The 230,686-nt window shown below is 74.3% G+C and carries 85 protein-coding genes and 2 pseudogenes (1 of these 87 cut by a window edge); 25 read left to right on the forward strand and 62 right to left on the reverse strand.

Features of this window, described 5'->3' with window-relative positions; all coding sequences use genetic code 11:
* Nucleotides 1-95: 95 nt before the first annotated feature.
* Complete coding sequence (locus EIY87_RS19845; protein ID WP_125310339.1) at nt 96-1,397, reverse strand: MFS transporter; 1,302 nt, start codon at nt 1,395-1,397, stop codon at nt 96-98.
* 64 nt (nt 1,398-1,461) lie between these two features.
* Here EIY87_RS19845 and EIY87_RS19850 point away from each other — a divergent pair, with 64 nt between their 5' ends.
* Complete coding sequence (locus EIY87_RS19850; RefSeq protein WP_125310872.1) at nt 1,462-2,208, forward strand: ArsR/SmtB family transcription factor; 747 nt, start codon at nt 1,462-1,464, stop codon at nt 2,206-2,208.
* A gap of 214 nt (nt 2,209-2,422) precedes the next feature.
* Here the strand turns inward: EIY87_RS19850 and EIY87_RS19855 are convergent, their stop codons facing one another.
* The 11 genes from EIY87_RS19855 to EIY87_RS19905 form a co-directional block, all read right to left on the reverse strand.
* Nucleotides 2,423-2,962, reverse strand: coding sequence for a hypothetical protein (locus EIY87_RS19855; RefSeq protein ID WP_125310341.1), 540 nt, complete (start codon nt 2,960-2,962; stop codon nt 2,423-2,425).
* A 122-nt stretch (nt 2,963-3,084) separates the two neighbouring features.
* A complete protein-coding gene (wag31, locus tag EIY87_RS19860) occupies nt 3,085-3,930 on the reverse strand; it encodes a DivIVA-like cell division protein Wag31 (RefSeq protein WP_125310343.1) in 846 nt (281 codons plus the stop codon).
* 52 nt (nt 3,931-3,982) lie between these two features.
* Nucleotides 3,983-4,258, reverse strand: a complete 276-nt coding sequence (locus tag EIY87_RS19865; RefSeq protein WP_013224824.1) for a YggT family protein — start codon at nt 4,256-4,258, stop codon at nt 3,983-3,985.
* A gap of 116 nt (nt 4,259-4,374) precedes the next feature.
* The gene (locus EIY87_RS19870; RefSeq protein WP_125310345.1) at nt 4,375-4,974 is read right to left on the reverse strand and encodes a cell division protein SepF; all 600 of its coding nucleotides are present in this window, start codon (nt 4,972-4,974) and stop codon (nt 4,375-4,377) included.
* A gap of 97 nt (nt 4,975-5,071) precedes the next feature.
* On the reverse strand, nt 5,072-5,782 hold the full coding sequence (locus EIY87_RS19875) for a YggS family pyridoxal phosphate-dependent enzyme (RefSeq protein WP_125310347.1): 711 nt from the start codon (nt 5,780-5,782) through the stop codon (nt 5,072-5,074).
* On the reverse strand, nt 5,779-6,483 hold the full coding sequence (gene pgeF, locus EIY87_RS19880) for a peptidoglycan editing factor PgeF (protein ID WP_125310349.1): 705 nt from the start codon (nt 6,481-6,483) through the stop codon (nt 5,779-5,781). Before pgeF ends, EIY87_RS19875 begins: the two co-directional genes overlap by 4 nt.
* A gap of 81 nt (nt 6,484-6,564) precedes the next feature.
* The gene (gene ftsZ, locus EIY87_RS19885; RefSeq protein ID WP_125310351.1) at nt 6,565-7,875 is read right to left on the reverse strand and encodes a cell division protein FtsZ; all 1,311 of its coding nucleotides are present in this window, start codon (nt 7,873-7,875) and stop codon (nt 6,565-6,567) included.
* 243 nt (nt 7,876-8,118) lie between these two features.
* Nucleotides 8,119-8,889: an anti-sigma factor gene (locus EIY87_RS19890; protein ID WP_225439947.1), complete on the reverse strand. Its 771-nt coding sequence runs from the start codon at nt 8,887-8,889 to the stop codon at nt 8,119-8,121.
* Nucleotides 8,886-9,491 (reverse strand): ECF RNA polymerase sigma factor SigK, encoded by a 606-nt coding sequence (gene sigK / locus EIY87_RS19895; RefSeq protein ID WP_125310353.1) that lies wholly within the window; start codon nt 9,489-9,491, stop codon nt 8,886-8,888. Before sigK ends, EIY87_RS19890 begins: the two co-directional genes overlap by 4 nt.
* Nucleotides 9,484-10,218: a DUF1365 domain-containing protein gene (locus EIY87_RS19900; RefSeq protein ID WP_125310876.1), complete on the reverse strand. Its 735-nt coding sequence runs from the start codon at nt 10,216-10,218 to the stop codon at nt 9,484-9,486. Before EIY87_RS19900 ends, sigK begins: the two co-directional genes overlap by 8 nt.
* Nucleotides 10,212-11,480: an NAD(P)/FAD-dependent oxidoreductase gene (locus EIY87_RS19905; protein WP_125310355.1), complete on the reverse strand. Its 1,269-nt coding sequence runs from the start codon at nt 11,478-11,480 to the stop codon at nt 10,212-10,214. Before EIY87_RS19905 ends, EIY87_RS19900 begins: the two co-directional genes overlap by 7 nt.
* A gap of 82 nt (nt 11,481-11,562) precedes the next feature.
* On the opposite strand from EIY87_RS19905, the gene EIY87_RS19910 reads away from it, so the two are divergent.
* Entirely contained in the window at nt 11,563-12,834 is a 1,272-nt protein-coding gene (locus EIY87_RS19910; RefSeq protein WP_125310357.1) for an SAM-dependent methyltransferase, read from the forward strand.
* On the forward strand, nt 12,834-13,595 hold the full coding sequence (locus tag EIY87_RS19915; RefSeq protein WP_125310359.1) for a DUF1295 domain-containing protein: 762 nt from the start codon (nt 12,834-12,836) through the stop codon (nt 13,593-13,595). The genes EIY87_RS19910 and EIY87_RS19915 overlap by 1 nt, the downstream gene beginning before the upstream one ends.
* Here the strand turns inward: EIY87_RS19915 and EIY87_RS19920 are convergent.
* Complete coding sequence (locus EIY87_RS19920) at nt 13,582-14,088, reverse strand: DinB family protein (protein ID WP_125310361.1); 507 nt, start codon at nt 14,086-14,088, stop codon at nt 13,582-13,584. The two genes, EIY87_RS19915 and EIY87_RS19920, sit on opposite strands and share 14 nt — an antisense overlap.
* 77 nt (nt 14,089-14,165) lie before the next feature.
* Between EIY87_RS19920 and EIY87_RS19925 the strand changes: the two genes are divergently transcribed.
* Both EIY87_RS19925 and EIY87_RS19930 read left to right on the forward strand, forming a co-directional pair.
* Nucleotides 14,166-14,624 (forward strand): MarR family winged helix-turn-helix transcriptional regulator, encoded by a 459-nt coding sequence (locus EIY87_RS19925; RefSeq protein ID WP_125310363.1) that lies wholly within the window; start codon nt 14,166-14,168, stop codon nt 14,622-14,624.
* The gene (locus tag EIY87_RS19930) at nt 14,611-15,045 is read left to right on the forward strand and encodes an OsmC family peroxiredoxin (RefSeq protein ID WP_125310365.1); all 435 of its coding nucleotides are present in this window, start codon (nt 14,611-14,613) and stop codon (nt 15,043-15,045) included. Before EIY87_RS19925 ends, EIY87_RS19930 begins: the two co-directional genes overlap by 14 nt.
* 95 nt (nt 15,046-15,140) lie before the next feature.
* On the opposite strand, the gene EIY87_RS19935 is transcribed toward EIY87_RS19930, so the two are convergent.
* The gene (locus tag EIY87_RS19935) at nt 15,141-15,680 is read right to left on the reverse strand and encodes a CGNR zinc finger domain-containing protein (RefSeq protein WP_125310367.1); all 540 of its coding nucleotides are present in this window, start codon (nt 15,678-15,680) and stop codon (nt 15,141-15,143) included.
* 73 nt (nt 15,681-15,753) lie between these two features.
* Here EIY87_RS19935 and EIY87_RS19940 point away from each other — a divergent pair, with 73 nt between their 5' ends.
* Nucleotides 15,754-16,923 carry an MFS transporter gene (locus EIY87_RS19940; RefSeq protein WP_125310368.1) on the forward strand — a complete coding sequence of 390 codons (1,170 nt, stop codon included), beginning with the start codon at nt 15,754-15,756 and terminating at the stop codon, nt 16,921-16,923.
* Nucleotides 16,924-16,982: 59 nt separating this feature from the next.
* Here the strand turns inward: EIY87_RS19940 and EIY87_RS19945 are convergent, their stop codons facing one another.
* From EIY87_RS19945 to EIY87_RS19960, 4 genes are all read right to left on the reverse strand, one after another.
* On the reverse strand, nt 16,983-17,822 hold the full coding sequence (locus EIY87_RS19945; protein ID WP_125310369.1) for a hypothetical protein: 840 nt from the start codon (nt 17,820-17,822) through the stop codon (nt 16,983-16,985).
* A gap of 13 nt (nt 17,823-17,835) precedes the next feature.
* Nucleotides 17,836-18,495: a hypothetical protein gene (locus EIY87_RS19950; RefSeq protein ID WP_125310370.1), complete on the reverse strand. Its 660-nt coding sequence runs from the start codon at nt 18,493-18,495 to the stop codon at nt 17,836-17,838.
* Between the two features lie 425 nt (nt 18,496-18,920).
* Nucleotides 18,921-19,751, reverse strand: coding sequence for an NAD(P)H-binding protein (locus EIY87_RS19955; protein WP_125310375.1), 831 nt, complete (start codon nt 19,749-19,751; stop codon nt 18,921-18,923).
* 52 nt (nt 19,752-19,803) lie between these two features.
* Nucleotides 19,804-20,448 carry an FG-GAP repeat domain-containing protein gene (locus EIY87_RS19960; protein WP_125310377.1) on the reverse strand — a complete coding sequence of 215 codons (645 nt, stop codon included), beginning with the start codon at nt 20,446-20,448 and terminating at the stop codon, nt 19,804-19,806.
* Between the two features lie 189 nt (nt 20,449-20,637).
* On the opposite strand from EIY87_RS19960, the gene EIY87_RS19965 reads away from it, so the two are divergent.
* Nucleotides 20,638-21,780, forward strand: coding sequence for an alpha/beta hydrolase (locus EIY87_RS19965; protein ID WP_125310379.1), 1,143 nt, complete (start codon nt 20,638-20,640; stop codon nt 21,778-21,780).
* On the opposite strand, the gene EIY87_RS19970 is transcribed toward EIY87_RS19965, so the two are convergent.
* Nucleotides 21,752-22,207, reverse strand: a complete 456-nt coding sequence (locus EIY87_RS19970) for a MarR family winged helix-turn-helix transcriptional regulator (protein WP_125310381.1) — start codon at nt 22,205-22,207, stop codon at nt 21,752-21,754. The genes EIY87_RS19965 and EIY87_RS19970 overlap by 29 nt on opposite strands.
* 159 nt (nt 22,208-22,366) lie before the next feature.
* Between EIY87_RS19970 and EIY87_RS19975 the strand changes: the two genes are divergently transcribed.
* A complete protein-coding gene (locus EIY87_RS19975; protein ID WP_125310383.1) occupies nt 22,367-22,999 on the forward strand; it encodes a lytic polysaccharide monooxygenase auxiliary activity family 9 protein in 633 nt (210 codons plus the stop codon).
* Here EIY87_RS19975 and EIY87_RS19980 read toward each other — a convergent pair.
* Nucleotides 22,996-24,462, reverse strand: coding sequence for an FAD-dependent oxidoreductase (locus tag EIY87_RS19980; protein WP_125310385.1), 1,467 nt, complete (start codon nt 24,460-24,462; stop codon nt 22,996-22,998). The genes EIY87_RS19975 and EIY87_RS19980 overlap by 4 nt on opposite strands.
* Before the next feature lie 86 nt (nt 24,463-24,548).
* On the opposite strand from EIY87_RS19980, the gene EIY87_RS19985 reads away from it, so the two are divergent.
* On the forward strand, nt 24,549-25,151 hold the full coding sequence (locus EIY87_RS19985) for a TetR/AcrR family transcriptional regulator (RefSeq protein WP_125310387.1): 603 nt from the start codon (nt 24,549-24,551) through the stop codon (nt 25,149-25,151).
* Between the two features lie 309 nt (nt 25,152-25,460).
* Here the strand turns inward: EIY87_RS19985 and EIY87_RS19990 are convergent, their stop codons facing one another.
* Nucleotides 25,461-28,499, reverse strand: coding sequence for a P-loop NTPase fold protein (locus tag EIY87_RS19990; protein ID WP_125310389.1), 3,039 nt, complete (start codon nt 28,497-28,499; stop codon nt 25,461-25,463).
* 16 nt (nt 28,500-28,515) lie between these two features.
* Nucleotides 28,516-28,896, reverse strand: coding sequence for a winged helix-turn-helix transcriptional regulator (locus tag EIY87_RS19995; protein WP_125310391.1), 381 nt, complete (start codon nt 28,894-28,896; stop codon nt 28,516-28,518).
* Between the two features lie 100 nt (nt 28,897-28,996).
* Here EIY87_RS19995 and EIY87_RS20000 point away from each other — a divergent pair, with 100 nt between their 5' ends.
* Nucleotides 28,997-29,809, forward strand: a complete 813-nt coding sequence (locus EIY87_RS20000) for an alpha/beta fold hydrolase (RefSeq protein ID WP_125310393.1) — start codon at nt 28,997-28,999, stop codon at nt 29,807-29,809.
* A gap of 84 nt (nt 29,810-29,893) precedes the next feature.
* On the opposite strand, the gene EIY87_RS20005 is transcribed toward EIY87_RS20000, so the two are convergent.
* The 5 genes from EIY87_RS20005 to EIY87_RS20025 form a co-directional block, all read right to left on the reverse strand.
* Nucleotides 29,894-30,811 (reverse strand): ABC transporter substrate-binding protein, encoded by a 918-nt coding sequence (locus EIY87_RS20005; protein WP_191984192.1) that lies wholly within the window; start codon nt 30,809-30,811, stop codon nt 29,894-29,896.
* 75 nt (nt 30,812-30,886) lie between these two features.
* Nucleotides 30,887-32,170 (reverse strand): NtaA/DmoA family FMN-dependent monooxygenase, encoded by a 1,284-nt coding sequence (locus tag EIY87_RS20010; protein WP_125310395.1) that lies wholly within the window; start codon nt 32,168-32,170, stop codon nt 30,887-30,889.
* Nucleotides 32,167-33,303 (reverse strand): LLM class flavin-dependent oxidoreductase, encoded by a 1,137-nt coding sequence (locus tag EIY87_RS20015; protein WP_125310397.1) that lies wholly within the window; start codon nt 33,301-33,303, stop codon nt 32,167-32,169. Before EIY87_RS20015 ends, EIY87_RS20010 begins: the two co-directional genes overlap by 4 nt.
* Before the next feature lie 85 nt (nt 33,304-33,388).
* Nucleotides 33,389-33,931 carry a TetR/AcrR family transcriptional regulator gene (locus EIY87_RS20020; protein WP_125310399.1) on the reverse strand — a complete coding sequence of 181 codons (543 nt, stop codon included), beginning with the start codon at nt 33,929-33,931 and terminating at the stop codon, nt 33,389-33,391.
* Nucleotides 33,928-34,665 carry an alpha/beta fold hydrolase gene (locus tag EIY87_RS20025; protein ID WP_125310401.1) on the reverse strand — a complete coding sequence of 246 codons (738 nt, stop codon included), beginning with the start codon at nt 34,663-34,665 and terminating at the stop codon, nt 33,928-33,930. The genes EIY87_RS20020 and EIY87_RS20025 overlap by 4 nt, the downstream gene beginning before the upstream one ends.
* A 71-nt stretch (nt 34,666-34,736) precedes the next feature.
* On the opposite strand from EIY87_RS20025, the gene EIY87_RS20030 reads away from it, so the two are divergent.
* Entirely contained in the window at nt 34,737-35,453 is a 717-nt protein-coding gene (locus tag EIY87_RS20030) for a MerR family transcriptional regulator (protein WP_225439948.1), read from the forward strand.
* A 75-nt stretch (nt 35,454-35,528) separates the two neighbouring features.
* On the opposite strand, the gene eno is transcribed toward EIY87_RS20030, so the two are convergent.
* Both eno and EIY87_RS47650 read right to left on the reverse strand, forming a co-directional pair.
* On the reverse strand, nt 35,529-36,812 hold the full coding sequence (gene eno, locus EIY87_RS20035; protein ID WP_125310403.1) for a phosphopyruvate hydratase: 1,284 nt from the start codon (nt 36,810-36,812) through the stop codon (nt 35,529-35,531).
* Between the two features lie 183 nt (nt 36,813-36,995).
* Entirely contained in the window at nt 36,996-37,436 is a 441-nt protein-coding gene (locus EIY87_RS47650; protein WP_158641314.1) for a PTS sugar transporter subunit IIA, read from the reverse strand.
* A 300-nt stretch (nt 37,437-37,736) separates the two neighbouring features.
* Between EIY87_RS47650 and EIY87_RS20045 the strand changes: the two genes are divergently transcribed.
* The 3 genes from EIY87_RS20045 (at nt 37,737) to EIY87_RS20055 (ending at nt 46,858) form a co-directional block, all read left to right on the forward strand.
* Entirely contained in the window at nt 37,737-40,550 is a 2,814-nt protein-coding gene (locus EIY87_RS20045; protein WP_125310405.1) for an ATP-binding protein, read from the forward strand.
* A 159-nt stretch (nt 40,551-40,709) separates the two neighbouring features.
* Nucleotides 40,710-43,790, forward strand: a complete 3,081-nt coding sequence (locus tag EIY87_RS20050; RefSeq protein ID WP_125310407.1) for a LuxR family transcriptional regulator — start codon at nt 40,710-40,712, stop codon at nt 43,788-43,790.
* 5 nt (nt 43,791-43,795) lie between these two features.
* Nucleotides 43,796-46,858: a helix-turn-helix transcriptional regulator gene (locus EIY87_RS20055; protein ID WP_158641315.1), complete on the forward strand. Its 3,063-nt coding sequence runs from the start codon at nt 43,796-43,798 to the stop codon at nt 46,856-46,858.
* Between the two features lie 3 nt (nt 46,859-46,861).
* On the opposite strand, the gene EIY87_RS20060 is transcribed toward EIY87_RS20055, so the two are convergent.
* From EIY87_RS20060 to EIY87_RS20070, 3 genes and pseudogenes are all read right to left on the reverse strand, one after another.
* The gene (locus tag EIY87_RS20060) at nt 46,862-47,065 is read right to left on the reverse strand and encodes a hypothetical protein (protein WP_125310413.1); all 204 of its coding nucleotides are present in this window, start codon (nt 47,063-47,065) and stop codon (nt 46,862-46,864) included.
* Nucleotides 47,062-49,047, reverse strand: a complete 1,986-nt coding sequence (locus EIY87_RS20065) for a carbamoyltransferase family protein (protein WP_125310415.1) — start codon at nt 49,045-49,047, stop codon at nt 47,062-47,064. Before EIY87_RS20065 ends, EIY87_RS20060 begins: the two co-directional genes overlap by 4 nt.
* 357 nt (nt 49,048-49,404) lie before the next feature.
* Nucleotides 49,405-76,278 (reverse strand): annotated as a pseudogene (locus tag EIY87_RS20070) (SDR family NAD(P)-dependent oxidoreductase); the annotation flags it as partial.
* A gap of 393 nt (nt 76,279-76,671) precedes the next feature.
* Between EIY87_RS20070 and EIY87_RS20075 the strand changes: the two are divergent.
* Nucleotides 76,672-77,439 (forward strand): DUF2306 domain-containing protein, encoded by a 768-nt coding sequence (locus EIY87_RS20075; RefSeq protein ID WP_158641316.1) that lies wholly within the window; start codon nt 76,672-76,674, stop codon nt 77,437-77,439.
* Nucleotides 77,440-77,659: 220 nt separating this feature from the next.
* Here the strand turns inward: EIY87_RS20075 and EIY87_RS20080 are convergent.
* The 4 genes and pseudogenes from EIY87_RS20080 to EIY87_RS20140 form a co-directional block, all read right to left on the reverse strand.
* A pseudogene (locus tag EIY87_RS20080) lies at nt 77,660-83,776 on the reverse strand (SDR family NAD(P)-dependent oxidoreductase); the annotation flags it as partial.
* Nucleotides 83,777-83,785: 9 nt separating this feature from the next.
* On the reverse strand, nt 83,786-103,249 hold the full coding sequence (locus EIY87_RS20085; RefSeq protein ID WP_404800070.1) for a type I polyketide synthase: 19,464 nt from the start codon (nt 103,247-103,249) through the stop codon (nt 83,786-83,788).
* A 247-nt stretch (nt 103,250-103,496) separates the two neighbouring features.
* Nucleotides 103,497-123,452 carry a type I polyketide synthase gene (locus EIY87_RS48375; RefSeq protein WP_449657950.1) on the reverse strand — a complete coding sequence of 6,652 codons (19,956 nt, stop codon included), beginning with the start codon at nt 123,450-123,452 and terminating at the stop codon, nt 103,497-103,499.
* Nucleotides 123,449-131,761 (reverse strand): type I polyketide synthase, encoded by an 8,313-nt coding sequence (locus EIY87_RS20140; RefSeq protein WP_125310425.1) that lies wholly within the window; start codon nt 131,759-131,761, stop codon nt 123,449-123,451. Before EIY87_RS20140 ends, EIY87_RS48375 begins: the two co-directional genes overlap by 4 nt.
* A 433-nt stretch (nt 131,762-132,194) precedes the next feature.
* On the opposite strand from EIY87_RS20140, the gene EIY87_RS20145 reads away from it, so the two are divergent.
* From EIY87_RS20145 to EIY87_RS20155, 3 genes are read left to right on the forward strand one after another with little or no spacing between them, the layout of a single operon-like run.
* The gene (locus tag EIY87_RS20145; protein WP_125310428.1) at nt 132,195-133,592 is read left to right on the forward strand and encodes a glycosyltransferase; all 1,398 of its coding nucleotides are present in this window, start codon (nt 132,195-132,197) and stop codon (nt 133,590-133,592) included.
* A complete protein-coding gene (locus EIY87_RS20150; RefSeq protein WP_125310430.1) occupies nt 133,589-134,560 on the forward strand; it encodes an ATP-binding cassette domain-containing protein in 972 nt (323 codons plus the stop codon). The genes EIY87_RS20145 and EIY87_RS20150 overlap by 4 nt, the downstream gene beginning before the upstream one ends.
* Nucleotides 134,550-135,317, forward strand: coding sequence for an ABC transporter permease (locus EIY87_RS20155; protein ID WP_125310432.1), 768 nt, complete (start codon nt 134,550-134,552; stop codon nt 135,315-135,317). Before EIY87_RS20150 ends, EIY87_RS20155 begins: the two co-directional genes overlap by 11 nt.
* A 130-nt stretch (nt 135,318-135,447) precedes the next feature.
* Here EIY87_RS20155 and EIY87_RS49125 read toward each other — a convergent pair whose 3' ends face one another.
* The 4 genes from EIY87_RS49125 to EIY87_RS20185 all read right to left on the reverse strand — a co-directional run bounded on the left by EIY87_RS49125 (nt 135,448) and on the right by EIY87_RS20185 (nt 198,178).
* On the reverse strand, nt 135,448-144,885 hold the full coding sequence (locus EIY87_RS49125) for a type I polyketide synthase (protein ID WP_125310435.1): 9,438 nt from the start codon (nt 144,883-144,885) through the stop codon (nt 135,448-135,450).
* Between the two features lie 7 nt (nt 144,886-144,892).
* Nucleotides 144,893-170,056, reverse strand: coding sequence for a type I polyketide synthase (locus EIY87_RS48400; protein ID WP_225439950.1), 25,164 nt, complete (start codon nt 170,054-170,056; stop codon nt 144,893-144,895).
* A 27-nt stretch (nt 170,057-170,083) separates the two neighbouring features.
* The gene (locus EIY87_RS20180; protein WP_125310437.1) at nt 170,084-197,014 is read right to left on the reverse strand and encodes a type I polyketide synthase; all 26,931 of its coding nucleotides are present in this window, start codon (nt 197,012-197,014) and stop codon (nt 170,084-170,086) included.
* A 132-nt stretch (nt 197,015-197,146) separates the two neighbouring features.
* Nucleotides 197,147-198,178 carry a GDP-mannose 4,6-dehydratase gene (locus tag EIY87_RS20185; RefSeq protein ID WP_125310439.1) on the reverse strand — a complete coding sequence of 344 codons (1,032 nt, stop codon included), beginning with the start codon at nt 198,176-198,178 and terminating at the stop codon, nt 197,147-197,149.
* 195 nt (nt 198,179-198,373) lie between these two features.
* Here EIY87_RS20185 and EIY87_RS20190 point away from each other — a divergent pair, with 195 nt between their 5' ends.
* On the forward strand, nt 198,374-199,429 hold the full coding sequence (locus EIY87_RS20190; protein ID WP_125310441.1) for a DegT/DnrJ/EryC1/StrS family aminotransferase: 1,056 nt from the start codon (nt 198,374-198,376) through the stop codon (nt 199,427-199,429).
* A gap of 258 nt (nt 199,430-199,687) precedes the next feature.
* Here EIY87_RS20190 and EIY87_RS20195 read toward each other — a convergent pair whose 3' ends face one another.
* The 11 genes from EIY87_RS20195 to EIY87_RS20245 form a co-directional block, all read right to left on the reverse strand.
* Complete coding sequence (locus tag EIY87_RS20195; RefSeq protein WP_191984193.1) at nt 199,688-199,972, reverse strand: HPr family phosphocarrier protein; 285 nt, start codon at nt 199,970-199,972, stop codon at nt 199,688-199,690.
* Nucleotides 199,973-200,152: 180 nt separating this feature from the next.
* On the reverse strand, nt 200,153-201,820 hold the full coding sequence (gene ptsP, locus EIY87_RS20200) for a phosphoenolpyruvate--protein phosphotransferase (RefSeq protein ID WP_125310446.1): 1,668 nt from the start codon (nt 201,818-201,820) through the stop codon (nt 200,153-200,155).
* 34 nt (nt 201,821-201,854) lie between these two features.
* On the reverse strand, nt 201,855-202,910 hold the full coding sequence (locus EIY87_RS20205; protein ID WP_125310448.1) for a zinc-dependent dehydrogenase: 1,056 nt from the start codon (nt 202,908-202,910) through the stop codon (nt 201,855-201,857).
* Nucleotides 202,907-203,362: a PTS sugar transporter subunit IIA gene (locus EIY87_RS20210; RefSeq protein ID WP_125310451.1), complete on the reverse strand. Its 456-nt coding sequence runs from the start codon at nt 203,360-203,362 to the stop codon at nt 202,907-202,909. Before EIY87_RS20210 ends, EIY87_RS20205 begins: the two co-directional genes overlap by 4 nt.
* Nucleotides 203,352-203,660, reverse strand: a complete 309-nt coding sequence (locus tag EIY87_RS20215; RefSeq protein ID WP_125310453.1) for a PTS lactose transporter subunit IIB — start codon at nt 203,658-203,660, stop codon at nt 203,352-203,354. Before EIY87_RS20215 ends, EIY87_RS20210 begins: the two co-directional genes overlap by 11 nt.
* Nucleotides 203,661-203,694: 34 nt before the next feature.
* Nucleotides 203,695-204,807, reverse strand: a complete 1,113-nt coding sequence (mtlA, locus tag EIY87_RS20220; protein ID WP_125310455.1) for a PTS mannitol transporter subunit IICB — start codon at nt 204,805-204,807, stop codon at nt 203,695-203,697.
* A gap of 79 nt (nt 204,808-204,886) precedes the next feature.
* The gene (gene pfkB, locus EIY87_RS20225; protein ID WP_125310458.1) at nt 204,887-205,822 is read right to left on the reverse strand and encodes a 1-phosphofructokinase; all 936 of its coding nucleotides are present in this window, start codon (nt 205,820-205,822) and stop codon (nt 204,887-204,889) included.
* Nucleotides 205,823-206,094: 272 nt separating this feature from the next.
* Complete coding sequence (locus EIY87_RS20230) at nt 206,095-206,364, reverse strand: hypothetical protein (RefSeq protein WP_125310892.1); 270 nt, start codon at nt 206,362-206,364, stop codon at nt 206,095-206,097.
* Between the two features lie 16 nt (nt 206,365-206,380).
* On the reverse strand, nt 206,381-207,073 hold the full coding sequence (locus EIY87_RS20235) for a helix-turn-helix transcriptional regulator (protein WP_225439951.1): 693 nt from the start codon (nt 207,071-207,073) through the stop codon (nt 206,381-206,383).
* A gap of 371 nt (nt 207,074-207,444) precedes the next feature.
* Nucleotides 207,445-210,255 (reverse strand): AAA family ATPase, encoded by a 2,811-nt coding sequence (locus EIY87_RS20240; protein WP_125310460.1) that lies wholly within the window; start codon nt 210,253-210,255, stop codon nt 207,445-207,447.
* A 6-nt stretch (nt 210,256-210,261) separates the two neighbouring features.
* Nucleotides 210,262-213,129, reverse strand: a complete 2,868-nt coding sequence (locus EIY87_RS20245; RefSeq protein ID WP_158641317.1) for an AAA family ATPase — start codon at nt 213,127-213,129, stop codon at nt 210,262-210,264.
* 460 nt (nt 213,130-213,589) lie between these two features.
* On the opposite strand from EIY87_RS20245, the gene EIY87_RS20250 reads away from it, so the two are divergent.
* Nucleotides 213,590-214,510: a DUF742 domain-containing protein gene (locus tag EIY87_RS20250; RefSeq protein WP_125310465.1), complete on the forward strand. Its 921-nt coding sequence runs from the start codon at nt 213,590-213,592 to the stop codon at nt 214,508-214,510.
* Nucleotides 214,511-214,550: 40 nt separating this feature from the next.
* The gene (locus tag EIY87_RS20255) at nt 214,551-215,216 is read left to right on the forward strand and encodes an O-methyltransferase (protein WP_125310467.1); all 666 of its coding nucleotides are present in this window, start codon (nt 214,551-214,553) and stop codon (nt 215,214-215,216) included.
* A 208-nt stretch (nt 215,217-215,424) separates the two neighbouring features.
* Here the strand turns inward: EIY87_RS20255 and EIY87_RS20260 are convergent, their stop codons facing one another.
* The 7 genes from EIY87_RS20260 to EIY87_RS20290 all read right to left on the reverse strand — a co-directional run bounded on the left by EIY87_RS20260 (nt 215,425) and on the right by EIY87_RS20290 (nt 222,467).
* On the reverse strand, nt 215,425-216,495 hold the full coding sequence (locus tag EIY87_RS20260; RefSeq protein WP_125310896.1) for an HAD-IIIC family phosphatase: 1,071 nt from the start codon (nt 216,493-216,495) through the stop codon (nt 215,425-215,427).
* A 26-nt stretch (nt 216,496-216,521) separates the two neighbouring features.
* Nucleotides 216,522-217,643, reverse strand: a complete 1,122-nt coding sequence (locus tag EIY87_RS20265) for an acyl-CoA dehydrogenase family protein (RefSeq protein ID WP_125310469.1) — start codon at nt 217,641-217,643, stop codon at nt 216,522-216,524.
* A complete protein-coding gene (locus tag EIY87_RS20270; protein WP_125310472.1) occupies nt 217,636-217,911 on the reverse strand; it encodes an acyl carrier protein in 276 nt (91 codons plus the stop codon). The genes EIY87_RS20265 and EIY87_RS20270 overlap by 8 nt, the downstream gene beginning before the upstream one ends.
* A complete protein-coding gene (locus tag EIY87_RS20275; RefSeq protein WP_125310474.1) occupies nt 217,912-218,769 on the reverse strand; it encodes a 3-hydroxyacyl-CoA dehydrogenase family protein in 858 nt (285 codons plus the stop codon).
* Nucleotides 218,770-218,858: 89 nt separating this feature from the next.
* Nucleotides 218,859-219,137, reverse strand: coding sequence for a hypothetical protein (locus EIY87_RS20280; protein ID WP_125310476.1), 279 nt, complete (start codon nt 219,135-219,137; stop codon nt 218,859-218,861).
* A gap of 32 nt (nt 219,138-219,169) precedes the next feature.
* Nucleotides 219,170-222,190 carry a helix-turn-helix transcriptional regulator gene (locus tag EIY87_RS20285; protein WP_125310478.1) on the reverse strand — a complete coding sequence of 1,007 codons (3,021 nt, stop codon included), beginning with the start codon at nt 222,188-222,190 and terminating at the stop codon, nt 219,170-219,172.
* 13 nt (nt 222,191-222,203) lie between these two features.
* Entirely contained in the window at nt 222,204-222,467 is a 264-nt protein-coding gene (locus tag EIY87_RS20290; RefSeq protein ID WP_125310481.1) for a hypothetical protein, read from the reverse strand.
* A gap of 203 nt (nt 222,468-222,670) precedes the next feature.
* Here EIY87_RS20290 and EIY87_RS20295 point away from each other — a divergent pair, with 203 nt between their 5' ends.
* Nucleotides 222,671-223,468, forward strand: coding sequence for a thioesterase II family protein (locus EIY87_RS20295; RefSeq protein ID WP_125310484.1), 798 nt, complete (start codon nt 222,671-222,673; stop codon nt 223,466-223,468).
* 44 nt (nt 223,469-223,512) lie between these two features.
* Nucleotides 223,513-224,274 carry a DeoR/GlpR family DNA-binding transcription regulator gene (locus tag EIY87_RS20300; RefSeq protein WP_086865209.1) on the forward strand — a complete coding sequence of 254 codons (762 nt, stop codon included), beginning with the start codon at nt 223,513-223,515 and terminating at the stop codon, nt 224,272-224,274.
* 1 nt (nt 224,275) lies between these two features.
* Here EIY87_RS20300 and EIY87_RS20305 read toward each other — a convergent pair whose 3' ends face one another.
* Nucleotides 224,276-225,436, reverse strand: coding sequence for a cytochrome P450 (locus tag EIY87_RS20305; RefSeq protein WP_125310486.1), 1,161 nt, complete (start codon nt 225,434-225,436; stop codon nt 224,276-224,278).
* A 264-nt stretch (nt 225,437-225,700) separates the two neighbouring features.
* On the opposite strand from EIY87_RS20305, the gene EIY87_RS20310 reads away from it, so the two are divergent.
* Complete coding sequence (locus EIY87_RS20310; protein WP_225439952.1) at nt 225,701-226,108, forward strand: hypothetical protein; 408 nt, start codon at nt 225,701-225,703, stop codon at nt 226,106-226,108.
* Between the two features lie 51 nt (nt 226,109-226,159).
* On the opposite strand, the gene EIY87_RS20315 is transcribed toward EIY87_RS20310, so the two are convergent.
* Both EIY87_RS20315 and EIY87_RS20320 read right to left on the reverse strand, forming a co-directional pair.
* Nucleotides 226,160-228,034, reverse strand: a complete 1,875-nt coding sequence (locus EIY87_RS20315) for a Calx-beta domain-containing protein (RefSeq protein WP_191984194.1) — start codon at nt 228,032-228,034, stop codon at nt 226,160-226,162.
* A 271-nt stretch (nt 228,035-228,305) separates the two neighbouring features.
* Nucleotides 228,306-229,520 carry an MFS transporter gene (locus EIY87_RS20320; protein WP_125310489.1) on the reverse strand — a complete coding sequence of 405 codons (1,215 nt, stop codon included), beginning with the start codon at nt 229,518-229,520 and terminating at the stop codon, nt 228,306-228,308.
* Nucleotides 229,521-229,579: 59 nt separating this feature from the next.
* Between EIY87_RS20320 and EIY87_RS20325 the strand changes: the two genes are divergently transcribed.
* Nucleotides 229,580-230,671: an ROK family transcriptional regulator gene (locus EIY87_RS20325; RefSeq protein WP_125310491.1), complete on the forward strand. Its 1,092-nt coding sequence runs from the start codon at nt 229,580-229,582 to the stop codon at nt 230,669-230,671.
* Here EIY87_RS20325 and EIY87_RS20330 read toward each other — a convergent pair.
* On the reverse strand, nt 230,664-230,686 hold the 3' end of the coding sequence (locus EIY87_RS20330; protein ID WP_125310493.1) for a family 16 glycoside hydrolase. Its footprint extends 2,962 nt past the window's final position; only the last 23 of its 2,985 coding nucleotides appear in the window; its start codon lies off the right edge, out of view — the gene reads right to left on this strand; its stop codon occupies nt 230,664-230,666. The genes EIY87_RS20325 and EIY87_RS20330 overlap by 8 nt on opposite strands.

Consider the following 230,686-nt stretch of genomic DNA (forward strand, 5'->3'; position numbering starts at 1 on the left):
CGTTCCTGACTCTCGACAAGCCAGAAACTAAGCCGGACAACGGCGTGCGCCCCCACGCCACGCTCAACCACCCACACATCGGTACAAAGAGCCCCTTAACGGCATGGGGTCCGGACCCGCGCGAGCGTGACGCCGATCGCCGTCAGCCAGAGTGCGGCCGCGATCGCGGCCGCCGCGTGCAGTCCCGGGACGAAGCCCGGGCCCGGCGCGCCCGCCACCGCGCCGAGGACCGCCACCCCGAGCGCACCGCCCGCCTGCCGGGCGGTGTTGTTGACCCCGCTGGCCACGCCCGCCCGCTCGGACGGCAGGCCGGAGACCGCGGCCGTCACCACCGCCGTCGTCAGCAGGCCCATGCCCACGCCGAGCCCCAGCAGCGTCGGCAGGAGGGCCGCGTAGCCGCTGTTTTCCTTCAGCAGCACCAGGTTCAGCATCCCGAGCACACCCAGCGCGAGCCCGGCGACCATGAGCGGCCGCGGGCCGAACCGGCCGGTCAGCCGGCCCGCGACCGGGGCCAGCACCGACAGCGGGCCGAACAGCGGCAGGACTTCGAGCCCGGCCGCCAGCGGGGACGCGTGCCGCACGCCCTGCAGGTACAGCGTCAGCAGCAGGATCGCGCCGATCCCGGCGAAGTTCATCGCCGCCGAAACGAAGTTGGCGCTCAGCGTCCGCCCGACGACGTCCAGGGGCAGCATCGGGTCCGGTGCCCGGCGTTCCACGGCCACGAACACGGCCAGCGCGACGACCGCCACCCCCGCGGCCACGACGCTCCCGCCGATGACCGCGTACACCCCGGCGCCGAGGGCGGGCGCGGCGGTGACGACCCCGGCGACGTCGACCCGCCGTCCGGGCGCGCGCGTGCCGCGGGGGACGAGCCGCCAGGTCGCGAAGGCCGCCGCCAGCACGAGGGGGACGTTGAGCCAGAACACCGGGCGCCAGCCCGCCGCCGTCACGACCGCGCCGCCCAGCACCGGGCCCGCCGCCAGCGCGAGCGCGGACACCCCGGCCCAGACACCGAGGGCACGGGCCCGCTCGGCGCGTCCCGGGTAGGCGTTCGTGATCACGGCGAGCGTGCCGGGCAGCAGCAACGCCGCGCCCAGGCCCTGCCCGGCGCGGGCGGCGACGAGGACCGGCGCGGTGGCCGCGAGCCCGCACGCGGCCGAGGCCGCGCCGAAGAGCCCGAAGCCGGTGAGGACGACGCGGCGGTGGCCGAAGACGTCGCCGAGGGCACCGCCGGTGAGCAGGAACGCGGCCAGGACGACGGTGTAGCCGTCGACCACCCACTGCTGCGCCGCGAGATCCGCGTGCAGGTCCGTGCCCAGCGTGGGCAGGGCGACGTTGACGACCGTGACGTCCAGCTGCACCAGGAACATCCCGGCGCACATGGTGAACAGCAGCATGCCCCCAGTGCACCGCGCGGACGCTTCCGTCGCGGTGGAACTGTCCCGGGGGCATCCTGGAGGTGTGGAAGGGGACGCCGACATCGCCCGCACCGCCGCGTTGTTCGCGGACCCGGCGCGGGTCCGGGTGCTGCTCGCCCTCGGCGACGGCCGGGCGCTGGCGGCGTCCGTGCTGGCCGCCGAGGCCCGGCTGTCCGCGCAGGGCGTCAGCGCGCACCTGGCGAAGCTGCGGGCAGCGGGCCTGGTCGTCGCGGAGAAGTCGGGGCGGCACCGGTTCTACCGGCTGGCCGGGCCGGATCCCGCCGAGCTGCTGGAGACGCTCGCGCGGTTCTCGCCGTCCCAGCCGGTGACGTCGTTGCGCGAAGGCACGCGCGCGGAGGCGCTGCGCACGGCCCGCACGTGCTACGACCACCTGGCCGGCCGCCTCGGGGTCGCGGTCACGGCCGCGCTGCTGGCGCGGGGCGCGCTGGCCGGCGCCCCGGACACGCGACGCCGGGCGGGCGACCGGATTTCGGCCCCGCTGCGCGAGCACCCGTACACGCTGGGCCCGGCCGCGGAGCCGGTGTTCGACGCGCTGGGCGTCGACCTGACGGCGGCGTCGTCCGGACGGCGGCCGTTGCTGAAGTTCTGCCTGGACTGGAGCGAGCAACGCCACCACCTGGCGGGGGCGTTGGGTGCTGCGGTGGCGACGCGGTTCCGGGACGCGGGCTGGGTCCGGCGGCGCGCGGACGCCCACCGCGCGCTGCGGCTCACGCCGGCGGGGGCGCGGGCGTTGGAGACGCACTTGGGGTTGGCGGGCCTGGCGGCCTGAGCGGTGGCCGCGCTACGACGCCGAGGGGTGGGCACAACCGACGCTGCCGATCGCTGGGCGGTGCGGCGAGCAAGCCCGCAGCGGGCGCGGCCGATTCCGCGCGGTGCGGCCGAACAAGCTCGCGGCGAGCGTAGGCCGACCGCAGCCGAGCGGCTGCCCGCGGCGGCCGAGCGAGGGAGCGGCCGCTGTCGGGCCGCGGCCTCTCCAAAGGGCGTCAGCGGTGCGCGGCCACCAAGGTCGCGTCCGGGGTGCAGCGGGCGCAGGGGGTGAAGCCGAGCTGGCGGGCCTCGCCGATGCCGATCGGGATGAGTTCGCGGGCGCCCAGCCACGGGCAGGCCCTCAGGTGGTAGCGCGGGTGCTCGTCCACGACCACGACCTCGTCGTCGAGGTCCGCCAAGACGGCGATGTCGTCAGCCGGGGTTTCTTCCTCGCCGGGCTCGGCCGGCTCTTCCGCGACCGGCTCCGGCGTGTCGGCCGGGTCGCCCAGCTCACCGGCCTTCGGGATGAGCGTGGTCTGCTCCGCTTCCTCGGTCTCCGGAGCAGGCTCCGCCTCCGGAGCCGGCTCGGCCTCGGGAGCGGCCGCTGGAGCCGCCGAGGTGCGGCGACGGCGGCGCAGCCAGTCGGCCACCAGGAGCAGGCCCGCCAGTACCGACAGGCCGATGGAAACCCACGCCCACAACGACGATGCGGTGATCAGCGCGGTGACGAGCAACCCCAGAGCCGCCAGTACCAGGACCAGCACTATGTAAAGCACGCTGCATTACAACACGAACCGGGCAAGATCGGACCGCGACCCACCCACGTGCCGTACCGGATCGACTCCGAACCGTGGCCTGCCCCGCCGGCTCACACCGGCGGGGCGGGCACGGACGAAACTCAGCCGGCTTCGGCGCGTGGGCCGAAGGAGTAGCCCTGGCCACCGCTGGAGGAGCCGGACGACTGGCTCGAGCCGGACGAGGCCGACGCGGGCGCGGCGGAACCGCGGTCGTCGAGCTCGCGCAGCTGGGACTCGAGGAACCCGCGCAGCCTCGTGCGGTACTCCCGCTCGATCGTGCGCAGCTCTTCGATCTTCTTGCCCAGCCCGCTCTTCTCGGAGTTGAGGCTGTTCATCGTCTCGGTGTACTTGCGCTGCGACTCGCGCTCGAGCGTCGTCGCCTTGTCGCGCGCCTGGCGCTCCAGGGTCTCCGCCCGGGTCCGCGCGTCGTTCAGCATCGTGTCGACGCGGGTGCGGGCCTCGTTGACCATCGAGTCGGACTTCGCCCGTGCGTCCGAGAGCAGCTGCTCGGACTTGGTGCGGGCCTCGGCCAGCATCCCGTCGGACTCGGTCTTCGCCTCGGCGGTCAGCCGGTCGGCCATTTCCTGGGCCAGGCCCAGGACCTTGGCGGCCTGCACGTTCGGCTCCGTGCTGTCGCCGACCATCGAGTGCGCCTGGGTCTGCTCCATGGCGGACTGCGGCGGCGGCACCGGGGCGAGCCGCCGCGAGGGCTCTTCACGCATCGGGGGCGCCGACTTGGCGCTGTCGAGCTCGCTCCGAGCCGACTCGAGCTCGGCGTCGAGCTGCTCCATCTGCTGGCGCAGCTCGTTGTTGTCCTCGATCAAGCGGGCCAGCTCGGTCTCCACCAGGTCGAGGAACGCGTCCACCTCGTCCTCGTTGTAGCCCCTCTTGCCGATGGGCGGCTTGCTGAACGCAACGTTATGCACGTCAGCGGGGGTCAACGACATCAGATCACCTCACGCACTCCATGGCCTGCAGGGTCCACCCAAGTCTCCCCGATCAACTTGGAGTCGCCAGTTGCATCGCGAAGAACACAACCAACAGCAGCACCATAATCGACAAGTCCAGTCCGACGCCGCCGATCCGGACCATCGGAATGATCCTCCTGAACAACCGGACCGGCGGGTCCGTCACTGTGTAGATGGTCTCGAGCGTCACCGCAACCCCACCGGCGGGATGCCACTCACGCGCGAACGTCCGGACGAGTTCGACCACGATCCGCGCCGTCAGCAGCAGCCAGAAGGCGAACAGCACGTACCAGACGACCAGCCACACAGCTTCCACGTACCTACTCTAACCAGGCGTCCGGGCATAAGACGCAGTCAAGGGGGGTCGACGCCGCATCGAGTCGACAAAATCACGTCTGCTTGCGCTCAGCGGTCCACGCGACTTCAGCCCCGCAAAAACAATCCCCCTTCGGCGATCCGCCGACGGTCTTCGGCGGTCACGTCCACATCGGGCGGTGAGAGAAGGAACACCTTGTTGGTGACCTTGTCCATCGACCCGCGCAGCGCGAACGCCAGCCCGGCGGCGAAGTCCACGAGCCGCTTGGCGTCCGCGTTCTCCATCTCGGTGAGGTTCATGATCACCGGGATGCCCTCGCGGTAGTGCTCCCCGATCGCCCGCGCCTCCGCGTAGCTGGTCGGGTGCAGCGTGGTGATCCGGCTCAACGGGTCACGCACCGGCTGCCGCACGACCGGCTCCGTGACCGGCCGCAGCCGCGCCACGGGTTCCGGCTGCCGGTCCATCGCGAGCGCGCCGTGGACGGCCGGCTCCGCGGTGGCCACGGAGCGTGACCGACTGCGGCTGACGGGCTCGTCGTACGTGTCGTCGACGTCGCGGTACCGTGAACGCGACGACCGCGGAGCAGGCTCCTCGTAGGAGTCGTACTCGTCGTCGTAACCGCGCCGGTAGTCGTCCTCGACGTCGTAACCGTCGTCGTCAGCGGGCACCATCCCGAAGTAGGCCTTCAGCTTCTGCAGCGCGCTCATGCCTCTCCCTAGCCCTAGCCGCTCCCGCACCAACGATTCTCCACGCCGTCAGTGCCCCGCGCGGACGACCACTAAACGTGACGGCCGTGCGGGCTCCCTACGGCGAGGCTAAACCGCGTCCACCGAGCAACGCGGTTCCGACACGCACACAGGTGGAGCCGTGCGTGATCGCCTGCTCGAGATCATGGCTCATCCCAGCGGACACGGTTGCGGCATTCGGGTGATCTTTGCGGAGCGCCTCCCCCGCGCGAGCGAGGCGTTCGAAGGCGGCGGCCGGGTCGGCGCCGAGCGGGGCGACGGCCATCAGCCCGCGAAGCCGCAGCTCATCCATGTGGGTGACATGCTCGGCGAGCGCGCCCAGCTCGCCGAGGGGGCAGCCGCCGCGCGACGGGTCGTCGTCGAGGCTCGCCTGGATCAGCACGTCGAGGGGTTCGTCACGTATCTGGGCGTCGCGAACCGCACGCACCGCCTTCGCCAGCGCGTCGGCGAGCCGGGCCGAGTCGAGGGACTGCACCTCGTCGGCCCAGCCGGCCACGGAGCGTGCCTTGTTCCGCTGGAGCCTGCCGACCATGTGCCAGCGCAGCCCGGGGACTTCGGCGGCCTTCGGGCCCGCCTCCTGGTCGCGGTTCTCGCCGACGTCGGTGACGCCGAGCTCGGCGAGCAGGGCGACGTCGGACGCGGGGAAGGTCTTCGTGATGGCGATCAGCTTGACGTCGTCGCGGGCGCGCCCGGCGGCGCGGCACGCGGCGGCGATCCGGTCCTCGACCTCGGCCAGGTTCGCGGCCAGCTCGGCCTTGCGGTCGGTCATGCCTCGACCCAGGTGATGCCCGCGATCCGCCCGGTCGTGCCGTCGCGGCGGTAGCTGAACAGCGTCTTGTCCTCGTTCGTGCAGCGCGGGTCGACGCCGATCTTGCCGACGCCGAGGTCGGCGAGCTGGCGCCAGAGGCCGGCGCGCAGGTCGAGGCCGGGCGTGCCCTTGCGGGTCTTGCACGCGCTGCCGGGGACGTGCTTCTCGACGTCGGCGGCCATTTCGGCGGGGACCTCGTAGCAGTCGCCGCAGATCGCGGGGCCGAGCAGAGCTTCGATCCGGTGCGGCTCGGCGCCCGCCTCCCGCATCGCGGCCAGCGCGGCCGGGACGACGCCGACGCGCGTGCCGACGCGGCCCGCGTGCACCGCGGAGACCACCCCGGCCTCGGCGTCGGCCAGCAGGATCGGCACGCAGTCGGCGACCAGCACCACGAGCGCGACCCCCGGGGTCGCGGTCACCAGCGCGTCGGTCGCCTCGGCGGCCCGGGTCTCGGAACCGTCCACGATGGTCGCGGTGCGGCCGTGGACCTGCTCCATCCAGGCCAGCTTGTCCTCGGCCAGGCCCAGCTCGGCCGCCAGGCGCTTGCGGTTGGCGTAGACGTTGCCCTCGTCGTCGCCGACGTGGTCCCCCAGGTTGAAGGTGTCGTACGGCGGCCGCGACGCGCCGCCCGCCCTGGTGGTCACCACTCGCCGAACCCGCATGCCTTCATCCTCCCAAACGCCGTGAAGGCCTCCTTACCGGCTCTTAAGGCCGGTAAGGAGGCCTTCACGGACCACCTGTGTCTAGCGGCGCATGAACGGCGGGACGTCGACCTCGTCGTCCGACGGGTCGTCGTGCACCGGCATCGCGCGCCCAGGCAGGCTGCCCTGGGCCGGGTTGGAGCCGATCGGCGAGTAGCCGCGCGAGCCGCCGCCGGGCTGCGGGAGACCGCCGCCGGACGGCTGTCCGCCGGTCGCCGGCGGCATCGGCGAGTGCGTGCGCGGCGGCGCGACCGGGTAGCCGGAGCCGCCCGTGGAGGGCACCGGCGTGGCGCCCGACGGCGGGGTCGGCGGGTTCGAGACCTGGCCGGCCGAAGCCGACGCGGTCGTCGACGCCGGGCGCGAGCCGGAGCCGAAGGTCGACGGGTCGAGCTTCTTGTGGGTCGGCGCGCCGGCGTCGAACCCGGCCGCGATCACCGTGACGCGGACCTCGTCGCCGAGGGAGTCGTCGATGATCGTGCCGAAGATGATGTTGGCGTCCGGGTGCGCGGACTCCTGCACCAGCGACGCGGCCTCGTTGATCTCGAACAGGCCCAGGTCGGAGCCGCCGGCGATGGACAGCAGCGCGCCGTGGGCGCCGTCCATCGACGCCTCCAGCAGCGGCGAGTTGATCGCCTTCTCCGCCGCCTGGATCGCCCGGCCCTCTCCTCTGGCCGACCCGATGCCCATCAGCGCGGACCCGGCGCCGGACATGACGCTCTTGACGTCGGCGAAGTCGAGGTTGATCAGGCCCGGGGTGGTGATCAGGTCGGTGATGCCCTGGACACCGGACAGCAGCACCTCGTCCGCGGAGCGGAACGCGTCCATCAGCGAGACGCCGATGTCGCCGAGCTGCAGCAGCCGGTCGTTCGGGATCACGATCAGCGTGTCGCACTCGTTGCGCAGCGCCTGGATGCCGTCCTCGGCCTGCTTGCCGCGGCGCTTGCCCTCGAAGGTGAACGGGCGGGTCACGACGCCGATGGTCAGCGCGCCCAGCTTGCGGGCGATCTGCGCCACGACCGGGGCGCCGCCGGTGCCGGTGCCACCGCCCTCGCCCGCGGTCACGAACACCATGTCGGCGCCCTTGATGACCTCTTCGATCTCTTCGCGGTGGTCTTCGGCGGCCTTCTGGCCGACCTCGGGGGCGGCGCCCGCGCCGAGGCCCCGGGTGAGTTCGCGGCCGATGTCCAGCTTGACGTCGGCGTCGGACATGAGCAGTGCCTGTGCGTCGGTGTTCACCGCGATGAACTCGACACCCTTGAGGCCGACCTCGATCATGCGGTTCACGGCGTTCACGCCGCCACCGCCGATGCCGACCACCTTGATCACCGCAAGGTAGTTGTGCGGGGGCGTCATCGAAGTCCGCCTTCCTGATCGTTGTGCCCGTACAGCCCGCCGGCGGGTGATCGACTCTCAACCTCAACCGCAGATCGAGAGTTATGTCAACTGCCGACGTTAGGCAGGACGGTAGGCACCAGGCAGGCTCTAATCCAGTAGGCACGCCGTGTGTCGCAAAGGTGTTTTGCCACAACACGTTCGAGCGCGCAAGAGCGAGGAGCCGCGAGCACCGCCGGCGTCCGGTCTGCTATGGCGCCCGGCTCAAGCCGGTACGGGCATGCTCATGAGCACCTCGGTGGGCGTCCCGCTGGGCGATCCCCCGGCCTGCTCGAGGCTCACCGCCAGGTGGTCGGCGCTCCCGACGCCGTCCGCGACGACCAGTCCCCCGTCGGCCGGCGGCGCGAGCACCCCGGCCGAGCGCGGCGCGTCCGTCCCGGTGATCAGCCAGGCCTCGTAGACCTTCCCGCCGGGTTGGGCCGGCAGCCCGGCGTCCATCACCATCACGCGGTTCAGCGTCTTGGACAGCACGACCGTCACGCCGCCGCCGGCGGGCGCCTGGCCGTGCGCGGTCTTCGCGTCCGGCGCGGCGAGCAGCGCCGCCACCGGGGCGTAGCGCTCCTTCGCCTGGTCGAGCTGCGTCTGCGCGGTCCGCAGCTCCTGCTGCTGGGTCAGCGCGATCCCGCCGAACACCCCACCCGCGGCGAGCCCGACGACGGCGGCCGCGGCCGCCACGACGACCGCCCAGCGCGGGGCCCGCGCCGAACGGCGGGACCGCTCGGGCGAGCCGGGCCGGGTCCGCGGCGGCAGCTGGCGGGTGGCGTGCATGGCCGCCAGGACGCGGTCCTTGAACTCCGGCGGCGGCTCCTCGGCCATCGCCGCGCCGAGCCGGGCCGCGGTCGCGCGCAGCTCGGCGACCTCCTGCGCGCACGACTCGCACTGCTCGAGGTGGCGGGCGAACTCCGCGCGCTCGACGTCGTTGACCGCGTCGAGGGCGAAGGCGCCGGCCAGGGTGTGCATTTCGGGCGTGCTCAAGCGGTCACCCCCAGGCAGTCCCGCAGGCGGATCAGCCCGTCCCGCAGCCGCGTCTTGATGGTTCCCTGCGGCGTCGACAGCACTTCGGCCACCTCGCGATACGTATAGCCCTGGTAGTAGGCGAGCAGCACGGACTCGCGCTGCAGGTCGGTCAGGAAGGACAGGCACCGGCGCACCTGCGAGCGTTCGAGCCGCGCGGTGACGGACTCGGCGACCTCGTCGAACGGACGGCCGCGGGCGGCTTCGAAGGTCGCCTTCTGCTCGCGCTCGGTGCTGGCGCGCGCCGAGCGGACGCGGTCGACCGCGCGGCGGTGCGCCAGCGTCATCGCCCAGTTCAGCGCGGACCCCTTGGCCGGCGCGTACCGCGTCGCGGTGCGCCACAGCTCGACGAGGACCTCCTGGGCGACCTCTTCGGACTGGGCCGCGTCGCGCACGATCCGCCGGACGAGCCCGAAGATCGGCCCGGCGAGCTGGTCGTAGAGCAGCTCGAAGGCGCGTTCGTCGCCTTTCGCGACGCGCACCATCAGCTCTTCCGCCGTCGGACCGGCCGGCGCGGCTTCGGGCACGGGCGCCAGGGAACGCTGGCGGGCCTGCTCATCCATGGAGCTGTCCTCCGGCGGTCTGCGGGGTGCGCGGCACGACCGCGGCCTTGCGCAGCCACAACGCGATGCCGTGGCGGCGGATCAGCGCGGACACCCGCTGCGGGAGCAGCGGCCGGGCCAGCACGAGCCGGGCCAGCCACCGCGGGTTCACCGGGCGGCGAACTCCCCGCAGCGTAGCGACCAACGGGGTCGAGGTCCCGCGGCGCAACGCGACGGTGAGGTCGAGCAGCGCTTCCGGGCGCGGCAGGCGCATCCGGTACTCGCCGTCCATCTCCTGGAACGGCGAGACGTAGAACTCCTTGGCCGCGCGGGCGAGCCCGGCTTCGTCGGGGCGCAGCAGGTAGGCGTGGCGGCCGCCGTAGGTGTTGTGCACTTCCGCGACGACGCACTCGAGGCGGCCTTCGGGGTCGTGGCACCAGTAGACGCTGATCGGGTTGAACACGTACCCGAGCACGCGCGCGGCGGCGAGCATCACGACCTTCCCGCCGCGCAGGTCGACGCCGCGTTCGGCGAGCCAGGCGTCCAGCTTCTCCCGGATCCCGCGCGGGTCGGCCGCGGTGAAGTGGTCCCGGTGGTCGAAGCGGGCGAACGGCCGCAGCCACCACGGCAGCCGCGGCGGCGCGTCGAGGTCCACCAGCCACAGGTACACGCGGTGCGCGAAGGCGTGCGGCGGGTCGATCCGCCGCACGTGCGCGACCGTGGCGTCGTAGAGCGCGTTCGTCACCAGGCCACTCCGAGGCTTTCGGCGGCGCGGGCACCCGAGGAGCAGCCGTCCTCGTGGAAGCCCCAGCCGTGGTAGGCGCCGGCGTAGGCGAACACGCCGTCGTTGAGCTCGGGCAGCCGGCGTTGCGCCGCAACGGATTCCGGCGTGTAGACCGGGTGCTCGTACCGCATCCGCGCGACCAGGTGGTCCTTCTCGGGGCCGTCGCCCGGGTTCAGCGTGACGACGTAGCCGGTCGGCTCGTCGAGGCGCATCAGGCGGTTCATGTCGTAGCTGACCTGGACGGCGCCGGTCGGCGCGCCGCAGACGGGCGCGCGGTAGTTCCACCCGGCCCGCGCGTCGGCCAGCGTGGGCAGCACGCTCGTGTCGGTGTGCAGCCAGGCTTCGTTGGCGGAGTAGCGGAACGCGCCGAGCACCTCGCGCTCGGCGGCGGTCGGGGTGGCCAGCAGGGCCAGCGCCTGGTCGGCGTGCGTGGCGACGACGACCTTGCCGACCCGGTGCGGCGTGTCGGCGTCGTCGCGGATCTCGACGCCGTTCGCGGTCCGCAGCACCGAGCGGACCGGCGTGGACAGGTGGACCGCGGTGAGCTGCTTGGCGGCGCGCTCGACGTACTCGCGGGAGCCGCCGACGACGGTCCGCCAGGACGGCGAGTTCTTGACGCTGAGCATGCCGTGGTTGCGGAGGAACTCGAACAGGTACCGCGCGGGGTAGCGGAGGGTGTCGCTGCGGTCGGCCGACCAGACCGTGGACACCAGCGGCAGCATGAAGTGGTCGACGAAGTAGCGCGTGTAGCCGCCGATGGCGAGGAACGCGCCGAGGGTGACGTCGCCCGCGTCCTCGGCCGTCAGCAGCCGCTTCGCGTGCCGGTGGAACCGCTTCACCTCGGTGAGCATCCGCAGGTAGCGGGGCCGGGTGAGGTTGCCGCGCTGGGCGAACAGCCCGGCCAGCCCCTTCGCGCCGGCGTACTGGAGACCGCAGCCGTCGCAGCGGATGCTCATCGACATCTCGGTGTCGCGCGTGCGCACGCCGAGCTCCGCGAACAGCTTGAGCAGCGTCGGGTAGGTGCGCTCGTTGTGGACGATGAACCCCGAGTCCACGCCGATGGTGCCGCCGTGGGCGCTGGGCACGTCGTGGGTGTGCGCGTGCCCGCCGAGCCGGTCGTCGGACTCGAAGAGCAGGACCTCGTGCTTGCGTTGCAGCAGGTATGCCGCCGTCAGCCCGGCCACCCCGCTGCCGATGACGGCGATGCGTTCTCCCGTGATCTCCACACCGGTACTTCGCCGCCGCGCCGGGACCGGATTGGCCGGGGGCCGGACCAATCCACCGCGCGGGGCGGAGCGAATCCCCGACATGCCGAACAGCACCGCGCACCGCCTCGCCTCGTTCGCCGGGAAGCTCCTCGGGGGGCACCTCCCGGTCGGCCTCCGGACCTGGGACGGGACCCGGGCGGGTCCCGTGGACGCGCCCACGGTGGTCCTGCGCAACCGCCGCGCCCTGCGCCGCCTGCTCTACGCGCCCGGCGAGCTGGGGCTCGCCCGCGCCTACGTGACCGGTGACCTCGACGTCGAAGGAGATCTGGCGGACGGCTTCCGCCGGATCTGGGCCCTCACCCGCGCCGGGGAGCTGAACCGGGTGAAGCTCGGGCCGCGCGACTGGGCCGAAGCGATCCGGCTCGCGGCCTCGCTGGGCGTCGTCGGGCCGCCGCCGAAGCCGCCCGCCGAGGAAGCCCGCCTGACCGGCAAGCTGCACAGCCTGCTGCGAGACAGGTCCGCCATCGCGCACCACTACGACCTGAGCAACGCCTTCTACCAGCTGCTCCTGGACGAGTCGATGGCGTACTCGAGCGCGTACTTCACCTCCGGCGAGCCGGGCTACGGCCTCGAGCAGGCGCAGCACGACAAGCTGGAAATGATCTGCCGCAAGCTGGGGCTGCGGCCCGGCATGAGGCTGCTCGACGTCGGCTGCGGCTGGGGCTCGCTGCTGGTCCACGCGGCCAAGCACCACGGCGTGCACGCCGTCGGCATCACGCTCTCGGCCGAGCAGCTGCAGCACGTCCGCGCCCGGCTCGCCCAGCACGACCTCGAAGACCGCGTCGAGGTGCGCCGGCAGGACTACCGCGAGCTGCCGGACGCGCCGTTCGACGCGGTGGCGTCGATCGAGATGGGCGAGCACGTCGGCGAGGTCAACTACCCGGCGTACGCGGCGACGCTGCACCGCATGGTGAAGCCCGGCGGCCGGGTGCTGCTCCAGCAGATGTCGCGCGGGAACGTCGCCCCCGGCGGCGGCGCGTTCATCGAGCGGTACATCGCCCCGGACATGACCATGCGCCCGGTCGGGCGGACGGTCGAGCACCTGGAGACCGCCGGCCTCGAGGTCCGGGACGTGCACGCGATGCGCGAGCACTACGTCTGGACGGTGCGCGCCTGGGCCGACACCCTGGAGAAGAACTGGACCGACGTCGTCGCGCTGATCGGCGAGACCGGCGCGCGGGTCTGGCGGCTGTACCTGGTGGGCGGGGCACTGGCGTTCGAGGAGAACCGGATGGGCGTGGACCAGATCCTTGCGGTGCGACCCGACGAGCACGGCCGGTCCGGGATGCCCGCGACGCGGGAGTGGCTCTGATGCCGCAGCTGCTCGTCACGGCCGCCGTCACGCTCGTGGCGGTGGTGCTGACCTTCGGGATCGCGCGGGCGCGCAAGCGCTACGACACGATCGACACGTTCTGGGGGCTCGGGTTCGCGATCGTCGCGGTCGCCGCGTTCCCCTTCGGCGACGGGCCGCTGCACCTGCGGCTCGTGGTGGTGCTCCTGACGGTGGTCTGGGGTGTGCGGTTGTCGGTGCACCTGCACCTGCGCAACCACAAGCTGCCCGAGGACCCGCGGTACGCGCGGATGGGCCACGGGCCGCTCAAGATGTTCGTGCGCGTCTACCTCTTCCAGGCCGTGGTCCTCTACTTCGTCTCCCTTCCGGTGCAGTTCGCGGTGGACGGCACCGGGATCAGCGTGCTGGGCTGGCTGGGCATCGTCGTGTGGGCGGTCGGCTTCGGGTTCGAGACGGTCGGCGACGACCAGCTGCGCCGCTTCAAGGCCGACCCGGCCAACCGCGGCCGCGTGCTGGACACCGGCCTGTGGCGCTACACGCGGCACCCGAACTACTTCGGCGACGCGTGCGTGTGGTGGGGCCTCTACCTGCTGGCCTGCTCCACGTGGCCGGGCGCGCTGACGATCCTCTCCCCCGTGGCGATGACGTTCACGCTCGCCCGCGGCACGGGCAAACCCATGCTGGAGAAGGGGATGGCGAAGACGCGCCCGGCGTACGCGCACTACGTCGAGCGCACCAGCGGCTTCTTCCCGTTGCCGCCGAAGAAGGTCACTCGCCGGTGAGGCCGTCGGTCAGCTCGCGCAGGACGTCGAGGTGGCCGACGTGCCGGGCGGTCTCCTCGATCATGTGCGTGAGCACCCAGCGGACGTTGAAGGTCTCGTGCTTGTGCGTCACCTCGTCGTCGAAGCTGTGTTTCGCGATGATCTCCCGGCTACGGGCGCACTGCGTTTCGTAGTCGGCGAGCAGCGTTTCGACAGTGGTCCCGGGCGGGACCCGGAACTCGGCGTCCGGGTCCAGCTCGAGCCGCTCCGCCCAGGTGTCCTCCTCGCCGTCGACGACGACGGCGAACCAGAACCACTCGTTCAGGGTCAGGTGGGCGATCAGCCCGGCGACGGTGGTCAGCTCGCTCGGCAGGTGCGCCCGGCGGGCCTGGTCTTCGGTGAGCCCGCCGGACTTCCACGCGACGGTGGCGCGGTGGTAGTCGAGCAGGCCGGTCAGGATCTCGCGCTCGCCGCCGGTGAGCGGGACTTCCGGGCGCCGCGGTCGTTCGGTCATGATCGGCACTCTGCCAGAGGGGTCCGACAGTTCCGAATACCTTGCGCACGATGTAATCGTGGGCTAGGTTTGTGGACGTGCCGGACGAGTTCCTCTTGGATGAGCAAGCCTGCTTCGCGCTCTACGCGGCGTCGCGCGCGGTGACGGACACCTACCGTCCCCTGCTGGGCGAGCTGGGTCTCACGTACCCGCAGTACCTCGTGCTGCTGGTGCTGTGGGAGTCCGACGCCCGGCCGGTCAAGGAGATCGGCGAGGCGCTGCACCTGGACTACGGCACGCTTTCCCCGCTGCTCAAACGACTCGAGGCCAACGGGCTCGTCACCCGGGCACGCCTGCCCGAAGACGAACGCACCGTGGTGGTCAGCCTGACCGAGGAAGGCCGTTCGACGCGCACGCGCGCCGCGGGCGTCCCCTCGGCGATCGGCTGCGCGCTGGGCCTCGACGACAGCGAGCGGCGGCAGCTCATCGACACCCTGAGGCGGCTGACGGCGTCGGCCGCCGCCTACTCACTTGGAGGCCCTGATGCCCAGCCGTGACGCGACCACCCACTGGGTCGGCGGACTGCAGAACGGGAAGGGCGAGGTCACCCTGGACTCGTCCAACGCCGGCACGTTCTCCGTGTCCTTCCCGACCCGAGCGGGCAACCCGGACGGCCAGACGAGCCCCGAGGAGCTCATCGCGGCCGCCCACTCGTCGTGCCTGGCGATGAACCTGTCCGGCGTGCTCGAGGCCCAGAAGATCACCGCGGACTCGATCGACGTGAGCGCGGAGGTGACGCTCGGCCCGGCGGCAGGCGGCGGCTTCGAGATCAGCGGCATCGCGATCACGCTGCGCGCGTCCATCGAGGGCGTCACGGCGGAGCAGTTCGCCGAGTACGCCGAGACGGCGGAGAAGACGTGCCCGGTGTCGAAGGCACTGGCGGGCACGACGATCACGCTGGACGCGGCGCTCAACTGACCCCGGCCCGAGCGCCCCAAGGCGGCCTTGGTTGCGTCTGACGCACCGAAGGCCGCCTTGGGTGCGTCAGACGCACCGAAGGCCACATTGGGGCGCTAGCCCTGCGCCGTCGCTTTGGCTCGATAAGTCGACTTCTTCGCCTGGTTGCCGCAGATCTCCATCGAGCACCACCGGCGCGTGCCCGGCCTCGACGTGTCCAGGAACAGCGCGCCGCACGCCGGCCCCGCGCAGCGCCGGACCCGCGCGAACTCGCGGGACGTCGCCAGCTCAAGCGCGTCGCGGGTCAGCAGCGCCAGCATCGCGGCCGCGGGATCCTCGGCCTGCCAGCGCAGTTCTCCCGACGGCGTCAGCGAAGGCGCCGGTACCGGCAGCGCCGCGAACCGGTTCAACCGCTGCCGCGACGAAGGGCGCAGCGAGCCGGTGAGCAGTTCGTGGATCGCTTCGCGCGCCGCTCGCGCGTCGGCCACCCCGGCCGGGCGGACCGGCGCGGAAAACGGGCCCAGCTGGTCGATCCACGCGCCCCACGCCGCCGCGTCCGGGAGTTCCTCCGTCTCCGTGGGCGTGCCGCGGTAGCGCAGTGTGCGGACGAAGTCGAGGCACGGCCTGCCCGCACCCGAGCGGAAGCGTTCCGTCATGCGGCTCACAGTACGTCGGAACCGGTTTGACTGGTACCGTCGGGAACCGATCAAACCGGTTCCTGGGAGCGCGATGACCGACACGAAGCAGCACGCACCACCCGGCTGGCTCGTCCTGCTGCTGGCCGTCTCCTGTGGACTGACGGTCGCCAACCTCTACTACGCCCAGCCGCTGCTCGCGGAGCTGCGCGGGACGTTCGGGGTGGGCGAAGCCGCCGCCGGCGGGGTCGTCACCGCCACCCAGATCGGGTACGCCGCCGGGATGCTGCTGCTCGTCCCGCTCGGGGACCGGCTCGAGAACCGCGGGCTCGTCGCGACTCTGCTCGCGGTCGCTTCCGCGGGTTTGGTCGTCACCGGCGTCGCGCCCGGGTTCGCCGTGCTGCTGATCGCTTCGCTGCTCGTCGGGGCGACGTCGGTCGTCGTGCAGATCCTCATCCCGTTCGCCGCCGACCTCTCCCCCGACGACATCCGCGGCCGGATCGTCGGGCGGGTCGTGAGCGGGCTGCTGTTCGGCATCCTGCTCTCCCGCGTGGTCGCGAGCCTGCTGGCCGAGGTGACGAGCTGGCGCGTCGTGTTCCTCATCTCGGCGGCGGCGATGGCCGCGCTCGCCGCCGTGCTGCGGTTCGCCCTGCCGCGGCGGGCGCCCAAGACCGACGTCCGCTACGGGCAGCTGATCCGCTCGACGCTGGCCATGTGGCGCAAGCACCCGGCGCTGCGCCACCGCGCGCTGTACCAGTCGGCGATGTTCGGCGCCTTCAGCGCGTTCTGGACCACCATCGCCTTCGTGCTCACCGCTCCGCCGTTCAACTACAGCCAGCTGGGCGTCGGCCTGTTCGCGCTGGCCGGTGCCGCGGGCGCCGCGGTGGCACCGCTGGCCGGGCGGTGGTCGGACCACGGCCACGGCCGGCGGCTCACCGCGGGCGCCTTCGTGCTCTGCGCGGCGGCGTTCGCGCTCGCCGGCTTCGGCGCGCACAGCGTCGTCCTGCTGGCGATCGCCGCGATCGCCGTCGACATGGCGGTCCAGACGACGCTGGTGACCGGCCAGCACGTGATCTACCAGCTCGACCCGGCCGCCCGCGCCCGCGTCAACAGCGTGTACCTGGGCACGTTCTTCGTCGGCGGCGCGATCGGCTCCCAGGCGGGCTCGATCGCGTTCCACCTCGGCGGCTGGCCGGCCGTGGTCGTGTTCGCCGGCGCGCTGCCGCTGCTCGGCCTGGCCGGGATGACCCGCACGCGCGTCTAGCGCGGTGACCACGAAGGTTCACCGGGTCGGGATCCTGTGGTCGGGCCGGCGCGTGCCGGTCAGTCGGCGATCGGCAGGTTCTCGATGTACTTCTTCGCCGCCTCCTCCGTCTTGGCTTCGACCGTCGCCTTGACCTTCGCGTAGTGGCTCATGTCGAGGGTCTGGTCGGACGTCGCGTAGAACACCGACGTCTGGCTGGACTTCAGGGTGGCGAACAGGATGTTCACGGTCTCGGACTCGGCGGAGATCGCGAAGAACACCGGCTTGAACGTCGGCCAGGCGTGACTGTCCTCGCCGACGACGCCGAGGTCGAAGTTGACCTCCTTGTCCGCCGCCTTGTCCTTGCCGAGCAGGCGGATCTGCTCGTTCGACGAGTAGCCCGTCTTCAGCACCGTCAGCGCCGTCTCCAGCAGCTCCAGCTGCGGGCCGACCAGCAGGCCCGTCAGCAGCTCGATGAGCACCCGGCTGATCTCGAGGCTGGAGCTGGACGACGAGTACTGCCGCCACTTGCTGTAGTTCTGCACCCAGCCGCAGTAGCCGAGGATCTCCATGTACTTCTGGTAGTACTTGTCGGTTTCGCGGTTGACGTCGAACTGGGTGCGGGCGCCCATCTGCGCCAGCAGCTTCGTGCGCATGACAGCCGTGTAGTTGGCGTCACCCATCGCGTCGGGTGCCACGATCGTGTCCTGGGCGGCCGAGTTGCCGTTCGCCGGGGTCACCTTCGAGGTGCCGAAGGTGTCGCCGGTCGGCAGGTACAGGCCACCCCGGCCGGGCTGGTGTTCGACGTCGAAGTCGGCGAGCGGCAGGTTTTCCAGGTAGTCCACCGCGCGGTCGCGCTGCCCGGGGAGGGACGCGACGGCGTCGTCCGAGAGCGTGAAGGGGGCTTCCTTGGTGATCATCGGTTTCCTCGTTTCACTTGATCGGTGTGCGGTAGAGGTATTTCTCGACCCGGTCGCCGAGTGCTTTCGCGATCCGCTGCTGGATCGCGTCGTATCCGGCCTTCGTGGTATCGATCGTGTATTTCGACAGCCGCAGGAATGCGTCGTCCACTTCGGCCCATGGGCACGGCGCCAGCGGGTTGTCGACGCTCAGGTCGGATTTGAAGCGGTAGGCGACGGCACCCAGCACGACGGACAGCGCACCCGGCCGCGGCGTCACGTCCGCCACCGCGCACAGCACGGCGACGTCCGCGCTCGCCACGGCCCCGAACCGCAGCGCGCCGCGCAGCGGGTAGTGCTCCGAGCGCACGGCGACCAGCGCCCGCTCGGTGTCCGCGGTGCCGTCCGGCAGGATCACGGCCAGGTCGAACGGGCTGCCCGACCGGGTCACGCGCTTCCAGGAGCCCGCGTCGACGACCCACTCCGCACCGGTCTGGATCGTGTCGTCGAACGTCCTGAACCACTCATCGCTCTGCAGGCCGATGTTGTACTTCGCACCGGCGGCCAGCACGGCCAGCAGCAGCACGTTGTCGATCTGGCCGCGGTTTTCCGCCGGCACGGCGACGGTGTGCCGGACCGCCGCCACGGACGACACCACGGTCAGCGTTTCGCCATCGATTCCGGTGTTCGTCACGATTCACCAGCTCCTGACAATGGTCTTCGAACGTGACTGCCGGTGCGCACCAAGCGAACCGATGGTACCGAGGAAGCCACCCCGGATCGGGGCGATGACCTGAAGGTGTGGGAACGCGTGGAAACGGCGAAAAAACCCGCAGGGGTGAACCCGGGGAAACATTCAGGAAATCCCGGCGAAAATGCCGGAACGCGCGGGCCCGCCGCATCGGGCGAACGCACTACGCCGGGACGGTGAACGGCCTCGCCCTTCATGATCACGCACGGGAAGCCCCGCGGCGATCCGGGAACCGTTCGGCGGCGCCGCCCGCCCCGTCGGAGGGCGGCGCCTCGCCGGCGCACGGGGCGTCCGCGGCCTCGAACAATTGCCTCGACAGCCGGGCGCGCGCTTCACCTTCCGAGTGAATCGAACGGCCGCACGCGGGTCTAAGCGAAGACGTCCCGCCGCGCCGCAGCCCATTCCGCGTACGTCGTCCCCGGACGGCCGAGCAGCTCTTCGACGACACCGGTCGGTACCTGCGGGTGCCGCAGGGTCTCTTCGAAGCCGTCCAGCAGCCAGTCGACGGCCGTTTCCGGGACGCCGTAGCCGATCCACTGCGCACGCTGCTCCTCGCGGGTCAGCTCGCGGAAGCGGATTTCCCTGCCCAGCACCGAACCCAGCGTCGCGACCTGCTCACGCAGGCTGATCGCCTCCGGTCCACTGAGGACGTGCGTGGCGCCGACGTGCCCGTCCTCGACGCACACCCGGGCCGCCACCGCCGCGATGTCCCCGAGGTCGATCGGCGTCTGCGTGGCGTCGCCGTAGGCCATCCTGACCTCGCCGGCGCGGACCATGTCCGCCCAGTCGAGCGTGTTGTTCATGAACACCCCCGGCCGCAGGAAGGTCCAGGCGAACCCGGCCTCCCGCACGGCCGCCTCGACGGCGCCGTACTCGTTGCCGCTGGAGCCCTCGTGGCCGTCCCCGACACTGCTGCCCGACAGCGCGACCACCCGCTCGACCCCGGCGGCGGCCGCGAGTTCGCAGAACCGCCGCACGGTCCGCGCCATCGGCGCCAGGTAGACCGCCGAAACCCCCTTGAGCGCCACCGGCAGCGTGGCCGGCTTCGCCAGCGAGCCGACCACCACCTCGGCGTCCGGTGGCAGCTTCGCGCGTCCGGGGTCGACGGTCAGCGCGCGCACCGGCACGCCCGCGGCCAGCAGTTCGTCGACCACCAGGCGCCCCACGCTGCCGGTCGCGCCCGTCACCAAGATCGTCATCGCAATCCCCTTCTCGTATGCCGTACGACATCGTACGGTATACGAGAAGGGGTCAGGCGCAGCCGGCGGCGTCCACCGCGAGCAGCGGGTCGTTGACCGGTCGCGCGGTGATCGGCGTCGACTCCTGGACGCTCAGCGCGCCGTCGCGCAGGGTGTACGCCGTGCGCGTGCCCGAGTAGGTGAACTGGCCGGTCGGCCGGCTGACGTCGTCGTTCTCGCTGGCCACGACGGCGAACGCGCGGCCGCGCTCGAAGGGGTTGCACGTGTAGCCGAGGTGGGCCGCGACGCCGCCGCCTTCGGCGAACGAGAACGGCTGGTCGTCCGGACCCACGACGGGGCTGAGGGTGCGGCCGTCGAAGTGCAGCGCGGAGAAGAACGTCGTGTTGGCGCCGACCGACCGGGTCACGATCAGCTCGGCGCGGCCGTCGCCGTTGAGGTCGGCCACCCGCAGGGCCTCGAGGCCGAACTGGCTGTCCAGCGGGAGGCGGATCGAGGTGGAGGTGCCGTCCACGGTGGCCGAGATCAGCTGGTCGTCCCCCGTCTGCCGCACGGTCACGGTCTCGAGCTCGCCGTCGCCGTTCAGGTCGGCGGCCGTGGTGACCGGGGGCGCGGCCAGCGCCGGCGCGGCGGCGGCGAGGCCCAGCGCGGCGGTGACGCCGGCGACGGTCGCGGTGCGGACGATTCCGGTGCGGTTCATGAGATCTCCCTCCACCTTCCGGTGATCTTTTCACCGGAAGTGCTCTCGTGAAGAAAGACGCTCACGCTGCCGCGGGGTGCGCCCGGGGTGTGATGTGCCACACAAACGCAACCGGGCCACGGCGGAATGCCGGCGGCCCGAATTTAGTCATATTTCTTGACTATCAAGAACCTTGACCGGGAGCCGAAGATGTCCGTCATCGAAATGACCACCTTCACCGTGAAGCCCGAGAACACTCAGGCGATGCTGGCCGCGCGGCCGGGCATGGTGGCGGCGTTCCGGGCCGACCGGCGCGGGTTCCGGTCCGCGCGCCTGGTCCGCGTCGGCGAGAACACCTGGCTGGACTTCGTCGAGTGGACCGACGACGCCGCGTGGGACGAGTCGAAGGCCAAGGGCGCGAACCTGCCCGCCATCGCCGCCTTCTTCGGCACCATCGACGGGCTCGTCGGCGCCGAGCGCGGCGTGCGCTACGACGACCCCGGGGACGCTCGCGTGCGGACCGTCGCCTACGGGCCCGAGCCGTCGCAGGTGGGTGAGCTGTACCTGCCCGAAGGCGACGGCCCGTTCCCCGTCGTGGCCCTGTTCCACGGCGGCTACTGGACGGCGCTCTGGGACCGCCGCCAGCTCACCGGTGTCGCCGACGACCTGGTCGCGCGCGGGTACGCGGTGTGGAACGCCGAGTACCGGCGGATCGGCGAGCCCGGCGGCGGCTGGCCCGGGACGTTCCTCGACGTCGCCGCCGCGGTCGACGCCCTGGACGGCATGGACCCCGCCCTCGACACGAGCCGCGTCGTGCTGCTCGGCCACTCGGCGGGCGGGCACCTCGCCGCGTGGGCGGCCCACCGCCAGGCGCTCCCGCCGGCGGCGCCGGGCGCCGGGCCGAAGGTGGTTCCGGTCGGCGTGGTGACCCTGGCCGGCGCGCTCGACCTGGAGACCGCCGCCGCGACCAAGGTCGGCGCCGTCCTCGCCGACCCGGCGGCCGAGCCGCCGGCGGATGCGCCCGAGCCGGCCCGGCCGGAGCTGTGGCCCGCCATCGCCGAGACCGTCGGCGACGGCGTCGTCCCGCTGCTCATCGGCGGGCCCGAACACCTCGGCTGGGCGTCGCCGCTCGAACTGCCCGACGCGGGCGTCCCGGTCCTGGCGGTGCACGGCACCGCGGACGAGGTGGTTCCGGCAGGGTGGAGCCGCCGCTACGCGGAGCAGAGCGGGGAACGTCGCTACGTCGAGGTCGACGGCGGAACCCACTTCGACGTCGTGCGGCCCGAGCACCCGGCCTGGCCGGCCGTCGCCGAGTGGATCGGCGTCAGGACCGGCCGCGCTGGTGCTCGGTGATGTCGATCAGCACCCGCTTGAACTCCCGGTAGCCGCGCGGCCCGACGCGTTCCTCGTGCCGCCGCTGGATGGCGGCCATGATCGCGTCGGCCGCGCGCATCTGGGCGAGCCCGCGCCCGGTGGGGCAGATCAGCTTCGCGCGCCGGTCACGCGGGTCGGGCCGCCGCTCCACGTACCCGAGGGCTTCCAGCTCGTCGACGAGCGTCCCGATGATCTGCTTGTGCTGCCCGGACGAGCGCGACAGCTCGGTCGCCCGGACGCCGCCTTCGTCGAGGTACGCGAGCACGGCGCCGTGGCGGGGCTTCAGGTCGTCGAAGCCCTCGGCGGCGAGCGTGGCGAAGAGCTCCCGCTGGACGGCGAACAGCAACCGGCCGGACAGGACACCCAGATCGGGGTCCGTCGCGTTCCGCTCCGCCCGGGTCACCACGTCCCCACCTTAACGACCCGGCTCACGTGCGGAACAGTCCAACCACCCGGCGTTCCTGTTGGTTGAACTTTGCCCGATTCGCCGCTAAGCTCCGTTCCGCACTGGGAGCGCTCCCACATGGATCAGCACCACCTCATCGCCGAGAATGGAGGCCCATCCATGCGCAAGTGCAACATCCTCGCGCTGATCATCGCCACGCTGACCGGACTGCTCATCTGGGTACCGGCGGCGTCGGCGCACGGCACCATCGTCAGCCCCGCCACCCGCGCCTACCAGTGCTGGACGGACTGGGGCAGCCAGCACACGAACCCGGCCATGCAGCAGCAGGACCCCATGTGCTGGCAGGCTTTCCAGGCCAACGCCGACACCATGTGGAACTGGATGAGCGCGCTGCGGGACGGGCTCGGCGGCAACTTCCAGGGTTCGACGCCCGACGGCCAGCTCTGCAGCAACGCCCTGTCCCGCAACAACGCCCTCAACACCCCGGGCGCGTGGAAGACCACCAGCCTCGGCAGCAGCTTCTCGATGCACCTGTACGACCAGGCCAGCCACGGCGCCGACTACTTCCGGGTCTACATCAGCAAGAACGGGTTCGACCCCACCACCCAGCGCCTCGGCTGGGGCAACCTCGACTTCATCACCCAGACCGGGAAGTACGCCCCCGCCAAGGACATCACGTTCAACGTCCAGACGTCCGGCGCCTACCGCGGACGCCACGTGGTCTTCACGATCTGGCAGGCCTCGCACCTGGACCAGACCTACATGTGGTGCAGTGACGTGAACTTCGGCTAGCGGGGCGCGGCGAGGTAGGCCGAGACCGCCTCGCCGTCCCCCGCGTCGGAGATCAGGCCGAGGTGGCCGTCGGGCCGGATCAGCACGAGCGTGCGCCCGGTCGCGCCGTAGGCCTCGGCGAGGCGACCGGCGGTGTCGGCGATTTCGCCGGCACCGGCCGGCCGGTCCACCACGCGGAAGATCCGCGGGCCGGGCGGCAGGGTCGCGTTCCCGAAGTCCAGCACCGTGAAGCGGCCGCCGCGGGTCAGGTCGAACAGCCGGCACGCACCGTCCACTGTCGACAGCCCGGTCGCGTCCGGGGCCCGGTCGCCGGCCCGGAGCGCGGCCGCCTCGTCGCGGTCGTCGCGCGCCAGGACCGAGCCGCGGTAGTTCACGGCGAGCTGCGTCGTCCGGGCGTCCCGGCGGATCGGGATGCTCTTCTCGTCGACCGCCTGCTTGAGGCGCGCGTCGGAAAGCGCGAGCACGTCCGCGGCGACCGGCCGCCGTTCGGCCTCGTAGCTGTCGAGCAGCACCGGCGAGGCACCCATTGCGAGCTTCCAGCCGAGGTTGTGGGCGTCCTGGATACCGGTGTTCATCCCCTGCCCGCCGGCGGGCGAATGGATGTGCGCGGCGTCGCCGGCGAGGAACACGCGCCCTTCGCGGTAGCGGGCGGCGAGCCGGACGTTGGCGCGCCACAGCGAAACCCACTCCGGCTCGCCGAGCCGGACGTCGGTGCGGCCACTGCGGCGTTCGAGGACCGCCTGCAGGTTCGCCAGGCCGAGCCCGGGATCCTGGCCCGGCGTGACGGAGGCCTGGTACTGGAACAGGTCCGTCGACGGCAGCGGGCAGAGGGTGACGAGCCCTTCCGCGTGCCGCCACATGTGCCAGGCCTCGCGATCGAGCCCGTCGACGCGGACGTCGGCGACGATCATCCGCACCTCGTCGCGGGTTTCGCCCTCGAACGGGATCCCGGCCCGCTTGCGGACGACGCTGTGGCCGCCGTCGCACCCCACCAGCCACCGCGCGGTGACCGTCTCGGTTTCGCCGTCCTTGACGAGCACCGCCGACACGCCGTCGCCGGACTGCTCGAAGCCGTCGAGCGCGGTCCCGAACTCGACGGTGCCGCCGAGTTCCGCCAGGCGCAGCCGCAGCGCTTCTTCGACGCGCCATTCGGGCGTGATCAGGCCGGCCGGGTAAGGGATGCCGGGGCGCTCCCCCGGGTCCGGCTCGTTCGACGTCACGCGGCCGTCGGGGCCGGTCGACCGGATCGGCATCCCCAGTCGGCCGTGGGCGAGCACGCGGTCGACGACGCCGAGGTCGTCGAACACCTCCAGCGTGCGCGGCTGGACCCCCTTGCCGCGCGAGCCCGGCCGCGGGACGGGGGCGGCCTCGACCAGGCGGAACGGGACGCCGCCGCGCGCGAGTTCGCAGGCCAGCGTGAGGCCGGTCGGCCCGGCACCGGCGATCAGGACTTCGGGTGACATCGTTCCCCCCGCACGTAAGAAAGTCTTTCCTTTCTTGTCAGGCTAGCCCGGGTTGTCAAGAAAGGAAAGACTTTCTATCGTGGGGTGTGCCCACCGAACCCGTCCGCCGTCGCCGGCACGGCAAGCAGCTCGAAGCCGAACTGCTCGCCGCGGGCTGGGACGAGCTGGTGGAGACCGGCTACGCCCGCCTGACGATGGAGTCGATCGCCGTCCGCGCGCACACCAGCGAGGCCGTGCTCTACCGCCGCTGGGCCCACAAGGACGAGGTCGTCCTGGCCGCGATCGAGCACTACGGCGCCACCCACCCGGTCGCGGCCCCCGACACCGGCACCCTGCGCGGCGACCTGATCGCCGGGCTGACGGCGCTGGGCGAAACCCGCGCCACGTTCTTCGCCATCGCCGCGGCCACCGCGTTCTCGGGACTGCTGGCCAGCACCGGCCTGACCCCCGCGCAGGTCCGGACCAAGATGATGGGCGAGGCGGCCAACCCGCGCGAACGACCCCTCTACCGGCGCGCCCACGACCGTGGCGAGATCGACCTCGAGCGCCTGCCCACCGCCCTGCTCGAAATGCCGTTCGACCTGGTGCGCCACGACCTGCTCATGGAGCTGAAGGCACCGTCGCCCACCCGCATCCGGGCGATCGTCGACGAGCTGTTCCTGCCGCTGCTCGACCGGGCTGGAGAGTGAACCCGAACCGCGCGATCACCGGACCCCAGCGCCGGTAGGTGGCGAGGTCGTCGAGCATGCCCGGCCAGGTGGGGCGGGTGAACCCGGGCCGCGCGATCACCGGACCCAACACCAGTAAGTGGCTAGGTCGTCGAGCGCGCCCGACCAGCTGTGGCGGGTGAACCCCGGCCGCGCGATCACCGGACCCAACACCAGTAAGTGGCTGGGTCGTCGAGCGCACCCGGCCAGCTGTGGCGGATGAACCCGCCAGCGCGATCACCAGGCCCCAGCGCCGGCAAGCAGCGAGCCGCCGAACACCCCCGACCACGACTAGAGAGTGAACCCGAAGCGCGCGATCACCGGACCCCAGCGCCGGTAGGTGGCGAGGTCGTCGAGCGTGCCCGGCCGGTGGCTCGCCTCGAGGCCGCGGTGCAGGCGCGCCCACTCCGCGAGGTCGTGCTCGGGGAGGGCGGGGACCAGTTCGCCGGGCTCGGCGTCCTTCGTCCCCGGCGCCAGCCGCGCGACGAAGCCCACCCAGCTGTCCCCGTCCGCGTCCTGGAGGGCGAGGAGCAGCGGGTTCGCCAGCGTCGGGTGGCCGGCGACCGCCGCGAGCAGGGTCAGCACCGCCTGGAACCCGCCCGGCCGCCCGTCGCCGCCGAGGAAGCGCGACCGCGACCCGACGTGCTGGGTCGCCCGGATCAGGCGGTAGGTGTTCATCAGCCGCTTCGCCGCGCGCGGGCTGGTGACCAGCGCGCCCAGCTGCTGGGCGAACTCCACCTCGGGCCCGGTGAGCCCGATCCGCTCCCCCGGGTCGGCGGCGGCCGCGGACCCGGGCTCGACGTCCAGCTTGGCCCGGGCCGGCGTGCGCTCCTCGCCGGCGGTCACGACCGGCAGGCCGGCGTCGATCGTGTCCGCCGGGTCCGCGCGCACCGGCGGCACCGGGAGGTCCGCGACGCTCCCGATCAGCCGGGCGTAGGAGTCCGGGTCCATTTCCGGCAGGGTGAAGGGGATCTGGAAGATCTTCTCGAGGTATTCGACCGGCATGCCGCGCAGGTAGGCGTCGGTGCGCGGGTCGCCGCCGACGGCGAGGTCGCGGTACTGGTGCCACAGGCTGCTGCTCAGCCAGCGCGGGTCCACGCCGACGACGACCACGAACAGCTCCAGCGCGAGCAGCAGGTGCACGGCTTCCAGCACTTCGAGGACCTTCGCCGGCGGGCACCGGTCGAGGTCGTCGATGTAGAGCACGACCCGCGAGACGGGTTTGACGCCGGCTTCGCGGCTCCGGCGGTGGTTGCGCAGGAGGGCGTCGAGGAACCGGAAGTCGCGGTGCAGCGTGCCGACCACGCCCTGGTGCTTCTGGTACCCCGAGGCGCGGTCGTTGAGGAACTCGTACAGCTTCCGCCCGACGCTGAGCGCCTCGGCGGCGGCCCGTGCGGTCGCGATCTTCTCGTCGAGCGCGGTGATCGCCTGCGTGGTCTCGGCGATCGCGCGCTCGGCGTCGGCGAGTTCGAGGTCGAGGACGCGCTCCTCACGGCTTCGCTTGCTCCGCAGGGTTTCGCGCGCCTCGGTGGTGATCCGGATCGCGTCCTGGACGTGCCCGAGCGCGGTGTTGACCCGCTTCGCGGCCGGCCGGACCAGCTGGGTGACCCCGACGATCGAGGCGGTGGTGGCGCCCAGGGAGTAGAGCCACTCCACTCCCCCGCGCCCCGCGAGGGCGATGGTGAGCACGGCCAGCACGGCGAACGCGGCGGCGAGCGTCGCGACCACGGACTTGGGGCCGATGCCCCGCCAGAGGGCGGGCAGGTAGCCGGCCGTGGTGCGGAGGTCCTTGCCGAGCCCGGTGAGCTCGTCGATCGCCGGTTCGAAGCCCAGCTCCTTCGAGACGTCCTTCAGCTTGGCCTGCACTTCGGGGTTTTGGGCGAGTTCTTTGGCGACGTCGGTGAGCCGGACCTTCTCGATCTCCGCCTTGCGCTTCTCCGCGGCCTGGGTCCGCCGCCGCTTGAGCTGCTTGCGCTCGTCTTCCAGCTGCGCGCACTCGGCGTCCAATGTGGACTTCGCGTCGCGGTAGGTCTCCAGTTCGGACAGCAGCGCCTCACGCCGGGCGCGGTGCGCGTCGCCGTGGCTGCGGTGCCAGTTCTCCCGGAGCTCGGGGTCGACGGGTTCGGGGTCGGCCAGGCGCTCGAAGATCTCGATCGCGAGACTCGCCCAGAGGCTGGTGTCCGCGTAGTGCCAGGCGTTGAAGCGGATCTGGGTGATGGTGAACTCGCCGTCGCCGGGAACGCGAGCGGCTATCCGTTCCCGCATCTTCTCCATGAAGAAGCTCTTGCCGGTACCCCACTTGCCGAAGAGCCCGATGGAGAGGGGCGGGGTGACGGCGGGGTCGGTGATGACTTCGCAGACGGCGTTGACGTCCCCCTGGACGTCCAGCTGGTCGGCGCCGCCGGTGCCGTCGTTGCGGTAGCCGTGGGCGAAGCGGACGCCGTTCAGGACGGGCCAGAGGCGCGAACCGGGCGGGGCGACGGCCTCGTCGATCTCGGTGAGCAGCGCGCTCCACGCGCCTTCGCTCTTGAGCGATTCCAGCAGGTTGGGGGCGTCGAGCCCCAGCCCGAGCAGGAACAACCGCCCGTCGAGCACCTCGTGGCGGGTCTTCGCGACGACGTCGGCGTCGAACCAGCGCGCGACTGCCTCGTACCACTCGTCCCAGTCGCGCTGCCGTCGCGGGCTCCGGGTGACGACCGACCCCAGCCGGCCGGCGGCGTACTCCGGGTGCCGTCGCGCGATCGCCCGGACGATTTCCAGCGTGGTCAGCCCGGTCGGGGGCAGGCTGTCGGCCACCGCCTGCATGCTGCGCGACAACGGCACCAGTCCATGGGTGGCCGTCCCGGTGAGCCGCGCGAGGTTGGCCAGTGCCACGTCAATGTCGGCGCCCATCTGCCGCAGCCGCTGGGGCAGCTCGCCGCCCCGCTGGTTCCGCGCCGAGCGCAGGATCGCGATCGCGATGTCGGCGAGGTCGACGACCCGGCCGCGAGGCAGCACCCGCAGGTGGGCGTCAAGGGCACTGGCGAACTCGAGGGCCATCGGCCCGTCACCGGCGGACGAGCCGAGCGTGAGCTTGTCGAGCGAGAGGATCGACCCGAGCCGGTCGGGTTCCACGCCGCTGTCCAGCAGCGCGCGCCTGATGCCCTCGTCCAGGAGCATGAGCGCCACGAGCGCGGTGGACCTGGTGATCCCGGCCATGTCGCCGGCCCCCGACAGCTGGCGGTACCGCTGCGCGGCCGAGACCGTCGCGGCGAACTCGGGGATCCGCGGGCCCGGCCTGCGGCCCGACGCCTCGATGAGCTGCACGACGGTCGGCGGAGTGTCGGTCACCCTCGATGAGTCGCCCTCAGCGGGGCGATCGTTTCAGGGCCCGGTCGATCGCCGGCATGTTCTCCTCCGCCCACGTCCGCAAGGCGGCGAGCGGCACCTCCAGAGACAGGCCCAGCTCGGTCAGGCGGTAGTGCACCTTCGGCGGGACCGTCGGCTCCACCCGGCGGGCGACGAGCCCGTCTCCGGTCAGGCTCTGCAGGGTCGCCGACAGCATCTTCTGCGAGACGCCCGGCATGCGGCGTTGCAGCTCCGCGAACCGCACTTCGGCCGGGGCGGCTTCGGCCAGGACCTTGACCGCCATGGACGTCCACTTGGTGCCGATGCGGTCGAGGAGCTTGCGGGTCGGGCAGGCGGGGTCGAAGAGGTCGCCGCGCGTGCCTTTCGGTGAGGGGGTCACCTGGAGCTCACCACCTGTCGGGGAAGTGCCGTCTTGGCCCGGCCGGGCCGGTTACTTACGCTCAGCCGGTAACTGATGGTAACCCCTTGGCGGAGGTCACGTGCGCGAGCGGCGAATCAAGGCGAACGGCATCGAGGTGAACGTGGCCGTCACCGGGGAGGGGCCGGCTTTCCTGCTCCTGCACGGCTTCCCGCACACCTGGCGGCTGTGGACGGAGGTCGTCCCGCACCTCGCCCGGCACCACCGCGTGATCGCGCCGGACCTGCGCGGCCTCGGCGCGACCACCGGTGCGGGTGGCTACGACGCGGGAACCCTCGCCGACGACGCCGAGGCGCTCCTCGACGCGCTGGGCGAACCCGAGGCGACGGTCGCGGGCATCGACGCGGGCACGCCACCCGCGTTCCTGCTGGCGATGCGGCGCTCGGAGCGGGTGCGACGGCTCGTGCTGATGGAGTCGCTGCTCGGCCGGCTGCCCGGCGCCGAGGACTTCCTCGCGGGCGGGCCGCCGTGGTGGTTCGGGTTCCACGCCGTGCCCGGGCTCGGCGAGACGGTGCTCGCCGGGCACGAGGCCGAGTACGTCGACTGGTTCCTCGACGCGGGCACGCTGGGGCGCGGAGTGCCGCCGGCGATCCGGGACCAGTTCGCGGCCGCGTACACCGGGCGCTCGGCGTTGCGGAGTGCCTTCGGCCATTACCGGGCGATGCCGGAAAGCGCGCGGCAGATCGCCGACGCCGTCGCAGGCGGACGGCTCACCGTGCCCACGACGGCGATCGGCGCGCACCCCGTGGGGGACGCCCTCGCCCGGCAGCTGCGGCCGGTGGCCGACGACCTCACGGAGCACGTGGTCGAGGACTGCGGGCACATCATTCCGCTGGACCGGCCCGACGCTCTGGTGCCGTTGCTGCTCGGGTGACGAGCGGCGGCGGGCCGGTCCGCAGGTCCAGGTGGCGAGGGTCGAACGAGCTGCGCCCGGCCCGCCGGCCGAGCCGCCGCAGTGTCAGCCCAAGCCCTGCTGGCCCAGCCAGTCCTTCGCCACGTCCGCTGCCTTCTCGCCCTCCGAATCCACTCGCTTGTTCAGCTCTCGCATCCCCTCCGTCGTCAGCTTGGCGCTCACCGCGTTGACCACCGCCGCGAAATCGGCGCCGCGTTCGTCCAGGACCTTCTTGTTCACCGCCGGGACCACGTTCTCCGTGGGCACGATGTTCAGGTCGTCCTTCAGCGCCACGTACTTCGGGTCGCCGGCCAGCGGGCTCACCGAGTCGACCGGGATCACCGTGACCGCGCCGGAATCGAGCTGCTGCGCGCGCGGGCCCAGCTCCTGCACCGTCTGGAACGTCACGTTCGTCAGCTTGTAGACGTCCGTGAAGCCCTTGAAGCACGTCGTGCGCTTCTCGCACTCCGGGCCGCCCGCCAGGACGACCTTGTCGAGCTTCTTCAGGTCGCCGATGGTCGCGATGCCCTTCGACTGCGCCAGGTCCGCCTTCACGATGTAGGTGTTCTTGTCTTCGGCCGCGGCGTAGTCCAGCAGCGAGACGCCGCTGGGTTCGAGCAGCTTCGCCAGCTGCTCGTGTTCGCCCTTCGCGTCCTTCACCGGCTCCTTGCCGAAGCCGGCCGCGATCGCCGAGCCCTGGTACTCCGGGATGAACTGCAGCTCGCCCGACTTCAGCGACGGGTAGATCAGCTCCCGCGAGCCCAGGTTCAGCTTCTTCGCCACCGGGTAGCCCTTGGCTTCCAGCGCGCCGGCGTAGATCTCGGCCAGGATCTGGCTGTCGGTGAAGTTGAAGGACGCGACGACGATCGGCGCCCCGCCCTTGCCCGCCGCGGCGGGCTTGTCGTCCCCGCCGCCGCACGCTGTCAGGCCCAGAGCGGCCACCGCCAGCAGCGCGGCCACTCGGATGTTCCGGGTCCAGCCCACGTCCCACTCTCCTTCGTCAAGATCGGACGGTCAGGACACTAGCCAGCACCACCGACAGAAACCACATGCTGGGATTCACCCGGCGAGGTGCGCACGCAGCGTCGAGCCCTCGTATTCCGTGCGATACCGGCCCTTGCGCTGCAGGATCGGCACGACGTGGTCGACGAACGCGGTCAGCTCGTACGGCAGCGTCGATCCCATGATGGTGAACCCGTCGACGGCGCCGGCGTCCTGCCAGGTGAGCACGTGGTCGGCGAGCTGCTCGGGCGTGCCGACGAAGTGGACCTGCCCCGCTCCCCCGGTGATCCGCGCCGCGATCTCGCGCAGCGGGGCCTCGGGCCGCTCCCGCGCCGCCGCCGCGAGCTGCTGCAGCCGGGACGACCCGCCGCCGTCGCGCAGCCCGGCGGGCAGCGGGGCGTCCGGGTCGAAGGCATCCGGGTCGAGGCCCGCGGTGTACAACGCGTTCTGCCAGCGGAACTCCGGGCTGGCCAGCTCTTCGAGCCGTTCCGCGCGCGCCTTCGCCTCGGCCTCGGTGCCGCCCAGCGTCACCATCAGCGCGGGCAGGACCTTCACCGCCGACGGGTCCCGGCCCGCCGCGACGACCTGCGCGTCCAGCTCGGCGCGGAACTTCACCGCCGCTTCGAGCGACGGCGGGCCGGAGAACACCAGCTCCGCGTACCGGGCGGCGAGCCCGATCCCGGCGGCCGACTGTCCCGCTTGGACGAGCACCGGCCGTCCCTGCGGCGACCGCGGGAACGGCAGGACGCCCTCGACGTCGTAGAACCGGCCGTGGAAGCGCGGCGCGCGCAGCTTGGCGCGGTCGGCCCAGACGCCCTTCTCGCGGTCGCCGACGATCGCGTCCTCGGCCCAGCTGTCCCACGCCCGCGTGACGACGTCGACGAACTCGTGCGCGCGCTCGTACCGGTCGGCGTGGTCGGGGTGGGCCTTTTCGCCGAAGTTGGCCGCGGCCAGCGGGGTGATGGTGGTGACGATGTTCCAGCCCGCGCGCCCGCCGCTGAGGTGGTCCAGCGTGGCGAACCGGCGGGCCAGCTCCCACGGCTTGCTGTAGGTCGTGGACCCGGTGCCGATCAGGCCGATCTTCCCGGTGACCGCGGCCAGCGCGGACAGCACGGCGATCGGGTCGAACTGCGTCTGCGGCAGGTGCGTCACCCGGTATTCGGCGATGGCGATGTTGTCGGCCAGGAAGATCGAGTCCATCAGGCCGCGCTCGGCGGTCCGCGCGATGTCCGCGTAGTACGGCAGCCCGAGCACCCCGCGGACGTCGTCGCCGACCACCCGCCACGCGGACTCGTGGTAGCCGTTCGGCCAGATGAAGGCGTTGAAGTGCAACGAACTCACAGCGCGGCTCCTTCGATCGTGCTCGCCGCGTCGGCGGCGGTGCGCCCGTGGACGGCCGGGCGGCCGCCGTACGGGTCCTGCCCGGTCCACAATGCCGTCGGCGCGGCCGCGCGCACCACCGGCACGACCTCGGCGGCGAACCGTTCGAGCATGGCGAGCTGCTGCTCGTGCGGGATCATCGTGGGCAGGCTGAAGGACTGCAGGTCGTGCCCGTAGGCCTCGTGCCACCACAGGATCTTCTCGGCGACCTGCGCCGGGCTGCCGACCAGGACCGGCCCGCGCGCGATCGCGTCGTCGATGGTCGGGAACTCCATCGCGTTGCCCGGCGTGTGGTTCCCCGGCTGGTTGAAGTACTCGACGATCCGCTCGTAGGTCGGGCCGAACGCCTCCCGCGCCTCCTGCGTGGTGTCGGCCAGGTACAGGAATCCGGCGCCCGCCCCGACGAAGGCGAAGCGCGGGTCGTGGCCGTGTCCGGCGTAGTGCTTGCGGTAGTGCTCGATCAGCACGGTGTAGTTGTCGCGCGGCTGGATCGCGTTCGCGGAGAACAGCGGGTCGCCCCACCGCGCCGCCAGCTCGGCCGACGTCACCGTGGTCGCCGAACCGTGCCAGACGCGGGGCGCGCCGGCGAACGGGCGCGGCAGGCTGGTGACCTCGCGCAGCGGACCGCGGAACCGCCCCTCCCAGGTGACGTCCTCCTCGCGCCAGAGCCGCCGCAGCAGCGCGTACTTCTCCGCCAGCGCGTCCCACTGGTCGCCGTTCCCGATGCCGAACATCGGCAGCTGGCGCAGCTCGTTGCCCTTGCCGATGACCAGTTCCAGCCGGCCGCGGGACAGCTGGTCGACGGTGGCGTAGTCCTCCGCGACGCGCAGCGGGTCGTGGATCGACAGCACCGAAACGCCGGTCTGGATGCGGACGCGGCTCGTCGTCGCGGCGATCGCGCCCAGCAGCACGGTCACGCCGCTGCTCAGGAAGTGGCCGGCGTGGCGTTCGCCGAGCGCGACGGCGTCGAACCCGAACTCCTCGGCGTAGCGCGCCGAAGTGAGCGCCTGCGCGAAACGCTCGTCGGTGCGGATCCGGCGGCCGGTCACCGGGTTCGTCAGGTGGGGCAGGATGTCCAGGACCTGGAATCTCATCGCGGTTCCTCGCTCGCGCCGGGGGTACGCGATCATCGTGCGGAAACCGGCTGTCCGGGCGGCGGCCGTCCCACCCCTCGGACGCTCAGGTGCGGCGGAGCCCGTTGACGAGGACCCGCACGAGCCGGCGCGGGTCGTAGGCGGTGCCCGCGCCGGCGCACAGGCTGCCGACGCCGCGCATCAGCTCGTACGGGTCCTGGCCGGGCTCGATCTCGCCGGCCGCCGCGGCCGCGTCCAGCAGCCGCGTGCACACCGGGCCGAGGCGCTCCAGGAAGTAGGCGTGCAGCGGGTCGTAGCACGGTTCGTCGGACTGCAGCACCGACGCGAGGCCCTGCTTGGTGATGACGAAGTCGACGAACCGGTCGATCCACGCGGCGAGCGCGCGGTGCGGACCCGGTTCGCTCGCCAGCAGCGCCGGGCCGGCTTCGGCCAGCGACTCGACCTGCAGCCGGTACACCGCGAGGATCAGGTCGGCGCGGGTCGGGTAGTGGCGGTAGATGGTCGCCGTGCCCACGCCGGCCCGGGCGGCGATCTCCCGGATCGGCGCTTCGACGCCAGCGGTCACGAACACCGCAGCCGCGGCCTCCAGGACGTTCTCGGCGTTGCGCCGCGCGTCGGCACGCTTCACCCCCGCAGGCTACCGGCCCCGACCCGGTCGCCGACGTCCAGCAGCAGCCCGGCGAGCTCGGCGGGCGCGGTGATCATGCAGTCGTGCCCGGTGGCCAGCTCGCGCACGTCCGCCGGTTCGCCGTTCGGCTGCACCGCGGGCACCGGGCGGCGGTCGAACCCTTCGGGCTTCACCGTGCAGTGGATGTGCGTGCGCGGGATGGCGTCGAGCGCCGGGTTGTCCATCGCCACCGGCTCTTCCAGGCACCGCAGCGACTGGTCGCCCAGCATGGTCCGCACCCAGGCGACGTCGCCGGGATCGGTCACCCCGAAGAGGCCGAAGGGCGCGGGGAGCTCGGGCAGCGGCGGCACGCGCCAGCCGTCGCCCAGCATGGCCCGCGTGGCCGGCATGACGTCGAGCGCGTTCTCGCCGTCGGTGGGCACCATCGCGTCGAGGTAGACCAGCCGTGCGATGCGCTCGGGCACCTGGTTGGCGACGGCGGAGATCACCAGGCCCGCGTAGCTGTGCCCGACCAGGACGACGTCGCGCAGGTCTTCCTCGACCAGCAGCCGCACGACGTCGGCGGTGTGCGTGCCGAGCCCGACGTCGGGCCCGAGCAGGTGCGCGGTCTCGCCGTAGCCGGTCAGCGTCGGGGTGAAGACCCGGCGGCCGCTCGCCGCGAGGTGGGGTACGACCCGCGCCCAGGCCTGCCCGGTGTGCCAAGCGCCGTGGACCAGCACGTACGTCGTCGTCATGAACGGTCACCCTTCAAGTGGGACAGTGTCCCGGTTACTATATGGGACAGTGTTCCACTTAGGAAGTCTGGGTGTCCCACCAGACTTCGCGCCCGCCGCTGGGCCGGGGCGGCCCGCGGGCGGTTCACTGGGACTCCCCGCGGGTGCGGGCGGAGAAGGGGGAACCGGGCGCGATGCGGATGGCCGAGCTCAGCGCGGAAACGGGTGTTCCGGTCGCGACGGTGAAGTACTACCTGCGCGAGGGACTGCTGCCCGCCGGCCGCCGGGTCGGGCCCAACCAGGCGCAGTACACCCCCGAGCACGTCAAGCGGCTGCGGCTCGTCTGCGCGCTGCGCGAGATCGGCGGGCTGTCGCTGGCCGAGGTGGCCGACGTGCTCGGGGTGCTCGACGCCGGCCGTGCGGCCCGGGTCGTGCTCGGCGTCGCGCAGGACGGCCGGGTCACCGTCCGGCCGGTTTCCGCGGCGGCGCGGGCGTGGGCGCTCGGGCGCGTCGGCGAGCTGTTCGGCGCGCCGGCCGACGACACCGATCCCGCCGTGGCGAACCTGGTCACCGTGCTGGCCGTCTGCCACGGGCTCGGGCACGACGCCGTCTCCGGCAAGCTCGCCGAGTACGCCGCCCTCGCGCGTGAGGTCGCCGCCGTCGACGCGGCCTTGATCGACGACGTCGGGCCGTCCCGGCGCCCGGCCGAAACCGCGCTGATCACGACTCTGCTCGGCGAGCGGCTCTTCGCGGGGTTGCGGCACTTCGCGCTCGTGGACGCGCTGGGGGCGGCGCCGGCCGAGGCCTGACGCGCGCATGTCATGAAAGGGTCGTTCATGTCGTCTGGCGAGGTGAACGACCCTTTCATGACATCTCCGGCTCGCTCAGCGCGACCGGTTCAGCGGCGCCCGGCCCGCGTACTCGGCCGCCGTGCCCAGGTCCTCCTCGATCCGCAGCAGCTGGTTGTACTTCGCCGTGCGGTCGGCCCGCGACAGCGACCCCGTCTTGATCTGACCGCAGTCCACCGCGACCGACAGGTCGGCGATCGTCGTGTCCTCGGTCTCCCCCGACCGGTGAGACAGCACAACGCCGTACCCGGCGCGCGAAGCGACCTCGACCGCGTCGAGCGTCTCGGTCAGCGTGCCGATCTGGTTGACCTTGATGAGGATCGCGTTGGCGACGTCCTGCTCGATGCCCTCGGTCAGCAGCCCCACGTTCGTGCAGAAGACGTCGTCGCCGACGAGCTGGATCTCCTCCCCCAGCGCCCGCGTCACCAGCTGCCAGCCGTCCTTGTCGTCCTCCGCCATGGCGTCCTCGATGGACGCGATCGGGTACCGGGCGACCAGGTCGCGCAGGTAGCCGGCGTGCTCGGACGCCGAGCGCTTCACCCCTTCGCCGCGGTAGTGGTAGATCCCGTCCTCGTAGAACTCCGACGCGGCCAGGTCCAGCATCAGCGCCACGTCGTCGCCGGGCACGTACCCGGCGCGCTCGATCGCCCGCACCACGAAGTCCAGCGCCTGCTCGGCCGTGTCGAGCTGCGGCGCGAAGCCGCCCTCGTCCCCGACGTTCGTGTTGTGCCCCGCGTCGCGCAGGATCCCGCGCAGCGTGTGGAAGACCTCGGCGCCGATCCGGACCGCATCGGCGAAGCTCGACGCGCCGACCGGCGCGATCATGAACTCCTGGAAGTCGATCCCGTTGTCGGCGTGCACCCCGCCGTTGACGATGTTCATCATCGGCGTCGGCAGCCGGTACGTGCCTTCCCCGCCGAGGTGGCGGTACAGCGGCAGCACGTGCGCCTGCGCGGCCGCCTTCGCCGCCGCCAGCGAAACCCCGAGGATCGCGTTCGCGCCCAGGCGCGCCTTGTTCGGCGTGCCGTCCAGCTCGCACAGCACCCGGTCGACCTCGACCTGCGACCGCGAATCGAGGCCGACGACCGCGGCGGCGATTTCGCCGTTGACCGCGGCGACGGCCTTCCGGACCCCCTTGCCCAGGAACCGGCCCGGATCACCGTCCCGCAGCTCGACGGCCTCGCGCGTGCCCGTCGACGCACCCGACGGCACCGCCGCGCGCCCGAACGACCCGTCGGCCAGCTCGACGTCGACCTCGACCGTCGGGTTGCCGCGGCTGTCCAGGATCTCCCGGCCGGTGACTTGGACGATGGCAGTCATGGTTCTCCTCAGCGGCACGACGGCGTCGCACCTCGGGGTCAGGGGAAGGTCCGGCGGGACGAACACGGCACGGGCGGGACGACGTCGTCACCTGCCACCGGCCGGACCGGTACCACCGTTCTACCGGGCCGCCACTGGGGAAAACCCCAGCATCGCGCCGCCCATCGCTGCCCCCGACGTAGTTCACGCGTCCTGGAGGATCCGGGTGATCTCCCCCGGATCCTCCGACGCGCGCAGGACGTCCAAGTGCGCCGGGTGGACGAGCAGCGCGGTGATCCGGCAGAGGATTTCGACGTGCGCGGCGGCCGACGCGGCGATCGAGATGCACAGCGAGACTTTTTCACCGTCCCACGGCACGGGATCGGTGAACCGGGTGACGACCAGGCCCGGGTTGACCAGAAGGTAGTCGTGGATGCGCAATCCGTGCGGAACGGCGATTCCGTACCCGAGATAAGTCGACGCACGGCGTTCCCGCGCGTGCAGCGAGTCACGGTATCCGGCGTGGACGGACCCGGCGCTTTCGAAGGCGTTTCCGATGTGCGCCAAGGCTTCCCACCGAGTGGTCGCCGCGACACCGAGTTCGACCGCGTGCACGCGCAGGGGTAGCACTTTTTCGTTCGTCACTGAGGGGTTCTTTCCTGGGGATGGGGGAAAAGACGGCCGGGTCACGTCGTCGTGCGCGCTCACCGTACGGCACGGCGGCGCGATCCGGCGAAAACCCGGTCGCGCGTCACACCATTCGCAAAATTGCGCGAAAACGCTTCGAATATCGGCGCGCTCGCCGTTGTCAAGTATTTCCGGACAAGTCTGGGGAAATCCGGGTCCGCGCCCCGGCCGGGGCCGGTGCCGCGCGCGCCCGGCCGATGGGCCAGGCTGGGAACCCGCCGGCACGGGCTCCGGCGATCGCGCGCGGACGGGAGAGCTGTGGCTGTTCGGAGTGGGGTGCGGGCATCGGCCCGGCCCGAGCTGGCGGGCCGGGACTGGGAACTGCGGGTGCTCACCGACCGGGCGCGGGCCGCCGCGCTCGGCGAGGGGCAGGCCGTGCTGCTGCGCGGGCCCGCCGGGATCGGGAAGACCGGGCTGCTCGCCGCCGCGCTCGACGGGCTGGACGGCACCGTGCTCACCGTGACCTGCGCCGACACCGGCGCCGGGGCCTACGAAGCGGTCCGGGCGCTGTTCGGTCCACTGTGGCCGCGCGGCGACGCCGGCGAGGCCGGCCAGCTCGCCGGCAGCGCCCGGCTCGCCCTGCCCGCGCTCGCCCCCGGCCGCGGCGACGGCACCGCCGACACCTACTCGGTGATGCACGGCCTCTACTGGCTGGTCGCCGGCCTGGCCGCCCGCGGCCCGGTCGTGCTCGCCGTCGACGACGCCCAGTGGTGCGACGAAACCTCCCTGCGGTGGCTGGGCTTCCTGCTGCGCCGGGCCGAGGACCTGCCGGTGCTGGTGCTGCTGACCCAGCGCACCGGGTCCGACGGGCCGGGCCCGGCGGTGCTCGCCGAACTCGGCACCGCGGCGAACTGCCTCGCGGTCGACCTCGCGCCGCTGACCGCCGACGCGGTCGCCGACGTGCTGGCCGCCGGGTTCGGCACGGCCCCGGACCCCGAGTTCGCCCGCCACGCGGCCGAGATCACCGGCGGCAACCCGTTCCTGCTCGACCGCGTGGTCGGCGCGTTGCGCGGCCGCGTGCCGCCGGACGCCGGGCACGTCGGCGAACTCGACGAGCTCGGCCGGGAAGCCGTGGTGCGCCCGCTGCTGGACCGGCTGTCCCCGGACGCGCTGGCCGTCGCGCGCGCGATCGCCGTGCTGGGCGGGGAAGAGCTGGAGACGATCGCCGCGCTCGCCGGCACCCGGCCCGGGCCGGCGCGGCACGCCGTGCAGGCGTTGCGCGACGGCGAGCTGCTCGAACCGGACCGGCTGGACTACGCCCACGACCTGATCCGCGCCGCCGCGCTGAACACCGCGGAGCCGGCCGAGCTGGCCCGCCTGCGCGAACGCGCGGCCACGCTGCTCAACGACAGCGGCCGCTCCAGCGAGGAGGTCGCCGTCCACCTGCTGGTGCTCGACGGGCCGCCGCAGCCGTGGATGGTCACCGTCCTGCGGGAAGCGGCCGCGGCGGCCGAAAGCCGGGGCGCTCCCACGGCGGCGGCGCGGTACCTGACGCAGGTGCTGCGGGCCCACGCGGACGACGTCGCGGTGCTCGTGCACCTGTCCCGGGTGCTCGGGCAGACCGACCCGGCGGCGTCGCTGCGGCACCTCGAGCACGCGCTCGGGCTGGTGGCCGACCCGCGGCGGCGGGTGCCGATCGTCATGCAGTACGTCATGGTGTCGCTGGGCGCGCAGAATTCGCGGCGGTCCTACGCGCTGGCGACGGAGGTGGCCGACGCGCTCGAAGCGGTGATCGGTCCCGCCCCCTCCCCCGCCGACCGGGCGCTGCGCATGGTCGGCCAGTCGGCGCTGCTGCTGTCCGGATTGGACGAAAAGGCGACCGTTTCCCGGGTCGGCGCACGGTTGCGCGACGTCGTCCCGCCGCCGGGCGACACCGCCGAGGAACGCGAGCTGCTCGGCATGCTCTCGTCGCTGGGAACGTTGCAGGGGCGGCCCGCCGGCGAGGTCGTCGCCCAGGCCGCCCAGGTGCTGCGCATCGGCGACGTCGCCCCGGGCGGCTGGGCCGTGCTCGGCGCCGTGCTCACGCTCTACCTCGCCGACCGGCCCGAGCCCGCGCTGGCGGCGCTCGGCGGCGTGCTCGACCACGCGCAGCGCCGCGGCCAGGGCTGGACCTACGTCCTCGGCGCGACCACGCGCGCGCTCGTCCACCAGTTCTGCGGCAACCTCACCGACGCGCTGGCGGACGCGCAGTACGCGTTCGACGTCATCACGCAGGAACGCTGGGCACCCGGCACCGCGATGCCGCAGACCGTGCTGGCCTCGCTGCTCGTGCGCCAGGGCGACCCGGCCGGGGCGGAAGCGGCGCTGGCCGCGATCGTGCGGCCGCGGCTCGAGCACTTCACCCTCGAGTACCACTGGTACCTGATCGCGAAGGCCCGCGCCCGGGCCGCGTCCGGCGACGTCGAAGGCGCGCTCGCCGTACTGCGGACCTGCGGGGAAAGCCTGGCGGGCAACGGGATCGGCAACCCGGTGCTGGCGCCGTGGTGGTACGAATCGGCCGAGCTGCTGGGCGGGCTCGGCCGCCGGGCCGAGGGCGAGGCCGTGCTCGACGACGTCGAACCGGCGGTCCGCCGCTGGGGCACCAACCGGGCACTGGGCATGCTCCAGACGTCGCGCGGGGTGCTGGCCGACGGGGACGCGGCGATCGAGCGGCTGCGCGAGGCGGCCGAGCTGCTCGCGGATTCGCCCGCGAAGGTGGAGCAGGCGAAGGCCGAGTACCTGCTCGGCAGGCGGCTGCTGGCCCGCGGGGACGCCGAAGGCGCGCGGGAACGGCTGCGCCGGTCGATCGACCTTTCCGTGCTCAGCCGGGACAAGCAGCAGCTCGGGCTGTCGCTGCCGGCGCTGGCCGAAGCGGGCGGCCGGATGCGCCACGGCACGGATTCGCCGTCGGACGCCCTGAGCGGCAGCGAGCGGCGGGTGGCCGAGCGGGCCGCGGAGGGCGCGACCAACCGGGAGATCGCCGAGTCGTTGTTCATCACGCAGCGCACGGTCGAGGTGCACCTGACGAGCGTCTACCGGAAGCTCGGCATCGGCGGCCGCGCCGAACTGGCGGCCGCGTTGCGCGACCACTGAGTCACGATCGGTCGCGAATTGCCCGCCCGTCCCCGGGAATCCTGGCCGCGCGGGCAGAGCTCCGCCCGCGGGCGCCCGCCCCGGTGTCACCCCCGCTGAGGCGGCTTAGGCTGCCCTCGGTCCGGGTCGACGCCGACCCGGCCGGAGGAGGTCGTCCCCGTGCGCCAATCGCGTCTCGTCGGCCGGGAACGCGCGATCAGCGTGCTCGACGACCTGCTCGCGGGCCTGTCACGGGGCGAGGGGGCGACGGCCTGCATCTCGGGGGCCGCCGGTGCCGGGCGAACGGCGTTGCTTTCGCGGGTGGGCGGCGTCGTGGCTTCTTGTGTGCCGGACGGGGTTCCGTTCGGGGCGGTGACGCAGCTGGCGGCGGCTTTGCTGTCTCCGGCCGCTTTCGGTGACCTGGTGAGCGCGTGCCTCGACGATCGGGAGGGCGCGGCGGGGCGGCTGTGCGACGCGTTCACCGGCCTGGCAGTGAATCGGCCGGTGGTGCTGGCCGTGGATGACCTGCAGTGGGCGGACGAGTGGTCGGTGCGGTGGTTCGCGGAGATGGCCGGGCGGACTGGTGAGGTGCCGGTGCTGCTGGTGGCTACGGCGTACGAGCCGGTGGGGTGGGGGCAGCGGATTCCGGTGGCCCCGTTGACGCCGGCGGAGACCGCGGTGCTGGTGCGGCAGGTGCTGGGTGAGTTGCCGGTGGAGGTCGAGGCGGCGGTGCTCGACGTCGTCCGCGGGCGGCCGGCGGTGCTGCACGAGCTGGCCGAGCGGTGGGTGGATACTTCGGGCGAGCGGTGGAGCCCGGGACGGGCGGCGGCTTCGGCTGAGCAGTACCCGGCCGCCGACGGCTGGGTGACGGCCTCGGCCGAGCAGTACCCCGCCGCCAATGGCTGGGCGGCACCCCCTGGCGAGCAGTGGACTCCGGCGCGGGCGACAGCTGCCGGGCGGGCGGTGACCTCGGCCGAGCAGCACCCCGCCGCCACTGGCTGGGCGGCACCCCCTGGCGAGCAGTGGACTCCGGCGCGGGTGACAGCTGCCGGGCGGGCGGTGACGTCGGCGCGCGCGGCCCGGATCCGCCGGGGGCTGCCGCCGGATGCGCTGAGGCTCTTGCGGGCGACGGCGGTCTCGGAGCGGCTGGACGTCGTCGCCGCGGCCGAGCTGGCCGGGCTGGAGGCGGCGGAGGTGCCCGGGGCGCTCAGTGCGCTGGAGGCGAGCGGCCTGGTCGCGGACGGGCGCCCGGCGGAGCCGCACCTCGCCGCGGACGTGCTGGCGGAGCTGGCCGAACCGGAGCGGGACGAGCTGTACCGCCGGGGCGCGGAACTGGCGCACCGGACGGGGGCGGGTGCGCTCGTCGCGGCGGAACTGCTGCGTGCGGCGCCGCCGGTCGGCGAGCCGTGGGCGCGGGCGGTGCTCACCGAAGCGGCCGAACAGTGGTCCGCCCAGGGCAACCCGCTGGCGGCGGCCGAGTCCCTGCGGCGCGCGCTGGCCGAGCCCGCCTCCCCCGCCGAACGCGCGACACTGCTCGTCCGGCTGGCTTCGGCGGTGGTCCGCCGCGATCCCGACCACGCGGACCGCAGGCTGGTGCAGGTCCTGGCCGAACCGGCGCTGGCCACCCTCCCCACCGCCACGACGGCGGCGGACCTCCTCCTCGCGCGCGGCGACGCCGAGACGGTGCACCGCCTGGTCGCGGAACCGGGCCGGGCGTCCACTGTGGACCCTGCCCTCGTGGCGCTGGCCCGGCTCGCCAGGGAGGAAGGCGCGGCCGATCCGGAAATGCCGGTGCCGCCGCTGCCCGGCACGGACACGATCGGCGTGGACCCGGCCCGCCCGGCCGCCGCCGACCCGGCCGCGGTCGACCCGGCCACGGCCCGTCCAGCCGCAGCCCCGGTCGGAGCCGCAGCCGCTGTGTTAGCCGGAGTCGATGCCGCAGCCCGAGCCAGTGCCGGTCCCGGTGCCGCAGCCGCAGCCGCAGCCGCTCGCGGTGCCGGTGCCGGTGCCGGTGCCGGTGCCGGTGCCCAAGTCGAAGCCGCCACCCGAGCCCCGGTCGGAGCCGCAGCCGGTGCTGCAGCCCGAGCCGGAACCCCAGCCAGTGCCGCGGCCGCATCCGGAGCCAGTGCCGGCGCTGGTGCAGCAGCCGGAGCCTCGGTCGGTCCCGGTGCCGCAGTCAGCACCGACACGCGCAACGAGCGGCACACCCCGCCCAAGCCCCTCCCCGCCTTCCCCGGCACCACCACCCCAGACCCCGCCGACGCCGGGGTCGCCGCCTTCCGGCTCGCCGTGCGCGGGGAACACCGCGCCGCCGTGCTCGATCTCGCCTCGCGTGCACTCGTCGTGCGGGAAGAAGCTCCGCTCATGCCGCGGATCGCCGCCTGCCGGGCGTTGGTCTGTGCCGGTGTCCTGGGTGATGCCGTCGACGCGCTCACCGTCGTCGTCGCGGCCGCGCGGCGCCGGGATGCCCGCGCCGCCGCTGCTCAGGCTCTCGTGCACCGGGCCGCCGTCGCGCTGCGGGACGACCGTCCCGAGGAGGCGCTGCGGGATCTCGCCGCCGCCGATCGGGAGTTGCCCGTGCGGTGCTGGCATCCGCTCGCCCTGCCGTTGCGGGTCGCCGTCGAGATCACCGCGCGGCTGCGGGTCGGGCGGATCGAACACGCGCGGCACCTCGGGGCCGAGCCGCTGCCCCGCCCAAGCGGGTACGGGGCGGCCGTCGCGTTCCTCCGGCACGCCGAGGCGGAACTCGCGCTGGCCGAAGACGACCCGGCCAGCGCCCTCGAGTCGGCTCTCGAATGCGGACGCGTCCTGCGCGCACGCGGGTGGGTCAACCCGATGGTCGCCACCTGGCGGACGACGGCGAGCCTCGCGCTGCGCCGTCTCGGGGAGCACGGCGCCGCGGCCGCCCTCGCCGCCGAGGAGCTGGCCCTCGCCGAACACTGGGGGACGGCCGCCGCGCTCGAACCGTTGCGCGAGCGGGCCGCCGCCGGGCCGCGGCGTACCGTGCCCGCGCCGCGGCGGCCCGCCGATCCGCTGCCCGCGGCGCGGTTCCCGGTGACCCGTCCCGACGCGCTCTCCCCCGCCGAACGCGACGTCGCCGAACTCGCCGCCCGCGGGCTCGCCAACCGCGAGATCGCCCGGGAGCTGTCGATCGCGCTGCGGACCGTCGAGCTGCGGCTGACCAAGGTGTACCGCAAGCTCGGGCTCAACGGCCGCGCGGCGCTCGCCGACCACTGGCCCACCCGGACGCCAAGGAGCTGACGCGGGTGCTGTTCGAACGCGAGGCACAGGAAGCCGCCCTGGCCGGCGCGCTGCGGCAGGACGGCGGCGTCGTCGCGGTGCGCGGCGAAACCGGGACCGGCCGCACGGCGCTGCTGCGGCTCCTCGGCCACCTCGCCACCGGCCGCGGCGCGCGGGTGCTGCGGGCGGGCGGGGCGCCGGCCGAGCGGGACTTCCCCTTCGGCGTCGTGCGGCAGCTCGTCCTGCCCCTGCACGGCGAAGCCGCGCTGCCGCCGCTCGCTGCGAAGCTGCTCCAGTCGGCGGCCGGGCCCGGTTGCGACGACGCCGTGACGCTCCACGGCCTGCACGTCCTGCTGGTCTCACTCGCCGCCCGCAAGCCGGTCGTGGTGCTGGTCGACGACGTGCGCTGGGCCGACGAACCTTCCTTGCGCGCCTTGGCTTTCCTCGCCGGACGGCTGCGCGGGACCCGGGTGCTGCTCGGCGTCGTGCTGCCGGACGCCCCGCGGGCGCCGGCGCTGCAGGAGCTCGCGCGGGCCGCCGGCGTCCGCGCGCGGCCGCTGTCGGCCGACGGCACGCGCCGGGTGGCCGCGGCGCGGATCGGCGCCGGGCTCGAGCCCGCGTTCGCGACGGCCTGCCACGAACTCACCGGCGGGCGGCCGAAGGAGCTCGACGAGCTGCTGTCCCGCGCCTTCGCCCAGCGCCTGACCGGCCGCGCCGCGGACTGCGTGCCGCTGCGCGACCTCGGTGCCGCGCTCCGCCGGGAACGGCTGCGGCTGCTGGTCCGGCGCGAGCCGGAGGTCGAAGCGCTGGCGCGGGCGGTCGTGACGCTCGGCCGGCACGCGGAACCCGAGCTGGTCACGCGCCTGGCCGGGCTGGACGCGGCGGCGTGCGCCGAAGCCCGCGCGCTGCTCGGGGACGCGTGGCTGAGCACGGCCGTCGACGGGCGCCTGGTTCCCGAGCCCGCGCTGGTGCGGGTGGTCGAGGAGACGCGGAGCGCGGCGAGCACCGCGGAAGCGCACCGGGCCGCGGCGGCTTTGCTGACGGCGCAAGGGTTTCCGCCCGAGCACGTCGCCGCGCAGCTGCTCAGCGTCGACACCCTCCGCGGCGACGAGGACATCGCGACCCTGCGGACGGCGGCCGTCGCGGCCCAGCGCCGCGGCGCCCCGGACCTGGCCGCGCGGTACCTGCGCCGAGCCCTGCTGGACGTCCCACCGGGCGACCCCGGCCGCGCCCGGCTGCTGACCGAGCTGGCCGCCGCCGAACCCGACCCGCGCGCGGCGGTGCGGTACCTGGTGCAGGCCGCGCCGCTGCTGCCGCCGGGGCGCGAGCGGGCGGAGGCGGTGGCCCGGATCCCGCTCACCGCCGCGGCGCGCGGGCCGCTGGTGACGGAGCTGGTCCGCGCGGTCACCGACCCGGGCAAGCCGGAAGCCGCCGAACGCGGACCGTTGGCAACGCACCACGCCCGCGCGGTCACCGACCCGGGCGAGCCGGAAGCCGCCGCACGCGAACCGTTGGCGACCGGGCTGGCCCCCACGGTCACCGAGCGACACAATCGCGAAACCGCCGCCACACCCGGACCACTCGCCACCGACCTAGCCCACACAGACCCGCGCAAGCCCAAAGCGACCACCGCGATCCTGCCCACACGCGGACCATCGGCGACCGACCCGGCCCCCACGGTCACCGAGCCACACGACCGCGAAACCGCCGCCACACCCGGACCACTCGCCACCGAGCTGGCCCGCACCGACCCGGACGAGCCCGAACCAGCCGCGTGCGGGACGCTGGTAACCGAGCAAACCCACCCCACCCCGAACGACCCCGACCTCGCGCCGCGCCTCGAAGCCCGAGACTGGTTCACCGCCCTGGAAGACCCGGGACGCCCGGCCGCCGCCGCGGAGCGCCTGCGCCGGCTTCCCGACCGCCCAACCAACCCCGGAGACCGCGAACTACGCGCCGTCCTGCTCCTGACCGCCACCCTCGGCGGCCGCATCACCGCCGACGAAGCCGCCCGCCACGCCAGCCTGCTCCTGGACCACGAACCCGCGAGCACCGTCCGGGCCGGCACCGCCCTGCGCATCGTCCCCCTCGTGCTGATCGCCGCCGGCCGCCCGGACTCCGTGACGTCCTGGCTGGCCTCCGCAGGCGGGCCAAGGGCCTCGACCGCGACACGCGTCCTCGTCGACGTCCACCAAGCCCTCGCGCTGCTCGCCCGCGGCCGGTTCGCCGAAGCCGGGGAGCCCGCTCAACGAGCCTTCCGCGCGGCCGACCCCGGAAGCTACGACGTTCTGGCCCTCCCGGCCACCACCCTCGCCCTGGTCGCCGACTCCGCGCGCAGCCGTGAGCTGGCCCGCCAAGTGCTCGACGGCCTGCCCGACGCCGACGACCTCGCGGTGTTCGCGGTCCGGCGGGGGCTGCAGGGGATGCTGGCCGCCCGGGAGAACCCGGACGCGGCGCTCGCTCAGTTCCTCGATCGCGGCCGGCTGCTCGACCGGGCGGGGTGGCGCAATCCGGCGATCTACGCGTGGCGGGGGTCGGCCGCGCTGCTCGCCCGGCGGCTCGGGCGGATCGAGCAGGCGCGGCAGCTCGCCGAGGAGCACCACCGCCACTCCGTCGCGTGGGGCGCGCCCGCGCTCGTCGGGCGGTCGCTGCGGGTGCTCGCCGCGCTGGGCGGGCGGCGGCAGGCGGTCGAGCTGCTGCGGGAGGCCGTCGAGCTGCTCGATGGCGCGCCGGACGAGCTGGAAGCGGCCAAGGCCTGCGCCGACCTCGGGACGTGCCTGCGCGAGACGGAGCCGGAGGCGTCACGACGGTGGCTGGCCCGGGCGCGGGAGCTGGCCGAAAGCTGCGGCGCGGGCCGGCTGGAAGCGCGTGAAGACGGCACCCACGCGGAACTTCCCCGGCCCGCGGCGGAGCTGACCGCCGGCGAGGCGACCGTCGGGCGCCTGGCGGCCGGCGGGCGGACCAACACCGAGATCGCCGTCGAGCTGAGCATCAGCCGCCGGGCCGTCGAGAAGCACCTGACGAGCCTGTACCGCAAGCTGAAGATCGACGGTCGCGCCCAGCTGGCCTCGGTGCTGGACCGCCGCTGAAGCTCACGTCCGGTCGTGGTCCGCCACCAGCGCGAACCGGACCGCGGCCACCGCCGCGCGGGTCGCCGAAAGGGCCTCCCGCAACGCCTTCTCCGACGACGCCCGCGTGCCACCCGCGTCGAGGACGAGGCCGCCGAGCAGCTCGGTCGCCTCCCGGCACTGGTGGTAGGCCTCGGCGACCGCGTCGGCGGTCACGGTCGCGGTCATGCCGGGGCGACCGTGAAGAACCGCAGGTTCCACAGCTCCTGCAGCTCGGCGGCGACCTCCGCGGGCAGCTCCGGCGCCAGGTCGCCGATCCGGGTGTGGCCGTCGAGCCGGGTCAGCAGCTCGTACGTCGAGGCGAGCACCGTCAGCTCCGGGCCGCCCGGGTAGTCGAGGTACACCTGGTGCGCGGGCTCGCCCTCGGCGCGGGTCGTCGTGCGCAGCCGGGTCACCGGGCGGAACGCGAAGACCAGCTCGGCGAGCGCCGCGGCCCGGTCGAGGCCGGGGCGGACGACGAAGTCGCCGACCACCAGGTAGTCCAGGTCGGTGGTGAGGAACGTGGTCACCGCGTCGGCGACGGTCTGCACGATCGGCTCGGCGTTGTTGTTGAACGACGTGTTGAGCACCACCGGCGTCCCGGTCACGCGCCCGAACTCTTCGATGAGGGCGTGGAAGCGCGGGTTCGCGTCGGCCTCGACGACCTGGACGCGCGCGGTGCCGTCGACGTGGGTGACCGCGCCGAGCTCTTCGCGGCGGTCGGGCCGCACGTGCAGCGCGAAGGACATGAAGTCGAAGTTGCCGCGCGTCTCGGGGATCTCGAAGTAGTCGGCGGCGGCCTCGGCGGTCACCGACGGCGCGAACGGCCGGTAGCTCTCGCGCTTCTTGACGATCGCGTTGATCCGGGTCTGGTTCTCCTTCGGCCGCGGGTCGGCGAGGATGCTGCGGTGGCCGAGCGAGCGCGGCCCGAACTCCGACGCGCCCTGCACCCAGCCGAGCACCGCGCCCTCGGCGAGGCGGCCCGCCGACCACGTCGTGACGTCGTCGTGCGCCTCGAACTCGACCAGGCCCGACCACGCCTTGAGCGCGGTCTCGATCTCCGCGGTCGTCCCGATGTCCGGGCCGAGGTCCGCGCGCCGCAACCGGATCGGCGCGGGCAGTGCGCCGGTGAGCTGCTCGTGCGCGGCCAGCGCCGCGCCCTCCCCCGCGCCCGCGTCGTGCGACGCCGGGTGGACGAAGACCTCGTCGAACAGGCCGCTGCGCAGCAGTTTCCCGTTGAAGCTGCAGTTGTGCGCGACGCCGCCGCCGAACGCCAGCTTGCGCAGCCCGGTTTCCTGCGCCCAGTGTTCCAGGACGTGGGTGAGGATCTTCTCGAGCGCCTCCTGCAGCGCGGCGGCGAAGTCCTTGTGGTCCTGGGTGAACTCCTCGCCCTTGCGCCGCAGCGCCAGCCGCGGGTCGGCGTAGAAGTCCTGCATGTAGTGGTAGCCCGCGGGCCGGAAGTTGAAGTAGAACTGGCCTTCCGGGAGCAGGCCGTAGAGGCTTTCCAGCTGCGGGCGCAGCACCGCCGGGTCGCCGTAGGGGGCCAGGCCCATCACCTTGTACTCGTCGCCGACGCCGTACCCGAGCCGCCAGGTGCCGAGGCTGTAGAGCAGGCCGAGGCTGAACATCGCGGGCACCTGGGCGAGAACTTCGAGTTTGCCGCCGACGGCTTTGTAGACGCTGGTGGACTCCCAGTCGCCGCGGCCGTCGGCGACCAGCACGAGCGCGTCGTCGAAGCCCGAGCGGGTGTAGCTCGAGAGGGCGTGGCTGTAGTGGTGGTTGAAGAACAGCAGTTTCTCGTCGGGCAGCTGCCAGCCGAGGTCTTCCGCGAAGCGTTCCTTGATCAGTTCCCGGGAATAGCGTGCCGGGACGCGCGGATTGCGCATGTAGAGCTCGTTGAGGGTGCTGTCGGCGAAGTCCTCGGTGACGTAGAAGGCGACCGCGTCGATCTCCTCGGGTCGCACGTCCGCCTTCGCCAGGCACGCCCGCACCGCCCTGGCCGGGAACTTCGTGGTCTGCTTGATCCGGTTGAGCCGCTCCTCCTCGACCGCGGCGATCAGCTCGCCGTCGCGGAGCAGGCTCGCCGACGAGTCGTGGAACGAATACTCCTCGACGCGGGCGATCTCTTCACCCTCGGCCGAGAAGTTGCCGTTTATTCCCAGAATCAGCATCTCGGTTCGCCAATCTTTTTCCTACGGACTGGGATGATGGGCGAAGCGTAAGCAGCGCGGACTGGGGTTTTCCCGCGAGAATCCATGATCGGCTTGCGCTCACTCGCCGGCTCCCAGCTTCTCGTCCAGCAGCGCGAACATCTCGTCGTCACTGGCGTCGTCGAAGTCGAACCCGGCGTCGACGTCGTCGCGGGCGCTCCACGCCCCGCGCACCTGCTCGAGGCGCGCGGTGATCTCGTCGCGGGCGCCGGGGTCGATCGCGGTGTCCCGCAACGCCTTTTCCAGCCGGGCCAGGTCGGCCAGGATCGCCTGTTCCGGCTTCTCGTCCGGGGCGAGCAGCTCCGCCAGGTGCGTGGCGAGGTCGCGCGGGGTCGGCTGGTCGAACGCCAGTGTCGCCGGCAGCGCCAGGCCCGTCACCGCGGTCAGGCGGCGGCGCAGCTCGACCGCGGTCAGCGAGTCGAAGCCCAGTTCCGTGAACGCCTGGTCCGGCCCGACGCTGTCCTGGTCGCCGTGTTCGAGGACCACCGCGACGGCGTCGGCGACCACGTCCAGCAGCAGCTCGACCCGCTCCGCCGCGCCGAGCCCGGCCAGCCGGGGCGCGAGATCCGGCACGGCCGCCGCGGCGGGACGCGCCGCGGCCCGCCGGGGCGGGACGAGCGCGCGCAGCACCGGCGGCACGTCGTCGAGGGCGCGCAGGTCGAGGTGCACCGGCACCACGAGCGGGTCCGTGCCCGCGCGGACGGCGTCGAACGCGGCCAGGCCGTCGCCGGCGGCGAGGAGCCCGACGCCCGCGCGGGCCAGCCGCCGGACCTCCGCTTCGGGCAGGTTCGCCGTCATGCCGGTTTCGGCCGTCCACGGCCCCCACGCGAGCGACACCGCGGGCAGGCCGCGGCGCTGCCGGTGGACGGCGAGCGCGTCGAGGACCGCGTTCGCGGCCGCGTAGTTCGCCTGCCCGGCCCCGCCGAACGTGCCCGCCAGCGAGGAGAACAGCACGAACCCGGCGAGGTCGCGCCCGGCCGTCAGCTCGTGCAGGTGCCGGGCGCCGTCGGCCTTGGGCCGCAGCACGGTGTCGAACCGCTCCGGCGACAGCGCGCCGACGACGCCGTCGTCGAGGACGCCGGCCGCGTGCACGACGGCTGTGAGGTCGAGGCCGTCGAGCAGGGCCGCGACCGCCGCGCAGTCCCCGACGTCGCAAGCCCGCACGTCGGCTTCGGCGCCGAGGGCCGCCAGCTCGTCGAGGAGGCCGGGTTCGGGGCGGCCCGACCGGCTGACCAGGACCAGGTGCCGGTGCCCGTCCGCGGCGAGGTGGCGGGCGACCAGCGCGCCGAGGCCGCTCGTGCCGCCGGTGACGAGCACCGCGCGGTCGCGGTCCCACTCGGTGCCCGGCTCCCCCGGCGTGGCCCGGCCGACGCGCGCGGCCGACACGACTCCGTCCACGATGGACAGCTCCGGTTCGCCGTTGCCGAGAACATCCTGTGTCAAAAGGGATCCGTCGGAGTCGACGAGCACGAACCGGCCCGGATTCTCCTGCTGCGCGGAGCGCACCAGACCCCAGACGGCGGCCGCGGCGAAGTCCTCGCCGTCGAGCGCGCCGGTGGTCCGGACGACCAGCTTCGCGCCGCCGAACCGGGAGTCGGCCAGCCAAGTCTGCACGAGTGCCAGCACCTCGGCCGTGACGGCGCGGATGTCCCCGCCCGGCGGGACGGCCACCTCGGCGAACTCGGGGACCACCGCCAATTCGTCCAGCGCGTACCCGGAAACCGTGACGACGTCGGCGGGTGCGGCCGCGACCGGTGTCCAATTGAGCCGGTAGAGGTGGGCGGCCCGCGGCTGCCCGGGTTCGCGGACGGTGAGGCCCTCGACCGACGCCACCGGTGCGCCGGACGCGTCGGCGATGGCCAGGCTGATCGTGTCCGGGCCCGCCGGGGCGAGCCGGACGCGCAGGTCGGTCGCGCCGGGCCGGTGCACCGACACCCCGCGCCAGGTGAACGGCAGCGCGGGCGGGCCGTCGGGGTCGGCCACGAGCTGGGCGTGCAGGACGGCGTCGAGCAGTGCCGGGTGCAGACCGAAGCCCTCGGCCTCGTCGAGGCGAACCTCGGCGAACAGCTCGTCGCCGCGCCGCCACAGCGCCTTCAGGCCTTGGAACGCCGGGCCGTAGGTGAACCCTCGCTCGGCCAGGGCTTCGTAGGCACCATCCACAGTGAACTCAACGGCGTCCGCGGGCGGCCATTCCCCGATCTCGTTGTCCGGCAACGAGTCCGGGGTGAGGACGCCGGTCGCGTGGCGGGTCCACTCACCGTCGTCGCCGCAGGAGTGGATTTCGACCGGGCGGTGGCCGTTCGCGTCGGGGGTGGCGACCGAAACCTGGACAGTGACCCCGCCGGTGAGAACCAGCGGCGAGAGGAGCGTCAAGTCGCCGACGCGCGGGCAGCCCGCTTCGGCTCCGGCGTGGCGGGCCAGTTCGAGGAACGCCGTGCCGGGCACGAGATTCGCGCCGAAGACGGTGTGGTCGGCCAGCCACGGCTGGGTGGACGCCGACAGGCGGCCGGTGCTGACGAGCGAGCCCGTCCCCGCCACTTCGACGGCCGCGCCGAGCACCGGGTGCCCGCCTCCCGGGCGGGCCGGTGGCCAGAAGCGCCGGTGTTCGAACGGGTACGCGGGCAGGTCGGCCCGCGGTCCTGTGGTCGCCCAGTCGACGTCGAGCCCGGAGACGTGCAGCCGGGCCAGCGCGGTGAGCAGCGTCCGCTCCTCGCCGCGGTCGCGGCGGGCGACCGGCACGACGACCGCATCGGGCACGTCGACCAGGCCGGACAGCACCGCGTCCGGGCCGACCTCGACGAACCGGGCCGCCCCGGCCAGCCGGTCCAGGGCATCGGCGAACCGGACGGTGTCGCGCACGTGCCGCACCCAGTACCCGGGATCGGTGACGTCGCCCGAGGCGATCAGCGGGATCTTCGGCTCGGCGAACGTCAGACCGGCCACGGCCTCGCCGAACTCCGCCAGCATCGGGTCCATCAGCAGCGAGTGGAACGCGTGCGAGACGCGCAGCCGCCGCTGCTTGCCGAACTTGCCCGCGACCGCGGTGACGGCGTCCTCCAGACCGGACAGCACCACCGACGTGGGCCCGTTGACGGCCGCGAGGTCGACGCCCTCACCCAGCAGCGGGCGAATGTCCGCTTCGGACGCCTGGACGGCGATCATCGCACCGCCTTCGGGCAACGCGCCCATCAGCCGGGCCCGGGCCGAGACGAGCGCGCAGGCGGCGTCGAGGCTCAGCACCCCGGCGATGTGCGCGGCCGCGATCTCCCCCACCGAGTGCCCGGCGACGAAGTCCGGGCGCACGCCCCGCGATGCGAGCAGCCGCGCGGCGGCGACCTCGAACGCGAACAGCGCCGGCTGGGTGTATTCGGTGCGGTGCACGCGCTCGTCGTCCACAGCGGACCGGACGGCCGGGTCGAGCCGGTCGAGGACCTCCTCGAAGGCGCTGGCGAACACGGGGAAGCGCGCGGCCAGTTCGCGGCCCATGCCCGGCCGCTGCGCACCTTGCCCGGAGAACAGGAAAGCGGTCGGCCCGGTCGTGGCCACGCCTTCGACGACGTCCGGAGCCGGTTCACCGGCGACGAAGGCGGCCAAGGCTTCGGCAGGCCGCTCGGACACGACGACCGCGCGGTGCGCGAACCGCGAACGCAGAGTCAGCGCCCGGCTGACGTCGCCCGCCGGGACATCCTCCACAGTGGACGCCAACCGGGCCGCGTGGGTCCGCAGCGCCGCGGCCGAGCGCGCCGACAGCGGCCAGATCACCGGCCCGGCAAGAGGTTCAGCCGAAGCAGCCACCTCGGGTGCCTGCTCGATGATCACGTGCGCGTTGGTGCCGCTGATGCCGAACGACGAGATCCCGGCCCGCCGCGGCCGGTCCGACGTCGGCCAGGCGCGGCTTTCGGTGACGACCTCGACCGCGCCCGCCGCCCAGTCCACATGGGACGACGGCGTTCCGGCGTGCAGGCTTGCCGGGACGACGCCGTGCCGCATCGCCTGGATCATCTTGATGATGCCCGCGACGCCCGCCGCGGCCTGGGTGTGGCCGATGTTGGACTTCACGGACCCGAGCAGGAGCGGCGTCGAGCGGTCCTGGCCGTAGGTGGCCAGCAGGGCCTGGGCCTCGATCGGGTCGCCCAGCGCGGTCCCGGTTCCGTGCGCCTCGACGACGTCGACGTCTGATGTGGACAGTCCGGCGCCGGCGAGCGCGGCGCGGATGACCCGCTGCTGCGACGGGCCGTTCGGCGCGGTCAGCCCGTTGGAGGCGCCGTCCTGGTTGACCGCGGAACCCCGGACCACGGCGAGGATCCGGTGCCCGTTGCGGAGCGCGTCCGACCGGCGTTCCAGCACCAGCAGGCCGACGCCTTCGGCCCAGCCGGTGCCGTCGGCGTCGTCGGAGAACGCCTTGCAGCGCCCGTCCGGGGACAGCCCGCGCTGGCGGGCGAATTCGACGAACGTGGCCGGGGTCGCCATCACCGTGACCCCGCCGGCCAGCGCCAGGGTGCATTCCCCCGCGCGCAGGGCTTGCGCCGCCCAGTGCAGCGCCACCAGCGACGACGAACACGCCGTGTCCACGGTGACCGCCGGGCCTTCCAAGCCGAGGGTGTAGGCGACGCGGCCGGACGCGACGCTCGGCGCGCTGCCGTTGCCCTGCTGGCCTTCGTAGTCACTGCCGGCGAGCAGGCCGCCGTAGTCGCTGTACATCACGCCGGCGAACACGCCGGTCGCGGAGCCGCGCAGCGTCGCCGGGTCGATGCCCGCGTGTTCCAGTGCCTCCCACGACGTCTCGAGCAGCAGCCGCTGCTGGGCGTCGGTGGCGACCGCCTCGCGCGGGCTCATGCCGAAGAACGCGGCGTCGAAGTCCGCGGCGCCGGCGAGGAACCCGCCCGCCCGCGCGTAGGTCGTGCCCGGGTGGTCGGGGTCCGGGTCGTAGAGCGCGGACAGGTCCCAGCCGCGGTCGGCGGGGAACGGGCCGACGGCGTCGCGCCCGGCGGCGACCAGGTCCCAGAACTCGTCGGGCGACGCGGCGCCGCCCGGGTAGCGGCAGCCCATGCCGACCACGACGATCGGGTCGTCGTCGCGGGCGCGAGCCGGGCGGGCCGCGGCGGTGGCCGCCTCGGCGCCGGTCAGCTCGGCCAGCAGGAACGCGGTGAGGGCGGCGCTGTTCGGGTGGTCGAACACCAGCGTCGTGGGCAGCCGCAGGCCGGTCGCGGTGGCGAGCCGGTTGCGCAGCTCGACGCCGGTGAGCGAGTCGAAGCCCAGCGCGGAGAACGCGCGGGAGGGCTCGACGGCCGCGCGGTCGGCATGCCCGAGCACCGCCGCGACCTGGGCGGTGACCAGGTCGGCGACGACGTCGTGGCGTTCGGCTTCCGGCAGTCCGGCCAGGCGCTCGGCGAGCCCGCCGACGGCGCGGCGCGCGGTCGTCCGGACCAGGCCGCGCAGCGGGGGCGCGACCTCGCCGGACGCGGTCGCGGCCAGCCGGACCGGCACCAGCGCCGGTGTCCCGGCACCGACCGCCGCGTCGAACAGGGCGAGGCCGTCTTCCGGGGTCAGCGCGGTGATCCCGGCCCGGGCCATCCGCGCGACCTCGGCACCGCCGAGCTGCGCGGTCATGCCGCCGGCCCCGGTCCACGGGCCCCAGGCGAGCGACACCGCGGGCAGCCCGCGGGCGGCGCGGTGCTCGGCGAGGGCGTCGAGGTAGGCGTTGGCGGCGGCGTAGTTGGCCTGCCCGGCACCGCCGATGGTCCCCGCGACCGAGGAGAACAGCACGAACCCGTCGAGGTCCGCGGTCAGCTCGTGCAGCAGCCACGCGGCTTCGGCCTTGGGACGCCACACACGGTCGAACTGCTCGGTGGTCAGCGTTTCGACCGTGCCGTCGTCGAGGACGCCGGCCGCGTGCACGACGGCGGTCAGCCGGTGGCCGTCGAGAACGGCGGCGAGCGCGGCACGATCGGTGACGTCGCAGGCGGCGACGGTCACCTCGGCCCCGGCGTCGGTCAGGTCGGTGACGTCGGCTTCACCGCTGCGGCTGAGCAGCAGCAGGCGGCGCATGCCGTGCGCGGTGACCAGGTGCGTAGCCAGCAGTCGGCCGAGGCCGCCGGTCCCGCCGGTGATCAGGACGGTCCCCTCGGGGTCCCAGCCCAGCGGCGCCGGTTCGGCCGACGCCTTCGCGAGCCGCGGGACCTCGACGACGCCGTCGCGCACGCGCGCCTGCGGCTCCCCCGCGGCCAGTGCGACGTCGGCCGGGTCGGCGCTGTCGACGAGCGCGAACCGGCCCGGGTGCTCGGACTGCGCCGCGCGGACCAGGCCCCACACGGCGGCAGCTTCGAGGTCGGTGCCGTCGGTGGCGCCGGTGGTGCGGAAGACGAGTTCGGCGTCCCGGGGTTCGGCCAGCCAGTCGCGGACCAGCTCCAGGGCCCGAGCGGGACCGTCGGCTTCGACGACGACCTGCTCGCGTGGCTCCTGGCGGGCCGGGGTGGCCGGGAGCCAGCCGAGCCGGAACAAGGCGTCCTGGGTGCGGGCGGCGGGCCGGAAGGTCACCGCGTCGACGTCGGCGACCGGAGTACCATCGGCGTCCACAAAGGACAGGGAGACCGCGTTGTCCCCGGCCGGGGTGATGCGGACGCGCAGGAGTGTCGCAGCCTTGGCGTACAAGCGGATCCCGCGCCAGCTGAACGGGACGTGCGGCCGGTCGTGCCCGGCGGTCAGGGCGACCGCGTGCAGGGCGGCGTCGAGCAACGCCGGGTGCAGGCCGAACGCCGTGGCCGGTTCGTCGCCGAGGCTCAGCTCGGCGAAGACGTCGTCGCCGTGGCGCCAGGCGCGCCGCAGGCACTGGAACGCGGGGCCGTAGCCGAGGCCCAGCGCGGCCAGGCGGTCGTAGGCGTCGCCGACGGCCAGGGGTTCGGCGTCGTCCGGGAGGGTCGCGTCCCGCGGTGCGGCGCCGGGGTCCGGTTCGAGGACGCCGGTCGCGTGCCGGGTCCAGGCGCCGTCGCTGCCCTCGGCGCGGGAGTACACGCCGAAGTCGCGCAGCCCGTCGTCATCCCCCTCGGCCACGCGGACCTGCAGGTGCACGGCGGCGTCGGCGGGGATCACGAGCGGCTCGAGGACGGCCAGCTCGCGCACGGCGCCCAGTGCCAGCGCCAGCTCGGTGAAGGCCGCGCCGGGCAGGACGGTCGAGCCCAGCACGGTGTGGTCGGCCAGCCACGGCTGTGCCGCCAAGGAAATCCGGCCGGTGAGCAGGCGGCCGGTGCCGTCGGCGAGGTCGACCACGCCGCCGAGCAGGGGGTGCCCGGCCGCGCCGAGCCCGAGGCCCGCGGGGTCGCCGGCGGCGCGGCGGGGCGCGGGCCAGAACCGTTCGTGCTGGAAGGCGTAGCCCGGCAGCGGGACCGCGCGGCCGTCGGCGAGGCCGGGCCACTCGACCGGCAGGCCGGAAGCGAAGAGGCGGGCGAGCGCGGTGCGGAAGGTGCGGGGTTCGTCGCGGTCGCGGCGCAGCAGCGGCACGACCACGGCGTCGTCGCTCGCGGCGAGCCCGGCGAGGACCGCGTCCGGGCCGACTTCGACGAACTTGTCGACGTGCCACGCCCGCAGCGCGCGCAGGGCGTCGGCGAAGCGGACCGTGTCGCGGACCTGCCGCACCCAGTACGCCGGGTCGGTGACGCTTCCGTTCGCCACCACCGGAATCACGGGCTCGTGGTAGGTCACCCCGGCCGCGACCTCGCCGAACGCGGCGAGCATCGGGTCCATCGCGGACGAATGGAAGGCGTGCGAGACCGAGAGCCGTTTGGCGTCACCGAAGTGCGCCGCGACCGCCGTGACGGCGTCCTCGGGGCCGGAGATGACGACCGACCGCGGGCCGTTGACGGCGGCGAGGTCGACGCCGTCGGTCAGCAGGGGCCGGACTTCGGCTTCGGTGGCCCGCACGGCGATCATCGCCCCGCCGCGCGGCAGCGCCTGCATGAGCCGGCCGCGGGCGGTGACCAGCCGGGCCGCGTCGGCCAGGGAGAACACCCCGGCGACGTGCGCGGCCGCGAGTTCGCCGATCGAATGCCCGGCGACGTAGTCCGGGCGGACGCCGCGCGCGGCCACCGTGTGGAACAGCGCGACTTCGACGGCGAACAGCGCGGCCTGGGCGTACTCGGTCCGGTCCAGCGCGGCGGCGTCGCCGCCCCACATGACGCCGCGGACCGCCGGGTCGAGTTCGGCGAGCACGGTGTCGAGCGCGGCCGCGAAGTCCGGGTCGGCGGCCAGCTCGCGGCCCATACCGAGACGTTGGGAACCCTGGCCGGAGAACAGGAACGCGGTCCGGCCCGGCGCGGGCGTGCCGGTGACGACGCCGGGATGCTCGCTGCCCCCGGCGAACGCAGTCAGTGCGTCGTGGCCGAAGACTACGGCTCGCTCGTCGAAGCGGGCACGGCCGTGGGTCAGCGTCCACGCGACGTCGCGCGGATCGTGCTGTCCGATGTGGATGCTGAGGCGCTTTGCCTGCTCGCGCAGGGCTTCCGGGCTCTTGGCGCTGAGCAGCCACGGCACCTCGGGCGCCGCGCGCCGCGCGGGCGCCGGGCGTGGGGTGGGCTGTTCCAGAATGACGTGGGCGTTCGTGCCGCTGATGCCGAAGGACGACACGCCGGCCCGGCGGGGACGGTCCGCGGCGGGCCACGGCGTTTCGGCGGTGGCCAGCTCGACCGCGCCCGCGGTCCAGTCCACGTGCCCGGACGGTTCGGTGACGTGCAGGGTTCGCGGCACGACGCCGTGGCGCATCGCCTGGACGACCTTGATGATCCCGGCAACCCCGGACGCGGCTTGCGTATGACCGATATTGGACTTCACCGAGCCGAGCAGGAGCGGCGTCGAGCGGTCCTGCCCGTAGGTCGCGAGGAGGGCCTGCGCTTCGATCGGGTCGCCCAGGGTGGTGCCGGTGCCGTGCGCTTCCACGACGTCGACGTCCGAAGTGGACAGACCGGCGCCGGCGAGCGCGGCGCGGATGACGCGCTGCTGCGAGGGGCCGTTGGGGGCGGTGAGCCCGTTGGACGCGCCGTCCTGGTTGACCGCGGATCCCCGGACCACGGCGAGGATCTCGTGGCCGTGGCGTTCGGCGTCGGACAGCCGTTCCAGCACGAGCATGCCGACGCCCTCGGACCAGCCGACGCCGTTCGCGCTCGCGGAGAACGGCTTGCAGCGGCCGTCGGGGGCGAGCCCGCGCTGGCGGGAGAACTCGACGAAGGCGGCCGGGGTCGACATGACCGTGACGCCGCCGGCGAGCGCGAGGTCGCAGTCGCCGGACCGCAGGGCCTGCGCGGCCCAGTGCAACGCCACCAGCGACGACGAACACGCCGTGTCCACGGTGACGGCGGGACCTTCCAGCCCGAGGGTGTAGGCGACCCGGCCGGACGCGACGCTGCCCGCGCTGCCGCTGGTCTTGTACCCCTCGGCGTCTTCGCCACCGTCGAGCAGGCGGCTGTAGTCGCCGTACATCACGCCGGCGAACACCCCGGTGGCGCTGCCGCGCAGCGACGACGGGTCGACGCCCGCGCTTTCCACCGCGGCCCACGAAGTTTCGAGCAGCAAGCGCTGCTGGACGTCGGTCGCGACGGCCTCGCGCGGGCTCATCCCGAAGAACCCGGCGTCGAACTCGGCGGCGTCGTGCAGGAACCCGCCGTGGCGCGTGTAGGACGTGCCGGGATGGGCCGGGTCCGGGTCGTAGAGCGCGGCGAGGTCCCAGCCGCGGTTCGCCGGGAAGCCGGAGATGGCGTCGCCGCCGGTTTCGACCAGCCGCCAGAGGTCCTCGGGCGAGGCGACCCCGCCCGGGTAGCGGCAGGCCATGCCGACGATGACGATCGGGTCGCCGTCGACGGCCTTCGCGACGGGGGCGGTCTCGGCCGGTGCGTCGCCGGCGAGGTGGTCGGCCAGCGCGCCGACGGTCGGGTAGTCGAAGACGAGCGTCGCGGGCAGCCGCAGCCCGGTGGCGGCGGTGAGCCGGTTGCGCAGTTCGACGGCGGTGAGCGAGTCGAAGCCGAGTTCGGCGAACGACTTGGCGGCGGTGATCCGCTCGGTGCCGCGGTGGCCGAGGACGTGCGCGACCTCGTTCGCGACGACGACCCCGGCTTCGGCGCGGTCGCGCGGCCGCCGTTCCCGGGTGGCCGCTGCCCGGCGCGCCGGGGCCCGGACCAAGCCGCGCAGCGGGTACGGGAGGTCGTCGCGGCGGCGCAGGACCGCCTTGTCGAGCCGAACGGGCAGCACCACGGGCGTGCCGGCGGCGAGGGCGGCGTCGAAGAGCGCGGTGCCCTGCTCGACGGTGAGCGGCGGGTAACCGGCGCGGGCGAGCCGGTCGAGGCCGGTGTCGCCGAGGTCGGCGGTCATGCCGGACGTCGGGACCCACGGACCCCACGCGAGGCTGACAGTGCGCGGGCGGTGGCGGGCGAGCGCGTCGAGGAACGCGTTGGCGGCGGCGTAGTTGCCCTGGCCGGGGAGTCCGAGGGTGCCGGAGACGGACGAGAAGAGGACGAGGGTGGTATCGGCCGCGACGAGTTCGCTCAGGTGCCAGGCGGCGTCGGCCTTGGGCCGCTGCACGGCCGCGAGACGCTCCGGCGTGAGGTCGGCGAGAAGAGCGTCGTCGAGCACCCCGGCGGCGTGGACGACGACGTCGATCCGACGGCCCCGGAGCAGTTCCTCAAGCGCTCCCCGATCGCCGACATCGCAGGCCACGACCGTGACGTCAGCGCCCGCCTCAGTGAGTTCGCCGACCAGTTCGGCCGCACCAGGGCTGTCGGCCCCGCGACGGCTGACGAGCACCAGGCGCCGGGCCCCCTTCGCGACCAGATGCCGGGCGATGACCGCACCAAGCCCCCCGGTCCCCCCAGTGACCAGCACACTCCCGTCCGGCCCCCAGCCCGCACTTTCACGTGAAAGTGCGGGGCCCAGGTCGGCACTTTCACGTGAAAGTGCCGCTTTGCCGCGCAAAGCGTAGCTTTCACGTGAAAGCGGCGCTCGGGTGAGGCGGGCGGCGAGGAGGGTGTGGTCGCGGAGGGCGAGCTGGGGTTCGTCGCTGGCGAGGGCGGCGAGGAGGAGGTCGGGGGATGCGGGCTCGGCGAGGTCGACCAGGCCGAAGCGGCCCGGGTGCTCCGACTGCGCCGCCCGGATCAGGCCCCACACCGCGGCGGCCGGGAGGTCCGTGCCGTCGGTCGCGCCGCGGGTCAGGAAAACCAGCTTGCCCGTTTCGGACTCCGCGACCCAGCGTTGGGCCAGCTCCAGCGCCCGGCTGGTCAGGGCGTGCGCCGACGCCGGGACGTCCGCGCCGCCGGTCAGGCACGTCGCCACCAGCGGCGCTCCGGTGAGGTCGTCGGTGGTGGGCAGCGTGACGCCGAACGGGTTTTCGCCCCACAGGACCGCGGTGGACGCGGCGGGTGCGGGCACCGGGGTCCAGTCCAGGGTGAACAAGGCGTCGGCGCGTGGGGTGACCGGGCGGTGTTCGCGCAGGTCGAGGGCGTCGATGGTGGCCACCGGGGTGCCGTCCGGGGCGGTCAGGGACAGGGCATCGCCGCGGACGTGGACCCGCAGGGCCACCGCGCCCGACGCGTGCAGGGAGACCCCGCGCCACGAGAACGGGAGCACCCGCGACGGCGTGCCCGGGCGCAGCGTCAGTGCGTGCAAGGCCGCGTCGAGCAGGGCGGGGTGCAGGCCGAACTCCGCCGCCTCCGCGTGGTGCCCGGTGTCGAGCGCGACCTCGGCGAACACCTCGTCGCCCCGGCGCCACGCCGCACGCAGGCCGCGGAACCGGGGGCCGTACTCGAAGCCGTCCGCAGCGAAGTCCGCGTAGAAGTCGTCCAGCGCGACGGGTTGGGCGTCGGCGGGCGGCCAAGCGTCGGAAACGGCTGCGGGAGCAGGCAAAGCCGCGCTCAGCGTGCCGGTGGCGTGTTCGGTCCACGCGTCCTCTTCGGACTGTCGTGAGTGGATCGCGACGGCCCGGGTGCCGTGCTCCCCCGCCTCCCCGACGCGCACCTGCACCCGCGCGGGCACCACCAGCGGGACGGCCATGGTCAGCTCGTCGAGCCGCGGGCAGCCGCACTCGTCGCCGGCGCGGATGGCCAGCTCGGCCAGCGCCGTACCCGGCAGGGGGGTCGCGCCCGCCACGACGTGCTCGGCCAGCCACGGCTGCGCGGCCACCGACAGGCTGCCGGTCAGCACCAGCTCGTCCGACCCGGCCAGCGCGACGACGTCGTCGAGCAGCGGGTGCGTCATCGTGCCCGCGGCGCGGACGGGCCGGGCCGCGGGCCAGAACCGTTCGCGCTGGAAGGGGTACGTCGGCAGGTCCACCGCCCGGCCGCCGGTCGGCCAGCCGACGTCGACACCGGCCACGAAGAGCCGGGCCGCGGCCTCGACGAACGCGGCTTCTTCACCGCGGTCGCGGCGCAGCAGCGGTACCGCGAGCCCGTCCGGGACCAGCGCGGACAGCACGCCGTCCGGACCGGCCTCGACGAACCGGGTCACCCCGGACGCGGTCAGCGCCGTGACGGCGTCGGCGAACCGGACCGCCTCCCGCGCGTGTCGCACCCAGTAGTCCACTGTGGTCGGCACCAAACCCGATTCCACAGTGGACACGAACGGAATGCGCGGCGCCGAGAAGGTGATTCCGCTCAGGACTTCGGCGAACTCCGCGAGCATCGGTTCCATCAACGGCGAATGGAACGCGTGCGACACCGCCAGCCGCCGCGACTTCTCGAACCGCGACGCGACCGCGTCGACCGCCTCCGCCGTGCCGGACAGGACGATCGACCGCGGCCCGTTGACGGCGGCGAGCGCGACGTCCGGGCCGAGCAGCGGGCGGACGTCGTCCTCGCTCGCCACCACCGCGACCATCGCGCCGCCGCCCGGGAGCGCCTGCATCAGCGCGCCGCGGGCGGCGACCAGGCGGCACGCGTCGGCCAGGGAGAACACCCCCGCGACGTGCGCGGCCGCGATCTCGCCGATCGAATGCCCGGCGACGGCGTCGGGCGTGACACCCCACGATTCTGCCAGCCGCAGCAACGCGACCTGCAACGCGAACAACCCCGGCTGCGCGAACTCGGTGCGGTCCAAGCGGGCTTGGTCGTCTCCCCGCACGACCGCCGCGACCTCAGGCCCGAACTCCGCGAGAACGGCGTCGTAGGCCTCGGCGAACACCGGGAACCGCTCCGCCAGCTCCCGGCCCATACCGGTGCGCTGGCCGCCCTGACCGCTGAAGAGGAACGCGGTCTTCCCGGGAACCGCGGCACCGGTGATGGCGGCCGGGTGGTCGAGCGTCAGTGCGTCCCGCGTGGACGCCGGGTCGGTGGCGAGCACGACGGCCCGGTGCGCGAACCGCGACCGGCCGGCCAGGGTGTGCCCGACGTCGAGGGGTTCGTCGGCGAACGCCGTCAAGGCCGCGGCTTGGGCCCGCAACGCGGCCTCGGACTTGGCCGACAGCGGCCATGGGACGACCGCGGGGGTGGGTGCCGAAGGAGTGTCCGAAGTGGCCGGTGGCTGTTCGAGGACGACGTGGGCATTGGTGCCGCTGATCCCGAACGACGAGACCGCCGCCCGGCGCGGCCGCCCGCGCTCGGGCCACTCGGCCGTTTCGCCGAGCAGCACGACTCCGCCGTCTTCCCAGTCGACGCGCGACGACGGCGTGTCCGCGTGCAGGGTCCGCGGCAGCACGCCGTGCCGCATCGCGAGGACCATCTTGATCACGCTCGCGACACCGGCGGCGGCTTGCGTGTGCCCGATGTTGGACTTCACCGAGCCCAGTAGCAGCCGGGTTTCCCGGTCCTGCCCGTAGGTCGCGATGAGCGCCTGCGCCTCGATCGGGTCGCCCAGCGGCGTGCCGGTGCCGTGCCCGTCGACCGCGTCGACGTCCGAAGTGGACAGACCGGCGTCGGCCAGCGCGGCACGGATGACGCGTTGCTGCGAAGGGCCGTTCGGCGCGGTGAGGCCGTTGGACGCGCCGTCCTGGTTGAGCGCGGATCCCTTGACCACGGCCAGGATCCGGTGCCCGTTCCGCTCAGCGTCGGAAAGCCGTTCCAGCAGCAGCATTCCCGCGCCTTCGGCCCAGCCGGTGCCGTCCGCGCCGTCACCGAAGGAGCGGCAGCGGCCGTCCGCGGACAGGCCGCGCTGGCGGGAGAACTCGATGAACGTCGACGGCGTCGCCATCACCGTGACACCCCCGGCGAGCGCGAGGTCGCACTCCCCCGACCGCAGCGCCTGCGTCGCGAGGTGCAGGGACACGAGCGACGACGAGCACGCCGTGTCCACGGTGACCGCCGGGCCTTCCAGACCGAGCACATAGGACACCCGGCCGGACGCGACACTGCCCGCGCTGCCGCTGGTCAGGTAGCCCTCGGCGTCCTCGCTGCCGCTGAGCAGGCTGCTGTAGTCGTGGTACATCACCCCGGCGAACACGCCGGTCGCGGTGCCGCGCAGGCGCACCGGGTCGATGCCCGCGCGCTCGACGGCCTCCCACGACGTTTCGAGCAGCAGCCGCTGCTGGGCGTCGGTGGCGAGGGCTTCCCGCGGGCTCATGCCGAAGAACTCGGCGTCGAACTCGGCCGCGTCGTGCAGGAACCCGCCGTGCCGGGTGTAGGACGTGCCGGGGTGCGCGGGGTCCGGGTCGTAGAGCGCGTCGAGGTCCCAGCCGCGGTCGGCGGGGAACTCCGAAACGGCGTCCCGCCCGTCGAGGACGAGGTCCCAGAGCTGCTCCGGCGTGCGGACCCCGCCCGGGTAGCGGCAGGCCATGCCCACGATGACGACCGGGTCGCCGGTGACCGCGCGGCGCGTCCCGGCGACCGGCGCGTCGGCGTCGAAGAGTTCGGCCAGCAGGTACGCGGCGAGCGCGGTGACGGTCGGGTGGTCGAACACCAGCGTGCTGGGCAGGCGCAGGCCGGTGGCGGCGGCGAGGCGGTTGCGCAGGTCGACGCCGCTGAGCGAGTCGAAGCCGAGGTCGGAGAAGGCGCGCGCGGGGTCGATGGCGGCCGCGTCGGCGTGCCCGAGGGCGAGCGCGACGTGCGTGGCGACCAGCCCGGCGAGGGCCTCCGCCCGTTCGGCCGCCGGGAGCGGCGCGAGGGTGCGGGTCAGGTCGACGGCCTGCGCGGACCCCGCGGCGGCGCGGCGGCGGCCGGGCCGGACCAGGCCGCGCAGGACGTGCGGGATCTCCGGCTGCCGCCGGACGGCCGCGAGGTCGAGCGGCAGCGGGAGGAGCGCGGGCTCGCCGGCGCCGCGGGCGGCGTCGAACAGGGCGAGCCCGGCTTCCACGCTTACTGACGGCATCCCCGCCTCGGCGAGCCGCCGCAAGTCCACTTCGGACAACGTCGACGTCATGCCGCTGCCGGACTCCCACGGTCCCCAGCCGAGGGACACCGTGTGCGAGCGGCGGCGGGCGAGCGCGTCGAGGAAAGCGTTTGCGGCGGCGTAGTTCGCCTGCCCGGCGCCGCCGAACGTACCGACGACCGAGGAGAAGAAGATCAGCTCGGTGCCGGGCGCGGTAAGTTCACTGAGGTACCAGGCACTGTCGGCTTTGGCGCGCAGGACGTTCTCGAAGCGTTCGGGGGTGAGCGCGGCGAGGGTGCCGTCGTCGAGGACCCCGGCGGCGTGGACGACGGTGCTGATTTCGCGGTCGTGGAGCAGTTCTTCGAGGGCGCCCCGGTCGCCGACGTCGCAGGCGGCCACCTCGACGCGGGCGCCGAGGTCGGCAAGCAGCGCGGGATCCGCGGTGCCGGAGCGGCTGACGAGCAGCAGGTCACGGTGGCCCTGGCCCGCGAGGTGGCGGGCGACGGCACTGCCGAGGCCGCCGGTGCCGCCGGTGATGAGAACGGTGCCGTCGCGCTCGGCGGGTTCGGCGGGCGGCGCGGTGACGCGGGCGAGGCGGGCGGCGAAGAGGCGGCCGCCCTCGATCTTGAGGACGGGTTCGTCCGCGGCGACGGCCGGGTCGAGGGAACCGTCGGTCTCGACGAGCACGAAACGGCCCGGGTGCTCCGCTTGGGCGGCGCGAACAAGCCCTCCAGCGGCGGCCGCGACCGGGTCCGCCGCGGGGATGACGACGACGAGAGTGCGGTCGTGGGTGAGCGCCTCCTGGAGTTCGGTCAGGACGTGGGCGGTGACCTCGCGCAGGGACCGCGGGACGTCGGTCAGGTCCCCGGCGACGGTGAGGACGTCGGTTTGGACGGCCTCGGGTGAGACGGGGGTCCAGTCGAGGCGCAGGAGCGGTTGCGGGGCCTTGGCCGCGCCCGGACGGCGGAGGACGAGCCGCTCGACGGAGACGACGGGGGTGCCGGCCGGATCGGTGGCGGTCACCTGCACGCCGCCGTCGGCCGGGGTGAGCCGGACGCGCAGGGCGGCGGCGCCGGTGGCGTGCAGGGCGATGCCGTGCCAGGAGAACGGGACGCTGCCGGCGAGGCCGGGGTCGAGGAGGGCGACGAGCCGCAGCGTCGCGTCGAAGAGGGCGGGGTGGAGGCCGTACGCCCCGGCGTCGGGACGCTGCGGTTCGGCCAGTGAGACTTCGGCGAAGACTTCGTGGTCCCGGCGCCAGGCGGCGGAGGGACCGGGGAACGCGGGGCCGTAGCCGAGCCCGTCGGCGGCGAGGCGGTCGGTCAGGCCGGTGAGGTCGAGGGGTTCGGCACCGGCGGGCGGCCAGGTGTCCGGGAACTCCTCGGGCACGGCGGTTTCCAGGGCCAGGCGGCCGGTCGCGTGCCGCACCCACGGCTCGTCCGTCCCGTCCGGACGCGAGGACACGGTGAACTCCCGCATGCCGTCGGCCGCGGGACCCAGCCGGACCTGGAGGGTGCGGTCCGCCGTCAAGTCCACCGGGAACTCGATGGTCAGCTCGTCGACGCCGAGGTCCCCGCCCGCCGCGAGGGCCAGCTCCGCGAACGCCGTGCCGGGCAGGACGGGCGTGCCGTGGACGGCGTGGTCCGCCAGCCACGGCTGGGTCGCCGTCGTGAGGACGCTCGTCCGGACCACGCCGCCGTCGGTGAGGTCCACGGCCGGGCCCAGCAGCGGGTGCCCCGGGGCCGACGGCCAGAAACGCCGGTGCTGGAACGGGTACGTCGGCAGGTCGGTCACCCGCGCGCCGGTGCCGGCGAACCACGCGGGCCAGTCCACAGTGGACCCTGCGACGTGCAGGCGGCCCAGCGCCTCGAGGACGGCGACCGGCTCCGGGCGGTCGCGGCGCAGCACGGCCGTGACCACCGCGGCCGGGTCGTCGACCAGGCCGGCCAGCACCGCGTCCGGGCCGATCTCGGCGAACGTCGTCACGCCAGCGTCGCGCAACGAGCCGAGCGCGTCGGCGAACCGGACCGTCGCGCGCACGTGCCCGACCCAGTACTCCGGGGACGTCACGTCGCCGGCCGCGACCACCGGGATCTCCGGCGGGGCGAACGACAGTTCCGCCACGACCTCGCGGAACTCGGCCAGCATCGGGTCCATCAGGTGGGAGTGGAACGCGTGCGACACACTGAGCCGCTTGGACTTCCCGAAGCGGGAAGCCACTGCGAGGACCGCGTCCTCGACGCCGGACACCACCACCGACCGCGGTCCGTTCACCGCGGCGAGATCGGCGCCGTCGATCAGCGCGGCGCGAACGTCCACTTCGGATGCTTCGATCGCCACCATCGCCCCGCCGCGCGGCAGGGCCTGCATCAGCCGGCCGCGCGCGGCGACCAAGGTGCTCGCGTCGGGCAGCGACAGCACCCCGGCCACGTGCGCGGCCGCGATCTCCCCCACCGAGTGCCCGGCGACGAAGTCCGGGCGGACACCCCACGACGCCAGCAGCCGGGCCAGCGCCACTTCGATCGCGAACAACGCCGGTTGCGCGATCCCGGTTTCGGCCAGCGCTTCGGCGTCGGCACCCCACACCACGGAGCGCACCGCGGGGTCGAACGCCGAGAGGACCTCGTCGAACGCGTCCGCGAACACCGGGTACGCCGCGGCCAGCTCCCGGCCCATCCCGATCCGCTGGGCGCCCTGCCCGGTGAACAGGAAGGCCAGCGGTCCCGGCGACGCGACACCGCGGGCGACCTCGCGGACCCCGTCGGTCCCGGCCAGCAGGACGGCGCGGTGCGCGAACCGCGCCCGTGCGGTCGCCAAAGTGAACCCGGCGTCGAGCGGCGCGGGGGAAACGGCGGTGACGCGGTCGATCTGGTCGGTCAAGGCGGCTTCGGAACGCGCCGAAAGCACCCACGGCACCAGCGGGCGCTCGGCAGCGGGCGCCGGTTCGGCGACCAGCGTCGGCTCGGCGGCGGGCACCAGCGGGCGCTCGGCGGCGCGCGCCGGTTCGGCGACCGGCGCCTCGATGACGACATGGGCGTTGGTGCCGCTGATCCCGAACGACGACACCCCGGCCCGCCGCGGCCGGTCGAGCACCGGCCACTCCCGGGCCTCGGCGACCAGCTCGACCGACCCCGACTCCCAGTCCACATGCGACGACGGCTTCCCCGCCCACAGCGACTTCGGCACCACGCCGTGCCGCATGGCGAGGATCATCTTGATGATCCCGGCCACCCCGGCGGCGGCCTGAGTGTGGCCGATGTTCGACTTCACCGACCCCAGCAGCAGGGGCGTCGAACGGTCCTGACCGTAGGTGGCCAGCAGTGCCTGCGCCTCGATCGGGTCGCCCAGCGTGGTGCCGGTACCGTGCGCTTCGACGACGTCGACGTCCGAAGTGGACAGTCCGGACTCGGCCAGCGCGGCGAGGATCACGCGCTGCTGCGACGGGCCGTTCGGGGCGGTGAGGCCGTTCGACGCCCCGTCCTGGTTGACCGCGGAACCCTTGACGACGGCCAGGATCCGGTGCCCGTTGCGGACGGCGTCGGACTGCCGTTCCAGCACGAGCAGGCCGACGCCCTCGGACCACCCGGTGCCGTCGGCGTCGTCCGAAAAGGACTTGCAGCGGCCGTCACCCGCGAGACCGCCTTGGCGTGCGAAGTCGAGGAACGTCGCCGGGGTCGACATCACCGTGACGCCACCGGCCAGTGCCAGCGAACACTCCCCCGACCGCAGCGCCTGCGCCGCCCAGTGCAACGCCACCAGCGACGACGAACACGCCGTGTCCACCGTGACCGCCGGGCCTTCCAGGCCGAGCGCGTAGGCGACCCGGCCGGAGGCGATGCTGCCCGCGGTGCCGTTGACGTCGAAGCCGCGCGCCTCGGGATCCTGCGCGATCGCCGCGTAGTCGTGGTACATCACCCCGGCGAAGACGCCGGTGTCGGAGCCCTTCAGCGACGTCGGGTCGATGCCCGCCCGCTCGAACGCCTCCCACGAGACTTCCAGGAGCAGCCGCTGCTGCGGGTCGGCGCTGAGCGCGTCGCGCGGGGAGATGCCGAAGAAGTCGGCGTCGAACCCGGTCGCCTCGTGCAGGAAGCCGCCCGCGAAGTCCGCGCCGGGGACGTGCCAGCCGCGGTCGGCGGGGAACGGCGTGATGCCTTCACGGCCTTCGGTGAGCAGCTCCCAGAAGTTCTCCGGCGACGCCACGCCGCCCGGGTACCGGCAGGCCATCCCGACCACGACGATCGGGTCGTCGTCGCGCACCGCCGTGACGCGGGACGGACGCAGCGACCGGCCGTCCTCGAGGAACGCGGTGACGGCGTCCGGGGTCGGGTGGTCGAACACCAGCGTCGCGGGCAGCCGGCGCCCGGTCGCTTCCGCGAGCCGGTTGCGCAGCTCCACCGACGTCAGCGAGTCCAGGCCCAGCTCGCGGAACGTCAGCGACGAGTCGACCGACGCCGCGGACGCGTGACCCAGGACGTTCGCCACCGTCGCCACGACCAGCGCGCCGAAGTCGGTCGCCGCCGCGGCCGCGCGGCGCGGGCGCGGCGGGGCCAGGCGGTGGAACACCGGCGGGACGACGTCCAGCGCGCGCAGGGCGGTGCGGTCGACGTGCGCGGCGACGACCGCGGGCTCGCTCCCGGCGAGGGCCGCGTCGAACCAGGCCAGGCCCTCCTCGACGGTGTGCGTCGGCAGCCCGGCGCGCGCCATCCGCCGCAGCGCGGCTTCCGACAGCGTGCCGGTCATGCCGCTTTCCCGTGCCCACGGGCCCCACGCGATCGCGCGGGCGGGCAGCCCGGCGGCGGCGCGCGTGCGCACGAGGTCGTCGAGGGCCGCGTTGGCAGCGGTGTAGGCGCCCTGTCCGCCGTTGCCGAGCACGCCGAACACCGACGTGAACACGACGAACGCGGACAGCTCGGGCGCGAGTTCGTGCAGGTGCCACGCCGCGTCGACCTTCGGGGCGAGGACGCGGGCGAGCCGGGCGGGGGTCAGCGCGTCGAGTACGCCGTCGTCGAGGACCCCGGCGGCGTGCACCACGCCGGTGACGTCGTGCGCGGCGAGCAGGGCGGCGACGGCGTCGCGATCGGAGACGTCGCAGGCGACCAGTGCCACCGACGCGCCGAGACCGGTCAGCTCTTCGGCCAGTTCAGGAGCGCCGGGCGCGTCGGCACCCCGGCGGCCGGCGAGGACCAGCCGCGTGACGCCGTGGGTCGTCACCAGGTGCCGGGCGAGGTGGCCGCCGAGGCCGCCCGTGCCGCCGGTGATCAGAACGGCGCCGTCACCCCAGTCGACCGGGCCCGGCTCGGCGGCGGCCACCGGCGCCAGGCGCGGGACCTCGACGCGGCCGTCGCGGACGCGGACCTCGGTCTCCTCGGACGCCGGGAGCGCGGCCAGCTCCGCCGCCGAGGGCACGCCGGAGAGCAGGAAGAACCGGCCCGGGCGTTCGGCCTGCGCCGAGCGGACGAGCCCTTCGGCGGCCGCTGCGGCCGGACCGCCGCGGGTGACGAACACCAGCTTCTTGCCGTCCTCGAGGTGCCCGCGCAGGTGGCTCAGCACGGTCGACGTCGCCAGGCGGACGCCGTCCGGGACGGGCAGGCCGACCGGGTCCGGGACCGGGATCAGCAGCACGTCGGCCGACGACGGGACCGCGTGGCGCCCGGCCAGCAGCGCGCCGAAGCCGTCCTCGTCCGTGCCGACGACGGTCCAGGTCAGCTCGGCCGGGCCGCCGAGGTCCTTGGGCGTCCATTCGACGTGCAGCAACGGCGGTGCCGCCGGGGCCGCGTCGGCCGGGGGCCGCAGCACGAGCGAGCCGACGGTGGCGACCGGCGCGCCTTCGGGGTCGGTCACCGCCAGGGTCACGGTGTCCGGGCCGAGCCGGCGGAGCCGCAGCCGCAGGGTGGACGCGCCGGCCGCGTGCAGGCCGACGTCGGAGAAGACGAACGGCAGCCGGGCGCGCGGGCGCGGGTCGAGCCCGAGGAACGGCACCAGGTGCAGGGCGGCGTCGAACAGCGCCGGGTGCAGCAGGTAGCCCGCCGGATCGCCGGCTTCCTGGGGCAGCACGAGATCCGCGCACAGGTCGTCGCCCTCGTGCCAGGCCGCGCGGACCCCGCGGAACGCCGGCCCGTAGGCCAGCCCGGCCGCGGCCAGGGTCGGGTACAGCTCGTCGACGTCGATCGCCTCGCCGCGTTCGGTGGCCGGGAGCACCGGGGCCGCGACGGCCGGGACCAGGCGGCCGGTCGCGTGCTCCGTCCACGTGCCGTCGGCCGCGCGCGAGTGCACGGTGACCGGGCGGCCGCCGTCGTCGGCACCGACGCGGACCTGGACGGTCACGCCGTCACCCGGCAGCGGCAGCGGCGCGGTGAGGGTCAGCTCGGCGAGCGCGCCGCAGCCGAATTCGGCACCGGCGCGCAGCGCGAGTTCGACGAACCCGGTGCCGGGGAACAGGATCCGGCCTTCGACGACGTGGTCGGCCGGCCACGGCAGCGCGTCCGGCGAGACGTGCCCGGTGAGCACGACGCCGTCCTCGCCGGGCAGCTCGACGGCCGCGCCGAGCAGGGGGTGGTCCGCGCGGTCGACCGGGCGGGCCGGGGGCCGGGCGGTGACCCAGAAGCGTTCGTGCTGGAAGGGGTAGGTGGGCAGGGCGACGCGGCGGGCGCCGGTGCCCGCGTAGAACGCCCTCCAGTCGAGTTCGGCGCCGAGGACGTGCAGGCGGCCGAGCGCGGTCGCGAACGCCGTCTCTTCCGGCCGGTCCGAACGCAGCAGCGGGACCGGGGACGCGTCCGGCAGCGTGCGCGCGACCAGCCCGGACAGCGTGCTGTCCGGTCCTATTTCGACAAAAGTGCTGATGTCGTTTTCCCGCAACGACTCCAGCGCGTCGGCGAAGCGCACGGTCGCGATCACCTGCGCGACCCAGTAGCCGGGATCGGTCAGCTCGCCGGGCTCGGCCGGACGGCCGGTGACCGTCGAGACGACCGGCAGCGCCGGCTCGTGGAACGTCAGTTCTTCGGCCACGCGGCGGAAGTCGTCGAGCATCGGCGCCATCAACGGCGAGTGGAACGCGTGCGACACCGAGAGCCGCCGCGCCTCCTCGAAGGACGCCGCCAGCCGCAGCAGCGCGTCCTCCTCGCCGGACACGACCAGCGATTCGGGGGCGTTGACGGCGGCGATCGCGACGCCGTCGGTGAGCAGCGGCCGGACCTCGGCTTCGGTGGCCTGCAAAGCGATCATCGCGCCGCCCTCGGGCAGCGCCTCCATCAGGCGGCCGCGGGCGACGACGAGCGCGCACGCGTCCGGCAGGTCGAGCACGCCGGCGACGTGCGCCGCGGCCAGCTCGCCGATCGAATGCCCGGCGACCCGGTCCGCGCGCACGCCGAGCGACTCGGCGAGCCGGAACAACGCGACTTCGAGGGCGAACAACGCGGGCTGGGCGACGCCGGTGCGGTCGAGCACGGCCGGGTCTCCGGTGGCGATCGCCTCGGCCACCTCGGCCGGGAAGTGCCTGCAGACCTCGGCGTACGCGGCCGCGAAGGCCGGGAACCGGGCGGCCAGCTCGCGGCCCATGCCGGTACGCTGCGTGCCCTGCCCGGCGAAGACCGCTGCGACGGCGGGCGCCACCGCGGGCGCTATGCCGCTCGCGATCTCGGCCCCGCCCAGCAGGACGGCCCGGCGGTCGAACGAAGACCGGGTGGTGAGCAGGGAATGCCCGACGTCGACCGGGTCGGCGTCGATCTCGCGGAGGTTCTCGACGGCCGCCCGCAACGCCGGTTCGGATCGTGCGGAGACGACCCACGGGACGGCGGTGGCGACGACTTCGCGTGCGGGCTCGGCGACGGTTTCCGCGGGCGCCTGCTCCAGGATCAGGTGGGCGTTGGTGCCGCTGATGCCGAACGACGACACGGCCGCGCGGCGCGGCCGTCCGGCGTCCGGCCACTCGCGAGCCGCGGTGACGAGGTCGATCGCGCCCGCGCTCCAGTCCACATGGGACGATGGCGTGTCGGCGTGCAGTGTCCGCGGGACGACACCGTGGCGCATCGCCGCGATCATCTTGATGACGCCCGCGATCCCGGCCGCGGCCTGCGTGTGCCCGATGTTCGACTTGATCGACCCGAGCAGCAGCGGCGTTTCGCGGTCCTGGCCGTAGACGGCGAGCGCGGCGCGCGCTTCGATCGGGTCGCCGAGCCGGGTGCCGGTGCCGTGCGCTTCGAGGACGTCGACGTCGGCGGGCGCGAGCCCGGCGTCGCCGAGCGCCTCGCGGATCACGCGCTGCTGCGCCGGTCCGCTCGGCGCGGTGAGGCCGTTGGACGCGCCGTCGGAGTTGACCGCGGAGCCGCGCACGACCGCGAGGACGTCGTGGCCGAGTTCGCGGGCGCGCGAAAGCCGTTCGACGACGACCATGCCGACGCCCTCGGCCCAGCCGGTGCCGTCCGCACTGTCGCCGAACGCCTTGCAGCGCCCGTCTTCCGACAGCCCGCCCTGCTTGGCGAACTCGACGAAGATGCCGGGCTCGGCCATGACGGTGACCCCGCCGGCGATGGCCAGCGACGTCTCCCCCGAGCGCACCGACCGGACGGCCAGGTGCAGCGCGACCAGCGACGACGAGCACGCCGTGTCCACGGTGACCGCCGGGCCGCCGGTGCCGAGGACGTAGGCGACGCGGCCGGAGACCAGGCTCGGCGAGGTTCCCGTGAGGACGTACCCCTCGGCGTCGCCGCTGCCTTCGGCGAGCCGCGGGCCGTAGTCCTGTGCGGTGGCGCCGACGAACACGCCGGTCCGGGTGCCGCGCAGCGACGAGGGCGCGATGCCGGCGCGTTCCAGGGTTTCCCAGACGACTTCGAGCACCAGGCGCTGCTGCGGTTCCATCGCCTGGGCTTCCCGCGGCGAGATGCCGAACAGGCCGGCGTCGAACCCGGCGACGTCGGCGAGGAACCCGCCCGGCCGCCCGGTGCCGAGCACCGACGCGGGCCAGCCGCGGTCGGCGGGCATCGCGGTGATCGCGTCCACTTCGGACTCGACCAGCCGCCAGAGTTCTTCGGGGGAACCGGCTCCGCCCGGGTAGCGGCAGCCGAGGCCGACGATGACGACCGGATCCGCGTCGCCGGCCGAACCGGTTTCGGGTGCGGTCGCGGGCGCCGTGCCGGCGAGGTGCTCGGCCAGCGCGCGGGCGGTGGGGTGGTCGAACAGCGCGGTCGTGGCCAGCGTGCGGCCGGTCGCGGCACCGAGGCGGACGGCGAGGTCGACGTTCATCGCCGAGTCGAAGCCCAGCTCGCGGAACGACGTGCCGGGGTCGACGGCACCGCCGAGGACCGCGGCGGCCTCGGCGGTCACGAGCTTCAGCAGGTCGCGATCGACCGGCGCCGCCGCGGGGTGCGGTGCCGGGGCGTCGAACCAGTGGCGTTCGCGGTCGAAGGCGTAGGTCGGCAGGTCGACCGTGCGGCCGCCGCCGGTGAGCTGCGTCCAGTCGACGTCGACGCCGTGGACGTGCAGCTCGGCCAGCGCCGCGAGGGCACCGAAGTCCTCCGTGCGGCGGGAGCGCGACGACCGCACGGTCACCACGTCGTCCAGGCAAGCGCGGACCAGCGAAGTGAGGGTGCCGTCCGGGCCCAGCTCGAGGAACGCCGTGATTCCCTGGCGGGACAACGCGGTGACGGCGTCGGCGAAGCGGACGGTGTCGCGGGCCTGGCGGACCCAGTACTCGGGATCGCACAGCTGGGCCTGGCGGATGACGCGGCCGGTCACCGTCGAGACGATCGGCCGGCGCGGCGGGCGCAGGTCGAGCTGTTCGACGACCCGGCGGTACTCGGCCAGCATCGGGTCCATCAGCGGCGAGTGGAACGCGTGCGAGACGGCCAGGCGGGTGACCTTGCGGCCGCCGGCCTCGAACCGCGCGGCCAGCGCCAGCACCGGCGCCTCCGGACCGGCGAGCACGACGTGGGCGGGCCCGTTGACCGCGGCGAGCACGACGTCGTCGCCCAGCAGGGGCTCGACCTCCGCGGCGGCGGCGCGCACGGAGACCATCGCGCCGCCCGGCGGCAGCGAGCCCATCAGCCGGCCGCGGGCGGTGACCAGCACGCAGGCGTCGTCGAGCGACAGCACACCCGCGACGTGGGCGGCGGCGATCTCCCCGACCGAGTGCCCGGCGACGTGGTCCGGCTCGACGCCCCACGAGGCGAACAGCCGGTACAGCGCCACTTCGTAGGCGAACAGCGCGGGCTGGGTGTGCCCGGTTTCGGCGAGCACGGCGGCGTCGGCCGAACCCGGCTCGGCGAACAGGACGTCCCGCAGCGGGCGTTCGGTGTCGCAGCGCGCGCAGATCTCGTCGAGGGCCTCGGCGAACACCGGGAACCGCTCGTACAGCTCGCGGCCCATGCCGGGCCGCTGGGCACCCTGGCCGGGGAAGAGGATCGCGAGGCGGTGCTCGCCCGCCGTCCCGGTGACGACGTCGGCCGACGGTTCGCCGGCCGCGAGCGCGGGCAGCGCGGCGGGGTCGAGCACGACGGCCCGGTGCGGGAACGTGCTGCGGGTGGTGGCCAGGGAATGCGCGACGTCGAGCGGCTCGGCGTCTCGTCCGGCCAGGGCGGCGGCTTGGCCGTGCAGGCCGCCCGGGGTGCGGGCCGACAGCACCCAAGGGGCTTCTTTGCGCACGCGTGGGGGCGGCTCCGGGGCCGGGGGCGCGGCGGAGAGGACGAGGTGGCAGTTGGTGCCGCCCATGCCGAACGAGGAGACGCCGGCGTAGGCGTTTTCCGGCCAGGGCACGGATTCCCGTGCGACGCGCAGGCGCCAGTCGTCGAACCGGATGGCCGGGTTCGGGTGTTCGTGGTTGCGGCTGGGCGGGACTTCGCCGTGGGACAACGAAAGCGCGACCTTCAACAGGCCCGCGATGCCGGCGGCGCCTTCGAGGTGACCGATGTTCGTCTTGACCGAGCCGACCCACAGCGGGTCCTCTCCGCGTCCGGGCGCGAAGACGGCGCCGAGCGCGGCGGCTTCAAGGGGGTCGCCGACGCGGGTGCCGGTGCCGTGCAGCTCGACGTACCGGACGGCGTCGGCTGGGACGTCCGCGCGCTTGAGCGCGGCCCGGATGACGGCTTCCTGGGCTTCGGCGCTGGGTGTGGTGAGGGTTTCGCTGAAGCCGTCGTTGTTGACGGCGCCGCCTTCGATGACGCAGTGGACGCGATCGCCGTCCCGCAGCGCGGCGGCGAGCGGCTTGAGGACGACGAAGCCACCGCCCTCGCCGCGGACGTAACCGTTGGCGCGGGCGTCGAAGGTGTAGCAGCGGCCGTCCGGCGAGAGCCCGCCGAACCGGTCGGCGGCGATCGTGCTCTCGGGGGCCAGGTTCAGTTGCACGCCCCCGGCCAACGCCAGCTCGGCTTCGCCGCTGCGCAGGGCTTCGCAGGCGAGGTGCACGGCGACCAGCGACGACGACTGCCCGGTGTCGACCGACAGGCTGGGCCCGCGCAGGCCGAAGGCGTAGGAGATCCGGTTGGCGACGACGGCGCGGCTCTGCCCGGTGAGGGTGTGGTGCCCGATCGCCTTCGGGCCGCCTTGCTTGAGCAGGGTGGCGTAGTCGTCCGCGCTCGCGCCGACGAAGACGCCGGTCGAGGAGCCTTCGAGGTGCTTGGGGACGATCCGCGCGTCTTCGAGGGCTTCCCAGCCGAGTTCGAGGGCGAGGCGCTGCTGCGGATCCATCGTGGCGGCTTCGCGGGCCGGGATGCCGAAGAACGCGGCGTCGAAGGTGTCCACTTCGGACAGGAAGCCGCCGCGGCGGGTGCCGGGCGGGACCGAATCGCGGCGGTCCGGCGGGACGTCGGTCGTGCCGTCGGCACCGCCGCGCAGCAGGCTCCAGAAGGCACCGGGCGCGGGCGCCGAGGGCAGGCGGCAGGCCAGCCCCACGATCGCGACGGCACCTTCGCGGGCAACGTGCTCGGCTCGATCCACCGCGGCGCTCCCAGTGATCCGGTTCGGGCGGACGCCGGAGCCACCGCCGGGGTTCAGGTCGAAGGCGACTATGCCCGGGGCGGGCCCGGTTTTTCCCCAGAGATCGGCCCGGGTGCCGCGGTCTTGAATGAGTCGTTCAGGACGCCGCGGCGGGACGGCAGCCTGGTGAGGCCGAGCGACGAGAGCCCTGCCGGGCGGCGGCCGGTGTGGCCTCGCGACGTCGGCGGTCGGGCGTGCCGGGACGTCATGAACGAGTCGTTCATGTCGTCTGGCGAGGTGAACGACCCTTTCATGACATCGCGGACCGCCCCGACTCACCCGCGAAGTCTGCGGTTTTCCGTGGTTTCCCGGCGGCATGCTCGTCGCGCCGGATGTCCCGAAGGAAGGCAGGCCATGGCAAGCATCGGACGGGCGTTGAGACGCCCCTGGATCATCCCCTTCTACTTCCTGGTGTTCGGGTTCCTCGCGTTCCGGCTGCCGAACTACCTCGGCTTCGACCCGGGCAAGTCGACCGCGGCCACCCGCCTCGACCTGCCGTTCTACTACCCGCTGCTGGTGGCGCACATCCTCTTCGGCTCGGTGGCGTTCGTGACGGCGTCGATCCAGGTCTGGCCGTGGCTGCGCAACCGCAGCCCGAAGCTGCACCGCATCTCGGGCCGCGTCTACGTCCTAGGCGGCGCGCTGCCGGCCGGCCTCGCGATCCTCACGATCACGCCGTTCCTCACCCACGGCCCGGGCCAGAAGGCGGGCAACGCGCTGCTGGGCCTGCTCTGGCTGGGCACGACGATCGTCGGCTTCCGCCGGGCGCGGCAGGGGCGGATCGTCGAGCACCGCGAGTGGATGCTGCGCAGCTTCGCGCTGTGCTTCTCGATCCTGGCGTCCCGGTTCTGGCTGGGCCCGGCGATCCTGTGGCTGGAGCCCGAGGTCTTCACGATGGGCGTCGACGGCCCGCCGGCGGTGCAGGACCAGGTGTCGACGCTGACGTCGTGGGTGCCGTGGGTGGTCAACCTGCTGATCGCGGAGTGGTTCAACCACCGGGCGCGCTACAAGGCCTTGGGCCGCCAGGCGGCCAAGCGCGCGGCGAAGGCCGTCGCGCCCGCACTGGCGCCGGAGACGAAGACCCCGGTCCTGGAGCGGCCCACCCCCGACCCCGTCCCCTAGTCTCGCGGCTGCCTTCCCGCGGCGGAAGAACCCCGGCACGACCCCAGGTGCCGGGGTTCTTCCGTGCGGTCAGTCCAGCGGGACCAAGTCCGCACCCACCCGCGCAGAACACTGCCCGTCGGCGTCGATTGCCGTAGATGGCGCTCCTGCCAGTCGCCGAATCGCGTACCTCGAACTCGAGCCCGAGCCGACGGCCCGGCCCGACGAGCACCCCCGGACGCTAGCCGGCCGGGGACAGCCAGGCCTGTACCGCCGCGACCGCGTCCGCGATGTGCTCCTCGACGATCGTGAAGTGGTTGCCCGGCACGTCGATCACCGTGTCCGCGTGCGCCCACGCCGAGCGCCAGTCCACCGACTCCTGCGCCGCGACGATCGGCTCCGACGCCCGGACCAGCAGCGTCGGGCACGGCAGCGGGCCCAGCTCCCAGCCTTCCATCAGGTCGAAGCACCAGGCCATCGCCGACAGCCCCGCGCTCGTCACCTCGGTGTACTGCTGGTTGCGCTTGTACAGCCCCTGCATCAGGCCGCCACCCGCGCTCGCGACGAACTCGCTGTCCACCGCGTACGGATCCAGCAGCGCGACGCCGGCCGGGGGTGTGCCGCGGCGGCAGAGCTCCGTCGCGATCGCGTGGACCAGCAGGCCGCCGGTGGACACGCCGAGCACGATCGCCGGTTCGCCGCCCGTGTACGCCGAGATCGCGTCGGCTTCGGCCGAGACCAGCGCCTGGCGGTCGGCGGGGAGGGCTTCGCCGTCGGTGAAGCCCGGGATCGGGACCGCCGAGACGTCGTGGCGGCCGCGGCAGGACGCTGCGAACAGCGAGTACTGCTGCACCCCCGCCATCGCCACCAGGGCCGGGACGCAGATCAGGTGCGGGCCGGGTGCCGCGTCCGGGGACCGGCGCGCGAGCCGCAGCGGGCGGATCGGGCGGGTCAGCTCCCCGGACGTGCGGAACTTCGGGCGCAACGTCGCCGCCGCGCGCAGGAACGCGATCGCGTCCGCCTGCTGCCCGGCCTTGAGCGCCTCGGTGAACAGGCCCGCGATCGTCTCCGGGGCCTGCACCGACACCGTCGTGGCAACCTCGTCGGACGTCGGTCCGGCCGCCAGCTCGGCAGCCAGGTGGGCGGCCAGCTCCTCCGGTGTCGGGTGGTCGAACACCACGCCGACCTGCAGGATCAGGCCGGTCGCGGTCTGCAGGCGGTTGCGCAGGTCCATCGCGGTCAGCGAGTCGAAGCCCAGCTCCGGGAAGCTGCCGTCGACCGGGACCGCGGCGGCGCCCGGGTGCCCGAGCACGGCGGCGGCCAGGCCGCGGACCAGCTCCAGCACCGCGGCCGGCCGGTCGTCGGCGGGCAGCTGCGCGTACGTCCGGGCGAACGAGCCCGCGTCCTGTTCGGCCGTGGCCGCCGAGCGGCGGGACGGCGGCGGGAGCAGTGCGTGCATCATCCGCGGGACCTCGCCGGCCGCGCGCATCGCGGCCAGGTCGAGCCGGATCGCGGCGAGCACCGGCTCCGGGCGCGCGAGGGCGGCGTCGAACAGGGCCACGCCCTGCTCGGGCGACAGCGCCAGCGCTCCCCCGCGTTCCTGACGGCGGCGGCTCGTCTCGTCGAGCCGGGCCGCCATCACGCTGCGGTCCCCGGCCCAGGTACCCCACGCGATCGACGTCCCCGGCAGGCCGAGGGCACGCCGATGACGGGCGAGGGCGTCGAGGAAAGCGTTTGCGGCGGCGTAGTTGGCCTGCCCCGCGGTGCCCGCCAGCCCGGCGAACGACGAGAACAGCACGAACGCCGTCAGCTCGCGGTCGCGGGTCAGTTCGTGGAGGTGCCAGGCCGCGTCGAGCTTCGGTGCGAACACCGTGTCGAGCTTCTTCGGCGTCAGCGACGCCAGGACGCCGTCCTCCAACGCACCCGCGGTGTGGACGACCGCCCGGACCGACGGCTCCGCCTCGAGCAGCCGCGCAAGAGCGTCCCGATCGGACACGTCGCAGGCCCGGATGTCCACATCGGCGTCCAGTTCGGCGGCGAACTCCGCCGCGCCCGGCGCGTCCGGCCCGCTGCGGCTGACCAGCAGCAGTTCGCGGACGCCGTGCTCGGCGACCAGGTGCCGGGCGACCGAACGGGCCAGTGCGCCGGTGCCCCCGGTAATCAGCACCTTGCCCGTCCAGTCCACAGTGGACTCGGAGCCGCGCGCGCGGGTCAGGCGGCCGACGTGCGGGACGCCGTCGCGCAGCACCACCTGCGGCTCGCCCGAAGCGAGCAGGCCGGGCAGCAGCGGCAGCAGGTCGCGAATGGACTGGTCGCCCTCGCGTTCGAGGTCGGCCAGCACGATCCGGCCCGGGTTCTCCGTCTGCGCCGAGCGCAGCAGGCCCCACGCGGTCGCGCCGGCCAGTGCGTCTTCGGTCGCGCCGCGGGTGACGAACACCAGCCGCGTGGTGCGCAGCCGGTCCTCCTCAAGGAACGCCTGTACCTCGCCGAGCACCCACTTCGCCAGGTCGCGGGCGGCGTCGCGGTCGTTCTCGGGACGCACCGGCACCAGCGGCATCAGGATCACCTGGGGCGCGGGCAGGCCGTCGTCGAGGGCGCTGGTCAGCGCGCCGATGCCGAGGAACGTCTCGACCGCGCGGCCGAGGGTGTAGACCGCGCCGGTCAGGCCGAACTCGTCGGCGCCGGCGACGACCCACGTGCCGTCGGCGAGCCGGCCGGGTTCCGGGGCCGGCACCGGCTGCCACTCCCAGCGGAAGAGGCTGTCGCCGTACATCGGGGCGGTCTCGATGGCGCCGGCCGCGCGCAGCAGCAGCGAGCCGACCGAGACGATCGGCGTGCCGGTGTGGTCGGCCAGGTCGACGCGGACGCTGTCGGTGCCGGCCGGGCTGATCCGCACCCGCGCCTTCGACGCGCCGACCGCGTACAGCTCGACATCGGTCCACGAGAACGGCAGCCGGCTGCGGCCCTCCCCGGTGAACGACGCCGCGTGCAGCGCCGCGTCGAGCAGCGCGGGGTGCAGGGCGCACGCGGCCGCCTCGGCGCGGTTGGCTTCCGGCAGCGCGACCTCGGCGTAGACGTCTTCCCCGTGGCGCCACGCCTTTTCGAGACCGCGGAAGAGCGAGCCGTACCCGAAACCGTTCTCGGCGGCCGTTTCGTAGAACCCGGTCAGGTCGATCGGCTCGGCGCCGGACGGCGGCCACTCGGCGGGAAACTCCCCCGCTTCCGGCACGTCGCGGGCCTGCAGCACGCCGGTGGCATGGCACGTCCACGGCTCATCGCCGGTGTCGGGTCGCGCGTAGACGGACAGCGTGCGCCGCCCGGCCGGGGTCAGCGGGCCAAGCACCACCTGCGTGCGCACGGCCTGTCCGGGCGGGACGACCAGCGGCACGGCCAGGGTCAGCTCGTCGACGACCGGGCAGCCCGCCTCGTCGCCGGCGCGGATGGCCAGCTCCAGGAACGCGGTGCCGGGCAACAGGACGGCGCCGCCGAAGGTGTGTTCGGCGAGCCACGGGTGCGTCGGCACCGACAGCCGCGAGGTGAACAGGAAGCCTTCGGTGTCGGGCAACGCCGTCACGGCGCCGAGCAGCGGGTGGTCGGCGGAAGCGAGGCCGAGCGCGGCGATGTCGCCGGTCGCCTGCAGCGTGCCGCGCGGCCAGAAGTCCGTGCGCTGGAAGGGATACGTCGGCAGCGCGACGCGTTCACCTTCGGGGACCTGCCAGTCGACGTCGGCGCCGCGCGCGAACGCGGCGCCGAGCGCGGCCAGGAACCGGTCCGGGCCGCCGTGGCCGAGCAGCAGGGTCGCCGACGCCGTCGCGCCCGTGCCCGACTGCTCCAGCAGCGCCTGCAACCCGAGGCTGAGCACCGGCTGCGGGCTGATCTCGACGAAGTGACGGGCGCCGCGCTCGAGCGCGGCGAGGACGCCCGCGTCGAACCGCACGGTGCGTTCCAGGTTGCGGTACCAGTATTCACCGTCCATTTCGGACCCGTCGAGCCATCGCCGGTCGGCGGTCGAGAAGAACGGGATCGCGGACTCGCCGGGGTGCAGTTCGCCCAGGACTTCCCGGAGTTCGTCGTGCAGTACGCGCACCTGCGGGCTGTGCGCGGCGAAATCGACGCCCTCGACGCGCCAGCGCATCAGCCCGGCCGCCGAGAGGCGCTTTTCCAGCGTGGTCAACGCTTCCGGCTCGCCGGCGACGGTGACCGTGCGCGGTCCGTTGACCGCGGCGATCGACAACGTGCCTTCGAAGTCGCCGAGCAGTTCGCCGACTTCGGCTTCGGACGCCATCACCGACAGCAGGCCGCCGTGGCCGGCCAGCCGGTCGCCGATCAGGCGGCTGCGCAGGGTCACGATCCGCGCGGCTTCGGGCAGCGAAAGGACTCCGGCGAAGCACGCGGCGGCGATCTCGCCCTGCGAGTGCCCGAGCACCGCGGCGGGCTGCACGCCGTACGACCGCCAGAGGTGCGCGAGCGAAACCATCACCGAGAAGAGCACCGGCTGCACGACGTCGACCCGGTCCACCGAAGGTGCGCCGTCGGCGCCGGTCAGGACGTCCAGCAGCGACCAGTCGACGTACGGCCGCAAGGCTTCGGCGCACTCTTCGATGCGGGCGCGGAAGACCGGCTGGGTGTCCAGCAGCGCCATCGCCATCTCGGGCCACTGCGAACCCTGGCCGGGGAACACGAACACCGGACCGGGCGCGGCGGCCACCGTGCCGGTGGCGACGGTCGGCGCCGGGACGCCGGCCGCGAGCGCGGACAGGCCTTCGCGGAAGGTGGCGTGATCGGTGCCGGCCACGACGGCGCGGTGGTCGAAGCGGCTGCGGGCCAGCAGCGTGCGGGCGATCCCGGAGAGCGGCTGGGCGGGGTGCTCGTCGAGGTGGGCCAGCAGCCGGGAGGCCTGCGCGGCCAGCGCTTCCGGCGACTTCGCCGACAGCACCCACGGGATCGCGGCCGGTTCCGCGGCGGCCGCGGGCGGCTCGGCGGGCGGCGCCTGTTCGAGGACGACGTGCGCGTTGGTCCCGCTGACACCGAAGGACGACACGGCGGCCCGGCGCGGCGCCCCGGTGCGCGGCCACGGCCGGGGTTCGGTGAGCAGCTCGACGTCGCCGGCGGTCCAGTCGATCTTCGTGGACGGCTGCTCGGCGTGCAGGGTGCGCGGCAGGACGCCGTTGCGCATGGCGAGGATCATCTTCAGCACCCCGCCGACGCCGGCCGCCGCTTGGGTGTGCCCGATGTTCGACTTCAGCGAACCGAGCCACAGCGGCCGGCCTTCGGGCCGGTCCTGGCCGTACACCGAGATCAGCGCCTGCGCTTCGATCGGGTCGCCGAGCGACGTGCCGGTGCCGTGCGCCTCGACGACGTCCACATCGGACGGCGAGAGCTTCGCGTCGGCCAGCGCGGCGCGGATCACGCGTTGCTGCGACGGGCCGTTCGGCGCGGTGAGGCCGTTGGACGCGCCGTCGGAGTTGACCGCGGACCCGCGCAGCACGGCCAGGACCTCGTGGCCGTTGCGCCGCGCGTCGGACAGCTTTTCCAGCGCCAGCATGCCGACGCCTTCGGACCAGCCGGTGCCGTCGGCGCCCTCGGCGAACGCGCGGGAGCGGCCGGTCGGCGAGAGCGCGCCTTGGCGGCTGTACTCGATGAACACCATCGGCGTCGCCATGATCGCGACGCCACCGGCGAGCGCCAGCGAACATTCGCCGCGGCGCAGGGCTTGCGCGGCGAGGTGCAGTGTCACGAGCGAGGACGAACAGGCCGTGTCGACGCTGACCGTCGGGCCTTCGAAACCGAAGGTGTAGGAAATGCGTCCCGACGCGACACTGCCCGCGCTGCCGTTGCTCTGGTAGCCCTCCAGGTCTTCGGTGACGCCCTGCAGCGCTATCGCGTAGTCGTTGTACATCACGCCGACGAACACGCCGGTGTCGCTGCCGCGCAGGGAAAGCGGGTCGATGCCCGCGCTTTCGCAGGCCTCCCAGGCGGTTTCGAGCAGCAGCCGCTGCTGCGGGTCGGTGGCCAGCGCCTCGCGCGGGCTCATCCCGAAGAACGCCGCGTCGAACCCGCCCGCGCCGTGCAGGAAGCCGCCCTCGGCGGTCGCCGACGTGCCGGGCCCGCCGACGTCGCCGAGCAGGTCGGCCAGCGGCCAGCCGCGGTCGTCCGGGAAGCCGGAGATCGCGTCGGTGCCGTCGTCGACCAGCCGCCACAGCGCTTCGGGGGTGTCGACGTCGCCGGGGTAGCGGCAGCTCATGCCGACCACGGCGATCGGCTCGTCACCCGCGGACTCCGCGGCGACCAGGCGCTCGCGGGTCCGCTGCAGGTCGGCGGTCACCCGGCGGAGGTAGTCGAGCAGCTCGGCTTCGGTCGCCACGGGTCACTTCACCCCCAAGTCGTTGTCGATGAACGCGAGGAGCTCGTCGGCGCCCAGCGCGCCGGCGGACGGCGTTTCGGCCGCCTCGCCGGGTCCGGTCCACTTGACGAGCAGGGCTTGCAGCCGCACGGTGATGGCCGTGCGGGCGTCGTCGTCGGAGGCCACCGCCGAGAGCAGGCTTTCCAGTTTCTCGATCTCGGCCAGCGCCGGGCGGGCGGCGGCGCCGTCGCCGAGCGCGGTGGCGACGAGGAACTCGGCGACCCGGGTGATCGTCGGGTGGTCGAAGACCAGCGTCGCGGGGAGCCGCAGGCCGGTGCGGGCTTCCAGCCGGTTGCGCAGTTCGACTGACGTGAGCGAGTCGAAGCCGAGGTCGGTGAAGCTGACGTCGGGCCCGACCGTCCCGTCGTGGCCGAGGACGGCCTCGACCTGCTTGCCGACCAGGCCGATCGCGACCGGCAGCCGTTCTTCGGCCGGCAGCGGCGCCAGCCGGGCGGCCAGGTCGCCGCCGGGTTCGACGGCGGCGGTGCGCCGCGCGGTGGTGGTGACCAGGCCGCGCAGAGCCGGCAGGAGCGGGTCCTGGCCGCGCAGCACGGCGAGGTCGAGCCGCAGGGCCGCGACCGCGGGCAGGCCGGTGCCCAAGGCGGTGTCGAACAGCGCGACGCCGTCCTCCGTGGACAGCGGGGGCAGGCCGGTGCGGTGCATCCGCGCGAGTTCGGCTTCGGTGAGCGTGCCTGCCATGCCGGTGTTCCACGCGCCCCAGGCGATCGAGACGGCGGCCTTGCCTTCGGCGGTCCGCTGGTGGGCGAGCGCGTCGAGGAAGGCGTTGGCGGCGGCGTAGTTCGCCTGGCCGGCGGCGCCGAGGGTGCCCGCGATCGAGGAGAAGAAGACCAGCGGGGTCTCGGGTGCGGTGAGTTCGTGCAGGTGCCACGCGGCGTCCACCTTCGGCGCGAACACGGTGTCGAGGCGGTCCGGGGTCAGTGCCCCGAGAACGCCGTCGTCGAGGACGCCCGCCGCGTGCACGACGGCCGTCGGCTCGGCCTCTTCCAGGACCTTCGCGAGCGCGTCCCGATCACTGACGTCGCAGGCCACGACCCGGGCTTCCGCCCCGAGTCCCGCCAGCTCGGCGACGAGGTCGGCGACACCCGGCGCGGCTTCCCCGCGTCGGCCGAGCAGCACCAGGTGCCGGACACCGCGTCCGGCGAGGTGCCGCGCGAACGTCGCCCCCAGCCCCCCAGTCCCGCCGGTGATGAGCACGGACTCCCCCAAGCCCGCACTTTCACGTGAAAGTGCGGGGGTCAGGCGGGCGGCGTGGAGGCGGCCGGCGCGCAGGGCGACCTGGGGTTCGGCGGCTGAGATGGCGCCCGCGACGGCGGTCTCCGGGATCTCGTCGACGTCCGAGTCGACGAGGACGATCCGGCCCGGGTGCTCCAGCTGGGCCGCGCGGAGCAGGCCCCAGACGGCGGCGTGGGCGAGGTCGACGTGCTCGGTGGGTTCGACGGCGACGCCGTGGCGGGTGACGACCACGAGGGTCGGCTCGTCGGCGCGGGCGCGCTGGACGTCCGCGAGCACCCGGGCCGTGACCGCGCGGACGGAGTCGGGCACCGGACCGGCCGGGGAAGGCACGCGGAGCAGCGTGACCGGGGGCAGCTCGGACGGGACCGGCGCTTCGGGCAGGGCGGGCCAGGTGAGCTGGTAGGCGGTCGGTGCCGGGGACGCCGGGGTGGGGACGGCTCGCAGGGACAGGGAGCGGACGGCGACCACCGGGGTGCCGTCCGGCGTGGTCGCGGTGACTTGGAGCCCGCCGTCGACCGGGGCGAGCCGGACCCGCAGCGACGTCGCCCCGGACGCCAGGAACGCCGCGCCCGACCAGCTGAAGGGCAGCCCGCCGCCGATCTCCAGCAGGGACGCTGCGTGCAGCGCGGAGTCCAGCAGCGCGGGGTGCACGACGAACCGCGCGGCGGCGTCGTGGTCGTCCTCGGCCAGCGAGACTTCGGCGTAGACGTCGTCGCCGTGCCGCCACGCCCGGGTCAGGCCCTGGAAAATCGGGCCGTACCCGAGGCCGCGGTCGGCCATCGTGTCGTAGAAGCCGTCCAGGGCAACGGCTTCCGCGCCCGCCGGTGGCCACTCCGGCCACGAGACGGCCGGTTCGTCCACAGGGGACACGAGCGTGCCGCTCGCGTGGCGGGTCCAGGCCGCGCCCGGCTCGCCCTCGTCGCGGGAGTAGACGCGCAGGGTGCGGACGCCGTCCTCCTCACCGCTGACGGCGACCTGGACGACGACCCGGCCGCCGTCCGGGACGACCAGCGGGGCTTCCAGCGTCAGTTCGCCGACGCGCGGGCACCCGGCCTGGTCGCCGGCGCGCACGGCCAGCTCCAGCAGCGCCGTTCCCGGGACCACGACGGCCCCGCCGACGGTGTGCCCGGCCAGCCACGGCTGGGCGGCGAGCGACAGCCGGCCGGTGAACAGCAGGCCGCCGGAGTCCGGCAGCTCGACCGCGGCACCGACCAGCGGGTGCCCGGCGGCCCAGAGCCCGGCCGCCGAGACGTCACCGGCCTGGGACAGCCCGCCGCCCGGCCAGATCCACTGGTGCTGGAAGGCGTAGGTGGGCAGCGGCACGGCCCGCGCGTCCGGCCCGAACACCGCGCGCCAGTCGAGGGCGACGCCGGACACGTGCAGCCGGCCGAGGGCCTCCACGACGGCATCGGCCTCGGACCGGTCGCGGCGCAGGAACGGGACCGCGAGGTGACCGGCGCCGAGGGATTCGGCGGCCATCGCGGACACCGTCGCGTCCGGGCCCAGCTCGGCGAACGCGGTGACGCCCAGCTCGGTCAGCCGCCGCACGGCGGGGCCGAACAGCACCGGTCGCCAGACCTGCTCGACCCAGTGGTCGGCCGACGCCAGCACCGACGCGGTGACGAGATCGCCGGTGACGGTCGAGACGATCGGCAGCGCGGGCTCCGAAAAGGTGATCCCGGCGACGACCTTGCGGAAGTCGTCGAGCATCGGCGTCATCAGCGGCGAGTGGAACGCGTGGCTGACGCGCAGCCGCCGCGTCTTGCGGCCGTCGGCGGCGAAGTGCGCGGCGATCTCCTCGACGCGGTGGGCGGCACCGGAGACGACGACCGACGCCGGCCCGTTGACCGCGGCCAGCGCGACCTCGTCCTCGCGGCCGGTCAGCAGCGGCCGGACCTCGGCTTCGGTGGCCTGCACGGCGATCATCGCGCCGCCGGACGGCAGCTGCTGCATGAGCCGGCCGCGCGCGGCGACCAGCGTGCAGGCGTCGTCGAGGCCGAACACCCCGGCAACGTGCGCGGCCGCGATCTCGCCGATCGAATGCCCGGCCAGGTACTCCGGCGTGATCCCCAACGAGCGGACCAGGTGGTACAGCGCGACTTCGAAGGCGAACAGCGCGGGCTGCGCGTACTGCGTCTCGTCGAGCGCGTCCGCGTCGTCGGCGAAGAGCAGCTCGCGCAGCGGGCGGTCCAGCTCCCGGTCGAGCCGCGCGAGCACGGTGTCGAGCGCTTCGGCGAACACCGGGAAGCGTTCGTACAGGTCACGGCCCATGCCGGCGCGCTGGCTGCCCTGCCCGGCGAAGAGGAACGCGGGCACCTGCTCCCCCGCCGTCCCGGTGACCAGCCCGGCGACACTTCCGCCACGGGCCAGTACCTCCAGGCGGGTCTCGAGGTCGGTCCGGGTTTCGCCGGTGACGACCGCCCGCTCGGCGAACGACGTCCGGGTGGTGGCCAGCGCGAACCCGATGTCGGCCGGGTTCGCGTCGCGGTGCCCGGCGAGGTGCGCGAGCAGCCGGGAAGCCTGCTCCCGCACGGCTTCCGGGGTGCGCCCGGACAGCGGCCAGGCCAGTACCGGCGGCGCCGGCTCGGCGCGCGGCGGGACCGGCGCGGACGGCGGAGCTTCGAGCACGGTGTGGGCGTTGGTGCCGCTGATGCCGAACGACGACACGGCGGCGCGGCGCGGGCGGCCGTGGTCGGGCCAGGCACGCGGCTCGGTGAGCAGCTCGATCGCGCCGCCCGACCAGTCGACGTGCGTCGACGGCTCGGTGACGTGCAGGGTGCGCGGCAGCGAGCCGGCCCGCATGGCCTGGACCACCTTGATGATCCCGGCGACGCCGGAGGCGGCCTGGGTGTGGCCGAGGTTCGACTTGACCGACCCGAGCAGCAGCGGCGTTTCCCGGTCGTGGCCGTAGGTGGCCAGCAGCGCCTGGGCTTCGATCGGGTCGCCGAGAGTGGTTCCGGTGCCGTGCGCCTCCACGACGTCGATGTCCGAAGTGGACAGACCGGAGGCGGCGAGGGCCTGGCGGATCACGCGTTGCTGGGCCGGGCCGTTCGGGGCGGTGAGGCCGTTGGACGCGCCGTCGGAGTTGACCGCGCTGCCGCGGACCACGGCGAGGATCTCGTGGCCGTTGCGCTTCGCGTCCGACATCCGTTCCAGCACGAGGATCCCGGCGCCTTCGGACCAGCCGACGCCGTCGGCGGTGTCCGAAAAGGACTTGCAACGGCCGTCGGCGGACAGGCCGCGCTGGCGGCTGAAGCCGATGAACGTGCTCGGCGTGGACATCACCGTGACGCCGCCGGCGAGGGCGAGAGAGCACTCCCCGTTCTGCAGGGCGCGGGCCGCGAGGTGCAGGGCGACCAGCGACGACGAACACGCCGTGTCGACCGTGAGCGTCGGGCCTTCCAGCCCGAACGCGTAGGCGACGCGGCCGGAGGCGACGCTGGGCGCGCTGCCGTTGCCCTGGTAGCCCTCGGTATCCGGGCTGCCCTGCAGCAGCAGGCCGTAATCGGAGTACATCACGCCGACGAACACGCCGGTCCGGGAGCCGCGCAGCGAGCGCGGGTCGACGCCGGTCCGCTCGACGGCCTCCCAGGAGACCTCCAGCAGCAGCCGCTGCTGGGCGTCGGTCGCGAGGGCTTCGCGGGGGCTCATCCCGAAGAACGCCGGGTCGAATTCGCCCGCCTCGTGCAGGAAGCCGCCGCGGCGGGTGTAAGACGTGCCGGGGTGGTCGGGGTCCGGGTGGTAGAGGCCGTCGACGTCCCAGCCGCGGTTGGCCGGGAAGTCGGTGACGGCGTCGACGCCCTGGTCCACGAGGGTCCAGAGGTCTTCGGGCGAGCCGACGCCGCCCGGGTAGCGGCAGCCCATGCCGACGATGACGACCGGGTCGCCGTCCACCGCGGCCGCCGTGGCGACCGGCTCGGGGACGTCGACCTCGCCGAGCAGGAACGCGGCCAGCTCGGCCGGGGTCGGGTAGTCGAAGGTGAGCGTGGCGGGCAGCCGCAACCCCGTGGCCGCGTCGAGGCGGTTGCGCAGTTCGACGGCGGTGAGCGAGTCGAAGCCCAGCTCGCGGAACGGCCGGTCGGCGGCGACTCCCGCGGTCCCGGTGTGCCCGAGCACCGCCGCGACCTGCGCGCGGACCAGGTCGAGCACGGCACGCGAACGCTCCGGGCCGCTGAGGCCGAGGAGGGGGCCGTCGAGCCGCGGGAGGTTGGCCGCGGCTTGCCGGGCGGGGGTGCGGACCAGGCCGCGCAGCAGGTGCGTGACCTCGGGCAACGCGCCGAGCGCGGCGAAGTCGAGCCGGACCGGCAGGACGGTGTCGAGCCCGCTGGCGCAGGCGGCGTCGAACAGCGCGAGGGCGTGGTCCGGTTCGAGCGCGGGCATGCCGGTGGCGGCCATCCGGCGCAGGTCGGCGTCGGTGAGGGTGGCGGTCATGCCGCCCGCGCGCGACCACGCGCCCCAGCCGAGCGAAAGCGCGTGCTGCCCCCGGGCCCGGCGGCGCCGGACGAGCGCGTCGAGGGCCGCGTTGGCCGCGGTGTAGTTCGCCTGCCCGGCCGCGCCGAACGTGCCCGCGACCGAGGAGTAGACGACGAACGCGGTCAGGTCGAGGTGGCGGGTCAGCTCGTCGAGGTGCCAGGCGGCGTCGAACTTGGGCGCCAGCACGGTGTCGAGCCGCTCGGGGGTGAGCGAGCCGAGGGTGCCGTCGTCGAGGACGCCGGCGGTGTGCACGACGGCGGACAGCTCGACGCCGTCCAGGACACGGGCCAGTTCGGCGCGGTCGGCGACGTCCGCCGCGCGGACGTCGACCTCGGCGCCCGCCGCGGTCAGCTCGGCGACCAGCTCGGCCGCGCCGGGCGCGCCGGGTCCGCGGCGGCTGACCAGCAGCAGCCGCCGGGCGCCGTGGGCGGTCACCAGGTGGCGGGCCAGCGTGGCGCCGAGCCCGCCGGTGCCGCCGGTGACGAGCACGGTGCCTTCGTCCCACTTCGGCGGGACGACGTCGTCGGCGTGGGGGACGCGGGCGAGCCGGGCGGCGCTGATCTCGCCGTCCCGCACGATGGTCTGCGGTTCGCCGGACGCCACCACGGCGGGCAGCGCGGCGAGGGACTCCGGCGCGTCGTCCACATCGGACAGGAAGAACCGGCCCGGGTGTTCTCGTTGCGCCGAACGGACGAGTCCCCAGACGGCCGCGGCGGCAGGATCGTCCATTCCGGACGTGACGAACACCAGCTTGGAGTCCTCCGAGGACTGCAGCACCGCCAGCGCGTCGGCAGTCGCGGCACGCACCCCCTCGGGTCCGGCGGCCGCGACGTGGTGGACGGCGAACTCGGCTTCCTCGGCCGGGCGCGGGACCGGGACCCAGTCGAGGCGGTAGAGCGAGTCGACGGGCCGGGTCCGGGCCGGGGCCGCGGGGCGCAGCACGAGCGAGCCGACCGAGGCGACCGGATCACCGGCCGCGTCGCGCAGTTCGATGGCGACGGAGTCCTCGCCGAGGCGGGTCAGCTTGGCCCGCACGACCGCCGCGCCTCCCGCGTGGAGCGTGACGTCGCTCCAGGCGAACGGGAGACGGCCACCGGCCACATCGGTCAACCCGGCGTGCTCGGCGGCGTGTAAGACGGCGTCCAGCAGGGCCGGGTGCAGCCCGAAGGCGGCCGCGTCCCGCTCGGCTTCCTCGGGCAGCACGACGTCGGCGTACACCGCCTCGGGGGTGCGCCAGACGGCCTTGAGCCCGCGGAACAGCGGCCCGTAGGCGAACCCTCCGGAGGCGAGGCGCTCGTAGAAGCCTTCCAGCGCAACGGCTTCGGCTTCCGGCGGCGGCCAGGCGGACGAGTCGTCCGGGGTGGCCGCGCCGGTGCCGAGGCGGCCGCTCGCGTGCCGCGTCCACGGCTGCTCGCCGCCACCCGCCGGGCTGGAGTACACGGCCAGGGCCCGCTCGCCGGCGGCACCGGCCGGGCCGACGACGACCTGGAGCCGCACCGCGCCGTCGGACGGCAGGACCAGCGGGACTTCGAGGGTCAGCTCGTCGACGCGGGCGCAGCCCGCCCGGTCGGCGGCGCGGATCGCGAGGTCGAGGTAGGCGGTGCCGGGCAGCAGGGCCGCGCCGAGCACGAAGTGGCCGGCCAGCCACGGCTGCGTGCGCAGCGACAGCTGGGCGGTGAACAGGAACCCGCCGGAGTCCGGCAGCTCGACGCCGGCGCCGAGCAAGGGGTGCCGGGCCGCGTCGAGCCCGGCGGCACCGAGGTCGCCGGGCACCGCGCCGGACGTGCGCGGCCAGTGGCGTTCGCGCTGGAACGGGTAGGTCGGCAGGTCCGGGCCGGGACCACCGGCCGGGCCGAAGAACGCGGGCCAGCCGACCCGCACGCCGGCGACGTGCAGGCGGCCGAGCGCCGTCACGAACGCGGTCTCCTCGGGCTGGTCGCGGCGCAGCAGCGGGACGCAGGCGACGCCGGAGCCGAGGACCTCGCTCGCGGCGGCGGACAGCGACCCGTCCGGGCCCAGCTCGACGACGGCGGCCGCGTCCTGTTCGCCGAGCACGCGGACGGCGTCGGCGAAGCGGACAGGCTCGCGGACGTGCGCGAGCCAGTACTCCGGCGTGCGCGGGTCGGCGAGTGCACCGGTCACCGTGGACACGATCGGCAGCCGCGGCTCGCCGAACTCCAGGCCCGCCAGCACTTCGGCGAAATCGTCGAGCATCGGGTCCATCAGCGGCGAGTGGAACGCGTGGCTGACCGCGAGGCGCCGGACGTGGTGCCCGGCGTCCTCGAGCGCGTCCGTGGTCCGCGTGACGGCGGCTTCGGTCCCGGCGACCACGACCGCGCGCGGCCCGTTGACCGCGGCGATCGTCACGCCCTCGGCCAGGAACTCGCGGACTTCGGCTTCGGGCGCGCGAACCGCGGCCATCGCACCCCCGGCCGGGAGCGCGGCCATCAGGCGGCCGCGGGCGGCGACGAGCGTGCACGCGTCCTTCAGGGACAGTACCCCGGCGACGTGAGCGGCGGCGATCTCGCCGACGGAGTGCCCGGCGAGCCAGGACGGCTTGACGCCCAACGATTCCAGCAGCTGGTACTGCGCGACGCCGAGGGCGAAGATCGCCGGTTGCGTCCAGTCGGTGCGGTCGAGCAGCGTGCCGTCCTCGGCGAAGACGACGTCCCGCAGCGGCAGGTCCAGCTGGGCGCAGACGGCGTCGAAGGCTTCGGCGAACACCGGGAACCGCTGGTACAGCTCGGATCCCATGCCCGGCCGTTGCGCGCCTTGCCCGGCGAAGACGAACGCGGCCTTGGCGCGGGCCCGCGCGGGGGTCGCGACCGGCGTCTCGGCGAGCGCGGCCAGCTGGTCGAGAGGATCGCCGACGAGGGCCGCGCGGTACGGGAACGCGGTGCGGGTGGTGGCGAGCGCGCGGGCGATCCCGGCCGGGGCGCGGTCGGCCAGGAGCGCGTGCAGCCGGGCGGCCTGCGCGGACAACGCCTGGGGCGTGCGCGCGGACAGCAGCAGCGGCGCGACCGGCGGCTCATCGACGACCGCGGGTTCGAAAACCGGGGCCTGTTCGAGGATCGCGTGCGCGTTGGTGCCGCTCAGCCCGAACGACGAGACGCCCGCACGACGCGGCCGGCCGGACTCGGGCCAGGCGCGGTGCTCGGTGAGCACGCGCACCGCGCCCGCGGTCCAGTCGACGCGGGTCGACGGCTCGTCGACGTGCAGCGTCTTCGGCAGCTCGCCGTGCCGCAGCGCGAGGACCATCTTGATGATCCCGGCGACCCCGGCCGCCGCCTGGGTGTGGCCGAGGTTGGACTTGACGGCGCCGAGCCACAGCGGTTCTTCGCGGTCACGGCCGTAGGTGGCCAGCAGGGCCTGCGCTTCGATCGGGTCGCCGAGCACGGTGCCGGTGCCGTGCGCTTCCACCGCGTCCACGTCCGATGTGGACAGTCCGGCGTCGGCGAGTGCCTGGCGGATCACGCGTTGCTGGGCGGGCCCGTTGGGGGCGGTGAGGCCGTTGGACGCGCCGTCGGAGTTGACGGCGGTGCCCCGGACCACCGCGAGCACCGGGTGGCCCTGTTCCCGCGCGGCCGAAAGCCGTTCCACGACGAGGATCCCGGCGCCTTCGGACCAGCCCGTGCCGTCGGCGGCCTCGGCGAACGGCTTGCAGCGGCCGTCCGCGGCGAGGCCGCCCTGCCGGGCGAACTCGGCGAAGGAATTGGGCGTGGCCATGATCGTGACGCCGCCGGCGAGCGCGGTCGTGCACTCCCCGCGGCGCAGGGCCTGCGCCGCCCAGTGCAGCGCGACCATGGACGACGAGCACGCGGTGTCGACGGTGACCGACGGGCCTTCCAGCCCGAGCGTGTAGGACAGCCGTCCGGAAAGGACACTGGCGGTGGTGCCGGTGGCCAGGTGGCCTTGGACGTCCTCACCCGAGGTGGCCAGCAAGGTGCCGTAGTCCTGGCCGTTGGTGCCGACGAACACGCCGGTGTCGCCACCGTGCAGTGTCGCCGGGTCGATCCCGGCGCGTTCGAGGGCCTCCCAGGACACTTCCAGCAGCAGCCGCTGCTGCGGGTCCATCGCCAATGCCTCGCGCGGCGAGATGCCGAAGAAGTCGGCGTCGAAGTCGGTGACGCCGTCGAGGAAACCGCCGGTCAGCGCGTACTCGTAGCCGGAGGCGAGGGTGGCGAGGTCCCAGCCGCGGTCCTCGGGGAAGCCGGTGATGCCGTCCTCGCCGCCGGCAAGGAGGCGCCAGAAGTCGTCGGGGCCCCGGACGCCGCCGGGGAACCGGCAGCCGATGCCGACGATGACGATCGGGTCGTCGTCGGCCGCCGCACGCATCGGCGCGGCCGCTTCGACGAGCGTCCCGGCGAGTTCGCCGAGCAGGTGGCGGGTGAGGATCTCCGGGGTCGGGTGGTCGAACACCAGCGACGGCGGCAGGTCCAGCCCGGTCGCCAGCGCGACGACGTTGCGCAGCTCGACGGCGGTGAGCGAGTCGAAGCCGAGGTCGCGGAAGGCGCGGTCGGGCGCCACTCCCCCGGTGCCGCTGTGGCCGAGGACCAGCGCGACCTGCTCCAGCAGCAGCCCGAGCAGGAAGTCGAACCGGTCGTCCTCGGGGACGGCGGCGAGCCGGGCGCGCAGCTCTTCGTCCCCGCGCGGGGCCTCGACGCGTGCGGCGGCCGGGATGCCGCCGAGCAGCGGGCCGGGGCGCAGCACCTGCGCGTAGCGGGTCCAGTCGATGTCGGCGACGACGACGGTGGTGTCCGCCAGCACCCGGTCCAGGGCGGCGGCCGCGCGTTCCGGGGCGAGCGGGGTGAGACCACCGCGGCGGGCCCGGTCGGCGACGGCGGGGTCGGCGGCGAGCATGCCGCCGCCGGCCCACGGGCCCCAGGCGATGGCCGTCGCGGGGAGGCCGAGGCCGCGGCGGTGCTCGGCGAGGGCGTCGAGGGTGGCGTTGGCCGCCGCGTACGCCGCCTGGCCGGCCGAGCCGAAGGTGCCCGCGACGGACGAGAACAGCACGAAACTGCGCAGGTCGGCGGTCAGTTCGTGCAGGTTCCACGCGGCCTCCGCCTTGGCGCGGTACCCGGCTGCGAAGCGGTCCGGGGTGAGCGTGTCGAGGACGCCGTCGTCGAGGACACCGGCGGTGTGCACGACGTCGGTCAGGTCCGGGATCCCGGCCAGGACAGCGGCGAGGGCGTCCCGGTCGGCGGCGTCGCAGGCGGTGATGGTGACGTCGGAGCCGAGCTCGGTGAGTTCGCGGCGGAGTTCGTCCGCGCCCGGGGCGCCGGGGCCGCGGCGGCTCAGCAGGACCAGGGTGCGACCGGCCTTGGCGAGGCGGCGCGCGACTTCGGCACCGAGCGCGCCGGTACCACCCGTAATGAGCGTGGTTCCGTCACCGCGCTCGGGGGCGCGGCCGGGTGCCGGGGGCGCGGCGACGACCCGGCGGCCGAACAGCCCGGCCGCGCGGATCGCCAGCTGGTCCTCACCGCCGGCGCCGGTCAGGGCGGCGGCCAGGCGGCGCGGGACCTCGGCGTCCAGCTCCGCGGGCAGGTCGACGAGACCGCCCCAGCGCTGCGGGAGTTCGAGCGCGGCGGCACGGCCGAGGCCCCAGACGGCGGCCTGCGCGGGCCGGGCCACCGGGTCACCCGGCGACACCGCGACGGCCTCGCGGGTCACCGACCACAGTGGCGTGTTCCCTAGCGCCCGCAGCAGCGTGGCCGTGGCGGTGAGCCCGGCCGGGACACCCGGGAAGCCGGTTTCGTCCAGTGCCAGCAGGGACAGCACGTGGTCGAACTCGCGCTCGCGCAGGCGGTCGCCGATGGTGTCGTCGAAGACCACGGGCTCGCCGTCGAAGTACCCGGCGACGGTGGTGACCCACGGGTCGGCGGCCAGCGCGGCCGGGACGACCACGAGCCACGAGCCGGTGCCGGGACGGGCCGCGCTGACCGGGACCCACGTCGCTTTGTAGCGCCATCTGTCCACAACGGACTCTTCGTGACGCGAACGACGGTAGGAGGACAACGCGGGCAGCAGCGCGCCCACCGAAGCGTCGTCGACGTCGAGGCGGGCGGCCAGTCCCACGGCGTCACCCCGGTCGACGGCGGCCCAGAACTCGGCGTCGGCCGTCCCGCCGGTGGGTGCGGCGGCCGAGGGCCAGAACCACTCGTGCTGGAACGCGTACGTGGGCAACGGAACCCGGCGGGCGCCGGTCCCGGCGAAGAAGGCGGACCAGTCGATCCGGACGCCGGAGACGTGCAGCTGCCCGACGGCGCCGACCAGGGTCTCGACGTCGTCGCGGCCGCGGCGGGCCACCGGGATACCGCCGGTCAGGGTGGACAAGACCGCGTCCGGGCCGATTTCGACGACCAGCCCGGCTTCCCGCAGCTGCTCGGCGGTGGCGGCGAACCGGACCGGTTCCCGGACGTGCGCGACCCAGCGTTCCGGGTCGGTGACGTCGCCCTCGGCGAGCATCGGCACGGCGGGCGCGTCGAAGGTCAGGTCCGCGACGGCCTCGCGGAAGGCGGGCAGCATCGGGTCCATCAGCGGCGAGTGGAACGCGTGCGACACGGTGAGCCGCTTGGTGTCCGCGAAGTTCTCCGCCGCGGCGAGCACGGCGGCTTCGACCCCGGACAGCACGACCGAATCCGGGCCGTTGACCGCCGCGAGCGCGACCTCGTCGCTCAGGTACGGCGTGACTTCTTCCTCGGTGGCGCGGACGGCGACCATCACACCGCCCGGCTCGAGGTCCTGCATCAGGGACGCGCGGGCGGTGACCAGCGCGCAGGCGTCCGCCAGCGACAGCACGCCGGCCACGTGCGCGGCGGCGATCTCGCCGACGGAGTGGCCGCCGACGAAGTCCGGCCGGATCCCCCACGAGCCCAGCAACCGGACGAGTGCGACCTCGACCGCGAACAGCGCGGGCTGCGCGAACCCCGTCCGCGCCAGCGCCTCGGCGTCCTCGCCCCAGAGGACGTCGCGCACCCGCGGGTCCAGCCGGTCGAGCACGGCGTCGAGCGCGGCGGCGTAAGCCGGGAAGGCGTCGTAGAGGCCGCGGGTCATGCCGGGCCGCTGGGCACCCTGGCCGGTGAAGACGAACGCGACCTTCGGGGCGCCCTTCGCCTCACCGGTGGTGACCAGTGGCGACGGGCGGCCCTCGGCGAGCGCGGCGAGCCCCTCGGCGGTGAAGGCGACGGCGCGGTGGTCGAACGCCGAGCGCGTCGTGGCCAGGGAGTACCCGAGGTCGACCGGGTCCGCGGTGATGTCCCGGAGCCGGGCCGCCTGCGCACGCAGGGCTTCCGGCGTCCGTCCACTGAGGACCAGCGGAACGCATGGCAGCTCACGCTCGGCTTCGTCGCGGGCGGGGATGACGACGGGCGGTTCTTCGATGATGGCGTGGGCGTTGGTGCCGCTGATGCCGAACGACGAGACCCCGGCCCGGCGCGGGCGGCCGGCTTCGGCAGGCCACGGCCGCGCGTCGGTGAGCAGCTCGACGTTCCCGGCGGCCCACTCGACGTGCGTCGACGGTTCGGTGACGTGCAGCGTGCGCGGCAGGGTGCCGTGGCGCATCGCCTGCACGACCTTGATGATCCCGGCGACACCCGCGGCGGCCTGGGCGTGCCCGATGTTGGACTTGATCGAGCCGAGCAGCAACGGGTTTTCCCGGTCCTGGCCGTAGGTGGCGAGCAGGGCCTGCGCCTCGATCGGGTCGCCCAGCGTGGTGCCGGTGCCGTGCGCTTCGACGACGTCGACGTCCTTCGTGGACAGTCCGGACGCGGCGAGTGCCTGGCGGATCACGCGTTGCTGCGACGGGCCGTTCGGCGCGGTCAGGCCGTTGGACGCGCCGTCGGAGTTGACCGCGCTGCCGCGGACGACCGCGAGGATCTCGTGGCCGTTGCGGCGCGCGTCCGACATCCTTTCCAGCACCAGGATCCCGGCGCCCTCGGACCAGCCGACGCCGTCGGCGCTGTCCGAAAAGGACTTGCAGCGGCCGTCGGCGGCGATGCCGCGCTGGCGGCTGGAGGCGACGAACGAGCCGGGGGTCGACATGACCGTGACCCCGCCGGCCAGCGCGAGGGAGCACTCGCCTTGCCGGAGTGCTTGCGCGGCCCAGTGCAGCGCGACCAGCGACGACGAGCACGCGGTGTCGACCGTGACGGTCGGCCCTTCGAGGCCCATCGTGTACGCGATCCGGCCGGACGCGACGCTGGGCGCGCTGCCGTTGCCCTGGTAGGCCTCGGCTTCCGGGCTGCCCTGCAGCAGCATCCCGTAGTCCGAGTACATCACGCCGACGAACACGCCGGTCCGGGAACCGCGCAGCGACACCGGGTCGACGCCCGCGCGTTCCACGGCTTCCCACGACACTTCGAGCAGCAGCCGTTGCTGCGAGTCGGTGGCAAGCGCTTCCCGCGGGCTCATCCCGAAGAACGCCGGGTCGAACTCCCCCGCCTCGTGCAGGAACCCGCCGTGGCGCGTGTAGGACGTGCCGGGGTGGTCGGGGTCCGGGTGGTAGAGACCCTCGACGTCCCAGCCGCGGTTGACCGGGAAGCCGGACACCGCGTCGACGCCGTCTTCGACCAGCCGCCACAGGTCTTCGGGCGAGCCGACGCCGCCCGGGTAGCGGCAGCCCATGCCGACGATGACGATCGGGTCGTCGGTCACCGGCCGCACAGACACCGACGTGTCTTCGGTGACCGTCCCGGACAGCTCCCGGTCCAGGTACGCGGAAAGCGCTTCCGGTGTCGGGTAGTCGAAGACGAGGGTGGCGGGCAGGCGCAGGCCGGTCGCCGCGTCGAGGCGGTTGCGCAGCTCGACGGCGGTCAGCGAGTCGAACCCGAGGTCCTTGAATGCGCTCCGGCCGTCGACGGTGTCGGTCGCCGCGTAGCCGAGCACGAGCCCGGCCTCGGTGCGCACCAGGTCTTCCAGCGCCCGGGCGCGGTCGGCTTCGGGGAGCCCGCCGAGCCGGTCGGCCAGCGCGGACGCGGGGCGGCTCGCGCCCGGTGCGGCACCGCCGGGCACGAGCCCGCGCAGCAACGCCGGGACACCCGGGCGGCCGCGCAGGGCGCCGACGTCCACGCGCATCGGCAGGACCGCCGGTTCGGCCTCGCCCAGTGCCGCGTCGAACAGCGCCAGTCCCTCGGCCGGGTCGAGCGGGGGCAGGCCCGCCGCGGCGAGACGGCGGTGGTCCGCGTCGGACAGCCGGGCCGCCATGCCGGCGTCCCCGGCCCAGGCGCCCCAGGCCAGCGACTGCGCGGGCAGTCCTTCGGCGCGACGCCGTTGCGCGAGGGCGTCGAGGTAGGCGTTGGCGGCCGCGTAGGTGGCCTGCCCCGGGCTGCCGAGCACGCCGGCGGCCGAGGAGAACAGGACGAAGGCGCCGAGGTCGCCGGTCAGCTCGTGCAGGTTCCAGGCCGCGTCGGCCTTCGCGCGGAGAACCGTCGCGATGCGTTCGGGGGTAAGGGTTTCGACGACGCCGTCATCCAGGACCCCGGCCGCGTGCACGACCGCGCCGACCGGGTGCTCGGCCAGCAGCGCGGCGAGGGCGTCGCGGTCGGCGGCGTCGCAGGCGGCGATGGTGACGTCGGCGCCGAGCGCGGTCAGCTCTTCGCGGAGTTCGGGCGCGCCCGGGGTGTCGGGGCCGCGGCGGCCGACGAGCAGCAGGCTGCGGACGCCGTGAGTGGTGACCAGGTGCTTCGCGACCAGGCCGCCGAGCCCGCCGGTGCCGCCGGTGACCAGGACGGTGGCGCCGTCCGGGAAGTGCGCGGCCGGGCCGTCGCCGACCGGGAGGCGCGCCAGCCGCGGCAGGACGATCCCGCCGTCGCGCAGGGCGGCCTGGGCTTCGCCGGAGTCGAGGACGCGCTGCAACGGCGCGGTGAGGTGCTCGGGTTCGTCGACGTCGACGAGGACGAACCGGTCGGGGTGCTCGGCCTGTGCCGAGCGGACCAGGCCCCAGACCGCCGCGGCGGCCGGGTCGACGAGGTCGCCCGCGGCGGCCGGGACGGCGTGCGAGGTGACGAAGACCAGGCGCGACCGGGCGAAGTCCGGCTCGGCGATCCAGGTCCGCAGCAGTTCGAGGGCCCACGAGGTGGCCGCGTGCGCGGCTGCCGCGTCGCCGTCGCCGGAGGGCACCGGGGCGAGGACGACGGACGGGACCCCGCCGATCCGGACGGTCGCGAGGTCGGGGAAGACGGCCGGGGTGGCGAACCCCAGCCCGGTGCCGAGGACGACCCAGTCGGCGTCGTCGGCGGGCTGGGTGACGGCGACCGCGGGCGCGGGTGTCCACACCGGACGGAAGAGGGCTTCGTGCCGGGTCGCGCGCAGTTCCCCGGCGGCGACCGGGCGGAACGCCAGCGCGTCGGCGGCCAGCACGGGCGTGCCCGCGGGATCGGTGACGGCGAGCGCGACGGCGTTCTCCCCGACCGGGGTGAGCCGGGCGCGCAGGGTGGTGGCGTGGGCGGGCTGCACGCCGACGCCGGTCCACGAGAACGGCAGGCCCTCGCGGCCTTCGAGGTGCGCGGAGGCGTGCAGGACGGCGTCCAGCAGCGCCGGGTGCAGGCCGAACGACGCGGCTTCGGTCTCGTGTTCCGGCGGGAGCGCGACTTCGGCCAGTACCTCGTCGCCGAGCCGCCAGGCCGCGCGCAGGCCCTGGAACGCCGGGCCGTAGCCGAGGCCCTGCTCGGCCAGGTCCGCGTAGAAGCCGGTCAGGTCCAGGGGTTCGGCGCCGGCGGGCGGCCACTCCCCCGGCAGGACCGCGGCGGGCGCGCCGCCGACCCCGAGCCGGCCGGAAGCGTGCCGCACCCAGGTTTCCTCCTGCTGGGAGTAGACGCTGACCGAGCGGCTGCCGTCCTCGGCGGCGGGACCGGCGACGACCTGCACGCGCACGCCCCCGGACGCGGGCAGCACGAGCGGCGCCGCGAAGGTCAGCTCTTCGACGCGGGCGCAGCCGACCTGCGCGCCGGCCCGGCCCGCCAGTTCGAGGAACGCCGTGCCGGGCAGGAGTTTCGTCCCGAGGATCTCGTGCTGGCCGAGCCACGCCTGCCGCCGCACGGACAGCTCGCCGGCGAACAGGAAGCCGCCGGACTCGGGCAGCTCGACGGCCGCGCCGAGCAGCGGGTGCCCGGCCGGGTCGAGCCCGGCCTGGCCGAGGTCGCCGCCGGTGCCGCCTTCGAGCCAGTAGGTGCGACGCTGGAAGGCGTAGGTGGGCAGGTCGACGACGCGGGCGCCGGTGCCGTCGTGCCACGCCGTCCAGTCGAAGGCGCCGCCGCGGACGTGCCAGCGGGCGAGCGCCGAAAGCAGCGTCGTGGTTTCGTCGCGGCCGCGGCGGGCGGTGGGGATGCAGTCGGTGTCCGGGCCGGTCAGCTCGGCGGTCATCGCCGAGAGCGTCGCGTCCGGGCCGACTTCGAGGAACGTGGTGACGCCGCGGCCGGTCAGGTCGGCCACGGTGTCGGCGTAGCGGACGGTGTCGCGCACATGTCGCACCCAGTAGTCCACAGTGGACACATCGCCGTTCGCGATCATCGGGAGCGACGGCTCGGCGAAGGTCAGGGTTTCCAGCACCGCGCGGAAGTCGTCGAGCATCGGGTCCATCAGCGGCGAGTGGAACGCGTGGCTCACCGCGAGCCGCTTGGTCTTCCCGAAGCGCGCGGCGAGGGCGAGGACCGCGTCCTCGGCGCCGGACACGACCACCGCGTCCGGACCGTTGACGGCCGCGATCGAGACGTCTTCGGGGAGCAACGGGAGGACGTCGGCTTCGGCGGCCTGGATCGCGACCATGGCGCCACCGGCGGGCAGCGCCCGCATCAGGCGGCCGCGGGCTTCGACGAGCTTGACCGCGTCGGGCAGGGACAGCACCCCGGCGACGTGGGCGGCGGCGATCTCGCCGACCGAATGCCCGGCGACGAAGTCCGGGCGCACGCCCAGGGATTCGAGCAGGCGGAAGAGCGCGACCTCGAAGGCGAACAGCGCGGGCTGCGCCACCCCGGTGTCGTCCACACCGGACTCTTCGGGCAGGTCGAGGAGTGCGAGGATCTCCGCGCGGGCCTGGGTGAACACCGGGAAGTCCAGCGTGTCGCCCATGCCGGCGCGCTGGGAACCCTGGCCGGTGAACAGGAACGCCGACGAGCCGGGGTGCCCGGCCGAGCCGGTGTGCACGCCGGGGGCGGCGGCCGACGTGGCGAGCGCGTGCAGCCCGGTGAGCAGCTCGTCGCGGCCCGCGCCGGTGACCACGGCGCGGTGCGGGAAGGCGACGCGCGTGGCCGCGAGGGAGTGCGCGACGTCGAGCGGGGTGTGCTCCGGGCGGGCGTCGAGGTGGGCCAGCAGGCGGGCGGCCTGCTCGCGCAGCGCGTCCGGGGTGCGACCGGACACCGGCCACAGGTACCCGGCCGGTTCCCGGCGTTCGACGGCTTCGACCGGTTCGGGCACCGGCTGCTCGAGGATCAGGTGCGCGTTGGTCCCGCTGATGCCGAACGACGAAACGGCCGCGCGGCGCGGTTTCCCGGTGTCCGGCCACGGCCGCGGCTCGGTCAGCAGCGAGACCCGCCCGGCGGTCCAGTCCACATGGGACGTCGGCGCGTCGACGTGCAGGGTCCGCGGCAGGACGCCGTGGCGCATGGCCTGGATGGTCTTGATGACGCCGCCGACACCGGCCGCGGACTGCGTGTGCCCGACGTTCGACTTGAACGACCCGAGCCACAGCGGCTCGCCCGCCCGCTCGCGGCCGTAGGTGGCCAGCAGCGCCTGCGCCTCGATGGGGTCGCCCAGCACGGTGCCGGTGCCGTGGGCCTCGACGGCGTCGATGTCGTCGGTGGTCAGCCCGGCGTTTTCCAGCGCCTGGCGGATCACGCGCTGCTGGGAGGGGCCGTTGGGGGCGGTGAGGCCGTTGGAGGCGCCGTCGGAGTTGACCGCGGAGCCGCGGATGACGGCGAGCACCTCGTGGCCGTTGCGGCGGGCGTCGGACAGCCGTTCCAGCAGCAGGAGCCCGGCGCCTTCGGAGAACCCGGCGCCGTCGGCGGCCTCGGCGAAGGACTTGCAGCGGCCGTCGGAGGCGAGGCCGCCCTGGCGGTCGAACTCGCCGTAGAGGCCCGGGGTGGCCATCACCGCGACGCCGCCGGCGAGGGCGAAGGAGCACTCCCGGGCCCGCAGCGCGCGGGCGGCCCAGTGCAGCGCGACCAGCGACGACGAGCACGCCGTGTCGACGGTGACGGCGGGGCCTTCGAGGCCGTAGAAGTAGGCGATGCGGCCGGAGATGACCGAGGATTCGGTGCCGGTGACGAGGTAGCCCTCGACGCCGTCGGGCAGCGCGGCGAGCCCGCGGCCGTACCCCATGGACCCGGCGCCGACGAAGACGCCGCCGGTGCCGCCCTCGACCTCGCGCGGGTCGATGCCGGCGCGTTCGAAGGCTTCCCAGGCCAGCTCGAGGACGATCCGCTGCTGCGGGTCCATGGCCAGCGCCTCGCGCGGCGAGATGCCGAAGAAGGCGGGGTCGAAGTCCCCGGCGCGGTGCAGGAACCCGCCCTGGTGGGGCGAATCCGGCCAGCCGCGGCCCTCGGGGAACCCGGTGACGGCGTCGACGCCGTCGTCGACGAGCCGCCACAGGTCCTCGGGCGACTGCACGCCACCCGGGTACCGGCAGCTCATGGCGACCACGGCGACCGGTTCGGCCGCCGCGGCGAGCAGCGTGGTGTTCTGCCGCCGCAGCTGCTTGTTCTCCTGCACGGCGACGCGCAGTGCTTCGACGACTCGATCCGACCCGGCCGGCATAGACATCTCCAGGGTGAGCGTGTTCTTACCCGGGTGACGCCACCGCGACGGCGTTCGGCGCCGAGCGACGTCCACTTGCCGGGGAGTCAACCGCACCCCCAGCAGGGAAACCCCCAGACTTGCCCCTCGGCCTGCGGCCCGCACCGGCGCACGCCGAAAGCGGCACTTTCGTGGGGAAAGTGCCGCCTCCGCGAGCCCGGGGTCAGGCTTCGTCGCCGCCCAGGACGAAGCGGACCAGGTCGTCCGCGTCCATGTCGCCGACGTCGCCGTCCTCCGCCGGCTGCGCGGTCTCCTCCGCCGCCTCCGAGAGCAGCTCCACCAGGCCCAGGGACCGCAGCTGGTCGAACGACGCCGACGCCAGGAACTTCCGGACCCTCGCCTCCTCCGCCGACGCCGGGACGGCGCCCTCGTCGCCCTCGTCGCCGAACAGCTCGCGGTGCAGGTGCGCCGCCACCGCCTGGGAGGTCGGGTGGTCGAACACCAGCGTCGACGGCAGCCGCAGGCCCGTGCGCTCGCCCAGGACGTTGCGGACCTCCACCGCGGCCAGGGAATCCACGCCCATCTCGCGGAACGCCTGGGACGGCTCGATGTCGCCCGGTTCGCCGTAGCCGAGCAGCTCCGCCGCCACCGTGCGGACCAGGTGGAGCAGCGCGTCCCGCCGTTCCGCCGGGCCGAGGCCGGCCAGTTCCTCGTGCAGCGTCGCCTCGGCCACCACCGCGTCGCGTTCGGAGCCCGCCGCCGCAAGGGCCTGACGGACCTCCGGCAGTTCGCTGAGCAGCGGGCTTTCGCGGGGCAGCGTGAACGTCTGCGCGAAGCGGTTCCAGTCGAAGTCCGCCGCCAGCACCGAACCGCGGACGCTCAGGGCCCGCCCGAACGCCACCATCGCCTCTTCCGGGACCAGCGGCACCAGGCCGTGGCGCTGCATGTGCTCCAGCATGTCGCCCTGCAGCGCCATGCCGGCCTCGCCCCACACGCCCCAGCCGATCGACACGCCGGCCAGTCCACGGCGTTCGCGGTCCTCGGCCAGCGCGTTCAAGTACGCGTTCGCCGCGGCGTACGCGCTGAGCTTGCCGCTGCCGAGCATGCCCGACACCGACGAGTACAGCACGAAGAAGTCCAGCTCCCGGTCGCCGACCAGCTCGTCGAGGTGCCTTGCACCCTCCACTTTGGACTTCAGGACGCCTTCGACCTCCTCCAGGGTCAGCGCGACGACGTCGGCGCCGTCCTGGGCGACGCCCGCGGCGTGGACGACGCCGCGCAGCGGGTCGGACTCGGGGATGGCCGCCAGCACCGCGGCCACCTGGTCGCGGTCCGAGACGTCGCACGCCACGACCGACACCGAGGCGCCGCGGCCGGTCAGCTCCTCGACCAGCTCGGTCGCGCCCGGTGCGGCGGGGCCGCGGCGGCTGGTCAGCACCAGCCGCCGGACGCCGGCGTCGGCCAGCCAGCGGGCCGTCTCGACGCCGAGCGCGCCCGTGCCGCCGGTGATGAGCACCGTGCCCGGCCCGGCCAGCGCCGGGGTGACCGACGGGGTCTCCGCCGCTGTCGTGCGCCGCAGGCGGCGGCCCAGCAGGCGGCCGTCGCGCAGGGCGATCTGGTCTTCGCCGCCGAGCCCGGCCAGCACGTGCGGCAGGTGCCGCAGGTCGGCTTCGCCGGGTTCGGCGGGCAGCTCCACCAGGCCGCCCCAGGCCGCCGCGCGTTCCAGCGCGACGGTGCGGCCGAAGCCCCAGACCGCCGCCTGGCCGACGGTGTCCGCGGCCGCGTGCTTGCCTTCGACCGGCAGCGCTTCGCGGGTGAGGCACCACAGCTTGGCTTCGACCCCGGCCCGGGCCAGTGCCTGGACCAGCACCGCGGTGAGCACGACACCCGGCGGCGCGGTCGGCGCCGCGTCGATCGGGCGCGTGCTCAGCGCGAGCAGCGAGACGACGGCGTCGAACGGCCCCGGCAACTCCCCGAGCCGGGCGGCGAGGGCGGCCGGGTCGGGGTCGGTCACCGTGACGACGGTGACGTCGCCGGGCAGCGCGCCCAGCACCCGGGCGCCCCAGTCGCCGCCGTCCTCGGGGACGACGGCCAGCCAGCGGCCCGGCCCGGCGGCACCCGCCGGGGGCTTCAGCGGCGTCCAGTCGATGCGGTACCACCAGCGGTCGACGGCGGCTTCGGTGCGCAGCTTCTCCCGCCACGACGTCAGCGCGGGCAGCACGGCGTCCAGCGCGGCCCGGTCGACGTCCAGCGCCGAGGCCAGCACGTCGCCGTCGGTCGCCGCGACCAGGCCCCACAGCCGCGCGTCGGCGGCGCTTTCGCCGCCCTCAGGGACCGCCTGTGGCGCCGGCTCGGGCCAGTAGGTCTTGCGCTGGAAGGCATACGTCGGCAGCGGCACCCGCGCGGTGACGCCCGCGCGTTCGTAGAAGGCGTTCCAGTCGATCGTGACGCCTTGGGCGTGTGCGCCGGCAACCGCGGTGACCACCCGGCGCCAGTCGCCTTCGCCGGTGTGCAGCGTTTCCTGGAACACCAGCGGTTCGCCGGTGCGGTCCATGGTCTGTTCGAGGGCCAGCTTCAGCACCGGGTTCGGGCTGGGCTCGACGAACGCGCTCGCGCCGCCGGCCACCATCGCGTCGGCCGCTTCCCCGAACAGCACGGTCTGGCGCAGGTTCCGGTACCAGTACCGGGCGTCCAGCTCCGCGGTGTCCAGCAGCCCGCCGGTCACCGACGAGTAGAACGGGACGCCGGAACTGCGCGGGGCCACCGGCTCGAGCAGCTCCAGCAGGTCGTCTTCCAGCAGCTCGACCTGCGGCGAATGCGCGGCGAAGTTGACCCCGGCCAGGCGCCAGCGCATCATGCCGGCGGCCGAGAGCCGCTTCTCCAGCTTCGCCATCGCGGCCTCGTCGGCGGAGACGGTGACCAGCTTGGGCCCGTTCACCGCGGCGATCGAGACGTCGTCGCCCACGAGCGCGCGGACGTCGTCGACCGGGGCCACCACCGAGAGCATCACGCCGGTGCGGGCCAGCTTCTGCCGGATCAGGCGGCTGCGCAGGGCGACCACCCTGGCACCGTCCTGAAGGGACAGTCCACCCGCGACACACGCGGCGGCGATCTCCCCTTGCGAGTGCCCGGCGACGGCGGCGGGTTCGACGCCGAACTCGCGCCACAGCGCGGCGAGCGACACCATCACCGCCCACAGCGCGGGCTGGACGATGTCGACCTCCTCGAGCGCCTCGGCGTCGTCGAGGACGTCGAACAGCGACCACTCGACGAACTCGCTCAGCGCGGCGGCGCACTCGGCCATCGTCGCGGCGAACACCGGCGACGCGGCCAGGAGGTCGCGCGCCATGCCGGCCCACTGCGAACCCTGCCCGGGGAAGACGAACGCGGGGGTGCGGGTGCCGGACGCGCGTCCGGTCACGACGTCCGGGGCCGCTTCGCCCGCCGCCACCGCGGTCAGCGCGGCGACGAGCCCGGCCCGGTCCTCGCCGACGACGACGGCCCGGTGCCCGAACGATGTCCGGCCCGCCAGCGCGCGGCCGACGGCGCAGATGTCCTGGTCGGTGAGGTGCGTCAGGAGCCGTTCGGCCTGGCCGCGCAGGGCACCGGCGGTCCGCCCGGACAGCACCCACGGCACGATCGACGGCGGCTCCGCCGGTTCCGGCGCGGGCACCGGCGCCGGGCCGGCTTCGAGCACGGCGTGCGCGTTGGTGCCGCTGATGCCGAACGACGACACCGCGGCGCGGCGCACCCGCCCGGTCTCCGGCCACGGCCGGGCCGCCGACAGCACCTCGACGCCGCTGCCGTCCCAGTCCACGTGGGACGACCGGGTTTCGGTGTGCAGCGAGCGCGGCAGGACGCCGTGGCGCATCGCGAGGACCATCTTGATGATCCCGGCAACACCCGCGGCGGCCTGGGCGTGCCCGATGTTGGACTTGACCGAGCCGATCGGCAGCGGGGTTTCGCGGTCGCGGCCGTAGGTGGCGATGAGCGCCTGCGCCTCGATCGGGTCGCCGAGCGCGGTACCGGTGCCGTGCGCCTCGACCGCGTCGACGTCCTTCGTGGACAGTCCGGACGCGGCGAGTGCCTGGCGGATCACGCGTTGCTGCGACGGGCCGTTCGGCGCGGTCAGGCCGTTCGACGCGCCGTCGGAGTTGACCGCACTGCCGCGGACGACCGCGAGGATCTCGTGGCCGTTGCGGATCGCGTCGGACTGCCGTTCCAGCACCAGCATGCCGACGCCCTCGGCGAAGCCCAGCCCGTCGGCGTCGTCGGAGAACGCCTTGCAGCGCCCGTCCGCGGCGAGCCCGCGCTGGCGGCTGAAGCCGACGAAGGTGCCCGGCGTGGCCATCACCGTCGCGCCACCGGCCAGCGCCAGTTCGCATTCCCCGCCGCGCAGGGCCTGCGCGGCCAGGTGCAGGGTGACCAGCGACGACGAGCACGCCGTGTCGACGGTCAGCGTCGGCCCTTCGAAGCCGAACGTGTAGGCGACGCGGCCCGAAGCGACGCTCGGGGAGCTGCCGTTGCTCTCGTAGCCGTCGGTGTCGGCGAGGTGGTTGAGCGTCAGGCCGTAGTCGTTGTACATGACGCCGACGAATACGCCGGTGCGGCTGCCGCGCAGGCTCACCGGGTCGATGCCGGCGCGTTCGACGGCCTCCCAGCCGGTCTCCAGCAGCAGGCGCTGCTGGGCGTCGGTGGCGAGGGCTTCGCGGGGGTTCATGCCGAAGAACTCGGGGTCGAAGTCGCCCGCGTCGTGCAGGAAGCCGCCTTCGCGGGTGTACGTCGTGCCCGGGTGGTCGGGGTCCGGGTGGTAGAGCGCGGCGACGTCCCAGCCGCGGTTGGCCGGGAACGCCGTGATGGCGTCGCGTTCGTCGGTGAGCAGCCGCCAGAGGTCCTCGGGCGACTCGACGCCGCCGGGGAAGCGGCAGCTCATGCCGACGATGACGATCGGGTCGCCGGCCACGGCGGCCGGGGCGGGCGTGTCGTCGGCGACGGCCCCGGAGCCGAGCAGCGCCTCCAGCAGGTGCTCGCCCAGCGCGGCGACGGTCGGGTAGTCGAACACGGCGGTGGCGCCGAGCCGGACACCGGTCGCGCCGTCGAGCCGGTTGCGCAGCTCGAGGGCAGTCAGGGAATCGAAGCCGAGCTGCTGGAACGTCTGGCCGGCGTCGATCGCACCGCCGTCGGCGTGCCCGAGCACCTGCGCGACCTGGGTGACCACCAGCTCGCGGACTGCGCGGGTGCGCCCGGCGGAGTCGAGCGCGCCGAGCCGCTGGACCAGCCCGACGGCCGCTTCGGCGCCCGCCGCGGACCGCTTGAGCGGGACGCGGATGAGGCCGCGCAGCACCGGCGGGACGTCGCCCAGCGCGCGCAGCACCGGCAGGTCGAGCCGCACCGGGGCGACGTCGGGGACGCCGGTGGCGAGCGCGGCGTCGAACAGGCTCGTGCCCAGCTCGGCGGGGATGGCCGGGGTGCCCGCGCGGGCCATCCGGGCGAGGTCGGCGTCGGACAGGTCGCTGGTCATGCCGCTGCCGGCCGCCCACGGGCCCCAGCCGAGGGAGGTCGCGGGCAGGCCCGTTTCGTGGCGGTGCCGGGCGAGGGCGTCGAGGAAGGCGTTGGCGGCGGCGTAGTTGGACTGGCCCGCGGTGCCGACGGTGCCGGCGACCGAGGAGAACACGACGAACGAGCGCAGGTCGCGGGTCAGTTCGTGCAGGTTCCAGGCGCCGGCGACCTTGGGTCGCAGGACGCGCTCGAAGCTCTCCGCGGTCTGCGAGCCGAGCACGCCGTCGTCGAGGACGCCGGCGCTGTGCACGACGGCGGTGAGCGGGTGCTCGAGGCCGTCGATCAGCGTGCGCAGCGCGTCCCGATCGGCGACGTCGCAGGCGGCAGTGGTGACTTCGGTGCCGTGCGCGGCGAGTTCGGCGACGAGGGTGGCGACTTCGGCGGGGTCTCCCCCGCTGCGGCTGACGAGCAGCAGCCGCCGCATCCCGTGCTCGGCGGCGAGGTGGCGGGCGAAGACCGCGCCGAGACCGCCGGTGCCCCCGGTGATGAGGACGGTGCCGTCGGGGTCGCCGAATGCGCGCACCTCGGGCTGCGCCGCGACGCGGGCGAGCCGTCCGCCGTGCACGAGCCCGTTCTTGACGGCGACCTGCGGTTCGTCCGCGGCGAGGGCGGCTGCCAGGTGCTCGCCGGTGTCGTCGAGGTCGACGAGCATGAGGCGGCCGGGGTGTTCGGCCTGGGCGGAGCGGACCAGGCCCCACACGGCGGCGGCGACGGGGTTGCCTTCGGTGGCGTCGCGGGTGACGACGGCGAGGCGGGTTTCGCGCAGGCGGTCGTCGGTGAGCCAGCGCTGGAGGAGGCCGAGGAGGCGGGTGGTGACGTCGAGGGCGGCGGCCGCGGGGTCGTCGGTCGGCGGGTCGAGGAGCGGGAGGACGACGAGGTTCGGCGCGGCGGTGGCGGCGGCTTCGAGGTCGGCGAAGGATTCCGCGTCCGGAAGCACATCAGCCGACCCGAGAACGCCGAAATCGGTGAGTTCCTTCGGCTCGACGGCCAGCGGCGTCCACGTGAGCCGGTACAGGTTCTCCTGGCTCACCTGCCGGACCTCCGTCGGCCGCCGCAGGCGCAGGGTGGCCACCTCGGCCACCAGCTCCCCCGCGGTGTCGGTGATCGCGAGCGAAACGCCCGGCCCGGCGCGCGTGATCCGCACCCGGACCGACGAAGCACCGGTGGCGTGCAGCTGCACCCCCTCCCACGCGAACGGCAGCCCGGCCTCGCCGCCGAGCAGGCCGATCGCGTGCAGGCACGCGTCGAACAGCGCCGGGTGCAGGCCGAACGCGCCCGCCTCCCCCGCGTCGTCGGCGGGCAGCGCCACCTCGGCGAACACCTCGTCGCCGGACTGCCACGCCGCGCGCAGGCCGCGGAAGGTGCCGTCGTAGGACAGTCCTCCTTCGGTCAGGCGCGCGTAGTGGTCGGAAAGGTCGACGGGTGCAGCGGTGGGCGGCCACGGGAAAGGTGCCGCCGGTGCCCGGCGCGGGCCGAGCACGCCGGTCGCGTGCTGGATCCACGTCAGGTCGTCGCCGTCCTCCGGTCGCGAGTGGACGGTCAGCGTCCGGCGCCCGTCCTCGCGCGGTGCGGACACGCGCAGCTGCAGCTGGACCCCGCCCCGCTCGGGCAGCACCAGCGGCGCCTCCAGCGTGAGGTCGTCCAGGCACGGCGTCCCGGCTTCGTCGCCCGCCCGCAACGCCAGCTCCGCGAACACCGTGCCGGGCAGCACGACCGCGCCGCCGACGACGTGGCCGCGCAGCCACGGGTGCCCGGACACCGACAACCGGCTGGTCAGCAGCACCTCACCCGACCCGGCCGGGCGCACCACGGCCCCGACCATCGGGTGGCCGCCGACACCGAGCCCGGCCGCGGTGGCGTCACCGCGCGGGGTCGCGCCGCCGCGCGGCCAGAACCGCTCGCGCTGGAACGCGTACGTCGGCAGGTCCACGCGCCGGCCACCCGGGAGCACCGCGGGCCAGTCGACCCGGGCGCCGGTCACGTGCAGCCCGGCGAGCCCGGCCAAGGCCGCTCGCGGCTCGGGGGTTTCCTTGCGCAGCACCGGAACCGTGATCGCGTCGGCCAGCGTGCCTGCCGTCATGGCGGAGAGGACACCGTCCGGGCCGAACTCGGCGAACACGCGCACACCGTGCTCGTGCAGCGCCGTGACGCCGTCGGCGAAGCGGACCGTCCGGCGCACGTTGGCCACCCAGTGCTCCGCGGTGAAGTCCGTGACGAGTGCACCGGTGACCGTCGAAACCACCGGGATCCGCGGCGGCGCATACGTCAGTTCCTCGGCCACCGCGCGGAATTCGTCGAGCATCGGGTCCATCAGCGGCGAGTGGAACGCGTGCGACACCGTGAGCCGTTTGGCCTTCTCGAACCGCCCGGCCACCGCGAGCACGGCCTCTTCCGCACCGGCGAGCACGACGGCGTCCGGGCCGTTGACCGCCGCGATCGCGACGTCGTCGCCGAGCAGCGGCTCGACCTCCGCGGCGGTGGCGCGCACGGACACCATCGCGCCGCCGGACGGCAGCGCGCCCATCAGCTCGGCGCGCGCCCGCACCAGCGTGCACGCGTCGGCCAGGGTCAGCACGCCCGCGACGTGCGCGGCCGCGATCTCGCCGACCGAGTGCCCGAGCACGTAGTCGGGCCGCACGCCCCACGACTCGAAGAGCCGGTACAGCGCGACTTCGAGCGCGAACAGCGCGGGTTGCGCCGCGGCCGTGTCCGCGAGCCGCCGCGCGTCCTCACCCCAGACGATCCCGGCCCACTCGCCGGGCAGCTGCTCGGCGATCGCGTCCCAGGCCTGCGCGAACACGGGGTAGCGCGCGTAGAGCCGCCGTCCCATGCCCAGCCGCTGGGCACCCTGCCCGGCGAACAACGCGGCGAGCTTCGCCGACTCGACGACCCGTCCGGTGATCACGGCGGGGTGCGGCTCGCCGGACGCCAGCGCGTCCAGGGCCGCGGCCAGTTCGGCGCGGTGCTCCGACAGCACCACCGCGCGGTGGTCGAACGCGGCCCGGCCGGTGGCCAGGGTGTACCCGGCGTCGACGCGGTTGACGTCGAGACCGGCCAGCCGCGCGGCCTGCTCCCGCAGCGCGCGTCCGGTCGTCGCCGACACCGGCCACGGCACGACCCCGGCGTCCGGCGGCGCTTCCGCGAGCACCGGTTCCGGGGCCTGCTCGATGATCGTGTGCGCGTTGGTGCCGCTGATGCCGAACGACGACACCGCCGCCCGCCGCACCCGGCCGGTCTCCGGCCACGGCCGGTTTTCGGTGACGACCTCGACGTCCCCGGCCGTCCAGTCCACGTGCGACGACACTTCCCCGGCGTGCAGCGACGGCGGGACGACCCCGTGCCGCAGCGCGGCGACGACCTTGATCACGCCCGCGACCCCGGCCGCGGCCTGGGTGTGGCCGATGTTCGACTTCACCGAGCCGAGCAGCAGCGGCGTTTCGCGATCCTGGCCGTAGGTCGCGAGCAGCGCCTGGGCCTCGATGGGGTCACCCAGGGTCGTACCGGTGCCGTGCCCTTCGACGACGTCGACGTCCGAAGTGGACAGACCGGCGACCGACAAGGCCTGCCGGATCACCCGTTGCTGCGACGGGCCGTTCGGGGCGGTCAAGCCGTTGGACGCGCCGTCGGAGTTGACTGCGCTGCCGCGGACCACCGCCAGGATCGGGTGGCCGTTGCGGCGGGCGTCGGAAACCCGTTCCAGCAAGAGCATTCCGGCGCCTTCGGACCAGCCGACGCCGTCGGCGGTGTCCGAAAAGGACTTGCAGCGGCCGTCCGGGGAAAGCCCGCGCTGGCGCGAGAACCCGACGAACGTGCCCGGCGTCGACATCACCGTGACACCACCGGCCAGCGCCAGCGAGCATTCGCCCGAGCGCAGTGCCTGCGCGGCCCAGTGCAGTGCCACCAGCGACGACGAACACGCCGTGTCGACCGTGACCGCCGGGCCCTCCAGCCCGAGCACGTAGGCGACGCGCCCGGACGCGACACTGCCCGCGCTGCCGTTGCCCTGGTAGGCCTCCAGGTCCGCGCCCGCGACCAGGCTGTTGTAGTCGTTGTACATCACGCCGGCGAACACGCCGGTGCGGCTACCTCGCAGGGTGCGCGGGTCGATGCCGGCCCGCTCGAACGCCTCCCACGACACTTCCAGCAGCAGCCGTTGCTGGGTGTCGGTGGCGACGGCTTCGCGCGGGCTCATCCCGAAGAACGCGGCGTCGAACTCGGCCGCGTCGTGCAGGAACCCGCCGTGCCGCGTGTAGGACGTGCCGGGGTGGTCCGGGTCGGGGTCGTAGAGGGCGTCGACGTCCCAGCCGCGGTCGGCGGGGAACTCGGTGATCGCGTCGGTGCCGCCGGTGACCAGGTCCCAGAGCTGCTCGGGGGTGGTGACGCCACCCGGGTAGCGGCAGCTCATCGCGACGATCGCGATCGGCTCGTCGGCCACCGCGGCGGTCACCGGGGTGACGTCGGCGCGGTCGCCGTCGGCTTCGCCCAGCTGCTCGGCGAGGTGGCGGGCCAGCGCCGTGACGGTCGGGTAGTCGAACACCGTCGTGGCCGGCAGCGCGACCCCGGACGCGGCGGTCAGCTTGTTGCGCAGGTCGACCGCGGTGAGCGAGTCGAACCCCTGCTCCTGGAACGTCTTCGCGGCCGGCACGGCCGTGGCGTCGGCGTGCCCGAGCACGAGCGCGACCTGCTCGCGCACCAGCGTCAGCAGGGCGTCGGCGCGCTCCTCCGGCGTCAGCCCGGCCAGGCGGCGGGCCAGCGCGGCCGAGCCGCGGCCGGCCTGCTTGCGGCCGGTGACGCGGACGAGGCCGCGCAGCAGCGGCGGGAGCTCCGGCTGCGTCCGCAGCACCGGGAGGTCGAGGCGGACCGGCAGCAGCACCGCGCGGTCCGTGGTGAGCGCCCGGTCGAACAGGCGGATGCTCTGCTCCGGCTGCAGCACGGGCATGCCGAGCCGGGCCATCCGCTCGAAGTCGGCGTCGCTGAGCGTCCGCGTCATCCCGGTCGCCGCGGCCCACGGGCCCCAGCCGAGCGACTGCGCGGGGAGGCCGTCGGCGGCGCGGTGCAGGGCGAGCGCGTCGAGGAAGGCGTTGGCGGCCGCGTAGTTCGCCTGCCCGGCGCCGCCGAAGGTGCCGGCGACCGAGGAGAACGAGACGAACGCGGCGAGCGGGAGGTCGCGGGTCAGCTCGTGCAGGTTCCAGGCCGCGTCGACCTTGGGCCGCAGCACGGCCGCGAGCCGTTCGGGCGTGAGCGAGCCGAGGACGCCGTCGTCGAGGACACCGGCGGTCTGCACGACGGCGGTCAGCGGGTGCTCGGCCGGAACGTCGTCGAGCAGGGCCCGCAGCGCGTCGCGGTCGGCGATGTCGCAGGCCCGGACGTCGACGTGGGCGCCGGCGGCGGTGAGGTCGGCGGCCAGCTCGGCGGCGCCCTCGGCGGCCGGCCCCCGGCGGCTCACCAGCAGCAGTCGCCGGACACCGCGCTCGGTGACCAGATGCCGGGCCAGCAACCCCCCAAGCCCCCCGGTCCCGCCGGTGATCAACACGGTCCCGTCCGGCTCCCAGCCCGCACTTTCACGTGAAAGTGCGGCCCCCTGGTGCGCACTTTCACGTGAAAGTGCGGGGTCGGGGCGGGCGAGGCGGGCGGCGCGGGGTTCGCCGTTGACGAGCGTGAGCTGCGGTTCTCCGGTGGTGAGGGAGGTCGGCAGGGCGGCCAGGGACGCGTCGGTGCCGTCGAGGTCGATCAGCGCGACGCGGCCCGGGTGCTCGACCTGCGCGGTGCGGACCAGGCCCCAGACGGCGGCCGCGGGCAGGTCGGACCCGGTCGTCGCGCCCCGGGTGACGAGCACGAGCCGCGCGGGCCGTTCCTCGGCCAGCCAGTCCTGCAGGATGCCCAGCACGTGCGTGGTCAGCTCGTGCGTCTCCTGGACGACGCCGGCGGCCTCGTCGGCGGCGATCGGCCACAGGACGACGCCGTCTTCGGCCACCAAGGGGCCGGAAAGCGTTGGGGCATCGGGGAAGACGGCCGCCACGCCGAGCGGGTCGACCCCGGCGACCGAGACCGCGCCGGTTTCCGGCGCGCCGACCGCGATCGGGGTCCAGTCGAGCTGGAACAGCGAGTCGCGGTCGGCGGCCGGGGCCGCGGACTGGGGCCGCAGCACCAGCGAACGCACGGTCGCGACCGGTTCGCCGTCGAGGCCGGTCAGGTGCAGGGACACCGCGTCGTCGCCGGCGGGCGAGACGCGCAGCAGCACCGCGGTCGCGCCCGAGGCGTGCACGGTGACGCCCGCCCACGAGAACGGCAGGGCCCCCGGCCGGACGGTGGTGCCGAACGACGTGGCGTGCAGGCACGCGTCGAGCAGCGCCGGGTGCAGCCCGAACGCCTCGGCCGGCTCGTCTTCGGGCAGCTCGACCTCGGCGTAGACGTCCTCGCCGTGACGCCAGGCGGCGGTCAGGCCGCGGAAGGCCGGGCCGTACTCGAAGCCCTGGTCGGCGAGCCGGTCGTAGAGGCCGTCGAGGTCGATCTCGGTCGCGTCCGCCGGCCGCGCGACCGGCTCGGCGGGGTCGCCGGTGGTGCGCAGCGTGCCGCCCGCGTGGCGGATCCACAGCTCGTCGGGGGCGTCTTCGCGGCGGGAGTAGATCGAGACCGGCCGCTCGCCGTCCTCGCCCGGGGCGCCGACGGCGACCTGGACGTGCGTGCCGGCCACCTCGGCCAGGACCAGCGGTGCTTCGAGGGTCAGCTCGCCGACGACCGGGCAGCCCGCCTGCTCACCGGCCGCGGCGGCCAGTTCCAGCAGCGCGGTGCCGGGCAGCAGCAGCGAACCGGCGATCCGGTGCCCGGACAGCCACGGGTGCGAGGCGAGGGAAAGCCTTGCGGTGTAGAGGAATCCGCCGGATTCGGGCAGCTCGATGCCGCCGCCGAGCATCGGGTGGGCGACGGCGTCGAGGCCGGTCCCGCCGGTCAGCAGCGCCACCCGCGGCCAGAACCGTTCGTGCTGGAACGGGTACGTCGGCAGCTCGACCCGGCGGCCACCGTCCAGGTAGGACGCCCACTCGACGTCGACCCCGTGCAGGTGCAGCGCGGTGAGCGCGTCGACGACGGACTCCTCCTCGTCGCGGTCGCGCCGCAGGCACGGCACCGCGACCGCTTCCGGCGGCAGGGTTTCCGCGGCCAGCGCGCTGAGCACGCCGGCCGGACCCAGTTCCAGGAACGCCGTGACGCCGTCGGCGAGCAGGGTCGCGATCCCGTCGGCGAACCGGACGGCGCCGCGAACGTGCCGCACCCAGTAGTCCGCTGTGGACAGTTCCGGGCCGGCGACCGCGCCGGTCAGGTTCGACACCACCGGCAGTTCCGCGGGCGCGTACTCGATCGTCTCGGCGACCGCGCGGAACTCGCCGAGCATCGGGTCCATCAGCGGCGAGTGGAAGGCGTGGCTCACGTCGAGGCGCCGGGTGCGGTGACCGTCCGCGGCGAAGGCGGCGGCGATGTCCGTGACGGCGTCCTCGGGACCCGAGATGACCACCGATTCCGGCCCGTTGACCGCGGCGATCGACACGCGTTCGTCGAGCGCTTCCGCCACGACGGCTTCGGGCGCGTTGATTGCGGCCATCGCGCCACCGGCGGGCAGCGCGGCCATCAGCCGGCCGCGGGCCGCGACCAGGCGGCAGGCGTCCTCGAGCGAGAACACCCCGGCGACGTGCGCCGCAGCCAGCTCACCGATCGAGTGGCCGAGCAGCAGGCCGGGGGTGACGCCCCACGAACGCACGAGCCGGAACAGCGCGACCTCGATCGCGAACAACGCGGGCTGGGCGACGTCGGTCGAGTCCAGCGACGCGTCGGCGTCGAACATCCGCTCCCGCAGCGACGGGTCGAAGTGCGCCAAGACCTCGTCGAGGGCGGCGGCGAACACCGGGAACCGCTCGTACAGCGCACGACCCGCCCCGGCGCGCTGGGCGCCCTGGCCGGTGAACAGGAACGCCGTGCGCGCACCGGAAACCGCCTCGCCGACCGCGAGCCCGGGCGCGTCGGCGCCGTCGGCCAGCGCGGCGAGGGCGGCCATGGGGTCGCCGGTCAGCACCGCGCGGTGCTCGAACGTGGTGCGGGTGGTGGCCAGCGACCAGGCGGCGTCGCCCGGGTCGAGGGCGAGCAGCCGGGCCGCCTGCGCGCGCAGGGCTTCCGGGGTGCGCGCGGACAGCAGCCACGGCGACGGCCGTCCGGTCCGCGTGGGCGCGGGCTCGGCGGCCGGGGGCTGTTCCAGCACGACGTGGGCGTTGGTGCCGCTGATCCCGAACGACGACACCGCCGCGCGGCGCGGGCGCCCGGTCTCCGGCCACGGCCGGGTCGCGGTGACCAGCTCGATGTCGCCTGCCGTCCAGTCCACATGGGACGACGGCGCGTCGACGTGCAGCGTCTTCGGCACGACCCCGGACCGCAGCGCGTACACGGACTTGATCACGCCCGCCACACCGGCCGCCGCCTGGGTGTGCCCCAGGTTCGACTTGATCGAGCCGAGCAGCAGGGGCCGGAACTCGTCGCGGTCCTGACCGTAGGTGGCCAGCAGGGCCTGGGCTTCGATCGGGTCGCCCAAAGTCGTGCCGGTGCCGTGCCCTTCGACGACGTCCACGTCCGAAGTGGACAGACCGGCGGCCGACAGCGCCTGCCGGATCACGCGTTGCTGCGACGGGCCGTTCGGCGCGGTCAAGCCGTTGGACGCGCCGTCGGAGTTGACCGCGCTGCCCCGGACGACCGCCAGGACCGGGTGGCCGTTGCGGCGGGCGTCGGAAAGCCGTTCCAGGACCAGCACACCGACGCCTTCGGACCAGCCGACCCCGTCGGCGGCGTCCGCGTAGGACTTGCAGCGGCCGTCGGCGGCGAGGCCGCGCTGGCGGCTGAAGTCGATGAACGTCCCCGGGGTCGCCATCACGGTGACACCACCGGCCAGGGCCAGCTCGCACTCGCCGCGCTGCAGCGCGGTCGCGGCCATGTGCAACGCGACCAGCGAAGACGAGCACGCCGTGTCGACGGTGACCGACGGTCCTTCCAGCCCGAAGACGTACGACAGGCGGCCGGACAGCACGCTGCCCGCGTTGCCGGTGCCGAGGTAGCCGAGCGAGTCGGCCGGGAACTCGACGTTCGCGCCGAGGTAGTCGTGGTACATGATTCCGGCGTAGACACCGGTGCGGCTGCCGCGCAGGGTTTCCGGCCGGATCCCGGCGCGCTCCAGGGCTTCCCACGACGTCTCGAGCAGCTGGCGCTGCTGCGGGTCCATCGCGAGGGCCTCGCGCGGGGAGATGCCGAAGAAGCCGGGGTCGAAGCCGGCGACGTCGTCGAGGAAGCCGCCTTCGCGGGTGTAGCTGGTGCCCGCGTGATCGGGGTCAGGGTGGTAGAGGGCATCGACCGGCCAGCCACGGTCGCCCGGGAAGCGGGAAACGCCGTCGCCGTCGGCGAGCACGAAGTCCCACAGCTCGTCGGGCGAGGTGATGCCGCCCGGGTAGCGGCAGCCCATGGACACGATGACGACCGGGTCGGCCTCGGCCGGGGTCGTCCGCGCCGGGGCCTGGACGGCTTCGAGGGTGCCGACCAGTTCGTCGTGCAGGTGGCGGGCGAGGGCGAGGACCGTCGGGTAGTCGAAGACGAGCGTCGCGGGCAGCCGCAGGCCGGTGTCGGCCTGGACGGCGTTGCGCAGCTCGACCGCGGACAGCGAGTCGAAGCCGAGGTCCGAAAAGGACTGTCCCGGCTCGACCTGGCCGATCGAGCTGTAGCCGAGCAGCCCGACGACGTGCGTGCGGACGAGGTCGACGAGCGCGCGCTGCCGGTCGGCCGGGGCCAGCCCGGCGAGGCGGGCGGTGAGCCCGGAGTCGGCGCGGGCCCGCCGGCGCGTGCTGCCGCGGACCAGGCGGCGCAGCAGCGGCGGCACCTCGGGCGCGGCGGACAGCGTGTCGAGGTCGAGCCGGACCGGCGCGAGGAGGGCGTCGTCCGCGCCGAGGGCGGCGTCGAACAGGCCGAGACCCTGGTCGAGGGCCAGTGGCGGGGTGCCGGCGCGGGTCATCCGGTCGCGGTCGGCGGCGGTGAGGGTGCCGGCCATGCCGGTCTCCCACGCGCCCCAGGCGAGGCTGACGGCGGGGAGACCCTGCGCACGCCGGTGGGCGGCGAGGGCGTCGAGGTAGGCGTTGCCGGCGGCGTAGTTGCCCTGCCCGGCCGCGCCGAAAACCCCGGCCACGGACGAGAACAGCACGAACGTCTCGGCGTGTTCGGCGAGTTCGTGGAGGTTCCAGGCGGCGTCGACCTTGGGCCGCAGGACGGCGTCGAGTTGGTCCGGGGTCAGCGACCCGAAAGTGGCGTCGTCGAGCACGCCCGCGGTGTGCACGACGGCGGTGATCTCGTGCTCGGCGAAGACCGCGGCCAGTGCCTCGCGATCGGTGACGTCGCAGGCGATCGCGGTGGCCTCGACGCCCAGCTCGGCGATCAGCTCGGCCGCGCCGGGGGTGTCCGGGCCGCGGCGGCCGAGCAGGAGCAGGCGGCGGGCGCCGTGCTCGGCGACCAGGTACCGGGCGAGGTGCGAACCCAGGCCACCGAGGCCTCCGGTGAGCAGGACGGTGCCGTCGAAGCGGCCTTCGGACGCGGGCGCGACGGCGGCCCGGCCGAGCCGCGGGACGTGCAGCTTCCCGTCACGGACGACGACCTTCGGCTCCCCCAGTGCGACGGCGGCGGCGAGCAGGGCGTCGTCGGTGGTGTCGACGAGGGTGATGCGGCCGGGCTGTTCGGCCTGCGCCGAGCCGAGGAGGCCCCAGATCGGCGCGGTGGCGAGGTCGGTCGAACTGGCCACGACGACCAGGTGCGTGTCGGCGAAGCGGTCGTCGGCCAGGAAGGTCTGGACGGTGTGGAGGACTTCGCGCAGGGTCTCGCGGACGGCTTCGGGGGTGTCTCCGCCGGTGGGCCGGTAGACGACGTGGGACGGCGACCCGGTGGCCTCCTCGAGCGGCGGCCAGTCCACCGGGCCGGTCGCCGCGTTCGCCGGAACCGGTACCCAGTCGACGGTGAACAGCGATTCGTGCCGGGCTTTCCGCGCGGCGCCCGTGCCCGCGGCGACCGGGCGCAACGCCAGTGCCTCCACCGACGCCACCGGCTCGCCCGCGGTGTCGGTGACCTCGATCGCCACCGAGAGCGGGTCGGCCGCGTCGATCCGGACCCGCAGCGCCGAAGCACCCGGGGCGTGCAGCGTCACGCCCGTCCACGCAAACGGCAGCAGCCGGTCGGCGTCCGCGCCGCGGTCCGCCGCGCCCAAGGCGTGCAGAGCCGCGTCGAGGACCGCCGGGTGCAGGCCGTACGCGTCCGTCGCGCCCGCCTGCCGCGGGGCGGTGACCTCGGCGAACACCTCGGTGCCCCGGCGCCAGACGCGCTCCAGGCCCTGGAACGCCGGGCCGTAGCCGAACCCGGCCGAGGCGAGGCCGTCGTAGAAGCCGGTGAGGTCGACCTCCTCGGCGTCCGCGGGCGGCCACGCCACGGGCACGGGGTCCGCGGCCCCGGGAGCGAGCACGCCCCCGGCGTGGCGCTCCCACGCGGTGTCCTCGGGTTCGTCCTCGAGTCGCGAGTGGATGGTGAACGCGCGCCGCCCGCTGTGGTCCGGGGCGCCGAGGAGCAGCTGCAGCCGGACGCCGCCGCGTTCGGGCAGGACCAGCGGCGCCTCCAGGGTCAGCTCGGCGACGCGCGGGCAGCCGACGCTGTCGCCCGCCCGCGTCGCCAGCTCCAGGAAAGCCGTGCCGGGCAACAGGATCGCGCCCATGATCACGTGGTCGGCCAGCCACGGCGCCGCCGCCGCGGAGAGCCGGCCGGTGAACAGGTGCCCCTCGCCGTCGGCCAGCCCGGTGGCCGCGCCGAGCAGCGGGTGCCCGGCCGCCGTCAGGCCCAGCCCGCCCGGGTCGGTCGCCGCCGCGCCCGGCGGGGTCGCCTCCGGCCAGTACCGTTCGTGCTGGAAGGCGTACGTCGGAAGGTCGATCAGCCGCGCGCCGGTGCCGGCGTAGAAACCCTTCCAGTCCAACGGAACGCCCGCGACGTGCAGAGCCGCGACCGCCGCGGCGATGGTGTGCTCCTCCGGCCGCCCGGCCCGCAGCAGCGGCACGCACTTGACGTCGTCGCCGGTCGCCATCGCGGACAGCACGGCGTCGGGGCCCAGCTCGACGAACCGGGTGACGTCCCGCTCGGTCAGCCACCGCACGCCGTCGCCGAAGCGGACGGTGTCCCGCACGTGCGACACCCAGTACGCCGGGTCCTGCAGCTCCCCCGCCGCAGCAACGCGGCCGGTGCGGTTCGACACGACGGGCAGCGTCGCCTCGCCGTAGGAGATCCGGCGTGCGACGGCCGCGAACTCGCCGAGCATCGGCTCCATCCGCGCCGAGTGGAAGGCGTGGCTGACGCGCAGCCGCTTGGTCCGCCGGCCGCTCAACGCCGTTTCGAGGGCGTCGATGGCCGCCGCGTCCCCGGAGAAGACGACGGAGCCCGGCCCGTTGACCGCGGCCAGCGACACCTCCGGGCCGGTGATCAGGTCGAGCGCTTCGGCTTCGGTGATTTCGGCGGCGAGCATCGCGCCGCCCGCCGGCAGCTCCTGCATCAGCCGGCCGCGGGCGGTGACGAGCGCGCAGGCGTCTTCCAGGGAGAACACCCCGGCGACGTGCGCCGCGGCCAGCTCACCGACGGAGTGCCCGAGGAGGTAGTCCGGCCGCAGCCCCCACGACTCCACGAGCCGGAAGAGCGCGACCTCCAGCGCGAACAGCGCGGCCTGCGCGTGCTTCGTGTCGTCGAGCCCCTCACCGGTGCGCACGACCTCGGCGAGCGCCGGGTCGAGGTGGGCGCACACCGCGTCCCACGCCTCCGCGAACACCGGGAACGCTTCCCGCAGTTCGAGCCCCATCCCGGCACGCTGCGATCCCTGTCCGGTGAACAGGAACGCGACGGCGCCCGAAGTCGCGACACCGGAAGGGCCGCGCCCCTCCGCCAACGCGGTGAGCCCGGCGCGCAGGTCGTCCACAGTGGACCCGGTGAGCACCGCTCGATGGGGCAGCGCGGCCCGCGACGTACCCAGGGAGAACGCGAGGTCCAACGGCGAAGAGTCCACAACGGACAGCAGCCGCTCGGCCTGACCCCGCAACCCGGCCGCGTTCTTGCCCGACACCGGCCAGTTCAGCACCCCGGGCACCCGCGGCGACGGCTCGGCGACGGCCTCGACCGCGGGCGCCTGCTCCAGGATGACGTGCGCGTTGGTGCCGCTCAGCCCGAACGACGAGACGCCGGCCCGGCGCGGCCGCCCGGTCGCCGGCCACGGCCGGGTGCCGGTGACCAGCGCGAGCCCGCTGCCGTCCCAGTCGAGCGCCGACGTCGGCGCGTCGACGCCCAGGGTTTCCGGCAGGACGCCGTGCTGCAGCGCCAAGACCATCTTCAGCACCCCGGCCACGCCGGCGGCGGCCTGGGTGTGGCCCAGGTTCGACTTCACCGAGCCGAGCCACAGCGGTTCGCCGTCGCGGTCGCGGCCGTAGGTGGCGGCCAGCGCGCGGGCTTCGATCGGGTCGCCGAGCGTGGTGCCGGTGCCGTGCGCCTCGACGGCGTCGACGTCCGAAGGGGACAGTCCGGCGCCGGCGAGTGCCGCGCGGATGACGCGTTCCTGCGCCGGTCCGCTCGGCGCGGTGAGGCCGTTGGACGCGCCGTCCTGGTTGACCGCGCTGCCCCGCAGCACGGCGAGGACCCGGTGGCCGTTGCGTTCGGCGTCGGACAGCTTCTCCAGCACGAGCACGCCCGCGCCCTCACCCCAGCCGGTGCCCGCCGCGCCCTCGGCGAACGAGCGGCAGCGGCCGTCGGGGGCGAGCCCGCGCTGGCGGCTGAAGGCGATGAACAACGTCGGGGTGGCCATCACGGTCGCGCCGCCGGCCAGCGCGAGCGAGCAGTCGCCGCGGCGCAGGGCGTGCGCGGCCAGGTGCAGTGCGACCAGCGACGCCGAACACGCCGTGTCGACGGTGATCGCGGGTCCCTCCAGGCCGAACGCGTAGGCGACGCGTCCGGAAAGGACACTGGACGCGTTGGCCGTGGAGAGGTAGTCCTCGGCGCCTTCGGCCGCGCTCGCGGCGAGGTGGATGTAGTCCTGGAAGTTCGTGCCGGAGAAGACGCCGGTGGCCGAGCCGCGCAGCGACGCCGGGTCGATGCCCGCGCGCTCGATCGCCTCCCACGAGATCTCCAGCATCAGCCGCTGCTGCGGGTCCATGACCAGCGCTTCCCGCGGCGAGATGCCGAAGAACGCCGGGTCGAAGTCGCCGGCCTCGGGCAGGAAACCGCCGTGGCGCACCGAAGACGTGCCGCGCGTGGTGCCGTCCGGGTCGTGCAGCCGGTCGACGTCCCAGCCGCGGTCGGCCGGGAACTCCGTGATCGCGTGCCGTCCCGAGGAAAGCAGGTCCCACAGCGCTTCGGGCGTCGACGCGCCACCCGGGAACCGGCAGCCGAGGCCGACGATCGCGATCGGTTCCTGGTCGGCCGTCTCGGCCTCCCGCAGCTTCGCGCGCGTCTCCTGCAGCTCCACGGTGACGCGCTTGAGGAAGTGCCGGAGCTTCTCTTCGTTGTCCATCAGCGCTCGCCCATCCTGCGTGCTCACGAGATCCCGAACTCCTTGCCGAGCAGGTCGAACATTTCGTCGTCCGAAGCCGCGAAGACGTCTTCGCCGTCCACGCGCTCCGTGCGCAGCCCGTCGAGCAGGCGGTGCAGCCGCCGGGACACCGCGTCCCGGCGGGCTTCGTCGAGGTCACCGGCGGCCATCGCCCGTTCCAGGGCGGCCAGCTCGGCGTCCAGCGGGTCAGTCGCGGGCTGGCCGGCCGGGACCAGCTCGGCCCGCAGGTACTGCGCGAGCGCGAGCGGCGTCGGGTGGTCGAAGACCAGGCCCTGCGGCAGGTTCAGCCCGGTGCGCCGGGCCAGCAGGTTGCGGAATTCGACCGCGCTCAGCGAGTCGAAGCCGAGCAGGCCGAACTTCGCCTCGGGCTCGATGGCGTCCGCCGAGGCGTGCCCGAGGATCATCGCGGCGGCCGTCCGCACCGCCTTCGACAGCGTGCTGACGCGCTCGGGCTCGGACATGCCGGCCAGCTGCTCGGCCAGCGGCGCCTCGGCGGTCTCCGGGGCTTTGCGCGCGGCGTCGATGGCCGTGCGGGCGCTGGGGATGCCGTCGAGCAGGTGCGTCGTCCGCATCAGCGCCATGCCGGGCGCGTACCGCGTCCAGTCGATGTCGGCGACGGTGACCGAGGTGTCGCCCCGGCGCAGGGCTTCGCCGAGGGCGAGCAGCGCCCGGCGCGGGGCGAGGGCGGCGGCCCCGCTGCGGCGCATGCGTTCCTGGATGGCCGGGTCGGCCGCCATGCCGACCTCGCCCCAGGCACCCCAGGCGACCGACAGCGCGGGCAGCCCGGCGGCGGCCCGCTGTTCGGCGAGCGCGTCGAGCACGGCGTTCGCGGCGGCGTAGCTGCCCTGCCCGGGCCCGCCGACGGTGCCGGCGATCGAGGCGAAGAGGACGAAGAGGCTGAGGTCGGCGGTCAGTTCGTGCAGGTTGACGGCGGCGGTGGTCTTGGGCCGCAGGACCGTTTCGAACCGGCTCGGGTCGACAGCGTCCACCACGCAGTCGTCGAGCACCCCGGCCGCGTGGACGACGCCGCGCAGCGGGAACTCCGCGGGCAGGCTCTCGATGAGGCTCCGCAGCGCGTCCCGGTCGGCGACGTCGCAGGCGGCGACGGTCACCCGGGCCCCCGCGGCGGTGAGTTCGTCGACCAGCTCACGGGCACCAGGAGCGTCGATGCCCCGGCGGCTGGTGAGGACGATGTGGCCCGCGCCGGCGTCGGCGAGCCAGTGCGCGAGCTTGCCGCCCAGTGCGCCGGTACCCCCGGTGACGAGCACGGTGCCGTCCGCGGGCACCTCGCCGCCGGACCCGGTGGGTGGTCCGGCCGGGTCGGGCACGAGCCGTCGCACCAGCGCGCCGTTCGCACGCAGGGCGATCTGGTCCTCTTCCCCGGCCGCGGCCAGGGTTCCGGGCAGCCGGGTCAGCGCGCGCGGTTCGAAGTCCGGCGGCACGTCGATCAGCCCGCCCCAGCGGCCGGGGTACTCCATCGCGGCGACCCGGCCCAGGCCCCACACGGCGGCCTGCGCGAGGCTGCCCGCCGCGTCGCCCGGTCCGGTCCGCACGCCGCCGGTGGTCAGACACCACAGCGGCGCGTCGACCCCGGCGTCCCCGAGTGCCTGCACCAGCGTCGCCGTCGTGGCGAGGCCGCCGGGCACCGACGGCGCGTCCGGGGACGGCGTCTCGTCGAGCGCGAGCAGCGACAGCACGCCAGCCGGGCTCGGGAACGTCTCCAGCAGCGTCGTGATCCGCTCGGCCAGCGCCGCGCGGTCCGGCCCGTCGACGACCAGCCGGACGGTGTCCGCGCCCAGGACGTCGACCAGCACGTCGACGCGCTCGTCGCCGTCGAGGGCGGCGGGCACCGCGATCAGCCAGTCCTCCCGGCGCGGCGCGGCCGTACCCGTGAACGGCTGCCAGTCGACGCGGTAGCGCCAGCCGTCCGTTGTGGACCTGTCGGCATATCCCTTGCGGTGCGCGGAAAGCGTGGGCAGCACCCGGGCCAGCTCACCGGCGTCGGCGCCGAGTTCCGCCGCCAGTGCGTCGACGTCGGTGCCCTCGATCGCCTCCCAGAAGCCGTCGGCGGGTTCGGCTGCGGGAGCCACGGGTTCCGGCCAGAACCGCTCGCCGTCGAACGGGTACGTCGGCAGCCGGACCCCGCGCGCGTCGACCCCGGCGAAGAACCGGTGCCAGTCGATCGCCGCGCCGTCGACGTGCAACCGGCCCAGCGCGGTGACGATCGCCGTCTCCTCGTCGTGGCCCGCCCGCAGCAACGGCACGAACGTGGCGTCGACGGTCTCGGCGGCCATCCCGCACAGCACGGCGTCCGGGCCGACCTCGACGAACCGCGTGACCCCGCGCCCGGCCAGGTCCGCGACTACGTCGCCGAAGCGGACGGTCCGGCGCACGTGGCCGACCCAGTACTCGGCGGTGGCGAACAGCTCGTGCTCCGGCTGCCCGGTCACCGCGGAGAGCAGCGACCGCCGCGGCACCCGCAGGTCGAGCCCGGCGACGACCTTGGCGAAGTCCTCGAGCATCGGTTCCATCAGCGGCGAGTGGAACGCGTGGCTGACGGTGAGCCGCCGGGCCTTCTCGAACCGGTCCGCGACCGCCAGCACGGCCGTTTCGGTCCCGGCGATCACCACCGACGACGGCCCGTTGACGGCGGCGAGCACGACGTCCGGGCCGAGCAGCGGCTCGACGTCGGCGGCGCTCGCGCGCAGGGCGACCATCGCCCCGCCCGCGGGCAGGTCCTGCATCAGCCGGGCCCGGGCGCCGACGAGCGTGCACGCGTCGGTCAGCGACAGCACTCCCGCCGCGTGGGCGGCGGCGATCTCGCCGATCGAGTGCCCGGCCAGGTGATCGGCGCGGACACCCCAGTCCTCCAGCAGGCGCAGCAGCGCGACCTCGACGGCGAAGATCGCGGGTTGCGCCCAGCCGGTGGTGTCCAGCCGGGCGGCGTCGCCGAAGACGACGTCCTTCAGCTCGTCGCCGAACTCGGCGCAGACCTCGTCGAAGGCCGCCCGGAACACCGGGTAGCGGTCGTACAGGCCGCGGCCCATGCCGAGCCGCTGCGAACCCTGGCCGGTGAACAGCAGCGCCGTGCCGCCGTCGTGCGCGGTGCCTTCGACGAGGTTCCCGGCCAGGTTTGCGCGCATCGTCTCGGCGTCCGCGCCGACGACGACCGCACGGTGCTCCAGCGCGGCGCGGCGGGTGGCGAGGGCGAGCCCGGTGGCGGCGAGCGGCGTTCCGGCGCCGGCCAGGCGGGCGGCTTGGGCGTGCAGCGCGGTCCGGCTGCGGGCCGAGAGCACCCACGGCACCACGGCGGCGGGCGGTTCCGGCGCCGGGGCGGGCGGTTCGGGGGCCTGTTCGAGCACGACGTGCGCGTTGGTCCCGCTGACCCCGAACGCGGACACCGCGGCCCGGCGCGGCCGGTTCACCTCGGGCCACGGCGTCGCCGCGGTGACCAGGTCGATCGACCCGGCCGTCCAGTCCACATGGGACGACGGCGCGTCGACGTGCAGGGTCGGCGGGACCAGGCCGTGCCGCATCGCCTGGACGACCTTGATCACCCCGCCGACCCCGGCGGCGGCTTGCGTGTGGCCGATGTTCGACTTGAACGACCCCAGCAGCAACGGCGTTTCGCGGTCCTGGCCGTAAGTGGCGAGGAGGGCCTGGGCTTCGATCGGGTCGCCGAGGGTGGTGCCGGTGCCGTGCGCTTCGACGACGTCGACGTCCGAAGTGGACAGTCCGGCGTCGGCGAGCGCGGCGCGGATCACCCGCCGTTGCGACGGGCCGTTGGGTGCGGTGAGGCCGTTGGACGCGCCGTCGGAGTTGACCGCGGACCCGCGCACCACGGCGAGCACCTCGTGGCCGTGGCGGCGGGCGTCGGAAAGCCGTTCCACGACGAGCATCCCGACACCCTCGGCCCAGCCGGTGCCGTCGGCCGCGTCGGCGAACGCCTTGCAGCGCCCGTCCGGCGCGAGGCCGCCCTGCTGGCTGGTGCCGAGGAAGTAGTTGGGGCTGGACATCACGAGCACACCGCCGACGAGCGCCAGCTCGCACTCCCCCGCCCGCAGCGCTTGCGCCGCCAGGTGCAGCGCGACCAGCGACGAGGAGCACGCGGTGTCGACCGTCAGCGACGGGCCTTCGAGACCGAGCACATAGGACACCCGGCCGGACACCGCGCTGGCGGCGTTGCCGAGCCCGGCGTGCGCGCCGACGTCGGCGTCGCTGCCCGCGAGGACGCTCGCGTAGTCCTGGCCGTTGGTGCCGACGAACACGCCGGTCGGGGTGGCGCGCAGGCCGAGCGGGTCGATCCCGGCGTCCTCCAAGGCCTCCCAAGAGGTTTCCAGGACCTGCCGCTGCTGCGGGTCCATCGCGAGGGCCTCGCGCGGGGAGATGCCGAAGAACGCGGCGTCGAAGCGGTCGATCTCGTCGAGGAACCCGCCGTAGGTGGTGGCGGACGCGCCCGCGGCGAGCGCCGCGAGGTCCCAGCCGCGGTCGCGGGGGAACGGGCCGACGGCGTCGTGGCCGTTCACGACCATCGTCCAGAGGTCTTCGGGCGAGCGGACGCCACCCGGGTAGCGGCAGCTCATGCCGACGATGACGACCGGGTCGTCGGTGCGCGCCCGGGTCCGGCGGACCGGGCCGGCGCGCTCGTCGTCGCCGAAGAGCCCGGCCAGCAGCAGGCGGGCGACGGCGGCCGGGGTCGGGTGGTCGAACACGAGCGTGGCCGGCAGGTCGAGCGCGGTGGCCGCGGTGAGCCGGTTGCGCAGCTCGACCGACATCATCGAGTCGAAGCCGAGGTCGGTGAAGGGGTCGCCGGTGCCGACCGCGCCGGTGTCGCCGTGGCCGAGTACGGCGGCGACGGTGGTGCGGACCAGATCCTCGGCCGCGCGGACGCGGTCCGCTTCGCCAAGCGCGGCCCAGTCACCGGCGACCGGGCTCGCCGGGACGCGCACCGGCGTCGCCGGCGTGGCTTCGATTTCGCGGACGGCGCCGCCGAACTCGACCTCGGCGGCGGTGAACACGGGCCGGTCGGCGGAGTCGAGCAGGGCGAGGCTGACCATGGTGCCGCCGAGCGGGGCGACACGCAGCCGCAGCCGGGTCAAGCCCTGCGCGTGCAGCGAAACCCCGCGCCAGGCAACCGCTTCCGCACCGCAAGCTTGCGTGGCTTCAGCGAGCAGCAGGGGGTGGATGTCGAACGCGCCCGGGTCCCCATCGAGCGTGACATCGGTCAGGTACGCACCTTCGGCCAGCACGGCGGGCTCCGGTCCCGCGGCCGCGGCCAGGACGCCCGTGGCGTGGTGCGCCCACCCCGCACTTTCACGTGAAAGTGCGGCCCCCAGGTGCGCACTTTCACGTGAAAGTGCGGGGGCGGAGTGGATGTCGATCGGGCGGCGGCCGTCGGCGGTCGGCGGGCCTACCCGGACCTGCAGGGTGGCGACGTCCTTCGGGGACAGGGCGAGCGGTTCGGTGAGGGTGAACTCGGCGATCTCCGGGCAGCCGAGGTTGCGGGCCGCGCGCAGGGCGAGTTCGAGGAATCCCGCGCCGGGGAACTTCGTGCGGCCCGCGAGCCAGGGCTGGGTGGCCGAGGAGACGGTTCCGGTGAGCACGGTCTCGGTGCTCGCGGCGACGTCGAGGGCGGCGCCGAGGAGCGGGTGCCGGACGGGGGTGAGGCCGAGCCCGGCCGCGTCGCCGGTGCGCGGGGTGAGCGTGGGCCAGTAGCGCTCGCGCTGGAAGGCGTAGGTGGGCAGGTCGACCGTGCGGGCACCGGCGTGCACGGCGGCCCAGTCGACGGCGCCGCCCGCGACGTGCAGCGCGGCCAGCCCGGCGATGAGCGCGACATCTTCGCCGTGGTCCTTGCGCGCGAGGGGGATCGCGCCGGGCACGAGTCCGGAAAGGACGGCCGACGGGCCCAGTTCGGCGAACCGCGTCACCCCGGCCGCGGTGAGCCGGTCGACGGCGTCGCCGAAGCGGACGGTGTCGCGGACCTGCCGGACCCAGTACTCCGGGTCGGTGACGTCCCCGCCCGCGACCAGCGGGATTTCCGGCTCGGCGAAGGACAGTCGCGCGACCACGGCGCGGAAGTCGTCGAGCATCGGGTCCATCAGGCGCGAGTGGAAAGCGTGGGACACCTTGAGCCGCCGCGCGCCGGGGAACCTGGCGGCGGCCGCGGCGACGGCGTCCTCGGGTCCGGAGAGCACCACCGACTCCGGACCGTTCACGGCGGCGATGTCGACGCCCTCGGCAGTGATGTCCACTTCGGACGCCCGGACCGAGAACATGGCGCCGCCTCCGGGCAGCGCGCCCATCAGCTTCGCGCGGGCCGAGACGAGGGTGCAGGCGTCGTCGAGCGAGAGCACCCCGGCGACGTGCGCGGCCGCGATCTCCCCCACCGAATGCCCGGCCAGGAACGCCGGGCGCACGCCCCACGATTCGAGGAGCCGGAACAGGGCGACTTCGTAGGCGAACAGCGCGGGCTGGGCGTGCTCCGTCCGCTCGAGCCGGTCGTCGGTGACCACGCCGAGGCGGTCCGAGAGGGCGGCGAACGTCTCGGCGAAGACCGGGTGGACCTCGGCGAGCCGGCTGCCCATCGCGATCCGCTGCGCGCCTTGGCCGGAGAAGAGGAACGCGGTCTCGCCACGCGACGCCGTTCCGGTGGTCACGTTCGGGGCGGTCCCCTGCTCGAGCCAGGAACGCAGATCCGCGCGCAGGGCCGCGGTGTCCGGTCCGGTGACCGCGAGGCGGTGTTCGAAGGCCGTGCGGGTGGTCACGGTCGACAAAGCGATGTCGGCCGGGTCGGCGTCGTCGGCGGTGGCGGCCAGCAGTGCCTCGGCCTGGGCGCGCAGGGCGGGTTCCGAGCGGGCGGAGACGAACCACGGCACCGGCCCGGCGGCGCGCGGCCCGCGGTCCCCCGGCTCGGGTTCCGGGGCCTGCTCGACGATCGTGTGCGCGTTGGTGCCGCTGACCCCGAAGGACGACACGGCGGCGCGGCGCGGGCGGCCGGTCTCCGGCCACGCCTCCGGTTCGCTGACCGGCCGGACGGCGCCGGAACTCCAGTCCACTTCGGCCGTGAGGCGGCCGGCGTGCAGCGTGCGCGGCACCTCGCCGTGGCGGATGGCCAGGACCGCCTTGATGATCCCGGCGACGCCGGCCGCGGCCTGGGTGTGCCCGAAGTTGGACTTGATCGAGCCGATCAGCAGGTCGTGCTCGCGGTCGCGGCCGTAGGTGGCCAGCAGCGCCTGCGCTTCGATCGGGTCGCCGAGCCGGGTGCCGGTGCCGTGCGCCTCGACGACGTCGATGTCCTGAGTGGACAGTCCGGACGCGGCGAGCGCGGCGTGGATCACCCGCTGCTGCGAAGGTCCATTGGGGACGGTCAGGCCGCTGCTGGCGCCGTCGGAGTTGACGGCGGTGCCGCGCAGCACCGCGAGGACGGGGTGGCCGTGGCGCCGGGCGTCGGAAAGCCGTTCCAGGACCAGGATCCCGGCGCCCTCGGCCCAGCCGACGCCGTCCGCGCCGTCGGCGAACGCCTTGCAGCGCCCGTCCGGCGCGAGGCCGCCCTGCTTGCTGAACTCCGCGAACGCCTCGGGCGTCGCCATTACCGTGACGCCACCGGCGAGCGCGAGCGAGCACTCGCCGGAGCGCAGGGCCTGCGTCGCCCAGTGCGCGGCGACCAAAGAGGACGAACACGCGGTGTCGACGGTGACCGACGGGCCTTCGAAGCCGAAGGAGTAGGCGACGCGGCCGGAGAGCACGGCCGCGGTGGTGCCGGTGCCGGCGTGGCCTTCGACGGTCTCGCCGGACGCGGCGAGCAGCTTGCCGTAGCTCTGGCCGTTGGTGCCGACGAACACCCCGGTGCGGCTGCCGCGCAGGCTCGCGGGCACGATGCGGGCGCGTTCGAGGGCCTCCCACGTGACTTCGAGGAGGAGGCGCTGCTGCGGGTCCATGGCGAGGGCCTCGCGGGGCGAGACGCGGAAGAACCCGGCGTCGAACCGGTCGGCGTCGTCGACGAACCCGCCGCGCCACGCGTCGACGTCCCCGAGGCTGATGGTGCTGCGGTCCACGCCGGCGAGCAGCGCGGACCACCCGCGGTCGGCGGGCAGCGGCCCGATCGCGTCGGTGCCGGCGGCGACCAGGTCCCACAGCTGGTCCGGCGTCGCCACCCCACCGGGAAACCGGCACCCGATCCCGACGACCGCCACCGGCTCCCCGGCGGCGGCTTCCATCTCCCGCACGCGCTGCCGCGACCGGTGCAGGTCGGCGGTGACGCGCTTGAGGTAGTCACGCAGCTGGCTCTCGCTGGCCATCCTCGCCTCTCGGTGTCGTCCGGCCGGGACTCGCGGCACCGCGGTCCGGGTTCCGCATCGCTGGAGTCAACCGCGTCCGGCGCCCGAGAACCCTTAGTCTTCGCGCCCGGCGAGCGGGTGACCGGCGGCAGAGAGCCTGGCCGCGTGGTCTGCCCGGCGCCGCAGGGATGTCATGAAAGGGTCGTTCATGTCGTCTGGCGAGGTGAACGACCCTTTCATGACATCCCGGATCGCCGGACCGGCCGCGCTCGGGCGCTCGGCGGCGGCTCGCCGGCGTCCTGAATGACTCATTCAGGTCTTCGGCGGTCCTGAATGACTCATTCAAGACCTTGCCTGGGGGCTCGAAACCGGCGCGGAATGTAGGTGATTCACGGAAAAGGCGTTGTTACGGTCGCGGCGGCCGTGTGCTCCCGCCGAGGAAAGGTGCTTCTCCATGAGCCGAGAACGGCGTCCGATCCTGTTCGTCAGCTCACCCGACAGCGGGCTGGTCAACTCCCTGCTCGTGCTGGCCGCGGAACTGTCCCGGCGCGGGGTTCCCGACGTCTGCTTCGCCACCTTCGACAACCGCCGCGCCGAGGTCGAGGCCATCGGGGCCGATGGCAGCGGCAGCCGCGTGGAGTTCCGGTCGCTCGGGGCGCCGATCCCCGAGCTGTCCTCCGGGTCGTGGGACGACGAGACCTACCACGCCGTCACCCAGAAGTCGCGCTGGAAGGCGCACAAGGCGCTGATGCGCCACACCTTCGACACCCGCTTCCGCGACCAGGCCTACCGCGCGCTCGCCGAGATCGTGCGCGAGGTCGAGCCGGCCGCGATGGTGGTCGATTCGCTGCTGCACGCCGGGTTCGAGCTGGCCGTCACAAAGCGGATCCCCCACGTCGTGAGCGTGCCCTTCTCGGTGAGCAACCACCTGACGAAGCTGCCGCCGGGCTTCCCCGTCCCGCACTCCGGGCTGCCGCTGGACATGACGGCCGGGCAGCGGCTGGCGAACGCGTGGTTCGGGTTCCGCCGCAAGGCGCTGTACTTCACCGATTCCCTGCTGCGCAAGCGGGTCGTCGAATACGTCAAGTCCAACAAGGAGCTCGGCGTCTCGCGGCTGGCCGCGAAGTACACGTCCCGCATCGACGAAGCCGCGCTCGTGCTGGTCTACTCGCTCGCCGAGCTGGAGTACCCGGTCGACATCCCGGCGCACTTCCGGATGCTCGGCGCGATCGTGCCGCCGCTGCCGGAACTGCCGGGCGAACAGGACGTCAAGGGCTGGCTCGACCGGCACGAATCGGTGGTCTACATCGGGTTCGGCACGGTCGTGCGGCTGAGCGAGGCCGAGGTCGAGGGCCTGGTCGAGGTCGCGCGGCGGCTCGAAGGCAAGCACGCTGTGCTCTGGCGGCTGCCGGCCCAGTCGTGGCACCTGCTGCCGCCGACCACCGAGCTGCCGTCGAACCTGCGGGCCGAGAAGTGGCTGCCCTCGCAGCTCGACGTCCTCGCCCACCCGCACGTGCGCGCGCACTTCACCCACGGTGGCGGCAACGGCTACATCGAGAGCCTCTACTTCGGCAAGCCGCTGCTGCTGCGGCCGCTGTTCGTCGACGGCTACGACCAGGCCGTCCGCGCGCGCGACACCGGCGTCGGCCTGGTGGTCGAGTCCTCGCACGGCATCGACGTCGACGACGTCACCGCGAAGCTGACCGAGGTGCTGGAGAACCCGTCCTTCACCGCGCGGGCTCAGGAAATGGCGCGGTTGCAGCAGGAGCCGGGCCGTGGCCGGGAGGGTGCCGTCGACGCGCTGCTCGCGCTCGCCGCCGGGACGCCGGCCGCGACCGAGCCGGCCCGGTGATCGAGGCCGCGGGCCTGGCCCGCACCTTCACCGCCGGCGGCCGGGAAGTCGCCGCCGTCCGCGGGGTCGACCTGCGGGTCGAGGCCGGCGAGATCGTCGCGTTCCTCGGCCCGAACGGCGCCGGCAAGACCACGACCATGCGGATGCTCACGACGTTGCTGCGCCCGACCGCCGGGCACGCCCGGATCGCCGGCGCCGACCTGCTCACCGAGCAGAAGCGCGTCCGGCGGCACATCGGCTACGTCGCCCAGGGCGGCGGCACGGTCGACGAGCGCAAGGTCCGCGAAGAGCTCATGCTGCAGGCCCGCCTCTACGGGCTCAACAAGACCGACGCCGCCGAGCGCGTCCGCGAGATCTCGGGGCAGCTGGGCCTGACCGGCCTGGAAGACCGGCTGACGTCGGCGATGTCGGGCGGCCAGCGGCGGCGGCTCGACCTGGCGCTGGGCATGGTGCACCTGCCGGTGGTGCTGTTCCTCGACGAGCCGACCACCGGCCTCGACCCGCAGAGCCGCGCCCACCTGTGGAGCCACATCCGGCGGCTGCGCGACGAGCAGGGCGTGACGGTCTTCCTCTCGACGCACTACCTCGACGAAGCCGACGCGCTCGCCGACCGGATCCAGGTCATCGACGACGGCGTGATCGTCGCCGAGGACACCCCGGACGCGCTCAAGTCCCGCCTGCTCGGCGACGGTGTCGAGGTGACGGTGCCGCCGGACCGCGCGGACCACGCGGAACTGCTGGTGGCCGGGCTGCCCGGGATCCACGGCCTGCGCCGCGACGACGCGACGTTGCGGTTCCGGGCCGGGCAGAGCGAGGAGGTCCTGTCGCCGCTGGTGCGGGCCCTGGACCAGCAGGACATCCCGCTGGTCGCGCTGCGCGTGCGGCGCCCGACGCTCGACGACGTGTTCTTCGCCCTGACCGGCCGGGGCCTGCGCGAGCCTGCCGAGGAGGTGACCGATGCTGCGTGAAGCGATCCTGGTCTACCGCAGCGAGCTGGCGGTGGTGCTGCGCAACAAGCCGTACCTGGTGATGGGCATGATCCAGCCGGTGCTGTACCTGGTGCTGTGCGGGCCGCTGCTGGCGGTGCTGGTCAGCAAGACGCCCGGGGTCGCGGCCCAGACGTCCTGGGTGGACCTCACCCCGGCGCTGATCATCCAGATCGCGGCGACCAACGGTGTCTACTGTGGATTCGTCCTGCTGTCCGGCATCAAGGCGGGCGCGGTCGACCGGCTGCGCGTGACGCCGGTGAGCCGCACGGCGCTGAGCCTCGGCCAGGCCCTGCCGTCGGTGACGCTGTCGCTGGTGCAGGGCGTGATCATCCTGCTGCTCGCGAGCCTGGTGTTCGGCGTGGCGGTGAGCGCGGTGGGCGTGGCACTGGTCCTGGTGATCACGGCGCTGACGGCGCTGTCGATCGCGTGCTGCGCGGACGCGATCGTGCTCAAGCTGCGCAACGAAGAGACGTTCTCGTCGATCGTGAACATCGTGATCCTGCCGCTGACGCTGCTGTCGGGCATCCTGCTGCCGATCACGCCGGACCGGGCGCCGATGTGGCTGTACGTGCTGTCGCGGTTCAACCCGCTGGCGTACGTGGTCGACATCAGCCGGGCGAGTTTCCGGGAGACGTTGCCGCTGGTGCCGACGCTGGTGGGCGCGGTGGTGATCATCGGCCTGACCGCGCTGGCGGTGCGCTGGAACTCGCGCACCTTCCAGGCGGTCGCCGCCTGACCTCACTCCACCAACCGGGCCGGGGATCCCTTCCCCGGCCCGGTTTTCCGTGCCCGACGTTTCGTGAAGGCCACCTTGAGGAACGTAAAGTTCCTCAAGGTGGCCTTCACGAAGGATCACCGGGGGTCGGTCAGTCGGTGCCCAGCTCCGAGTCGATCAGGCGGAACAGTTCGCCGTCGTCCGCCGAGTCCAGCGACTCCAGGAACTCGCTGGGGCCGTCCAGGCGGTCCAGGAGGGAACGCAGCCGCGTCGTCAGGACGCCGACCGTCTCGGGTGCCAGTGAAGGATCCGAGACCAGCGCCTCGAAGTGGCTCAGCGACGACAGCACCTGCGCGGACGCGTCCACCGGCTCCGGGCTCAGCAGCGACAGCAGGTGCGCGCTCAGCACCCGCGGGTTCGGGTGGTCGAACAGCACTGTCGCCGGCAGCGTCAGGCCCGTCGCGTAACCCAGGCGGTTGCGCAGCTCCACCACCGTCAGGGAGTCGAAGCCGATCTCCGTGAAGCCGGTGTCCGGGTCGATCGCCGCCGGGGAGCCGTGGCCGAGGACGCTCGCCGCCAGTTCGCGGACCAGGTCCAGCAGCTCGCGGTCCCGCGCGTCCGGGGCCAGCTCGCCCAGGCGGGATACGAACGAGCGGACGCCGTCGGCGTCGATGCGGGCCGTGCGGCGGGTTTTGGGGACCAGGTCGCCGAGCACCGGCGGGACGATGTGGCCGCGCAGCACCGCCAGGTCCAGGCCCACCGGGACGACCACCGCGGCCGGGGACGCCAGCGCCGTGTCGAACAGCGCCAGGCCCTCCTCCGGGGTGAACCGGCGCAGGCCGGACTTCGCCAGGCGCTGGGCGTCGACGTCGGCGAGCGTGCCCGCCATGCCGTCCTCCTGCGCCCACGGGCCCCACGCCAGCGACACCGCCGGCAGGCCCTCCGCGCGCCGGGCCGACGCCAGTGCGTCGAGGAACGAGTTCGCCGCCGCGTAGTTGCCCTGGCCGACGCCGCCGAGCAGGCCGCTCGCCGACGAATACAGGACGAACGCCGCCAAGTCGAGGTCGCGGGTCAGCTCGTGCAGGTGCCAGGCGCCGTCCACCTTGGGGCGCAGCACCTTCTTGAGCCGCGCCGGGGTCAGCGAGCCCACGACGCCGTCGTCGAGGACGCCGGCCGCGTGCACCACCGCCGTCAGCGGGTGGCCTTCCGGGATGCCGGACAGCAGGTCGGCGACGTCTTCGCGGTCGGCGGTGTCGCACGCCGCGACGCGGACGTCCGCGCCCAGGCCCTTCAGCTCGTTCACCAGTTCGGCGGCGCCGGCGGAGCCGAGGCCTCGGCGGCCGGCCAGCAGCAGGTGCCGGACGCCGTGGTGGGTCACCAGGTGCCGGGCCAGCAGCCGGCCCAGGCCGCCCGTGCCGCCGGTGACGAGCACCGTGCCGTCCGGGTTGCCGATGCCGGGCGCCGGCCGGTCCGCCGCGGGCGCCCGGACCAGCCGGGCGCGGTGCGGGACGCCGTCGCGCACCGACACCTGCGGCTCGCCCGAGGCGACGGCCGCGTCGACGGCGTCGCCCTCGACCAGCAGGAACCGGCCCGGGTTCTCCGACTGCGCCGCCCGGACCAGGCCCTGCACCGCCGCGGCCGCGGGGCCCTCGCCGGTCTGGAACACGACCTGGACGTCGGTGGCCAGGAAGGACTGCAGCTGCTCGAGGACCTGCGTGGTCGCGCGGTGGGTCGCGGTGACCGGGTCGCCGCTCGTGTCCACCGGCACCACGACCACGGCATCGTCCGCCAGGTCGGTGGCGTCCTCGCCGAACACGACGAACCGCCTACCGGACGGCTCGGCCGAAGGCAGCGGCGTCCACTCGAGGTGGAACAGCGAGTCGTGCCCCTGCTGCCGCGGGGCGGCGGCTTCCCCGAACGACACGGCCTCCGCGGACGCGACCAGCGCGCCGCCGAGGTCGGTCAGCGTGAGGGCGATCGTGTCTTCGGTACGGCGGAGGTGGACGCGTGCGGCCGCCGCGCCACTGGCGTGGAGCGCGAACCGGGTCCAGCCCGTCGCCGGGCGCAGCGGCAGGTCCAGCAGCGTGACGGCCTGCAGCGCCGCGTCGAGCAGCGCCGGGTGCAGCCCGAACGCGTCGTCTTGACGCGACGCGGGCAGCGCCACCTCGGCGAAGACGTCGTCGCCCGAGCGCCACGCCGCTTGCAGGCCACGGAAAGCCGCGCCGACCTGGGCATGGTCGTCGTAGAAGCCGTCGAGGGCCAGTTCCACCGCGGCCGGCGGCCAGGCCGGGTCGACCGCCGGTTCGGACGCGCCGGGCGCGAGCCGCCCGGCCGCGGTCCGCGTCCACGGCTGCTCGCCTTCGCCTTCCGGCCGGGTCCAGATGGTCAGTTCGCGCGTGCCCCCGGTGCCTTCCGGGCCGACGACGACCTGAGCGTGCACGCCCCCGACCGGCGGCAGCGTGAGCGGGACCTCGACGGTCAGCTCTTCGAGCAGGTCGCAGCCGACCTCGTCGCCCGCGCGCACGGCCAGCTCCACGAACCCGGCCTCGGGGAACACGATCACGCCGTCGACGGTGTGGTCGGCCAGCCACGGCTGCAGCTGCGGCGAAAGCGCGCCGGTGAACAGGAACCCGCCCGACTCCGGCAGCGCGACCCCGGCGCCGAGCAGCGGGTGCTCGGCGGAGTGCAAGCCGGACAGGCGCAGGTCGCCGTGCGCGCCGTGGAAGCCTTCGGGCCAGTAGCGGTCCGGCGCGAACGGGTAGGTCGGCAGCGCGACCGGACGGCCGCCGCCGAAGAACTTCGCCCAGTCCACGGGGACGCGGGCGTGGTGCAGCCGCGTCAGGGCGGTCACCAGCGTCCGGGGCTCGTCGCGCACCGCCGCGACGACTTCGCCGCCGGTCAGGTTTTCGGCCGCCATCGCCGCGGCGACACCGTCCGGGCCGACGTCGAGGAACGCCGTGACGCCTGCCGAGGCCAACGTCGTGACGGCGTCGGCGAACCGCACGGCTTCGCGGGCCTGCCGCACCCAGTACTCCGGCGAGGTGAAGTCGGCCTCGCCGGCGACGGTCGAGACGATCGGGATCGACGGCGCCTCGAGTTCCAGCCCGGCCACTACCCGGCCGAACTCGTCCAGGGCGGGTTCGATGAGCGGCGAGTGGAAGGCGTGCGAGACGGCGAGCCGCTTGGTCTTGGCGAAGTGCTCCCCCACCGCGAGGACGGCGGCTTCGGTGCCGGAGACGACGACCGAGCGCGGGCCGTTGACCGCGGCGATCACGACGTCGTCGCCGAGCAGCGGCGCGACCTCTTCTTCGCTCGCCACCACGGAAAGCATCGCGCCACCCGGCGGGAGCGCCTGCATCAGGCGGCCGCGCGCGGCGACCAGCCGGCACGCCCCGGCCAGGCTGAACACCCCGGCGACGTGCGCGGCCGCGATCTCGCCGACCGAGTGCCCGGCCAGCAGGTCCGGGGTGATCCCCCACGACTCCAGGAGCCGGAACAGCGCGACTTCGAACGCGAAGATCGCCGCCTGCGCGTACTGCGTCTGGTCGAGCAGGCTCGCGTCGTCGCCGTGCATGACCTCGCGCAGCGGGCGGTCCAGTTCGACGTCGAGGTGGGCGAGGACGGCGTCGAGCGCGTCCGCGAACACCGGGTAGGTGGCGGCCAGCTCGCGACCCATGCCGAGGTGCTGGCTGCCCTGCCCGGCGAACAGGACGGCGAGCTTGCCGTCCGGCCCGGCGAGGGTGGGCCCGCCGATTTCGCGCAGGCCGGCCAGCAGCTCGTCCCGGTCGGCGGCGACGACCGCGGTGCGGTGCTCGAAGTGCGTGCGGGTCGTCGCCAGCGCGGCGGCGAGATCGGTGAGATCCGGTTGCGTGGCAACGAAGTCCGCGATCCGCGCGGCCTGCGCGGCGAGCCGCTCCGGCGTGCGGGCGGAGAGCAGCACCGGCACCGGGCCGGTCACCGACGCTTCGGAAATCTCGGTGTCCTCGGCCTGTTCGAGGATCACGTGCGCGTTCGTCCCGCTGACCCCGAACGACGACACGGCGCCGCGGCGGGGCCGGCCGGTCTCGGGCCACGGGCGCTGCTCGGTCAGCAGCGAGATCGCCCCGGCCGTCCAGTCCACTTGGGACGTCGGCTCGTCGAGGTGCACCGTCTTCGGCAGCACGCCGTGGCGGAGGGCCTCGATCATCTTGATCACGCCCGCGACCCCCGCGGCCGACTGGGCGTGCCCGAGGTTCGACTTGATCGAGCCGAGCAGCAAGGGCTCTTGACGATCCTGGCCGTAGGTGGCCAGCAGGGCCTGGGCTTCGATCGGGTCGCCGAGCGACGTACCGGTGCCGTGCGCCTCGACCGCATCGACGTCCGAAGTAGACAGTCCGGCGTTGGCGAGTGCCTGGCGGATCACGCGTTGCTGCGAGGGACCGTTGGGCGCGGTGAGGCCGTTGGACGCGCCGTCGGAGTTGACGGCGGTGCCGCGCAGCACGGCCAGGGGCTGGTGGCCGTTGCGGCGGGCGTCGGACAGCCGTTCCAGCAGGAGCAGGCCGGTGCCTTCGGACCAGCCGGTGCCGCCCGCGGTCTCGGCGAACGACCGGCAGCGCCCGTCGGGAGCGAGGCCGCCCTGGTAGCTGAACTCGACGAACGCACTCGGCGTCGCCATCACGGTGACCCCGCCCGCGACGGCCAGCGAGCATTCGCCCGAGGCCAGCGCCCGCGCCGCCATGTGCAGCGCGACCAGCGACGACGAGCACGCGGTGTCGACGGTGACCGACGGGCCTTCCAGCCCGAACAGGTAGGAGATCCGGCCGGACAGGACACTGGTCGCGGCGCCGGTGAGCAGGTGCCCGGCCAGTTCCGGCGGCGGCGTGTAGCCGTTGCCGGAACCGCCGACGTAGACGCCGGTCGTGCTGCCGCGCAGGCCTTCGGGGTCGACGCCGGCGCGTTCGAACAGCTCCCACGCCACTTCGAGGAGCTGGCGCTGCTGCGGGTCCATCGCGAGGGCTTCGCGCGGAGAGATGCCGAAGAAGCCGGCGTCGAAGTTCGCGACGCCGTCGACGAAGCCGCCTTCGTGGACGTAGGACGCGCCGTCGCGGAGGCCGAGCAGGTCCCAGCCGCGGTCGCCGGGGAACTCCGTGATGGCGTCGGTACCGTCGGCGACCAGGCGCCACAGGTCTTCGGGCGAGCGGACGCCGCCCGGGTAGCGGCAGCTCATGCCGACCACGACGATCGGGTCGCCGTCGACCGCCCCGGTCACCGCGGGGGCCGCGGCCGGGTCGTCGTCGCCGAGCAGTTCGGTGGCCAGCAGCCGCGCGACGGCGTCCGGGCGCGGGTGGTCGAAGACCAAAGTGGACGGCAGCGTCAGGCCGGTCGCCGCGTTGATCCGGTTGCGCAGCTCGACCGACGTCAAGGAGTCGAAGCCGAGTTCCTTGAACGGGCGGCGGGGTTCGACCGCGGCCGCGCCCGCGTAGCCGAGCAGGCCGGCGACCTGCTCGCGGACCAGGTCCAGCAGCAGGGTCTCCCGCTCCCGCGGGTCGGCCTCGCGCAAGCGTCCCAGCAGCCCTGACGCCGCCGTGACATCGCCCGCCCCGGTGTCGGCGAGCGCGCGCACCTCGGGCAGCTCGCCGAGCAGGGTGCCGTCGCGGCGCGAGGTGATCGCCGGGACGAACCGGTCCCAGTGGACGTCGGCGAGCACGACGGCGGTGTCGTCGTGGGCGACGGCCTGGCCGAGGGCGAGCAGGGCCTGCTCGACCGGCAGCGGCCGGAGGCCGCGGGCGCGCAGGAACCCGGCGGTCTCCTCGTCTTCGGCGACGCCGGTGCCTTCCCAGGCGCTCCACGCGACGGCGGTCGCGGTCCGGCCGCGGTCGCGGCGGTGCCGGGCGAGCGCTTCCAGGCCGGTGTCGACGGCGGCGCGGTCGCGCTGGCCTTCGGCACCCCACACCGCGCTCACCGAGGTGAACAGCACGAACGCTTCGAGGTCGGTGCCGGCGAGGGCGGCGTCGAGCTGGACGGCGGTGGTCCACGCGCCGGGGTCGCCGGTCATCCCGGCGGTGTGCAGGACGGCGGTCAGCGGCCGGTCTCCGGGGATCTCGGTCACGACCTCGGCGCCGGATTCGGTGACCCACTCGGCGACGCGCGCGCCGAAGCCTTCTTCGGCGCCGGTGACCAGCACGGTGCCGTGCGGGCGCCACGGTTCGGCGGCGCCCCCGGCCGCGGCATGCACGAGACGCCGCGCGAAGAGGCCGGACGCGCGGACGGCGACCTGGTCCTCCGGGCCGCCGAGCGCGGCGGCGAACCGGGCGGCGGCCCGCTCGTCGAGCGTCTCCGGCAGGTCGATCAGGCCGCCCCAGGCCCGCGGGTACTCCAGCGCGAGGACCCGCCCGGCACCCCAGAGCGCGGCACGGGCGGGGTCGGCGAGCGGGTCGGAGCGGCCGACGGATACGGCGCCGCGGGTGACCGCCCACAGCGGCACGACCGGATCCGCTTCGGCGAGGAATTCGACCAGTGCGGCCGTCGTGGTGAAGGTCGTCCCGTCCAGGTCCAGGAAGGAGACGACGCCGGTGTGCTCGCCGAGTCCTTCCCGGAGCACCTCGACCGGGTCGGCGTCGGGCGCCACCACCAGGCGGTCGGCCTCGAAGGGGACGTCGAGACCTTCGGGGACGAGCGCGAGCCAGCGCCCGGTCGCGGATGTCCCGTCGGGCAACGGCTTCCACGTGACGCGGTAACGCCAGCCGTCCACAGCGGACTGCTCGCCGCGGCGGCGGCGCCACGACGACAGCGCGGGCAGCACGCGGGTGAGCGCGTCCTCTTCGACGTCGAGGGTGGTGCTGAGCGCGGCGAAATCGGCGTCGTCGACCGCGGTCCAGAACTCGGCCTCGGCCGGGTCCGCGGTCCTCGCCTCAGCGGGCTCGGGCCAGTAGTTCTCGTGCTGGAAGGCGTACGTCGGCAGCGGGACGATCCGCGCGCCCTCGGCGAGGAAGGTCGTCCAGTCCGGGCTGACCCCGCGGACGTGCGCTTTGGCCACCGACGTCAGGAACCGGTCGAGGCCGCCGTCGGTGCGGCGCAGCGTGCCGGTGACGACCGCGCGGGCACCGGCGTCCTCGGCGATCTCCTGCAGCGGGACGTTGAGCACGGGGTGCGAGCTGATCTCCAGGAACGCCTGGTACTGCAAGGAAAGCAGTTCGCGGATGGCCTCCTCGAACCGGACGCGCTGCCGCAGGTTTCGGTACCAGTAACCGGCGTCCATCCGGGTCGTGTCGAGCCACTCGCCGTCCACAGTGGAGAAGAACGGGATCTCCGACTGCCGCGGCCGCAGCCCGGCCAGCGCCGCGGTCAGCTCGTCTTCGATCAGCTCGACGTGCGCGGAGTGCGAGGCGTAGTCGACGTCGATGCGGCGGGCCCGCAGGCCGGCTTCGGCCAGCTCGGCCAGGAACTCCTCCCCCGCCGCCGGGTCGCCGGCGACGACGACGGACGACGGGCTGTTGGCCACCGCGACCGACAGCCTGCCCCCGAACCGGGCGAGGCGGGCTTCGACGTCGGCGGCGGGCACCGAGGCCGACAGCATGATCCCGGCCCCGGCGAGGCGTCGCGCGATGGCCTGGCTGCGCAGGGCGACGACGCGGGCGGCGTCGTCGAGGCCGAGCGCGCCGGACACGCAGGCCGCGGCGATCTCGCCCTGGGAGTGGCCGACGACGGCGTCCGGGGTGATCCCGTGGGCCTGCCACAGCGCGGCGAGGGCGACCATCACGGCGAAGGACGCGGGCTGCACGACGTCGACGCGATCGAGCGGAGCCGCACCACGCAGGACGTCGGTCAGCGACCAGTCGATGTACGGGGAGAGCGCGGCCTCGCACTCGGCGATGCGGGCGGCGAACACCGGCGACTCGTCGAGCAGCCGGGCCCCCATCCCCGCCCACTGCGCGCCCTGGCCGGGGAAGACGAACACGACCCGGCCGTCGATGTCGGCGACGCCGGTGGTGACCGCCGGGCCGGGGGTACCGGCGGCGAGCGCCGCGAGGTCGTCGCGCGGGTCCTCGGCGACGATGACGGCCCGGTGGTCGAGCGCGGCCCGCGACTTCGCCAGCGACCACGCCACGTCGGCCGCCGAAGCGTCGCCGGAGTCGAGGTGGTCACGCAGGCGGGCGGCCTGCGCGGCGAGCGCGGCTTCGGTGCGCCCGGCCACGACGAACGCCCGCACCCCGGGCCGGGCCTCGGTGTCCGGGCGCTCGGCGGGTTCGGGCTGTTCGAGGATGACGTGGGCGTTGGTGCCGCTGATGCCGAACGACGACACCGCCGAACGGCGGACGCGGCCGGTTTCGGGCCACGGCGTGTGCTCGGTGACGACCTCGACGGCACCCGCCGTCCAGTCCACATGGGACGAGGGCTCGTCGAGGTGCACCGACTTGGGCACGACGCCGTGGCGCATGGCCTGCACCATCTTGATCACGCCCGCGACGCCCGCGGCCGCCTGGGTGTGCCCGATGTTGGACTTGACCGACCCCAGCAGCAGCGGCGTCGACCGGCCCTTGCCGTAGGTCGCGAGGAGGCTCTGCGCCTCGATCGGGTCGCCGAGGGGCGTGCCGGTGCCGTGCCCTTCGACGACGTCCACATCGGACACCGTGAGCCCGGAAGTGCCGAGCGCCTGGCGGATCACCCGCTGCTGCGACGGTCCGTTGGGCGCGGTGAGACCGTTGGACGCGCCGTCCTGGTTGACCGCCGAACCGCGCAGCACCGCGAGGACTTCGTGGCCGTTGCGGCGCGCGTCCGAGAGCCGCTCCAGCAGGACGAGGCCGACGCCTTCGGCCCAGCCGACGCCGTCGGCGGACTCGGCGTAGGACTTGCACCGCCCGTCGCGGGCGAGGCCGCCCTGCGCCGAGAAGTCCACAAAGGACCCCGGGGTGGCCATGATCGTGACGCCACCGGCGATCGCCAGTTCGCAGTCCCCCGCCCGCAGCGCTTGCGCCGCCCAGTGCATCGCCACCAGCGACGACGAGCACGCCGTGTCGATCGTGACGGCCGGGCCTTCCAGGCCGAGGGTGTAGGAAACGCGGCCGGACAGCACGCTGCCCGCGGTGCCGACCCCGAGGAAGCCCAGCGCTTCTTCCGGGAACCGCGCGCCCTGGCCGTAGTCGTGGTACATCACGCCGGCGAAGACGCCCGTTTTGCTGCCACGCAGCGAAAGCGGGTCGAGGCCGGCGCGTTCGATCACCTCCCAGGAGACCTCGAGGAGGTGACGCTGCTGCGGGTCCATGGCCAGCGCCTCGCGCGGGGAGATGCCGAAGAGGCCAGGATCGAAGCGGCCCGCATGGTCGAGAAAACCGCCTTCACGAACGTACGAACGTCCTCTTTCATCGCCGAACAGACCTCCCAGGTCCCAGCCCCGGTCTTCCGGGAACGCTCCGATGCCGTCGCCGCCGTCGAGCACGAGCTCCCACAGCCCCTCGGGCGAGGTGACCCCGCCCGGGTAGCGGCAGGCCATCGACACGATCGCGACGGGTTCCGGCTCCGCCGTTTCGAGCTCCTCGACGCGCTTGCGCGTCTTGGCCAGGTCGGCGGTGACCCACTTCAGGTACTCGACGAGCTTCTTGTCCTCGGTCATGACGGCCTCAGCCCTCCTGCTCGAGTCCGGACCCGTCGCCGAGCCGGCCCAGTTCGTTGTCGATGAAGGCGAAGATGTCGTCCGTGCTGGCCGCGTCGAGCCGCTCGGAGACGTCTTCGCCGGCGGGCGCCGCGATCTTCGCCAGGAGCCGGCGCAGCCGGGCCGCGACGTCCGCCGCCGCGAACTCGCTCGCGGTCCCCGTGGCGACCAGCTCTTCGAGCCGGTCCAGCTCGTCCGGCAGCGACGTCGCGGCGGCCGGGGCGGGCGCCAGCTCGGCCCGCAGGTGCGCGGCGAGCCCGGCCGGGGTCGGGTAGTCGAAGACGACGGTCGCCGACAGGGTCAGCCCGGTCGCGGCGGTGAGCCGGTTGCGGAACTCGACCGCGGTCAGCGAGTCGAAGCCCAGCTCGCGGAACTCCAGCCCGGCCCCGACCTGCTCGGCCGGGTGGCCGAGCACCGCTGAGACCTGGGCGCGCACCAGGGAAAGCAGCGTGCGTTCCTGCTCGCTCTCCCGCATCGACGCCAGCTGTCCGCGCAGGTCGGCCGCGGCGGCGCGGTCCGGGCCGGCGGCCGCGCTGCGGCGTCCGGGACGGCCCACCGGGCGCAGCAGCCACGGCAGCTCGCCGCGGGTGCGCAGGGTCGGCAGGTCGACGCGCACCGGGACGACGTGCGGAGCGGTGCCGTCGATCGCGCGGTCGAACAGCTCCGTGCCCTGCCCGGCGCTCAGCGGCGGCATCCCGCCGCGGACCATCCGCTCGCGGTCGGCGTCGGTGAGGTCGCCGGTCATGCCGGTGTCCCAAGCACCCCAGGCCAGGCTCACGCCGGCCAGGCCGCGGCCGGCGCGGTGGGCGGCGAGGGCGTCGAGGAACGCGTTGGCCGCCGCGTAGTTGGCCTGGCCCGGCGTGCCGATCGTGCCGGCCACCGAGGAGAACAGCACGAACCCGGCGACGTCGCCGGCGAGTTCGTGCAGGTGCCAGGCGGCGTCGAGCTTCGGCGCGAACACCGTCGCCAGCCGCTCCGGCGACTGCGACGCGAGCACGCCGTCGTCGACGACCCCGGCGGTGTGCACGACGGCGGTCAGATCGGGCACCTCAGCCAGCACGGCGGCCAGCGCGTCCCGATCGCCGACGTCACACGCCACCACCCGCACTTCGGCCCCGGCCAGCTCCGCGACCAGCGCATCAACCCCTTCCGCGGCCGGCCCACGACGGCTGAGCAGCAGCAGCTTCCGCGCCCCACGCGCCACGAGGTGCCGCGCGAAAACCCGCCCCAACCCGCCGGTCCCACCCGTGATGAGCACCGTCCCGTCCGGGTCCCAGCCCGCACTTTCACGTGAAAGTGCGGGGCCCAGGTCGGCACTTTCACGTGAAAGTGCGGCTCGGGTCAGGCGGGCGACGCTCAGGGTGCCGTCGCGCAGGAGGAGCTGGGGCTCGCCGGTGGCCAGGGCCGCGCGGAGGGTGGCGCCGTCGGGCTCGTCGACGTCCAGCAGGACGAAGCGACCGGGCTCCTCGGACTGCGCCGAGCGCACCAGGCCCCAGACCGCGGCCGCGGCGACGTCGTCCCCGGCGATGGCGCCGCGGGTGACGAACACCAGCCGCGGGGCGGGACTTTGCAGGTACTCCAGGACTTCCGCGGTGAGCGCGTGGGCCGAAGCCGCCGCGTCGGGGCCGCCGGTCACCGGGACGGCGATGACGTCGGCGCCGGACGCCAGCGCGGTCGCGAAGTCCGGCTGGACCGCGCAGCCGAGGGCGGTGGCGAGGTCGTCGCCGACGGCCGCCCAGGTTTCGGTGCCCGGCTCGGGCAGCGGGACGGGCGTCCAGCGCAGCTCGAACAGCGCGTCGGCCTCGGCGGGGGCTTCGGCCGCGCGGAGGGTGACGCCGGTGGCGGTCAGGACCGGCTTCCCGGCGTCGTCGGTCAGCGCCAGTGCCACGGCGTCGCCGCCCGCGGGCGTGATCCGGACCCGGGCGCGGCTCGCGCCGGACGCGTGCAGGGTGACGCCGGTCCAGGCGAACGGCAGCCCGGCCGGGGCGCCTTCGCCGAAGCCGATGGCCTGCAGGGCCGCGTCGAGCAACGCCGGGTGCAGCCCGAACCGCCCGGCTTCGACGCCGTCGGGCAAACCCAGTTCGGCGTAGACCTCGGCGGCGGAGCGCCAGACGCGCCGCAGGCCCTGGAACGCGAGCCCGTAGGCGAACCCGGCTTCGGCGGCCTGGGCGTAGAAGTCCGTGAGGTCGGCCTCAACGGCCCCGGCGGGCGGCCACGCGTCGGGCAGCGGCTCGGCGGCCACCGCGCGCGGGACCAGGGTGCCGGTCGCGTGCCGGGTCCAGTCGTCGTCGGTCCGCGAGGAGATCGTCAGCTCGCGGCGGCCGCCTTCGCCCGGCTCGCCCACGGTCAGCTGCAGCACGACGGCGCCGTCCGGGTCGAGCGCGAGGGGCACTGCCAGGGTCAGGTCCTCGACCGCCGCGCAGCCGACCTCGTCGGCCGCGCGGACCGCCAGTTCGAGGAAAGCCGCGCCGGGGAACAGGATCGTGCCGCCGACGACGTGGTCGCGCAGCCACGGCTGGGTGGCCGCGGACAGCCGTCCCGAGAACACCACGCCCGGCGAGTCCGCCAGCGCGAGGGTCGCGCCGAGCAGCGGGTGCCCGGCCGGGGCGAGGCCGAGGCCGGTGGCGTCGCCGCCGGTGGCCGGCAGCGGCCAGAACCACTCGTGCTGGAAGGCGTACGTCGGCAGCGCGACGCGCCGGGCGTCCGGGAAGCGGGCGGCCCAGTCGACGGCGACCCCGGCGACGTGCAGCCGGGCGAGGGCTTCGGCGGCCGCGGCGGTCTCGTCCCGGTCCTTGCGCTGCACCGGGATCACGTGCGCGGCCGGTTCGTCGACGACCGCGGTGAGCGTGGCGTCCGGGCCCAGCTCGGCGAACACCGTCACGCCCGCCTCGGTGAGCCGCTCGATCGCGTCGCCGAAGCGGACGGTGTCGCGGATCTGGCTGACCCAGTACGCCGGGGACGTGACGTCGCCCGCCGACACGACCGGGATCCGCGGCTCGGCGAACGCCAGCTTCGCCACGACGTCGCCGAACTCGGCGAGCATCGGCTCCATCAGCACGGAGTGGAACGCGTGCGAGACGCGCAGCCGCCGGTGCTTGGCGAACTTCGCCGCGACCGCGACGACGGCGTCTTCGTGCCCGGAAAGGACGACCGAGCCGCGGCCGTTCACGGCGGCGACGTCGACGCCGTCGCCGACGAACGGCAGAACGTCCTCTTCGGACGCCCGCACCGCGACCATGACGCCACCCTCGGGCAGCGCGCCCATCAGCCGGGACCGCGCGGAAACCAGCGCGCACGCGTCCGGCAGGGACAGCACGCCCGCCACGTGGGCGGCGGCGATCTCGCCGACGGAGTGCCCGGTGACGAAGTCGGGGTGCACGCCCCAGGACGCCAGGAGCCGGAACAGCGCGACCTCGAAGGCGAACAGCGCGGGCTGCGCGAACTCCGTGCGGTCGATCCGGCTCTCGTCGTCGAGCGCGGCGCGCACCTCCGGGTCGAGCAGCGACAGTGCCTCGTCGAACGCGGCCGCGAACACCGGGTGCGCGACGGAGAGGTCCCGTCCCATGTGGACGCGCTGGGAACCCTGACCGGAGAAGAGGAACGCGACCGGCGGCGCGACGCGAGCCTCACCCTGCACGGCCGCTTCCCCGGCGGCGACGGCACGCAGCCCGGCGACGACTTCGGCGAGTTCGCTGCCGACGACCGCGGCGCGGTGCGTGAACGCGGCTCGGGTGGTCGCGGCCGCGTGCGCCAGATCCGTCACCGGGATCTCGGTGGTCTCGACATGGTCGGCCAGGCGGGCGGCCTGGGCGCGCAGGGCTTCGGGCGTCCGGCCGGAGACCACGACCGGCACCGCACCGGCGTCGGGCGTCGCGGGCCGGGGCACGGGCTGCTCGGCCGGCTGTTCGAGGATGACGTGGGCGTTGGTGCCGCTGATCCCGAACGACGACACCGCCGAGCGGCGGACGCGGCCGGTCTCGGGCCACGCGGTGGTCTCCGGGACCAGGTCGACCGCACCTTCGGTCCAGTCCACATGGGACGACGGTTCGGCGGAGTAGCGCGACTGGGGCACGACGCCGTAGCGCATGGCCTGGACCATCTTGATCACGCCCGCGACCCCCGCGGCCGCCTGGGTGTGCCCGATGTTGGCCTTGACCGACCCGAGCAGCAACGGCGTTTCGCGGTCACGGCCGTAGGTGGCCAGGAGGCTCTGCGCCTCGATCGGGTCGCCCAGCGGCGTGCCGGTGCCGTGCCCCTCGACGACGTCCACATCGGACGTCGTGAGCCCGGAGACGGCCAGCGCCTGGCGGATAACCCGTTGCTGCGACGGTCCGTTGGGGGCGGTGAGACCGTTGGACGCGCCGTCCTGGTTGACCGCCGAACCGCGCACCACGGCGAGGACTTCGTGGCCGTTGCGGCGGGCGTCCGAGAGCCGCTCCAGCAGGACCACGCCGACGCCTTCGGCCCAGCCGACGCCGTCGGCGGAGTCGGAGAACGACTTGCACCGCCCGTCCCGCGCGAGGCCACCCTGAGCCGAGAAATCGACAAAGGCACCCGGGGTCGCCATGACCGTGACACCACCGGCGATCGCGAGTTCACAGTCCCCGGCGCGCAGGGCCTGGGCGGCCCAGTGCATCGCCACCAGCGACGACGAACACGCCGTGTCGACGGTGACCGCCGGACCCTCCAAGCCGAGCGCGTAGGCGACGCGGCCGGACATGACGCTGCCCGCGGTGCCGATGCCGAGGAAGCCGAGCGCCTCCTCCGGGAACTGCACGCCCTGACCGTAGTCGTGGTACATCACGCCGGCGAACACGCCCGTCTTGCTGCCGCGCAAGGAAAGCGGGTCGACACCGGCGCGTTCGATGACCTCCCAGGACGTCTCCAGCAGCAGGCGCTGCTGCGGGTCCATCGCGAGGGCTTCGCGCGGCGAGATCCCGAACAAGCCGGGGTCGAACATCCCGGCCTCGCCGAGGAACCCGCCCTCTTGGACGTACGAGCGGCCGCGGTCCGCGCCGAACAGCCCGGCGAGGTCCCAGCCGCGGTCGGCCGGGAACGGACCGACGCCGTCGCCGCCGTCGAGGACCAGCTGCCACAGCTCTTCGGGCGAGGTGACCCCGCCCGGGTAGCGGCAGGCCATCGACACGATGGCGATCGGGTCGTCGGACACCGGCGCCTTGACCGTGGCGCGCGCGACCGGCACGTCCTCGCCGGCGAGTTCGCCGCGCAGGAAGCCGGCCAGCACGACCGGGGTCGGGTGGTCGAACACCAGGGTGGCGGGCAGCCGCAGGCCGGTCGCGGTGGCGAGCTGGTTGCGGAACTCGACCGCGGTGAGCGAGTCGAAGCCGAGGCCGCGGAACTCGCGCTCGACGTCGACGCTCGCGGCGTCGAACCCGAGCACAGCGGCGACCTGCGTGCGGATGACCTCCAGCAGGGCCTTGCGCTGCTCACCCTCGCGGAGGCCGGAAAGCCGTTCGCGCAGGGCGTTCGCGGCCGGCGTGGCCCGGCCCGCGCCACGGCGGGCCGGGCGGCCGACCGGGCGCAGCAGCCACGGCGGTTCGGCCAGTCCGCGCAGGCGCGGCAGGTCCAGCAGCACCGGCACGAGCACGGGTTCGGTGCGCGCGACGGCCCGGTCGAAGAGCGCGCAGCCCTGCTCGACCGGCAACGGCGGCATGCCGGCGCGGGTCATCCGCTCGCGGTCGGCGTCGGTGAGGGTGCCGACCATGCCAGTCTCCCACGCGCCCCACGCCAGCGACGTCGCGGCGAGCCCGCGGGCGTGCCGGTGGGCGGCAAGGGCGTCGAGGAAGGCGTTGGCGGCGGCGTAGTTCGCCTGCCCCGGCGAGCCGATGGTGCCGGCGACCGAGGAGAACAGCACGAACGCGTCGACGTCGCCGGCCAGCTCGTGCAGGTTCCAGGCGGCGTCGGCCTTCGGGCGCAGCACGGTCTCGAGGCGCCCGGCGTCGAGGGAGGCGAGGACGCCGTCGTCGAGCACGCCGGCGGCGTGCAGGACCGCGGTCAGCGGCCGGTCGGCGGGGATACTGCCGAGGAGCTTCGCGGCGGCGTCGCGGTCGGCGAAGTCGCAGGCGGCGACGGTGACCTCGGTGCCGTGCGCGGCGAGTTCGGCGACGAGTTCGACGACGCCGTCGGCATCCCCGCCGCGACGGCTGGCGAGCAGGACGTGCTTGACGCCGTACTCGGCGGCCAGGTGCCGGGCGAAAACCCGCCCCAGCCCACCCGTCCCCCCGGTGATCAGCACCGTCCCGTCGGGGTCCCAGCCCGCACTTTCACGTGAAAGTGCGGGGCCCAGGTCGGCACTTTCACGTGAAAGTGCCGCTTTGCCGCGCAAAGCGTAGCTTTCACGTGAAAGCGGCGCTCGGGTGAGGCGGGCGGCGCGGGCGGTGCCGTCGCGGAGCAGGAGCTGGGGTTCGCCGGTCGCGACGGCGGCGGGGAGTCCGGTGAGGGACGCGTCGTCGACGTCGGCGAGCACGAACCGGCCGGGGTTCTCGGTCTGCGCGGAGCGGACCAGACCCCAGACGGCGGCCGCGGCGAGGTCTTCCCCGGCGACGGCGCCTTCGGTGACGAAGACGATGCGAGTGGTTTCGTTCGGGGTCTGGAGGATCGTCAGCACTTCGGCGGTGAGGCGGTGCGTGTCGGCGACCACGTCGGTGCCGCCGTGCACCGGGATCAGCAGGACGTCCGGCTCCGCGGCCAGCGCCGTGGCCAGGTCCGGGTACCGCGTGCCCAGGTCCGCGAGCCGGGAGCCGAGCACCGCGCGGCTGCCCTCCGGCTCGGCGCCGGACAGGGGCAGCCAGTCGAGGCGGAACAACGACTCCGGGCCGGTCTCGACCGGCGTCGCCGCCCGCAAGGTGAGCGCGTCGACCGACAGCACCAGCGCGCCCGTCTCGTCGGCCAGGTCCAGGGTCACCGAGTCGTCGCCGGCCCGGGCGATCCGCGCGCGCACACGGCGAGCGCCCGTCGCGTGCAGCTCCGCGCCCGCCCAGGAGAACGGGAGCCCGCCCGGCACTGAATCAGCGAAAGTGATCGCGTGCAGCACCGAGTCGAGCAGGGCCGGGTGCAGGCCGTACTCCTCGGCGTCGTCGCCGGGCAGCTCGGCTTCGGCGAAGACCTCGCCGTCGCGCAGCCACACCCGCCGCAGGCCGCGGAACTGCGGCCCGTACGCGAAACCCGCCTCGGCGAAGGTGTCGTAGAACCCGGTCAAGTCCACTTCGGACGCTCCGGCGGGCGGCCACTCCCCCGCGTCGAAGCCGGCCGGGAGCGAAGCCGGGGCCAGGACGCCGGTACCGTGCCGGACCCACTCGCCGTCGGCGCGGGAGGACACGCTGACCTCGCGGCGGCCGTCGGGGTCCGGGGCGCCGGCCACGACCTGCACGAGCGTCGGGCCGGACAGCACCAGCGGGGCCGCCACGGTGAAGTCCTCCACCCGGCCGCAGCCGGCCTGGTCGCCGGCGCGTGCCACCAGTTCGAGGAACCCGGCGCCGGGGAACAGCACCTGGCCACCGATGACGTGCTCGTCGAGCCACGACGTCGCGAGCCGGCCGGAGAAGACCACCTCGCCGGAGCCCGCCACCTCGGTGACGGCGCCGAGCAGCGGGTGCCCGGCCGCGGTGATGCCGAGCTGGTGCGCGCCCGGGACGAGCCGCGGCCAGTACCGCTGCCGCTGGAAGGCATACGTCGGCAGCGCGACGCGCCGGGCGCCGGTGCCCTCGAACAGCGCCGCCCACTCGACCGGCACGCCGTTGACGTGCAGCGCGGCCAGCGCGGTCACGGCGGTGGTCTCCTCGTCACGTCCGGCGCGCAGCAGCGGGGCGAGGACTTCGCCGTCGACGAGCGCGGTGAGCACGGCGTCCGGGCCCAGCTCGGCGAACGCCGTGACCCCGGCGTCGAGCAGGCGCGCGGTCGTGTCGGCGAAGCGGACGGTGTCGCGGACCTGCCGCACCCAGTACTCCGGCGAGGTGAAGTCGCCGACGACCGGGATTTCCGGCTCGGCGAACGCCAACCCGGCCACGACCGCGCGGAACTCGTCGAGCATCGGGTCCATCGCCGCGGAGTGGAAGGCGTGGGACACGGTGAGCCGCTTGGTCTGCTCGAAGCCCGCGGCCGCGGCCAGCACGGCGTCCTCGGTGCCGGACAGCACGACCGACGACGGCCCGTTCACCGCGGCGAGCGCGACGTCGGCCGACAGCAGCGGCCGGACCTCCTCCTCGGTGGCGCGCACGGCGACCATCGCCCCGCCGGACGGCAGCGCCTGCATGAGCCGGGCGCGCGCCGCGACGAGCGTGCACGCGTCGGCCAGCGACAGCACCCCGGCGGCGTGGGCGGCGGCGATCTCGCCGACCGAATGCCCGGCGACGAACGCGGGCCGCACGCCCCACGAGCGCACCAGGCGGAACAGCGCGACTTCCAGCGCGAACAGCGCGGGCTGCGCCCAGCCGGTTTCGTCGAGCAGCGCGGCATCGTCGCCGAAGACGACGTCGCGCAGCGGACGCGGCAGAGCGGGGTCGAGGTGGGCGCAGACGGCGTCGAAGGCGTCGGCGAACACCCCGAACCGCTCGTAGAGCCCGCGGCCCATGCCGAGCCGCTGCGAACCCTGGCCGGTGAACAGGAACGCCACCGACCGCTCCCGCGCGACCCCGCGGGCGACCGGGGTCCCGTCGACGAGCACGGCCCGGTGTTCGAACGCCGAACGCGTGGTGGCGAGCGAGAAACCGGCGTCGACCGGATCGACGTCGCGGGGCAGGGCGGCGAGCTGGGCTTCGAGGGCGGCTTCGGACCGGCCCGAGACCGGCCACGGCACCACACCCGGCGTGACCTCGCGCCGCGGTTCGACGGGCGCGTAGGCCGGAGCCTGTTCGATGATGACGTGCGCGTTGGTGCCGGACAGCCCGAACGACGAGACACCGGCCCGGCGCGGGTGCCCGTTCTCCCGCCAGTCGACGGCTTCGGTGAGCAGCTCGACACCGCCCGACGACCAGTCGACGTGGCTGGAGGGCTCGGTCACGTGCAGCGACGCCGGGATCCGTTCCCGTTGCAGCGCAAGGATCATCTTGATGACCCCGGCGACGCCCGCGGCGGCCTGGGTGTGCCCGAGGTTCGACTTGACCGACCCCAGCAGCAACGGTGACGAGCGGTCCTGGCCGTAGGCCGCCAAGAGCGCCTGCGCCTCGATCGGGTCGCCGAGGGTCGTGCCGGTGCCGTGCCCTTCGACGACGTCCACTTCGGACGGACGCAGGCCCGCACTGGCCAAGGCCTGCCGGATCACGCGCTGCTGCGAGGGACCATTGGGGGCGGTGAGGCCGTTGGACGCGCCGTCGGAGTTGATGGCCGAACCGGCGACCACGGCGAGGACGTCGTGGCCGTGCCGCCGGGCGTCGGACAGCCGCTCGACGACGAGCACGCCGACGCCTTCGGACCAGCTCGTGCCGTCGGCCGAATCGGAGTACGCCTTGCACAGCCCGTCGGGCGCGAGGCCGTTCTGGCGGCTGAAGCCGACGAAACTGACCGGCGTGGCCATGACCGTGACCCCGCCGGCGAGCGCGAGGTCGCACTCCCCCGCGCGCAGGGCCTGCGCCGCCAGGTGCAGCGCGACCAGCGACGACGAGCACGCCGTGTCGATCGTCATCGCCGGGCCTTCGAGTCCGAGCACATAGGACAGTCGCCCGGACACGACGCTCGCCGCGACGCCGGTGCCCGCGTGGGCCTCGACGTCGGTGGCGGAGCGGACGACCACCCCGGCGTAGTCCTGGCCGTTGGTGCCGACGAACACGCCGGTGCGGCTGCCGCGCAGGCCGGCCGGGTCGATGCCGGTGCGCTCGACGGCTTCCCACGACGTCTCCAGGAGCACGCGCTGCTGCGGATCCATCGCCAGAGCTTCGCGCGGGGAGATCCCGAAGAACCCGGGGTCGAAGTCGGCGGCATCGGGCAGGAACCCGCCGCGGTCGACGTAGCTGCTGCCACGGCCCTCGCCCGCCAGCGCCGACATGTCCCAGCCGCGATCGGCCGGGAACCCGGTGATCGCGTCGCGGCCCTCGGCCAGCAGCGTCCACAGGTCCTCGGGCGTGCGGACGCCGCCGGGGAAGCGGCAGCTCATGCCGACCACGACGATCGGGTCGTCGGTGGCGGTCGCCGGGCCCGTCACAGCGGTCGCCGGGGCGTCGCCGCCGACGACTTCGGCGAGCAGGAACTCCGCCAGGGCAAGGGGATTCGGGTGGTCGAACACCAGCGTCGCGGGCAGGCCGATCCCGGTCACAGCGTCCAGCCGGTTGCGCAGCTCGATCGCGGTCAACGAGTCAAACCCGAGGTCGGAAAACGCCCGCGTGGCCCCGATTTCGGCGGTGCCCGCGTGGCCGAGGACGGTGGCGACGTGCTCGCGGACCAGGTCCAGCAGCACGCTCGCGCGTTCGCCGGCGGGGGTCGCGAGCAGCCGCGTCGCCAGCGCTCCGCCGGCCGCGGGAGCCGTCTCGAGTTCGGCGAGGACCCGGCGGACCACCGGCAGGTCGGCCAGCAGCGGGCTGCGGCGGACGCTCAGCAGCGGCCGCAGGACGTCGGCGTTCTGGATGTCGGCGACGACGAGCTGCGCGTTCGGGCCGCCCGCGTCGGCGAGCACGGTGACGGCGAGGTCGGGATCCAGTCCGCCGCCGAGGCCGGCGGCCATGCCGTCACCGGCCCAAGCGCCCCAGGCGATCGACGTCGCCACCTGGCCGCGGGCGCGCCGGGCTTCGGCGAGCGCGTCGAGCACGGCGTTGGCGGCGGCGTAGTTGGCCTGACCGGGGTTGCCGACGGCGCCGGCGACCGAGGAGAACAGGATGAACGCGTCGAGGTCGCCGGTCAGTTCGTCGAGCAGCAGCGCCGAATCGACCTTCGCGCGGAAGACGGCGTCGAAGCGGTCCGGGGTGAGGCCGCCGAGGACGCAGTCGTCGAGCACCCCGGCCGCGTGCACAACGGCGTCGGGCCGGTGCTCGGCCAGCAACTCGGTGAGCTGCGCGCGATCCGCGACGTCGCAGCGGGCGACGACCACGCGCTCGTCGGGGCCGGGCTCGCCGCCGGAGCGGCTGGCCAGCACGACCCGGTCGGCACCCTGGCCGAGCAGCCACTTCGTGACGTGGCGGCCGAGCGCGCCGGTGCCGCCGGTGACGAGGACGGTGCCGCGCGGCTGCCACGGCGTGACCGCGGCGGTGGCCGGGACGAGGCGGCGGCCGTAGACCCCCGAGGCGCGGACGGCGATCTGGTCGTCGTCGCCGTCGAGGGCCCCGGCGAAGCGGGCGAGGAGCCGGGCGTCGAGGTCGGCCGGGAGGTCGGCGAGACCACCCCAGCGGCGCGGGTACTCCAGCGCGGCGACGCGGCCGAGGCCCCAGATCGCGGCCTGCCCGGGTGCGGTGACCGGGTCGGCCGGGCCGGTGGAGACGGCGCCGCGGGTGACGCACCACAACGCCGTGTCGGCGCCGAGGTCGTCCAGCGCCTGGATGAGCGCGGTGGTCTCCTCGAGTGCGAGCAACGAGACGATGGTCGGGGTGAGCCGCGAGCGCAGGAGGTCGGCCAGCTCTTCACGGTCCACAGTGGACACTATCAGGGGCGTGCCCAGCGCGTCCGCGACCTCGCGGACCCACGGGTCGGCCGTGGGCGGGACGAGGACCAGCCGGTCGCCCGCGGTCGCGGCCGACGCGGGCAAGGGGCGCCATTCGACGCGGTAGCGCCAGCCGTCCACAACGGACTGCCGCTGCCGGCGGGCGCGCAGGGCCGACAGCGCCGGGACGACCGACTCCAGTGCCGGGGCGTCCACCTGGAGATCCGCCGCCAGCGACGCGAGGTCGCCGTTCTCCACCACCGACCAGAAGGAGTCGTCCGCGGTGGTCCGCGCGGCGGGTTCCGGCCAGTAGCGGCGGTGCTGGAAGGCGTAGGTGGGCAGGTCCGTCACGCGGGCGCCGGTGCCGTCGAACCAGGCCGCCCAGTCGATCCGGATGCCGGCCCGGTACAGCGCGGCCACCGCGGCGGCCACGGCGGCGCGGTCGCCGCGGTCCCGGCGCAGGACGGGAACGACGGTCGCGCCCGGGACGTCCACCAGCGCGGTGAGCACGGCGTCCGGCCCGACCTCGACGAACGACGTCACCCCGCGCTCGGCCAGCCCGGCGACCGCGTCGGCGAACCGGACGGTGCCGCGCACGTGCCCGACCCAGTACTCCGGGTCGGTGACGTCCCCGGCGGCGACGACCGGGATCTCCGGCTCGGCGAACGCCAGCCCGGCGACGACCGCGCGGAAGTCGTCGAGCATCGGGTCCATCAGGTGCGAGTGGAACGCGTGGCTGACGCTGAGCCGCTTGGTCTTCTCGAACCGTCCGGCGACGGCGAGCACGGCGTCCTCGGTGCCGGAGAGCACGACCGCGCGCGGGCCGTTCACCGCCGCGATGTCGACACCGTCCACCAGCCGGGCGCGAACGTCCTCTTCGGACGCTTCGACGGCGACCATCGCGCCACCGGGCGCAAGCGCTTGCATCAGGCGTCCTCGCGCGGAAACCAGCGCACAAGCGTCCGAAAGGGACAGCACCCCGGCGACGTGCGCGGCCGCGATCTCGCCGACCGAGTGCCCGGCGACGAAGTCCGGCCGCACGTCCCACGACGCCAGCAGCCGCACCAGGGCGACCTCGATCGCGAACAGCGCGGGCTGGGCGTGGCCGGTCTGGGCCAGGGCGTCGGCGTCCGCACCCCAGACGACGTCCCGCAGCCCGGGGTCGAAGCAGGCGAGCACCTCGTCGAGCGCTTCCGCGAAGACCGGGTAGGCGTCGGCGAGTTCGCGGCCCATGCCGAGCCGCTGCGCGCCCTGGCCGGTGAAGAGGAACGCCTGCACGGGCGGGCGGCCGGTCTCGGTGGTTCCGGCCAGTGCCCGCAGTTCGCGGACCGCCGTGTCGGGTTCGGTGGCGACGACGGCGGCCCGGTGCGCGAAGCTCGCGCGGGTGGTGGCCGCGGCGAACGCGACGTCGAGGAGGTCGCCGGACGTCTCGATCCGGGCGGCGAGCCGGGCGGCCTGCTCCTGCAGCGCCTCGGCGGTCCGGCCGGAGACGACGAGCGGCACCGGAAGTGCGGCGGCCTCCTCGCGCGGCTGCTGCGGCCGGGCCTCCGGAGCTTCGAGGATGACGTGCGCGTTGGTGCCGCTGATCCCGAACGACGAGACCCCGGCGCGGCGGACCCGGTCGACCGCCGGCCACTCGACCGGCTCGGCGACGACCTCGACCGCCCCGGCTTCCCAGTCCACATGGGACGAAGGCGTGCCGACGTGCAGCGACTTCGGCACGATCCCGTGCCGCATCGCCTCGATCACCTTGATCATCCCCGCGACGCCGGCGGCGGCCTGGGTGTGCCCGATGTTGGACTTGACCGACCCGAGCAGCAACGGCGTCACGCGGTCCTGGCCATACGTCGCCAGCAGCGCCTGGGCTTCGATCGGGTCGCCCAAGGTCGTGCCGGTGCCGTGCGCTTCCACGACGTCGACGTCCGCAGTGGACAGTCCGGCGTTGGCGAGCGCCGCGCGGATCACGCGTTGCTGCGACGGGCCGTTCGGGGCGGTGAGACCGTTGGACGCGCCGTCCTGGTTGACCGCGGAACCCCGCACCACCGCGAGGATCCGGTGCCCGTGGCGCAGCGCGTCGGACTGCCGCTCCACGACGAGCAGGCCCGCGCCTTCGGACCAGCCGGTGCCGTCGGCGGCGTCGGAGAACGCCTTGCAGCGGCCGTCGGGCGCGAGGCCGCTCTGGCCGCTGAACCCGATGAACCCGCCCGGGGTGGCCATCACGGTCACGCCGCCGGCCAGCGCCAGGTCGCACTCCCCCGACCGCAGCGACTGCGCGGCCAGGTGCAGCGCCACCAGCGACGACGAGCACGCGGTGTCGATCGTCATCGCCGGGCCCTCCAGGCCCAGCACGTACGACAGGCGGCCGGAGGCGACGCTCGCGGCCAGCCCCGTGCCGGTCTGCCCGCGCAAATCGGCGTCGGTCGTCATGAGCAGGTCGGAGTAGGTCTGGCCGTTGGTGCCGACGAACACACCGGTGCGCGAGCCGCGCAACCGCGTCGCATCCAGCCCGGCACGCTCGAACGCCTCCCACGAAACTTCGAGGAGCAACCGCTGCTGCGGGTCCATCGCGACCGCTTCACGCGGGGAGATCCCGAAGAACGCGGCGTCGAATTCCGCCGCGTCGTACAGGAACCCGCCCGCCTGGGTGTCGCTGGCGGCGAGCGCGGCGGTGTCCCAGCCGCGGTCGGCCGGGAAGCCCGAAACGGCGTCCCCACCCGAGGCGACCAGGTCCCACAGCCCGTCCGGACCGGTGACGCCGCCGGGGAACCGGCAGGCCATCCCGACCACCACGACCGGGTCGTCGGACACCGGCCCGGCGGTCACGACGGCGGTACCGGTCCCGCCCGAGCCGACCAGCTCGTCGCGCAGGAACTCCGCGACCGCGCCCGGGGTCGGGTAGTCGAACACCAGCGTCGAGGGCAGCCGCAGCCCGGTCACCGCGGCGAGCCGGTTGCGGAACTCCACCGCGGTCAGCGAGTCGAAGCCCAGCTCGCGGAACTCCCGCGTGGTCTCGACGTCCTCGGGCGCGTGCCCCAGTACCGTGCCGACCTCGGTCGCGACGTGCCCGCTGAGCACCCGCAGCTGCTCGGCTCCGCGCATCCCGGCCAGCTGCTCGCGCAGCGACCCGCGCACGTGCTCGGCGTCGCCGCCCGCGCGGCGGCGGCCCGGCCGGGCGACCGGGCGCAGCAGCCACGGCAGCTCGCCTTGGGCCCGCAGGGCCGTCAGGTCCACGCGCATCGGCACGACCACGGCGCTCGGCGAGCGGGTCGCCCGGTCGAATAGCCGGATGCCCTGCTCGACGGTCAGCGGCGGGACGCCACCGCGGGCCATCCGCTCGCGGTCGGCGTCGGTGAGCGTGCCGACCATGCCGGTTTCCCAGCCGCCCCAGGCCAAGGACAGCGCGGCGCGGCCTTCGACGTGGCGGCGCTGGGCGAAGGCGTCGAGGAAGGCGTTGGCGGCGGCGTAGTTGCCCTGCCCGGCCGAGCCGACCGTGCCGGCGACCGAGGAGAAGACGATGAACGCCGACAGGTCGAGGTCGCGGGTCAGCTCGTCGAGGTGGACGACGGCGTCGGCCTTGGGCCGCAGCACGGTGTCCAGGCGCGCCGGGTCGAGCGAGGCGACGACGCCGTCGTCGAGGACGCCGGCGGTGTGCACGACGCCCCGCAGCGGGTGTTCGGCCGGGATCCGGGCCAGGACGGCGGCGAGCTGGTCGCGGTCGGCGGCGTCGCAGGCTTCGATCCGGACGTCCACGCCCAGCTCGTCCCGCAGCTCGGCCGCGCCGGGGGCGTCGGGCCCGCGGCGGCTGGTGAGCACGAGGTGCCGGACGCCGTACGTGCGCACGAGGTGCCGGGCCAGCTCGCGGCCGAGCCCGCCGGTGCCGCCGGTGATGAGCACGGTGCCGTCGGGTTCCCAGCGCGGCGGCAGGGTCAGCACGATCTTGCCGACGTGCTTCGCGCGGCTCATGTGCCGGAAGGCGGCCGGGGCCTGGCGCAGGTCCCAGCTGCGGATCGGCAGCGGCGTCAGGACGCCTTCGGCGAACAGGCGCAGCAGCTCGCCGAGCAGTTCGGCGGTGCGGTCGGGCCCGGCTTCGCCGAGGTCGAAGGCGCGGTAGCGGATCCGCGGCAGCGCGGCGGCGTCGCGGATGTCGGTCTTGCCCATCTCGAGGAACCGGCCGCCGTCGGCGAGCAGGTTCAGCGAGGCGTCGGCGAACTCGCCGGCCAGCGCGTTGAGCACGACGTCGACGCCCGCGCCGCCGGTGACGCGGCGGAAGTCGGCCTCGAACTCCAGCGAGCGGGAGGAGGCGATGTGGTCGTCGGCGACGCCGAGCTCGCGCAGGACGTGCTGCTTGCCCGCGCTCGCGGTCGCGAAGACCTCGGCGCCGAGGTGGCGGGCCAGCTGGATGGCGGCCATGCCGACGCCGCCGGCACCCGCGTGGATCAGGATCTTCTGGCCGGGCTTGAGGTCCGCGAGGTCGACCAGCGCGTAGTACGCGGTCAGGAAGACCAGCGGGACGGACGCGGCCGTGCGCGCGGACCACCCGGCGGGCACCGGCGCGAGGTAGCGCGTGTCGGAAACGCTGTGCGTGCCGAACGAGCCGGGCAGCATGCCGAAGACGCGCTCGCCGACGCGGGCCGGGTCGACGCCCGGGCCGGTCGCTTCGATGACACCGGCGCCTTCCGCGCCGAGGTCGCCGAGCTTGCCGGGGTACATGCCGAGCACGGACAGGACGTCGCGGAAGTTGAGCCCGGCCGCTTCGAGGCGGATCCGGACGTGCCCGGCGGGCGGGTCGCCGAGGACGTCCGGGCACGCTTCGGCGCCCAGGTCGTCGATGCCCGCGGGACCGGCGGTGAGCCGCCACGCCGGTACCGCGGGGGGCAGGAGGTCGCCGTTGCCGGCGAGGCGGCCGAGCCGCGCGACGCGGACGCTTTCGCCGCGCACGGCGAACTGGGGTTCCCCGGAGACGACGAACCCGGTGCCGGGCAGGCCGGCGCCGGCTTCGAGGTCGACGAGGACGAACCGGCCGGGCTGCTCGGACTGCGCGGAGCGGATCAGCCCCCAGGCGGCCGCGGCGGCGAGGTCGGCGACGCGGTCACCGGGCTCGACGGCGACGGCTTCCCGGGTCACGAAGACGACCCGCCCGGCCCGCTCGTCGGCGGCCTGCAGCACGTTCAGCGCGTGGGCGGTGACTTCGCGGACGGCCGCGAGCAGGTCGTCGTTCTCCGCGCCGAGCGGGACCAGCAGGACGTCCGGCTCCAGGGCGAGCGCCGTTTCGAGGTCCGCGCACGGGCGGGCGACGGACGCCAGCAGCGGGTCGTCGCCCAGGAGGGCCCACGTGCCCGCCGGGGCGTCCTTGGCCAGGGCGGCCGGAACCCACGCCGTCTGGAACAGGGAGTCGTCGTCGGCGTCGCGCTGGGCCGCTTCACGCAGCTGGAGCGACTGGACCGTGAGCACCGGCGCGCCGGTCTCGTCGGTGACGGCGATCGCCACCGACTCGCGGTCCACCGGGGTGATCCGGGCGCGGATGCGGGTGGCGCCCGAGGCGTGCAGCGAGACGCCGGACCACGCGAACGGCAGGCCGCCCGCGACCGGGTCGAGCCGGTGGAGGGCGTGCAGGGCCGCGTCGGACAGGGCCGGGTGCAGGCCGTAGTCGCCGTCGGCTTCGCCCGGCAACTCGGCTTCGGCGAGCAGCGTGTCGCCGTCCAGCCAGGCGCGGGTCAGGCCGCGGAACGCGGGCCCGTAGGCGAGGCCGGTCGCGGCCAGCTCGTCGTACACAGTGGACACGTCGAGTTCGGTGGCACCGGCGGGCGGCCACTCCCCCAGCGCGACCGGCGGGTGTTCGCCGACCGCGACGAAGCCCGCCGCGTGCTGCACCCACTCGGCGTCCGGGCCGGTACCGCGCGACGAAATGGTCAGCTCTCGGCGCCCGGCGTCGTCGGGCCCGCCGGCGGCGATCTGCAGCAGCACCGGCTCGTCCGGGCGCAGCCACAGCGGCGTGGCGATGGACAGGCTTTCCACGGCCGAGCAGCCGACCTGGTCCGCCGCGCGGACGGCGAGGTCGAGGAACCCGGTGCCGGGGAACAGCACGTGCCCGCCGACGACGTGGTCGGCCAGCCACGGCTGCCCGTCCCGGGACAGCAGCCCGGAGAGCACGACGCCGCCCGAGTCGGCGAGGTCGACGGCGAAATCCAGCAGCGGGTGCCCGGCCGGGGTCAGCCCGAGGCGCTCGACGGCGCCGCGGCCCGGCACGACCCGCGGCCAGAAGTGCTGCCGCTGGAAGGCGTACGTGGGCAACGTGGTCCGCCGCGCGCCGGGGAACCACGGCGTCCAGTCGACGCCGGCGCCGGCGACGTGCAGCCGGGCCAGCCCGGTGAGGAAGGCCTCGGGTTCCGGGCGGTCCTTGCGCAGCAACGGGGTCACGAGCGCGCCGGGCTCGTCGACCATCGCCGAGAGCACGCCGTCGGGGCCGATCTCGACGAACGCCGTGACGTCGAAGTCCGCCAGGACATCGGCGAAGCGGACGGTGTCGCGGACGTGGCGGACCCAGTGCTCCGGATCGGTGACGTCGCCGGTCGTGACGAGCGGGATCCGCGGCGCCGCGAAGGTGAGTCCGGCGACGACGTCGCGGAAGCCGTCGAGCATCGGGTCCATCAGGTGCGAGTGGAACGCGTGGCTCACCTCGAGCCGCTTGGTCTTCGCGAAGTTCGCCGCCACCGTCAGCACGGCGTCTTCGGTGCCGGACAGGACAACCGCGCGCGGGCCGTTCACCGCGGCGATGTCGACGCCGTCGACCAGCCGGGCGCGAACGTCCTCTTCGGACGCTTCGACGGCCACCATCGCGCCGCCGCGCGGCAGTTCCTGCATCAGGCGGCCGCGAGCGGTCACCAGTACGCAGGCGTCTTCGAGGGACAGCACCCCGGCGAGGTGGGCGGCGGCGATCTCGCCGACCGAGTGCCCGGCGACGCGGGCGGGCCGGACGCCGTGCGCCTCGGCCGTGCGGGCCAGAGCGACTTCCAAGGCGAACAAAGCGGGTTGCGCCCAGCCGGTCTCGGCGAGCAGGCTCGCGTCGTCGCCCCACAGGACGTCCCGCAGGCCGGGGTCGAGGTGGGCGAGGACGGCGTCGAGCGTGTCGGCGAACGGCTTCGAGGCGGCGTACAGCTCGCGGCCCATGCCGAGCCGCTGGGAGCCCTGGCCGGTGAACAGGAAACCCACCGACGGCGTGTCCGCGGTTCCCCTCGCGACCTCGCGGACGCCGTCGGGCGTGGCCAGGAGCACCGCGCGGTGCGGGAAGCTCGCCCGGGTCGTGACCAGGGAATACCCGACGTCGAGCGAGTCGGGCCCGGCCTCGGGCAGCCGGGCGATCTGGGCGGTGAGGGCGTCCTCGGTCTTGGCCGAGACGACCCACGGCACCACCGGAACCGCCGGTCGCGCCGCCGGGACCGGCCGCGGTCCGGGTGCCTCCAGGATGACGTGCGCGTTGGTGCCGCTGATGCCGAACGACGAGACACCCGCCCGTCGCGGCCGCTGGACCACGGGCCAGGCCACGGCTTCCGAGACGACCTCGACGGAACCCGCTTCCCAGTCCACATGGGACGACGGCGTGCCGACGTGCAGCGACTTCGGGACGACCCCGTGCCGCATCGCCTCGATCACCTTGATCACCCCGGCGACCCCGGCGGCCGCCTGGGTGTGCCCGATGTTCGACTTCACCGAACCCAGCAGCAGCGGGGTTTCCCGGTCCTGGCCGTAGGTCGCCAGCAGCGCCTGGGCTTCGATCGGGTCGCCCAGAGTCGTGCCGGTGCCGTGCGCTTCCACGACGTCGACGTCCGATGTGGACAGTCCGGCGTCGGCCAGCGCGGCGCGGATGACCCGCTGCTGCGACGGCCCGTTCGGAGCGGTCAGGCCGTTGGACGCGCCGTCCTGGTTGACCGCGGATCCCCTGAGCACAGCGAGGATCTCGTGCCCGGCGCGGATCGCCTCGGACTGGCGGGCCAGCACCAGGACGCCGACGCCTTCGGACCAGCCGGTGCCGTCGGCGTCGTCGGAGAAGGCCTTGCAGTTGCCGTCCGGGGCGAGGCCGTTCTGGCCGCTGAACCCGACGAACCCGCCCGGGGTGGCCATCACCGTGACGCCACCGGCGAGGGCGAGGTCGCATTCCCCCGCGCGCAGCGACTGGGCGGCCAGGTGCATCGCGACCAGCGAAGACGAGCAGGCGGTGTCGATCGTCATCGCCGGGCCTTCGAGGCCCAGCACGTAGGACAGCCGTCCGGACACGACGCTGCCCGCGATGCCGGTGCCGGTCTGGCCGCGCAGCTCGACGTCGGCGGTGAGGAAGAGGTCGGAGTAGGTCTGGCCGTTGGTGCCGACGAACACGCCGGTGCGCGAGCCGCGCAACCGCGTCGCGTCCAGCCCGGCGCGTTCCAGGGCCTCCCACGAGACTTCGAGCAGCTGCCGCTGCTGCGGGTCCATGGCGACGGCTTCGCGCGGTGAGATCCCGAAGAATCCGGCGTCGAATTCGGCGGCGTCGTAGAGGAATCCGCCCGCGCGGGTGTCGGACGCGGCGAGCGCGGCGGCGTCCCAGCCGCGGTCGGCCGGGAAGCTCGACACGCCGCTGCGGCCGTCGGCGACCAGATCCCAGAGGTCTTCGGGGCTCTCGACCCCGCCGGGGAACCGGCAGGCGACGCCGACCACGACGATCGGGTCGTCGTCCCGCCGTCCGGCCGCCACCGCGGTGGGCGCGTCGGTGCCGCCGAACAGCTCGGCCAGCACCAGCCGGGCGACGGCGACCGGCGTCGGGTGGTCGAACACCAGGGTCGAGGGCAGGCGCAGGCCGGTGAGCGCGGCGAGGCGGTTGCGCAGCTCGACGGCGGTCAGGGAGTCGAAACCCAGGTCGGAGAACGACTTCTCGGCGCCGACCGCGGCGGCGCCGGCGTGGCCGAGGATGGTCGCGGCGCGGCCGCGGACGAGGTCGGTGACCTTCGCCAGCCGCTCTTCGTCGCTCAGGACGCGCAACTGCCCCGCGAGGTCGGCGGCCGCGGCGGACGTCGTGGCGGCCGAGCGGCGGATGCCCCCGGCGAGGCCGCGCAGGATCGGCGGCAGCTCTTCCAGCAGGCGCAGGGCGGCGAGGTCGACGGCGACCGGCACCACCACGGCCCGCGGCAGCGCGAGCGCGGCGTCGAACAGCGCGAGGCCGTGCTCGAGTTCCAGCGGCGGCATGCCCGAGCGGGCCATCCGCGCGCGGTCGGCCTCGGCGAGCGAGCCGGCCATGCCGACCGTCCAGGAACCCCAGGCCAGGGACTGCCCGGGCAGGCCGGCGGCGCGACGGTGGGCGGCGAGGGCGTCGAGGAAGCTGTTGGCGGCGGCGTAGCTGCCCTGCCCGGCGCCGCCCATGATCCCGGCGACGGAGGAGAACAGCACGAACGCGCCGAGGTCGCGGGTCAGCTCGTGCAGGTGCCACGCGGCGGCGGCCTTGGCGGCCAGCACCGGGGCGAGCCGCTCGGGGGTGAGCGCGGTGACGACGCCGTCGTCGAGCACGCCGGCCGCGTGCACGACCGCGGTCAGCGGGTGCTCGGCGGGGATCGCGGCGAGCGCCGCGGCCAGGTCGGCCCGGTCGGCGACGTCGCAGGCGCGGATCTCGACGTCGACGCCGAGTTCGTCCCGCAGCTCCCGCGCCCCGGGCGCGTCCGGCCCGCGGCGGCTGAGCAGCAGCAGGTGCCGGACACCGTGCTCGCGCACGAGGTGCCGCGCCAGCTCGGCCCCCAGCCCCCCAGTCCCCCCAGTGATCAGCACGGTCCCGTCCCAGCCCGCACTTTCACGTGAAAGTGCGGCCCCCAGGTGCGCACTTTCACGTGAAAGTGCGGGGTCTACGCGGGCGAGACGGGCGGCGCGGGCGGTGGTGCCGCGTAGCTGCAGCTGGGGTTCGTCGAGGGCGAGGGCACGCCGGAGGGCGTCGTCGGTGGTCTCCGCGTCGACGTCGGCCAGCACGAAGCGGCCCGGGTTCTCCGCCTGGGCGGTGCGGATCAGGCCGTGCACGGCCGCGGCGGCGAGGTCGTCGGCCTCGGTCACGAAGACCAGCCGTGAGGTCGCCGAACCGTCGTCGGCCAGCCAGTCCTGGACCAGTTCGAGGGCGCGGGTGGTCAGCGCGGTGAGGCCGTCGAGGGGACTGCCGTCAGTGGTCAGCCGGACGAGCGTGACGTCGGTGGCCGGCTCCGGGGGCAGCACGACCGGCACCCAGCGCGGCTCGAACAGCGAGTCCACATCGGACTCCCCGGTCACGGCTTCCGAGCGCACCGCACCGATCGACGCCACCGGCTGCCCGGCGGCGTCGGTGAGGGCCAGCGAGGGGCCGTCACCGACCTGGACGCGGACGCGGGCCGCGCCCGCCGCGTGCAGCGAAACCCGCGTCCACCGGGTCGGGTACCCGGTGATGCCCGCGGCCCGCAGGACCTCCTCGAGCAGCCGCGGGTGCAGCCCGAAGCGTGCCGTCTCGGCTTCGTCTTCACCGAAAGCGACTTCGATGTCCGAGTCCGCGAAGGGTTCGTGGTGCGCCCCGGTGGCCAGCACGCCCTCGGCGCGACGCACCCAGCTGCCCTCGGCCCGGGTGTGGACGTCCAGGCGACGGCGGCCGGTCTCGTCCGGCTCGCCGACCGAAAGCTGCAGGTCGACGGCCTCGCCGTCGGCCAGCTCCAGCGGTGCGCCGAGGGTGAGTTCCTCGACCAGGTCGCAGCCGAGGTCGAGCCCCGCGCGCAGGGCGAGTTCGACGAACCCGGTACCCGGGAACACGCCGTCGGTCAGCCACGGGTGGGTGCGCGCGGAGATCCGCCCGGTCAGCAGCAGCCCGTCGGACCCGGCCGGGGCCAGGGACGCGCCGAGCAGCGGGTGGGTCACCGGGTCGAGGCCGAGCCCGGCCGCGTCGGCGGCGGCGTCCACAGTGGAGGGCCAGAAGCGTTCGCTCTGGAACGGGTAGGTCGGCAAAGCCACCGTGCGGGCGCCGGTGCCGTCGAAGAACGTCGTCCAGTCGACCCGGACCCCGGCGGTGTGCAACCGGGCCAGCGCTTCGGTGAGCACCGCGGGCTCGTCGGAGTCCCGGCGTGCCACCGGAATCGCGGTGACGTCCTCGATGAGCGGGGTGAGCGCGGCGTCCGGACCCAGCTCGGCGATCACCGAGGCGCCGGACTCGGCGAGCCGCGCCACGGCGTCGGCGAACCGGACCGGCTCACGCACGTGGCTCACCCAGTACTCGGGCGAGGCCACGTCCCCGGAAGCGAGGAACGGCAGCACCGGCTCGGCGAACGTCAGCCCGGAAACGACCGCGCGGAAGTCGTCGAGCATCGGGTCCATCAGCGGCGAGTGGAACGCGTGCGACACCGCGAGCCGGCGCGGGCGCTCGAAGTGCGCGGCGGCGGCCAGCACGGCGTCCTCGGCGCCGGACAGCACGACCGAGCGCGGCCCGTTGACCGCGGCGACGGCGACGTCGTCGCCCAGGTACGGCCGGACGTCGTCCTCGCTCGCGCGGACGGCGACCATCGCACCCCCGGCGGGCAGCGCCTGCATCAGCCGGGCCCGCGCGCCGACGAGCACGCAGGCGTCGTCCAGCGACAGCACCCCGGACACGTGCGCGGCGGCGATCTCGCCGACCGAGTGCCCGGCGACGAAGTCGGGCCGGATCCCCCACGACTCCAGGAGCCGGAACAGCGCGACCTCGATCGCGAACAACGCGGGCTGCGCGTACCCGGTCCGGTCCAGCGCGGCGGCATCCGCCCCCTGCAGCACTTCCCGGACGGCCGGGTCGAGCCGGTCCAGCGACGCGGCGAGCGCGTCGGCGAAGACGGGGAACCGCGCGGCCAGCGCCCGGCCCATGCCGAGCCACTGCGCGCCCTGGCCGGTGAAGACGTACGCGAGCGCGGGCGGCCGCTCGACCGAACCCGTGACGACGCCGGGCGCGTCCCCGTCCGCCAGCCAGGCGGCCAGCGCCGCCCGCGGGTCCGGGTCGAGGACGCTCAGCCGCTCTTCGAACGCCGAGCGCGTGGTGGCGAGCGAGAACGCGACGTCCAGGGGATCGGCGTCGATGTCGACGATCCGGGCGACCTGAGCGCGCAACGCGGCCGGGGTCCGTCCGGAAAGGAGCCACGGCGCCGGAACATCGGCACGCTGCGTCGTGCTGACCGGCGCTTCGGGGGCCTGTTCGATCAGCACGTGCGCGTTGGTCCCGCTGACCCCGAACGACGACACCCCGGCCCGGCGTTCGCGGCCGGTCGCGGGCCACGGCTGGTTCTCGGTGGCGAGCCGGACCGCACCCGCCGTCCAGTCCACATGGGACGACGGGGTGTCCGCGTGCAACGTCCGCGGCACGACGCCGTGCCGGATCGCCTCGACCACCTTGATGATCCCGGCAACCCCCGCCGCCGCCTGGGTGTGCCCGATGTTGGACTTGACCGACCCCAGCAGCAGCGGCGTTTCCCGGTCCTGCCCGTACGTGGCCAGCAGCGCCTGTGCTTCGATCGGGTCGCCGAGCTTCGTCCCGGTGCCGTGCGCCTCGACGACATCGACGTCCGAAGTGGACAGCCCGGACGCGGCGAGCGCGGCCCGGATCACGCGTTGCTGCGAGGGGCCGTTGGGTGCGGTGAAGCCGTTGGACGCGCCGTCGGAGTTCACCGCGGTGCCGCGGACCACGGCGAGCACCTCGTGCCCGTTGCGCCGCGCGTCGGACAGCTTTTCCAGCACCAGCACGCCGATGCCTTCGGACCAGCCGGTGCCGTCGGCGTCGTCGGAGAACGCCTTGCAGCGGCCGTCGGCCGACAGCCCGCCCTGGCGGCTGAACTCCAGCAGCGACCCCGGCGTCGACATCACGTTCACGCCCGCGGCCAAGGCGAGGGTGCACTCCCCCGCGCGCAGGGCCTGCGCGGCCAGGTGGACCGCGACCAGCGACGACGAGCACGCCGTGTCGACCGTGACGACCGGGCCCTCGAGCCCGAGCGTGTAGGCCACCCGGCCGGCCAGCGCGCTCGCCGCGATGCCGGTGCCGACCGAACCGTCGGCATCGGCCAGCGAGCGGACCATCAGGTAGGCGTAGTCCTGCCCGTTGGTGCCGGTGAAGACGCCGGTCCGGCTGCCGCGCAACCGTTTCGGGTCGAGACCGGCCCGTTCGATCGCCTCCCAGGACACCTCCAGCAGCAGCCGCTGCTGCGGGTCCAGGGAAACCGCTTCCCGCGGCGAGATCCCGAAGAACGCCGCGTCGAAGTCCGTTGCGCCGTCGAGGAACCCGCCCGCCTGGCTGACGCCCATGCCCCGCTCGTCGACCCCGGCGCCGGTGACCGCCTCGACGTCCCAGCCGCGGTCGGCCGGGAACGGCCCGATCGCGTCCCCGCCGTCCTCGACGAGGCGCCACAGCGCTTCGGGGCCGCGGACGCCGCCGGGGAACCGGCAGCCCATGGCCACGATGGCGATCGGCTCCGTGGCGGCGGCACGCAGCTCCTGGTTCTGCCGCTTGAGCCGCTCGGACTCCTTCATCGCGGCACGGAGTGCTTCGACGACCCGGTCGCTCGGGGTGGACATGTGTCAGCTCCGTAGGTTCATCGGGGGTCAGGTGGCCTCGCCGTCGAGCGCCGCGCGGACCAGGTCGTCGACCGACATGCCGTCGATGTCGGCGGCCTCGTCCCCGGCCTGGGCGGGCCCGGCCAGGCGGCGCAAGGTGTCCAGCACGCCGCTTTCCCGCAGGCGTGCCGGGGAAACGGCCGCGAGCAGGGCCCGCAGCTCGGTGTCCACGTCGCCGGTGCCCGGCGCCAGCTGCCGCACCAGGTCGGCGGCGAGCACGGCCGGGGACGGCTGGTCGAACACCAGGGTCGCGGGCAGGTCGAGCCCGGTCGCCGCGGCGAGCTGGTTGCGCAGCTCGATCGCGCTGAGCGAGTCGAAGCCGAGCCCGGAGAACGGCCGCTCCGGGTCGACCGCGTGCGGCCCGGCGAACCCGAGCACCGCCGCGACCTGGGTGCGGACGACGTCGAGCGCGGCCTTCTCGCGGTCGGACGGCGGCAGCTTGGCCAGCCGCTCCCGCAGCACCGCGCCGGCCTCGACCGGCGCTTCCGCCGTGAGCCGGTGGTACTCCGGCAGATCGGTCAGCAGCGGCGCCGGCCGGGCCGCGGTGAACGCGCGCAGGAAGGTGGCGTGGTCGATGTCGGCCACCACCGGTACCGCGTCGGCCGCGAGCACGGCTTGCGCGAACGCGATGAGCGCCAGCTCGGGCGGCACCGGGCGGGTGCCGGTGCGCTGGGCCCGCGCGGCCGCGTCGGCGGTCTCGGCCATGCCCGCTTGCCAAGCGCCCCAGGCGATCGAGGTGCCCGGCAGCCCGTCCGCGCGCCGCTGTTCGGCGACGGCGTCGAGCACGGCGTTCGCCGCGGCGTAGTTCGCCTGGCCGGCGTTGCCGACCGAGCTGGACGCCGAGGAGAACAACGCGAAGACGTCGAGGTTCAGGTCCCGGGAGACCCGGTCGAGCACCAGCGCGGACTCGGCCTTCGCCGCGAACACGGCGTCGAACCGGTCCGGGCCGTAGCCCTCGAGCACGCCGTCGTCGAGGACACCGGCCGCGTGGATCACCGCGGTGACGTCGGCGGTGAGCAGCTCGCGGACGGCGGCCGGGTCGGTCAGGTCGCAGGCGACGACCGAGGCCCGCGGGCCCAGGTCGGCCAGCAGCGCGACGGCGTCCGGGGTGTCCGGGCCGCGGCGGCCGGTGAGCACGACCCGCGCGGCGCCTTCGGCGAGCACCCAGCGGGCGACGTGCTTGCCGAGCGCGCCGGTGCCGCCGGTGACGACCACGGTGCCGCGCGGCTGCCACGCCCGTGCCGGCGGACCGGCCGGGGCCCGCACGAGCCGCCGGGCGAACGCGCCCGCCGCGCGCACCGCGACCTGGTCCTCGGTCCCGGTGAGCACCGCGCCCAGCCGGGCGAAGGCGTGTTCGTCGACGTCGGCGGGCAGGTCGGCGAGGCCGCCCCAGCGCTGCGGCTGTTCCAGCGCGGCAACCCGGCCCAGCCCCCAGAGCGCGGCCTGCGCGACCGAGGTGACCCGGTCCGACGGCACGGCGGTGACCGCGCCGCGGGTCAGGCACCACAGCCGGGCCGCGCTGCCGGTGCCCGCGAGGGCCTGCAGCAGCGCGGTGGTCGCCGCGACCCCCGCGGTCGGCGTCGATTCGTCGAGGCCCAGCAGGGAAACGACGCCGGTGACGCCGTCGAGCGCCGCGGTCAGGGTCTCGGGGCCGGTGACGTCGGCGCCGAGCGCCTCGGCCACACCGGCGACCCACGGGTCTTCGGTGAAGCCGGCGGGCACGACGACCAGCCACGACCCGTCCGGCACCGTCCCCGGCGCACCGCCGAGCGGCTTCCAGGTGACCCGGTACCGCAGCTCGTCCACAGTGGACTGCCGGGCTCGCCGGTGCTGCAGGTCCAGCAGGGCGGGCAGCACGGCGTCGAGCGCGGCGGGGTCGACGTCGATCTCCTTGGCGAGCACGTCGGCGTCCAGCCCGGACAGGAAGTCCGGCGTGGTGGCCGTGACCGGGGCGTCCGGCCAGAAGCGTTCGTGGTGGAAGCGGTAGGTGGGCAGGTCGACCGGCTGGGCGCCGGTGAGCAGGCCGGCCCAGTCGACCGGGGTGCCGCCGACGTCGAGCCGGGCGAGCGCCGAGACCAGCGCCGGCTCGTCCGCGCGGCCGGCGCGGAGGGCGGCGGTCACGGTGGCGGCCTCGCCGGTGAGCGTCCGGGTGAGCGCCGCGAGGGTGCTGTCCGGGCCCAGTTCCAGGTACTTCGTGACGCCGAGTGAGCCGAGCGCGGCGACGGCTCCGGCGAAGAGCACCGGACGGCGGACGTGGTCGGCCCAGTACGCCGCCGTGCCCAGCTCGCCGGTGACCGGGGACGCGGTGACGGTGGACACGACCGGGAGCGCCGGCGGGGCGAACTGCACCCCCGCGGCGATCCGCTCGAACTCGTCCCTCATCGCGTTCATATGCGACGAGTGAAACGCGTGGCTGACCCTTAAACGCCTAGTCTTTCGGCCCCGGGCCGCGACCAGCTCCGCGACCTCGGCGACGGCGCCGGTGTCACCCGACACGACCACCGCCTCGGGCCCGTTGACCGCGGCGATCGACAGCGGCCGCCCGCTGATCAGCGCTTCCGCCTCGGCTTCGGTGACCTGCAGCGCGGCCATCGCCCCGCCCGGCAGCTCCTGCATGAGCCTGCCGCGGGCGGCGACCAGCCGGGCCGCGTCGGCCAGCGACAGCACGCCGGCCGCGTGGGCGGCGGCGAACTCGCCGATCGAGTGCCCGGCCAGGTGGTCCGGCCGCACGCCCCACGACTCGACGAGCCGGTAGAGCGCGACCTCCACGGCGAACACGGCCGGCTGCGACCACCGGGTCTGCGCCAGCACCTCGGCGTCGCCGCCGAAGACGACGTCCCGGAGCGGGCCGGGCAGCTCGAGGTCGAGGTGCGCGCAGGCCTCGTCGAACGCGGCGGCGAACACCGGGAACCGCTCGTAGAGGTCCCGGCCCATGCCCGGGTACTGCGAACCCTGGCCGGAGAACAGGAACGCGAGCTTCCCGGCTGCGGGCTCGCCGGTGTGCACCAGCGGCGACGGCGTTCCCGCCGCGAGCGCGCCGAGCCCGGTCAGCAGCTCGTCGCGGTCCGCGGCGACGACGACCGCCCGCGACTCGAACCAGGCGCGGGTCGTCGCGGCCGAGTAGGCGACGTCGGGCAGCGCGAGCGCGGGGTGCGCGGTCAGGTGGTCGCGCAGGGCCCTGGCCTGGACGCGCAGGCCGCCGTCGGTACGCGCGGACAGCCGGACCGGCACGGTCGCCGGGGTGACGGCCGGCCGCGGGTCCGCCGGCGGAGCCTGCTCCAGCACCAGGTGGGCGTTGGTACCGCTGGCGCCGAACGCGGAGATCCCGGCCCGGCGCGGGTGCCCGGTCTCCGGCCACGGCCGGCTCTCGGTGAGCAGCTCGACGCGGCCCGCGGACCAGTCGACGTGCCCGGACGGCCGGTCCACGTGCAACGTCTTGGGCAGCAGCCCGTGCCGCATCGCCAGCACCATCTTGATCACCGCGGCCGCACCGGCCGCGGCCTGCGTGTGGCCGAGGTTGGACTTCACCGAGCCGAGCAGCAGCGGCTGCTCGCGCTCGCGGCCGTAGGTGGCCAGCAGCGCCTGCGCCTCGATCGGGTCGCCGAGCTTCGTGCCGGTGCCGTGCGCCTCCACAGCGTCCACTTCGGACGGTGCCAGCCCGGACACGGCCAGCGCGCGCTTGATCACGCGCTGCTGGGCCGGGCCGCTGGGCGCGGTGAGCCCGTTGGACGCGCCGTCGGAGTTGACCGCCGAACCCCGCACCACGGCGAGGATCCGGTGACCGTGGCGGCGGGCGTCGGACTCGCGTTCCAGCACGATCATGCCGACGCCTTCGGACCAGCCGGTGCCGTCGGCCGCGTCGGCGAACGCCTTGCAGCGCCCGTCCGGCGACAGCGCGCCCATCTCGCCGAACTCGACGAACCCGGTGGGGCTCGACATCACCATCACACCGCCGGCCACGGCGAGGGAGCACTCCCCCGCCCGCAGCGCCTGCGCGGCCAGGTGCAGCGCGACCAGCGACGACGAGCACGCGGTGTCCACGCTGACCGACGGGCCTTCCAGCCCGAAGGCGTAGGAGACGCGGCCCGACAGCAGGCTGGCCGCCTGCGCGGTGGCCTGGTGCCCGGCCGTGTCGGCGGGCGGGGTGTAGTCGCCCGAGCCGCCGCCGATGTAGACGCCGGTGTCGCCGCCGCGCAGCCCGGTGGCGTCGATGCCGGCGCGTTCGAAGGCCTCCCACGCCACTTCGAGGACGAGCCGCTGCTGCGGGTCCATCACGATCGCCTCGCGGGGCGCGATCCCGAAGAAGCCGGGGTCGAACTCGGCCGCGTCGTGCAGGAAGCCGCCTTCCTTGGCGGCGCTGCTGCCCGGGCCGTCGCCGGTCAGGGTGGCCAGGTCCCAGCCGCGGTCGGCCGGGAAGCCGCCGACGACGTCCCGCTCGTCGACGACCGCCTGCCAGAGGTCCTCGGGCGAGCCGATGCCGCCGGGGTAGCGGCAGCTCATGCCGACGATGACGACCGGGTCGTCGGTGCGGGCCGCCGGGGCGGCTTCGGCAGTGACTTCTTCCTCGCCGAACAGCTCGGCCAGCAGGAACGCGGTCAGCTCGCGCGGGGTCGGGTGGTCGAACACCAGCGTCGCCGGCAGCCGCAGCCCGGTCTCGGCGCTCAGCGCCGTGCGGAGGTCCATCGCGGTGAGCGAGTCGAAGCCCAGTGCGGAGAACGCGCGGTCGGGTTCGATCCGGTCGGTGCCGGTGTGCCGCAGCACGGTCGCCGCGGCCGTCCGGACCAGGTCCAGGACGACGTCGGACCGCTCGCCCGGTGCCAGGTCTCGCAGCCCGGGCCCGGTCGCCGGGGCCGGGGTGTACAGCGGCGACAGCAGCGGGCTCGGCCGCGCCGCGGTGAACGCCGCGCCGAAGCGGTCCCAGCGGACGTCGGCGACGACCGTGGTGAGGTCGGCGGACCGGACGGCGGCGAGCAGCGCGGTGGTGGCGGCGGCCGGGTCGAGCACGGGCAGCCCGCTGTCGCGCAGGTGGGCTTCGTCCTCGCCGGTGCCGGCCCAGGCCGAGAAGGCGACGACGGACGCGGGTTCGCCGCGGTCACGCCGTTGCCGCGCGAAGGCCTCCAGTTCGGCGGCCTCGGCGGCTTCGTCACCGCGGCCGCGGACGCCCCAGACCCCGGCGACCGAGGTGAGCAGGACGAACGCTTCCAGCGGCCATTCCGCGTACTGCCTGGCCTCCTCGAGACTTCCACTGTGGACGACCGCGTCGGGCGGGGAGGTCAGTGCGGCCGGATCGCGGACGACGTCGACCCCGGGCAACTGGTCGGCGAGGAGGGCGGCCGGGCCGTCCCCGGTGACGAGCACGGTCCCGCGCGGCTCCCAGCGCTCGCCGCCCCCGGTGGCGCGGGTCAGGCGGCGGCCGTAGACCCCGGCCGCACGGACGGCGACCTGGTCTTCTTCGCCGCCGAGCACCGCGCGCAGCCGGGCTGCCGCGCGGGTGTCCAAAACGGACGGGACGTCGACGAGCCCGCCCCAGCGCTGCGGGTCGTGCAGGGCCGCGACGCGGCCGAAGCCCCACAGCGCGGCCGGTCCGTCAACACGCTCCGCCGGGGTGACCGCGACGGCGCCGCGTGTCACGCACCAGACGGGGACGTCGACCTCGCGGAGGAGTTCCCTTGTGCCCGCAACGGTTTCCCGCAGGGATACGACCACGTCGGCGTCAGCCAGGTCGCGCCCGGCCCCGAGGGCTGCGGTGACCTGATCGGCCCACCCGGCGTCGTCGCCGGGGACGACCACGATGGTCGCGGCCTTCGGCTCGGCGACGGTGACCGGCTGCCAGGTGATCCGGTAGCGCAGTTCGTCGGCCGCGGCCGCTTCGGCCTGCTTGCGGCGCCAGGCGGCGAGCGCGGGCAGGACCGCGTCGAGCGCGGCGGGTTCGACGGCGAGCTGCTCAGCCAGCCCGGCGGTGTCGGCGCGGTCGACCGAGGCCCAGAAGCCGTCGTCGGCCGGGCCGCCGGTGACGGCCTCGGGCCAGTAGCGCTCGTGCTCGAACGGGTAGGTCGGCAGCTCGGCGCGGCGGGCGCCGGTGCCCTTGAACCACGCGGCCCAGTCCGGGTCCACGCCCGCGGTGAACAGCGTGCCCAGCGCGATCGCCGCACTGTCCTCTTCGGACCGGCCACGGCGCGCCAGCGGCACGATCACGCGGTCGCCGGCCGGTTCGACCAGCGGCGTCAGCGCGGCGTCCGGCCCGACCTCGACGAACAGCGACACCTCGGCCAGCCGGTCGAGGGCGTCGCCGAAGCGGACGGTTTCGCGGACGTGCCGCACCCAGTACTCGGGATCGGTGACGTCGCCGTCGGTGACCAGCGGGATGACCGGGGCGGCGAACCGCAGCCCCGTCACGACGTCCCGGAACGCCGGCAACATCGGGTCCATCAGCGGTGAGTGGAAGGCGTGGCTGACGGTGAGCCGCCGTCCGCCGCCGAAGGTTTCGGCGACCGCGAGCACCGCGTCCTCTTCCCCGGAGAGCACAAGGGACTCCGGGCCGTTGACCGCCGCGATCGCCACCTCGTCCGTGAGCTGAGTGCGGATTTCGGCCTCGGAGGCGCGGAGGGCGACCATCGCGCCGCCCTCGGGCAGCTCCTGCATCAGCCGAGCCCGTGCGGCGACGAGCGCGCAGGCGTCTTCGAGCGACAGCACCCCGGCCACGTGGGCCGCGGCGACCTCGCCGATCGAGTGCCCGGCGACGAAGTCCGGGCGCACGCCCCACGACTCCAGCAGCCGGAACGCGGCGACCTCGAAGGCGAACAACGCGGGCTGCGCCCAGCCGGTCCGGTCCAGCTCGGCCGCGTCGTCGCCCCAAGCGACGTTGCCCAGCGTCAGCCCGAGGTGCGCACAGACCTCGTCCCACGCGTCGGCGAACACGGGATACCGCGCGTACAGCTCGCGGCCCATGCCCAGGCGCTGGGCACCCTGGCCGGAGAAGAGGAACGCCGTGACGCGCTCGCGGGCGACGCCCCGGCTCACGACCTCGCCGCCGAGCAGCACCGCCCGGTGGTCGAACGCGGCCCGGCCGGTGGCCAGGGTGTAGCCGGTGTCGAGCGCGTCACCGGCCACAGTGGAGAGCAGCTCGTCCAGCGCCGTGGCCGTCCGCGCGGACACCGGCCACGGCACCACGGCGGGCGCGGTCCCCGGCACGGCTTCCCGTGCGGGCGGGGCTTCCAGGATGACGTGCGCGTTCGTGCCGCTGACCCCGAAGGACGACACAGCGGCGCGGCGCGGGCGGGCCGTCTCCGGCCACGCGGTCGCCTCGGTGACCAGGCGCACGGACCCGGCGGTCCAGTCCACATGGGACGACGGCTCGCCGACGTGCAGTGTCTTCGGCACCATGGCGTGGCCGAGCGAGAGCACCATCTTGATCACGCCCGCCGCGCCCGCGGCGGCCTGCGTGTGGCCGAGGTTCGACTTCACCGACCCCAGCAGCACCGGCGTCTCGCGGTCCCGCCCGTAGGTGGCGAGCAACGCCTGCGCCTCGATCGGATCACCCAGGGTCGTGCCGGTGCCGTGCGCCTCGACGACGTCGACGTCCGAAGTGGACAGACCGGCGTCGGCCAGTGCAGCGCGGATGACGCGTTGCTGCGACGGGCCGTTCGGCGCGGTGAGGCCGTTCGAAGCGCCGTCCTGGTTGATGGCGGAGCCACGCACCACGGCGAGGATCTCGTGGCCGTGCCGCAGCGCGTCGGACTGCCGTTCGACGACCAGGACACCGGCGCCTTCCGACCACGCGGTGCCGTCGGCGGCGTCGGAGAACGCCTTGCAGCGGCCGTCCGCGGCGAGGCCGCCCTGGGCGTCGAACTCGGTGAACGAGAAGGGGCTGGTCATCACGGTGACGCCGCCGACCAGCGCCAGCGAGCACTCGCCGTCGGCCAGCGCGCGGGCCGCCCAGTGCAGGGCGACCAGCGACGACGAGCACGCCGTGTCGACCGTGACGGCCGGGCCTTCCAGGCCGAGGGTGTAGGAGAGCCGTCCGGAAAGGACGCTCGCCGTGGTGCCGGTGGCCAGGTGCCCGGCGACGTCGGCGCCGGAGTTGAGCAGCAGCCCGGTGTAGTCCTGGCCGTTGGTGCCGACGAAGACGCCGGTGGCGGTGCCGCGCAGGCTCGCCGGGTCGATGCCGGCGTGCTCCAGGGACTCCCACGACGTCTCCAGCAGCAGCCGCTGCTGCGGGTCCATCGCCAGTGCCTCCCGCGGCGAGATGCCGAAGAAGCCCGCGTCGAACCCGGCCGCGTCGGGCAGGAACCCGCCGTGGCCGTCGCCGAGCTCGGCGAGGTCCCAGCCGCGGTCGGCCGGGAACGGCCCGATCACGTCGCCGCCCTCTTCGAGGAGCTGCCAGAACGTGCGGGGCGACGTGACACCGCCGGGGAAGCGGCAGCCGATGCCGACGATCACGACCGGGTCGTCCACGGTGGCGCGGGTCGTGACCGGCGTGGTCACCGGGGTGTCGGTGCCGACCAGTTCGCCGAGGAGGAACGTCGTGAGCGCGCGCGGGGTCGGGTGGTCGAACACCAGCGACGACGGCAGCGCCAGGCCGGTCGCCGCGCCGATGCCGTTGCGCAGCTCGACCGCGGTGAGCGAGTCGAACCCGAGGTCGGCGAACGCGGCGTCCGGCGCGACCGCCCCGGCGCCGTCGTGGCCGAGCACCAGCGCGACCTGCGTGCGCAGCAGGCCCAGCAGGTGCTTCTCGCGGTCCGCGGGCGGCAGCCCGGCGAGGGTGCCGCGCAGGTCGCCGCGCTCCCCCGCTTCCCGGGCTTCGCTGAGCACGGCCTTCGCCGCGGGCAGGTCGGCCAGGAGCGGGAGCGGCCGTCCGATCGTGAACGCCGGCACGAACCGCGCGAAGTCGATGTCCGCGACCAGGATTTCGGTGTCCCCGGCGCCGATCGCCCGCCGCAGCGCGGCCACGGCCCGGTCCGGCGGCAGCAGCGCGAGCCCGCCGCGGCCGACGCGGTCCTGCACGCCGGCGTCACCGCTGAGCATCCCGGCACCCGCCCACGGGCCCCACGCGATCGACGTCGCGACCCGCCCGGCGGCCCGCCGGCGAGCGGCGAGGGCGTCGAGGTGGGCGTTGGCGGCCGCGTAGTTGCCCTGCCCGGCCGCGCCGAACGTGCCCGCGGTCGAAGAGAACAGCACGAACGCGTCGAGGTCCAGATCCGCGGTCAGCTCGTCGAGGTGTTCGGCGCCGACGCACTTCGCCGCGAAGACGCGCTCGAACTGCTCCGCGGTCAGGGAATCCGTGGTGCCGTCGTCGACCACGCCCGCCGTGTGCACCACGGCGGTCAGGTCCGGGATCGCTGCGATGACCCGGGCCAGCGCGGCGCGGTCGGTGACGTCGCAGGCCTCGACGGTCGCGTTCAGCTCCTCGGCCAGCTCGGCCGCGCCCGGAGCGGCCATACCCCGGCGGCTGAGCAGGACGAGGCGCTCGGCACCCGCGTCGGCGAGCCGTCGCGCGACCTCCGCGCCGAGTCCGCCGGTGCCGCCGGTGATCAGCACCGTGCCCCGCGGGGTGTAGTCCGTTATACGCGCGGCCGGCGCGGTGGCGAGCCGCCGGGCGAAGACTCCCGTGGGCCGGATGGCGACCTGGTCTTCGTCGCCGATTCCGCGCAGGACGGCGAAGAGGCGGCCGACCGCGCGGGCGTCGAGGACTTCGGGCAGGTCGACGAGCCCGCCCCAGCGTTGCGGCTGCTCGAGGCCCAGCACGCGGCCGAGGCCCCAGAGCGCCGCCGCGCGCGGGTCGGGCGCGGCGTCGGCGGGGCCGGTGCTGACGGCGCCGCGGGTGGCCCACCACAGCGGGACCTCGCCCCCGAGTCGCCGCGCGAGGAGCAGGGACTCGGCGGGGTCGGTCAGCAGCGACAGCACGTGGTCGAATTCGCCCGCGCCGGCCAGGTCGTCATCCGGTTCGACGCGGGTGCCGCCGATCGCTTCGGCGACCGAGTCGGCCCACGGCGTGGACTCGGCCACGACGAGCACACGGCTCGGCGCGGCGGGCTCGGTCCGGACCGGACGCCAGACGACGCGGTAGCGCCACTCGTCCACTTCGGACTCTTCGCGCACGCGGTGGCGCCACGCGGTGAGCGCGGGCAGAACGGTCCCCAGCGCGTCCCGGTCGACGGCCAAAGTGGCCGACAGCTCTTCGACGTCCGCAGCGGCCAACGCGGTCCAGAAGCCGGTGTCGGCTTCTGGAGCGGCGGGTGCGGGCTCCGGCCAGTAGCGGGACCGCTGGAACGCGTACGTGGGCAGATCGATCCGGCGCGCGCCGGTCCCGGCGAAGTACGCGGCCCAGTCCGGCCGGTGGCCGCGGACGTGCAGGTCGCCGAGCACCGCGGCGACGGTCTCCTGCTCCGGCCGGTCCTCGCGCAGCATCGGCTTCGCCCCGGACATCGCGGACAGCACCGCGTCCGGGCCGAGTTCGACGTAGGCGGTGACACCGGCTTCGTCGAGGGTCGTGAGCGCGTCGGCGAACCGGACGGCTTCGCGGGCGTGGCGCACCCAGTAGTCCGGGCCGTCGGCGAGGTCGGCGCCGTCGACGGTGGATACGAACGACAGCTCCGGCGCCGAGAAGGTGAGCCCGGCGATGGCGCCGCGGAACTCGTCCAGCATCGGGTCCATCAGCGCGGAGTGGAACGCGTGCGACACGGTCAGCCGCTTGGTCTTCTCAAACTGATTGGCGAACGCGAGCACGGCGTCCTCGGGCCCGGAGACCACAATGGACTCCGGGCCGTTGACCGCGGCGACGTCGACGCCGTCCGGCAGCTGCGCGCGGACGTCGGCCTCGGTGGCGCGGATCGCGACCATCGCGCCGCCGGCCGGGAGGGCCTGCATGAGCCGGCCGCGGGCCTCCACCAGCGCGGCCGCGTCCGCCAGGGACAGCACCCCGGCGACGTGCGCGGCGGCGATCTCGCCGACGGAGTGCCCGGCGACGTGGTCGGGCCGCACGTCCCAGGACTCCAGGAGCCGGAACAGCGCGACCTCGATCGCGAACAGCGCGGGCTGGGCGTAGCGGGTTTCGTTCAGCAGCGCGGCTTCCGGCGTACCCGGTTCCGCGAAGAGCACGTCCCGATCCACTTCGAGGTGCGCGAGGACTTCGTCCAGCGCCTCGGCGAACACCGGGAACCGCTCGGCCAGCTCCCGGCCCGCACCCGGACGCTGGCTGCCCTGCCCGCTGAACAGGAACGCCGTCGTGGGACGGCTGGTCGAGGTGCCGCGCAGGACGTGCGCGGCGGGTTCGGCTTCGGCGATCGCGGCGAGTCCGGTTTGGACATCCTCGGGCGTGGCGGCCAGGATGACCGCGCGGTGGCTCAGGGCGGCGCGGGCGGTGGCCAGGGTGAAGGCGAGGTCGGCCGGTTCGCCGGGCCGGTCGCGCAGGCGGGCGGCTTGCGCGCGCAGGGCTTCCGGCGTCCGGGCCGACACCACCACGGGCACGGTGCCCAGTGCCCTCGGCTCGGGCGCCTCGGCCGGCTCGGGGGCCTGCTCCAGTACCGTGTGGACGTTCGTCCCGCTCAGGCCGAACGACGACACCGCGGCCCGCCGGGGCGCGCCGGTCTCCGGCCACTCGGTGGCTTCGCCGAGCAGCCGGATCGCGCCGCCCGACCAGTCGATGTGCGACGACGGCGTGGCGGCGTGCAGGGTTTTCGGCAGCACGCCGTGGCGCATGGCCATGACGAGCTTGAGCACCCCGGCGATACCGGACGCCATCTGCGTGTGGCCGAGGTTCGACTTGACCGAGCCGAGCAGCAGCGGCCGGTCGCGGTCGCGGCCGCGGCCGTAGGTGGCCTGCAGCGCCTGGACCTCGATCGGGTCCCCGAGCGGCGTGCCGGTGCCGTGCCCCTCGACGGCGTCGATGTCCGAAGAGGACAGCCCGGACACGGCGAGCGCGGCGCGGATCACGCGTTGCTGCGACGGGCCGTTCGGCGCGGTCATGCCGTTGGACGCGCCGTCGGAGTTCATCGCCGAGCCGCGGACGACCGCGAGGATCTCGTGGCCGTTGCGCTGGGCGTCGGAGAGCCGCTCGACCAGGACGAGCCCGACGCCTTCGGCGAGGCTCATGCCGTCGGCGTCGTCGGAGTAGGCCTTGCAGCGGCCGTCGGGCGCCATCGCGCGCTGGCGGCTGAACCCGATCCACGGCGCCGGGGTCGCCATCACCGTGACGCCACCGGCGAGTGCCAGCTCCGACTCGCCCGAGCGCAGCGACTGGCACGCCAGGTGCAGCGCGACCAGCGACGACGAGCACGCCGTGTCGAGCGTGACCGCCGGGCCCTCCAGCCCGAACAGGTAGGCGATCCGTCCGGAAAGGACACTCGACACCGCGCCGGTGATCATGTGCCCCTCGGAACCCTCGGCCGCGTTGAGCACGGTCGAGGCGTAGTCCTGGTAGCTGGCGCCGACGAACACGCCGGTCCGGCTCCCGCGCGCCGAGGCCGGGTCGACGCCCGCGCGTTCGAAGGTCTCCCAGGCCACTTCCAGCAGCAGGCGCTGCTGCGGGTCCATCGACAGGGCTTCCCGCGGGGAGATCCCGAAGAACCCGGCGTCGAAGTCCGCGACGCCGTCGAGGAACCCGCCGAGCGTCGAGTACGTCTTGCCGCTGCGGTCCGGGTCGGCGTCGAACAGCCCGGCGGCGTCCCAGCCGCGGTCGGGCGGGAACGACGAGATCGCGTCGCCGCCGCCGATGACCAGGTCCCACAACGCTTCCGGCGACGTGACCCCGCCGGGGAACCGGCAGCTCATGCCGACGATGGCGATCGGCTCGTCGACGGCGGTGGCCGCGACGACGGTCTCGCCGGCCACCGTGCCGTCCAATGTGGACAGAATGAATCCGGCGAGGGTGTCGGCGTTCGGGTAGTCGAACACGACGGTGCTCGGCAGGCTGAGCCCGGTCACGACTTCCAGGCGGTTGCGCAGGTCGACCGCGGTGAGCGAGTCGAAGCCCAGCTCGCGGAACGCGCGGTCGGCCTCGACGGCGTCGCCACCGGAGTGCCCGAGCACGGCGGCCGCCTCGGAGCGCACGAGGTCGACGACGAGCCGGCGGCCCGCGGGCGCGGGCAGCGCCCGGACCCGGCCCGCGAACGCCGAGGCGTCCGCGGTGTCGTCGGCCGCCTCGGCGAGCTTCCGGACGGACGGCAGCTCGGAGAACAGCGGGCTGGGCCGCACCGACGTGAACACCGGGTGGTAGCGGTCCCAGTCGAGATCGGCGATGAGCAGCGCCGTTTCGTCGTCGGCCAGGGCGCGCTTCAGCCCGGCGAGCGCGAGGCGCGGTTCCATGAACCGCAGGCCGCTGCGCAGGATCCGGCCCGGGTCGACGCGGCCGAGTTCGCGGTCGTCGGCCCAGATGCCCCAGGCGACGGTGGTGGCCGGAACACCGCGGGCGCGTCGCTGCTCGGCGAGGGCGACGAGGTGGGCGTTGGCGGCGGAGTAGGCGCCGTGGTCGCCGCTGCCCCACAGGCCCGCGGTCGAGGAGTACAGGACGAAGTGCTCGAGCTCGCCTTCGTCGAGCAGCTCGTCGAGGACGGCGTCGAGGTTCGCCGCGCCGGTGACCTTGGCGTCGAGGACCTCGGCGAACGCGGTCGCGTCGGTGCCGGCGAGCGGGGCGAGCGCGATGTGGGCGGCGGTGTGCACGACGGTGGTGATCCGCCGTCCCTCGCCCTTGAGCCGCGTGATCAGCCCGGCGACGGCGTCCCGGTCGGTGACGTCGAGCGAGACCACCTCGGCCGACGTGCCGAGTTCGGCCACCAGGGCACGGGCGTGGGGCGCGTCCGGCCCGCGGCGGCCGGTGAGGACGATGTGGTCGGCGCCTTCGGCCGCGAGCCAGCGGGCCAGGTGCGGGCCGAGGGTGCCGGTGCCGCCGGTGATGACGGCGGTGCCGTGCGCGCGCCAAGCCCGCTTGGGGGCGCTCGTGACCGGCGCCGGCACCAGGCGGCGTGCGAAGACGCCCCCGGACCGGACGGCGAGCTGGTCCTCGTCCCCCGCCCCGGCGAGCACGGCGACCAGCCGCCGGGCGGCGGCCGCGTCGAGGGTCTCGGGGAGGTCGACGAGCCCGGCCCAGTGCGCCGGGTGTTCGAGGGCGGCGGCCCAGCCGAGGCCGTGGACCTGGGCTTGGGCGGGGTCGCGGACGGGGTCGTCCGGCCCGGTGGAGACGGCGCCGCGGGTGAGTGCCCACACGCGCGGCGGTGCCGCGGCATCCGCGTGGGCCTGCACCAGGGAGAGCGTGCGCAGGAGCCCGCGGTCGAGGCCCGGGTGCTCCGTCGGCGCGTGGTCGGCCGCCAGCAGCGAGACGATGCCGGACACGCCGTCCGCGTCGCCGAGCGCGGCGGCCAAGTCCTCGCGGCTGCTCTGGTCCGCGCCGAGCACCACCGGGCGCACCTGGGCGCCGTGGGAGCGCAGGACCTCCGCGATCTCCTCCTCGCCCGGCTCGCCGGTGCCGAGCACCAGCCACGTGCCGGACAGCGTCGTGCCGGCCGGGCGGACCGGGCGCCACGCGATCCGGTACCGCCAGGAGTCCACAGTGGACTCGTCATCGCGCCGGGCGTGCCACGCCGACAGCGCGGGCAGCAGGTCGTCCAACGCGGTGCGCTGCCGGTCGTCCAGCTCCAGCAGGTTCGCGAGCCCGGCCCGGTCGTCGCGGCCGATGGCCTGCCACAGCTCGTCGTCGGCCGGGGCCGCGGAAGCCCCGGTTTCGTCGATGGCCCAGTAGTGCTCGTGCTGGAACGCGTACGTCGGCAGGTCGATCCGCCGTCCGCCGGTGAGCGTGTCGCCCCAGCCGACCGCCACGCCCCGGGTGTGCGCCTCCGCGAGCGACTTCAGGAACCGCTCCACACCCCCGTCGTCACGGCGCAGCGTGCCCAGCGCCGTGACCGGGACGCCCGCCGCCTCGGCCAGCTCGCCGATCGCCATGCCGAACACCGGGTGCGGGCTCGACTCGACGAACACGGTGTGCCCGTCGGCGACCGCGGCCGCCAGCGCCGCGGCGAACTCGACCGTGCCGCGCAGGTTCCGGCACCAGTAGTCACCGGTCAGCTCGGCCGGCTCGACGAGCCCGCCGGTCACCGTCGAGTAGAACCGGGCACCGGTGTCCCGCGGGGAAACCGGTGCCAGCAGCTCCGCCAGCTCGGCGGCGATCCCGTCGACCTGCGGCGAGTGCGCGGCGAAGTCGACGCCGTCGAGCCGCCAGCGCATCAGCCCGGCCTTGGCCAGCCGGACCTCGAACTCCGCCAGCGCGGCGGGCTCGCCGGAGACGGTGACCGAGCGCGGCCCGTTCACCGCGGCGACGGCGATCCGGTCGGCCAGGTCGCCGATCAGCGCCCGCACTTCGTCGCCGCCCGCGACGACCGACAGCATCGCGCCGTGCCCGGACAGCCGCTCGGCGATGAGCTTCGAGCGCAGCGCGACCACCCGCGCGCCGTCCTCAAGGGACAGTGCACCCGCGACGCACGCCGCGGCGATTTCCCCTTGCGAGTGCCCGAGCACCGCGACCGGCTCGACCCCGTGCGCGCGCCACAGCTCGGCCAGCGACACGAGCACGGCCCACAACACCGGCTGGACGACGTCGACGCCGGTCGCCGCGTCGTCGTGCAGGACGTCCGCCAGCTTCCAGTCGACGAAGGGGTCGAGCGCGGCGGCGCACTCGGCCATCCGCGCGGCGAACACCGGCGACGTGGTCAGGAGTTCGCGCGCCATGCCCGGCCACTGCGAGTCCTGGCCGGGGAAGACGAACACCGGCGCGCCGGACCGCTTGGCCGCGCCCTGCACGAGCGCGGGGTCGGCGGTGTTCCCGGCGAGCGCGGCCAGCCCGCGCCGCAGGTCGGCGACGTCCTCGCCGACGACGACGGCCCGCTGCTCGAACACCGAGCGGTGGTGCGCGAGCGTCCAGCCGACGTCGACCGGGCGCTCGTCGCCGAGGAAGTCCAGCAGCCGCGCCGCCTGGGCCTTCAGCGCGGCCGCGCTCTTCGCCGACAGCGGCCACACGACCGGCCCGGTCCGCTCCGGCGGCGGGACTTCCTCGACCGCGGGCGCGGCCTCGACGATCGCGTGGGCGTTGGTGCCGCTGATGCCGAACGACGAAACGCCGGCGCGGCGCGGGTGCCCGGTCTCCGGCCAGGCCGTCTCCTCGGCGAGGAGCTCGATCGCACCGGCCGTCCAGTCGATCTTCGTGGACGGCTTGGCGACGTGCAGGGTGCGCGGCAGCACGCCGTGGCGCATGGCGTGCACCATCTTGATCAGGCTGGCGACGCCGGCGGCGGACTGGGTGTGCCCGATGTTGGACTTCACCGAGCCGATCAGCAACGGCCGGTCGCGCTCGCGGCCGTAGGTGGCCTGCAGTGCCTGGACTTCGATGGGGTCGCCGAGCGCGGTCCCGGTGCCGTGCGCGTCGAGCGCGTCCACTTCGGACGGTTCGAGCCCGGCGTTGGCCAGCGCCTGGCGGATGACGCGCTGCTGCGACGGGCCGTTGGGCGCGGTGAGGCCGTTGGACGCGCCGTCGGAGTTGACCGCCGTACCGCGCACGACTGCGAGGACCGGGTGGCCGAGGCGCCGGGCCTCGGAAAGCCGTTCCAGCACGAGCATCCCGGCGCCTTCGGCCAGCGACATGCCGTCGCCTTCGTCGGAGAACGCCTTGCAGCGGCCGTCGAAGGCGAGCGCGCGCTGGCGGCTGAACGCGACGAACGGATCGGGCGACGCCATCACCGTGACACCGCCCGCGATGGCGAGCTCGGACTCGCCGGAGCGCAGTGACTGGCACGCCAGGTGCAGCGCGACCAGCGACGACGAGCACGCCGTGTCGACGGTGACCGACGGGCCTTCGAAGCCGAACAGGTACGACAACCGTCCGGAAAGGACACTCGGGATGGTGCCGGTGACGAGGTGGCCTTCGGTGCCGTCGCCGGTCGCGACGCCGTAGTCCTGGAAGCTGGAGCCGACGAACACGCCGGTCCGGCTCCCCCGCACGGCCGCCGGGTCGACACCCGCGCGTTCGAAGGCCTCCCAGGACACTTCGAGCAGCAGGCGCTGCTGCGGGTCCATCGACAGCGCCTCGCGCGGCGAGATGCCGAAGAACCCGGCGTCGAACTCGGCGGCGTTCTCGAGGAACCCGCCCAGCGTCGAGTAGGTCTTGCCGCCGCGTTCGGGATCGGGGTCGAACAGGCCGGCGGCGTCCCAGCCGCGGTCGCCCGGGAACGCCGAAATCGCGTCGACACCGCCGGTGACCAGCGCCCAGAGCTCCTCCGGCGTGGTGACGCCGCCGGGGAAGCGGCAGCCCATGCCGACGATGGCGATCGGCTCGTCGGTGGCCCCGGTCGCGGCGGCGACGGCGCCGGCGGTGTCCGAGCCGTCGATCTCGGTGCGCAGGAACGCGACCAGGCCGAGCGGCGTCGGGTGGTCGAAGACGAGGGTGGCGGGCAGGGCCAGGCCGGTGGCGTCGGCGAGCCGGCGGCGGAACTCGACGGCGGTGAGCGAGTCGAAGCCGAGGTCCCGGAAAGCGCGTTCTTCGGCGACGGCGTCCGCGGTGACGTGCCCGAGCACGGCGGCGGCCTCGGTGCGGACCAGGTCGAGCAGCGCGCGATCGCGTTCGTCCTCCGACATCCCGGCGAAGCGGGCGGCGAAGGCGCTGACCGCGGCGGTCACGGCGGCGGGCTGGGCCTCGGCGAAGGCGTCGAAGAGCCGGGTGGCGCGGGTGGCGGTGAAGACGGGCAGGAAGGTGTCCCAGTCGATGTCGGCGACGACGACGGCGGTGTCGTCGCGGACGAGGGCGCGTTCGAGTTCGGCAAGGGCGCTTCCGGCCGGCAGGAACCCGAGCCCGCGGCGGCTCAGCTGCCCGGCGACGTGCTCGTCGGTGGCCATCCCCTCTTCGGCCCAGGCCCCCCAGGCGATGGACGTCGCCCGCCGCCCGGCGTCCCGCCGTGCCTCGGCGAGGGCGTCGAGGTAGGCGTTCCCGGCGGCGTAGGCGGCCTGGCCCCCGCTGCCCCAGACGCCCGCGACGGACCCGAAGAGCACGAAGAAGTCGAGGTCGTGGCCGGCGAGGAGGGCGTCGAGGTGCTTGGCGCCGTGGGTCTTGGCGGCCATCACGCGGGTGAATTCGGCGAAGTCCGTGGTGTGGACGGGGTCCATGGCCTGCGCGAGGCCGGCGGTGTGCACGACGCCGGTGAGGTCCGGGTGGTGCTTGAGCAGGGCTTCGACGGCGTCTTTGTCCGCGATGTCGGCTTGGGCGATGGTGACGCGGGCGCCGGTCGCGGTGAGTTCCGCTTCGAGTTCGGCGGCACCCTCCGCGGTCGCCCCCCGGCGGCTGACGAGGACGAGGTGTTCGGCTCCGGCGTTCGCGAGCCAGCGGGCGACGGACGCGCCGAGGGCGCCGGTGCCGCCGGTGATCAGGACGGTGCCGCGGGCCCGGAAGCGGCCGGGGGTGTCGGCGGGCCGGTAGCGCACGATCCGGCGGCCGAAGGCGCCTTGGGGCCTCAGAGCGATCTGGTCTTCCCCGCTGGTGAGGACCGCGGCCAGGCGGCGGCTGGCGGGGAGGTCGAGGGTGGTGGGCAGGTCGATCAGGCCGCCCCAGAGCGCGGGTTGTTCGAGGGCGACGGTGCGGCCGAAGCCCCAGATGCGGGCGGCGGCGGGGCCGGGGGCGTGGTCACCGGGGGTCGCGACGGCGCCGGTGGTGAGGCACCAGAGGCGGGCTTCGAGGTCGGTGTCGGTGAGGGCTTGGACGAGGGTGAGGAGGTCCGCGAGGCCACGGTCCCCGGCGGCGGGGAGGTGGATGACGCCGTCGGCCGGTCCGGCAGCGGTCAGGGCGGCGGCGAGGGTGGTGCGGTCGGTGGTTGCGGAGTCGGTGTTCGACGCCGCACCACCGGAAACCGCGCCGCCCGGGGTCTCCGCGGCAGCGAGGTCGCCGGTCACGAGGTCAGCGGCGGCCGCGCCACCCCGCGCCTCGCCCGCAGCGAGATCGGCTGCGGCCAAGTCGCCGGACACCGGCTCGGTGCTCGACGCCACCGCCACACCACCCGCAACCCCGCCGCCCGGGGTCGCCCCGGCAGCGAGATCGCTGGCCACAGGCTCGGTGCTCGACGCCGCACCACCGGCAACCGCGCCCCCCAGGGTCTTCCCGGCAGCGAGGTCAGCAGCCGCCGGGAGGTCGGCGGTCGCGATCCGAACCACCGTCGCACCATGCGCCACCAGCGCGGCCTCGACCTCCGCTCCCTCCCCCGCCCCCGACGTCACCAGCAGCCACCGGCCACCCAGCACCGGCGCCTCCGCGGTCCGGAACGAAGTCCACTCCGCCCGGTACCGCCAAGACTTCGCCGTCTCCTCGGCCGCCCGCCGGTCACGCCAGCCGGTCAGCGCCGGAAGCAGGGTCTCCAACGACGACCGCTGCTCCTCCCCCAAGTCCAGCAACCCCGCCAGCTCCGCCGCGTCACCCCGGCCGATCGCCTCCCACAGCGGGCCCTCGGCCTGCTCAGGAGTCCGCGGAACCGCCGCCGCCCAGTAGTGCTCGCGCTGGAACGGGTACGTCGGCAGGTCCACCGTCCGCCCGCCGCCCAGGTACGCGCGCCAGTCCACCTCACACCCGCGCGTGTGCAGGGTCGCCAAAGCCGCCGCCGCCGACTCCGCCTCGGGGCGGTCCTTGCGCAGCAGCGGCACCGTCCCGGGACGGTCCAGCAACGCCGAAAGCGTCCCGTCCGGCCCCAGCTCCAGGTACGTCGACGCCACGTCCGCGACCGTCTCCGTGAACCGGACCGTCGCCCGCACGTGCTCGACCCAGTACTCCGGCGAACACACGTCACCACCGGAAACGAACGACAACGTCGGCGCCGAGAACGTCAAAGTGGAGACCACCGCGCGGAACTCGTCCAGCATCGGGTCCATCAGGTGCGAGTGGAACGCGTGCGACACCGAAAGCCGCGTCGTCTTTCCGAAGCGGGCCGCGACCGCCAGCACCGCGTCCTCGACACCAGACAGCACCACCGACTCCGGCCCGTTCACGGCCGCCAGGTCGACACCGTCCACAAGGGCCGCTCGAACGTCCTCTTCGGACGCCCGGACCGCGACCATCGCCCCACCGGACGGCAACGCCTCCATCAGGCGCGCACGAGCCGACACCAGCGCACACGCGTCCTCCAGGGACAGCACCCCGGAGACGTGCGCCGCCGCGATCTCGCCGACCGAATGCCCGGCGACGACGTCCGGGCGCATGCCCCACGACTCCAGCAGCCGGAACGCCGCCACGCCGAACGCGAACAGCGCCGGCTGCGCGTTCCCGGTCCGCTCCAGCGCCGCCGGATCGTCACCCCACACGACGTCACGCAGGCCCGGATCGCACCGGTCGAGCACGTCGGCGAACACCGAAGCGAACACGGGGAACCGCGAAGCCAGCGAGCGGCCCATCCCGAGCCGCTGGGCACCCTGACCAGGGAACACGAAGGCGAGGCCGCCATCGGTAACCACGCCGCTCACCACGCCCGGGGCCGGTGCACCGGCAGCCAACGACGAAAGCGCCAGCGGAACGTCCGGGCCGAGCACGACCGCCCGGTGCTCGAACGCCGTCCGCGTCGTCGCCAGCGACCAAGCCAGGTCGCCGCGTGGGACGTCGAGCCGGGCGAGGTTCGCGGCCTGGGCCCGCAGCCCGTCGGCGGTCCGGGCCGAGAGCAGCAGCGGAGCGTCCTCGAAAGTCGAGGCGGGCGAAGGCGAAACCGCCGGAGCCGCTTCCAGCACCACGTGCGCGTTGGTCCCGCTGATGCCGAACGACGAAACGCCCGCGCGCCGCGGCCGGTCCACAGCGGGCCACGGCGTCGACGAGGAGGCCAGTGACACCGCCCCGGCCGTCCAGTCCACATGGGACGACGGCGTGCCCGCGTGCGGTGAACCCGGCACCGTCCCGTGCTCCATCGCCAGGACCATCTTGATGATCCCGGCAACCCCGGCCGCCGCCTGGGTGTGCCCGATGTTCGACTTCACCGAGCCCAGCAGCAGCGGCGTCGAGCGGTCCTGACCGTAGGTCGCCAGCAGCGCTTGCGCTTCGATCGGATCGCCCAGCGTCGTTCCGGTGCCGTGCCCTTCGACGACGTCGACGTCCGAAGCAGACAAACCGGAGACGGCCAGCGCCGACCGGATGACCCGCTGCTGCGAGGGGCCGTTCGGCGCGGTCAGGCCGTTGGACGCGCCGTCGGAGTTCACCGCCGAACCGCGCACGACGGCGAGCACCCGGTGCCCGTGCCGGCGCGCGTCCGACAGCCGTTCCAGCACCAGCACGCCGACCCCTTCGGACCAGCCGACCCCGTCGGCCTCGTCCACATAGGACCGGCAGCGGCCGTCCGGCGAAAGCCCGCGCTGCCGCGAAAACTCGATGAACGAGTTCGGCGTGGACATCACCGTGACACCGCCGGCCAGGGCGAGCGAGCACTCCCCCGACCGCAGCGCGTGCGCCGCCCAGTGCAGCGCGACCAGCGACGACGAGCACGCCGTGTCCACGGTGACCGCGGGCCCTTCGAGGCCGAGGGCGTAGGCGACCCGGCCGGACACGACGCTCGACGCCGTCCCGCTGCCCTGGAAGCCTTCGAAGTCGCCGCCGGCCAGCACCAGGCCGTAGTCGTTGTACATCACGCCGGCAAACACGCCGGTCGCGCTGCCGCGCAGGGTTCGCGGGTCGATGCCGGCGCGCTCGATCGCCGTCCAGGACGCCTCCAGCAGCAGGCGCTGCTGCGGGTCCGTCGCCTCGGCTTCGCGCGGGCTCATGCCGAAGAACCCGGCGTCGAATTCGCCCGCGTCGTGCAGGAAACCGCCTTCGCGGGTGTAGGACGTGCCCGCGTGGTCGGGGTCCGGGTGGTACAGCGCGCCGAGGTCCCAGCCGCGGTTGACCGGGAACGGCGACGTCGTGTCGCGCCCCTCGGCCACCGCCGCCCAGAGGTCCTCCGGCGACGCGATGCCGCCGGGGAACCGGCAGCTCATGCCGACGATGACGATCGGGTCGTCCGCGGCGACGGCGGTCCGGGTGACGGCCGGACCGGCCTCGGCACCGAGCAGCCGGTCGCGCAGGTGGCCGGCGAGCGCGGCCGGGGTCGGGTAGTCGAACGCCGTCGTGGCGGACAGCCGCAGGCCGGTCGCCGCGTCGAGCCGGTTGCGCAGCTCGACCGCGGTCAGCGAATCGAAGCCCAGTTCGGCGAACGACCGCGCGGGGTCGACCGCTCCCGCGCCCGCGTGCCCGAGCACGGCGGCGACTTCGCGGCGCACCAGGTCGGTCACCCGCGCGACGCGCCCGGCGTCGTCCAAAGTGGACAACTGGTGCGCCAGCCGCCCGGCGCCGCCGGCGGTCCGGACCGCACGGCGGGTGCCGACCAGCGAGCGCAGCACCGCAGGCGGTTCCGGCTGCGCGGCGAGCACCGGCAGGTCGAAGCGAACCGGCACGACGGCGGGTTCGCCGGTCGTCAGCGCGGCGTCGAACAGGGCGAGGCCCTCGGCTTCGGTCAGCGCCGGGATGCCCAGGCGGGCGAACCGGCCGCCGGCGCCGCCCGCCATGCCATCACCGCCCCACGGGCCCCACGCCAGCGACACCGCGGGCAGCCCCGCGTCCCGGCGCAGCTGGGCGAGCGCGTCGAGGAACGCGTTGGCCGCGGCGTAGTTGGCCTGCCCGGCCGCGCCGAGCGTGCCGGCCAGCGAGGAGAACAGCACGAACGCGCCGAGTTCGAGGTCGCGGGTCAGCTCGTGCAGGTTCCAGGCGGCGTCGGCCTTCGGCGCGAGGACCTTCGCGAGCCGGTCTTCGTCGAGGCTGTCCAGGAGTCCGTCGTCGAGGACGCCGGCGGCGTGCACGACGGCGGTGAGCGGGTGCGCGGCCGGGATCCCGGCCAGCAGCGCGGCGAGCGCGTCGCGGTCGCTCGCGTCGCACGCGGCGACCGTGACGTCGGCGCCGAGCCCGGCCAGCTCGGTGACCAGGCCGCCGGGTGCGGCGCCGCTCCGGCTGACCAGCAGCAGGTGCCGGACGCCGTGTTCGCGCACCAGGTGCGCGGCCAGCGCACGGCCCAGCTCGCCGGTGCCGCCGGTGATCAGGACGGTCCCGTCCGGGTTCCACTCGTGCGCCTCGCCGGTCGTCGTGCGCACCAGCCGCGGCGCGAGGACGCGCCCGTCGCGGACCAGGAGCCGGGGCTCGCCGGTCGACAACGCCGTCTCCAGCACCTCCGCGGACACGTCCTCAGTGGACTCGACCAGGAAGAACCGGCCCGGGTGTTCCTGCTGCGCGGCCAGGACCAGGCCTCGCACGGCGGCGGCGGGCAGCTCGGCCGGGACGACCAGCGCCAGCCGGCGAGCGTCCTCCGCCAGCCGTTCCCGCAGCAGCTCCAGGGTCTCCCCCGCGAGCGCGCGGGCGGCCTCGGGCGGGGTCCCGTCCGGAATGGACAGTGTGACGACGTCGGCGTCGGCCTCGGTGACGCCGGTGACCGGTTCGGTACAGTCCACCCGGTACACGCCGCCCCCGGTCACCGGGACCTCGGCCGCGATCGGGCGCACGGTGAGGGCGCCGACAGTCGCGACGGCGTCGCCTTCGGGCGTGGTCAGCGAAAGCGCCAGGGTGTCGTCGCCGGTCTTGCGCAGCGCGACCCGCAGTGCGGTCGCGCCGACCGCGCGCACGGCGACGTCCTGCCACGAGAACGGCACGCCACCCGGGCCCGCGAAGAACGCGGCGGCGTGCAGGGCCGCGTCGAACAGCGCGGGGTGCAGGTCGAACGTCTCGGCCTCGACGTCGTCGGGCAGCGCGACCTCGGCGAAGACGTCGTCACCGTGCTGCCAGGCCGCGCGCAGTCCTTGGAACGCCGGGCCGTACTCGCGTTCGTCGTAGAAGCCGGTGAGGTCGACGGCGGTGGCGTCCGCCGGCGGCCAGGCGGCGGGGACGTCCGCCGAGGTCTCGATCCGCTCGGCCAGCCTGCCGACCGCATGCGAGGTCCAGCTGACTTCGCCGTCGGGTCGCGAGTGGACGGCGACCGGGCGGCGGCCGCGCTCGTCGGGCGCGCCGACCCACACCTGCACGACGACCCGCTCCCCCGCGGCGCCGAGCACCAGCGGGCGGGTCAGCGTCAGGTCTTCGACGTCCGGGCAGCCGGTCTCGGCGCCGGCGCGCACGGCCAGTTCCAGCAGCGCGGCGCCAGGCACGACGACGGCGCCGCCGACGCGGTGGTCGGCGAGCCACGTGTGCGTGCCCGCGTCGAGGCGGCCGGTGAGCAGCAGGCCGCTCGCGTCGGCGACCTCGACCGCCGTGCCCAGCAGCGGGTGGTCGACGCTGCGCAGCCCGGCCGAGCGCAGGTCACCGCGGGCGCGGCCGGTGTCGCGCGGCCAGAACCGCTGCCGCTGGAAGGCGTACGTGGGCAGGTCGACTCGGCTGCCGATCCCGGCGAAGTACGCGGTCCAGTCCACCGCGACGCCGTCGCCGTGCAGCCGGCCGAGCGCCTCGGCGGCCGCCGTGATCTCGTCGCGGTCCCTGCGCAGCACCGGCACGGCGAGCGCGCCGGGCACGTCGACCAGTGGCGTCAGCGCGGCTTCCGGCCCCACCTCGGCGAACCGCCGCACACCCGACTCCGCGAGCCGGGCGAGGACGTCGCCGAAGCGGACGGTGTCGCGGACGTGCCGCACCCAGAACTCCGGGTCGGTGACCTCGCCCGCGGTGACCAGCGGCACCGACGGCTCGGCGAAGGTCAATCCCGAGACGACCTCGCGGAACGCGGGCAGCATCGGGTCCATCAGGTGCGAATGGAACGCGTGGGACGCGCGCAGCCGGGTCGTGCGCTCGAAGCGCGCGGCGACGGCCAGGACGGCGTCCTCCACACCGGACACCACCACCGACGACGGCCCGTTGACGGCCGCGATGTCGGCACCGTCCACCAGCGCCGCCCGGACGTCCTCTTCGGACGCGCGCACGGCGACCATCGCGCCCCCGGCGGGCAGCGCGCCCATCAGGCGGGCGCGGGCCGACACCAGCGCGCAGGCGTCGTCGAGGGAGAGCACCCCGGCGCAGTGGGCGGCGGCGATCTCCCCGGCGGAATGTCCGGCCAGGACGTCCGGCCGGATCCCCCACGACTCCAGGAGCCGGAACAGCGCGACCTCGACGGCGAAGATCGCCGGCTGGGCCTGTGCGGTGTCGGCGAGGCGGTCGGTGTCAGTACCCCAGACGACGTCCCGCAGCCCGGGCTCGAGCCGGTCGAGGACCTCGTCGAAGGCGGCCGCGAACACCGGGTACGCGCGGTGCAGCGCCTGCCCCATCCCCAGGTGCTGGGAACCCTGGCCGGTGAACAGGAAGGCGGTCTTGCCCTTCGGCCGCGGCGAGGCGAGGCCGGTCAGATCACGCAAGGCGGCGACGACCGCGGCGGGGTCGGCACCGACCACAGTGGACCGGACGTCGAAGGCGGTCCGCGCGGTGGCGGCGGAGAAAGCCACATCGGCGAGCGGGGTCCCCCGCTCCAGCACGTCGGCCAGCCTCGCGGCCTGCGCCCGCACGGCCGCCTCGGACTTGCCCGAAACCAGGATCGGCATCGGCCGCGCGACGTTTTCCCGCGCCCGTTCCTCGACGGGCGGCGCCTGCTCGACGAGCACGTGCGCGTTCGTCCCGCTCAGCCCGAACGAAGAAACGCCGGCCCGGCGCGGTTCGCCGGTCTCCGGCCACGGCGTCGCCGCGGTCGCCAGCTCGACGCTCCCGCCCGTCCAGTCCACATGGGACGACGGCGCGTCGACGTGCAGCGTCGGCGGGACGACGCCGTGGCGCATCGCGAGCACGACCTTGATCACCCCGGCGACACCGGCCGCCGCCTGGGTGTGCCCGAAGTTCGACTTGACCGAACCGAGCAGCAGCGCGCGGTCGCGGTCCTGCCCGTAGGTCGCCAGCAGGGCCTGCGCCTCGACCGGGTCGCCGAGCGTGGTGCCGGTGCCGTGCGCCTCGACGACGTCGACCTGCGCGGGCGCGAGCCCGGACGCCTTCAGCGCCTCCCGGATCACGCGCTGCTGCGACGGGCCGTTCGGGGCGGTGAGGCCGTTGGTGGCGCCGTCCTGGTTGACCGCGCTGCCGCGGAGCACGGCGATGACGGGGTGCCCGTGCCGCTGGGCATCGGACAGCCGCTCCAGCACCAGCACGCCCGCGCCCTCGGCCCAGCCGGTGCCGGCCGCGGAGTCGGCGAACGAGCGGCAGCGGCCGTCCGGGGACAGCCCGCCCTGGCGGCTGAACTCGACGAACGTCGTCGGCGCGGACATCACCGTGACGCCACCGGCCAGCGCCAGCTCCGACTCGCCGGACCGCAGCGACTGCGCGGCCAGGTGGAGCGCGACCAGCGACGACGAGCAGGCGGTGTCCACCGTGACCGCCGGGCCGACCAGCCCGAGGACGTAGGCGAGCCGGCCGGACAGCACGCTGTTCGTGTTGCCGGTCAGCAGGAAGCCCTCGGACGGGCCCGCCGCGCCGGTCAGGTACTCCTGCGCCATCGCGCCGACGAACACGCCCGTGCGGGTGCCCTTCAACGCGGACGGCACGATGCCCGCGCGTTCGATCGCCTCCCACGCGGTCTCGAGCAGGATCCGCTGCTGCGGGTCCATTTCGGCCGCCTCGCGCGGCGAGATGCCGAAGAAGCCCGCGTCGAACTCGGCCGCGTCGAGCAGGAAGCCGCCGGACATCGCCGCCTCGCCGCCGTCCGCGGCGAGCGCGCCGAGGTCCCAGCCGCGGTCGGTGGGCAGCCCGGTGACGCCGTCGCGGCCGGTGCTCAGCAGCTCCCAGAAGTCCTCCGGTCCGGCGACGCCGCCGGGGTAGCGGCAGCCCAGCCCGACGATCGCGATCGGCTCGGCCGCGCGGCTCTCCAGCTCCGCCAGCTTCCGCTGGGTGCGCACGAGGTCCGCGCTCGCCCGCTTGAGGTAGCTCCGCAGCTTCTGTTCGTTGTCCATGAATCAGCAACCCATCCCGACACGACGGCGAGCGGTGCGCCCCGGTGACGGCTGCTGCTCCGGCAACCCGGCGCCCGGCGGTGTGGCCGCCCGGGGCGCGAATGTCTTGGTTTCCCTCGCGGGAGAAAGCGGTTACCAGACGGCGGCGGTCAGCGCCTCACCGAGGTCCAGCTCGCGGCTGGTCTGGTTCAGGTCGGACTCGACCATCATCCGCATCAGTTCTTCGAACGTCACGACCGGCTTCCAGCCGAGTTCGGTGCGGGCCCGCGTCGCGTCGGCGCAGAGCACCTCGACCTCGGCCGGGCGCACCAGGCTCGGGTCGATCACGACGTGGTCGCGCCAGTCGAGCCCGACGGAGGCGAACGCGATCTCGGCGGCCTCGCGGACGGTGTGCATCCGGCCGGTGCCGATGACGTAGTCGACGGGCTCGTCCTGCTGCAGCATCAGGTGCATCGCGCGGACGTAGTCGCCGGCGAAGCCCCAGTCGCGGACCGCGTCGAGGTTGCCCAGCCGCAGCTCGTCCTGCACCCCCAGCTTGATCCGCGCGACCGCGCTGGAGATCTTGCGGGTGACGAACTCCATCCCGCGCCGCGGCGACTCGTGGTTGAACAGGATGCCCGAGACGCCGAACATCCCGTACGACTCGCGGTAGTTGCGGGTGATGTAGTGGCCGTAGGCCTTCGCGACGCCGTACGGGCTGCGCGGGTGCAGGATCGTCCGCTCGTTCTGCGGGGTTTCCGCGGCCTTGCCGAACATCTCCGACGACGAAGCCTGGTAGAAGCGGATCCCGCCGCCGGTGGTGGGCCGCGACTTGTCGAGCCCGCAGACCATCCGGATCGCTTCGAGCACCCGCAGCGCGCCCATGCCGTTGACATCGGAAGTGAGCTCGGCCTGCTGCCACGACATCGGGACGAAGGAGATCGCGCCGAGGTTGTACACCTCGTCCGGCTGCACCAGGTCCACCGCCGCGACCAGGCTCGCCTGGTCCAGCAGGTCGCCGTTGACGAAGCTGAGCTCCGTGGCGAGCTTGCTGACGCGCAGCTTGCGCGGATTGGCCTGGCCGCGCACCAGGCCCCACACCTGGTACCCCAGGCCCAGCAGGTACTCGGCGAGGTAGGAGCCGTCCTGCCCCGTGATGCCCGTGATCAATGCTCGTTTCGTCATGGTTCTCCCACGTCCACCGGCCGGCTGCGCCCACGGCTTCCCGAGACTGCCGCTGATCGGCTCCCATTGGACGCCCCGCCGACTCGGGAAAACATTGGAGAATCCCGGTGTTCCGCGGCGATCACTGGTGTTTTCCAGTCGCGGGCGGCCCCATTCTGGCGCTTTCCTCCCATCCCCGAGCCGAGCGAGGAACCGATGGCCTTTGCCTACCCCGTGTCCCAGCCGTACCTGACCGGGCGGGAGAGCGACTACGTCACCGAAGCGGTCGGCACGGGCTGGATCTCCGCGCAGGGACCGTTCGTGACGCGGTTCGAGGCGGCTTTCGCCGAATGGAACGGCGTCGCGCACGGCGTCGCGTGCTCGTCGGGAACGGCGGCGCTGACGCTGGCCCTGCGCGCGCTGGGCGTCGGCCCGGGCGACGAGGTGCTGGTGCCCGAGTTCACCTTCGTGGCTTCGGCGTGGGCGGTCACCTACACCGGCGCGACGCCGGTGTTCGTGGACTGCCGCGACGACCTCACGATCGACCCGGCACTCGCCGAGGCGGCGATCACGCCGCGCACCAAGGCGATCATGCCGGTCCACGTGCACGGACGGCGGTGCGACATGGACGCCGTGATGGAGCTGGCGTTCGAGTACAACCTGCGGGTGGTCGAGGACTCCGCGGAGGCGCACGGCGTCCGCCCGGTCGGCGACATCGCGTGCTTTTCGCTGTACGCCAACAAGATCGTGACGGCGGGCGAGGGCGGGATCTGCCTGACCGGCGACCCGCGCCTGGCCGCCCAGATGGCGCACCTGCGCGGCTTCGCGACCGGCAAGGCGCACGACTTCGTGCACAAGAACCTGGCGTACAACTTCCGGATGACGAACCTGCAGGCGGCCGTCGCGCTGGCGCAGGTCGAGCGGCTGGACGAGATCCTGGAGCTGCGGTCGCAGATCGAGAAGCGCTATGACGAGCGTCTGGACATCCCGGGCATCACGCGGATGCCGGGCCGCGACGTGCTGTGGATGTACGACCTCCTGGCCGAGGACCGCGACGAGCTGAAGGCCCACCTGGCCGCGGCGGGCATCGAGACGCGGGTGTTCTTCCCGCCGATGAGCCGCCAGCCGATGTACCTCAGTCCCACGTGGACGGACCTCAACGCGGCGAAGTTCGCGTCCGCCGGCCTGTGTCTGCCCACGCACACGGGACTGTCCGAAGCGGACCAGGACACCATCGCCACCCGCGTCCGCGACTTCTACGGCGTCCGCTGACGCGTCGCTTTCACGTGAAAGCGACACGGAGGGCGGACCTCCGGATCACTTTCACGTGAAAGTGCGAGCCGGGAGACGGAAGAACCGCCCACCGGGGAGGTGGGCGGTTCGGTTCGTGGGGCTCCGGCGGGCCGCCCGCACAGTGGGGCAGACGACCCGCCGGAAGCAAGGGGCCGGCGGGGCCCGGCCTGGGGGTCACCGGGCGCCCGCCGGCGCGGGCCGGGTGAGTCCACGAAGCTCCCCGGCCGCACAGGGGCGTCAGGCGGGTGCCTGTTCCGCCGAATCGAGGTCGCGGGCCAGCAGCTCGGCGACCTGCGTCACCGCGTCCTCGGCACCTTCGCCTTCCGCCGTCACCAGCACCTCTTCGCCGCCGCGGACGCCGAGGGCCATCAGCGCGAGGATGCTGGCCGCGTCGACCAGCTGGTTCTCGTCGCGGCCGATCTTCACCGGCACCGGCAGGCGCCCGGCCAGCTCCACGAGCAGCTTCGCCGGCCGCGCGTGCAGCCCGACGGGCGAGCCGATCACCACTTTCCTACTGGACATCAGGATTTCCCCATCTCGTGAACGCTGGTCTTCCGTGATCCTGCTGGATCTACGTTGTGGTGGCCGTTCCGGTCGGTCAGGTGGGCTTTCCGGTCGTGGCCGGGTGCGCCCCGATGGACGTCACGGCGCCCGGAACGGCCACCATGCCGACCGGAGTGGCCGACTCGGCGACCGGAAAAGCTAGTCGACCGACCGGGCCGAGAACTCTTCGACGACCTTCCGCGCCGACGGCACGTCCGGCGCCCCCAGCACTTCACCGGCCAGGATCCGGCACTGCTCCACCGTGTAGTCCTTCAACGCGGCCCGCACCGCCGGGACCGCGGACACCGACATCGACAGGCTCGTGATGCCCAGCCCCGCGAACACCGGCGCCAGGCCCGGGTCGCTCGCCGCCTCGCCGCAGATGCCGGCGGGCTTGCCCGCTTCCTGCGCCGCCGCGGCGACGTTGGCCACCAGGGCCAGCAGCGCCGGCTGCCACGGGTCCAGCAGCTCGCCCAGCTCGCCGAGCATGCGGTCGGCGGCGTAGGTGTACTGCGAGAGGTCGTTGGTGCCGATGCTGACGAAGTCGACCTCCGCCAGGATGTCCCGCGCCCGGATGGCCGCGGCCGGCACCTCGATCATCACGCCGACCTTGCCGATCCCGTGCTCCCGCGCCAGTTCCCGGAACGCCGCCGCCTCCGCCGGGGTGGCGATCATCGGCGCCATCACCCGCACGTCCGCGTCGTGGTCGGCCGCCGCCAGGCTGATCGCCTTCAGCTGCGCGGCGAGCAGGCCCGGGTTCCGGACGCCGACGCGGTAGCCGCGTACACCCAGGGCCGGGTTCGGCTCGTCCTCGGTGTTGGCGAACGGGATGTACTTGTCGGCGCCGGCGTCGAGCGTGCGGATGACGACCTGGCGGCCGGAAAACCCGCGCAGCACTTCGCCGTACGCCGCCCGCTGCTCCTCGACCGTCGGGGCTTCCGTGCGGTCCAGGAACAGGAACTCGGTGCGGAACAGCCCGACCCCTTCGGCGTCGGCCGCGGCGTCGGAGGCCGCCCCGCCGGCGCTGCCGACGTTGAGCAGCAGCTTGACCGGGTGACCGTCCGCCGTGGCGCCGGGACCGCTGTGCGCGGCGAGCTTTTCCTTCAGCGACGCCGCTTCCGCTTCGATCCGGTGGACGTAGTCGTCGTCCGGGTCGACGGCGACCGTGCCGCGGGTGCCGTCGACCGCGATCCGCTGCCCGTCCGCCAGGCCCGCGGCGCCGGCGCAGCCGACCACCGCGGGGATCCCCAGTGCGCGGGCGACGATCGCCGTGTGGCTGGTCGGGCCGCCCTTCTCGGTGACGATGCCGAGCACCTTCGCCGGGTCGAGCAGCACCGTGTCGGCCGGCGCGATGTCCTGGCCCACCAGGACGAACGCGCCGTCCACCGCCGGGATGCCCGGCTGGGCCAGGCCCAGCGCGGCGGCGATGGCCCGGTCGCGGATGTCGATCAGGTCCGCCGCCCGCTCGCCGAGGTAGCCGCCGATGGCCTCCAGCGCGGCCACGTGCTTGCCGAACGCGTCGCGGATGGCCCAGGCCGCGGGACGGCCGCCGGCCACCCCGTCGGCGATGCCGGTCCGCAGCGACGGGTCCTGCGCCATCATGATCTGGGTGTCCATGATGGACTTCGACTCGCCCGACACCGAAGCCGCGCGCTTCTCCAGGTCCGCCACCGCCGCGTCGAGCGCTTCGGTCGCCGCCGCCAGCTCCGCTTCGGGAGCCGCCGGGGCGTCCCAGTGCTCCGGCAGCACCGGGGGCGGCGTCAGCCGCACCACCGGGCCGGCGGCCGCGCCCGGGCTCGCCGGGTTGCCGCGCAGTTCGTCAACCACCGTTGGTCGCCTCCTCAGGGTCCGCACGCACCGCTTACGCGGAAACGGTGCCCGGCTCGATCGTCACCTTGATCGCCTCGCCGCTGCTGACGATGTCGATCGCCTTCAGCACGTCCGACAGCGGCAGGTGGTGGGTGATCAGGTCGTCGACCGGGACCTTGCCCGAGGAGATCAGCTCGAGCGCCTGGCGGTTGTGGTCCGGGCTGGACCCGTTGGCGCCGTAGATGGTCAGCTCCCGGTAGTGCACCAGGTTCGAGTCGCACGCGATGATCGGGTTGTCCTTCGGCAGGCCGCCGAAGAAGCTGATCCGGCCGCGGCGCGCGGTCATCTTCAGCGCGTCCTCCTGGGCCTTGCCCGCCGCCGCGGCCGTGATGACCACGTCGGCGCCGTCGCCGCCGGTGAGCTCGAGGACCTTCTCGACGACGTCGACCTCGCTGCCGCAGATCGCGGCGTCCGGCTTGACGAGGTCGGCCGCCAGATCCAGCCGGTTGCGGTTGAGCTCGACCAGGTAGACCGCGGCCGCGCCCTTGGCACGGGCCAGCCGCACGTGCAGGCAGCCGATCGGGCCGGCGCCGACGACCACGACGACGTCGCCCTCGCCGACCTGCGCGAAGTTCTGTCCATTGAGGACACACGCGAGCGGCTCGGCGACCGAGGCCTCGGCGTAGCTGACGCCGTCGGGGATCCGGTTGACGCCGTCGACCTTGAGGACCTGCTTCGGCACGATCATGTACTCGGCGAACCCGCCGTCGAAGTGGTAGCCCATCGACAGCTGGTTCGGGCAGACCTGCTGCAGCCCCTTGCGGCACTGCTTGCACTCGCCGCACGGGATGGCGGCGATGACCTGCACGCGGTCGCCCGCCGCCCAGCCCGCCGTGTTCGCGCCGGTTTCCACGACCTCGCCGGCGATCTCGTGGCCGATCACGCGCGGCGGGTCGATGTGGTGGTGCCCGTGCCGGAAGATCTTCAGGTCGGTCCCGCAGGTCGACGTGTTGTGCACGCGGATCTTGATCTCGTCCGGGCCGGGCTTCGGCTCGTCCGCGTCTTCGACCCGCAGGTCACCGGGCGCGTAGAAACGTGCCACCTTCATCGGGAAAACTCCTCGTCCACTTCGTTCAACAGTCGCAGGATCGTTTCGGCGTCCGGTGCCTCGCGCAGCTGCTTGACCTGTTCGGAGTCCATCAGGATCCGGGCCAGCGAGGACAGGATCCCGACCTGCTCCGAACCCTTGGCCGCGATGCCGACGCAGAGCCGGACGTCGTTGCCGTCCCAGTCCACCCCGGCGGGGAACTGGAGGATCGCCAGCGCGGTGCGCTTGACGAACTTGCGGGATTCGTCGGTGCCGTGCGGGATCGCGACGCCCTCGCCGAGGTAGGTCGACACCGACTTCTCGCGCGCGTGCATCGCGTCGAGGTACCCCGGCTCCACCGCCCCCAGTTCGAGGAGCTTGTTCCCGACCTGGGTGATCGCGTCCGCCTGGTCGGGGGCGGTGCAGCCGATGAGCACGGACTCGGGCCCGAGGATGGTGGCGTCAGTCGGCAAGGGAACCGCCGTCCCGGATCGCCTGCTCGACGCGGTCGAAGACCGGGTCGCCGAGGAAGCTCTGGAAGCCCAGGATCACCGCGCCGGTACCGGCCTTGCGCGCCCGGTTGACCAAAGTGGACTGGCACAGCACGACCTGCGCGTCCGCCGGGATCTCGTTGACCGGGGTGTGCTCGACCTTGACCGAGTACGGCTTCAGCCGCTTGGCCAGCTGGGAGGCGACCATCACGCTGCTGCCCATGCCGGCGTCGCAGGCGATGATGACCTTCTTGACTTCCTTGCCTTCGATGCTGCTCATCCTCGTGGTTCCTTCCTTCGATCGACGGTGATCGTCACGCCACCGAGCCACCGGCGGCGATCGCCGCGGCGCGTTCTTCCTTGCGGGCGTCCCGCCCGAACTTCAGCAGCACCGCCGCGACGATGAACGACACGGCCGCCGCGATCACGACACCGGCGATCACGCCCACGTAGCCGCCCTTCGGCGTCACCGCGAGGACCGCGATGATGCTGCCCGGCGACGGCGTGGCGGTCAGGCCGGCGTTGAAGATGCTGAACGTCGCGACACCGGCCGCGCCACCGGCGATCGCGGCCAGGATCAGCCGCGGGGTCGCCAGGATGTACGGGAAGTAGATCTCGTGGATGCCGCCGAGGAACTGGATGACGATCGCGCCCGGGGCGGTGGCCCGCGCGCTGCGGGCGCCGAAGAAGGTCAGCGCCAGCAGGATGCCGAGGCCGGGGCCGGGGTTCGGCTCGATCAGGAACTCGATCGCCTTGCCGTCCTTCAGCGCGTCCGCCACGCCCAGCGGGCTCAGCACGCCGTGGTTGATCGCGTTGTTGAGGAAGAGGACCTTGGCCGGCTCGACGATGATCGAGACCAGGGGCAGCAGGTGCGCGTCGATCAGGCCCTGCACACCGTTGCCGAGCGCCTTGGTGATGCCCTGCACGACCGGGCCGATGCCCAGCATGCCCAGCACCGCCATCGCGCCGCCGATGATGCCGGCGCTGAAGTTGTCGACCAGCATCTTGAAGCCCGGCGCGGTCTTGCTGCCGACCTTCTCGTCCCACAGCTTGATCAGGAAGCCGCCCAGCGGGCCCACGATCATCGCGCCGAGGAACATCGGGATCGACGCGCCGACCGCGATGCCGACCGTCGCGACCGCGCCGACGACCGCACCGCGCTGGCCGTGGACCATCCGGCCGCCGGTGTAGCCGATCAGCACCGGCAGCAGGAAGTTGATCATCGGGTCGACGAGCTCGGCGATGTGCGCGTTCGGCGTCCACCCGCTCGGGATGAACAGCGCGGTGATCAGGCCCCAGGCGATGAACGCGCCGATGTTCGGCATGACCATGCCGGCGAGGTGCCCGCCGAACCGCTGGATGCCGACCCGCGCGCGTTCCGCCCTCGACGGAGTGGCTTCCTCTTCGCGCTCCGCAGTGGTAGTCATCGTTGGCTTCCTTTTCTGGGAAAGGGGTTGGGGAGGGATCGCCATCCGGGGATGGCGGTGAGCGGTCCGGGCCGGCGCGCTACTCGCGCACCTTCTCGTCCCACTCCGGACGCGGGTCCACCCGCACTCGACGCGCCCCCACGTCTTCGGGACCCGGCATCGTGCTTCCGGGCAGCGACACTGCTGCCGCTCCCCAGGCGACGGCTGTGGCCAGCGCCTGCGGGCCACTCCCCCCTGCCGCCAGGAAACCGGCGAGCATCGCGTCGCCGGCACCGACCGAGCTGCGCGGTTCGGCCGATGCGTTGGCGCACCAGACCCCCGCTTCCTCCACCAGCACGGCACCCTTGCTGCCGAGGCTGGCGAGAACCGTGCCCGCGCCGAGCGCGCGGAGTTCCTGTGCGGCGTCGACGACGTCCCGCACGGTGTCCAGCTGCCTGCCGACCGCTTCCTCGAGCTCGTCGAGGTTCGGCTTGACCAGCGCCGGCCCGGCCTTGACCGACGTCCGGAACGCCGGGCCGCTGGTGTCCACGACGACCTTGGCGCCGGTGGTGGCCAGGCGCGCGATCAGGTCGGCGTAGAAGTCTTCACCGGCACCGGGTGGCAGGCTTCCCGCCGCCACCACCCATTCCGCGTCGGCCACGTGGGACATCAGGGTGTCGCACAGGGTTTCCAGTTCCGCACCGGAAAGGTGCGGTCCGCTCTCGTTCACCTTGGTGACGGTCGCGTCCGGTTCGACCACGCTGATGTTGCTGCGCACGGGTTCCGCGGTCGGTACCCGGACCACGTCGATGTTGTAGTCGTGCAGCAGGCTGATCAGGTGGTCGCCGTCGGCGCCGCCGGCCGGGACGACCGCACGGGCCTTGAGCCCGTTGCGCACGAGCGCGCGTGCGACGTTGATGCCCTTGCCTCCCGGCTGGACACGCGCACCCGTAGCCCGGTGCAGCTCGCCCCGGATGAGCCGGTCGACCTCGATCGTCCGGTCCACACTCGGGTTCGCCGTCAGGGTCACGAACACTTCAGCACACCTCCGCCGGGGTCCTCGTTGATTTGGTTGATATTGCCTGTGTTCATCTGCGTTTGCAAGACCCAACTTCACCGGAAGTTCAACCGTTATCTTCGGAAGCACCTGATCTTTGCGCTGTGGCCAGGAAGAACGTCGACCACACCGCGTGGCAGAAAACCAACACAAAGCCATATCAACGGCCCCGTCGGCGAACCCGACAAAGCGGGCCGGGTCGCCCTCCGGTTCTCCGAAGGTCACCCGGCCCGCCAAGCTGTTTCCGCACGTCACGCCGCTTCGCCCACCGTCCCGAGCGCCGCGGCTCCCGCTCGCGTCAGCCGGGCCCGCACCCGCTGCCCCACCCGGCCCGGCCGCGCCGGGGCCAGCAGGCCGCGGTGCGCGAGCTCGTGGGCGGTGTACTGGTCGCAGCACACCAGCCCGTCGATGTAGAGGTCGGGCTCGCAGCTGCACGCGATTTCCGCGCGGCCGGCCGCGACCGCGCGCAGCATCGCCAATGCCCGGTGGGTCAGTTCGTCCGGGAGCTTCGTCGCACCCATCGCGGCCACGGCCCCGTCACCGCACGAAGTCCGGCAGCGCGCGGGGAGGCCACGACCCGACCCCGAAGATGCCCATGGAGTAGGCCTTCGAGATCAGCGCCGGCCGGTTCTTCACCTTCATCTTCCGCAGCAGCGTCGTCACGTGGTACTCCACGCCGCCGCGGCTCATGTAGAGGTTGGCCGCGAGCTGGATCGTGGAGACCCCGGAGGCGACGCCTTCGAGGATGCGGGCGTCGATCTCGGACAGGATCTTCTTCTTGCTGCAGGCCACCTGGTTGCCGCGCTCGTTCTTGTCCGGCCGGAACACGACCGTCAGGCTGTCGAGCCGGTCGCCGACGCCGTGCACCGTCGAGCCGATGAACTCGCCCGAAAGCGTCGTGCCGTTCTCGCGCATCACCAGGATCCGCTCGACGAACCGGCTGCGCTCACCGCGGGCCAGCAGCCGCAGCTGGTTCTCGACCTTGCTCCGCACGCTGGGGTGCAGCAGGTCGCAGAGACCGGTGCCGGTCACCGCGTCCGAGCTGCGCTCGAAGACGCGGAAGAACTCCATGCTGGCCGACACGATCCGCAACCGGTGGTCGAGGTTCACCATGCACATCTCGGGGGTGATCGCCCGCAGCGCGGGCTTGCGGGGGGCGGTCCGGGCGGCCCGGTCCACGACCACGGCCACTTCGGCACCCACAGCCAGATCCGCAACGTCCGCACTCATGAAGGCATTCCTTTCTCCGGCTGGAAGCTGAAGCCCCGGGGGCGAGAAGGCCGACGGCTGCGAGTCACTGGGTGAGCCGTGTCTCCGGGGTGATGCAGATCATGTTATGCACGCTTGATTATCCCGGGCAACACAATCCGGACACCCGGTCTTAACACTGTGGTGCGGGGGCGGTGGGGGTACGGAGGTACGGACCGCCGTGCGGTGCGGTGCGGTACCGAACCCGGGCACAGGCGGGCAACCGCGCTGCCCTTTTGGCTCCTGACCTGGGAAATCCGGCGATCCGGGGGTCCGTACCCCCGCACCCCGCACCGCACCCGCGTACCGAACCCCGCACGCGGAGTGCGGGGTTCGGGGTGCGGCAAGGGGAATCAGCTCTCCTGGTCGAGCGCGCCGAGCCGCTCGATGAGCTCGGCGCGGCCGCTGACCTCGAGCTTGCGGTAGGTGCCGGTGAGGTTCTTCTCCACCGCGCGCCGGGTGACGCCGAGGGAGTCGGCGATCCGCTGGTTCGTCCAGCCCTGGACGACGAGCCGCGCGACCGCGGCTTCGGTTTTGGTGAGGTTTCCCAGGCTGTCGCCGGAAAACCGCAGCACGGGGCCGTTCAGCTCGGTTTCGCCGGTGCCGTCCAACCAGGACGCGCCGATCGCCTTGACCAGTTCCCGGCCCTCCGCCAGCAGTTCTTCGGCGTCGGGCAGGCCGGCGTCGAGCAGCCGGGCACCCAGTACGACGGCGGTGCGGGCGCGCTCGACGACGTTCTCCGACTCGCGCAGGATGCCCGCCGCCTCCTGCAGCAGCGCGATGCCGTCCGCGCCGCCGGTCAGCATCCCCTGCAGGCGCAGGGAACGCCCGACGCTCAGCGGGGTGCCCCAGGCTTGCGCGAACTGGTCCTCTTCGGCCGCGTGCGCCTGGGCCGCGGCGAGGTCGCCGAGCCGCTGGCGCACCAGCGCCGCCCAGATCCGCCACGGGTACTGGGGAGTGGTGACCCAGCCTTCGCGTTCCAGGCGCCGCCCGCAGTCGAGGAACCGTCCCAGCGCCGTCGCCGGGTCGCCGCGGACCAGGTCGATCATCCCGCGGGTCAGCCGCCGCGCGGCGAACACGCGGTGGTCGGTGCCGTCCATCGGCGTGCCCAGCAGGCGTTCGCCGAGCTCGGGATCCTGCGTCTCCAAAGCGATCTGGGCGAGGGTGGTGACCGACCGGGCGAGCGCGTCCGGCCAGGCTTCGTGGTCGGTGCCCTCCAGGACGCCCAGCGCGATCCGCCGCGCCTTGGCCAGCTCCCCTTGCGCCAGCTTGACTTCCGCGAGCTCGGCGGCGATCAGCGGCGCGGTGTCCGGCCAGTGCTCCTGCGCCGCCTGCGCGGCCGCGGTCAGCGCGGGCTCGAGCACGGCGGCGCCGTCGGCGAGGACCGCGGTGGACACCAGCAGCGGCAAGGACGTGTAGGCGTGCCGCGGGTCGAGCGGCTCTTCGCTGACCAGTCGCTTGAGGACGGTCTCGACGTCGTCGACCGGCACGCTGCCGGACAGCACCGCGGAGTGCAGCAGCACCACGGCGAGCTCCCGGCCGGCCGGGGTGTCCAGGCGCTCGGTGAGCTCGAGTTCGGTGAGGCGGGCCAGCGCGGCCTCGCCCCGGCCGGGCTGCCCGATGCCCGGGTACCAGGTCCGGGCTTCGGCCCGCAGCGCCAGCTCCGCCGGTTCCCCTTCGCGCAGCACGGGTTCGACGGCGGCGCGCACGGCCGCGCCGACGTTCGGCGCCGCCGCGGCGAACGCGGGCGGGATCCACAGCGCCGCTTCCGCCTGCTGCGGCCCGGGCGGCAGCAGCGACAACGCCTGCGACAGGTGCCGTGCGGCGGCGACCAGGTCGAAACCCCGTTCCGCGGCGGCGAGCTCGACGAGCAGCCTGCCGCGTTCTTCGCTGTCGGGCGCGGTGTTCAGCAAGGCCCGGCGCAGGTAGCGCGCCGCGAGTTCGCCGGCCCCGCGCTCCAGCACGCTGCCCGCGGCCGAGCTGAGGATCCGCACTTCCCAGGGGTCTTCGGCGATGCCGACCTTCATCAGCGTCTCGGCCACCCGCTCGGCCGGGCGGCCGTGCTCGTAGAGCAGCCTCGCCGCGCGCCGGTAGAGGTCTTCGCGCAGTTCGACCGGGATCGCGGACTCGATGCCGTCCCGCACGCTCGTGGTGACGAAACCGATCCGCCCGTCCTCGCGGCCGGCCAGGCCCAGCCGTTCCAGGTGCTGCACCGCGGCGGAGTACTCGACGTCGTCGAGCCCGACGAGGTCGGCGGCGAGCCCGGGCTCGGCGAGGTCGCCGAGCACCGCGACCGCGCGGGCCAGCGCGAGCACCGCGGGCGGCTGCGACCCCAGCGACATCAGGACGCGGTGGTCGAGCAGCCGCACGGCTTCGGCTTCCGCGGCCGCGGTCTGCGCGGCGACCGGCCGCAGCCCTTCGGCGACCAGTCCGGTGAGGACGGTCGCGACGTCGGCCGGGTTGCCGCGGGAAACCTCGTGCAGCATCGCGGTGAAGGGTTCCTCGGCGCGTTCGCCGAACGCGACCTCCGCCATCGACGCGACCGCGGACCGCGAAAGCGGTGCGGGCACGACGATCCGCGCGGCCGCGGTCACCAGTTCGTGCACCAGCGGGTACTTCGGCGCCTCGCACTCGTCGGCCAGCGCCAGCGCGAGCAGGATCCGCGACCCGCTCAGCCGCTTGGCGAGGTAGCCCAGCAGGCGCAGCGATCCCTGGTCGGCCCACTGCAGGTCGTCGACGATCACCACGACCAGGTCGTCGTGGGACATCGCGTGCACGACCGTGTGCAGTCCATAGAGGACGGCTTCGGTGGGCAGGTAGTGCTCGTGGCCGTCGGTGATGAGCCGTTCTTCGGTCAGGGCGCGCAGGATCTGCTCGGACGCGCCCTGGAACCACCGGTCCCGCTCGGCTTCGCCGGCCGCGACGAGCACCGGGCGGCACAGCTGCTGGGCGATGCCGAACGCGAAGTCCTCTTCGAGCCGGGTGGCGTCCGCGCGCAGCACCCGCGCGCCCGCGCCGAACGCCGCCGCCGTGGTGTCCCGCAGCAGCGCGGACTTCCCGCTGCCGGCCGGGCCGCTGACCAGCAGCACGGAACCGTCCCCGCCCGCGGCCGCGTTCAGCGCGGTCGCGATCGCGGCTCGTTCGGCGTCTCGCTCCAGCAGCACCGGCCATCAACTCGCTGCGGAGCCGGGGCTCATCAGCTCGGCGAGCTGCCCCCGGCCGGTCACGGTCAGCTTGCGGTAGATCCGGGTCAGGCGCAGCTCCACCAAGCGGCTGCTCAGCTGCAGCGCCCGCGCGATCTCCGGGTTGGTCCGGCCCGCGGCGGCGAGCGCGGCGATCCGGGCCTCCTGTTCGGACAGTGCGCCCGCGGGGCCGGCGGCGGGCCGCGCGGCGGCGTCCGGCCCGCGGCGGGCCAGCCGGCCGGAGACGTCGCGGATCTTCTCCGCGAGCCCGGCCGGCAGCAGCTGCGGCCGCAGCGTCGCCACCCGCCCGATCAGGGCGGTCGCCTCGGCGACGTCCCCGTCGTCGAGGCGCGCGGCGGCGAGTTCGGTGACGGCGGTGAGGAAGTCGACGCGCCGGGCGGTCCCTTCCAGCAGCAGGACCGCGCGTTCCAGGTGCGCCCGGCGCTCGCCGCCGGTGAAGACGTCGGCCAGGCGCAGGCTCGTGGCCCCGCGCGCGCCCGGCACGCCCCAGGTTTCCGCGCGTGCCAACGCTTCCCGCGCCAGTTCGGCGGCGCCGTCGGAGCCGGAGCGGGCGAGTGCCAGCGCCGCGCCGGTCCGCCAGGGCAGGTCGACGGGGTTGCCTTCGCGCCGTCCGGTGGTGCCGCGGCCGGCCGCGCGGAACGCTTCGAGCGCGGCCCGCGCGTCGCCCTTGGCCAGGTGCACGCGGCCGCGTTGCAGCAGCAGGTACCCGGCGGCCAGCCCGTCGTCGGCACCGGGCGGGAGCACCGGGCCCACCGCGCGTTCGGCTTCGTCGAGCCGCATCGCGGCCAGTGCCGCTTCCGCGCGCACGGCCCGCAGGCCGGGCAGCGCCCGCGGGTGCCAGGCGCGTTCGGGCAGCCGCGCCACCGCGGCTTCGAGATCCGCCTGCGCCTGGCCGAGGTTGCCGCGGCGCAGTTCGCAGCGCGCCCGCAGCAGCACCGCGTTCGCCGCGACCGCGCGGGCCCCGGCCCGGACCGCGTCCTGGTGGACGTCGGTGAGGCCGAGCACCGCCTCGGAAAGCTCGTCGGCGCACAGCAGCACCCACGCGGCACCCAGGCGCAGGCTGTGCGGCAGGTTCGCGCGCGGTTCGAGCGCGAGCCGGGCGAGGTCCCGCGCCCGGCCGGGTTCCCGGCCGCGGCGGGCGAGTTCGACCGCGGTCGTCGCCGCGCGCACCGGGTCGGTGTCCCCGGGTTCCGCGCGCGGCACGTCGAAGGCGGGCGCCGGGACCACCGGGCCGGCCGCGCAGTCCTCCTGCGCCAGCCTGCCGAGCGCGGCCAGCGCGGACGTCCCCGCCTCGAACCCGCTGCGGCGCCGGCAGGTCGCGGCGATCACCCGGTGCGCGGTGCGGGTGTCGCCGCGGGCGAGCAGGTGGTCGGCCGCCTCGAGCAGCACCGCGCCGGAGACCTCCGGGCCGGTGTCGAGCAGGACGCGCTGCAGGCGCTGGTCGCTCAGCTCCGGTTCGTCGGCGACCTCGGCCAGCGCGAGGCCCAGCATCAGCTTCCGGCGTTCGGCCGGGCTGACCGGCTCGCGCAGCGCCCGGCCGAGCAACCGGGCCGCGCCCGCGTCGTCCCCGAGCACCCGGCGCCGTTCCGCGGCCCGGCGCAGCGTCGCGACCGCCCACGACGCGCCGACCGGGCGCACCTGGGCGAGCAGCTCGGCGAGCTGATCGTCCGGCACCGCCGCGCGGTAGGCCAGTTCGACGCACCGGTTCGCGAGCTCGCCGCGGCCGGCCGCGCTCAGCGTGCCGAGGGCGGCGTCGGCGGTGGTGCCGTCGGCGATGCGCGTCGGCGCGCCGTCCCGCACCAGGCCGAACCCGACCAGCTGGCGCAGCGCGTCGCCGACGCGGCCGGCGAGCGGGCCGGCCAGGTTCGTCACGAGGTCGAAGTCGAGCAGCCCGCGGCACACCGCGATGGCGCGCAGCAGGGCCAGCGCGTCGGCGGGCAGCGCGGCGATGGACACGGCCAGCTCGGCGGCGCGGACGTCGGCGAGGTGCGCGCTGACGGCGGGCAGGTGCCCGGCCACCGGCTCGCCCCCGGCGGCGGCGAGCCGTTCGAGCACCGGCGCGACGAGCGCGGGCCGCCCGCCGGTGAGGCCGTGCAGGCCCGTGGTGAAGCGCGGGTCGGGCAGGCTGCCGGGGAAGCGGTCGGCGACCAGCTGCCGCAGGCCGTCTTCGCTGAGCAGCCGGACGGCGACGGTGTCCCCGCCGGGCACGGCCGCGTGCTCCCCGGTGGCGAGCACGGACCGCACCAGCAGCATCGGTGCCTGCTGCAGCCGGTGTTCCATGGCTTCGAGCCAGGCTTTGGAACCGGGGTCGGCCCACTGGGCGTCGTCGACGGCGATCAGCAGCGGCCCCTGGCTGGCGACGCCCACGAAATCACCGCACAGGGTCGGGATCGACCGCTCGGCCGAGGCGCGGCCGCAGGAGCGCGGCCCGCCGTCGAGCCGGCAGTCGGCGTCGGCGATGTCGGCGAACAGCCGGTTGATGACGCCGCGGTGCACGGCCGATTCCCCGGGCGAACAGGAGGCGAAGGCGGTGATCACGCCGGCGACCCTGGCTTCCCGCACGGCGGCGGCGAGCAGCGCGCTGCGCCCCGCCCCGCGCGGCCCGACGACGGTCACCTGCCCGGACCGCCCGGCCAGCACCCCGCGAATCCCGCGGCGCAGCACGGCGATCTCGTCTTCCCGTTCGACCAGCGGCGTTTCGGCGGTGCGGCGCGAGCGGTCGTCCCGCTCCCCGAGCCACGGAACGGTCAGCACCGGCGCGGGGACGGCGGAGCCTTCGGTGGGCAGGACAGGCGCGACCGGCCACGCCGATCCGGCACTCCCTGGTCCGGGCACCACTATCACCCTCCGCCCCACAGCGGCTCCTTGCCGTCACGCCGCCGGCGGTGTGCCGGTGGGTGACGTGGCTCTCCAGCCTAAGGCGCCCAATGTTGGTTTAACAAGTCCAGCACCTTCGTTTTGTCTGCGGTTGGCCCCTCCCGACAACGCACTACCCACGAAGACCCAGAAATCCCTACATTAAGGCAAAGTGACTTGACACCCCGCCGGTGCCGTGGGTGAAGGTGACCCGACACCCCGTCCGACCGGTTTCGAGGCCGCGAACATGAAAAACTCCCACGATCGCCGCCGCGCGAAGCTCGGATCAGCCGCCCTGTCGTTCGGCGGGTGGGGCGACTACGAGGTGTGGGCAGCGCATGGATTCACACCCAAACCCAACTCGGCCCCGGGTGCGAGCCGCACCGAGGACCGCGAGCCCGGCACCGGCTCCCACGAAGCCGCAGGCGACGCGACCCGCATGACCGCCGCCTCTCACCGCGGTGAACCCACCACCGCTCGCGGCACAGGGAGGCGCCGAACCGGCGAGGGCGGTGGTCCAAACCGGACCGGCGACATCGACACCGGTCGCGGCGAGACCGCCGCCGCCCGCGGCGCGGGCCGACGCCGAACCGGCGACGGCGGTGGCCCGAACCGCACCGGCGACCGCGAGCCCGGCACCGACACGCACCGGACCGGCCCCCGCGAAACCCCCGGCGACGCAAGCCGCGGCACGCACGCCTCCCCCACCACCGACCCACGCACCGCCGACCGCGAGCCCGGCACCGACACGCACCGGACCGGCCCCCGCGAAACCACCAGCGAACCAAGCCGCGGCACGCACGCCTCCCCCACCACCGACCCACGCCCCGGCAACCGCGAGCCCGGCACCGACACGCACCGAACCGGCCGCCGCGAAACCACCAGCGAACCAAGCCGCGGCACGCACGCCTCTCCCACCGCCGACCCACGCCCCGGCAAGCCCGCCGACCCCACCGGCGACGACCGCACCCGTGGCCGCCGGTCCGCGACCCTCGGCACCCGCCCCGAAGACCCCCGCACGACCCGGGACCGCCCCCGCCCCTACGTCCGCGGCAGCACGCCCCCTCCCCCGCAACCCCGCCACGTCCTGCCCCCAGAGGTCATGCTCTTCGCCACCGGCCGCCACCGCGCCGCCGGGACTCTCGATCCGGACCTGAACGCGCTCTGCCGGATGTGCCAGATCCCCACCTCGATCGCCGAGGTCTCCGCCTACCTCCGCCAATCGCTCGACGCCACCCGCACCCTCGTCCAGCGCGGCATCGACAGCGGCCTGCTCGTCGCGGACGTCGCGGACCTCCGGGAAGGGCGGCCGCCACTCGCCCTCCTCCAGCGCGTGCACCAGGGATTGCTGCGGCTGTGAACTAGACACTTCCAGGATCCGGCGAACCTAGGCTTCCGCCATGGCGACCCAACTACTGGCGTCCTCCGACGTGCTCGGCTACGTGAGCGAGCATTCGCAAGCCGAGGACGAGATCCTGCGCGAACTGCGCGACGAGACGGCCTCGCTGCCCATGGGCGCGGCGATGCAGGTGTCCGCGGAAGAAGGCCGGCTGCTCGCGCTGCTGGTCAAGCTCACCCGGGCGCGCCTGGTGGTGGAGGTCGGCACCTTCACCGGCTACAGCTCCCTCTGCATGGCCCGGGCGCTGCCCGCCTCCGGGCTGCTCATCACCTGCGACGTCACCGACCGGTGGCCGGCGTTCGGGCGGCCCTACTGGCGGCGGGCCGGCGTCGAAGACCGGATCGACCTGCGGATCGATCCCGCCACGCAAGTGCTCGACGCCCTCTTCTACGAGTACGGGCCGGGCACGGTCGACCTGGTCTTCATCGACGCCGACAAGGTCGGGTACGCCGCCTACTACGAGGCCGCGCTCGGGCTGCTGGCCCCCGACGGGCTCATCGTGGTCGACAACACCCTCTTCTTCGGGCGCGTCACCGATCCCGCGGCGCAGGACCCCGACACGGTCGCCATCCGCGAGTTCAACCGCTTCGTGCGCGACGACCCGCGCGTGGAGATGTCGCTGCTGCCGATGGCCGACGGCATCACGCTCATCCGCAAGGCGAGCTGAAGCGCCCCGGCACCGCCCGCCCGCGTTGCCTCGCGACCCAGTCGCACCGATCGGCGGCATCGCAGTGGGTGGTGACGTCTTGAATGACTCATTCAGGACCTCCGAAGACCTGAATGAGTCATTCAAGACGCGAGCGCAGCCGCTGGTGAGAAAACCCCACGAGCAAGGCCCGCCCCCGAACCGGGAGCGGGCCTTCTTCGCGACTTCCTCAGCGGACCCCGACCGGCTCGCCGAGGTCGGGCGCCACCAGGGTCACCGTCGTGGGCTCCTCCTGCGGCACCGGCTCCAGGTGCAGCCGCTGCAGGCCCGGGACCTCGCCCGAGGGCAGCACGGCCGTGCACGCGCACGCGTCGTCGGCGAAACCCGCGAAGCGGTAGGCGATCTCCATCATCCGGTTGCGGTCGGTCGCCCGGAAGTCGGCGACCAGGTGCGCGTCCGCGGCGGCCGCCTGGTTGGCCAGCCAGCGCAGGATGATCGAGCCCGCGCCGAACGACACCACGCGGCACGACGTCGCCAGCAGCTTCAGGTGCCAGAACTCCTCGAACGTCTCCAGCAGGATCACCCCGACCGCGCCGTGCGGGCCGAAGCGGTCGCGCATGCTGACCACCAGCACGCGGTGCGCCGGGTCGTCCAGCAGGGCGCGCAGCTTCTCGTCGGAGTAGTGGATGCCGGTGGCGTTCATCTGGCTCGTGCGCCGGGTCAGCTCCTCCACCCGGGACAGCTCGGTGTCGGTGGCGGGGAGGATCGTCATCCGCAGGTCCAGCGAGCGCAGGAAGTCCTCGTCCGGCCCGGCGAACCCGGCCTGGGCCTCCTGGCGGCGGAAGGACGCCTGGTACATCTGGCGCCGCCGGCGGGAGTCGACGGTGACCGTCTCCGGGCTGAACTCCGGCAGGTTCGCCAGCTCCAGCACGTCCGCCGCGCGGTAGGTGCGCACCTGCGGGTGGTGGTAGGTCACCTCGGCCAGCTCGCTGTCGCGGTCGTCGACGAAGGCGATCGTCTCGAGGGCGAACTTCAGCTCGTCGGCGATCGCCTTGACCGACTGCGACTTCGCGTGCCAGCCGATCTGCGGCAGCACGAAGTACTCCGCGAGGCCCAGTTCCTCCAGCCGCGCCCAGGCGTGCTCGTGGTCGTTCTTGCTCGCGACCGACTGCAGGATGCCGCGCGCGTCGAGGGTCTTCACGAGCTGGCGGATCTCGTCCGCGACCTCGACCGCGCCGTCTTCGAGCAGCGTGCCGTTCCACAGGGTTTCGTCGAGGTCCCACACCAGGCACTTGACCATGGTCGTGCTTGCCACCGGAATCCTCCTCAGTCGCCGGTATTCACGAGGACACGGGTGTGCCCCGCCAGGATGAGCTGGCAGATCTCGTTGCTGCCTTCGATGAGTTCCATCAGCTTCGCGTCGCGGTGCGCCCGGGCGACCACGTGGCCGTCCTGGGCCGCGGCCGACGCCAGCACCTGCACCGCCGCGCCCGAGCCGCGGGCCGCCGCCGTCGAGCTGACGTACTTGGCCAGCACGGTCGCGACGACCATTTCGGGTGAGCGCCCGTCCCAGGCGCGGCTGGCGTGCTCGCACACGCGGGTCGCGGCCTGCTCGTCGGCGTACAGGTCGGCCAGGTGCCGGGCGACGAGCTGGCGGTCGGCCAGCGCGACGCCGCCCTGGTGCCGGTTCGCCGCGTGCGCGCCTGCCGCGGCCAGGCAGGCCCGCAGGATGCCGACGCAGCCCCACGCGACCGAGATCCGGCCGTAGGCGAGCGCGGTCGTGATGAGCATGGACAGCTCGACCCCGCCGCCGCCGAGGACCGCCGAGCGCGGCAGCCGGACGTCGCGGAGCCGGACGGTCGAGTGGCCGGCGGCGCGGCACCCGCTGGGGTGCGGGACGCGCTCGATCGTGACGCCCTCGGCGGTCGAGGGCACCACGACCGCCGTGCCGAGGCCGTCGAGCTCGCCGACGACCACGATCAGGTCCGCGTACGCCGCCGCGGTGATCCAGACCTTCTCGCCGTTGACCACGACGTCGTCGCCGTCGGCGCGGACGGTGGTGGCCACCGACGACAGGTCGCTGCCCGCCGCGGGTTCGCTGAACGCCACCGCGGCCAGGTCGCCGGAGGTGAGCCGGCCGAGGTAGGCCGCCCGCTGGGCGCGGTCGCCGAAGCGCTGGATGGTCCAGGCCGCCATGCCCTGCGACGTCATCACGCTGCGCAGGGAGCTGCACAGCGAACCGGCGTGCGCGGTGAACCGTCCACTGTGGAGGCTACTTGCGCCGAGCCCGCCGTATTCGGCGGGCACTTCGGCGCACAGCAGGCCTCGGGCGCCCAGCGCGCGCAACAGGTCCTCGGGCAGCAGCCCGTCGACGTCCCAGGCCGCCGCCCGGTCCCCGACCCGCGCGGTCAGCTCGGCGGCGGCCGCTTCCAGGGGGTTGTCACTCATCGAGCAGACGTCCCACGAGCGAGGTCATGCCCTCGACGGTGCGGAAGTTGTCCAGCTTGAGGTCCGGGCCGACGATGGCGATGCCGTAGGTCTGCTCGAGGAACACGACCAGCTCCATGGCGAACATCGACGAGACCAGGCCGGTGCGGAAGAGGTCCTGGTCGACCGGGACGTCCTGCTTGACGCGCCCGGCCAGGAACTCGCGGATCTCCCGCGTGACGGCCTCCGGCGTGCGCGCCGGGGTTGCGGTGGTGGAGACGTCGTTCACTCAGAACACCTTCCCGTACTCGTAAAAGCCCCGGCCGGATTTCCGGCCGAGGTGGCCGTCGGCCACTTTGGACCGCAGCAGCGCGCACGGCGCGTGCCGCGGGTCGCCGGTGCGTTCGGCGAGCGCCCGCAGCGCGTCCGCGAGGTTGTCCAGTCCGATCAGGTCGGCGGTGCGCAGCGGGCCGGTCGGGTGACCGAGGCAGCCCTGCATCAGCTCGTCGACCGCTTCCACCGACGCGGTGCCTGCTTCGACCACGCGCGCGGCGTCGTTGATCATGGGGTGCAGCAGCCTGCTGGTGACGAACCCCGGCGAGTCCCGCACGACGATCGGCTTGCGGCTCAGCCGTTCCAGCAGGCCCAGCACCGCGTCCAGAGTGGACTGCCCGGTGCGCGGGCCGCGGACGACCTCGACGTTGGGAATGAGGTACGCCGGGTTCATGAAGTGCGTCGCCAGCAGGTCCGCGGGCCGCTCGACCGCTTCGGCGAGTTCGTCGACCGGGATGCCGGAAGTGTTGGTGATCAAGGGGGTTCCCGGTGCGACCAGCGCCGAAAGCTCGCCGAGCACCGCGGCCTTGACCTTGTCGTCTTCGACGATCGCTTCGACGACCGCGGTCGCGTCCCGCGCCGCGGCCAGGCCGGTCGTCGCGGTCAGTTCGCCTTCGGGGACATCGGGGAACGCGCCCATCAGCCGGGCGTGCCGCAGTTGCTGCGCCACCCGCCGCTTCGCCAGTTCCACCGCTTCGCCGTCGATTTCGACCAGGGTGACCGGAACCCCGTGTCCCAGCGCCATCGCCGTGATGGCCGAGCCCATCACCCCGCCGCCGATCACGGCCGGCCGATCCTGCGCCTGCCCGCCCACCGCGCCTCCCTGAGTCTCGGGATTTTTCCCTTGTGCGCCTGCGAGCGTCGGCCACCGCGGTGGTACGGGTCAACGAACAGCGCGCATATCTAGGGTTTTCCGTCGGCCGCGTCGGTGCTCAGCACGCCGAGGGCGGCCAGGTCGCCCATCCACGCGCGCAGGGAACCGGCCAGCTCGGCCGGTTCGAGGTCGCACGTGGGCGCGAGCGCGAGCGCCGCAGCGGCGGGATCCCAGTCGTGCTGGGCCAGCGCGATCCACATCGCCGCGCCGAGACCGCTGGCGAGCACGCGGTGTTCGCCCGTGGGCAGCACCATTTCGAGCACGCCGGTGTCGTCGACGATCACCGCCAGCCCGGGTACCGGACGCATGGCACTCCCCCGTGTTTTCCCCGTGTCACCGGTCACAGCGCCGGTTCCGGCGCGAGCAGGCCGCCGGGGAACCGCTCCTGCAGCTGGGTGCGGCCGGTCACGCCCAGCTTGCGGTAGACGCTCGTCAGGTGGATCTCGACGGTCCGCACGGCGAGCTGGAGCGCGTCGGCGATGGCCCGGTTGGTGGCGCCGGTCGCGGCGAGCTCGCCGACCCGCCGCTCCCCCAGCGTCAGCACGTCGGTCACGCTGCCGGTGACCGGGTAGTTGCGCCCGCCGGCCGCGGTCACCCCGGCCTGCGCCTCCTCGGCCCGGCTCCAGAACCCCGACCGCACCGAGAGGTCCACGGCCGCCCGGAAGGCCCGGCGCGCGCCCTGGTGGTCACCGGCGCGCAGGAGTGCTTGCCCCAGCGCGGTTTCCGCTTCAGCGAGGTACCAGGACGCCGCCGTCGTGCCGAGCACCTCGGCCGCCGCGGTGAGCCCGTCGACGGCCGCGTCGCCTTCGGCCACCAGGCCGCGGCCCAGCAACGCCAGCCCGCGCGCCGACGCCGATCCCCAGGCACGGGCCAGTTCTTCGCCGTGCGCCACGAGTTCCGCGGCTTCGCCCCGCCGTCCCAGCCGGACGAGCACGCGGGCGCCGTCGAGCCACCACGGGACGAACAGCGGGTTGGCGCCGCCTTCGGCACGAAGAGCGGCACCGCACCGGCGCAGGTGCGCCAGTGCCCCGTCCAGGTCGCCGCGGGCCTCGGCGAGCCGTCCCCGCGCGAGCAGGTGGAACGGGAAGCGGAGCACCGACCCGTCGGGCCCGGCCCGGTCGGCACGCGTCATCGCCGCGGCGGCACCGTCGATGTCGCCCTGCTGCAGCAGAACCAGCGCCTGGGCGACCAGGGGCGCGGTCGCCAGCTCGGCGCGGTCGTCGCGCTCGGCGGCGCGCACGGCCGCCGTCGCGTCCGAAAGCGCGCGGGACAGGTCGCCCGCGCCGCAGGTGAGCCACGAATGCGCGGTCAGCGCCACGACTTCCGCCCAGCCGGTGCCGTCGCGCACCGGGCCGGGCGACAGACCGCCCAGCGCGTGCAGTGCTTCGTCGACCTCGTCGGCGGCGAACAGGACGTAGGCGGCCAGCGAACAGGCCCACCGCACCGGCGGTTCCGGACGTTCGAGGGCCCGGCGCGCGCAGGAGACGGCGAGGTCCCGGTCGGTGCCGCGGATCAGGTGCGCCACCGCCGCCAGCGCCAGCACACCGACCTCGGCCGGGGTCTGGCCGGTCAGCGCGGACATCGCGGACAGCCGCCCGGCGACGAGGTCCAGCGAGCCCGGCTGTTCGAAGGCGACGGCCAGCAGCGCGGCCTCCAGCTCGGTCCGCAGGCCGCGGTCGGCGTCGCCGACGCGGTCGGCGCGGTCGGCGCCCCCGGCGCAGTCGGCACCCCCGACGCGGTCGGCACCCCCAGCGCGGTGGCCGCCCTCGGCTCGGTCGGCGCGATCGCCGCGGCCTGCGCCTCCAGCGCGGTCGCCGCCCCCAGCGCGATCGGCACCCCCAGCGCGGTCGCCGCCCCCGGCGCGATCGGCACCCCCGGCTCGGTCACCGCGATCGCCGCGGTCGGCACCCCCAGCGCGGTCTGCGCGGTCGCCGCCCCCGGCATGATCGGCGTCCCCGGCATGATCGGCGTCCCCGGCGCGATCGGCGTCGAGCTGCTCGAGCGCGCCGGTCAGCAGCCGCGTCGCCTCCTGCGGTTCGCGGGCCGACAGCGCGGCGATGGCCAGCTGCAAGGAGATCCGGGCCCGGCTGCGGACGTCTTCGGCCTGTTCGGCCATCCCGGCGAGCGTCGCGTACGCGGCCAGGGGGTCGCGCACGCCGACCAGGCGGGCGAACTCGATCCGCACCAGCATGTCCTGGGGCCGGTCGGCGACGAGCACCCCGAGGTACCGGGCCGCGTCGTGCGGGCGGCCCGACCGTTCCGCAGTGCGCGCGGCCTCGGCGAGCACGTCCCGCATCCACCGCTCGGGCAGCAGCCGGCGGCCGAGCAGGTGCGCTCCGACGTCCTCGGGCGGCCGGCCGCGGTCGTTGAGCAGCCGGGCCGCGGTCAGCCGCAGCGGGCCGAGCCGCCGTTCCGGCACGCCGGCCAGCACCGCGTCGCGGACCGCGAGCTTCCCGTCGGGCAGCAGCCCTTCGGCGGCCAGGACCCCGAGCGCGTCGGCGACGAGCGGTTCGGGCACGCCGCCGAGCAGGGCGACCAGCTCCACGTCGGGCGCGCCGAACACGGCCACCGCCTCGGCGACGTGCCGCACGTGCGGCGGGCGGCCGGCGAGGACCCGCTCGACCAGCCGCGCGCGGGCACCCGGGGCGAGCACGCGGGCCCGCGCCAGCGCCTGCTCGTCGGGGGCGAGCCCTTCCAGGTGCAAGGCGGCGCAGACTTCGCCGAGCACGGCGGGGTTGCCGCCGGTCAGCGCGGACAGCTCGCGGGCGAAGCCGGGACCCGGCGCCTCGGACCACCACGCGGCGGCCACTTCGGCGACTTCGGGTTCGGTGAAGGCCGCGAGGTCGACGGTCGCGACGTCGCCGGGCGGCAGCGTCATCGGCGGCCACAGCGGCTGGCCGGCCGGGCGCTGCGCGACCACGACGAGCAGGGGCTGTTCCGCGCCCCGGTGCGCCTGGTGGGCCAGCACCCGGACGGAGGCCTCGTCGCAGTGGTGGAAGTCGTCGAGCAGGACGACGACGGGCCCGGCCACGGTCAGGTCCGCCAGCCGGCGGCCCAGCCGCCGCGACAGCACGGGCACCGGCATGCCGTACCGGCTCCCGGCGTCCGGCAGCAGCCCTTCGGCGGCCCGCCCGGTGCTCCCGCCGCCCGGCCGGCGGCACGTCTCCGACAGCACGACCGCGCGGTCGCCGACCGACCGCGCGAACTCCGCCAGCACCGCCGTCTTGCCGGTGCCGGTCGCCCCGCGCACCCGCACCAGGGTCGCCGAACCGGCCCGCGCGTTGGCGAACGCCGAACCGAGGACCTCCAGCTCCCGCCGCCGGCCGACCACGCGCCCGGCGACCGCCGTCACCTCCGCCATCCTCACCCTGCTTTCACGGAAGGCGGCGGCCGCCCAGCCCCTCGTCGTCGGCGCCGTGCCACATTTCCCTGGCGTACGGCGTGTCCGGCACGAGCACCCGCTCGGCGGCCGCGAGCGGCGTGGCGGGCAGCTCGCCCAGCCCGCTCTCGATCCAGCCGAGGTCGCTCATCAGCCGCCGCATCGGCGGGGTGTCCCCGTGGATCCGGTGCAGCGACTGGATGGCCCGGCGCAGCTCGGTCGCCTTGCGCCGGGCGGCGGTGAGCGCGTCAGCGGTCATCAGGACTCCTCCCGTCGGGGCACGGCCGATCGCGTGCCCCGCCGACGGTAGGTGGCCGCCGACCCGGAAAACCCCGAACCTCGGCGGATTCCGCGGCCGCCAAGACACCGGGGGCGCGGCGTGTGAGCGGCAACACTAAGGAATCCGTGGCCCGGGCCGGGGTTCACTGACGGACCTGACCCGCGTCGAAGGGAAACGCTCTCGTGAACATCGCGGACAACGCCACGACGTCGTGGATCCGCCGCTACCACCCCGCGCCCGGTGCGGGCACCCGGCTCGTCTGCTTCCCCCACGCCGGTGGTTCGGCCAGCTACTTCCACCCGGTCTCGGCCCGGTTCGCGCCGGACGTCGACGTCGTTTCGCTGCAGTACCCGGGGCGGCAGGACCGGCGCCGGGAGCCGAACGTGGACTCGATCGCCGGGCTGGCCGATCTGGTCGCCGACGAGCTGGCCGCGCTCTCCGACAAGCCCGCCGTGTTCTTCGGGCACAGCATGGGCGCGGTCCTCGCCTTCGAAACCGCCTGGCGGCTGGAACTGCGCGGCCTGCGGGCGCCGGGGGCGATCGTCGCGTCCGGGCGGCGCGGGCCCTCGACGTTCCGCGACGAGCGGATCCACGAGCGCGACGACGACGGCGTGCTCGACGAGGTCCGGGAGCTCAACCGGGTGGACCGGACGGTCATCGGCGACGACGAGATCCTGCGGATGGCGCTGCCCGCGATCCGCGCCGACTACCGGGCGATCGAAACCTACGCCTGCCCGGCCGGGCGCCGCGTCCGCTGCCCGGTCACCGTCCTGATCGGCGACCAGGACCCGAAGGTGACCGCCGAGGAGGCCGGGAACTGGGGCGAGCACACCGAAGGCGGCTTCCGGCTGGAGGTCTTCCCCGGTGGCCACTTCTTCCTCGCCCGGCACCAGAGCGCGGTGAACGCCCAGCTCCAGCGTGAGCTGCAGGCCCTCAGCGCGCCCGCGGCGGCATTGCACTCCGGGCGCGATTCAACATAAAGTAACATCAGCAACCACACAGAACGACATGAGCGGGGGTCGCGGTGTACGCGGAAGAGCGTCAGCAGCTGATCCTCGAGCAGGCCCGGTCGCGCGGCCGGGTCGACGTGGCCGAGCTCGCCGGCGAGTTCGCCGTGACGACGGAGACGATCCGCCGCGACCTCACGACGCTCGAACGCCACGGGTCGCTCCGCCGGGTGCACGGCGGGGCGATCCCCATCGAGCGGCTGGGCTTCGAGCCGGCGTTGAACACGCGCGAAAGCGTGATGACGGCGGAAAAGAAGCGCATCGGCAAGGCCGCGCTCGCCGAGCTGCCCGCGGAGGGCGCGATCCTGCTCGACGCGGGCACGACCACCGCGCACCTCGCGGAAGCGCTTCCCATCGACTGCAACCTCACGGTGGTCACCAACTCGGTGAACATCGCGCTGACGCTGTCCAAGCGCCCCAACCTCACGGTGATGCTGGTGGGCGGCCGGCTCCGGGCGCGCACGCTCGCGTCGGTCGACTCGTGGGCGCTGCACTCGCTCAGCGAAACGTTCGTCGAAGTGGCGTTCATGGCGACCAACGGCCTGTCGGTCGAGCGCGGCCTCACCACCCCGGACCCGGCGGAAGCGATGGTCAAGCGCGCCTCGATCGCCGGGGCCCGCCGCGTGGTGCTGCTGGCCGACCACACGAAGGTGGGCAACGACCACTTCGCCCGCTTCGCCGAACTGTCCGAAGTGGACACCTTCATCACCGACGGCGGCATCGATTCGACGGTGGCCGCGGAAATCGAGCGCGAAGGCGTGAACGTCCTGACCGCCTGAGCTACCAGCGCACCGGCAGCGCGTAGAGTCCGAAGAGGACTCCGTCGTGCTTGAACTCCAGTTCGTCCGCCGGTACCGCCAGCCGCAGCCGCGGCACCCGCTCGAACAACGTCGTCAGCGCGACGTCCATTTCGAGACGGGCCAGGTGCTGTCCGATGCACTGGTGGATCCCGTACCCGAAGGCGACGTGGTGGCGCGCCGAGCGGGCCGGGCAGAACTCGCCGGCGTCCTCGAACACGGTGCCGTCGTGCCCGGCCGCCAGCCCGAGCGGCGCGACCCCTTCGCCGCGGCGGATCAGCTGACCCGAGATTTCGAGGTCCTCGGTGGCGACGCGCAGGCTGACGACGTCGGAGATGGAGAAGAACCGCAGCAGCTCTTCGACGACGCCCTCGTGCCCGATCCACTGTGGATTCTCCAGCAGCGTCACGACGCCGAGCGACAGCATGTTCGCGGTGGTCTCGTGCCCGGCGACCAGCAGCAGCATGGCCACGCCGAGCAGCTCGGCGTCGTCCAGCACGCCCCCGGCGATGAGCCGGCTGATCAGGTCCTCCCCCGGTGCCGAGCGCTTCGCGGCGATCAGTTCGGTGAGGTAGGTGTTGATCTCGCCGAGCGCGACTTCCCGTTGCCGGGCGGTCGAAGCGAGGCTGACCAGGACGCGCGTGCGGGACTCGAAGTGCTCGTGGTCGGAGTACGGCACGCCGAGCAGCTGGCAGATGACCAGCGACGGCAGCACGAGGCAGAACGCGGACACGAGGTCCGCGGAGTTCCCGGCGGCCAGCATGGCGTCGATCCGCTCGTCGACGACCTGCTGGATGCCGGGCCGCAGCTCCCGCACCTTCCGCACGGTGAACTCGGGGATGAGCAGCTTCCGGTACCGCGTGTGCTCGGGCGCGTCCATGGCCACGAACCACCCGGGAAGCGCTTCCGGCGCCCCACCGGTGGCGGGGAACCCCGGCTTCGACGGGTCGGAACTCAGCCGCGGATCGGTCAGCGCGGCCCGCACGTCTTCGTGCCGGGCGACGAGCCACACGGGCGTCCCCCCGGGCAGGACGGTCCGGCACAACCCGGGGCGGGCCCGCAGCTCGGCGTACCCGTCGGGCGGGGTGACCTGACCGGGGGCCCGCCGCGGGAAGCCGACGATTCCGGGTTCCGTGCTCACCATGCCCCGGTTCTACCCCGCCGCGGCGCCCGCGTCCGCGAGGGCGGCGAAAGTCTGGAAGAACCCCTAGGGCTGGTAGGTGCACAGCGCGCCGACGCACCGGTGGTGACCTCCAGGACGACGGTGTGCTTGGCCGGCGCGGTCAGGAGGGAGCCCTGGCCAGACCGCGGCTCAGCGGTCGCCGGTGCCCGGCGCAGGCCGGACTTTCCCGCGGCTTCCCTCCGCGAATCGCCCCCGCGCGGCCCGGCCACCGCATACGATCGCGCCATGACACCCCTGGCGTTGACGACCATCGAGATCATCCCGCGGGTGCTGCTGCTCGTGGTGGGCCTGCTCGGCCTGATCTTCGCGATCAAGGCGCGCGCGAACGGCGGCTCGGGCCTGATGGTGGCCGCCTTCGTCATCATGCTCCTGACGACGGCGGCGGCCATCGCGTGGCAGTACGTGTCGCTGGACGCGGCCTCCTGGATCAGCCGCGGCAACCTGAGCGCGAGCGACCTCAGCCTGATCTTCATGGCGGTGGCCATCCCCCTGGACGTCGCCACCGCGATCTCCTGGCTCCTGGTCGCGCTCGCGGTCGTCAAGGGCCGCCGGCCGCGCGCCACGGCGTACCCCGGGTTCGCCGGCCCGCCGCCCGGCTACGGCCAGCCCGGGTACCTGCAGCCCCCGAACTGACGCGGACGGGCCGGGGCGGACGCGGTGTCCGCCCCGGCCCGCTTCACCCGGTCACCGCCGGCAGGGGTTGCCCGCCGGGTGCGCGGCGGTGCCGTGCACGTCGGCCTGGGACTCCGCCAGCACGATCTTCGCGAGCGCGGTGTCCAGCGCCACCGCCTGCTGCTTCACGACGCCGCCGGACACGGTCTGGCCGTTCAGCTTCAGCGAGCCGATCACCAGCGGGATGGTCAGCGGCGCGGACCCGACCGTGACCGGGACGCCGTTGATCTTCAGCGACGCGACGTTCGAGCTGCCGGTCAGCGCCGGGGCGAGCCCGCCGGTCACCGGCTGGCAGGTCGCCGCCGCCTGGGACTGGATCACGCCCAGCTCGATCGTCAGCCCGACCGTGCTGATCACCGTCTTGTCGATCTTGGCCGACGCCTGCGCGTGGTCGCCGGCCGCCGGGGCCGCGGACTGGTTGTCCGGGGTCACGTCGGTCGAGGACGTCAGCGCGTGGGTCTGCACCTTGATCAGGCCCGCGTTGAGCGTCGCGTCGAGGACGGTTTCGCTGTCGTCGGCGCACGGCAGGTTCTGCTGGTTCGCCACGGCGGCGGTGATCCCGACGACGTTCGCCGCGGTGCCGGTGCAGGAGAACACGCCGTCGCGGTCGTCGTCGAGGATCGTGCCGACGCCGGTCGGGTCGACCAGCCCGGCACCGGCCGGGGCGGAGAGGTTCACGGTGAACGTCTCGTCCGGCTCGTCGACGGTGTCCGGGTTGACCAGGACCGTCACCGGCTTGGCCGTCTCACCCGGCGCGAAGGTGAGGTCCCCGCTCGTGGCCGCGTAGTCGGCCGGTGCGGTGGCGGTGCCGTTCGCGGTGGCGTAGTGGACGCTCACCGGGTCCGCGCTCGCGCCGCCGAGCAGGGACACCGTGAACGTCGCCGGCACCGGGGCGCCGCCGGAGCCTTCGGCGACCGAGACGTCGTTGACGCTCAAGCCGAGCACGCGCACGGTCGTCGTCTCGACGTACCCGCGCGAGACGCCGTCGACCTGGTAGTCGACCGTGCAGTGGTAGGTCCCCGGCGCGGCGCTGGCCGCGGCGGCGACGGTCTCGGTGAACGTCGCGACGTCGCCGCTGGTCACCTTCACGCTCGCCGGCGCGTTGGTCACGGTCAGCTGCGGGTCGCAGGACGTGACCTTCGGGGTCACCGTGACCTCGATGGACTTGATGCCGTCCAGGATGGCCTGCGACACCTGGCCCGAGGGCACGTTGTTCAGCAGCACGCCACCGGTGGCTTCGGTGATGGCCGTGGCCTGCCCCTCGGCGTCGAGAGCGCCGACGTTGACGGCGACCACGCGGATGTTCGCCGCCTTGAGCGCGGCGATCGTGTCGGCCAGCGAGTGCCCACCGCTGGGGTCGTGCGACGGCGCGTCGCCGAACCAGGCGACGATGCGGGTGCCGTCGGGGCGGAAGGTGACCGCGCCGGTGGCCAGTTCGTAGAGCGCGTTGAGGTCGGCTTCGGGGAAGTCCCCGCCGCCGGAAGCCACCCACTGGTCCGTGCCCGCCTGGACCGCGGCGGTGTCGCCGGTGATGCCCTGGTTGACCTTGAACGGCACGGTGTCGGTGAAGTCCTTGTACTCGGCGACGCCGAACCGGGCGGTCGGCTGGGCGGCGAGCACGTCCCCGGTGATGGCGTTGGCGTTGGCGCGGACGTTCGAGATCGCGCTGCCCATGCTGCCGGTGGTGTCGGCGAGCAGGACGAGGTCGGGGTTCGGCGGCACGGCCGAGGTGGTGACGTGCTTGGTGACGGTGGTGCTCTGCCCGGCGGCGAGCGTGAGGTCGACGGTGGCCGGATCGACCCCCGGTGGCGCGGCGGCCGCCACCGCCGTCGGGGCCAGCAGCGCGCTGACCGCGGTGAGGGCGACGAAAATCGATCTTCGCGACATGGACGTCCCTTTCGATCCGGCGTGGGGGTGCCTGGAAAAAGACGAACCAGGCGCGGATTTGTTAGCGGAATTCGCCAACGTCACCCGGAGCGCCCCACGCACAGGGCTCAACGGGTTACCGCGGCGCGCACAGGCCCACGCAGATCGAACGGAAATGCGCCGAACGATGCGTAACGTACGGACGCGCGTCACACTTCGGAGCGACGATGACCGCGTTTTCCGGAACCGCTGGTAACGCTTTTCCCGCGGTTTCCGGGGCGCGGCGCGAAAATCACCTCCGGATGGCGCAACGCTCGGGCGCGGCCGCGGTGCGCCGGTCCACCGCGACCCCGGCCAGCGCCAGCGCGAGCCCGACGACGCTGACCACCACGCCCGCCCACGCCGTCGCGCGGTAGCCCAGTCCCGCCGCGATGACCACGCTGCCCAGTGCCGCGCCGAGGCTGTTGGCCGTGTTGAAGGCCGACTGGTTCAGCGCCGCGCCCATCAGCTGGGCGCCCGGGGCCACCTCGATCAGCCGGGACTGCAGCACCGGGCCCAGGAAGACGATCGTCCCGCCGATCAGGAACGCGCCGGTGAACAGCCCGAACGCCGAGCCCGCCGCCAGTCCGAAGTAGACGTTCGCGGCGATCACCGCCGTGAAGCCGGTCAGCAGGGCGCGGCGCAGGTTCCGGTCGGCCTGCCACCCGCCCAGGAAGTTGCCGACGGTCATGCCGAGCCCCACGGCGACCAGCACCCACGGCACCGCGCCCGGCGAGAGCCCGGTGACCGACGTCGTGATCGGCGCGAGGTAGCTGTTCACCGCGAAGAAGCCGGCGATCCCGATCGACGCGGTCACCACCACCAGCCACACCAGCGGCCGGCGCAGCGCCCGCAGCTCGCCGGCCGGGGAGCCGCCCGCCGCCGGCGCGCCCGGCACCCGGACCGCCACCGCCAGCAGCGCGAGCAGGAACACGCCCGCGATGACCAGGTACGCGGTCCGCCAGCCGGCGGCCTGCCCGAGCCGGGTGATCACCGGGACCCCGGCCACGTTGGCCACCGTCAGCCCGCTCAGCACGACGGCGAAGCCCCGCCCTTCGCTCCCCGGCCCCATCAGCTTGGCCGCCAGCAGGGCGGCGGCCCCGAAGTACGCGCCGTGCGGCAGACCGGCGATGAACCGGGCCACCAGCACCAGGGCGAACGTCGGCGCCACCGCCGAGGCGAGGGTGCCCACCACCAGCAGCACCAGCAGCCCGAGCACCAGGCGCTTGCGCGGCAGCCGGGCGGTGACCGTGGCGAGGACGGGCGCGCCCACGACGACGCCGAGCGCGTACGCGGTGAACACCCATCCCGTCCGCGCGACCGCGTCCGGTTCGGCGTTCCCGAGCAGGGTGTGCGCCATTTCCGGCAGCAGGCCGGCGGGCACGAACTCCGTCAGGCCGATCCCCACCGACCCGAGGGCCAGTGCGAGCAGGGCGGCCCAGCGGCGGCGCCGGGTGAGGTCCTCCATTCCGGCGACTTTAGCAACGCTGTTGCGTTAATGACAGCGCCCGGCGCTAAGGTGACGCGGTGCACCTGGCTTTCCTGCGGGACTACCACGAAGCGCTGGTGCTCGCGCTGGCCCGGACCACACCCACGCTCGAGCGCGGCACCGTCGCCGAACGCACCGGGCTGACCCCGCAGGCCGTGTCGAAGGTGCTCGCCCGCCTGGTCGAGGAAGGGCTGCTCGAACCCGCCGGCGTGCGGCGCCCGGCGCGCGGCAAGCCGGCCGCGGTCTACCGGCTCGTCCCGGCGAGCCGCTGGGCGATCGGCGCGCACGTCACCCGCCGCGAGCTGCGCCTGGTCCGCACCGACCTGGCCGGCACCGTCCACACGTCCACGGCGTCCCCGCTGCCCGCCGACTTCACCCCGGCGGAACTGCTGGACGAACTGGCGGCCGGCGTCACGGCGATGATCGACGAGCACCGGATGACCACGCCGGAGCTCGCCGGGGTCGGCATCGGCATGATCGGGCCGCTGGACCAGTCGACCGGCACCGTCCGCGGCGCGCACCGGCTGCGGCACTGGCACGACGTCCCGCTGGCCGAGCTCGCCGGGCGGCGGCTGGGCCTGCCGGTGATCGTGGACAAGGACGTCACCGCCGGCGTCACGGCCGAAGCCTGGCGCCGCGGCACCACCTTCCGCGACGCGGCACTGGTCGTGGTCGACGCCGGGGTCGGCGCCGGGCTGTGGCTGGGCGGCGCGGCCCACCGCGGCGCGCACACGAACGCCAGCGAGTTCGGCCACGCCGTCGTCCAGCTCGACGGCCCGCGCTGCGCCTGCGGCAGGCACGGCTGCCTGGAAGCCGTCCACGAGCGCGCGGCCGGTCCCGCCGCCGCGGCCGCCGTGCTCGCGACCGGGGTCGTCAACCTCCTCCAGACCCTCGACCTCGGCCACGTCGTCCTCGGCGGCGCGGACCTGCTCCCCCACGGCGAGCTCTACCGCGCCGCCGTCGAGCACGCCGTGCGCACCCAGCTGCCGGGCGCGGACTGGCTCGACGTCGAGGTTTCGCTGACCTCGCTGGGCACCGACGTCGTGGCGGCCGGGGCGGCCATGCAGGTGCTCGACGCCCGCTACGGCCTCCCCGACCCGGCCCGGCACCGCCGGTCGACCGTCAGCTGATCGGCTCGACCCAGA

The organism is Amycolatopsis eburnea (assembly GCF_003937945.1).
Taxonomy (GTDB): domain Bacteria; phylum Actinomycetota; class Actinomycetes; order Mycobacteriales; family Pseudonocardiaceae; genus Amycolatopsis; species Amycolatopsis eburnea.

What these genes read in the sequence shown, in the direction of transcription:
- EIY87_RS19845 (WP_125310339.1), bottom strand. Translation starts at nt 1,397, where the DNA reads ATGCTGCTGTTCACCATGTGCGCCGGGATGTTCCTGGTGCAGCTGGAC.
- wag31 (WP_125310343.1), bottom strand. Translation starts at nt 3,930, where the DNA reads ATGTCGTTGACCCCCGCTGACGTGCATAACGTTGCGTTCAGCAAGCCG.
- EIY87_RS19870 (WP_125310345.1), bottom strand. Translation starts at nt 4,974, where the DNA reads ATGAGCGCGCTGCAGAAGCTGAAGGCCTACTTCGGGATGGTGCCCGCT.
- EIY87_RS19875 (WP_125310347.1), bottom strand. Translation starts at nt 5,782, where the DNA reads ATGACCGACCGCAAGGCCGAGCTGGCCGCGAACCTGGCCGAGGTCGAG.
- pgeF (WP_125310349.1), bottom strand. Translation starts at nt 6,483, where the DNA reads ATGCGGGTTCGGCGAGTGGTGACCACCAGGGCGGGCGGCGCGTCGCGG.
- ftsZ (WP_125310351.1), bottom strand. Translation starts at nt 7,875, where the DNA reads ATGACGCCCCCGCACAACTACCTTGCGGTGATCAAGGTGGTCGGCATC.
- sigK (WP_125310353.1), bottom strand. Translation starts at nt 9,491, where the DNA reads ATGGATGAGCAGGCCCGCCAGCGTTCCCTGGCGCCCGTGCCCGAAGCC.
- EIY87_RS19910 (WP_125310357.1), top strand. Translation starts at nt 11,563, where the DNA reads ATGCCGAACAGCACCGCGCACCGCCTCGCCTCGTTCGCCGGGAAGCTC.
- EIY87_RS19915 (WP_125310359.1), top strand. Translation starts at nt 12,834, where the DNA reads ATGCCGCAGCTGCTCGTCACGGCCGCCGTCACGCTCGTGGCGGTGGTG.
- EIY87_RS19920 (WP_125310361.1), bottom strand. Translation starts at nt 14,088, where the DNA reads ATGACCGAACGACCGCGGCGCCCGGAAGTCCCGCTCACCGGCGGCGAG.
- EIY87_RS19930 (WP_125310365.1), top strand. Translation starts at nt 14,611, where the DNA reads ATGCCCAGCCGTGACGCGACCACCCACTGGGTCGGCGGACTGCAGAAC.
- EIY87_RS19935 (WP_125310367.1), bottom strand. Translation starts at nt 15,680, where the DNA reads ATGACGGAACGCTTCCGCTCGGGTGCGGGCAGGCCGTGCCTCGACTTC.
- EIY87_RS19940 (WP_125310368.1), top strand. Translation starts at nt 15,754, where the DNA reads ATGACCGACACGAAGCAGCACGCACCACCCGGCTGGCTCGTCCTGCTG.
- EIY87_RS19945 (WP_125310369.1), bottom strand. Translation starts at nt 17,822, where the DNA reads ATGATCACCAAGGAAGCCCCCTTCACGCTCTCGGACGACGCCGTCGCG.
- EIY87_RS19955 (WP_125310375.1), bottom strand. Translation starts at nt 19,751, where the DNA reads ATGACGATCTTGGTGACGGGCGCGACCGGCAGCGTGGGGCGCCTGGTG.
- EIY87_RS19960 (WP_125310377.1), bottom strand. Translation starts at nt 20,448, where the DNA reads ATGAACCGCACCGGAATCGTCCGCACCGCGACCGTCGCCGGCGTCACC.
- EIY87_RS19965 (WP_125310379.1), top strand. Translation starts at nt 20,638, where the DNA reads ATGTCCGTCATCGAAATGACCACCTTCACCGTGAAGCCCGAGAACACT.
- EIY87_RS19975 (WP_125310383.1), top strand. Translation starts at nt 22,367, where the DNA reads ATGCGCAAGTGCAACATCCTCGCGCTGATCATCGCCACGCTGACCGGA.
- EIY87_RS19980 (WP_125310385.1), bottom strand. Translation starts at nt 24,462, where the DNA reads ATGTCACCCGAAGTCCTGATCGCCGGTGCCGGGCCGACCGGCCTCACG.
- EIY87_RS20015 (WP_125310397.1), bottom strand. Translation starts at nt 33,303, where the DNA reads ATGAGATTCCAGGTCCTGGACATCCTGCCCCACCTGACGAACCCGGTG.
- EIY87_RS20025 (WP_125310401.1), bottom strand. Translation starts at nt 34,665, where the DNA reads ATGACGACGACGTACGTGCTGGTCCACGGCGCTTGGCACACCGGGCAG.
- eno (WP_125310403.1), bottom strand. Translation starts at nt 36,812, where the DNA reads ATGACTGCCATCGTCCAAGTCACCGGCCGGGAGATCCTGGACAGCCGC.
- EIY87_RS20060 (WP_125310413.1), bottom strand. Translation starts at nt 47,065, where the DNA reads ATGACCGCGACCGTGACCGCCGACGCGGTCGCCGAGGCCTACCACCAG.
- EIY87_RS20065 (WP_125310415.1), bottom strand. Translation starts at nt 49,047, where the DNA reads ATGCTGATTCTGGGAATAAACGGCAACTTCTCGGCCGAGGGTGAAGAG.
- EIY87_RS20075 (WP_158641316.1), top strand. Translation starts at nt 76,672, where the DNA reads ATGGCAAGCATCGGACGGGCGTTGAGACGCCCCTGGATCATCCCCTTC.
- EIY87_RS20140 (WP_125310425.1), bottom strand. Translation starts at nt 131,761, where the DNA reads ATGGCCAGCGAGAGCCAGCTGCGTGACTACCTCAAGCGCGTCACCGCC.
- EIY87_RS20145 (WP_125310428.1), top strand. Translation starts at nt 132,195, where the DNA reads ATGAGCCGAGAACGGCGTCCGATCCTGTTCGTCAGCTCACCCGACAGC.
- EIY87_RS20155 (WP_125310432.1), top strand. Translation starts at nt 134,550, where the DNA reads ATGCTGCGTGAAGCGATCCTGGTCTACCGCAGCGAGCTGGCGGTGGTG.
- EIY87_RS49125 (WP_125310435.1), bottom strand. Translation starts at nt 144,885, where the DNA reads ATGACCGAGGACAAGAAGCTCGTCGAGTACCTGAAGTGGGTCACCGCC.
- EIY87_RS48400 (WP_225439950.1), bottom strand. Translation starts at nt 170,056, where the DNA reads ATGTCCACCCCGAGCGACCGGGTCGTCGAAGCACTCCGTGCCGCGATG.
- EIY87_RS20180 (WP_125310437.1), bottom strand. Translation starts at nt 197,014, where the DNA reads ATGGACAACGAACAGAAGCTGCGGAGCTACCTCAAGCGGGCGAGCGCG.
- EIY87_RS20185 (WP_125310439.1), bottom strand. Translation starts at nt 198,178, where the DNA reads ATGACGAAACGAGCATTGATCACGGGCATCACGGGGCAGGACGGCTCC.
- EIY87_RS20190 (WP_125310441.1), top strand. Translation starts at nt 198,374, where the DNA reads ATGGCCTTTGCCTACCCCGTGTCCCAGCCGTACCTGACCGGGCGGGAG.
- EIY87_RS20195 (WP_191984193.1), bottom strand. Translation starts at nt 199,972, where the DNA reads ATGTCCAGTAGGAAAGTGGTGATCGGCTCGCCCGTCGGGCTGCACGCG.
- EIY87_RS20205 (WP_125310448.1), bottom strand. Translation starts at nt 202,910, where the DNA reads ATGAAGGTGGCACGTTTCTACGCGCCCGGTGACCTGCGGGTCGAAGAC.
- EIY87_RS20215 (WP_125310453.1), bottom strand. Translation starts at nt 203,660, where the DNA reads ATGAGCAGCATCGAAGGCAAGGAAGTCAAGAAGGTCATCATCGCCTGC.
- mtlA (WP_125310455.1), bottom strand. Translation starts at nt 204,807, where the DNA reads ATGACTACCACTGCGGAGCGCGAAGAGGAAGCCACTCCGTCGAGGGCG.
- EIY87_RS20230 (WP_125310892.1), bottom strand. Translation starts at nt 206,364, where the DNA reads ATGGGTGCGACGAAGCTCCCGGACGAACTGACCCACCGGGCATTGGCG.
- EIY87_RS20235 (WP_225439951.1), bottom strand. Translation starts at nt 207,073, where the DNA reads ATGAGTGCGGACGTTGCGGATCTGGCTGTGGGTGCCGAAGTGGCCGTG.
- EIY87_RS20250 (WP_125310465.1), top strand. Translation starts at nt 213,590, where the DNA reads ATGACCGCCGCCTCTCACCGCGGTGAACCCACCACCGCTCGCGGCACA.
- EIY87_RS20255 (WP_125310467.1), top strand. Translation starts at nt 214,551, where the DNA reads ATGGCGACCCAACTACTGGCGTCCTCCGACGTGCTCGGCTACGTGAGC.
- EIY87_RS20260 (WP_125310896.1), bottom strand. Translation starts at nt 216,495, where the DNA reads ATGGTCAAGTGCCTGGTGTGGGACCTCGACGAAACCCTGTGGAACGGC.
- EIY87_RS20265 (WP_125310469.1), bottom strand. Translation starts at nt 217,643, where the DNA reads ATGAGTGACAACCCCCTGGAAGCGGCCGCCGCCGAGCTGACCGCGCGG.
- EIY87_RS20280 (WP_125310476.1), bottom strand. Translation starts at nt 219,137, where the DNA reads ATGCGTCCGGTACCCGGGCTGGCGGTGATCGTCGACGACACCGGCGTG.
- EIY87_RS20285 (WP_125310478.1), bottom strand. Translation starts at nt 222,190, where the DNA reads ATGGCGGAGGTGACGGCGGTCGCCGGGCGCGTGGTCGGCCGGCGGCGG.
- EIY87_RS20290 (WP_125310481.1), bottom strand. Translation starts at nt 222,467, where the DNA reads ATGACCGCTGACGCGCTCACCGCCGCCCGGCGCAAGGCGACCGAGCTG.
- EIY87_RS20305 (WP_125310486.1), bottom strand. Translation starts at nt 225,436, where the DNA reads ATGGTGAGCACGGAACCCGGAATCGTCGGCTTCCCGCGGCGGGCCCCC.
- EIY87_RS20310 (WP_225439952.1), top strand. Translation starts at nt 225,701, where the DNA reads ATGACACCCCTGGCGTTGACGACCATCGAGATCATCCCGCGGGTGCTG.
- EIY87_RS20315 (WP_191984194.1), bottom strand. Translation starts at nt 228,034, where the DNA reads ATGTCGCGAAGATCGATTTTCGTCGCCCTCACCGCGGTCAGCGCGCTG.
- EIY87_RS20320 (WP_125310489.1), bottom strand. Translation starts at nt 229,520, where the DNA reads ATGGAGGACCTCACCCGGCGCCGCCGCTGGGCCGCCCTGCTCGCACTG.